The following is a 213104-nucleotide window of genomic DNA, read 5'->3' as shown; positions in this document are numbered from 1 at the left end:
CGAAAGGCCTTACCGCTCGACTTGCATGTGTTAAGCACGCCGCCAGCGTTCGTCCTGAGCCAGGATCAAACTCTCCGTTGAAGACTCTAGATTTCGCAGCCGAAACCGCTAATCAGTCATAGACAAAAAGAGTCAAATCACTAGCAAAAAAACTCAACTAGCAAAAAATGTGTCGGCAACCATTCAGACGGAAGAATGAACAATCACCGACGAAAAATACTCACACCCTCATTCAGCTCCGAAACCCGAAGGCCCGGAACATCATTCGACATGTGAAGTACCAAAATAATTTTGGCACTGACATTCATCGACACACTGTTGAGTTCTCAAAGAACACGCGCACACCATCGCACCAACCAGTGTTGAGTGCTCCGGGGCAAGGGTTACAATCTTAGCTTATACACCAGCGGGAAGCAAGTTCCCGTTGTATTTGCTTGTCTCCGACTTCGTCCTACCGCGTGTCCCCGGCCTCTCGGTCGGGGTTGGTGTCCGTGTCGCTCTGACTTGGATAAAGTTACGCGACGGAAAACGGAGCGTCAAACTCCCAGGTCGCAGATGATCAGCATGTTAAATCCGCTGGTAGCCCGCTTGCGGGCGAGCCACCAGCGGACTCAGGAGTCACTTTAGGCAACTGTGACCCCACACACGTCAGTTCGGCAGTACTTTCACGCCGGCAAAGTTGCGCTTTCCTCGTCGTACAACCAACCAGCTGCCATGCAGAAGATCCGTAGCAGCCGGCTCCCAATCCTCAGCTGACACCTTCTGGTTGTTGACCGAAGCGCCCCCCTCCTTCACTGCGCGCCGAGCAGCTCCCTTGCTTTCGCACAATCCGCTGGCAACAAGGAGGTCGACGATCGTCCGCGGCTCCCCCGGTGCCAGTTCGCTCACCGAGGCTTCCTTCAACGCAGCGGCAAGTGTGGATTCGTCGAGCTCCGACAGTTCGGCCTTTCCGAACAGTGCCTGGCTGGCCAACTCCACCGAGCGGGTGTTGTGCTCGCCGTGTACCAATGTCGTCATCTCAGCCGCAAGACGCTTCTGAGCTTCACGAGCGTGCGGGCGGTCTGCGGTTGCAGTCTCGAGTTCTGCCAATTCCTCCGCACTCAGGAACGTGAACCACCGCAAGTACTTGATGACATCGGCGTCGCCGGTGTTCACGAAGTACTGGTACCAAGCGTATGGGCTGGTCATTTCCGGATCGAGCCACAAGCTGCCGCCACCAGTCGACTTACCGAACTTCTTTCCGTCGGCCGAGGTCACCAGCGGGACGGTCATCGCGTGGACACTTTCGCCGTCCACTCGCCGGTTGAGTTCGACGCCGGCGATGATGTTGCCCCACTGATCCGATCCGCCCACCTGCAAGGTGCAGCCAAGATCGCGTCGTAGATGCAGGTAGTCGTTTGCCTGAAGCAGCATGTAGCTGAACTCGGTGTAGGACATCCCGTCGGATTCGAGACGACGCTTGACGGTGTCGCGCGCGAGCATGACGTTCACCGAGAAATGCTTGCCGACGTCACGCAAGAAGTCGATGGCCGACATCTTGCCGGTCCAGTTCATGTTGTTCTCGATGACGGCGCTCGTCGGAGAATCGTCGAAGTCCACAAATCGTTCGAGCTGGCCACGGATTCGTCCGGCCCAATCCGCGACGGTATCGGCCGAGTTCATCGTGCGTTCCCCGACGTCGCGGGGGTCACCGATCAGACCCGTTGCGCCGCCGGCAAGAACGATCGGGCGGTTACCAGCACGCTGAAAACGCTTGAGCGCAAGAAGAGGAACCAAGTGTCCGGCATGCAGGCTCGGCCCTGTGGGGTCGAACCCCGCATAGAGCGTGACCGGTCCGGCCGCGAGATCCTTACGCAGAGCGTCGAGATCGGTTGATTGGGCGATGAGCCCACGCCAGGTCAGTTCGTCGAGAATATTCTCAGTCACGGGCTAGATCATCCCACCCTCACGAAAGGGCGGGTGCCCGCGGGCTTCGGCGGTAGGCCGATACGGCCGGCGAATCAGGAATCCACAGCCGCCACGGGATCTCCGCAGCCGAGCTGACGCCAACCCTGGGCCCCGCAACCCAGTTGTTCACTTCACTCACGTCCAGCCGAATGCGTGAATCCCGGTCGAAGACATCAGCACCGTTGTCCGCCAGGGTAATTCCCGCCGCAGACCCGAGATTTCCCGGGCCACGAGCCCAATTGTGGCGCGGACGGTCCGGTGACCGGCGACCACCCACTACATCGTGACCAGCTTCGACCTCTGCTGCCCGGAGCAGGACTCCACCTGCTACCCCGGTCGGCCCGTACGAGATGTTCATGCAGAAATGCATCCCGTAACTGCGATACACGTACAGCAAACCTGCACGCTCGAACATGACACGGTTACGAGGCGTGCGTCCCCGATAGGAATGCGCTGCCGGGTCCGGCCACGGGCCGTCCTTCTCCCCGCCGTATGCCTCCACTTCGACGATCCGAAGGCTCACGTCGTCCACCGACAGCGTCGAACCGAGAATGATCAGTCCCGCCTCCAGCGGGGATGTCACGCGCGCCAACTGCTTGATACTCACAATTCGATTGTGCCTTTGCTCTTGACGCTGGGGCTTGCCCGGTTTCACAATTCAACATGTGATGAATTAATGGAATCGAGGTTCACCGTGACCACAGCATCTGCGATCGACATCCGAGGACTCACTGTCATCCGCGGAAAGCAAGAGGTACTCCACTCCATAAACCTGCAGGTACCAGCCGGATCGGTCACGGGACTGCTCGGCCCGTCCGGCTGCGGTAAGACAACACTGATGCGCGCGATAGTCGGAACACAGATCGTCAAGAGCGGTGACGTAGGCGTTCTCGGTGATCAGGCCGGATCACCGGCACTACGTCGGCGCGTCGGTTATGTCACCCAATCCCCCAGCGTCTACCGCGACCTGACCGTCACCCGCAACGTCCAGTATTTCGGATCTTTGTACGGAAAATCCGGAACCGACGTTCGCGCCGCAATCGACGCAGTGGGGCTCACTCGCTACACCGACCAGATCGGCGCAGACCTGTCCGGCGGTCAGATCGGGCGCGTGTCACTCGCGTGCGCTTTGGTTGCCGACCCCGACCTGCTGGTTCTCGACGAGCCGACCGTCGGACTCGACCCTGTCCTTCGAGTTGAACTTTGGGAGAGATTTGCCGAATTGGCCAAGGGTGGAACCACCCTGTTGATCTCGAGTCACGTCATGGACGAAGCAGACCATTGCGCGGAGCTGATCCTGATGCGCGACGGATACCTTCTTGCGCAACTCACCCCTGACGAACTACGTGCCAAAACCAGGTGCGAACGCCTCGAAGACGCATTCCTGGAGCTTATCCGGACCTCGCCGGTGGGAGGCGAAATATCATGAGTGTCACCATCTTCGGAGCAACAACGGTTCGCATTCTCATGCAGCTGCGCCAGGATCGCCGCACAGTTGCCATGATCTTGCTGGTTCCGTCGCTGCTGATGATCCTGCTGTATTTCCTCTACGTGGACGTCCCGACTGCGCCCGGCGCAGTTCCGCTGTTCCAACGCGTCGCCATCACGATGCTCGGGATCCTGCCCTTTGTCGTGATGTTCCTGGTCACCTCCATCGCTATGCAACGTGAGCGCAGTTCAGGAACCCTCGAGCGACTGCTCACCACGCCGATGGGCAAACTTGACCTTCTCGCGGGGTACGCGGCAGCGTTTTCGCTGTCGGCTGCGGCGCAAGCATCTCTCGCGTGCGCGGTAGCGTTCGGGTTTCTCGGTCTCACTATCGCCGGTAGCCTCGGCTGGGTAATTGTCATCGCTGTACTGGGCGCAATCCTCGGAGTGGCGCTGGGCCTGTTGGCCAGCGCCTTTGCAAAGACCGAGTTCCAAGCCGTTCAGTTCATGCCGGTGGTGGTAGTTCCACAATTGTTCCTCTGCGGACTCCTGGTTCCCCGCGACCAACTACCGACATGGCTCGAATGGATCAGTAACGTCCTACCGCTGAGCTACGCCGTCGACGCACTTCAGCAAGTATCGATGAACGCTCACGCCACTGGTCAGATGTGGCGCGATCTCGCAGTGATGACGCTCTTCGCCGCAGCCGCGCTCACCCTGGCCGCCGCAACGCTCGACCGCCGAACCCCATGACCAGCAACAAGATACCGCTGCGTCCTGGCCGGCGCCCCGGCAAGTCCGAGACGCGCACACAGATCCTCGACAGCGCCAGACGCGCGTTCTCACAAAACGGTTTCGCGCGAACCACCGTCCGCGCCATCGCAAGTGACGCCGACGTCGACCCGGCTCTGATTCATCACTACTTCGGCAGTAAAGAGCAATTGTTCACCGCTGCAATCGACCTACCGCTGGATCCGAAAAGTGTCCTCACACCGGTTCATTCGTCGGCAGACGACCAACTGGGCATCAGCCTGCTGACCGCTGTCCTCGGCGTCTGGGAATCGGAGCATCAGGACGCGATTCTCGCCGCATTTCGTTCCGCGATTTCCGGTGACGGAACACGACTGATTCAGAGTTTCCTTCTGAACATCGTCTTACGGGACCTCATCCCGCGCGTGGACACACCTGCGGGCACCGGACTACTTCGCGCCGAGTTGGTGGCGTCGCAGATCGCTGGACTCCTGGTCACTCGCTACATTCTCGAGCTGGAACCGCTGAAATCACTGAGCGTCGACGCCCTCGTACCGCTGGTGGCTCCGAACCTCCAGCGGTACCTGACCGGTGAGCTGGAGATCTAACCTTCTGCTTTGGCGAGCAACTGCTCGTGCTCGTCGTCGGCAACATCGCGCGCTTCGTCGATCAGCAGCACCGGAATGCCGTTTTCAATCGGATACGCGCGTCGCAGGCGAGGGTTGTAGAGCAGCTCGTCCCCGACCAACAGCAGTGGACCCTTGTCTTGCGGGCAGGCCAAAATGCTGAGCAACGTCGAATCAATAGCCACGTTTATCCTCTCGAACCGAACACGAACCGATCGGGTTCAGGCTACCCGCTGAGCCGATACTCACCGCGAACCCGTACCCATCCTGGTCGGCATCAGTTGTGCCGCAACCGCCTTGGTCAGCCGCTTGTAGGACTGGGTTTCGGAGTCGAGATACCAGGTCCGCGGTCCCGGAGCCGGGAGTCCCACTGCCGCGAGCGCGGCGGGATCGGGCCGGAACGACGAACCAACGGCGATCTCGTCGACCACATGCACGATGTCCGGGCGAGCATCGAAATCGAGGTGATCCAACGTCTCGGCAAGTTCTGCCGCGCGGAAATTACGCCCAGGCAACCAGGTCACCGCAGCCACTGCCAACTGGAACGGCGCCTGGCCTACCGCGTACGCAACCGCAAGATCCACCCGCGAGACGCTCGACAGCGCGTCGACGATCGGAGCGGTGAACACGGGTCCACGCACCGTCGAGATCACCGTATTCTTGTGGTCGACCAGCCAGTAGTCGCCGTCGGAATCGCGGCGGAACAGATTTTCGGTCGGAATCCAGGAATCACCGGCCTCGAACAGTCCGCGCATGGCACCGCCGGACAGATCAGCATTGAACCCTGCACGACCCAGCAACAATCCGACCTCGTCGTCAGCGCACTCACGGACAAACCCGTCCTCGTTCTCGAGGAGTCGGCCGCTGCGCGGGTCGTAGGCCGCGAGTCGCACCCGAGCACTACCCGGCAACGGACGCCCCTTGCACCCGATCTTCGATCCGGCCACATTCGCGAGGATCACGTCACCTTCGGTGGAGGCGTAGAACTCGAGAATCTGAGCGGGATCGAACGCCTCGGTTGTGCGCTTCCACAGCCCGGGCGACATTCCGGACCCGATGAAGAGCCGAACGGGATGAGTACCGTCGAGCAGGAGAAGATCCTCGTCGAGAATCTCGCGCATCATCGACCATGTGTAACTCACGACGGTGACGCCGTAGCGATGGATCTCCTCGACAAATCGAGCCGGGTCCAGCCCTCGCGACAGCGCGATCCGACTGCCACCTGCCATTGCGCCACCGATCGTCGCCAGCAAACTCGACGAATGATGGAGCGGCGCCAGGCAATACACGGTGTCGCCACGATCGAGGTCAGCGGCCGAGGCCGTACCGAATGCCGACAACGCCCACCGGTAATTGGTAATTTGCTTGGCTTCGAGTCGGCCACCGGATTCCGCGAAGATGATGAAGGCAAGTTCGCGTGCAATCCCCGGATCGGGTCTGTACCAACCTGGCAGACTGACCGTCTCCGGGTCGATCTGCTCGAGATCGATGACATCGTGTCCAGGATCCACGCTCAACCCACGCGCGTCACCGCCGCCGAGTACCAGGACCGGGCGCCCCGCTGACAGCACTTCCTGAACGTTCTCCGGATCGGTGATGATCCGGTCGACATTTCCGAGTTTCACTGCCGTCGCAAGGTCGCAGCCCGGGGGTAGCATGACTGCAACTGCTCCGAGTCGCGACAGCGCGACAATGGCGGCGAGAGCACTTGGCCGCGTCTCCATGAGAATTCCGACGTGCGCGGCCGGTCGCACTCCGACAGAAATCAGTCCGCGAACAATGTTGTCGATACGGAAATTGACGGCTTCGTAGGTGTGAACACGGTTGTCGAAGAGGAAGCACTCCCCCGCCGGAGCCTTACGTCGTTGCTCGGCCAACAGTGCACTGAGCGAAATCTTGGTGTGCGGCTGGATCTGATTGAGCCTGGCCAACCGGGGCAGAGCCCGAGCAGCCTCGCCGGACAGTTCGAAAGTCCCGCGCAATGCCCCGCTGGCCAGATCGCTGATTCCCTTGGTCACGCCGACGCCGACCTCGGCTACCGACGCGACGGTGTGAATGATCCGATTGCTCATCGACACCCCGGTCTCGTCCTCCGGGTACGGACCCTGCGGCATCCGGTCGACACGTGCCGGCCGAGTTCCACCCTGCTCGATCCACTGCACGAATTCGCCCGTTGTCGGCCACGTGTGATTTGCCGCGACGGAGCCGACCACCAGTCCGAAATGCCCAGCGCGCAAGGTCGATTCGTAGACGTCGGCGCGCGGCGCCGCCTGCGTGATGCCGCGGACCGCTTGGGGCTGCCCGATATCGTCGACCTCGCCGACAAATGCCAGGACGGGACAGGTGATCGACGCAAGAGTCACTGCTTCGTCTTTGATGACAAACCCACCGGACATCATCCGGTTATGCACGACAAACTGCTTGAGCAGTTCGGCAACAGCGGGCCCGGACCAGCCGACCCACCCCTCCGTCGCCAGGAAGCGTCGTTGCTGTTCCCGCGGGAGGAGCGCCTCGCGATCGTGAAGCTGAAGCAGGAAGTCGACGCGCGACTTGAGCGTCTTGACCGGATCGAGCAACTGGAAGCCTGTTCGGGCCATCCATCCCGTGACCGCCAGCCTGTTGAAGACGTGGTCGGCGAGGAAGTCTGCTCCCCACGTGGCTATCCCGGCCGGAATACCGAACGGGAGCGCCGCAAGCGTGTCGACCGGGCTTCCGAATGTGATGAGACTGGCGATGTTTCGGCTCTGCCGGTATGCGGCAGCTTGATACGCGAACATTCCGCCTTGCGAATATCCGGACAGGTGAACGTCTTTGCCCGTATGTCGATGTACGTGATCGACGACCTCACTGAGCGCGATGATGTGGTCGGCGAGATTGCGGCCCCAGCCACCGTCCTGGGCGTCGGGTTCACCGAAGTCGACAACCCACGGATCGAGTCCCATCTCGTGGAGGATGCCGACAGCCCCCTGGTCGCGTGTCACGTCGTACACGCCGGCCGACATCATCATCGGAGGGATCAACACGATCGGCGGACCGACCTCCGCCGGATCTGTGTCGGGAAAATACCGCCGCAGACGGTACATCGGCGCACGTTCGACGATCTCGAACGGCGAGGTTGTCAGATCTGTCTCGAGTCCGCCCAGCCGAACAACCTCCAGGCCGTTCTGCGCTGTCGCGACCACCCGCCGAAGCGGGCCCAGCACCGACTTGGAATTCAATCCCACCATTTCACTCCCAAGTAACTCGCGTCAAAACTTCTGTCGCATTCGTGTCGAGCTAGACAAGCCTACTGCCCCGGATAACACGTACGCGGTCAGAGAGTAAAAAACCTCTCTGACCGCGTACGACAACTTCGACAACCAGTGACTGGCTTAGAGCGGCCACTCCCGCAGCGACTGAGCCAGCGTGCGTACGCCGTTCAGTTGCTCGGCCACCCGGACACCCGCGGTTCCGCCACGTGCGTTGCGCGAGGCGATGGAACCCTCGACCGTCAGAACTTCCCGAACAGCAGGCGTCAACGACGCGTCGACTCCGGCCAGTTCCTCGTCGGTCAGGTCCTCGAGTCCGACGCCACGAGCCTCGGCGACGCGCACACACGCACCCGCAGCCTCATGTGCGACGCGGAACGGAACGCCCTGACGGACCATCCATTCTGCGATGTCGGTGGCCAGCGTGAAGCCGGCCGGGGCCAACTCCGCCATGCGCTCGGTGTGGAACTCGAGTGTCTGCACCAGACCAGTGATGGCCGGAAGCAACATTTCGAGTTGTGCAACCGAATCGAAGACCGGTTCCTTGTCCTCCTGCAGATCGCGGTTGTACGCCAAGGGCTGAGCCTTGAGGGTCGCCAACAATCCCGTGAGGTTGCCGATCAGACGACCCGACTTACCGCGCGTGAGTTCGGAAACATCCGGGTTCTTTTTCTGCGGCATGATCGACGATCCGGTAGACCACGCGTCGGCGAGCGTGATGTAGCCGAATTCCGGCGTGCTCCAGATGATGACCTCTTCGGCCATCCTCGACAGGTCGACGCCGATCATGGCCAACACGAACGCGGCCTCGGCAGCAAAATCCCGCGACGCCGTGGCGTCGATCGAGTTCTCCGCCGAGCTGTCGAATTTCAGTTCTGCCGCAATAGCTTCGGGGTCGAGTCCGAGCGAGGAACCGGCAAGCGCGCCGGAACCGTACGGAGACACCGCAGCTCGCACGTCGAAGTCACGCAGACGTGCAACGTCTCGCAACAACGGATGTGCATGCGCCAGAAGGTGATGCGCGAGCAACACCGGCTGAGCTGCCTGCAAGTGCGTCTTACCCGGCATGACCGCGTCGGGATGTGCAGCCGCCTGGGTGGCAAGAGCGTCGACGACGTCGAGCACTCCGTCCGCGACGCGGCGCACCGCATCACGCAGCCACATACGGAACAGTGTCGCCACCTGGTCGTTGCGTGAACGACCGGCACGCAGACGCCCACCGACCTCGGTACCGACCCGCTCGATCAGGCCGCGCTCGAGTGCGCCGTGCACGTCCTCGTCCGACTCGCTCGGACCGAACGCACCACTGGCGACGTCGGCGGCGAGCCGTTCCAAACCGTCGAGCATGGTTGCGAGATCGGCTTCGCTGAGCAGACCGGCCTTGTTCAGCACGCGGGCATGAGCCTGCGACGCTCGCACGTCGTACGGAGCCAGAACCCAGTCGAAATGAGTCGACTTACTCAGCGCCGCCATGGCAGCAGCCGGTCCGGATTCGAACCGACCGCCCCACAGCGCGCCTTCATTTGTTCCGTGGCTGCCAGTCACAGTCAGAGACCCAGATCGCGCTTTGCGGCGACCTTCGACGACAGACCGTGGATCTCGACGAAGCCCTTCGAAGCGGACTGGTCGAAGCTGTCGCCCTCGTCGTACGTTGCGAGGTTGAAGTCGTACAGCGACTCCGGGCTGCGACGGCCGTTGACCGTGATGGCTCCACCGTGCAGGAAGAGACGGATGTCGCCGGTGACGCGTTCCTGCGTCTTCTCGACAAACGTGTCGAGAGCATCCTTGAGCGGGGAGAACCACAGGCCGTCGTAGACCAGCTCGGACCAGCGCTGCTCCATCTGACGCTTGTAGCGACCGAGTTCGCGTTCGAGGGTGACGTGCTCGAGTTCCTGGTGAGCGGTGATGAGGACCATCGCACCGGGAGCTTCGTAGATCTCGCGGCTCTTGATGCCCACGAGGCGGTCCTCGACGACGTCGAGACGGCCGACGCCCTGAGCACCGGCGCGGCGGTTCAGTTCCTGGATGGCTTCGAGAACGGAGACCGGACGGCCGTCGATGGCAACCGGGCGACCCTTGTCGAAGCTGATGATCAGCTCGTCAGGTGCGTTCCAGTTGGCCGTCGGATCCTCGGTGTAGTCGTAGACGTCCTTGGTAGGCGCGTTCCACAGGTCCTCGAGGAATCCGGTTTCGACAGCGCGGCCCCAGACGTTCTGATCGATCGAGAACGGCGACTTCTTGGACACGTTGATCGGGATGTTGTTCTCTTCCGCGAAAGCGATTGCCTTCTCGCGGGTCCAGGCGTAGTCACGAACCGGTGCGATGACCGAGAGGTCGGGAGCGAGGGCGCCGAAGCCGACCTCGAAACGAACCTGGTCGTTGCCCTTACCGGTGCAACCGTGCGAAACGATGGTTCCGCCGTGCGAGCGTGCGGCCTCGACGATGTGCTTGACGATCAGCGGACGGCTGATCGCGGACACGAGCGGGTAGCGGTCCATGTACAGGGCGTTGGCCTGGATGGTCGGCAGGCAGTATTCGTCCGCGAACTCGTTGCGAGCGTCGACGACAACGGATTCGACTGCGCCGCAGTCGAGTGCGCGCTGACGCACGACCTCCATGTCCTCGCCGCCCTGTCCCAGATCGATGGCGACGGCGACAACTTCAGCGCCGGTCTCCTTACCGATCCAACTGATGGCAACAGAGGTGTCCAGCCCGCCCGAGTAGGCGAGTACGACGCGATCGGCCATGGTGTGTGTGCTCCTTCGGTTGAAAATCTTCTATCAAGAATAAGGGGTCAGGCGAGGGATTCGATCATGGCGCTGAGTTCCGCTCCGGAAAGCGGTTCTCGGGCCATGACGAAGATGGTGTCATCTCCCGCGATAGTCCCCACGATATCGGTCAGCGAAGCACGATCAAGTGCACTCGCCAGGTAGTGCGCAGCCCCTGGTGGGGTCCGGAGTACCGCCATGTTGCCGCTGGAATCCGTGGACACCAACAGCTCTCCGAGCAGCCGCGACAAGCGGTCTGTGCCGCCGGAGACACCGCGTACGGGGTTGCCGTCCTCGGGCACCACGTACACACCGGCGCCGCCATCTGCTGCCCGGAGTTTGACCGCGCCCAGCTCTTCGAGGTCACGCGAGAGCGTTGCTTGTGTCGCCTCGATGCCTTCTTCTCCCAGCAGCGACGCAAGTTCCGTCTGGCTGCGAACCGGGTGTGCCGCCAGCAGCGCGATGATGCGCGACTGGCGACCGGCCCGAGTAGGAGCGATGCTCACGCTGCGCCCGCGGTTCTCTGCTCCAACAGCCAGACCAACAGGGCCTTTTGCGCATGCAAGCGGTTCTCTGCCTCGTCCCACACGACACTCTGCGGGCCGTCGAGCACCTCGTCGGTAACCTCTTCGCCGCGATGCGCGGGAAGACAGTGCAGGACAACAGCCTTGGGGTCGGCCAGTGCCAGCAGTTCGGCGTTGATCTGGTATGGGCGGAAGGGGCCGACCCGATCGAGTCCGTCGTTTTCCTGCCCCATCGACGTCCACGCGTCGGTCACCAGTGCATCCGCACCTGCGGCAGCTTTCTGCGGATCCCGGGTCACCGTGATCGTCGCACCGGTCTCCTCGGCCCGCTTACGCGCTACGGCCAGAATCCATTCGGCCGGCTCGAAACCCTCCGGGCCACAAATCGTGACATTGACACCGGCCGTGACGCCGCCGAGCATCAGCGAGTGCGCCATGTTGTTTGCACCGTCACCCAGGTAGGTGAGGTTCAGACCCTTCAACTCACCCTTGTGCTCGGCCAGTGTCTGCAGATCCGCCAGGACCTGACACGGATGGAACTCGTCGGAGAGTGCGTTGACGATGGGAATTGTTGCGCCCGTTGCCATCTGCTCCAGGCGCTTCTGGCCGAACGTGCGCCACACGACGGCGTCGACGTAGCGGGAGAGGACGCGTCCGGTATCGGCCAATGTCTCCTCGCGGCCGAGTTGCGTACTCCGGCCGTCGACGACAACGGCATGGCCGCCCATCTGAGCGATGCCCATCTCGAAGGAGAACCGCGTGCGAGTCGAGTTCTTCTCGAAGATCACCCCGACGCCGCGCGGCCCCTCGAGTGGGCGGCGTGAGAACGGGTTTTTCTTGAGCTCGGCTGCCAGAGCGAGGACCTCGGCCTGCTGCGCAGGAGTCAGATCGTCGTCCCTGAGAAAGTGTTTCACCATGGTAGTCACTTCTCCCCCGGCTGATCAGCCGATAATGCGTGATCGAAAATGGCAGGTAATGCCGCCACAAACGCCTCGGCCTGCTCGTCGGTGAGGATCAGCGGCGGTGCCAACCGGATGACTCCGGGATTCGCTGCATTCACAAGATACCCGGCGTCGCGTGCCGCATTTTCCACAGCGGGCGCAACGTCCTGTGTCAACACGACACCCAGGAGGAGGCCGGAACCGCGGACGTAGTCGACCAACGGATGGCCCAACTCTTCGATGCCAGCGGTGATGGACTTGCCCAGACTGTCGGCGCGTGAGATCAAGTCTTCGTCGGCGACGGTCTTCAGCACGGCCAGTGCTGCCGCAGCGCACACCGGGTTGCCACCGAACGTCGTCCCGTGTTTGCCGGGACCGAACAACTCCGCCGCAGCTCCCGTCGCAATGCAGGCGCCGATCGGCATTCCGCCGCCGAGACCCTTCGCGAGAGTGATGACGTCCGGAACGATGCCGACGGCCTGATGGGCGTAGAACCAGCCCGTCCGGCCGATTCCGGTCTGCACCTCGTCCAGTACCAGCAGAGCGCCCCGCTCCGCGGTGATCCGGCGAGCTTCGACCAGGTAGCCCTCTGGCGGCACGACAACGCCGCTCTCACCCATGATCGGTTCGAGGAACACTGCTGCCGTATCGGAATCGACGGCCCGGTCGAGAGCCTCGATATCCCCGTAAGGAACGTATTCGACGCCGGCAGGCATCGGTTCGAAGGGCGCCCGCTTGGCCGGCTGACCGGTCAATGCCAACGCGCCCATCGTCCGGCCGTGGAAGGAGTTCTCCGCGGAGATGATCTTCTTGCGTCCCGTGGCGCGGGCAAGTTTGAAGGCCGCCTCGTTGGCCTCGGTACCCGAGTTGCAGAAGAACGCGCGACCGGAAACATTGCCCAGATGTCCGAGCAACTGCTCTGCCAATTCGATTGCAGGCTCACTCGCATACAGGTTGGAGACATGCCCGAGGGTCGACAGCTGATTCGTCACAGCCTCGATGATCGCGGGATGCGCGTGACCGAGAATGTTGACGGCTATGCCGGCCAGGAAATCGACATACTGCTTACCGTCGGCATCGGTGAGGACTGCACCGTCACCGCGCACAAGAGCTACCCGCGGTACGCCGTAGTTGTTCATCAGCGACGCGGACCACCGCTGCTGCAAATCGATCGTGCTCATGAGTTGGCTCCCTGCTCCGTGATGTCGGCTCCGGGCACAACCATCGTGCCGATGCCCTCACCTGTGAAAAGTTCGAGTAGAACGGAATGCGCAAGGCGTCCGTCGATAACGTGCGCCGACGGAACTCCGCCTCGCACAGCGCGTAGGCAGGCCTCCATCTTCGGCACCATGCCCGCGTCGAGACTCGGCAGAAGCTCGGCCAGCGCGTCGGCGTCGATTTCGCTCGCGAGCGATGACCGGTCCGGCCAATCCGTGTACAGCCCTTCGACATCGGTGAGGACTACCAGCTTTTCCGCACCGATCGCCTCGGCCAACGCCGCTGCAGCCGTATCCGCATTGATGTTGTGAACAACACCATCCGCGTCGGGAGCGATAGTCGATACCACCGGAATGCGTCCTGCCGCAATGAGATCCAATACCGCGTCGGGGTTGACCGTGGTGACGTCGCCGACCAGTCCGATATCGGTCTGCTCACCTTCCACCGCTACGGTACGACGCGTCGCGGTGAACAGATGTGCGTCTTCGCCGGAAATTCCGACTGCGTACGGTCCGTGCGCGTTGATCAGTCCGACGAGCTCGCGGCCTACCTGACCGAAGAGCACCATCCGGACGACGTCCATGACCTCGGGTGTCGTGACCCGGAATCCGCCGCGAAACTCGCCCTTCATACCCAGACGCGCCAGCATCGCGTTGATCTGCGGCCCACCACCGTGAACCACCACCGGATGGATGCCGACAGTACGCAGAAACGCCATGTCCGCCGCAAACGCGGTCTTGAGTTCGTCGTCCACCATCGCGTTGCCGCCGTACTTGACCACGACGATCTTGTCCCGGAAGCGCTGCAGCCACGGCAACGCTCCAGCCAGGACGTGCGCCTTCTGGTGCTCGCTGATCGCGCTCAACAGATCGGTCATGACGAGTACGCCGAGTTCTCTTCGACATACGCGTGCGACAGGTCCGTCGTGCGAATCGTCACGGACTGATCGCCGAGCCCGAGGTTGATATCGAGCTCGATGTCGATGCCACTGAGATCGACATCGCGCGCGCCCGGTGCGCCGACGCCGTCGATGCAGACGGGACTTCCATTGAAGGACACACTGATTCGATCAGGATCAAGTTCGATGGGCGCGATACCGACGGCCGCAAGCACGCGTCCCCAGTTGGGATCGGAGCCGAACAGCGCGGTCTTGACCAGGCTGTCACGCGCGATGGTCCTGGCACCGATCAGCGCGTCGGACTCGGAGACCGCACCGCGCACTGTCACCTTCACACGCTTGGTGACGCCCTCGGCGTCGGCCATCATCTGATCGGCGAGATCGTCGCACACTGCCAATACTGCAGCGTTCAGTTCGTCCTGGCTGGGCGCGACACCGCTGGCGCCGGAGGCCAGCAACAGCACGGTGTCGTTGGTCGACGTGGCACCGTCGACATCGAGGCGATCGAAGCTCAGGTGCGTTGCCGCGCGGAGCGCAGTGTCGAGCTGCTCGGCGGTGGCGACGGCATCGGTCGTGACCACGCACAGCATCGTCGCCAGAGCGGGTGCGAGCATGCCTGCGCCCTTGGCCATTCCGCCGACATTCCACTTGTTTGCGTGGTGCAGCGACGCCTGCTTCGGCACGGTGTCGGTGGTCATGATCGCGTATGCCGCGTCGGTACCACCGGAAATGCCGCCGGCAAGTTCGTGTACAACCTCGGTGACGCCAGGCAGGAGCTTGTCCATGGGCAGCCGGTCGCCGATGAGCCCGGTGGAACAGACGGCAACTTCGATCGCGCCCGTCTCGGTTCCCCAATTGCTCAGCGCCGACGCCACTTCCTCGGCCGTCTTGTGCGCGTCCTGGAATCCGCCGGCACCCGTGCACGCGTTGGCGCCACCGGAGTTGAGGACCACCGCCCGCAACTTGCCTGTCGTGAGTACCTGCTGCGACCACAGCACCGGCGCGGCCTTCACCTTGTTGAGGGTGAACACGCCGGCGGCCGCAAGATCGGGCCCTTCGTTCAGTACGAGAGCGAGGTCCGACTTGCCGCTCTTCTTGATACCGGCGGCAATTCCGGCGCCGCGGAATCCGGCAGGTGCCGTCACACCCTGAGTGCGAAGCAGGCGGCCGCCGGCGACGTGCACCACATCAGTTTCGGTGGCGTCGTCGATCTGCTGCGGATTGTCGGTGCTCACGGAGCTACTCCCACGGTAGAGAGACCAGCGGTCTCGGGTAGACCAAGGGCAAGATTCATCGATTGCACTGCGCCACCGGCCGTGCCCTTGGTGAGATTGTCGATTGCTGAAATCACAACGAGTTGACCGGCGTCACTGTCGACGGCGATACCGATCTGTACTGCGTTGGACCCGATCACTGCGCCAGTCTGCGGGAACACTCCGGCAGGCAGCACATGGATGAACGGTTCGTCCTTGTAGGCGTTTTCGTACACTTCCCGCGCCTGCGCTTCGCTGGCCGTGGTGGCAGCAGTGCACGTTGCGAGGATGCCGCGAGGCATGGGAGCGAGAACAGGAGTGAACGAAACACTGATGTCCGCTCCGCCTGCAGCTTTCAGATTCTGGATGATTTCGGGGGTGTGGCGATGCACTCCGCCGACGCCGTATGCCCGGGCCGAACCCATTACCTCGGAGCCGAGCAGATCAGCCTTGGGTGCCCGGCCGGCGCCCGAAGTGCCGCTCACGGCAACAACATTGACGTGCGATCCGACGATTCCGGCCGCAACGGCGGGCGCCAAGGCAAGGCTTGCAGCCGTCGGGTAGCAACCCGGTACCGCGATCCGCGTTGCGCCCATCAACTTCTCGCGGTTGCCGGGCAATTCGGGAAGACCGTACGGCCACGTTCCGGCGTGGGGGCTCTTGTAGAACTTCTCCCACAGCGCGCCGTCCTGCAACCGGAAGTCTGCACCGCAATCGATGATGACCGTCGATTCCGGCAGCGCCTTGGCGTACTGAGCAGAGTTTCCGTGCGGAAGACCCAGGAACACCACGTCATGGCCGGCGAGGATGTCAACAGTCGTCTCTTCGAGTACCCGAGCCGACAGCGGAAGAAGGTGCGGGTGATGCTCACCGAGCGTCGAACCGGCATTTCCACCGGCAGTCAGAGAGCCGATCACCAGGCTGCCGTCGGCGTACGAGGGGTGTCCGAGAAGCAGACGCAGAACCTCACCACCGGCATACCCACTGGCACCGGCAACGGCGACTCTGATCGGCTTACGTATCTCCTCAGTCATACACATCATTATGCATCATCGTGCAAGGGAATGCATAATTACTTACCGGGGTTGTTATTTACCCATCGAACGCCGAATTTCCTCCAGTTTGGCCTTCGCAGCCTTCTGACGCTCGTCCCACTGCTCGTCGACGGTCTTACCGGCCGGACTCTCGTGCGCCAACTCCGCCGAACCGATCGACGTACCGAACCGCCCCTCGATCTTCTCCCGAACGCGATCGAAAGTGGGGACTCCCGCCTCGGTGTAGTCGGGCTGGGTGTAATCGGGCTGGGAAATTATCGAGCCGCTGACCGACACCACCGGGACGTCGATGATCTCGTCAACTTCCACCACAGTGTCGGGAAGCTCGACCACCTCGGCGTCGGCGGTCGTCGAATCGGCTTCCACTCGACTCTGATCGATACTTGCAGCAGCCGCATCGACGACGGAGAGCAGAACCGACAAACTGGGGCGACGTTCCGCGACCGCACGAATGACGGCCAGAAAATCCTTGTCGTCGAGTGCGTGTGCAGCTTCGACCACATCGTGCACTGAACCATCGTGCTCGGTCATCGTCAGTCCCTTCTCGAAATCGCCGACGGACAACCTCGATCCTTCCACGGCGCCCGGCCGGAACGTCAGCGTGACGCGAGATACGCGGTGAACGCCTCCTGGCTCGAGTACGCGGGAACGTAACCGAACTGCTCCTTGAGCCGCCGATTGTCGAGAACCGGCCGGTACTGGAGAAAACCGACCCGTTCCGGTCCATGCTCGGTCACACCGAGACACCGCCCGACGCGCAGGACACCACGCAACAGCCACGCCGGCAGTGTCAGCGTTCCCTTTCCCATCTGTGCTGCCAGATCATCGACCGTCAACGCTCCGTCACCGGCAACGTTGAAAATGCCCACCTGCTCGCCAGTCACCGCTTCGGCAAAGGCACCCGCCACATCGGTGTGCCAGACGAATACGAACGGACTGTCACTGCCGGCGACCTTGAGAAGCCGGGGCCGGTCGAGCAGTGCGGTGATCTGGTTGTTCACTGTCTCCCCGAGGATCGTGCCGATGCGAAAGATCACCTGCTCGAGTTCGGGGTGCACAATTCGATATTCAGCCAGCATTTCTTCGACGAGCCGTTTGTGGCGGCTGTAGGTGAATGCGTCGTTGCCTCTGACGGCGGCGTCCTCGGTGATCCACGGCGGATTGTCGGCGTGATAGCCGTACGCCGCGCCGGACGACGAGACAACCACTCGTCGTACGCCGAATTCGACGCAGGCAGCAAGCACATTCCGCGTCCCGTCGACATCGACGCGATACTCCTCGTCCGCGGTCGTGTGCTTGCCCGGATTGACGATGGACGCAAGGTGAACCACGACGTCCGGCCGGTATTCGGCAAACACTTCGGCCAACTCGCTGGCGCTACGGACGTCCGCCCGTACTCGGCGAACCTGGTCTGCAGCCCCCTCGGGAACAGAGAGATCCGCGCTGACGACTGTGACGCCTTGCGCCGTCAAGGCCTCGACGACAGCGGTTCCGAGGAACCCGTTTCCACCGGTAATCAGTGCAGTGGTCACGCGGGTACCGCCGCTCGGATACGACGCTTCGACCAGATTGTGGCGAGCGCCAATCCTGCGATGATGTCCCAGATTCCCCACCAGCCGGCAACGATGGCCATACCGCCGAGGCCGTCGAAGAAGGTGAAGACCAACCCGAGGCCGAGCCCCGCGTTACGGATACCGACCTCGAACGAGACTGCGCGACGGCTGTATTCGTTCAAGCCGGTCGCGACCCCGCACACGTAACCCAGGCCGAGCGCAACAGCGTCGTGCAGGAACACCGCGATCAACACCACGCCGATGTAGTCGACGAAGTGCGACGCGTTGCCCGCTACTCCCGCCACGATGAAGATCAACAGAGCGAACAGTGCGCCGTTCTTCACCCAGGGTTGGGCCTTCGCGGCCACCTCCGGGAACTTTCGGGCAGCCCAGATTCCGAGGACGAACGGCACACCGATGATCAGTGCGATCTGCACGACCATCTCGACCGCATTCAGGTCCACCGACGCCAGCAATGCGTCCGTCTCGGGGCGTCTACTCCCCCAGAACGCAAAGTTGAGTGGCATCAGGAAGATCGCGAGGACATTCGACACGGCCGTCATCGACACCGACAGCGCGACGTCACCGCCGGCGCGGTGTGTCAGGACATTCGAGATGTTGCCAGGTGGGCAGCACGCCACCAGGATCATGCCGAGCGCCACCGACGGAGCCGGTGAAAGAATCAGCGTCAGAACAAACGTCACGGCCGGTAGTAATACGAATTGCGCTGCAATGCCGACTGCCATTGCCTTGGGTTTGGTCAGCGCACGACGGAAGTCGTCGACTGACGTGTCGAGTGCGATCCCGAGCATGATCGCGGCCAGAACCACGTTGAGAATCATCAACGATCCCGGGTTGAAGTTGAGAACGACCTCGTCGATCGGCATCACTGCCCGCCCTTCGTCAACACTGCATCTTTCGTCAACGCTGAATCGAGTAGTGCGATGTGACGCTTGATCTCGGCGCGATAGGCGTCCTTGTTGACGTAATACGCCATCCGGCCCAACGTCAGATACCGATATCCCCCGGACAGATCAGGCGGCGGACCAGCTGCGGCCGCGTCGAATTCACGCGCTGCCGCGGGAGCGTCCGTCCGCGCTTTGATCAGTTTCGCGACCATCTCGGCCTGCTCGAAGCGGCCCTGCCACCCGAGGCCCGACGCTTCGACCATGCCGAGGACAAACAGGGTGTCGTGCCGGCGGCTGGCGACGTTCAGAAACAGATCCGGCGCTGCCCCGGCCCAATCCAGATGCTTCCGTGCAATAAACGGGTAGTCGAGGTGGTAGCCGGTCGCGCAGAGCACGAGGTCGTAGTCGGAGACCGATCCGTCGACAAAATGGACGCTGTCCCCGTCGAAACCGTCGATGTCAGCGCGAACCCGCACGTCACCGTGACCGACGTGGTGCAAGATCAAGGAGTTCACCACCGGATGCGACTCGTAGATCTTGTAATCGGGCGCCGGAAAGCCGAACCGCACCGGATCACCCGTGAACTGTTTGAGCACCAGGGTGTCGAGTCGTTGTTTGATCCACGGCGGCAACGGCTTTCCCTGATTCAGCGTGTCCGACGGACGCCCGAACAGGTACTTCGGAACGAAGTAGTACCCGCGCCGAACACTCAGATCCACGGAATCGGCGTAGTGAACAGCGTCGACGGCTATATCGCACCCACTGTTGCCCGCCCCGATGACCAGGACCCGTTTGCCGCGAAAAATCTCTGCACTCCGGTACTCGCTCGTGTGCAGGAGTTCGCCGCTGAACTCGCCCGGAAACGTGGGCATGTTCGGCTTGGACAGCGTCCCGTTGGCGATGATCACGCCCCGATACGCCGCGGACGTGGTCTCCCCGTCACGGCTGCGGGTCGTCACCGTCCAGATCGAGCCAGTCGGCGTGACGTCGACGACGGTGGTTCCGAAGCTGAACTTCTTCCGGAGATCATGGGCATCTGCATAGTCGCGAAAATACGCGGCGAGCTCCACATGACTGGGATAGTCGGCCACCGAATCCGCCATCGGAAATTCCGTGAATGCGGTAGTGCTTTTCGACGAAATGAGGTGGGCCGACTCGTACACGGTGCTGTGCGGGTTGTCGATGTCCCAGAGCCCACCGACATCGTCGTGGCTCTCGAAACCGTCGAACTCGATACCTGCCAGATCGAGATTGCGAGCCCCGGCCAAACCCGACGGTCCCGCACCGATCACCGCGTACTTGTTCTCTGTGCTCATCCGCTGTTTCCGTCCGCCCTGCCTGCTCGACGCAGATCACCCTTGTCGCTTGAGAGTGGCAGATAGTCCGAAATTAACGACAAAATGCAGGATAATGACGTTATGGGTGCTGATATTGCTGACAAAAGTCTCTACATCGATGAAATCGACTTGAGGATAATTAATGCGCTGCAACTCGCCCCGCGCTCTACGTGGCTCTCGCTGGCCGAGCCGCTCGAACTCGATGCCGCGACAATCGCCCGCCGGTGGAACCGCCTCTCGGAATCCGCGCTGGCGTGGGTGACAGTTACCCCTGGACCAAGCGTCCTCGACGCCATCGTGACAGCTGTTGTCGAAATAGACTGCGCGCCGTCGCAACTCGACGCGATAGCCGAGCGCCTGACAACGCTGGCTCACGCGGTCACCATCGAAATCTCCACCGGCAGAGCCGATCTCCTGGTCACTGCCGGAACCCCAGATCTGGCTTCCATGTCGCAGTTCATTTCCCAGCAGATCGCCACGATCGACGGCATACAAAGCCTGCGAACTTCGATCATCACACGCTGGTTCACCGAAGGCGGCCGGTGGCGCCTCAATGCACTTGCGCCATCCGAGCGCGGCATCCTGACTGGCGGCGAATCGAGTGGGCGACGCTCACGCTCCCGGATAAGCGCAGTATCGGAACAAGACCGCACACTTCTCACCACACTCGCGCACGACGGGCGAACCCCGATGCGGGAACTTGCCGATTCGATCGGAATCAGTCCAGCCGCCTGCAAGCGGCAAATCGACCGCCTCACCTCATCGGGATTGGTGGCATTGAGGTGTGAATTTGCACGCCCCGTCGCAGGACTACCCGTACTCGCAACCCTGTGGTGCCGCATCGACGCCGAGCATCTCGACACGGTGGGCCGGCTCATCAGTAGAGCCCCTGAGGTACGGAACTGTTTTGCCGTCGTCGGCCGCGAGAATCTCGTGGTGCAATTGTGGCTGCATTCGCCCGCAGAACTCGACGCATTCGAGATTCGACTGCGCGGAGAGTACCCCGAGTTGCGTATCGGGGACCGCTCGATCGTGCTCTACATCCGCAAACTACTCGGTCACGTGCTCGACCAGCATGGTCGCCGGACGAGTACCGTCGCGCCGGACGTCTGGCTTCCCCGATGAGCCTGAAACCATGTCGAATTCGACTGAACGAGAAAGGGACCCGCGGCCTACGCGGCCCCGGGTCCCCTGACAACCCGTGCCGCTAGCCGCGCATCTGCGCACCGACAGCCTTGGACGCTGCCTCAACTGCTGCGTCACGCGCGGCACTGGCCTCGTCCTCGGTCAGGGTGCGATCCACGCCGCGGAAACGGAGTGCAAACGCCAGCGACTTGCGGCCTTCACCAACCTGCTCGCCCTCGAAGACGTCGAACAGACGGATATCTTCGAGAAGTTCACCGCCGCCGACGCGTAGAGCTTCCTGAACCTCGGCAGCCGGAACGCTGCGGTCGACAACCACCGCAACATCCTGCAGAACTGCCGGGAAGGGCGACACTCGCGGTGCGGGCAGGTTCTCGACCAACGGCAACGCGTCCAGATCGATTTCCAATGCGCAGGTGCGAGCGGGCAGTCCGGCCCGCTCGAGAACAGCCGGATGCAATTCGCCCGCATGACCGACAACATTGCCGTCGACAAGAACTTCGGCGCAACGACCCGGATGCCACGGCAGGTACTGCGCCGCACGCAATTCAACCTCGACGCCGGCTGCCGCAGCGATGACGCGCACCGCGGCAAACGTGTCCGATGCCTCGGCCGCACGGCCGGGGCCCCATGGACCGTTGAGTTCACGCAAACCACTGAGAACAGCGGCGACGTGTACCGGCTGATCCGGTAGTGACGCGATCAGATTGGCGATCTGATCGTCCGTCGGGCGTCGGTCGACCGGCAATGCATCAACAGGCTTGGTATCCGGTCCCGGAAGCACAACCTGAGCGATGCCGTACAGCGCAAGATCACGCTGACCGCGAGAAGCGTTGCGAGCCAATACCTCCAACAATCCGGGTAGGAGCGTCGTCGCCAGTTCAGGGCGATCCGCTTCGAGCGGGTTGAGCACCTTGCTCGTATTGCGGCGCGGATCGTCGCTGTCAAGACCCCAGACATCAAAAATGCTGGTGGGCAGGAACACCGGCGGCAGAACCTCGACGTACCCGGCATGAGCAATCGCCTTGGACACGGTGCGCTTGCGGCGCTGCTTCGGCGTCAATCCACGTCCGGCGGGCGCTGCGGGGAGTACCGACGGAATCTGCTCGAGGCCTTCGAGACGCAAAACCTCTTCGACCAGATCAGCAGGCTGAACCAGATCCGGACGCCACGACGGCGGGGTTGCGACCAACTGGCCGTGCCCTTCATCGCTGACTCCGACCTCGACCGTGCAACCGACCTGAGTGAGACGACGGGCCGCCGTGCCGTTGGGGTAACTGACACCGGCGACACGATCGGGAAGGTCGATGTCCATCCGAATCGCCTCGCGCGGCGCAACCGCGCCGACATCCGTCAGGACGGGTTCGATACGGCCACCGGCGATCTCGACAAGCAAGGCAGCGGCGCGGTCGACTGCGGCCACCGGGATGGCCGGGTCGACAACACGCTCGAAACGCTTGCTGGCCTCACTGGAGAGCTTGTGCCGACGCGCAGTCTTGAATACCGCGAGCGGATCCCAGGTAGCAGCTTCGAGCAGGATGTCCGTAGTCTCTGAGCCGACCTCGGTGGTCGCGCCGCCCATGACGGCAGCCAGCGAGATTACGCCGGAATCGTCGACGATCACCACGTCCTCGGGATCGAGGGTTCGCTCGACCTCATCGAGAGTGGTGAGCTTCTCGCCTGCCTTCGCGCGGCGAACAACCAGGTCACCCTTCACTGCATTCGCATCGAATGCGTGCAGCGGCTGACCCAGTTCCAGCATCACGTAGTTGGTGACGTCCACAGCGGGAGAGATCGGGCGAACACCCGAGAGCAGCAACCGTCGCTGCATCCACCACGGGCTGACCGCCTTCGGGTCGATACCGGTGACCTTGCGCATCACGAATCGCGTCGCCTTCGACTCCGCCTCGAGATGCACCGGCCACGCCTGTCCCTCAGCGGGATGGGCGGGAACCGAAGCGGGATCGGCAAATTCGAGATCGAAACCGCAGGCGAGCTCACGGGTAAGGCCACGCACCGAGAAGCAGTAACCGCGGTCCGGGGTGATGTTCAGTTCGATGATCGTGTCACCGAGTCCGAGTAACTCGTTGCCGTCTGCCCCAGGTTCAGCAGTGCCGGGCTCGAGCACCAGGATGCCCGAGTGGTCCTTGCCGATGCCGAGTTCCGCGACCGAGCAGATCATGCCGTCGGAAATCTTGCCGTACGTCTCACGAGTCGCGATGGCAAAGCCGCCGGGCAGGACAGCGCCGGGCAACGCGACGACGACGAGGTCACCCTCGGCGAAATTGCGGGCGCCACAGACGATGCCGCGCGGTTCTGATTCGCCGACCTCGACCTGGCAGAAACGGATCGGCTTCTTGAACTCGGTGAGTTCGGTGATGTCGAGGACCTTGCCGACCACCAAGGGGCCGTCGATTGCCTCGAGTGTGTCGAGTTCCTCGACTTCGAGCCCTACCCGGACGAACCCTGCGTCCAGCTCTTCGGGAGTGACCTCCCACTCCGGAGTTGCCCGCTGCAGGATCTCGGTCAGCCAGGATTGCGCTACTCGCACGTCAGCTCAGCTCTCTCGTTTTCTCGATAAGTCTGTTGGTCGAAAAGGTCCGCGTGCCGGACCGGTCAGCCTGCAACACCGAAGGGCAGCGTGAAACGCACGTCGCCTTCGACGATGTCACGCATGTCCGGGATGCCGTTGCGGAACTGCAAAGTCCGCTCGAGGCCCATGCCGAACGCAAATCCCGAGTACTCGTCCGGATCAATTCCGCTGGCGCGCAGCACGTTCGGGTTGACCATGCCGCAGCCGCCCCATTCGACCCACCCGGCGCCACCCTTCTTGTTCGCGAACCACACGTCGACCTCTGCCGACGGTTCCGTGAACGGGAAGTAGTTGGGGCGCATACGCGTCCGAGTTTCAGGACCGAACAGCGCGCGCGCGAACGCATCCAGAGTTCCGCGAAGATTCGCCATCGTCAGGCCCTTGTCGACGGCAAGGCCCTCGACCTGGGAGAACACCGGGGTGTGCGTCGCATCAAGTTCGTCGGTACGGAAGGTACGACCAGGGCAGACGACGTAGATCGGAACCTCACGCGTGAGCATCGTGCGCACCTGCACGGGCGAAGTGTGCGTACGCAGCACCTGACGCGAGTTCTCCGGAGCCAGATGGAACGTGTCCTGCATCGTCCGCGCGGGATGATCCGGCAGGAAGTTCAGAGCGTCGAAGTTGAAGTGCTCGGTCTCGACCTCCGGACCCTCGGCGACCTCCCAGCCCATCGCGACAAACACGTCGGCGACCTGCTCGGAGATCAAGCTGATGGGATGACGGGCACCCACTGGGTAACGATCGGACGGCAGCGTCACGTCGATTGCCTCGGCTACCAGCACAGCGGCGTCGCGCTCGGCAAGGAGAACCTCGCGGCGAGCGTCGTACGCAGAAGTGATTCGGGTCCGGAAAATGTTGACACGCTTGCCGGCGTCGGCCTTTTCCTTACCCGGAAGTTTGCCGAGACCACGCCGAGCGAGGGCGATCGGGGACTTGTCCCCCATGTGCTCAACCTTGACCTGTGCCAATGCATCCAGGTCCGCTGCCTCCGCGAGCGCCTTCTCTGCGTTCTCCGCGGCCGCGGTCAGCGCCTCTTCGGTGAGCGCACTCGCGTCGACGTCCGGCGGGGTCGCGCCCTCATTTTTGGCCACGGCTGTGACACTCCTGTCGCTTCTCGGTTTGCTTCTCTACTGCGGTCGAGCATTTTGGTCGAGCATTGTTACGCTCTTGCATTCTCTCAGGCTTCCGCAAATGGAATTCCGAGAGGTCACTTCCGTCTTACTTGTCAGCCTTGATCCGCGTCGCGATGTTGCACCCGCGCACTCGCATAGAGGCAGATAGCGGCTGCAGTCGCAAGATTAAGGCTTTCGGCGCGCCCATGGATCGGAATCCGAACACGGTAGTCGGCGCGAGCCGCAACGGCCGGATCAAGACCGTGTGCTTCGTTCCCGAACAGCCAGGCCGTCGGCTTGCTCAACAACTCGTCTGCGTTGTCGAGATCGATCTCTCCGTCGGCTGCAGTCGCCAGTATCTGAATACCGGCAGCGCGAATCTGTTCGATCACCGCATCGGTATCGCGTTCACGAACCACCGGGAGGTGGAACAGGCTGCCCGCTGACGAACGAACCACCTTGCCGTTGTGTGGGTCGACGCTGTCGCCGGCCAGGATCGCGGCATCGGCGCCCACTGCGTCGGCAATCCGGATGACGGTGCCCGCGTTGCCCGGTTCATTGACCTCGACCGGAACGGCCAGGAGCTTGGTATCCGAGCGGATCGCATCTGACAGTTGAACATCGAGGAGATCACACACGGCGACCAAGCCGGGCGGAGTCACTGTGTCGCTCAACGCCTTTGCAGCGCGATCGGTGACCAGCGCAGCCCGAACACCGGAACTCGAGGCCAAGTCGATGACATGTTGATATCGCTCGGCGGCGCTCTCCGTATAGAAGAGGTCGCGCACCGTTATGCCCGCACCGGTGCTGTTTGCCTTCAAAACTTCCGTGACGGAGTTTTCACCCTCGACCAGGAATCGTCCTGCTTTACGTCGTTCTGCTGTGCGCAGGAGCTTGACAGCAGAAACGACCCGCGGAGTCCGCTCGGTGAGCGGATCCACGGGCCGTTGCTGTGATGCGTCGATCAGGCTGCTTCTCCGGCAGGCGCATTCACGTCAGCCGGCAGAGCGGCCTTCGCGAGTGCAACGAGGCCGGCAAAGGCCTCTGCATCGGAGACGGCGAGCTCGGCGAGGATCTTGCGGTCGACGTCGACCTCAGCCAGGCGCAGGCCCTGGATCAGGCGGTTGTACGTGATGTCGTTGGCCCGAGCTGCAGCGTTGATACGCGTGATCCACAGCTTGCGGAACTCACCCTTGCGTGCACGACGGTCGCGGTATGCGTAAACCATCGAGTGGAGCTGCTGCTCCTTGGCCTTGGTGTACAGACGTGAACGCTGTCCACGGTAGCCGCTGGATGCAGCAAGAATTGAACGACGCTTCTTCTGGGCGTTGACCGCCCTCTTTACGCGTGCCACGTGAAAATCCTGTCAATCTAGGGGCTGAGATTTCGGCCCCGGGTGGTCAGTAAGGGGGACGACTCAGATGCCGAGCATGCGCTTGATGCGCGGTGCGTCATCAGGGCTGACGACAGCGACACCGTCGAGACGACGGGTAACCTTGCTGGCCTTGTGCTCGAGAAGGTGGCGACGGCCGGCCTTCTGGCGCAGGAGCTTGCCGGAACCGGATACCTTGAATCGCTTCGAGGCGCCGCTGTGGCTCTTCATCTTGGGCATGGAGTCCTCAGTTCTTTGTTACGTGATGGTGCTTGGGAATCGACTAGCTGGTCGGAGCTTCGGGAGCCGCTTCGTCGGCTGCCGGCGCTGCCGGTGCTTCGGGAGCCGGCTTGGGAGCAGCCTGAGCGACTGGCGCCTGAGCGCTTTCCTGAGCCTTGACGCGAGTCTTGGCACCCTTGTGTGGTGCCAGGACCATCGTCATGTTGCGACCGTCCTGCTTAGCCGAGGTCTCGACGAAACCGAGATCCGCGACGTCTGCTCCCAGACGCTGCAGAAGGCGGTAGCCGAGCTCGGGACGTGACTGCTCACGACCGCGGAACATGATCGTGACCTTGACCTTGGAACCAGCTTCGAGGAAGCGAACAACGTTGCGCTTCTTGGTCTCGTAGTCGTGGGCGTCGATCTTGGGGCGAAGCTTCTGCTCCTTGATGACCGTAAGAGTCTGGTTCTTGCGAGACTCACGGGCTTTCTGTGCAGCTTCGTACTTGAACTTGCCGTAGTCCATGATCTTGCAGACCGGCGGACGGGCATCAGGAGCTACCTCGACAAGATCGAGGTCGGCTTCCAGAGCCAAGCGGAGTGCATCTTCAACACGCACGATGCCTACCTGTTCACCGCCAGGTCCGACCAAACGGACCTCGGGAACGCGGATACGATCGTTGATGCGGGTCTCAGTGCTGATGGGGCCTCCTAGGTTGAACGGTGCGGTCTCGTGACCGCACGCAGCTAGTTCTACCCAAACCCCAACAAAAAACCCCGCGGTGATATTTCTCCGCGGGGCCCGATGTCGACCGATCAGATCAAACCCAGCTCACGCCAGGAACAATCTCCTCTACTGAACGAGGAACCTGACGAAGAATAGAATCTTCCTTCAGGTGACCGGAACCACTGAACTGCAGTTTTACCTGCCGCGCAGAGGTGGGAGTCGGGCTCCACTTGCTGCCCCCGAACATGTCGGAGGCGGTCGTTGGCACAAGAGTATCAGGCCGACGGCGATGAATCTAATCGCGTCCGCACAAGGCAAGGCCAGATTGAACTGCTCCGCACCGTGATGGAATCCTTGCAGACATGAGTGAGAACTTCGAAGCAGATCAGAACACCGACGCGAACCCTGATGTCCGCGAACTCTCCGAGGTTCCCGCAGTCGAGGTCATCAGCCGCGCCGCCGTGATGCTGATGAGCTCCGCAGCAGAGAAGCTCGGCCTGTCCGACGCCGACCCGTCAGCCAGCCCGTACCTGGACCTGGACGAGGCACGTCGCGTCATCACCGCGCTGGCCGGTCTGGTCACCGCATCCGTCGAATACCTCGGCCCCCACGCCGGCCCCATTCGCGAAGGCCTGCAAGCCCTGCAGCGCGCGTTCCGAGAAGCCTCGTCGCATCCCGACGAGCCCGGCAAGGGCCCGGGCGAGAAGTTCACCGGCCCGGTCTACTGAGCCTGAAACACGACCGTGCCAACAGCGAACAAGACGCAGCCGTCCTCCGATGATGTCGGCGCCTTTGTCGATCGAATTGCCGACCCGGTCAAACGTGCCGACAGCATGGAATTAATATCCATGCTGTCGGCTGCGACCGGCGAACCGCCGGTGTTGTGGGGCACCAGCATCATCGGATTCGGTGCCCGCCACTACCGCTATGCCAGCGGTCACGAAGGTGACACCGCACTGATCGGGTTCTCACCCCGAGCCACCGCACTCACCCTCTATCTGTCGCTGAACTTCGACGACCACGGCGAGACCCTCGACCGTCTGGGCAAGCACAAGATCGGCAAAGGCTGCCTCTACGTCAAACGACTCAGTGACGTCGACCGTTCAGCACTTGAAGCACTGGTCGCGGAATCCGTTGCGGCGGCACGGAATATGAGCGCCTGAGCCCTCACCTCACGTCGGCCGCCGAGCGAGCCGTCGGCGGCGGTTCTCCGAACAGCGCAGTCTCGCGGGGAACGAAATGCACCTTCGTCAGAGTTGCCTTCTGGATCCGATCGAGACGGAACCACCGAACCGCGTCCCGCGTTCGGCACCACCCGATCAAGAACCACCGATCTCGGGTGTGAGCCAGCAAATGCGGCTCGACTGCGCGCGTAGATTCGGCCCCGTCCCCATCGATGTACCGCAACGACACGACGCACTTACGCTCCAATGCCTGCTCGATCGCGCGTCGGTTGACTCCTGACTCCTCATCAGCTTCTTCTTGTTCGCCATGACGGACCCAGACGCGCCCGCTGAGTTCCTCGACTCTGGCCCGACTGTCGGTGTCCATGACGTCCAGTAACTTCGCCAGTGCCGCTCGTCCGTCGTCCGCGAACGGAGCATCGCCGACAGCAGTCAACGCCAAGGCGATCGATACCGCCTGCGGGACAGTGAAATTCACCGGCGGCAACGTCGCGCGGCCGATCAATCGGTAGCCACCGCCAGGTCCGGATCGACCTTCGATCGCAGACCCCGACTCCATCAATGTCTCGATGTCTCGTTTGACCGTGCGCGACGTGACACCGAATTGCGCGGCAAGCCGCGTTGCACTTGACCCGCGGTCACCACGACGACGCAACTCCTCGAGGAGTGCATGCAATCTCGCCGCTCGATTCACGTTTTCCATTGTCGCAGTTTTCGATACCAAACGGTGACAAAATCAGTGACACTCAGCTGTCACCGATAGCCCACGACGATGGGTTCATGAAAACTCACATCGTTCTGGTTCCCGGATTCTGGCTTGGCGCATGGGCCTGGGACGCAGTACTCCCCCACCTCGAACGTCCCGACACCCGCGTCACCGCACTGACCTTGCCGGGACTCGACTCGGTGGCCTCACCCCGGCGCACTGTGACTCTCGATTCCCACGTCCGTGCAATTGTCGACGCCGTCTCGAGTTCGGACGAACGCACGATCCTCGTGGTCCACAGCGGCGCCGGAACGTCCGGCTATGCCGCCACCGATCGAGTACCCGACCAGATTGCGCGAATCGTCTACGTCGACAGCGGTCCGATGCCGGACGGCACCGCACTTCGACCCGATCTCGCCGACGATGCGGTCGAGATTCCACTACCGACCTGGGCGGAATTGGAAGCGGACGGGAGCAGCATCGACGGACTTGACGACGACGCTTTGACGGCTTTTCGGGGCCACGCCGTTCCCGAACCTGCGGGCGCAGCCCGCGACCAGATCGTCCTGACCGATCCGAGACGCTACGCCGTTCCCACCACTGTGGTGTGCAGCAGTTTCCCTTCAGACGTCATCAAGCAGATGGCTGACGGTGGATTTCCCGTTGGCGTCGAACTCGCGAAGTTGCCGGTGACGTACGTCGACCTTCCGACCGGACACTGGCCGATGTGGTCACGCCCGAAGGAGTTGGCTGAGGCAATCCTCGAGGCCGCCGACGCATAGCGTCACAATGTCGCCGACGCGTAGCGTCACAAAGTTACGGACGCTTAGCGTCACAACGCCGCCTCAGCAGTGATGCCGGGACCGACAAACCGTCCCGGCATCACCGACGTCGCACCTATCCCATCGGGTTAGGCCACCGATGCGGACTTCTTCCGCGGCGCAGCCTTCTTGGGGGCTGCGGCCTTCGCGGCGCGCTTCTTCGCCACAGTCTTCGTTTTCACAGGAGCCTTTTGCGCGCTGAGTACCTCGCTGAGGAACTTACCGGTGTAGCTCTCGGGGACTGCGGCGATTTCTTCCGGAGTTCCTTCTGCCACAACGGTTCCGCCACCGGATCCGCCTTCAGGTCCCATGTCGACAACCCAGTCCGACGTCTTGATGACGTCGAGATTGTGCTCGATCACGATGACGCTGTTGCCCTTGTCGACCAATCCGTTGATGACGATCAGCAACTTGCGAATGTCTTCGAAGTGCAGGCCAGTCGTCGGCTCGTCGAGGATGTAGACGGTACGTCCTGTGGAACGCTTCTGAAGCTCGGCGGCGAGCTTGACACGTTGAGCCTCGCCACCGGACAGTGTCGGTGCCGGCTGTCCCAGTCGGACATAGCCGAGACCGACGTCCACCAGAGTCTTCAAGTACCGGTGAATCGAGGTGACGGGCTGGAAGAACTCCGCTGCCTCTTCGATGGGCATGTCCAGCACCTCGGCGATGGACTTGCCCTTGTAGTGAACCTCGAGTGTCTCGCGGTTGTACCGAGCGCCGTGGCAGACCTCGCACGGAACGTAGACGTCTGGCAGGAAGTTCATCTCGATCTTGAGTGTGCCGTCACCCGAGCACGCTTCGCAGCGACCGCCCTTGACGTTGAACGAGAAACGCCCGGGCTGATAGCCGCGCACCTTGGCTTCGGTTGTGGCAGCGAACAGCGTCCGAATCTTGTCGAAGACACCGGTGTAGGTGGCTGCGTTGGACCGCGGGGTACGGCCGATCGGCGACTGATCGACCTGGACCAGTTTGTCGAGTTGGTCGAGCCCGTTGATTCGGGTGTGGCGGCCGGGCACCTGACGAGCACCGTTGAGCTTGTTTGCCATGACCGTGGCCAGGATGTCGTTCACCAGTGTCGACTTACCCGATCCGGAAACGCCGGTGACCGCGGTGAGAACACCCAACGGGAAGCTCACGTCGATACCGTCGAGGTTGTGCTCACGCGCACCGACAACGGTGACCTGACGCTTACGATCGACCGGGCGACGGATCTCGGGGACCTCGATGAACTTGCGCCCAGACAGGTACGCGCCGGTAATCGACTCGTCGCAGGTGAGCAACTCTTCGTACGGTCCGCTGTGGACGACCTGACCGCCGTGCTCGCCGGCATACGGACCGATGTCGACCACCCAGTCGGAGGTCCGAATGGTGTCTTCGTCGTGCTCGACCACAATCAGGGTATTGCCGAGATCGCGAAGCCTGGTCAGTGTTTCGATCAGGCGACGGTTGTCCCGCTGGTGCAAACCGATGGACGGCTCGTCCAGTACGTAGAGCACACCGACAAGGCCCGAACCGATCTGCGTTGCCAGGCGGATTCGCTGGGCCTCGCCACCGGACAGGGTGCCGGCGGCACGCGACAGTGAGAGGTATTCGAGGCCGACATCGAGGAGGAACCCGAGACGCGCCTGAACTTCCTTGAGCACCTGACCCGCGATGGCTTCTTCGCGTGAACCGAGGGTGAGGCTGTTGAGGAAATCTGCGCAGTCGGAAATCGAGAGTTCACAGACCTCCGCGATGGACTTGCTGCCGAAATCTCCGGCAGCAATGGTCACCGACAGGATTTCCGGACGCAGTCGCGCACCGCCACACGCAGGACACGGGGTGTCGCGCATGTAGCCGTCGTAGCGTTCCTTCATCTGATCGGATTCGGTCTGCTCGAGCCTGCGATGCAGGAAGGGCATGACGCCCTCGAACTCAGCGTAGTAAGAACGAGTACGGCCGTACCGGTTCTTGTACCGAACGTGGACCTGCTCCTCGCTGCCTTCGAGGATTGCCTTGCGCGCCTTGGCGGGAAGCTTGTTCCATGGCGTCTTCATGTCGAACCCGAGGATGTCCCCGAGACCCGACAGCAAACGTCCGAAGTACTCGGAACTCTGCCCCATCGACCACGGCGCGATAGCTCCGTCCTCGAGGCTCAACTCCGAATCGGGAACAACAAGTTCCGGGTCGACCTCTTTGCGGATACCGAGACCCGTGCACTCCGGGCAGGCTCCGTACGGCGAGTTGAACGAGAACGAACGTGGCTCGAGATCATCGATTGCGAGCGGATGAGCGTTGGGGCACGCCAGCTTCTCGGAGAATCGCCGCTCCCGGTCAGGCGCGTTTTCTTCACGGTCGACGAAGTCGAGAACAACAATGCCCTCGGCAAGACGAAGAGCGGTCTCCACCGAATCCGTGAGTCGCTGCTTGGAGCTTGCCTTCACCTGAAGCCGGTCGACGACAACTTCGATGTCGTGCTTTTCCTGCTTCTTCAGCTTGGGCGGATCAGTCAGAGGGTAAACGACGCCATCGACTCGGACGCGTGAGTAACCCTGTGTATTGAGCTGTTCGAAAAGATCGACGAACTCGCCCTTTCGGGTGCGCACAACCGGGGCGAGGACCTGGAACTTGATGCCCTCCTCCATGTCGAGCACCTGATCGACAATCTGTTGAGGGGTCTGGCGTGCGATTTTCTCACCACACACCGGGCAGTGAGCCGCACCCGCGCGGGCATAGAGGAGACGAAGGTAGTCGTAGACCTCGGTAATGGTTCCGACGGTTGATCGCGGGTTCCGGTTGGTCGACTTCTGATCGATCGACACCGCGGGCGACAAGCCTTCGATGAAATCGACATCAGGTTTGTCCATCTGACCCAGGAACTGACGCGCGTACGCCGAGAGCGACTCGACATACCGGCGCTGTCCTTCAGCGAAGATCGTGTCGAACGCAAGGCTGGATTTACCCGAACCCGACAAACCTGTGAAGACGATCATGCTGTCTCGCGGGAGATCCAGGTCGACTCCTCGCAGATTGTGCTCTCGCGCACCCCGCACGATCAGGCGATCCGACACACCAATTCCCTTCATCGACATTCATCTGGGGCTGTCCACCAGCGACATCACGGACATTACGAGCACTCACACCCAGTGAGTCCTCGAACGTCGCCATGGTAGGCCGAGCCACCGACATGTTTGAGCGCAAGCGCGAACCCAGCGTTCTACCAGCCCCTATTCGAAGGTAGCCTGCAAATCATGACGAATCAGCCCATCGTGATCGACAACTCCTACACCGGTCAGCTCTCCCCCGATTCTGCGCCTCAACGACGCACAATCGACAGCGCAACCATCACAAAGATGTCTGTCGGCCCCATGGACAACAACACCTACCTCGTGGTCTGTTCCGCAACCGGGAAATCACTCCTCATCGACGCGGCCAACGAAGCCGAGAAGATCGTTGCGCTGATCGAGCAAGAAGCTCCGGTATTCGATTCCATCGTCACCACACACCAGCACGGCGATCACTGGTTGGCACTGAAAGACGTCCACGCTGCCACCAATGTGCCAACCGCTGCGCATCCCCTCGACGCCGAAGCGCTTCCTGTGACTCCGGACGTACTGCTCGAAGACGGCGACACTGTCACGGTCGGAAACCTGAGCTTGGATGTCATCCACCTGTCCGGCCACACCCCTGGCTCTATCGCACTCGTGCTGACCGAACCGTCGGGCCAGGTTCACATCTTCACCGGCGACTCACTCTTCCCCGGCGGAGTGGGTAAGACGGCTGATCCCGAGAAGTTCGCCTCACTGCTCAACGACGTCGAAACCAAGCTCTTCGGCCGCTACGACGACTCCGCGATCGTCTACCCCGGCCACGGCAAGGACACGACACTCGGCGCCGAGCGACCGCACCTGCAGGAGTGGCGCGAACGCGGTTGGTGACCCCTGCCCCTCCCCAGCACGGCACATCCCCAGCGCGGCCCGAACATGCGCGTTGGGGATGACGGCCCGACTACGATGCCGTCGAGGGTCGTCATCACGACAAAACTCGATCCGCAGCCGACTCTGAGGGAGCAGCCATGCAAGAGGCAGATGCCATCGCCGCCAACAAGGCGAATTGGGATGATCGAGCCGACGTCCACGTGCGCTCCGACATGTATGACGTCGAACGCTTTCTGGCCGATCCCACAGTCATCTCGACGGTTGTGCAGAACGACCTCTCGGTGCTCGCCCCTCACCTGCCCGTATCGGGGATCCAGGGACGCTCGCTCCTGCATCTGCAATGCCATATCGGTACCGACACCCTCTCGTGGGCGAGACTCGGCGCGATCGACGTCCACGGACTCGACTTATCGCCCAAGTCTCTGCACCACGCAGCACGCATCGCAGAAGCCAACAGCCACGAGATCACCTGGGTGGAAGGCGACGCACGGTTCGCCGCCTCACTGATCAACCGGCGTTTCGAGATCATCGTCACCAGCACCGGGACAATCGTCTGGCTACCGGAGCTCGCCAACTGGGCCCAGTCGATCCACGACCTCCTCGAACCGGGTGGCGTATTCATGATCCGCGACGATCATCCGATCCTCGGCGCCCTGGCATTCGAACCGTGGAACATCACCGACGATTACCTTTCCGGCGGCGGAGTCCGAACCTACGAAGATTCCAGCTCGTACACCGACAACTCGACCGGCCAGATCGCACACGCCACCAATCACGAGTGGCGCCACGATCTGGGCGAGGTCATCGGTTCACTGCTTCGCGCAGGGTTACACATCGAATCGGTGGCCGAGCTGCCCTACATGGATTGGCCTGCCTTCCCTGAGCTCATTCCCTGCGCCAATGGATGGGAATTGGCGCAGGGGTCGCCGAGGATCCCGTTGAACTTCGCTGTCGTAGCACGGCGCCCGCTGTCGTGACCTAGCGGTTTTGTACACGTCGAATATGTACACGTCGAACCCACTCGTGCCAGACTCCGAAGAAGGCCCGATTGTCGATCGAGTGCGGAGGACGTCGAATGACAACATCCAACACGCCGGCGGATTGGCCCGCGTTGCGAGTGGACGACTGGACCGACACGCGCGACACCCTGCACATGTGGGTGCAGATCGTGGGCAAGATTCGACTTGCGTGTTCACCACTGATCAACCACTGGTGGCAGGTCACCCTGTACGTCACTCCGCGGGGGTTGACAACGTCGTCCATCCCCTACGGCGATCGCATTTTCGATATCGAGTTCGATTTCTGCGAACACCAACTACGCATCCGCGACAGTTCCGGGGCGTCACATGAGATTCCGCTCGAACCTCAATCGGTATCGACGTTTTATGCACGCACGATGGAAGCCCTACGTGCGCTGAATATTTCAGTGGACATTGCGCCGACACCGAATGAGGTTGATCCCGCGCTTCCGTTTGCCGACGATCACGTCCACTGTTCGTACGACGCCGAAGCCGTCCACCTCTTCTGGCGCCAACTTGTTCAAGCCCACCGGGTCATCTCGGAGTTCCGCGCGGGATTCATCGGAAAGGTATCGCCAGTCCATTTCTTCTGGGGCGCAATGGACCTCGCGTGTACTCGATTCTCCGGACGAACAGCGCCACCACACCCGGGAGGAGCCCCCAACTGTGGCGACTGGGTGATGGTGGAAGGTTACTCCCACGAATTGAGCAGCTGCGGCTTCTGGCCAGGTGGCGGAGAGGAAGGTGCGTTCTATTCGTACTCGTACCCCGCGCCTGCCGGGTTCGAGGCGTACCACGTCGAACCGTCAGCTGCGTTCTACAGCAAGGATTTCGGTCAATTTCTTCTGCCGTACGAAGCAGTCCGAACCTCCGCCGAACCCGAGGCGACACTGCTGTCGTTCTTACAGACCACATACGCTGCCGCCGCTGATTCCGGGCACTGGGATCGAGCCGCGCTGGAAAGCGACCCGAATCGCTGGGCGTCACAGCCATGACTAATGCGCTCCGGTCCACCTCGACAGCGCTACTGACCAACCCGGCTCACCCGCGCGAGAAATAGAACTCCCGGCCCACGCTACGTAGCCGTCGGGCCGTACGAGTAGTGCCGGTCCGTCGTCCGTGCGTCGCGCTTGGACGAGTAGATCGGTTCCTGGGTTCTGCATCGCCGAGGTGGTCCCGTGCTCGCGGATGAATACAAATCCTGGCCGGCGTTGCAGTTCCGTGAGACGCCCCTCGTGAAGTGGCACTTCCGTTGCACGAGTTCCGACCAGATCACTCTGGCCGTCAGAGGAGGGATAACGCAGCTCAGTACCCGCGAAACTCCCGGCGACGACGTCCCGCACCTTCGGGATCGACAGAATATGCGGAGCAAGGACATCGCGCAGAAACCTGGCAGGGCGCGGATGCAAAGTGACGGCGCGCATCATCAGCCCCGACTGCCGCACCACTCGCTTCCCGATCGGATGCCGCTCGCAGTGATACGTGTCCAGGATCGAATCGTCACCCCCTGCCAGTACAGCGCCGAGTTTCCAGGCCAGGTTCACACCGTCCTGGATTCCGGTGTTCATTCCTTGTGCGCCCATCGGCGAGTGCACATGCGCTGCGTCCCCCACCAAAAACACTCTGCCGCTGCGATAGTCGCGAACCTGACGCTCGTCGCAGTGGAAACGCGAATGCCAGCCAACGTCGACGACGCCCACGTCACGTCCCATGGCCCGGTTCAACGAACCCACGATCTCGGCCTCTCCCACCGGATCGGTATCGGGAACCTGACGCTCTCGATCCCAGGTCATCGAGCGATACCAAGCGCCGTCACTGTCCTCATTCCCGTAGGGCGCAAGGAATCCGAACTCGCGCGGTGTATCGCCAAGCGTGAGGCCGCCGCCCTGCGGTCCGGCAGTCAATTTCACATCAGCCAACACCACCGACGACAGCACGGACTTCCCGGGGAAATCCATCGCGACCAGACCACGGACCGTACTGTGTGCGCCGTCTGCCCCGACGACATACGTGGCGCGCCACGTCATCGGGGACGAAGGGTTGTCATCGTCTTTGGGTCGAGCGGTGAGTGTGACTCCGGTGGCGTCCTGAATGAGGCCGACCAGTGCCATACCGCGATGAATGTCGACTCCCTGTTCCTTGGCATAGCGCTCGAGGGCTTGATCGACGTTGGTCTGCGGAGTGATCATCGCGAACCGGTAGCGAGATCTCAGGTGGGTGAGGTCCAGCTTCGCGCCCTTGAACAGATTGATGCCGGGAGTGGTCGTGCTCGTCGCAAGTAGCTGGTCTGCCAACCCACGCGCATCGAGCAACTCCAGTGTTCTCGCCATCGTTGCAAACGCCCGGCTGGACGGGTTGACCGTCGGCCACTTCTCCACAACGGCAACCGAGCGTCCCAGCCGCGCAAGATCACCCGCGACGGTCATGCCTGCTGGGCCACCACCGACCACCACTACGTCGACATTGTGATCCATGTTCAAACCTCCCAGACCATCGTCCCAAGGTGTGTCGCAGCCGAGTTTCGGTTAATTCTTCGCTGATGGACGCCGTTTTTACAGTCTTGCCACACTGGCCGGCAGGACGTAACCCGTCCCGGGTTCCGTTCGAATCGCTAGTGTGGAAAGGACCTACATCGGGAGGCTTGGAACATGCTGGTACGTCGAATTGCTCGTCCGCTTCTTTCCACCATTTTCATTGCCGGGGGGATCGACGCGCTCCGTAATCCTGCGCAGCGCGCGGCAAAAGCAACTCCACTGATCGACAAATCAGTGGAAACACTCCCCGGCGCGGTGACACAAAAACTACCCGCAGATCCAGAGACGCTGATCAAGCTCAACGCGGTAATCCAGATCGGCGGTGGAGCGTTGCTCGCAAGCGGAAAGGCTCCGCGTATTGCGTCGTTGGCACTGGCTGGAAGCCTGGTCCCCACCACAGTTGCGGGCCATGATTTCTGGAACGAGTCCGACCCCACACTTCGCGCGATGCAACGCACCAACTTCATCAAGAACGTCAGCCTGCTCGGCGGCCTGATGATTGCCGCCGTCGACACCGAAGGCAAACCGTCACTCGGATGGCGCGGTCGTCGCGCTGCGCGGAAGGCTCAGGCATCGATCGCGGCGGCGATCCCCTTGGCAGCCGCAAACCACGACGAGCACACCGGTGAACGTCTCGAGCACGCCCTCAGCGTTGCCTCGGAGCGTGGCACGGAACTCGCCGAAGCTGCGAAGGTGCACGGTTCCGAATTGCTCGAGATCGCAAAGGAACGAGGCCCCGAGATTCTCGAGGTCGCACAGAAGCGCGGTGCGGAACTGGCCGAGACGGCCCGCGAGCGTGGGTCGGAACTGGCGGAGTTCGCCGGCAAGCGCGGCGCCGAGTTTGCAGAACTTGCGCTCGAAAAAAGCAACGAATGGGCAGAGACGGCATCCGAACAGTCCGAGGTCCTCGGAAAGCGTGCCCGCAAACGAGCCGAAATTGCCCTGGCCAAGGCCCGCGAGAAGCGTGACGAATTGACTCACTGACACAATCGAACGCCCGGTCAGGCCACCTTCGGGTGGCCTGACCTCGTTGGATACATCCCATTCACCTAAGCGAACTAGACTGTCTTGGCACTTTTGCGGTGCTCGAACTTCTTTCACCAAGCCTAGGAGAACCCTTGCCCGACGCGGACCCGTCACACACCGAGCAACAGCTCGAACAGCAGTACGTGACGATGCTGTATTCCCGTCTCGACGAGCTCCGGAAGCATGCCAAATCGCGCCTGAGCACTGTCTTGCTGGAAAGCGGTGGAACCCCGCAGGCACGCAGCGAACGGGAATCGTTCAATGCGATGTACACCGAGGATCTAGCCAAGTACGACGCAGCCGAGAATGGACTGTGCTTCGGCAGAATCGATTTCGACGAAGAACATCGCTACGTCGGACGCCTCGGGATTCTCGACACCGAGAACGACTACGAGACGCTCCTCCTCGACTGGCGCGCCCCGATGGCCCGCCCGTTCTACCTCGCGACACCGGCGGCACCGGAAGGCGTGAAGCGTCGACGCCACATCCGAAGCCGTAGTCGCGCGGTTACCGGTATCAACGACGAATACCTCGACCTCGACGCGGCTCGCGCTGCCGGTGTTGTCACCGAAGCCGGTGGCGTGGCCGGGGAGAGCGCCCTGCTCGACGCGTTGAACGCTGCGCGCACCGGCCAGATGAACGACATCGTGGAAACCATCCAAACCGAGCAGGATTCGATCATCCGATCCGAACACAAGAGTGTGCTCGTGGTTCAGGGTGGCCCCGGTACCGGCAAGACCGCTGTCGCACTCCACCGTGCGGCGTTCCTGCTGTACACCTATCGCCAGCAGTTGGCGAAGGCCGGAGTGCTCATCATCGGCCCCAACGCAACATTCCTCGACTACATCAGCCAGGTACTCCCGTCACTGGGTGAGACCGGCGTTCTCCTCTCCACCATCGGCGACCTGTATCCCGGAGTGCGCGCAACACGAATCGATTCGCTAGCGGCCGGTGAGATCAAGGGCTCTCTCGACATCCTCGACGTACTCAAGAACGCTGTCCGCGATCGCCAGGAAGTACCGTCCTCGCCGATTGTTCTCCGCTTCGACACCTACGACCTGAAACTGGATCGAAAGACAGTCACCAAAGCTCGCGGCCGTGCCCGCTCGTCACGTCGTCCGCACAACTTGGCCAGGCCGATCTTCGTCTCCGCGGTCATCGAAGCCCTCGCTCTGCAGATGGCCGAGATCATCGGCGGAAATCTGGTGGACGGCGGTTCGCTCCTGAGTCGGGACGACATAGCCGACATCCGCGACGAGATGCGCGAAGACGCCGACATCATGTCCGCAATCGGCGCACTGTGGCCCGAGTTGTCGCCGCAACAGATTCTTGCCGAACTCTGGACGTCACCGAGACGACTGGAGAAGGCCGCTCCACAATTCGACGACAACCAGCGCTCTGAACTTCTGCAGAGCGTCGGCCCCGGATTCAGTGCTGCCGATGCACCACTACTCGACGAGCTGGCCGAAATTCTCGGCGTCGACGACGCCGCGGAACGCGAACGGGCACAACGGCAATGGCGCGCGCAGATCGCCGACGCCCAGGGCGCTCTCGACATTCTGACGGGATCGGCGCCGCAGGATCTCGAAGACGAGATGGATCCCGAGATCCTGATGGCGTACGACCTGATCGACGCCAGCCAACTCGCGCAGCGTCACGATCTGGGTCAGCATCAGACCACTGCCGAGCGGGCAGCAGGCGATCGAACTTGGACATACGGTCACGTGATCGTGGACGAGGCCCAGGAGTTGTCAGCGATGGCGTGGCGGATGTTGATGCGCCGCATACCTAATCGTTGGATGACCTTGGTGGGTGACACAGCGCAGACGGGTGATCCCGCCGGCACGTCGTCATGGCAGACGATCCTCGAACCGTATGTCGCACAGCGTTGGAAGCTCACCCAGCTGACCGTGAACTATCGAACCCCGTCGGAGATCATGGATGTGGCACACCGGGTGCTCGAAGAGATCGATCCAACGCAAGCAGTACCCCGGTCGGTCAGAGACAGCGGTTTTGCGCCGTGGTCACTGAACACAACAACGGAGAATCTCGAGGAAACGGTGCGTCGCTGCATCGAGCACGAGTCTCACCCCGGCCTGACCGCCGTCATCGCCGGGCACGAGACGGTGAAGAATCTGTCCGGCCTCGCCGGCGACTCGGTCAGCGTGCTCTCCGTCAAGGACGTCAAAGGCCTGGAATTCGACACCGTTTTCATCGTCGAACCCACTGACATCCTCGATGAATCGCCACGAGGCATGAATGACCTGTACGTCGCGTTGACGCGCGCAACACAGCGACTCGGCATCATTCACGTCGAATCGCTCCCGGCTGTGCTCGACGACATCGCCGAAGCTGCATTCACGCCCGTGACGTAACGCGGCAGAGTAGGTTCTCTCGTGCCACTTCTACTGAAGGAAATCTTCTCGTGACCGCTCCGACCGCCACACGCATGCCGCGGTGGCTACTCCGTCGTCGCCCACACGTCGTCGGAACTGCGCTGATCGGCCTGTGCGCCGGGATGTTGATCGGATGCTCTCAGGCAGAGTCTTCGGCGACGGATACTGACGCATACACCACTGACGTGGTCGACTCACCCGAAGATCAGGCACTAGCGCAGTTCCGGGACGCGATCATGGCCGACGGCGTCACGACGCCGCTCACCGACGACACCCTGCAAGCACTCGGGGACGGAATCTGCCGCCAGTTGGCCGTGGGTACGGAACGAGCGACGATCATCGAGAATTTGCGTAGCGTGACACACAACGGTGCCACCAGCCGACCAGGCCAGCTCCAAGACGTCGAAGGCACCGAAAACAGTTCGGCCGCATCGTCGATCGATGCCGATCCCTATCGATTGGGAACAGTGATCGTCGATGCGGCCGAAGCAGAATACTGCAGAGATTAGTCAGCGAACGGTATGAACGATCAGGACGTCGGATGTTGCCTTTCGTGCAGCATCCGACGGTACCGATCCGAGTAGACGACCGGTCAGTGTATTGAGTCCACGGTTACCGATGACCAGCAAGTCCCCTTCGACCTCGTCGAGCAAGGCGAGCAACGACTCGACTGGCGCTCCGACGATTGCCCGTTCCACGACCTTTTCCGCACCGGCGGCATGGGCGCGCTCTCGGGCGGTTCGGAGGATTTCGTAGGTGGGGGTCGAACCTGTGACCTGGTATGCCTCATCGCCGAGTACATCGGCCGCAGCGCTGACATCCTTGGGGTCTGCCGGGTAGTACGCGCACGCGATGATCAACTGTGCGCTGGCGTCAGCGGCAATGCTTGCGGCCCTGTCGACTGCTTTCAGTGACGACTCGGAGCCATCGGTTCCTACGACAACGGTCCGGTAGGCACTCATTCATCCTCCATGGTTACGAGATAGTCAGCGGTTACGGGGTAGTCAGCGCTGCTGACATTAGCGGGCAGAGCGCGGGAAAAGTGCCATTTGCCATACACACCACAACACCGCAGTGAATGTGATCTGCAGTCACATCAAAAAATTACACTGAATTCCCGCTCAGCGCAGGCTTCCGAATCGCGGACCGAAGAGTGCGGCGGGAAACACTTCCTGTTCGATCAGCGCCGCACGCCACGGCGCTGCCAGTTCGAGAAGCCTGTCGGCTCCGGATTCACCCAACGCGTCCCACGGCGCCAACGCCAGATCGTCCGTCAAGTCCTCCACGACGTCGCGCAGTTCCTGTCCGTCCTCGGTCAATACTCCCGACTTACGATCGAGCAACTCTCGGTCCTGAAGACCCTGAACGGCTTGCTCCCACTGCTCCGTAGACCACCCACGACGACTCTGGGCAAACTTTTTCTGGAATCCGATACCGGTGGCCGTGTGCGTAATCAAGGCTTCCAACCCGTTCAGTCCGGCAGTCTGCAACGCTGCGATGTGGCCGTCGCCCCGGTACTCCCGCAGCAGCGTCAGTGCATGCCAGAACGCGACGTGCGGCAAGGTCGGCCACTCGACCGACGCCCAACCTGCATACAGCGGACGCCCCTCGACTCCGGGAATGTTCCGCGCCGCAATGGAAACCAACTCGGCAGCCTCAGCCATGTCCGGTGACGACGTCACATCTTCGCCGAGAAGGCGAACGTACGCAGCGTCGATAGCGCGGTAGCGCGCAGCAACAATCTCCGACGGCTTCGCGAGATCCCACGCGCGCGGAATCACGCTGGCCACCAAGTCGGGATTGAAGTTGTAGAACGCCGACGCCACCACGGTGGCAGGCGGAGTACCTAGTGGCGCAGCACGACCCGCGAAATACACCATCCGGCCCGGTTCAAGCCCGAGCGCAACCAATTCCTTTTCCGTCTCCGGAACGAAGTACGCCAACGAATGGAGAAGTTCGAGAGTACGGCCGGTCTTACCGGCAGTCTGTGGATCCATAGGTGAACCGTAGCGGGCGACCCCGATTCACACACATTGCATGAGCTACTTCAATCCGGCCGCGTCCATGCCTCGAAGCTCCTTCTTGAGGTCCGAGATTTCATCACGCAAACGACCGGCCAACTCGAACTGCAAGTCTCGGGCGGCATTCATCATCTGATCGGTGAGTTCCTTGACCAGGTCTGCCAATTCGGCGCGAGGCATCGATTTCGTGTCGCGGCCTTCGTACACGCCCGCACTGACCGCACGGCCTGCTTCGCCCTGTGCTCGACGACCACGCGTCGCGTTGCGCCCCGAACCACCGATGTCGACGGACGCCGCAGTATCCTCGGCTTCCTCGTACACCTGATCGAGAATGTCCGCGATCTTCTTACGAAGAGGCTGGGGCTCTACTCCCATCTTCTGGTTGTATTCGATCTGCTTCTCACGGCGACGCTCGGTCTCTTCGATTGCCTGCGCCATGGACGCAGTGATCTTGTCCGCGTACATGTGGACCTGGCCGGACACGTTACGAGCTGCACGGCCGATAGTCTGGATAAGGCTGGTGGAGCTTCGCAGAAAGCCCTCCTTGTCGGCATCGAGAATGGCAACAAGCGACACCTCGGGAAGGTCGAGGCCCTCACGAAGAAGGTTGATGCCCACCAGAACGTCGTACTCCCCCAACCGCAACTGCCGCAGCAGTTCGACGCGGCGCAAGGTGTCGATGTCGGAGTGCAGATACCGAACCCGGATTCCTAGTTCGAGCAGGTAATCGGTGAGGTCTTCCGACATCTTCTTGGTCAAGGTCGTGACAAGAACGCGCTCGTCCTTTGCAGCGCGTTCCTGGATCTCGTGAACCAGATCGTCGATCTGCCCCTTGGTCGGTTTGACGATCACCTCGGGATCGACGAGACCCGTCGGACGAATCACCTGCTCGACGAACTCACCACCGGCTTGCCCCAACTCGTACTTGCCCGGTGTTGCCGACAGGTAGACGGTCTGACCGATGCGCTGGCTGAATTCCTCCCACGTCAACGGGCGGTTATCGGTCGCCGACGGTAGACGGAAGCCGAACTCCACCAAGTTGCGCTTGCGCGACATATCGCCCTCGTACATGGCGCCGATCTGCGGAACAGTCACATGCGACTCGTCGATGACCAGCAGAAAGTCCTCGGGGAAATAGTCGATCAGTGTGGCCGGCGCAGTGCCAGGTCCACGACCGTCGATATGCCGCGAGTAGTTCTCGATGCCGGAGCAGAATCCGACCTGTTTGATCATCTCCAGGTCGTACTGCGTTCGCATCCGTAGCCGCTGCGCCTCGAGCAGTTTGCCCTTGCCCTCCAACTCTTCGAGGCGTTGCTCCAACTCTTCCTCGATGTCTTTGACCGCACGCTCGAGACGCTCGGGGCCGGCAACATAATGGGTCGCAGGGAAGATCCGAACCGTATCCACTTTCCGGACGATGTCGCCGGTGAGCGGATGAAGGTAGTACAGCGCCTCGATCTCGTCGCCGAAGAACTCGATACGAACGGCCAATTCTTCGTACGACGGGATGATTTCCACCGTATCGCCCCGGACGCGGAACGAACCACGGGTGAACGCGACATCGTTTCGGTTGTACTGCACGTCGACCAGAAGGCGCAGAAACGCATCACGCGGAACCTCGACGCCTACCTCGAGCGAGATGGAGCGATCCAGGTAGGACTGCGGTGTGCCGAGACCGTAAATGCACGACACGGACGCGACCACGACAACGTCCCGCCGCGAGAGCAGGCTCGACGTAGCGGAGTGGCGCAAGCGTTCGACATCGTCGTTGACCGACGAGTCTTTCTCGATGTACGTGTCCGTTTGAGCGATATAGGCCTCAGGTTGGTAGTAGTCGTAATACGAGACGAAGTATTCGACCGCGTTGTTCGGCAACATCTCGCGAAGCTCGTTCGCAAGCTGGGCAGCCAGGGTCTTGTTCGGTGCCATCACCAGCGTCGGCCGCTGCACACGCTCGATCAGCCAGGCGGTCGTCGCAGATTTACCGGTGCCGGTGGCACCGAGAAGGACTACATCCTTCTCCCCCGCGTTGAGCCGTTTCTCCAGCTCGGCGATGGCAGCGGGTTGATCGCCGGCAGGCTCGTATTCACTGACGACCTCGAACCTGCCGTCAGAGCGTTCGATGTCGCTGACCGGACGGAACTCGGAATGTGCGACGACTGGATGTTCGGAAGCAAACGCCATGAAACCAGGGTATGCGCACCCACCGACATCATGCGTGGGCACAAGCTCACCGCAGCGGTAGGTTCATGCATCATGAGCGAAGCACGCATCCACATTCACTCGCCCAAAGTCGAGACATTCGACCTCGAGGCCCGAACCAACATCGATCCCAAGGGCTTCGTTCGCCAGGTCGAGTACTATCGCGAAGAGCCATGGGGCCTGTACATGGGCCGACATGCAGACCATCCACAGTTCCACTACCTGGAATCGTGGATTCTCCCCGACCTCGGAATCCGAGCGTCGATCTTCCACTTCACGCCGGGGCACGAACGCGACCAGGATCACTACATCGACATCGGCACCTTCACGCGCGGTGAGCATGTTTGGACGTCCGAGGACCACTATCTCGATCTGATCGTGCAGACCGGTCGCAGCACCGAACTACTCGACGTCGACGAACTCCTCGAAGCGCACGCCTCCGGAATTCTCGACGCGCAGACTTCCGAACAGGCGATGCTGACCGCAGCCCGCACGATTGACGGCATCGCCGCCCACGGTCACGATCTCGGCGCGTGGCTGTTGTCCATGGGTATGCCGATCACCTGGCGGTAGGTGTCAGGCTGTCCAACTCGACTTGTCGGCCCATTCCCACGCCCGGTGGTATGCAGCGTCGAACCACGGCGTCTTGACCGCGAGGTACGCGTCGATCGCCGTGGCGTAGTCGTCGATTCCGGATGCATGTTCCGCGGCCCGGACTTTCAACGCGGCATATTCGGCGCAGGCGTCACTATCCGCCCGCAGCCAGTCTCGGAACAACAAAGCGAACTGCTGGCCAGGCCAACCGTCGACGCGAACATGGATGTACGCCGGTCGACCGGGATCAGCGCTGGCATGAATACGCTTCGCCCACACGCTCGGGTCGGTTTCGCCGCCCAGATACGCAGGTTTCGGGTCGTCTGCGACGATGTGCTCGAGACGCGGAAAACCGCCGGCCGCAAGATCCGCGGCCAAGTCGTCCGCAATTCCGAGGTGTTCGACAGTGATCTGAATATCGATCACGTCTTTCGCGTCGAGTCCGGGTACGGCAGTGGAACCGATGTGATCGATACGCGTAGCTCGATCACCGCACAGCAGCGCCAACCGATTGATCAGTCGAGCTGCCTGCTCTGGCCACTCCGGATCCGCGGGGCTCAGCTCCGGCAATACACGAACCGCTGTTCCCGTACGCAGATTTTCCTCGAACGGTGCGATTCGCTGTGCCCACAGCTCGCGAACTACAGCGTCCAAGACTCCTGGATCACCGCTGTTGTCGAGCCACACATCCGCGACAGCGCGGCGCTGATCGTCAGTCGCCTGCGCCGCGATCCGGGCGCGGGCATCACTCTCGGGCATCCCGCGTGATTCGACCAACCGTCGGACACGTTCTTCGGCGTCGACGTACACGATGACAACCAGATTGAAGGCCGGAGCCATTCCCGCTTCGACCAGCAGCGGGATGTCCTGCACCAGAACAGAATCCTCCGGCGCGGCAGCAAGACGCTCGGCCGTGCGATGGCCGATCAACGGATGCAGGATCGAATTGAGAGTTCCGCGGGACGCGTCGTCGGCAAACGCCAACGCCGCTAGCGCCGGTCTGTCGAGGCTACCGTCGGCAGCGACAATGCCGTCACCGAACGCTTGCGCCAACTCGGCCAACCCGGGAGTTCCTGGTTCGACGACCTCTCGGGCGATCAGGTCGGCATCAACGATCACTGCTCCCAGTTCGGTGAGGATTTTCGACACAGTCGACTTGCCGGCTCCGATGCCTCCAGTGAGGCCAACTCTCAACACAACCGACAGTCTCTCACCTATGCTCACGGCACGAGATTCGAGTCCTGAAATCGAACACGCCACACCGCTCGAGACGCAAATACCACAATCGAGGCAATCTGTGTGGTTAAGTTCTAGCGAACGCCCTGTACCTTCTCGAGAAAGTGGACGCCATGCGAGCAGATCGCGACCAGCTTGGTCAGCATCGCCTCGGAATGCCGAACGGCGTGCACTGCATCGAATTTCCCGAGGTCGCCTTCGCATTGGCCGAGCATCGCCGAACGTGGTTCACCATGCTCGTGAGCCAGGGCCGTCACAGCTTCGCGTCGATGCGCAAGCGCACCGCGGACGCCACCGCGACGTACTGGGTCCCGGCTCCGGCCACCGTCGCCTGACACAGCAGACCCCCAGCTTTCACCCGACAGCCACCAGTCGTCACAGACTGGTGGCTGTCGCATTTTCCTCGCGAGGTCGAAGACCTTCGCACAATCAAAACTTGCGCCACACAACAAAAGAACCCCGCCCCTGCTTGCGCAGGAACGGGGTTCTTCACAGACCTCGCTTGATCAGATCAAGCGGTAATCCTTATGCGTTGCCCGACAGCTTCTCACGAAGTGCGGCGAGCTGTGCATCGCTTGCAAGCGATCCACCGGCGGACTCTGCCGGAGCGGAGCCAGCGGAGGCCGGAGCCTCGTCGTCGTCTGCAGAAGCCGTCTCCGAGGAGTAGCCGGCAGCAGCGGTGGCAGCTTCAGCGGCCTCGTCTGCAGCGGTCTTCTCCATCTGAACGGTGTGCATCTTGTGGCGACGCTCAGCCTCGGCGTAGCGGTTCTCCCACTCTTCGCGCTGCTTGTCGAAGCCCTCGAGCCATTCGTTGGTCTCGGGATCGAAGCCCTCGGGGAAGATGTAGTTGCCCTGCTCGTCGTACGAGTCGGCCATGCCGTACTTGGACGGATCGAACTCGGCGTTGTAATCCTCGTTGGCCTGCTTCAGCGACAGCGAGATACGACGACGCTCGAGGTCGATGTCGATGACCTTGACGAGTGCATCGTCGCCGACGCCGACAACCTGGTCCGGAACCTCGACGTGGCGCTCAGCCAGCTCCGAGATGTGAACGAGGCCTTCGATTCCCTCTTCGACTCGCACGAATGCACCGAACGGAACCAGCTTCGTGACCTTGCCGGGCACGATCTGGCCGATGGCGTGCGTGCGGGCGAACTGACGCCACGGATCTTCCTGCGTTGCCTTGAGCGACAGGGAGACGCGCTCGCGGTCCAGATCGACGTCGAGAACCTCGACGGTGACCTCGGTGCCGACCTCGACAACCTCGGAGGGATGATCGATGTGCTTCCAAGACAGCTCGGAAACGTGAACCAGACCGTCTACGCCGCCCAGGTCCACGAATGCACCGAAGTTGACGATGGAGGACACGACGCCCTTGCGGACCTGGCCCTTCTGGAGCTGGTGCAGGAATTCGCTGCGAACCTCGGACTGAGTCTGCTCGAGCCATGCACGGCGCGACAGGACCACGTTGTTGCGGTTCTTGTCGAGCTCGATGATCTTGGCTTCGATCTCCTTGCCGACGTACGGCTGGAGGTCGCGGACGCGACGCATTTCGACGAGCGAGGCAGGGAGGAAGCCACGAAGGCCGATGTCAAGGATGAGGCCGCCCTTGACGACCTCGATGACGGTGCCCTTGACGGCCTCGTCCTTCTCCTTGAGCTCCTCGATGGTGCCCCAGGCACGCTCGTACTGAGCACGCTTCTTCGACAGGATCAGTCGACCTTCTTTGTCCTCCTTGGTGAGGACGAGAGCCTCGACCGCATCTCCCACGGAGACGACCTCGTTGGGGTCGACGTCGTGCTTGATGGAGAGCTCACGAGAAGGGATGACACCTTCGGTCTTGTAACCGATGTCGAGCAGAACCTCGTCGCGGTCGACCTTGACGATGGTGCCTTCGACGATGTCGCCATCGTTGAAGTACTTGATCGTTGCGTCGATGGCGGCGAGGAAGTCCTCGGCAGAGCCAATGTCGTTAATGGCTACCTGCGGCGAGGTGACGGTTGTGGAGGGCATATGTTGAATTGCTCCGGACGAGTTGTGGTCGGTTGATGGATTTTGTCGGACGAGATGCAACATTTGAGGTACCGGAATGCAGTACCCAGTTGCACACAAACTAACAACCGGAAACCGAAACACATTCCGCACCCGAACGGTGCACCACAAGATCTCTCGTTCACGCCGATCCAAGGCCTCGGTAAAGGCCTGGTACAGATATTCGGCTGAATGACAGACACTCGCGTGGGTAAGACTACGCGTCGGCGGTGCGAGCGGGCAAACCCGGGTACCCTGTCGCCGCTGGTAGCGCTCTAGTCTGTTCGCTATGTCTGACGATCGCCATGCCGCTGCCAATTCCATCCTCGGGACCAGCGGAGTCGGCAGGGCCCGGGTCGATTCCGGTGCGAGCGACCGCGCCAGCCGCGCGTGGTGGGATGCGGACGCCGAGGATTACCACCGCACTCATGGCGAGTTTCTGGGCGTGAACAGCGCAGATGGCGAATTCGTCTGGTGCCCCGAGGGTCTGCACGAAGGCGATCACCAGCTACTCGGCGACATCGTGGACAAGGACATCCTCGAAGTGGGGTGCGGATCCGCACCGTGCGCCCGATGGCTGGCCGGCCATGGCGCCCGGGCTGTCGGGCTCGACATTTCGATGGGCATGCTCTCGCGGGGAGTCGACGCGATGACTGCCGGCGGACCACGCGTGCCGCTGATTCAGGCGAGCGCGGAATTGTTGCCGTTTGCCGACGAGAGCTTCGACATCGTCTGCTCCGCTTTCGGAGCCGTTCCGTTCGTGGCCGATTCGCAGCAGGTGATGAACGAGGTCGCCCGAGTTCTGCGGCCGGGCGGCAAGTGGGTGTTTGCTGTCAATCATCCGATCCGCTGGATCTTCCCCGACGATCCGGGGCCGAAGGGGCTGACCGCGACGCTCCCCTACTTCGACCGCACGCCCTACGTCGAGGTCGACGACAACGGGGTGCCGACCTACGTCGAGCATCACCGCACGATCGGCGATCGCGTCCGCGAGCTGGTAGCAGCCGGCCTGCAGGTTCACGACATCATCGAACCGGAGTGGCCGGAGTGGCTGGACCGTGAGTGGGGACAGTGGAGTCCCCTACGCGGCCAGCTCTTTCCGGGCACCGCGATATTCAGCGCCGTCAAACCCTGAGCGCTACAGCAGATTCGACAGGAAGGCCTTGGTGCGATCCTGTTGCGGATTGGCCAGCAGTTGCCGCGGCTCACCGGATTCGACGACAACGCCGCCGTCCATGAACACCAGCTGATCGGCAACCTCGCGGGCAAAGCCCATCTCGTGAGTGACGACGACCATCGTCATTCCGTCTTTGGCGAGTTGTTTCATGACTGCGAGAACTTCACCGACAAGTTCCGGGTCGAGTGCCGACGTCGGCTCGTCGAAGAGCATCAGTTTCGGATCCATGGCGAGTGCCCGCGCGATGGCAACGCGCTGTTGCTGTCCGCCCGACAACTGGGCGGGGTACGCATTTGCCTTGGCGCTCAAACCAACCTGATCGAGCAGATCCTTGGCCCGCTCGATCGCCTTCTTCTTGCTGACGCGCTTCACCTGGGTGGGCGCTTCGATGATGTTCTCCAGCGCAGTTCGATGCGGAAACAAGTTGAAATGCTGGAACACCATGCCGATGTCCTGGCGTTGCTTTGCCGCCGCACGTGGGTGCAGTTCGTAAAGTTTGCCGTTCTTCTCCGAGTAACCGACAAGGTCACCGTCGACATACAGACGTCCTGCATTGACCTGTTCGAGGTGATTGATGCAGCGCAAGAACGTCGACTTGCCCGATCCGGACGGACCGACCAGGCAGAGCACCTGCCCGCGATCGATTTCGAGTGACACACCTTTGAGAACCTGGAGTGCGCCGAAGTTCTTGCACACTTGCTCGGCCTTGACCATCGGTGTCATTTTCGTTCTCCTCCGGGAATGTCCGGGAGTGTCTCCACTACCGTCGCGTTGCCTTGCGCATCGGCAAGCGCCTGAAGCTGGCGTGCGGTCAGTGCTCGCGTTGCACCCTTCGAGTAGTACCGCTCGACGTAGAACTGACCGATCATCAGCAGGCTCGTGATCGCGAGGTACCAGGTTGCTGCAACCATGAGCAGTGGGATCGGCTCGAAGTTCGCGCCGGAAATGTCTCTGGCGCGACCGTACAGTTCGGTGCTCAGCGGCACGGCTGACACGAGCGACGTCGTCTTGAGCAAGCTGATCAACTCGTTGCCGGTAGGCGGAATGATCACTCTCATCGCCTGTGGCAGAACTGTCCGGCGCATCGTCTGGCTCCAGGTCATTCCCAGTGCCACGGACGCTTCGGTCTGTCCTTCGTTGACCGAGGCGATACCTGCACGAACGATTTCAGCCATGTAGGCCGCCTCGTTCAAAGCGAGTCCGATCACGGCGAAGAGAAATGCCGCCTGCAAATCTTGCATGTCGAAGTGCACGAACTGATGTACGAACGGAATCCCGAGATCGATGCTCTTGTAAATGGAGGGAAACAGCCCCCAGAATACAAGCTGGACGTAGACGGGGGTTCCACGGAAAACCCACAAGTACATCCAGGCAGCGGACTTCAAGACCGGGTTCGGAGAAAGCCGCATGACGGCGAGGACAACCCCCAGAATGATTGCAGCCGCCATCGACAAAACCGTCAATTGAATGGTGACCCAGGCGGCCTTCGAAATACGCGAGTCGAACAGGTACTGACGATAGGTCGGCCACCCGAACTGTTCGTTGGTCGCAGCCCCGTAGAGAAACAGTCCGAACAGGAACACTACGACGATCGCAGCGATCCAACGACCTGGCCTACGCAGAGGGATCGCCTTGATCGGCGCCGGTTCTCCACTCTCGGTTGTTGTCATGTTCATCAGCTCTCCGCGCCGTTGATCTTGGATTCTTCGATGACGCCGGCCTCGACGCTCCACGTCTGAGCGATCTGTTGATAGACACCGTTGTCGATCAGGTACTGCATGGCCTGCTGCAGCGCGGGACCGAGCTCCGAGCCCTTGACGATCGGCCAACCGTACGGTGCCGAATCGAAAGGCTCACCCGCCGCTTCCATCCGGCCCTTGCTGCGCTTGATCGCATAACCGGTGACCGGCGAGTCTGCCGACAGTGCGTCAACCCGGCCGAGGATGAGCGCATTCGCCGCGTCGTCCTGGCTGTCGTACTTGATCTTCTCGATGGGCGGCTTTCCCGCGGCAACACAGGCCTCGCTCTTTGCAGGCACTTCGTCGATATCCTCGGTGGTCGTCGTTTGCACAGCGACCCGCAGCCCACACGCATTGTTCGGATCAACAGGATTGTCCGGACGTTGAGCCCATTGAATGCCTGCGCTGTAGTAGGTCACGAAGTCGACCGTCTTCTCGCGCTCCTTGGAATCGGTGAACGACGACATCCCCATGTCGTAACTCCCCGATTGGATTGCGGGAATGATTTTGTCGAAGTCCGCTTGATTGAAGACCGGCTCGACTCCGAGCACTGCCGCAACAGCTTTCATCAAATCGACGTCGAATCCGACGATGTTGCCGTTCGCGTCCTTGAATTCGTTGGGCGCGTAGGGAATGTTCACCCCGATCTGGAGCTTCCCTGATTCAGCGACCTTCGGTGGCAACAGAGCCGCAATCTCAGGCACCTTCTGCACCGTCAGCGGGGGCCCTTCTGGTACTAGACCTTCGTCGTTGACCACACACCCCCCGCAGAGCGCGACAATCACTCCGAACAACAGGAGCCGAACCAGATGTAAGCGCACACCCCCGCGACGACACACTCTCAGCGCGTTTTCACCGACCACGACTCTGCTCTCCACTCGTCGATCGCCGCATCGAGCAACGCTCATTCGAAATTCAGTAGAACGGTAGGGTACGGCAGGAGTTCCTCCGGCAACGATTCCGAACTCCTTCCCCACCCGTGCGATACAAGAATCAGCGACGAAGTGTATGTGCGTACACCACTTCGGCGAATTCGCTGGTCGATGCGAGGCCGCCGAGGTCTGCGGTCGCGATTCCCGAGGAAATAGTGGCGTTCACCGCATTTCTGATTCGACTGGCCGCGGCCGATAGCACTGGTTCCCGACGGACGTCTGCGAGCCAGTCCAGCATCATCGCGCTCGAGAGAAACAAAGCCGTCGGGTTGGCGCGGTTCTTGCCCGCAATGTCCGGCGCGGCTCCGTGCGCCGCTTGAGCCATGATCTGGGTTTCGGACACGTTGATCGACGGCGCTGTCCCGAGTGAACCGGCCAATTCTCCCGCCAGATCCGACAAGATGTCACCGAACATGTTCTCGGTGACCACGACGTCGAAATCTCCGCCCCGCCGAACCAGAAGTGCGGCCATGGCATCGACGTGTTGATCGTCGACAACCACGTGCGGGAAATCGGCGGCCACCGTGCGGCAAGCGTCGCGAAAAAGTCCGGTGGTGAGAGTGAGAACGTTCGCCTTGTGCACGATGGTGACGTGATTGCGTCGACGCGTCGCCAACGAGAATGCCGTCCGGGCAATTCGCTCGCATGCGGCACGGGTGAATACACCCACCGCAAGTGCGAGGTCCGGCGTCGGCATGAATTCACCGCTACCGACAGCCATGTTGCGGTCTGCGTACAGTCCTTCGGTGTTCTCGCGAACGATCACCAGGTCCAGGTCCGGAACAGTCGCCTTCACCCCGTTGAGAACAGCGGCAGGACGGACGTTCGCAAAGAGTTCGAACTTCTTTCGGATTACTCCGCCGGGTGTCAGCTGTCCACGAAATTCACTCGGGTACGACGCGCTGTCATGTGGCCCGAGGATCCATCCTGGTAATTGCTCGAGTGCAGCGAGGGTCTCGTCGGGAATCGGTGTCCCGTGACTCTCGATGGCTTCGAAGCCCAGCGGTAGTTCCACCCACTCCACTGGTTGGGCGTGGACTGCGGCCATCGCGCCGTCCACGATCTGCCGAGTGGCCGGGACGATGTCCTGACCGATTCCGTCTCCGCGCATGAGTCCCAACTGCAGGCCCGACAATCCGATTGCACTACTACCTGTCATCGGGCAATCATTACCCATCATGGTGCAGTCGGTGGAGTTGTTACTCGGCGAGTCGAGTGAGTCCGCGATACGCAGTCAATGGTCCACGCTCGCTGACGCTGGTCTCCCGAGTCAGGGAAAAATGGTGCGCGCGAGTAATCGTCCGCATATCACGCTGTTTGTCGCGCACACGATTCCACCTGAGGTCGACGAAATCCTGACCAGACGCTTCTCACTACCACCGTTCGAAATCCGATTGGGCGGCTACATCGTGTTCGGCGGCAGACAGTTCGTATTGGCGCGTTCCGTCATCCCGTCGAGAGCTCTCTTACGACTTCACCGTGATGTTTTCGACGCTGCAGCTGGGTCGAGTGGCATTCCCGGGCACATCGAGCCGGGCACCTGGACACCGCACGTGACGTTGGCCCGGCGGATCGAGCCGGATCAACTGGGTGGTGCGATCTCCCTGCTGAGCAAGGACGTGATCGCGGGCGACTGTGGTCCGATCAGACGGTGGGACGGCGATGAGAAAGTGGAGTGGTCACTGACTCCACCCGAGTAGGCGATCGGGTTGCGCGCTTGGTGACCAGGATTCCCGCGATCACGATCAATGCTCCGAGCGGTTGATTCCAGCCGATGGTCTCCCCCAGCACTAGCGCACCGAGCGCTACTCCCACGACTGGACTGAGGTAGGTGACCGTCGAGGCAGCTGTCGGACCCCACCCCTGCACGACATTGGTGTTCCAGATAAATGCCAATCCTGTTCCGAATGCGCCGAGAGCGATCATCGACCCGATGATTGCGGGTGTCAGGTGCATCGGTGTGTTCGCGATGACCGGCGACGCGATCACCATGAACAATGCCCCGATGCCGATCTGCAGCAACGCGATGGTGCGGGTATCGACACCGAGCGGAAGGACGAAGCGGCGGAGGTAGACAAACGAGACGCCGTACGACGCGGTGGCGCCGAGGCAGGCGATCTGTGCGCTGACACTTCCACCTACTCCGATGTTCCACGGGGACAACACAATCAGAACACCGAGGAATCCGAGTATGAGACCACCGGCTTTGTATCGAGTCAAGGTTTCCCCGGGCAGAAAGGCGAGCGACGCAGCCATGGTCATGAGCGGCGTCGTGGCGTTGTAGATGCTGGCGAGCCCCGAGGACATGCTCTGTTCCGCCCAGCTGAACAACAGCCACGGAGCCACACATTGCATCGCGGCCAGAAACGACATGTGCTTCCAGATGCGATGGTCCCGTGGCAATCCGATCCGATTCAGCGCTGATATGAGCGCTAACGCCAGTGCGCCGAAAACCAAGCGCCACAAGACAACTTGAGTGAACGACAATCCTTCGAGACCAACCTTCATAAAGAGGAAACTTGCTCCCCACACCAGCGACGCGGCGACGTACTGGAAGAGCAGGCTCGCCTTCACAAGGTGAATTCACCGTGGGGGCTCACGTCCCGGCGGGTGTCGGGCGTGCGGTCGGCCAGTGCGAGGACATTAAGGACGACCAGAACGATCAGACTGACGATGATGATTGCCATGAACAAAGCTTGACTCAGCAGACCATGCGGCAATAGTGGCAGAAATGCCATACTTGAACGATTTTCTGCCATGTAGTCAATTTTCTGTCAGACTCGGAAGATGCTCGAAAAGGTGGTGGTCCCGCTCATGCCGATGACCGAGGCTTTCGAACTCGGCGTGGCCTGCGAAGTGTTCGGATTCGATCGCTCGGACGAAAATTTGCCGACCTACGATTTCTCGTTGATCGCAGCCGTTCCAGATCCCATCCGAACCCGGTTCGGATACGGAATCGATGTTCCGTACAACCTGGACGCTCTCGACGACGCGGACCTGATTATTGTCTCGGCCGGCGGAACCTACGCCGCAGACGACGAGTACATGTGTGCCCCGCGCCCCGATTCGAGCGCCGACCCACTTCTGCGAAAACTCCAGGAAGCGGTGGGGCGCGGCGCGAAAGTTGCGAGCCTGTGTACCGGCGCCTTCATATTGGGAGCCGCAGGCTTGCTCGACGGAAAGCGGTGCACCACCCATTGGCGCCACGCCCGACGATTGGCCGACGCCTATCCGGACGCCAAGGTCGACCCTGACGTCTTGTATGTCGACGAGGATCCTGTTTTCACGAGCGCCGGAACGGCCGCGGGAATCGACCTGTGTCTGCACATCGTCCGGAAGGAGCAGGGTAGCCGCGTCGCGAACGGGATAGCCAGACGCATGGTGGTTCCGCCACACCGTGATGGCGGGCAAGCCCAGTACGTCGCCAGTCCTCTTGCCACAGTTCCTGATACAACCTTGAGCCCGTTACTCGATTGGATGACGGCACACCTGGCCGAGAACCTCACGGTGGCGCGGGTGGCTGCGCGCGCCAACATGTCGCCTCGAACCTTCGCTCGCCGTTTCCAATCAGAAACAGGTGCAACCCCGGCTCGCTGGCTCAGCGATCAGCGCGTTCTCGCCGCGCAGCAACTACTCGAAAACAGCGATCTGCCCGTGGACGTCATCGCCGAGCGCGTGGGTTTCGGCGGCGGTGCGGTCCTTCGCCAACATTTTCTCCGGTTACGGTGCACAACACCGCAGGCTTACCGGCGGACATTTCGGGCTGTCGCTCCGCCGGAGTCTCCACCGGCGTGATTTTCCCCACAATCCTCGAGCAGCGCTACCCTGTAGATACACGCCGAGAAGTGACGTGTGCATAGTCAAGCGATCGTCCTGCGGTCCGCTCGAAGCTTTCTCGGTGGCGTGCACACACCGAAAGCAGCGATTGCACCGGATCGAAGTAACTGATGGTCGAGAATCATCCGCCGCGAACATTGCACGGCGAGATAACACAGCGTGACGGTTCACCCCGGACTGCCCTGGTCACCGAAGAACTTACAGTGGCCGGATTCGAGAATGCCCGAGAAATAGGCCGTGGTGGCTTCGGAGTCGTATTCCGTTGCCGACAGCCGGCACTGGACCGCATCGTGGCTGTCAAGGTTTTGACCGGCGAATTCGACAGTGAGAATCTCGCCCGATTCCTTCGTGAGCAGCGCGCCATGGGTCGACTGACCGGCCACCCGAACATAGTCAATGTTCTGTCGGTGGGCGCGACCAGCAGCGGTCGACCGTACATCGTGATGCCGTACCACCTCCAAGGTTCGCTGGCAGCCTGGATCCACACGCAAGGTCGGTTCGAATACGACGCGGCCTGCCGGCTGGGAATCAAAGTAGCGGGCGCGTTGGAAACCGCACATCGCGCGGGGATCCTGCATCGAGACGTGAAGCCCGCGAATGTTCTTCTGACCGACTACGGCGAACCCGAACTTGCCGATTTCGGCATTGCCCACGTGAACGGCTATCACAACGACCGGCCCCACGTCCACGTGGTTGACGCCTTCAAGACTGCGAGGGGTATCGTCACCGGTTCTCCTGCATTCACTGCCCCGGAGATCCTGCGCGGAGATCAGTCGAATGCTGCTGCTGACATCTACAGCCTCGGCGCGACACTACTCTCAGCCGTCACCGGCAAGCCTGTTCCGGACACAGCCGAAACCGATCTCCCCCGTGACGTGCGCGCCGTCCTCGAACACGCGATGTCCGCATATCCCGGTGACAGACCGTCATCCGCCGCCGAATTCGGCGAGGAACTTCAAGAGACTCAACGCCGCCTCGGATGGTCCGTAGACGACATGGCGTTGAATCACGGACTGAGCGCTCCGAAATCGAACGGCTCAAAGCCGCGCCACACCTTTACGCCACCACGTGGAGTCACCTCTGAGTCCGAAAACGGCTCGAGACCCGCTCGAGACGAGACAGGCAACATACCGCTGGATCTGACCAGTTTCGTCGGGCGTCGCCGTGAGTTGGCCGAAACGAAAAAGGTGCTGACCGCAAACAGGCTCGTGACGCTCGCCGGGGTCGGAGGGGTCGGCAAGACCAGACTTGCCCTGCAAGTTGCTCGAAATTGCCGGCAGTCGTTTCCCGATGGGGTCTGGCTGGTCGAACTGGGCGAGCTTCGAGACGAGCCACTCGTGGCCGAAGTAATAACCGCGTCACTCGGATTGCGGAATCTGTCCGCACGACCGGTGCAGGAGACTTTGGTCGAGCACTTGCGTCCACATCGAACGTTGTTAGTGCTCGACAACTGTGAGCAGATGCTCGACGCCATCGCTGCACTCACCCAAGCGTTGTTACAAACCTGCCCGGAGTTGCGGATTCTGGCCACCAGTCGCGAACCCCTGGGCATCGGCGGGGAGACCGTACTTCGACTCTCACCACTGACCGTTCCGGATCCGGATCAATCACCCTCACTACAAGGATTGTCGGGCTACGACGCCGTGACCTTGTTCATCGAACGCGCGTGCGCCGTGGTTCCCACCTTCGGGATCACTGAGGACAACAGGGCATCGGTGACTCAGATCTGCCATCAACTCGACGGGCTTCCGCTACCCATCGAATTGGCGGCCGCCCGATTGCGTTCGATGTCCACCGCTCAGATTCTCGAACACCTCACCGACCGGTACCGACTCCTGACCGGCGGTAACCGCACGGCTCCGACGCGCCAGCAAACCCTGCAGTTGTGCGTGGACTGGAGCTATGAATTGTGCACACCACTCGAGCAGAAGCTGTGGGCTCGGCTGTCCGTGTTCAAGGGTGGCTTCGAGTTGGACGCCGTCGAGGGAATCTGCGCCGACGAGTCGACACCCGCAGACCTGCTGGATGTGTTGGTCTCACTCATTGACAAGTCGATCCTCATCCGCGAGGAGCCGACGGCGGTGGTTCGGTACCGATTCCTCGAAACCCTGCGAGAGTACGGCGCAGAAAAACTGGTCGAATCCGGCGAGACCCCGGAATTGGGCCGTCGACATCGAGAGTGGTTCGAGCAGTTGGCATTACGAGCTGCGGGCGAGTGGATCGGCCCCGCGCAACTGGACTGGATCGCCAGGTTGGGACGTGAGCAGCCAAATCTGCACGAGGCCATGGAGTTGTGCATCGCGGAATCAGGTTCGGACAATGACGCCGGCACAGCCGGCACCGAGGATGGGCTTCGGATTGCGGGCGCGATCTTTCCGTTCTGGTTCTCCCGAGGTCTGTTCAGTGAGGCCCGACACTGGTTCGACCGCATTCTCGCGTGCAGGTCAGATCATCCGACAGTTGCCCGGCTGGAAGTGCTCTACGCCGCCAGTCGGCTTGCCGGCATACAGGGCGACGCAGCACCGGCGGCCGATCTCGTCGAAGAAGCACGCAAGTGCGCTGACACTCTGGGAAGTCCGGACGCTGATGCGCTCGCGTCGTACGCCTATGGGGTTGTTGCTCTGTTCAGCGGCAATCCGGATCGTGCGGTCCGCGACATCACTCGGGCATTCGAAGTGTTCCGCCCCGAGGACAACCTGCTTCGATACGTGTGGGCGTTGAACCATCTCGGCCTGGCCTACCACCAGGTTGGCGACACCAATCGCGCCATTGCGTGCTACGACGAGTCGCTGTCGATCACCGAGCCTCTGGGAGAAACCGTCTACCGGGGACGTTCGTGCTGGAATCTCGGACTCGCGCTGTGGGCGGATGGAAACCATGCGCGGGCGGAGGCGCTACTGAGAAAGGGCCTGAAGCTCGCTCGGCTCGTGGATGACCCGTTCGGTTCGGCGTGGTGCATGGAAGTTCTGGCGTGGATCGCGGCTGACGCGAAGCGATACCAGCGCGCCGCAGCACTGATGGGTGCCGTGCAGACGCTGTTGGACGAGATCGACACTCCGGCGATCCGGGTTCTCGGCATGACTGCCAATCATGAGGAGTGCGCGCGGGTATCCAAGCTCCAACTCGGCGCTCGAAAGTTCGAGACCGAGTTCAAGAAGGGTGCGAGGCTGAAGGTCTCGGAGGCTACGGCGTTGGCGCTCGACGAGAATCCACCGATTACCGTCCCGTCGGACAATGACGGTCCGAGTCTGACCAAGCGCGAGTCGGAAGTCGCCGACCTCGTCGCTCAAGGGCTGACGAACAAGGCGATCGCCGCGAAACTCGTGATTTCGATACGCACCGCCCAAGGTCACGTCGAACATATCCTGACGAAGCTCGGGTTCTCCTCGCGTGCCCAGATCGCAGGATGGGTTGTCGAACGGGCTCGTAGCGTCACGTGAGGCTGAAGTGGGGAAACCGTTCTCCCGGCTCCTTGCACCGAAACGCTACTCGCGACATCCTGTCGGGCATTGTGTGCTGAACAGGATCTATCAGCGTGTACAGCCACGGACCTTCGTCCAACTCGACAATCGCAATGATCGGAATCCGCGCAAATCCTGACGCGCACTTCTCTTCACGTACATATCGCCACGAGACGATGGTGCCCGTGCCACAGCACGGCACTGTGTGGAGAAACCGGCAGCCACATTCGGGGCAGGACGATGTCAGTGGTGCTGACAGCCTCCCGCACCCATCGCAGTGCAGAATTGTCAGGCATCGAATATCTGTAGTTCGACTGTCCATCACTCTCTGCACCTCGCGATGTCTGGGGTCGTTCGATCAGTACCGGCGTGCGGCGTGGAAAGGCATCGAGTCGACCGGCGCGTACTTGACCGACTCTCCGGATGTCGGCGCGTGTACTACCGTGCCGTTGCCGGCGTAGATGCCAACGTGGTCGCCGCCGTAGTAGAGCACCAGGTCACCCGGCTGCAGGTCTGCCCGAGATACGGGGATTCCGCCGGCTTCCTGCGCATAAGTCGTGCGCGGGATCGATACACCGGCCTGCGCGTATGCCCACTGAACCAGTCCGGAGCAGTCGAACGAGCTAGGCCCGGTCGCGCCCCACACGTACGGTGCCCCGATCTTCGACTCCGCTGCGCTCACCGCCTGCGATCCGGCTGACGAGTAGAACGCAACCTGCTGAATGTGAGATGACTGAGAAGGAGTTGCGAGCGGCTGAGCACTCGCGCCGGTGACAGTGGCGGCAAAAGCCCCGGAGGTGAGCGCACCGATAACGATGGCGCTACGAAGAATGCGGGTCAGAACGGTGGTTCGAGCGGTAGTGCGTACAGCCATGAGCTTGTGGATTTCCCTTCAGGATGTCCCGCTGCCCGGTCGGACTGCGGCGATGACCACAACTCTGTCGGCGGTTCGCGCTTCTGGCTTCCGCTGAATTGCCCATGGCATACCTGTTTCGGTTCTGCGCCCGGAACCACGTATTTGATGTGCCGCGCGTCACCCACTGCCGAGAAGTGGGCTCCCACCTTCAGACCTTCGAGTTTGTTCCAGCGTAGGAAAATATGCATTTATGCTGGTAGATGCATTGACAAGAGTTTCGAGGTAGGTACGTGTAGGTACCTGTCCAGGTACTTCGGCCCCATCCATGCAGCCTCGTGTGCAGTTCGGTCGACCCCGCAGGGAAGAATTGTCGATTCCTCGGCGTTGCACACACCAACAGCTGCTGCTTCACAGCGCACCGAACTATGGAAAGGACCCTCGTGGCCACCCAGACACTCACCCAGGCGAACTTCGACGAAACCATCAACGGCAGCGATGTCGTGCTCGTGGACTTCTGGGCTTCGTGGTGCGGCCCGTGCCGCCAGTTCGCTCCCACCTTCGAGGCTTCCGCGGACAAGCATGCCGACGTCGTCCATGCCAAGGTCGACACCGAGGCCGAGCAGGGTATCGCCGCAGCGGCGAACATCCGCTCCATCCCCACGATCATGGCTTTCCGTGAGGGCGTCCTCGTGTTCAACCAGGCCGGCGCTCTGCCCGCCCCCGCACTCGAAGATCTGATCACTCAGGTCAAGGCACTCGACATGGACGAGGTGCGCAAGCAGATCGCAGAACAGTCGACTTCCGCCGAGTAACTGCCGTAACAAGAATGGCGCAGGGCAATCGAATTCGATTGCCCTGCGCCATTTTTCATTGCAAGGTCAGTGTGCGGCGCTGTCCCAACTGCGGCCGGTGCCGACCGAGACATCGAGCGGAACAGACAGTTCGATAGCGGTGGACATCTTGTCCTTGACCAACGCTGTGACCTGCTCGAGTTCGGAAGCCACGACCTCGAGTACCAACTCGTCGTGAACCTGCAACAGCATCCGCGATTCGAGTCCCGCATCGGCAAGCGCCTTCTGGACATTGATCATCGCGACCTTGATGATGTCGGCTGCCGTGCCCTGGATGGGCGCATTGAGCGCGGCGCGCTCGGCAACCTCGCGGCGCTGACGGTTGTCGCTGTTGAGATCGGGCAGGTAGCGACGACGGCCGTAGAGCGTCGAAGTGTAGCCGTCCTTGCGCGCTTGCTCGACCACTGCGTGGAGGTAGTCACGTACGCCACCGAATCGCGCGAAGTAGGCATCCATCTGCTGCTTTGCCTCTTCGGTCGAAATCTTGAGCTGTGACGCCAAGCCGTAGGCACTGAGTCCGTAGGCGAGTCCGTACGACATCGCCTTGACCCGACGACGCAATTCCGGGGTGACCTCCTCGATCGGCACGCCGAATGCGCGCGAACCGACAAAGCTGTGTAGGTCCTCACCGGTGTTGAATGCCTCGATGAGCCCTTCGTCGCCCGACACGTGCGCCATGATTCGCATTTCGATCTGACTGTAGTCGGCGGTCAGCAGAACGTCGAAGCCGTTGCCGACTACAAAACCGTCGCGGATCTCGCGTCCAGCCTGGTTGCGCACGGGAATGTTCTGCAAGTTCGGATCCGTGGATGAGAGGCGTCCGGTGGCAGCGACGGTCTGGTTGAACGTGGTGTGAATCCGTCCGTCCTCGGCGACCGACTTGAGCAAGCCGTCCACGGTGACCTTCATGCGTGTTGCATCGCGGTGCGCAAGGAGGTGCTCGAGGAACGGATGCCCGGTCTTGTCGAAGAGGCCCTGCAATGCCTCGGCGTCCGTTGTGTAACCCGTCTTGGTCTTCTTGGTCTTGGGCATGTCGAGGTCCTCGAAGAGCACAACCTGCAACTGCTTCGGGGAACCGAGATTGATCTGCTTGTCGATCACGGCGTACGCCGAGTTGGCGGCGTCGGAAACCTCGGAGGCGAACCGACTCTGCAGATCGTGCAGGTGCGCGGTGTCGACTGCAATCCCCGTTGCCTCGATCTGTGCGAGTTCGATCGTCAACGGCAGCTCCATGTCGGAGAGCAGTGACGTCGACTCGATCGATTCGAGTTCGTTGTCGAGCGCCTGCGCAAGGTCGAGCACAGCCTGTGCGCTGAGCATTGCGGTCTCTGCCGCCTCGGCGTCGAGCTGATCTGTGTCGTCGAGCAGTGAAAGCTGTTCCTGCCCTGACGATTCGGCGCGCAGTTCACGCTTGAGGTAGCGGAGCGAGAGGTCGTCGAGGTTGAAGGACCGTTGACCGGGACGCACCAAATATGCCGCGAGTGCTGTGTCGCTGGTCAATCCGCCCAAGGTCCACCCGCGGCCACGTAGGGCATGGATTGCCCACTTGGCCTCGTGCACAGCCTTGGGCCCGGACACATCGGCCAGCCAATCACCGAGTGCTGCTTCGTCTTCCGCAGTAGCCGACGTGGTGGAAATATAGGCGCACTCACCGTCGGACGCCGCGATGGCAAGTGCGCTCACGTCGCCGGCGAACGTGCTGCGGGTTCCGAGGACGGTGACGCCGTGACGGGATCCGGTGCGTGCGTGAGCGTCCAGCCACTCCGCCACTGCACCCGGCGCAAGTGCGTCGCCACTGACCTCGAAGCCCTCTTCTGCTTCGGGTTCGGAGGACGACAATGTCGCGAACAGACGATCGCGGAGAACCTTGAACTCGAGGTCGTCGAACAACGCGTGGATCTTCTCGCGATCCCACGGAGCCAGAACCAGCTGCTCGGGTGTGTACGGGAGCGGCACGTCCCGAATCATCTCGGTGAGCTGACGGTTGAGCAACACATTGGCGAGGTTTTCCCGCAACGAGTCGCCCACCTTGCCCCGGACCTTGTCGACGTTGTCGACCAAACCCTGCAGGTCTCCGTATTCACGAATCCACTTGGTAGCGGTCTTCTCCCCCACTCCCGGGATGCCGGGAAGGTTGTCACTCGGGTCGCCGCGCAGCGCCGCGAAATCCGGGTACTGGGCCGGCGACAGGCTGTATTTTTCCTCGACTGCGTCGGGTGTGAACCGGGTGAGTTCCGACACTCCCTTCTTCGGGTACAGCACCGTCACGTTCTCCGTGACCAGTTGCAGTGAGTCGCGGTCGCCCGTGACAACGAGTACGCGGTACCCGAGCGCTTCGGCTTGCGTTGTCAACGTGGCGATGACGTCGTCGGCTTCGAAGCCGTCCTCGGCCATGACCGGAATCCCCATCGCGCCGAGAACGTCCTTGGTGATGTCGATCTGCCCCTTGAACTCGTCCGGAGCCTTGGCGCGTTGCGCCTTGTATTCCGGAAACAGCTCCGCGCGGAACGTCTGACGGGAAACGTCGAACGCAGCGGCCAAGTGAGTGGGCTGTTCGTCACGGAGCAGATTGATCAGCATCGACGTGAAGCCGTACACCGCATTGGTGGTTTGACCACTCTGTGTCTTGAAGTTCTCCGCCGGCAACGCGTAGAAGGCACGAAATGCCAGAGAATGCCCGTCGAGAAGCATCAGAAGGGGACGATCGTCTGCCTTGCCGGACGTGCCGGTTGCGGCGGTGGACGTGCTGGACCGAGTCGTGGTTGCGGGGCTCACGGTTCATCAGTCTAGGGATTCGGACCGACACACATGCCGCCCACGGTCCTTTACGCAGTAACACGCCCGAAATCCGCTCGATCGCCACTCTGCGTAGCTTCGATACGGAACCGAAACATGCCGGAAATCGCAGAACCCCGTCTGGAGCGAATTGAGCCGTTAGAGTCCGGAAATCGCAGCAACGGGCTGACACCTCGCTGGCTGCGCGGCAACCTTGTCCCGACCCGCTCGGAGGACGTACGTGGCCCCACCCGTAGTGAAACGGCATACCCTCGCCACATTGAGCCGAATCCTGGCCTTTGCCCTGCTCGTCATAGTTGCTGTACTCACTGTCGCGGGAACTGCGTCGGCGCAGGAACCGACCACCACCCCCGAATCTCCGACCATCTCGACCGCACCGGCAGTACCGGACAATGCCGTTCCCGTCAGCGGCAACCTCAACAACGGAGGAACACGGCTTGAAGGCGTGACCGTTCGCGCCCTGGACTCGTCCGGCGCCGAAGTCGCTACCGGTGAATCCGCCCAGAACGGCCGTTGGGAATTGGCGGTCGCTCCGGGTGTCTACACATTCGAAATTGTTGCCGACACCCTTCCGGACGGGGTGAGCGTGCAGGCCACCGTTGAACGCGCAGTGATCGCCGGCCGCGCGAACACCGTGATCTTCTCGTTCGGCGAAGTGCGCACCGCATCCAATGTGAGTTTCGGCGAGAAACTCGTCAGAACAACCGTCGACGGTCTCCGCTTCGGACTCGTGATCGCCATCGCCGGTGTCGGATTGAGCCTGATCTACGGAACCACCGGGCTGACCAACTTCGCACACGGTGAGATGGTGACTCTAGGCGCCGTCGCCGCGTGGGCATTCAACACCTCGGTCGGGATCCCCTTGATTCCGGCGACGCTGCTCGCGATCGTCGTCGGCATCGGCATCGGTGTGCTGACCAACGGGGTCGTCTGGAAACCGTTGCGCAAACGCAAGACCGGATTGATCGCACAGTTGGTCGTCTCGATCGGCCTTGCCATCGCCCTGCGCTACCTGATTCTGATCTTCTTCTCCGACCGCGCCGAACCCTTCGACGACTACCAAGGTCAGGTCGAGAAGAACTGGGGACCGATCGCACTGACCGACGCCAATGCCGCTGTCATGGTCGTCAGTTTGATCGTGTTGGTCGGCGTGGCTCTGCTTCTGCAGAAGACGCGCATCGGCAAGGCAATGCGCGCCGTTTCCGACAACCGCGACCTCGCCGCCTCGTCCGGTATCAACGTCGAACGCGTGATCATGTTCGTCTGGGGACTCGGCGGCGGATTGGCTGCCCTCGGCGGCGTCTTGTTCGGTATCTCCGAACTCGGCGGCCGCGTCCAGTGGGAGATGGGATTCAAACTCCTGCTCCTGATGTTCGCCGGTATCACCCTCGGGGGGCTCGGCACCGCCTACGGTGCGCTTCTCGGATGCGTCATAGTCGGCCTGCTGGTTCAGCTTTCGACGCTGATCATCAATCCCGACCTCAAATACATCGGCGGGCTTCTCGTCTTGATCGTGATCCTCGTGGTTCGCCCGCAGGGCATCCTCGGATCCAGACAACGGATCGGGTGAGTGAATATGGACATCATAGGAGCACTCCAGGTCTCCTTCGCCCAGTTCATCGGGCCGTCGGCGATCTTCTACGCGTTGTTGGCCATCGGCCTCAACTTGCACTTCGGTTACGCCGGCCTACTGAACTTCGGCCAGATCGGTTTTGCCTTGCTCGGTGGGTACGGCGTCGGCATCATGACGGTGACATACGACCAGCCGCTGTGGCTGGGAATCATCGTCGGGCTGACCGCCGCGGGCCTTCTCGCATTGGTCCTCGGGATACCGACTCTTCGCCTTCGCGCGGACTACCTCGCCATTGTCACCATTGCCGCCGCGGAGATCTTGCGACTGATCTTCCGGTCGACGGCATCGGACTCCGTCACCGGATCGACCAACGGACTCTTCAGCTTTGCCGATCCCTTCACCTCGTTGAGCCCGTTCGACTCCGCAAAGCAGTACTCGTTCCTCGGCGTGAAGTTCTACGGCGACGACCTGTGGTCGATGGTCGTGGGGTGGACCCTCGTGCTGATCCTGTGCGGAATTGTGTATCTGCTCAGCCACAGTCCGTGGGGTCGTGTCCTCAAGGCAGTCCGCGAAGACGAAGACGCGGCACGGTCGTTGGGAAAGAACGTCTTCGTGTACAAGATGCAGGCTTTGGTGATCGGCGGCGTGATCGGCGGTATGGCCGGGGTCTTCAACGCCCTGCAGACCAAATCCATCAACCCCGACTTCTACTCGACGGCTCAGACCTTCTTCGCGTTCGGAGCGTTGATTCTGGGCGGTGCCGCAACCGTATTCGGCCCGGTCGTCGGGGCGATGCTGTTCTGGTTCCTCCTCGCCATCCCCGACGCGTTGCTACGTCAGGCGATCTCGGGTGAGAACCCGCTCCTGTCTCTGACGGAGCAGCAGGTCGGCGCCACCCGATACGTGCTTCTGGGTTTGATGATTGCTCTCCTGATGGTGTTCCGGCCGCAGGGAATACTGGGTAACAAGCGGGAGGTGCAACTCAATGCTTGACGCCGAAACACGAGCACAGATCTTTGCCGACGTTCCCCACGTTCCGGGATCGGCCAAACCTGACCCGGTGTTGGTGGCCGACAAGGTGTCGCGGACGTTCGGCGGCCTCAAAGCCGTTGACGTCGACCATCTCGAAATCCAACGCGGATGTATCACCGGGCTGATCGGGCCGAACGGCGCCGGTAAAACCACCCTGTTCAACCTTCTCACCGGCTTCGATCGTCCGGACACGGGAACCTGGTCGATGGACGGCCAGTCATTGGGACGCATGTATCCCCATCAGGTGGCGCGCAAAGGCGTGGTCCGCACGTTCCAGCTGACCAAGGCACTGTCGAAACTGACGGTGCTCGACAATGTTCGACTCGGAGCTACCGGACAACGCGGGGAACGAATCTTCACGTCGCTGCTGCCCTGGACCTGGAAGGCGCAGGAACGCGAGATCACCGAGCGCGCCCACGAACTACTGGGGCGATTCAAGCTCGACACCAAAGCCGACGACCTTGCCGGTTCACTGTCCGGCGGCCAACGCAAACTCCTCGAAATGGCACGGGCACTCATGACGGAACCATCCGTCGTGATGCTCGACGAGCCCATGGCAGGCGTCAATCCAGCCTTGACACAGAGCTTGCTCGGCCACATCAAATCGCTGCGCGACGAGGGTATGACAGTCGTCTTCGTCGAACACGACATGGACGTGATCCGAGACATCAGCGACTGGGTGGTCGTCATGGCTCGAGGCAGCGTCATCGCGGAGTCGACGCCGGACGAACTCTCGTCGAACACCGCCGTCGTCGACGCCTATCTGGGTAGCCATCACGATCAAGCTCTCGAGTTCGACGACGACGGTAATCCGGTGGGCGACACCGCGGTTCTCGCGGCCGCTCTGGCCGAAGCCGAAGTCGAGACGCTCGAAGCGGGCGGTGACCTGTCGGAGCCGGATCTGGATAACCTACCGGCCGAGGTGGTCGAGGTTCTCGAATCCAGTCCGGAGGAATCGCGGGGAAGGCACGAGAAGCCATGAGCGACAACGAGGCACGATCTCTCACTCCCGCAGAATTCGCCGCAACTGCCGCGGAACACACTCGACTGTCGGCGGGCGCACTGCTTCGCGCCGACGGCGTCGTGGCCGGCTACATTCCCGGCGTCAACATCCTGCGTGAATGCAACTTCTACTTGAAGGAAGGTGAAATCGTCGGCATCATCGGGCCGAACGGCGCAGGCAAGTCGACGCTGCTCAAATCGCTGTTCGGACTTATCCCCGTCCGCGAAGGTTCGGTCACACTCCGGGAGGACGACATCACGTCCGCTCCCGCTCACGTACTCGTCCAGAAGGGAGTGGGATACGTTCCCCAAACTCAGAACGTCTTCCAAACCTTGACCATCGAAGAGAATCTGGAAATGGGAATCTATCTGCGCCCCAAGGCCTTCGCCGAACGATTCGCTTTTGTGAGTGACTTGTTCCCGCTACTGAGCGAACGCCGAAAGGTCAAGGCAGGCGCACTCTCCGGCGGCGAACGTCAGATGGTCGCGATGGGCCGGGCTCTGATGATGGATCCCTCGGTCCTTCTCCTCGACGAGCCGTCCGCCGGGCTGTCACCGATGTTCCAGGACGAGGTGTTCATTCGCTGCAAGAAGATCAATGCAGCCGGTGTATCGGTGATCATGGTCGAGCAGAATGCGCGACGATGCCTCCAGATCTGTGATCGCGGGTATGTGCTGGATCAGGGCAAGAACGCGTATACCGACACCGGAGCCAATCTCATGAACGACCCCAAGGTCATCGAGTTGTACCTCGGAACGCTGGCCGGCAGCAAAGAGAAGTAACCACGGCACAAAGGTGGGCCAGGGTCTTCGCGACCCTGGCCCACCTTTCGGGTGCTGAACTGCTACTTACCGACGACCACAAATCCTTCGGTGGTCAGCGTGTTCGTAGGCCCGAACACCAACTTGCCGTACGAACCGATGGACGGCTCGCCCGAGTCGTTGAAGTCGAGCTCACCGGTGATGCCGTCGTAATCGATGTCGGTTCCCGCCTTCACCAGCGGCAGGCATTCCGCGTACGACGTGCACTTGGTGCCGCCCTCGGTGACGCTGTTGATGTTGGCGGCGATATCGACGCCTGCCGTCGACTTTGCCTGCTCGGCCGCGAGCGCCGAAATCACCACGGCGTCGTACGACTCACCCGCATAGTTGAAGTCGATCAATGCGCTGTTGACAGCCTTCAATCGATCCTGGAACGCGGCTCCCACATCGGTCAACGGCGTAGTGCCCTGCATAGTGTCGAGCAGCGGCGTCGCAACGGCTTCACCGAGTGCGTTACCCATGTTGCCGTCGACGCCGTACAGCGCCATGCCGTCGGACGGTCCGATACCCACCTCGTGCATACGGGTGATGATCTTCGCCGATTCCTCGAAGCCCACCAACGCCACTGCGTCCGGATTGAAGTTCTTGATCTGATCGACCTCGGAGTTGAAAGACTGTGCGTTGGGGTCGTAGATGATCTTCTCGACCTGATCCGACGGAATACCCGAGTCGATCAAATTCTTCTGGATGTTGTCGGCGAGACCCGTGCCGTAGGGGTCGTTCATAGCCAGGATGGCTACGCGCTGTCCACCGTCGTCTGAAATCAGCTGTGCGACAGCTTGAGCCTGCAGTACGTCCGTGGGAGCGGTGCGGAAGTACATGCCCTTGTCGGGGTAGCAGACAAACTGATCGGAGGTATTGGCCGGCGAGAACATGACGACGCCCGCACTTGCGATCTTGTCGATCACCTTCAGTGACACGGACGACGACGCCGCGCCGACAATCACCTGGGTGCCTGCCGCCAATTCGCGGTCGACCGTGGTGTTGGCCGTATCCGTCGTCGTATCGCCGGAATCGCCGGGGATCAACTGGACGGGTGCTCCGAGCACACCGCCCGCCGCGTTGACGTCGTTGACACCGAGCTGCGTACCCGCAACCATCGGCGGACCCAGGAACGACAGACTTCCCGTGTCGGGCAACAAGGTTCCGATGCGCAGAGGTTCGGTGGATGGAGTAGCGCCCGCCGTGGCCTGCTGCGGCGTGCAATCCGTCGAGACGGTTGTTGCCGCTGCGGAACCGGACGTGGTGGTGCCCGATGACGAACTGTCGGAGTCGTCCGAGCTACAGCCTGCCAATGCTAATGCTGCAACGCCGAGAACTGCGGCAGTGCGCACAAGTGTTCGTCTAGCCATCCCACGCTCCTTAGATCAGCCGGTGCTCGCGTCAACGAAACGACGCTCGCTGTGGGAAAAGACGCTAGACCCCGAAACCGTATCGCGATCCGACAAGAAAGGCCTGTGACCTGACTGTTACCTGATGGCCTCGACAATTTACACAACCGTGCCGAATGCGCGGTTTGACGTGCACAACGGAACGGGGTCGCGCCCGGCTCAGGCGTTCGGTTCACCGCCCAGGGTTTCGATCACGACCAACGCGACGGCCTTCATCGTGGAGCGGCGATCCATGGCGGCACGCTGGATCCATTTGAACGCCTCCGGTTCGGTGAGCGCCTGACGCACCATCAACACACTTTTTGCCCGCTCGATCAGCTTGCGCGCCTCCAAGCGGTCGGAGAGATCCGCCACTTCGCGTTCCAGCGCAGTGACCTCACGGAATCTGCTGACGGCCAATTCAACAGCCGGGACAAGATCGGAAATCGAGAAAGGTTTGACCAAATACGCCATGGCGCCCGCATCTCGCGCTCGCTCCACCAATTCACGTTGACTGAATGCTGTGAGAATGACCACAGGAGCAATTCGTTTGGCCGCGATCTCCGATGCTGCGTCGATACCGTCGCGCCTGGGCATTTTCACGTCCATGATCACTAGATCGGGCTTGAGTTCCTCCGCAAGTTCGACTGCAACCTGACCGTCGCCGGCCTCGCCGACAACGTCGTAACCCTCTTCGCGGAGCATCTCGACCAGATCCATACGGATCAGCGCTTCGTCCTCGGCAACAACCACACGACGCGATTTGCTCTGATTGCCTTGCAGCTCTAGCGAATTCATGGCCACCACCCTCCTCGATCGAACCGCCCCGACACGAGACGCGAACATTTAGAGGGTACCGGTGTTTGACATTCGAAACGCATCTTCTAATGTAGTCATCGCAACAAGCCCTCGTATCCCAATTGGCAGAGGAAACGGATTCAAAACCCGTCCAGTGTGAGTTCGAGTCTCACCGAGGGCACCACGCATGTGGATGTTGCGGACAGTCGGAAATCACCGGCCGTACGCGTCATTCGCAGAAACAGATATTCACAATCCCAGTACGGGTGAGCCACAGAGTCGATAAGTTTTTCTCATGCGGCACCGATATTTTGCTGCGTCGTTCGGAGCACTTCTTACGGCCGCCATTCTGACCGGATGCCAAAGCCAGTCCGAATCTCCACAACCGGATTCCGACTCCATATCGCGTCCGTCGCACTCAGCAGCCGAAGGCTCAGTTGCACAGACCGGAACGATGAGAATCGGAAATCCTCCACTGAATGTGCCACCCAGTGTTGCTGTTCCCGGAACTGAAACAAACGCACCGCTTCCCCTCCCCGAGGTAACCGCCATTGCCATCGAGCACCTTCACGACCGTTCGCGGGTGACCTATCATCTCGGCGGAACCGGCACTGTGACATGGAAAGTCGAGTATGTCAGCGAAGCGATTCGCGGGGGCGACAATCACGTGGTCGACGTGAACGGCTCATCTATCCTTCAAGTGGACATCATGGGAGTTACTGCGCTACAACAATTTCCACCGATCGAAACGTATGGCGGCACCATTTCGAGTGTCCAGACCGCACTGGTGAGCAGTGAGATCGTTCAGTCTTTTATCGGCACTGCCGCAGGGCGCCCCGAGTTCCAGGTGACAGGAACGGAATCGCCTGGTCACATTGTTGTCGACGTCTTCTATGCATCGGCCTGAAGACTCGGCACTCCTCACATTTCGGCGCGAAAGACCATCAACTCATTCAGGTAACGTTCGGCACCCTCCCGTCCGAACCCTGTTAGCGTCAAATTCGTCCGATTAGTCTGCTTTTCTCGATCGAGAGGACTCTCATGCCTCATGCAGCGCACGAGAACATCACCGTAGATCCGACGCTCGCCGACCTGTACAAGGACCTCCACAGCCATCCCGAACTCGGTTTCCAGGAACACCGCACCGCTGAAATAGTTGCGACGCGCCTGACCGCACTCGGCTTCGACGTCACCACCGGTATCGGAAAGACGGGAGTAGTCGGTGTCCTGAAGAACGGACCGGGACCAACCGCGCTCCTGCGTGCCGATATGGACGCACTACCGGTCAAGGAAGATACCGGACTGGATTACGCCAGCACTGCCACCGCGACCGATCAGAACGGGAAAACCGTTCCGGTGGCTCACGCCTGCGGCCACGACCTCCACACGACGTGCCTGTTGGGTGCCGCCCAGATCCTCTCCGCGGACACCGCCAGTTGGTCGGGCACCCTGCTACTCGTCTTCCAACCCGCCGAAGAACTCGGGGCCGGTTCCCAAGCCATGGTCGACGACGGATTGTTCGACAAGATCCCGAAACCCGACGTTGTTCTGGGGCAACACGTAGCTCCGTTGCCTGCCGGCAAGATCGCCGGCCACGCAGGTCCGTCGTACGCGGGTTCCGACTCACTGCGCGTGCGACTCGTCGGCAAAGGCGCACACGGGTCCATGCCGGAAACCTCCGTCGACCCAGTGGTGATGGCAGCGGAAACCGTACTGCGACTGCAGACAATCGTCTCCCGCGAGGTTCCGAGCACGGCGATCGCGGTGCTCACCGTCGGGTCCATCCACGCCGGCGACGCAGCCAATGTCATTCCCGGCGAAGCCGAACTGCAATTGAACATCCGAAGCTACGACGCTGCCGTCCGGGAGCGCATTCTGAGCAGTGTGGACCGGATCGTGCGGGGCGAAGCCACAACTGCCGGCGCCCCGGAAGAGCCCACCATCACCGAGATCGAACGCTTCCCGATCGTCGTGAACGATCCTGCCGCTCTGGGCAAAACCCTCGACGCGTTTGCCGACTGGTTGGGCGAGGACAACATCCTCGACCCGGGAGCCGGCGCGGGCAGCGAGGATGTCGGCATCCTCGCGACAAGTTCGGGCGCACAGCTGTCGTACTGGCTGCTCGGTGGCACCGACCCTTCGCTGTTCACGACGGGCGACATGACCGACCCGGCCCTACTGACCGTGCCGTCGAACCACTCCCCGCACTACGCGCCCGTTATCGAACCGACACTGACGATCGGAGTTTCCGCCCTCGTCACGGCAACGAGGACGTGGCTGCCGCCAGCCTGATCGAACGGCCACCACCTACCGCGACCACGGCTTCGCGTCCGCGCCGCAGAACCGACCTGGCTTTGTCACGCAGATTTCTCGAGCGGCCGACCAACGATCCCGATTCCCAGGTTTCGATTGCACGAACAATGGCCCGCGCACCGATTCTGCCCGACTGCACGCCGGTGATTGTCACAACCGGCGTGCGGTTGTTGGCCCACACCATTTTCAAGTCGGTGGGTCCGATTCCCATGTCGAGTACGTCGACAGCAAGCTCTTTGCGCTGCGCGACAAGCCATTCCATCATTTGATGTCCGGGTTGAGTGTGGGCGCACTCGGGACGGTAATGCGTGACCCAACCTTCGAGCCGATTGCCGGTCCGAACGGAAACATCGTGCGCGCACCACACTCCGTCGATGACCAACCCGAGAACGACGAGACGTCCGAGTTCGGCTTCCGCGCGGAGGAAGCGATAGACGAATTGCTCGTTCGGCGGTGCCAGGAAGTTGACGCGGTCGCGGCCCGACGTACCGATCGCAGCGACCATGCACATGTCGGACCATCGCCGATCCACATCGGCTGGTGTCGTCAACTGCTCGAATTCCAGCGAAGATCCGGATCGAGTGAGTGCCGCCCGATAGGAACGCAGCCGCTTCAACGAACGGGTACTGCGAATATCTGCGGGGACAGTTCCTTCCGGCACATCGACCGAGAGGTTTGTATCACGAACTCGCACAACGCAGTTCCATCGCGGATCGTTCAACAAGGCACTGACCGCAACGTCCGAACCCACGACAAGATCTGCGTGCAGCACCAATCCACGGTCTGCAACCGATCGCCAGAGTGCTCGTGCCGCATCGGCGTCTTCGGCAAGGATCTCGCCGACCACACCGCGTCCATGTCCGAGAAGGCGAACCACCTCGACAGTGAGCATCCGACGCACCGCAAAGGGTGCGAGCGCTACCATCTCGGATCCTCGGTACACCGCGACCAGCAGGAAGGATCCATTGCCGTCAGTGTTGTGAGCGCCTACCGCATACAGAAATCGAGATGACATTCGAGTTCCGGCGCGGGCAGCCAAGCGCTCCCAGTCCGAGCGGATCGTCTCCGGGTTGTCGTAGTAGCACACAGTGTGGCTAAGGATGCGGTCCGCGTCGTCGATGCCGGCGCGGTCCGCGTCATCGCTAGTGGCGCGGACCGCCCGGGACACCTTTGTTACGACCATGACGCGAACTTACCATTGCATTACCAAGTGTTCACCAGAACTAGTGCTTTCACAGAGCCCTGGATGGACAAGCCAAGAATTAGCAGTCCAAGCAGCATGACGAACCAATGGAAACGGAGAACAGACGATAACCAAATAATTGCCTTCGTCCTCGGTTGCCGTCATCGATCGAGAAAGGCCAGATCGTCACGAGGAGATCGAAATGAACACATTACAACGATCTGACCTGCAGTTATTCCGTCCGGGCCACAAAAATGGCACGATAGTGGCAACCGCACGGGCACCAACGTTGGAGGCACCGATGGACAACGGCACAATCAACCTGACGTACGACGGTCGGGTGTCTCTGAACTTCCGGCTCGCCGTTCCACACTCGCCGGACAAAGTATGGAAGGTCATCACTCAACGCGAATTCCTCGACACCTGGTTTCCCGCCGACGTCGATTTCAATCTCACCCCGGGCGCAGATCTTCTGTTCAAAGTCACGCCGCAGCAGGTCGAGCGATACGGATTGCCCGCAGATCACAGCACGCACGGAACTGTCATCAGCGTCCACCCGCACCACATTTTCGAGTACCTGTGGGACGCAGACACTTTGCACTGGGAATTGCACCCTGACGGCACCGGAGGGTGCTGGCTGACCCTCACCCACACAATGGAGGACGAGGACTCCGCATACGCGCACGCAGCGGGCTGGCATGCGGGCCTGGAAGTGGTTGCGGCGCAACTCGACGGCCGTGAAGTCGACTGGTCTCCCTGGGATCGCGCCGACGAACTGGCCTCGCAGTACCGCAAATCAGCCTGACTAGTCTCCCCTGCGGGGGAAGTGCCTAATGACGCCCTCCTGCACAACCGTCGCCATGAGTATGCCTTCGATGGAGAAGTATCGCCCGGTCGCCAGTCCCCGAGAACCCGCGGCAACCGGCGACTCCGTCGCGTACAGAACCCAGTCGTCGAACCGGAACGGCCTGTGAAACCAGATCGAGTGATTCACGGTCGCTGCAACAATTCGATCGTGCCCCCACGACAATCCATGGGTGGTCAGGATGGAATCCAGCACGGTGGTGTCCGACGAGTAGGCCAACACCGCAGCGTGGATCAGCGGGTCGTCCGGCAGTGCGCCGTCCGGTCGCATCCATACGCGATTGTGGGTGAGCTTCTCCCCTGTGCCTTTCAGGATCCACGCCGGATCGTTGGCGTACCGCATGTCGATCGGTTTGAGTGCGCCCACGAAATGCGGAAGCGTCGCCTCGTAACCGGACAGTCGATCACCCAAGGGCGGCAACGACTCCGGCAGCGGAACATCCGGAATCTCGACGGCGTGCTCGAGCCCGGTGCCGGAATCCTGGAATGCAGCGAGCATCACGAACAGCTCGTTGTCACCTTGATACGCGGTGACCTGACGGTTCGCGAATGCTCGCCCGTCACGATGCCGTTCGACGCGATAGTCGATGGGCGCCTTGACATCTCCGCCGCGAATGAAATGACCGTTGATCGCGTGGATCGGTCGATCACCGTCGACGGTACGGCCGGCGGCCATCAGTGCCTGAGACACCAATTGGCCGCCGAACGTCCGTGAACTTACCTGCGCCGGGTGATGGCCGCGGAACGCGTCGTCTCCGATAGGTTCGAGATCGAGGAGACCGAGAAGCGCATCCAGGTCGCTCGACGCGTCCGCATCGCTCACGCTAGTGGAGTTCTTCGCCGATGCGATGAACGTGAATCAGGTTGGTGGAGCCCACGGTTCCCGGAGGCGAACCGGCAACGATGACAACGAGGTCGCCCTTCGCGTAGCGCCCCAACGAGAGCAACGCACTGTCGACCTGACGCACCATTTCGTCGGTGGTGGACACCGAGTCGACGAGGAATGTTTCGGTTCCCCAGGTCAGTGACAGCTGACTGCGCACCTCGGGCAACGGAGTGAAGGCCAGTAGCGGCAACGGGGTGTGTAGACGCGCCAACCTGCGCACGGTGTCGCCGGACTGGGTAAAGGCAACCAAGGCCTTGGCGTCGAGACGCTCACCGATATCGCGTGCGGCGTAGGAGATCACCCCTCGCTTGGTGCGCGGCACGTGAGTGAGCGGAGGAACCCGAGTGGATTCGGTTTCGACTGCCTCGACGATGCGTGCCATGGTGCGGACGGTTTCCATGACGTACTTACCGACCGATGTCTCACCGGAAAGCATGACCGCGTCGGCGCCGTCGAGCACAGCGTTGGCGACGTCGGACGCCTCAGCGCGAGTGGGGCGTGAGTTCTCGATCATCGACTCGAGCATCTGCGTTGCCACGATGACGGGCTTCGCGTTTTCGCGAGCAATCTGGATGGCGCGCTTCTGCACGAGCGGAACCTGCTCGAGGGGCAACTCCACGCCGAGGTCGCCGCGGGCAACCATCACGGCGTCGAATGCCAACACGATGGCCTCGAGATTGTCGATTGCTTCCGGCTTCTCGAGCTTCGCGATGACGGGAACGCGGCGACCGACTCGGTCCATGATGGCGTGAACCAGTTCGACGTCCGCAGGCGAACGAACGAAAGACAGCGCGATGAAGTCGACACCCAACTTGAGGGCAAATTCCAGATCGGCGATGTCCTTGCCCGACAATGCCGGAACAGAGACATTCATACCGGGAAGCGAAAGCCCCTTGTTGTTGCTGACCGGTCCACCTTCGGTGACCGTGCACACGACATCGTTGCCTTCGACCGCAGTGACGACAAGACCGACCTTGCCGTCGTCGACCAGCAGTCGATCGCCCGGTTTGGCATCGCGCGCGAGTTCCTTGTACGTGGTTCCGACGCGGTCGTGAGTACCCTCGACGTCGTCGACGGTGATGCGAACCTCTTCACCGTTTTCCCAGACCGTCCGCTCGTCCTTGAAGCGACCGAGGCGGATCTTCGGGCCTTGCAGGTCGGCGAGAACGCCGACGGCCTTGCCGGTCGCGTCGGATGCTGCGCGGACGCGGATGTAATTCTCTTCGTGATCGGCATGGTCGCCGTGGCTGAAGTTGAGCCGGGCCACGTCCATGCCGCTCTCCACGAGCTCACGGATGCGGTCACCGGTAGCTGTTGCGGGTCCCAGGGTGCATACAATTTTTGTCCGTCGGTTCACGGCTCGAGCCTAGTCGCTCGCAGTGCGCACTTCTATCCGGCGCGTCCGACGTGCACCTTTTGTTCTTACTCGATTCAGTTTCGATTCCTAATTACGAGTGGCAACGCACCGGGATGTACCGGAGACGGAAGCGTCGACGCCCCAGTCAGATACCGATCGACCGCGCACGCAACCGAGCGCCCTTCGGCAACAGCCCAGACCACCAACGAAGCACCCCGGTGTGCGTCTCCGCACACGAAGACACCAGGGCACGACGTTTGCCAGTCACGTCCGCACGCAATCACCCCTCGCGAACTCGGCTCGAGCCCGAAGCCGCGCAGCAAGCCGCTGCGTTCGACGCCCAGAAATCCGACGGCAAGAAACACAAGGTCACACGGCACATCGAACGCAGCCCCCACCGGTTCGGCAATTCGTCGACCACTGGCGTCCCGAGACACCCGAACGGGCGTGACACGTACGGCCTGGACGTGACTCTCACCCACGAATTCCTGCGCTGCTACCTCGAACTCACGCACGCCCCCCTCCGCGTCAGCAGGAGCGCTGCGCAGTACCAACGGCCAGAGCGGCCACGGATCCGAGGTGTCGTCACGTTCGAGTGGGGGCTGCTCGTGGTAATCCAGTTCGACTATCGACGCAGCTCCCTGCCGATGAACTGTCCCGAGGCAGTCGGCACCGGTGTCACCGCCGCCGATAATGACGACGTTCTTACCGGCTGCACTGATCCCGCTCGGCCCGTCGCCGGCGCATTCACGATTGGCAGGAACGAGATAGTCCATCGCCGGATGAACGCCGATCAGCTCGCGCCCCGGCACGTCGACATCACGCGCTCTCCCGGCCCCGATTGCCAGAACAACAGCGTCGTGGATCGAGAGGAGCTCACTCGCCGCGAGGTCGGCCCCCACGTCGCACTCCGTCACGAACTCGGTGCCCTCGGCGCGCATCTGATCCAGTCGACGATCGATGTGATGCTTCGCGATCTTGAAATCGGGGATGCCGTATCGCAGTAGCCCGCCGATGCGGTCATGCCGCTCGAACACAGTGACTCGGTGACCTACTCGCGTGAGCTGTTGCGCTGCAGCGAGTCCCGCAGGCCCCGATCCGACGATGGCCACCTCGGCACCGGAGCTTGCGGACGGGATCTGCGGGCGCACCGAACCGATTTCCCAAGCGGTGTCGGCAATCGCCGCTTCAATGCGCTTGATTGCCACGCTTCCGCTGCTCAGATGACTGGAAAGAGCAAGTACGCAGGCCGTTTCACACGGCGCTGGACACAGCCGTCCGGTGAACTCCGGGAAGTTGTTGGTCTCGTGCAATCGGTCCGCGGCAAGGGACCAGTCATCTCGCCGCACAAGATCATTCCAGTCCGGGATCAGATTCCCCAGCGGGCACCCCGACAGACCAGCATGGCAGTACGGGATTCCGCAATCCATGCAGCGCGATGCCTGTTCGGACACCTCGCTCTTGCGCTGATCAGAGGGAAGCTCGGCGTAGACCTCCTGCCAGTCCGCTATTCGCTCCGACACCGGGCGCATCGGCGTCGACGCGCGAGCGGGACCGAGAAAACCCCGCGGATCAGGCACTGGCCGTCTCCGTCAGAATGTCGCCGGGCTGCGCAACGTCAGCCCCTGCCAGTCCTTGTGCCTCGATTACTCGCTCGTAGTCCACCGGCATCACTTTGGTGAATCGCCCGGACTCACGCGACCAGTGTGCAAGCAGGCGAGCCCCGACGCAGGATCTCGTCCATTCGACATGAGCGGTGATCATCATGTTCAACCACTGGAGATCGTCGGATGTCGGTTCCTGCAACGTCACCGACGTCAGGTTCACGTTGCTCGGATCGGCGTCGAGTACAAATGCGATTCCGCCCGACATTCCCGCTGCGAGATTTCTGCCCGTTGCCCCGAGAATCACCACCCGGCCGCCGGTCATGTACTCACACGCGTGATCACCGGCCCCTTCGACAACTGCGTCGGCGCCGGAATTGCGCACAGCACACCGTTCTCCCACCCGGCCACGCGCGAACAGTTCTCCAGCCGTGGCCCCGTACAAGAGCGTGTTGCCGGCAATCACTTGTTCTTCAGGGCGAAAGCCGACATCAGCGTCGGGGTGGAGCGCTATGCGCCCCCCCGAAAGGCCCTTTCCCACATAATCATTGGCGTCGCCGGTCAAGTCGAGTGTGATCCCTCTCGGCAGGAATGCACCAAGCGACTGCCCGGCCGTTCCGTGCAGTCGCACGACAATGGTGTTGTCCGGCAGTCCTTGTGCCCCGTATCTCCGGGTCACCTCGGCTCCGAGGGCCGTACCCACTGCCCTGTCCCCGGTGTGGACGGGGCAGTGGATCCGGACGAGTGTCGCGTTGTGGAGCGCGTCTGCTGCACGCTCGACCAGCATCGTGTTGAGATCACCGGCGCCGGGTCGCGCAGCCAGGGCGTCGCCGCGCCGTATCGGAACCGGAACCGACAGGAGCGGCGCCAGGTTCAAGTGACGGCTCTTTCGATTGACGGTTTCGGTGCAGGGCATAAGCAGGTCGGCGCGCCCCACTGCCTCGTCGAGGCTGTGAAATCCGATCTCGGCCAGTATCTCCCGCACATCGTCGGCGATGAAGCGGAAGAAACTCGTGATGTACTCGGGACGTCCGGTGAACCGCGCGCGCAACTCGGGATTCTGCGTCGCAACCCCAACCGGGCAGGTGTCGAGATGACACACTCGCATCATGACGCACCCGGCGGCGATCAACGGCGCCGTCGAGAATCCGTATTCCTGCGCGCCGAGTAGCGCTGCCACGACAACATCACGTGCCGTGCGCATGCCACCGTCGCATTGGAGTACAACTCTTTCCCGTAACCCATTGAGCACCAACGTCTGCTGAGTTTCCGCGAGCCCGAGTTCCCATGGTGTCCCGGCGTGCTCGATCGACGTCAACGCGGCCGCACCGGTGCCACCGTCGTGGCCGGAAATCAGCACGACATCGGCATGCGCTTTGACAACGCCTGCTGCGACGGTTCCGACGCCGACGGCGCTGACGAGTTTGACGTGAATCCTGGCCCTGTTGTTGGCCTGGCGCAGATCGTAGATCAGCTGGGCGAGGTCCTCGATCGAGTAGATGTCGTGATGCTGAGGCGGCGAGATGAGGCCGACGCCCGGCGTCGAATATCTAGTCCGGGCAATCCACGGATACACCTTGCTGCCCGGCAGTTGTCCACCTTCACCCGGCTTGGCTCCCTGCGCCATCTTGATCTGAATATCGCTGGCACTGACCAGATAATCGCTGGTCACGCCGAACCTACCACTGGCAACTTGTTTTACGGCGCTACGACGTGCGGGGTCGTACAGGCGATCCGAATCCTCACCGCCCTCCCCCGAATTGGATCGCCCGCCCATGGCATTCATCGCCATTGCCATCGTCTCGTGGGCTTCCGCGGACAACGAACCGTAACTCATGGCGCCGGTGTTGAATCGGCGCAGAATCGCCTCGGCAGGCTCCACGTCGTCGATGCAGATTGCGGGCCGAACTCCGGTTCGGAAACCGAGAAGCCCACGCAAGGTTCCGCCCTGCGCGCCGCTGCGATCGACCTCGTCGCTGTACCGACGGAACACGTCGGCGCGCCCGGATCGTGTGGCATGTTGGAGGAAGAACACCGATTCCGGTGTGAAAACATGCATCTCACCATCTCGGCGATAGTGGTATTCGCCGCCGAACTCGAGTTGGCGTCGACCCGCCAGCGCGGCGGCATGGCGCACCAACGCGTCCTCGGCAATCTCCGCCAGGCCTATGCCACCGAGCTTGCTGGTCGTGCCACAGAAATACTCACCGACAAGTTGTGCACTGAGCCCGATAGCCTCGAATACCTGTGCACCGGTATAAGATTGGACAGTCGAGATTCCCATCTTCGACATCACCTTGAGTACGCCTTGATTTGCCGCATCCAGGTAACGCGTCGCCGCAGTACATGAATCCACCCCGCCGAGGCCACATTCCGCAACCGACTCGAGTGCCAGATACGGGTGGACAACAGCAGCGCCGTACCCGAGCAACACTGCGCAGTGGTGAATCTCCCGAGCATCACCGGTCTCGACGATCAACGAAACCTTACTTCGCTGATGAGTCCGAACGAGATGGTGATGAACTGCGGCAACCGCGAGCAACGACGGAATCGGGGCGTGGGCACGGTCCCACCTTCGATCGGAGATGATCAGAATGTGGCACCCGTCGTCCACCGCCGCGCTGGCCTCGCCGCGGAGCCTGTCGAGCGCCGCTGCCAGACCGTTTCCGCCGCCGGCGATGCCGAACACACCGTGTAGCGTCGTCACAGGCGCGGCGGATACGCGGGCGATCTCCGCCAGTTCGGCCCCGGACACAACTGGCCTGTGCACCAGGGTTCGGCTACACGACGATTCGTTCGGGTCGAGGAGATTCTGTTCGGAGCCCAGAACCACCGATAGCGTCGTGACAACTTCCTCGCGAATCGCATCCGACGGCGGATTGGTGACCTGTGCAAACAGTTGAACGAAGTAGTCGTACAGCAGTCTGGGACGCTCGGAGAGCACCGCCAGTGGCGTGTCGGTTCCCATCGACCCCACCGGCTCGTGGCCTGTGGCGGCCATCGGCGTCAGAACAACACTGAGGTCTTCCGCCGTGTACCTGAAAATCTGCTGATGTTGGATCAACACCTCTGGGTCGCCGCGGACTCCAGGCGAATCAGGGATGTCGCCGACCAGGGTGAGGTTGGCGTCGAGCCAGCGCCCGTAGGGTGCCGCATCCGCCAACTCGGTCTTGATCTCGTCGTCGGGAACAATTCGCTGTCGCGACGTGTCCAACAGAAACATTCGACCGGGTTCGAGGCGCCCCTTGGCGATCACGTCGGTCGGCGGCACATCGAACACACCACTCTCGCTGGACAATACGACCCGACCCGCCCGAGTGCGCCACCAGCGCCCTGGCCGAAGACCGTTACGATCGAGGACGGCTCCCACCACGGTTCCGTCACTGAACGTCACCGAGGCCGGCCCGTCCCATGCCTCCATCAGGCACGAATGAAACTGATAGAACGCCCGCAACTCTGGCGACATCGATGAATCCTGTTCCCAGGCAGCCGGAATCATCATCACCACGGAATGGGGCACACTTCGCCCGCCGAGGGACAACAACTCGAGCACCTCGTCGAACGACGCAGAATCCGACACCCCTGGGGTACAGATCGGCGTCAGGCTGTCCAGGGCACCGCCGAAGAGTTCACTTCGTAGTAGCGGCTCGCGCGCACGCATCCAATTTCTGTTTCCCACAATGGTATTGAACTCACCGTTGTGAGCCACAAATCTGAACGGTTGCGCCAGCGTCCACGACGGAAACGTGTTGGTCGAGAACCTGCTGTGCACGACGGCTAGCGCGCTACACATCCGCTCATCCACCAGGTCCGGGTAGAACTGCGTCAACTGAGACGGCGTCACCATCGCCTTGTACACCATCGTTCTCGCCGAGAACGACGGAAAGTAGAGGCCGGAACCCTCTTCTACAACGTCTGGCGTGATCCGTTCCGCCTGCTTGCGCAACTCGAGGACACGGCGATCCAAAGCGATACCCCCCGAGCCTGCCTTCGTGTCCGCGACAAAGCACTGACTGATGTACGGCGCACAGTCCGTTGCCGCAGCGCCCAGGACCCCCGAATCGACGGGAACCTCTCGCCAGCCGAGTACCGACAATCCCGCCGTGCATGCACACCGCTCGATCCGCTCGAATGCACGACGCCGGGGCTGCGCCGCCGGCGGAAGAAAGCAGATACCGGCCGCAAACCTATTCTCACCACGCCCGTTTACATCCGGTAACACGAAGTCGGTGGTCGCCCTCAACAGTTCGACGGGCAGCTGAACGAGAATCCCTGCCCCGTCACCGGTGGCGGAATCCGCTCCGATGGCGCCGCGATGGGACAGCTTGCGCAGCGTAGACAAGCCGTCTCGCACGATCGTATGAGAGCGTCTGCCGTAGATGTCAGCGACAACGGCGACACCACACGAACCTGCTTCCTGATCGGGGTTGTAGAGCCCCTCCTGACCAGGCATTTGAGAAAACAGCATGCGTGCCCTCCACCATGCGGGGCCGCCACACGAACCCGCAACCGGCAAGGGTCAGTTTACAACCGGTATGTGCAGGTTGCGACAGAAAAAACCGTGGCACCCCGATGTCGGGGTGCCACGGTGAAATCATCGACGAAACTAGCTGCGGAGTGGTCGCCCGTATTTGTCCTTCACACTGCCTGTCAGCATCATGATTCCATCGATCAAGGGCCAGATACCACCGATTCCACACGTCAACCAGGTAACCGCGATCTGTGCAATCGCAGTACCGGGCTGATTGAGATAGAACCGACCGGCGCCGAATGCGCCGAGCAGAATACCGAGTAGACCGGCTGTCACCTTCGACTTGTCAGACAAGGGCTGTCCGGTGAATGGATCACGACCGAACGGCGCCGACGGGTCGACAAAACCATACGGCTGCGCATAGGGCTGCTGCTGCCCGTAACCGGGTGTCTGCGGCGGAGCGGTGTACCCCTGAACCGGCGGCGCTGCGTACGGATTTGCGCTCTGGTCAGCGGGGACGCCGTACACCGGACCGTCGGCGGGAGGTGGATAGCTCTGCTGCTGAAACGGCTGCTGCTGAGTCGGCTGCTCGTAGTTCGGCGGCGCGTAGTTCGGCGGCGTAGGGTCCGCAACCGGGTAGGCAGCCGTCGGGTTCGCAGCCGTGGGATCCGATGCAGCCGAGAACGCCGTGGTGGGCTCCGTCCCCGCCGGCGGCGGATAAATCGGATGACTCCCCCAGCCCGGGCCGTTACCCATTCCTGCGTAGGTGTCCCAGCCAGGACCGGTGCCCGTCGTTTCGGTCGACGGAGTCTTCTCCGTCGGCGCCGTGGTTTCGCTCAAGGAAGCATCAGCGGTTGCCTCGTAGTCGAAAGGTGAGCCGAACTGCGGGGGAACCGCAGACTGCGAGCCCGAGGAGTCCCCCGACTGTGCGGGATCCGGATTCTTGTTCAAGTCAGGCAACGTACATTCCTTCGGGTCGACGACGGTCCGGCAATTCGTTGAGGCAAGTGATCTTTATACCTCGAACTGGGTGCGATGCGAACCGATCATGGTTTGTCTGGCTTCTTCAGATCAACGTCCGGTTTTCCGTCTGTACCGGCTGAATCAGCCGCCTTCGACGCTCCGACCGCGTCATTCGAGTCGGTCCCACTGACGGAGACATCCGAAGCCGTGTTGTCGACAGGCGTGTTGTCGACAGGCGTGTTGTCGACAGCCGTGTTGTCGACGTAGTCCTTCGACTTCAGTTCGGAAGGATCTTCACGACCCTTCTTCGCCAGTAGGAAGTACGCAACGGCCGCCACGAACACGATCACCGAGGTGAAGGAGTTGACGCGAATGCCTGCCAGTTCGTATGCCGGATCGTCGCGCATGAGTTCGACGAAGAACCGCCCGGCGCAGTAGCCCGCCACGTAGAGGGCAAACAGACGCCCATGACCGATCTTGAATCGACGGTCGACCACGACAAGCACAATCACGATGAGGACGTTCCACACGGCCTCGTACAGGAAGGTGGGATGCACGACCTTCTCGACGACGCCGGTGGAGACACCGGACAACGCGTCGGTCTGACCTGACGAGTTCACGCGATGGAAGATCTCCAGGCCCCACGGCACGGTCGTTTCGCGACCGTACAACTCCTGGTTGAAGTAATTGCCGAGCCGGCCTATCGCCTGCGCCAGCAGCACACCGGGCGCGATCGCGTCACCCAGCGCCGCGACGGGGATTCCACGTCTACGGCATCCGATCCACGCGCCGACGCCGCCGAGGAAGACCGCGCCCCAGATTCCGAGCCCACCGTTCCACACTTTGAGTGCGTCGATCGGTGTGCCGCCTTCACCGAAATACTGCGGCCAGTCGGTGAGCACGTGGTACAGCCGGCCACCGATCAGGCCGAACGGCACGGCCCAGACTGCGATATCGAGAACAGTGCCCTTCTCGCCGCCTCGCGCGACCCACCGCCGGTCGCCCCAGACGATGGCGACGATGATTCCGGCGATGATGCAGAGCGCGTAGGCGCGCAGTGCTACGGGTCCGACGTACCAGACGCCTTGTGGAGGGCTGGGAATGTAGGCCAGTAGTTCAACAGTTGACGTCACGACGCCACGTTAGCTGAGCGGACGCCTTCAGCGAGTTCTTCGGTGAGGGCGCGGACAGCTCCGAGTCCGTTCTCCACAGCCGAGACCAGCGCGGATCCGACGATCACCGCGTCGGCATAGGCTGCAATTTCTGCGGCTTGCACGCCGGAGCGAACACCCAGCCCGACACCGACCGGGATATCGGAGTGTGCGCGAATCCGCGCGGTCAGCTCTGGTGCCATCGACGAGACCGCGTCGCGGGCTCCGGTCACACCCATCGTGGAGGCTGCGTACACGAACCCGCTGCTCGCCTCGAGTGTCATTGCCAGACGCTCTTCGGTGGACGAGGGTGCCACGAGAAAGATCCGATCGAGGTGGTGCTTCTCGGAAGCTTCCATCCAGTCGGCGGCCTCGTCGGGAATGAGGTTGGGGGTGATCAGTCCGAGTCCACCGGCAGCAGCGAGGTCGCGGGAGAACTTGTCGATGCCGTACTGCATGACCGGGTTCCAGTACGTCATGACAACGGCCTTGCCACCGACCGAGCTGATCTGCTCGACGACGGTAAAGATGTCGCGCAGGCGGACGCCGTTGCTGAGGGCGGTTTCAGCGGCACGCTGGATGGTCGGCCCGTCCATCACCGGATCTGAGTACGCGACCCCGACCTCGATGATGTCGCAGCCGCCGTCGACCATCGTCTTGAAGACGTCGATGGATTCGGAGACCGTCGGATAGCCCGCGGGCAGGTATCCGACGAGCGCAGCCCGGTTTTCCGCCTTGCATGCCGCAAAAGTGGATGCGAGGCGTGATGGTCGTTCGCTCACTTGTCCGAGCCTTCCGTGTTGTTCTGGCCTGCAGTCTGGTCGGCATTGTCGAAAAGGCCGAACCAGGTCGCGGCAGTATCCATGTCCTTGTCGCCACGACCGGACAGGTTGACGACGATGATGGCGCCTTCACCGAGTTCCTTGCCGAGGCGCAATGCGCCGGCGACCGCGTGCGCGGATTCGATGGCCGGGATGATGCCTTCACGCCGTGAGAGTAGAAGGAGCGCATCCATTGCCTCGGAATCGGTGACGGGTTCGTACGTCGCCCGGCCGATGTCGTTGAGGTAGGCGTGTTCCGGACCGACACCCGGATAGTCCAAACCTGCAGAGATGGAATGCGATTCGATGGTCTGGCCGTCCTCGTCCTGCAGCAGGTACGAGTACGCACCTTGGAATGCACCCGGCGTTCCGCCGGCGAATGTTGCTGCATGTCTACCGGTTTCGACGCCGTCGCCGGCTGCCTCGTAACCGACCAGCCGAACCGACAGATCGTCGATGAAGGGGTGGAAGATGCCGATGGCGTTGGAACCGCCACCTACACAAGCGGTGACGGCGTCGGGAAGACGCCCGGTCAGTGCCTGAACCTGAGCGCGTGCCTCGAGACCGATGACCCGCTGGAAATCACGCACGATGGTCGGGAACGGGTGCGGGCCGGCAGCGGTACCGAAGCAGTAGTAAGTGTCGTCCGCGTGGGAAACCCAATCGCGGAGAGCCTCGTTGATCGCATCCTTGAGTGTGCGCGAACCGGTTTCGACCGAGATGACCTCGGCGCCCAGCAGACGCATCCTGGCGACGTTCAGGGCCTGACGCTCGGTATCGACCGCACCCATGTAAATGACACACTCGAGGCCGAGCAACGCGCAGGCAGTGGCCGAGGCGACGCCGTGCTGTCCCGCTCCGGTCTCGGCGATGATACGTGTCTTGCCCATTCGCTTGGCCAGAAGTACCTGGCCGAGAACGTTGTTGATCTTGTGAGAACCGGTGTGGTTCAGATCTTCACGCTTGAGAATGATGCGAGCGCCGCCGGCGTATTCGCTCATGCGCGTTGCTTCGAAGATCGGCGACGGCCGGCCGGTGTAATCGCGCTGCAGTCGATCGAGTTCATTCAGGAAAGCGTCGTCGCTGCGGGCCTTCTCGTATTCGGCGGTAACTTCCTCGATAACCGCCATGAGCGCCTCGGGCACGTGCCGTCCGCCGTAGACACCGAAATGCCCTCCGGCGTCCGGATCATGAGTGGTGCGCTCGGCAAGTCCGGCACTGGCCGGCGGCAGATTGCCGCCCTTGAAGACTGGTCCCTGAGTACGTGAAGTCACCCCTCCAGTCTGCCTCGAGCGTGTCGCCTGTCACCGCCCGGGTACGGGCAAATGTCACCGCTCGGGTGCAGGCAAACTGCTCCCGAGCGGTGATGCGATTCAGCGTGACGGTTTAGGGCAGGACGGATGCGCTCCGGCGTTCACCAGATCCGCAACGGCCTTACGCGGATCACCGCTGGTCACGAGGCCCTCACCAACCAGGACGGCGTCTGCCCCTGCGCCGGCGTACGCCAGCAGATCGGCGGTGCCGCGAACGCCGGACTCGGCAATCTTGATGGTTTCGGTCGGCAGGCCAGGGGCGATCTGACCGAAGGTGTTCTTGTCGACCTCGAGGGTCTTGAGGTTGCGAGCGTTGACGCCGATGACCTTGGCCCCCGCCTCGAGCGCGCGATTGGCTTCTTCCTCGGTGTGCACCTCGACCAGAGCTGTCATTCCCAAGGATTCGGTGCGATCGATCAGTGAGGCAAGCGCCTGCTGCTCGAGTGCCGCGACAATCAGGAGGATGACGTCGGCACCGTGCGCGCGTGCCTCGTGAATCTGGTACGGACCCACGATGAAATCCTTACGCAACACCGGAATGGTGACTGCTTTGCGGACGGCATCAAGATCGGCGAGCGAACCGTGGAAGCGACGTTCTTCGGTGAGAACGCTGATGATTCGAGCGCCGCCCGCCTGGTAGGCGGCCGCCAACTCGGCGGGGTCTGCGATGTCGGCGAGCGCACCCTTGGACGGGCTTGCTCGCTTCACCTCGGCGATGACGCCGATGCTCGGTTCCAGAAGTGCCGCTACAGCATCGAGAGCGGGGGGTGCAGTGGCCGCGGCAGCCTTGACTGCAGCGAAGTCGAGTACGGCTTCGCGGGCGGCGACATCAGCGCGCACCCCGTCGAGAATCGAGTCGAGTACGGTCATCGTGGCCCGAATCCTTTCTGGGCAAGTGCCCGATGTGAGATACGTCATCGGGGTGGTGTCAGCCTAGTTGGGCGATTTTTTGCTACTCCGCCCGGGTACCCACGCGCGTGGGCGTTCGGACGTAATCGAGGTCACGATCGTGAATCCTTGCCCGGCTCATTGCCGTCGGCGTCAGAGCCCGGCTCACCGCCGTCAGCGTCAGGTTTCTCGCCGTCGGTGTCAAGCGTCGGATCCTCTCCGGCGTCGAGCGCGTCCCACAGCATCCGTTGTGTCACAGGCTCGTCGGGTAATTCCTTGTTTCCCTGCCCGAGCTTGGCCGCTGCCTCACGGCGAGCTGCGGGGTTGTCGTACTTCGACGAGAGGCCGGCACGCGCCTTGGGTTTACGCATGAGCAGAACACCGGCAGCAAGCGCGGCAACGGCTCCCACGAGCGCAAGCAGCGGCGGCAACACCGATGACTCGGCGGAAACCTCTTCGAGGTGCGAGGACAGTTCGGCGAGATCTGCGGCACGGTCCGCGTCTGCTCCCGAAACCAACAGCTGAACCGCTGGAACGGCCACGCCGATGCCGACCAATCCCACCAACAGGCCGACCACTCGGACCGCCCACCCACGGACCGCGAACGACGCCGCAACCGCGGCAAGAAGCGTGAGGGCGAGCGGAGTCATCGCCGCAGCCCACGTACCACCGTCGAGATCCGTGGTGCGCGCCAATGTCTTACCGTCACTGGAGGTTACTTGTACCCATGTCATCCGTGAGCTTCCCCACAGCGCAACCGCAGCGAAACACAGCAGCAGCGTGGTCAGCACCGTGGTACTGCGGCCGGAACGTGGTGTCGGCGAGTCGGTGCCTGTGCCGGGGCTCGAAGCCTGTTCGCTCACTTACCTTCACCTCCGATGGTGCGCAACGTATGGGCCGACGCGATCGCACTGAGCACCGCCATTGCCTTGTTCCGCGCCTCGGTGTCCTCGTAGACCGGATCGGAGTCTGCGACGATGCCCGCGCCGGCTTGGACGTACCCGATGCCGTCCTTGACGAGAGCGGTGCGGATCGCGATCGCGGTGTCGGCGTCACCGGCGAAATCCAGGTACCCGACGATGCCGCCGTAGACCCCGCGGCGGGTGGGTTCGAGTTCTTCGATCAACTGCATCGCTCGAACCTTGGGCGCACCCGAGAGTGTTCCCGCCGGGAAACACGCCGTGACCGCGTCGAGCGCCTGCTTACCCTCGGCCAGGTGCCCGGTCACGGTCGAGACCAAGTGCATGACGTGGCTGTATCGCTCGATGTGGCGGTAATCGTGCACCTTGACCGTGCCGGGCCGGCAGACACGTCCGAGGTCGTTGCGTCCGAGATCGACCAGCATCAGGTGCTCGGAGTTTTCCTTCTCGTCCGCGAGGAGATCCTTCTCGAGGAGGATGTCGTCTTCCTCGGTGGCACCGCGCCACCGGGTTCCGGCGATCGGGTGAGTGGTTGCAACGCCCTCCGAGACGGTAACCAACGCTTCGGGGCTGGACCCGACAATGGAGAACGCGGTCTCACCGTCGGCGTTCGGAACGTTGAGCAGGTACATGTACGGACTGGGGTTCGACGCCCGCAACATCCGGTACACGTCGATAGGTGCTGCGGTGCAGTCGATCTCGAATCGCTGGGAGAGCACTACCTGGAATGCTTCACCGGCCTCGATGTCGCCGATCAGCTTCTTCACGTCGACGCCGAAGCTCTCCGTCGTGCGCTGGCGTCGATAGTTCGGGGTGACCTTGGCAAACACGGACACTGTCGACGGCGCCGGCGCGGCAAGTGCCAGAGTCATCGCGTCGAGGCGAGCGACGGCGTCGTCGTACGCCTCCTCGACCCGCGCATCGGTGCCGTCCCAGTTGACTGCGTTGGCGATCAGCGTGATCGCCCCCTCGTGATGGTCGACGGCGGCAATGTCCGCGGCCAGCAGCATCACCATCTCGGGGATCTGCAGGTCGTCGACGGCCGAGTTGCCCACGTTCTCGAGGCGCCGGACGGCGTCGTATCCGAGGAATCCGACCATCCCGCCGGTGAGGGGCGGTAGGTCCGGCAGACGCTCCGAGCGCAGCAGTTCGAGGGTGGCGCCGAGTGCGTCGACAGGATTGCCACCGGACGGTGCGCCGGCGGGGACGTTGCCGTACCACGCGGCTTCGCCGTCGATGACGGTCAGTGCGGCAGGACTACCGACGCCGATGAAGGACCATCGTGACCACGACCGGCCGTTCTCCGCGGATTCGAGAAGAAAGGTTCCCGGACGGTTCCCGGCCAGCTTCTCGTAAGCCGAGAGCGGAGTTTCGGAGTCCGCCAGCACTTTTCGCGTCACCGGAACTACCCGATGCTCGGCGGCGAGAGCGTGGAACTGCTCTCGCGTGGTGGTGGAATCGGACGCCGCATCGACAATCGCGGTGTCGGACGAGGGTGCGGACTTGGAGGTGGGCTCGCCGTGCATGACTCCATCATCCCAGGCTCACCCGTGCGGGCCTCGTTCGCGGGTAACCTCAGCCGAATGAAACCAGGTCAGCTTGCTCCCGATTTCACTCTGCCCGATCAGAACGGAGCGCCCCGTTCGCTGACCAGCCTGCTGGAGAATGGACCACTGGTCCTGTTCTTCTATCCCGCAGCTTCAACGCCGGTGTGCACCGCGGAAGCGTGCCACTTCCGCGATCTCGGTAAGGAATTTGCAGAGGTAGGCGCCGCACGCGCAGGCATCAGCACCGACACCGTCGAGGCGCAATCGACGTTTGCGGCCGCCCAGTCCTTCGACTATCCCCTGCTCGCCGACACCGACGGCACCGTTGCCGAACAGTTCGGCGTCAAGCGCGGACTGCTCGGCAAGTTGATGCCGGTCAAACGGTCCACGTTCGTGATCGACACGGATCGAACCGTCCTGAAGGTCATCTCGAGCGAATTCCGCGCGAGCACGCACGGCGATCAGGCACTCGAGTTGCTCCGCAGCCGCAACTGACGCTGCCGAAACCGAGCCTTCAGGCGACCTGAATCGAGCGCTTCGCCAGACCCATCCAGAAACCGTCGATGACCTGGGTGGGTACCTGCTCCGGATCGGACGACGCACCGAGAGTGACGAACAGCGGCGCGAAGTGCTCGATCGTCGGGTGTGCGTACGGCATACCGGGCGCCTGCGCGCGGAAGTCGATGAGCGAATCGACGTCGCCTGCCGCGAACCGCTCCCCGGCCCAGGCGTCGAATTCGGCGGACCAACCCGGAGCTTTCGCCTCGGGCGACGGGTCGCGCAGGAAGGGCAGACCGTGGGTCGTGAACCCGGATCCCACGATCAACACGCCCTGCTCACGCAGCGGACGCAAACGTTGACCGAGGTGCAGCAGACGTTCGGGGTCCAATGTCGGCAGGGAGATCTGCAGCACCGGGATGTCTGCATCCGGGTACATGACCGTCAACGGAACATAGGCGCCGTGATCGAGGCCACGGTTGGGTTGCGCGGCAACTTGTTCGTTGTCGGGCATCAACGCTGCCACCTGTGCGGCCAGGTCCGGAGCACCCGGGGAGTTGTACCGAGCGCGGTAGAACCGCTCGGGGAATCCACCGAAGTCGTAGATCAGCGGGGTTCCCGTGGTGGTCGATCCGATGGTCAGCGGTGCGGATTCCCAGTGAGCCGACACGATCAGGATTGCTGTCGGCCGGGGCAGGTTACCGGCCCACGCGCCGAGTTGCTTCACCCAGAGAGCGCTGTCCACCAGCGGCGGGGCACCGTGGCTGAGATACAGCGCGGGCATAGTGGTGGCGGACATAGCGGCTCCTCAGAATTTCACCGAATAGTTTTAAGTTGAAGGTTCAACCTAATATAGAACTCAACACTTGAAACGCGCAACTATTCCCTGCCTGCACCGACTGGACACCCGTCTGCAACTCTGTACTGGTACAGAACGGGCAGCGAAGGGGTAAAGACCGATGAGTGGATCGAACGGCCAGGCCGAGTCGCCGCTTCAGACCAAGTGGCTCACCACCGAGCAGCAGCAGGCCTGGCGCACTCTCATCTCGCTGGTGACCCGCTTACCGGCAGCTCTTGACACCCAGCTCCAACGTGATTCAGCACTAACACATTTCGAGTACTTCGTGCTGTCAGCACTGTCGGAAGTACCCGATCGAAAGCTTCAACTGTCCCTCCTGGCACAGCAGGCCAATGCGTCGCTCTCGCGCCTGTCCCATGTCGTCACGAAGATGGAGAAGGCCGGTTGGGTCAAGCGTGAAGTGATCCGCGGCAGCCGCGGCTCCAACGCGGTGCTCACCGATGCCGGGATGTCCAAGGTGATAGAAGCGGCGCCGGGGCACGTCCGATTGGTCCAGGCTCTGGTGTTCGAAGGCCTGGACGACAGCCAGGTCGCACAACTCTCGTCCTTGAGCGCCGCCATGGTCGAACAGCTCGACAAGGGAATTGCCGACGGGCTCGGGAAAGCCTGACTCCACGACCCACACCGCGCACGTCGTCTCCGACTCCCGTAGTGTCTGGACACATGTCTGGTAAGGCCAACTTCGAGTCCACCCGTCGGCGCCTGTCGGGGCAACAGGCCGAAACTGTCGATCGCTTGACTACCGCAGCGATTGCCGTCCTGCGTACCCACGGGTTCTCCGACCTGACAATCCGTATGGTCGCGGGCGAAGCAGGGGTCGCGCCGGCAACGGCGTACACCTACTTCTCGTCCAAGAGCCACCTTGTCGCCGAACTGTTCTGGCGTCGCCTCGCTGCGCTCCCCCACGAGGCCAAGACAGACAACGCCCGCGAGACTCAGGTCTGTTCGGTCCTGCGCAGTGTTGCACTCCTGGTGTCCGATGAACCGGAACTCGCAGCAGCGGTCACGACCGCGATGATGGCCGACGATCCGGACGTCGAACATCTTCGCGCCCGGATCGGGAAGAACATTCGCGAACGCCTGGTCGAGGCTTTGGGACCGGAACATGACGCGGACGTCCTGGAAGCGCTGGAAATCGCCTGGTCAGGCGCATTGGTGCGAGCGGGAATGGGATACGAGTCGTACTCGCAGATAGCGGATCGCCTCGAGATCACCGCGAAGCTGATCATGGCAGGCCACGACAATCCGAGCAGTACCTAGATCGGTGTCAGCTCACCCACCAACCATCGATCACCGACGCGTTCGACGGTGACCTGCACCCGACTCGAACTCGACGCCGGTGCGGGCTGCGCAAAACTGGTGGTGATCTGATCGACGAACATCAGCAATTCGACGTGATCGAGTGCAGCACCGAGCAACCCGACATCCACAACCCGTGCTCTGGTACTGATTCCCTGCGCTTTCGACTGGGGCGCAACGGCAGTCGCAATAAACTCGACGAATTCCTCCTTGAAGGTTCCGGTAGCTGCGTCAGCGGCGACGGCGAGGTCACTGTCCACCGTTTCACTGGTGTACGTGAGCAAGTCCTCCACCAGACCGGGTGCCTGCGCCATCGCGTCCGCTCTCACCGACTCGAGTGCAGCGGCGTCGCGGTGTTTCCAGAGCAGTGCACCCGCGACGATCACGAGAACCGCCATGAGCGAAACAGATATTGCCCGCCTCACGGTACGAACTCCACACTCGACGTCAGGATTTTCCCGTCGACGTCCTCGACACCGATGCGCAGTCGATACGTACGCGAGGTCGTCTCGCCCGCAGAATTGGCGACCTGAGCCGAGGCGGCAATCAGCACTACCCCCGACGACCCGGTCTCGGACGCCAGTGCGGCAGCATCGATCCTTGCGTCGGAGTTCACCGATGCGGAACGGATCGCGTCGACGAAACCGGACTCGCCCACCAACTCCTCCGCAAACTCTCCTGTGCTGAGCGCACGCAATTGCGCCACATCCGCGTCCACGGTGTCGACGTGAATGTCGATCAACGCCAGTGCTCCCGCCGCCGCCCCCTCTACCAGTTCCTGCCGATGAGCATCGCGGGCATGATCGGCGCGCATCGACACAGCGCCTGTCACCACTACTGCCGCCAAACCTGCAACGACCACCGCGACAAGCACGCGTCCGCGCGTGCCTAGATGCCGCGAAACCTCCTCGGTCGTCAGGGATTCGGTGTCGCCAACAACTGCTGCCACGAATCACCCTTTCCGATATCGGTGTGCCCGTAGATAATCCCGTCCGGCCCGGTATACAGCTCGTCGGGAGCGTTGGTACCCGAAGCCACATACGGTTCCGGGCTACGGCACGTCACCGGGTCCGGCGCCCGCTTACCGGGAACTTCCATGCACGGGATGTTCCGCGAACCCCGCACCGCAAAAACCGAATCCGCCGGTACCTTGCAGAACAAGTCGGCCGGAGTATCCGGAACGCTCGTTTCAGTCGGGTCTCGGCGTTGGTCCGCCGGTAGGTATCCGGTGGAGCAGGCCGCCGGGTCTTGAGCCTGCAGATGGAAATTGACGTTGGCGGCGCCGTCGGCCTGCCCGCGTTGCACGACGGTTTCCTGGGCCGCAACAAGCGGCGGCAGTATCACCAGCACCTGTTCGAGTGACGCGTTGTAGGTGAGTGCAACTTGCCCGGTACTGGTCAGGTTGGCCAGGAGAACCGGCAGGGTGGGCCGTAGATCCTGGAACAAGAGTTCCGCTTCGGTCGCAAATCCCGGTCCCGTCGCGATGATGTTGCGTATCGTCTCGTCGGCAATCTCCAACTGCCCACTCACCCTGGCGATGCTCGACGCCCATGACCGGATCTGGTCTCCCGTGACAACTTGGGTCTCGAGAAGCGGGGCAAGTTGTTGCACGAGAGTGGTCGCGGGAGTGGTGGCGTCTGACAACTGATCGACAAACGATGTGGTCGAATCCAGCAGTCTCGCAAGATCTTCGCCGCCGCCGACAAATGCCGCGGCGGACTCGTCGATGACCGCGCGCAGTTTGTCCTGAGGGACGGAGTCGAGCAATGCCTGTGTCTGATCGAGAACGGGCCCGATCTCCTGAGATATCACTGCGGACTCGGCGCCGATCACGTCGCCGTCGGCAAGGAACGGGCCGTCCGCGGTAGTCGGCTGCAGATCCACGTACTGCTCCCCTATCGCCGATACGCTACGCACGGCCGCCACCAATTCGGAACTCGGCACGGGAACTGAACTCTGCAAGGACAATTCGGCTTTCACGACACCGGGGTGGAGCTGCACCGATCGGACTTGACCGATGGTGTCACCGCGGTATGTCACATTCGCGTTGCGGTACAGCCCACCGGCATTGGGCAATTCCAGCGTCACCGTGTAGCGCCCGATACCCAGCATCGTAGGAACGCGGAGGTACGCGATCGCGGCCACCGTCATGCCGATGACGGCGAGGATCGCGAAGATCACCAACTGTCGGCGAACAAGCTTGGTGAGGATCATCGTCCGCCCTCCTCCGCATCGACCGCCCTGTTCAGCGGGGCAGTCATCGGATCGACCGGGACGCTGCCAGTCTGCGGAGCACCGAACGGAGTGCCGAAACCAAGTCCGGATTGCAATCGGTTGGTGGTGAGGTCGATCAGGGCCCACAAATTGGTGTAATCGCCTCGCATTCCGTCGTCGATGGTGGTCTGGGGGAACGGGAAGGTACTCAGGTTTCCGAGGTTGTTGATCAGATCCGGACCTGCCGCGACAACCTGCTGCAATGTCGGCTCGAGTGCCGCAAGATTTGCGCTCAGATCATCTCGCGTGCGGTTGACCAGATCGGTGCCGACGTCTCCGAATCTGCCCACGGAATCGAGGGCGGTAGTCAAGGTTGTCCGCTGATCCTCCAGTTCCGCCAATGCGGGAGCCAGCACGTCGAGCGCCTGCCGCAGTACGTCGCGTTGCGCGTTGATCTCCCCCGCGAACACATCCAGGTTCTCCATCGTGGTCACCATCGCGACGCGTTGCCGGTCCAGAGTCCCGGTCAATGTGTCCATCTGTGCGAGTAGGTCGCGTGCCGATCCGGTGCGTCCGCCGAGAGCATTGTTCAGCTCGGTGGTGATGGTGTGAATCTGCGCGAGTCCACCGCCGTTGAGCACAATCGACAGCGCTGTCAGAGCTTCCTCCGTCGTCGGGTACACACCGGCAGACGCCAGAGGAATGACTGAACCCTCCCCGAGTGTTCCTTGCGGTTCGACGCCGATCGGCGGCGCCAAGGCAACATGCTTGGAACCCAGCAAGCTCGTCTGTCCGATCTTGGCCGTGGCGTTGGCCGGCAGCACCACCGAACCATCGAGCGACACTGTCACTCGCGCGTGCCAATTGTCCGAGGTAATGGCACTGATACTGCCAACCGTCACATCGTTGACCATCACCGGTGAGTTGGGACTGATCGACGTGACGTCTGGCATCTCGATGACAACGGAGAAGCTGTCGGCGCCCCGGCCGGCCGCACCGGGCAGCGGTACCGAATTCAGACCGTTCCATGCGCAGCCGGACGCAAGCACGACAACTCCGACGCAACAGATTTTCCGGATCATCGTGCCCCTACCTCCGGCATCAGCAATTGACCCAGCCCGGTGGGGACACTCACGCTCGGGAGCGACGGTGCCGGTTTCAAATCCGGTTCGCTGTACACCAACTGATCCGGCGCCGCACCGAGCGCTCGAGTCGGATTGATGTTCAGATCCGGATAGTTCGCTCTGACGGTGTTCAGGAACGGCCCGAGGTACTCGGCACACAATTGCGAACCTTGCTCGGAGGTTTCGTTTGCGAGTCCCGCGATGGCGCCGCAGATGAAGTCGATGGGGTTGCCGATGTTCTGGAAGGCAGGCACCCCGACCATTGCTCCCTGAGCCGGCCGATACACGTTGTAATAGTTCGACAACGCCGTCGGCGCCAGATGCAGAAGCTTTTCGAGCCCGTCGCGTTTGTCCACCAGCACCTGGGTGACGTCGGCCAATGTGTTCACCTGTTCGCTGAGTCCGCTCCGATTCTGGTCGACAAATCGGTGGACATCGCCGATCGCCGCATCGAGGTCGACCAAGGCAGGTGCCAACTGTGTACGACTGTCCGCCAACAGACCGGTCACCGTTGCCAAACGTCCCTGGAAGCTCACTATCTGCTCGTTGCTTGCTGCCAGCGCCGTAGTGAAGGTCTGCAGGCCTCGGATCGTCCCGAACAGATCTCCGCCGGCCTCGTTCAAAGTGCTCATGGCCGCAGACAGTTCCGTGATCGAACGTCCCAACGCCTCACCGTTCCCAGCCAAGGCGGTACCGGCGGCGTCGAGGAATTCAGCCGCTGACCCTCGGGTCGTGTCGGACGGCCCCAATGCGTCTGCCGCCCGGCCCAATTGCTCCTTGATCTGATCCCACTCGACAGGTACAGCGGTTCTGTCGATTCCGATCTCCGCCCCCGGAGCCAAAGCGTCTCCTCCGTCCTCCGTCAACGCCGGGGTCAGCTGGACGAACCTGGCCGAGACCAACGACTGAGCAACGATCACTGCGTGTGCGTCCGCTGCGACGGGGACCGATCGGGCCAGTTCGAGTTCGACCCGCATCTTCTCCCCCTGTGGGGTTATCGAGGTCACCCGACCGACGTCGACGCCCACGACACGGACATCGTCACCGACGTAGAGTCCCGTCGTCGATGCAAAGTAGGCGGTCACCGAGTAATACCGGAAGTGTTGAACAACAAAATATCCCGCCACAGCCAGCGCGAGCACGACTGCGGCACCCACACAACGCTTCACGACCATCAGCGAACCTCCGGAATCGGTAGCGGCGCAGGCGGAAGCCCGACAATCGCGTTGATCAACGGTTGGGTGTACTGGGCGGGAAGAAGGTTCTGGATGTACGAGTAGTAGAACGGTCCGCTCGCGACGGTATCGCCGAGCGTTCCCACATACGTTCCGAGGCCGTCGATGCCCTGGGCCAGGTTGTCCTTGTTCTTCTGGAGTATCCCGAGCACCGTGTCGAGCTTGCTCAGGACCGGGCTCAACTGCGCTTCGTTGTCGTGTACCAACCCACTGAGCTGGATGGAGACCGCCGAGATGTCGGTGATGACGTTGCCCACCGCATCCTGCCTGCGGACCAACTCACCCAGTAGCGCATCGCCGTCGACAAGAAGCGAGTTGACCTGCGGTCCGCGTTCGGCAAGGAGTCCGGCAACGTGGTTTGCATCTGCGAGCAGAAGCTTCAACGTCTCGTCGCGGCGGTTGATACTGTCCGACAGCCGGGCAACCCCGTCGAGCGCGGGCCGCAGAGAGGGCGCGCTGTCCGTCATCACTGCGCCGACCTCGTCCAACGACGCGGACAATTGGTCGAGGTTGATGTCCTCGACCGTGGTGGTGAGGTCACCGAGTACGTCGGGCAACGAGTACGCCGATCGGGTGCGCTCGAGTGGTATCTGTCCGCCGACGGGAATCCGGCCGCTCCCGCCGAGATCGAGCGAGACGGCACGTTTACCGAGCAGGGACATCGTGGTGATCGCCGCCGACGTACTCTCCCCCAGAGTGACCGAACCGTCGAGCGTGAAATCAACGCGGGCCCGGCCTTGTTCGACAGCAATTCGGTCGACGGTACCGATCTTCACCCCGGCCGCGTTTACCTCGTCACCGGCAGCCACACCACTTGCGTCGGTGAATACCGCGCTGTAGGTCACGCCGTTCTTCACGAACTGCAGATCCTGATACTGCAGTGACGCCAGCACTACCGACGCGGTCATCACCATCCCCACGACGCCTACTCGCACCGCCTGCTTCTGAGCCATCTCTCTCATCGTGGTGCGCACCTTCCGGTCGTCTGGTCGATCAAGTCGACCGTCATCGGCATGCCGTCGGCGCCGTCGACTTTCAGCGCGATCCCGCAGAGATAGAAATTGAAGAAGGATCCGTAGGCACCGACTCGGATCAGTTGTCGATAGTTCGACGGCATCGACGCGAGGATTCGGTCGAGTTCGCCTTGTTGCTCGACCAGCGGGTCCAGGCTCTGGTCGAGTTGCGACAGAGTGCCGCTGATGTCTGGCCTGACCCCGGCCAACAGATCTGCGAAAGTCTGTGCAGCGGTATCAATACTCGTCACCGACGTGCCGATCAGTTCCTTGTCCGACGCGAGTCCGCTCACCAGATTTTGCAGATGATCGAGCGTCTCGGTGAATTGACCGCCTCGCCCTCGTACTTCACTCAGGACACCGTCGAGATTGTCGATGACCCTGCCGATGAGCGCATCACGATCGGCGAGCGTGTTGGTGATCGATCCAGTATGGGCGAGCACCGAAGCGACTGTCCCGGACTGGCCTTGGAACACTTCGAGCAGCGACAGGGACAGAGCGTTGACCTGAGTCGGGTCGAGCGCTTGGAACAACGGTTTGAATCCGCCGAGCAGCGCGTCGAGGTCCAGGGCCGGCGCCGTTCGCGTCGTGGGGATGGTCGCACCCACAGCCAAGGGCTGAGCGGCGCCTGGATTGTCGAGCAATTCGAGATACCTGTTGCCTACGAGGTCCTGATAGCGCACGGCCGCCCGAGTCTGCTCCGTCAGAGTTTCCGCCGAATCGACGGTGAACTTCACGTGTGCAAGGTGGTCGCCGCCGAAATCGACGGCACCCACGGTTCCCACGGGCACCCCCGCGATCCGCACCTTGTCGCCGGATTTCAGCCCGGAAACATTGACGAATTGGGCTGCGTAACTATGCTCGTCGCCTCCTCGCATCTGCCCGAAGACCAGGACGAGTCCGGCATTGACCAGCAGCATCACTGCCACGAAGATGCCGAATTTGACACCGTAGCCGCGCCGCTTCATCGAATCTCCGTTCCGAACAGGTAGCCGAGCAGGCTCGGCATGTCATCTATCGGCTGGCCGCCGTTCCACTGACGCTCCGGCTCGAAGGGATTCACACCCGTATCCGTCACCAGGTAGGGCGCGTTGACATTCGGATCGCGCAACGGAAGTCCCATGCATTGCGGTCCACCGGTTGCCGCGACCTTCGGCAGATCTTCCGGGTAGCGATACGGTTCGGTGCCTGCAATCAATCCGATCGACATCTTGATTCCCGACTGCCCGTTGTACGCACCGTCGCCGATTGCCTTGCTCTCCTCGAGTCCGTGGAACATGCACGGAATCACCGGCGAGTATTCCTCGAGGAGTTCGGTGGTGGGCCGCATGAGCGAGAGGACTGTGTCGACACCGTCGGCATTGGTACCGAGGACATCTTCGCCGGTGCGCGCCAACCCGATGACGTCGAGTAGCAGCAGATCGAGATTCTGTTGCTCGTCGAGGACAGTGGTGCCGGTGATCGTGAGCGAGCCGAGGGTGTCCATCAGATCGAGCACAGCCGCCCGATAGGTCTCGGACACGATCGGCAGGTCCGCGAGAACGTCGTCGAAAGAAGAACCGGCACTGTTGAATTCGGCCAGCGATGCGTCGACCTTCCCGAGCGCTACGCCCAACCTTTCCCCGCGACCTTGCAACGCGGTCGAAATCGCCCCGAGCGTCGAATCGAGTTTCCCGGGATCCACCGTTCGCAGGACTGCCGTCAGCTTCTCGAATACCGTATCGATTTCGACGGTCACGTGATCCGCCTCGATGGTGGCGCCGGCCGTCAATCGCTCGACACTGGGATCCGCAGGCGGCGACATGCTGACGAACTTCGCTCCGAAAGCTGTATTCGAGGTGATCGTGACATCGACGTTTGCCGGAATCGACTCGAGCGCATCCGGGTCGAGAAGAAGGGACAACGTCGCGGTGGAGTCGTCGGCCGGTGTGATCGATTCGACGGACCCGACGGTCACGCCGGCCATCTTCACTCGCGCCCCCGGATCCATTACGAGGCCGGCCCGCTCGGCAACAACTGTCACCGGAACTCGCATGGTGAACGACTGATTGAACGACGCGACCGCCAGTGCCACGACGGCAACAATCGCGCACACCAAGCCTAGTGCCGCGAGTTTGTATCCGTATCTCTCCACGCGCGCTCCCCCTTATCCGGACAAGTTGAAGTTGCCGGAACCGCCGTACAGGGCGAGCGACACCAGAAGGGTCACCGCCACGACACAGATCAGTGACAGTCGAACTCCCCGTCCGACGGCGGTGCCCACCCCCGATGGCCCACCTACCGCGCTGTAGCCGTAGTAGGTGTGAATCAGCATGACCAGCAACGCCATCACCAGAACCTGAACAAAGGACCACGCGACGTCGACCGGATCGAGAAAGGTCGTGAAGTAGTGGTCGTAGAGCCCGGACGATTGACCGAACAGAACGACCGTGGTGAACCGCCCCGCGAGAAACGACCCGACGAGCGCTAACGAGTACAGCGGCAGAATGGCGAGCATCCCGGCCACGATTCGCGTACTCACCACGTACGGAACAGAACTGATCGCCATGGCTTCGAGGGCATCGATTTCCTCACTGATGCGCATCGCACCGATCTGCGCGGTCGAACCGGCGCCGATGGTTGCGGACAGCCCGATTCCCGCGATGACCGGCGCGGCAATGCGCACGTTGATGAACGCGGAAAAGAATCCGGTGAGCGCCTCGACACCGATGTTTCCCAGCGAACTGAAGCCCTGAATCGCGATGGTTCCGCCCGATGCCAGCGTCAGGAACCCGACAACGGCGACGGTACCCCCGATCAATGCCAACGCACCGGTACCCATGCTGATCTCAGCGACAAGACGCAAGACCTCCTTCGGGTGTTTGCGCAGCGCCCAGGGGATGAAGGCAATAGCTCGGACGAAGAACACCGCTTGCCGTCCGACATCGTCGACGGACCGCGACAGCCGGGCCATCCGCGCTCGGGTCGCCCCGAATTTTCCGAGTTCCGCCAGTGCCACGCCGCTCACCCCGCCGTCAGCCGGATACCCACCGCGGTCACGATGGTGTTGACCACGAAGAGCGCCATGAATGCGTAAACCACGGTCTCGTTGACCGCTTCACCCACACCTTTCGGACCACCGCGGACGGACAGGCCCCGGTAACACGCGACCAACCCCGCGAGCATTCCGAACAGTGCGGCCTTCACCATCGACAAGGCAACTTCGGGTAGTCCGGTGAGCAACGTGATGCCGTCGACAAAGGCACCGGGATTCACGCCTTGGAGGAACACCGAGAAGATGTAGCCGCCGGTGATGCCGATGACGCACACCAGTCCGTTGAGCAGCAACGCCACAACCGTCGACGCGACAACCCGGGGTATTACCAGGCGGTTGATCGGATCGATCCCGAGCACTTCCATCGCGTCGATCTCCTCGCGAATGGTCCGTGACCCGAGGTCTGCGGCAATGGCGGTGGCTCCGGCCCCTGCCACGATGAGGACGGTGACCACTGGCCCGACCTGGGTGACGGCGCCGAGGGCCGCTCCGGCGCCGCTGAGGTCGGCAGCACCAATCTCGCGCAGCAGAATGTTGAGAGTAAAGCTCACCAGAACCGTGAACGGCACTGCCACCAGGACTGTCGGCACCAGCGATACCCGCGCGATCATCCAACTTTGCTCGAGAAACTCCTGCATCTGAAAGCGAGTGCGCACCAGTCCCACCGCAACGTCTGCGCCCATTTTGTAGAACTGACCGAGTTGACGCATCGGTCCTGCGAGCGTCATCCGCCCGGCGTACACGGTTCAGTGCTCCACGGGACACGCAGAGTTGTTGCCGTAATCGACCGTGAACTCCTTGATTCCGTTGATCCATCCGGATGCCAACCGGCTGGGATCGCCGAGCTTGCTGATGTCCGGCATGTGGTCGGCGATCTTGTTGAAAATCAAGTCGATCTCCATCCGGGCCAGGTTGGCGCCGACGCAGTAATGCGGTCCGGTACCACCGAAAGCCAAGTGCGGATTGGGATCACGAAGGATATCGAAGACGTCCGGATTCTCGAAGGCAGATTCGTCGAAGTTCGCCGAACCGTACAGCAGCACAACTCGCTGCCCCTTCAGAATCGGAGTTCCGGCAATCTGAGTGTCCACCAACGCCGTCCGTTGAAACGACGTCAACGGCGATGCCCAGCGAATGATCTCGTCAGCCGCTGTGCGGGGGCGCTCACGCTTGTAGAGTTCCCATTGCTCCGGGTGCTGCATGAACGCCATCATCCCGAGTGTTGTTGCATTACGCGTGGTCTCGTTGCCCGCAACCGCCAACATGATGACAAAAAAGCCGAACTGTTCCGGCGTGAGGGCCTCACCGTCCACGTCCGCGTGCACCAATCGCGAAATGATGTCGTCGAGCGGTTCGGCTCGACGCGCCTCGGCAAGCTGATAGGCGTACCCGAGAATCTGCGCCGACGCCATTCTGGACTCCCCGGCCATGGATTCGTCGTCGTATCCGGTCATCTGATTCGACCATTCGTAGAGCTGCCGCCGAGCCTCTTGCGGAACTCCGATCAGGTCCGAGATCGCCTGCATCGGTAGCTCACTGGCCACTTGCCGAACAAAATCGCCGGTGCCGGAAGCCGCTGCCGCTTTCGCGATCTCTTCTGCTCGCTCGTCGAGTCCGGCCCGCATCGCTTCGACGGACCGGGGTGTGAACAGGCGCGCTACCAACTTGCGCAATTGGGTGTGCTCGGGCGCATCCTTGTTGATCAGAACGTATTTACTGACTTCCAATTCTTCGGCGGTGATGTTGTCCTCGTGTCGCGGGACGCACCCGTTGACGTTGTTGGAGAACTCCTCCGAACGCAACGACACATCACGCACGTCCGCGTGCCGCGACACTACCCAAGCGCCACCGTCGTGGAAACCACCAGTTCCCGGTTCCTGCGCATTCCACCACACGGGCGCGCAGCGGCGAAGCTGCGCGAACTCTGCCAGGGGAACGCGCTTGCCGTACATCCGTGGGTCGGTGACGTCGAAGCCGTCGGGAAGGTTCAGCTCGGGCATGTCGGTTGCTCCTCGTACGGGAATGGCGCCGCGCGCGCCGAGACGGACTAATCGATGCGGTGAACGGGCTCCTGACTGCGTGCGTACTCCTTCGCCCAGCGATAGTCGGGTTTTCCGCTGGGCGCTCGTACGACCTCGGATGCAATCCAGAAGGCACGCGGGATCTTGTAGCCGGCGAGCTGGCTGCGAGTGTGTTTCTCGATGGACTCGAAGTCCGGAACAACACCCTCGCGCACCCGGACCACGGCCGAGACCCGGCTCCCCCATCGTTCGTCCGGTAGCCCGATCACGGTGGCGTCGTAGATATCCGGATGTGCCTTGACGACGGCCTCGACTTCTTCGACAAAAACCTTCTCACCACCGGTGTTGACCACCATGTTTCCGCGGCCGAGCAGCGTGATCGAGCCGTCGTCTTCGATCCGGGCGCGGTCTCCGGTCACCACTGCTCGGCCGCCGTCCACCGTCCGGAAGATCTCTGCCGACTTCGCCGGATCCTTGTAGTACCCGAGCGGGACGTTGCCGAGCTTTGCCAGCCACCCCTCGGCGCCGCTGCCTGGCGTCAGAATCCGGTTGTCGTCGTCGACAACCACCGTGAACCGGTTGGACCCCACCCTCGGTCCACCGCGCTGCTTCAACCCTTTGGCTGCGAATCCGATACCGCCGAAGCCGGTTTCGGAGGAACCTACGGAGTCGGAGATCATCAGATTCGGGAACACCTCGAAGAAGGCGTCCTTCACCGAACCTGAGAACAGTGCCGCTCCGGAAGCGAGAACTGCGAGGCTGGACGCATCGGGCTGGAGTTCGCGGTGCGCTTCCACCAATGGACGCCCCATCGCGTCGCCGGTGATCACCATGACCTGTGGCCGGTATTCGGCAACAACAGCCCACACGTGGGCCGCGTCGAATCGAGGTTCGAAGATCACGGTATTGCCCGAGAACAGTGCGTTGAAGGTCGGCATCAACGCCGACGTATGGATGAGCGGTGGCAGCATGCACCATCGCACAGGTTCTGCCGCAGCTGCGCCGCCACGGGATTGTTGGTACTCGTCGGTGATCGGCTCACCGGTGTAGAAATCGTAGCCGCCGGCCAGAACTCGCCAGATGTCCTCTTGACGCCACACCACACCCTTGGGTCGACCTGTCGTTCCGCCGGTGTAGAGGATGTACAGGTCGTCGCCGCTACGCTCGTCGAATGCGTCGCTGCCGCCACGCTGCGGAGAGTGCGGCGACAATGCGTCCTCGTACGCCACCGCGCCTGGCACGGGCGGTTCAGCGCCCGTGGCGAGTTCGTCCGGTACCAGCACCATGTGCTTGACCCCCGGAACTGATTCCAGGGCCTCGGCCACGCGCGCCGAGTACCCCCGATGGAACACCAGGGCCTCGAGGTCGGCGTTGTCGTAGAGGTACATCAACTCGTCGGTTGTGTACCGATAGTTCACGGTGATCGGAACGGCACGAATCTTGAACGACGCGAGGACAGCCACCATCGTCTCGATCGAATTGTGCATCTGGATTCCGATATGACTGCCGGTCCCGAAACCTACCGACAAGAAGTGGTGTGCCAGACGGTTGGCCCGCTCGTCGAGTTCGCGGTACGTCACTTCCTCTCCCGACACGATCAACGCGCGTCGATCAGGCATCGCGTCGACGGAATGCTCGAACAGGTCTGCAAAGGTGTAGGCCATGAACGTTCCTTTTGAGGTCAAGCCCCTCAAACTACGAAGAGAGGCAACGGAATTCCACGATCTTCGAAAGTAAATGCTGCGCCGCTACTCACTTTGGTGATGGCGACTTCGACACATTCCGGCGCAGCCTCCGCCGTGGTATCGACCGTGACCAGAAGTCCGGCTTCGGAATCCTCGAGTACGCGGACTGTGAAATGTGGGTTCACGCCGCGCACCAGTGCCTGTAGCGGATCGAGACGCTCGACGTCGATCAGAGTGGGCCAACCGCCGTCGATGTCGACCAGACCGCTCCGCGAAAGCAAGATGTCGAGACGCTCTCCATCCCAGCGAATTTCACGCTCGACGTACTGCTTCGGATTGAGCAACGGATGCAGCGCCAGGACCACGGACAAGCCTTCCAGATCTGGCGGGAGACCTAATGCGTCGCGGATGCGCTGCGCAGCGACGCCCGCAATTCCGGTGAGTTGTTTGAGCGTAATTTCTCGTGCCTTGTCCGCACTGCTGCGCCGCCGTACCGCGAGCAGGAAACCTAGCGCCAACAGGTGGTGTTGCAGGCACACTTCCTGCGCGATACGAACCAGCGCAGAGTGCGAGAAGTCGGAGAATCGCAGATCCGAGAGCAACGGTCCCGAGTAGTCGGCAGCGCCGGCGTCACCGCCGTCGATCGGACTCAACTCCACCGATACCGCGGCGCTCCGGCCGATCTTCTCGGTGTGGGACGTCATGACCGGCGGGACATGGCGTGAGTCGATCACCACTGTCCACGCACAGTGCGGGTGCCTGTCAGCGGGTTTGCGCGGGGGCCGATGGATCGGACGGATTTGCGCATGCGCGTTGGTCGCTATCGCCGTCGCGTCGAACGTCGGGTCTTCGATGTCATGACACATCGTGGTGACGAACTCGTCCCCCAGCGGTTCGACGTCCATCAGAGCGCCGCAGTGGTCGAGCCAGAACTCGCCGTGTTGCGGGTCGTCCACGCGGTAGCGGAAATCCATGAACTGCGGCGGCGCTCCGATGTCGAGTTGCAATCCCTTGAAAATGGTCACGACGTCGTCGCCCTGATACCGCAGCGCCTTCTGCATTCGGCGGGTGTACCACGGACTGGCGGATTCCCATTCCTCGATCGCAACTTCTGCCATGCCCTCGCGGCCGTACTCCATGATCAGGTGAGCCATTCCGGATCTGTCGATCAACTGGCCACACAGCAGGAGTTCGGGCACCAACACAGCCAGGTCGCCGCGGGTGAGCGTCTCGAAGGATCCACCGACAGACACCGGACTCACCACAGCGGAACCGGCGAGGTACCCGCGCGATACCACCCTGGGAGTGGTTCGCCGGAGATCGATCGCTGTATGCGTGCCTGCATCCCCGTGGACAGTGCGTTTTTCTGGATCATCTCCATGAACAGTGCCGAGACGTTTCCGAAGTCGAAGAAGTCACGCTGCCAGGACCATTGGAAGTTTCCGCCGTACCGGAACCAACTGCCGCCGATGCCGTAGACGGAGTAGTTGCTGCCGTCGTCTCGTTTTGCGTCGGAGATCTGTTTCCACAATCCGATGACATTGCCACTGCGCTCGTCGATCACGAAGTCCTGATAGGGATACTCCCAGCCTTCGAGGCCGTTCATCTCGAGACCCAGCGCGACAGTGCGGATCTCTTCCCGACCGACCGCCATGAAGTCCTGCTTGGGGCCGTAGTTCCAGCCGTAGGTCGCGTCCTCGGTGTACATGTCCGCCAACGGCTTCCAGTCTCCGGCGGCCTCCGCCTTCTTGTTCGCGTCAACCCAACGTTGCACCATGTCGTCGAGCTCGGCGCGGTCGAATCCGGTCATGTGAACCTCTCCCTGGTCAGTCGTCGACAATTTTCAGTGCGCCCGTCGGGCAGTAACGCACTGCCATTTCCACTTCGCGTCTCTGCTCTTCCGGCAAAGCCTGATCGGATACTTCGACCTTGCCCCTTTTCGGAACCACAAAAACGTCCGGCGCTTCCAATTCACACGCGGCGTGGCCTTGACACAGGTCCAGATCGACCTCGACACGCATGACTCATGCCCCGCTGCTTGTATCGGATCGACTGCGTGTGCCAGTTCGCCGCCGATACCTGACCGAGCACGGTTGCTGCAATTGCACGACCATCTTGCTGTGATCGTTACGGTAGCTTTCAGACGGTTGAGCCATCTCGAATTCGAAGTCGCGCAGCAGAATCGAGAAGATCGCCTTGAGCTGCATCTGGGCAAATGCCGCACCGACACACCGATGCCTGCCCGCTCCGAACGGAATCCACGTCCATCGGTTGACGATGTCTTCCTGACGCGGGTCGATGTAGCGGCCGGGATCGAACTCCTCGGGATTCGGGAAGTCCTCGGGAATGCGATTGGAGATTGCCGGCGTCGCCGCCACCAGGTCTCCTTCACGAATCTCGAAACCACCCACCTCGAAGTCTCCGCGCGCCACCCGCAGCAAGATGATGAGCGGCGGGTGCAGCCTCAGAGTTTCCTTCACCACGGCCTCGAGCACCGGAATCTGTCGCAGTGCATGGAAACTGATGTCGGCACCGTCGGCATACAAACTGTCGAGTTCCTCGACTACGTCAGACATGGCGGCGGGATGGCGGAGCAACTCGATCAACGACCACGCGGCCGTCCCGGATGTCGTGTGGTGACCGGCAAACATCATCGAGATGAAAATCCCGGTGATCTCGTCGGCGCTGAAGCGCAGCTCACCGTTCTCGTCCTTGACCGACACCAGGATGTCGAGCATGTCCCGCTCGTCCTTGCCGTGGGGAGGATTCGCAATTCGTCCGTTCATGATCTCCTGAACCAGCGCAACCAACGCCAGGCGGGCTTCGTCGCGACGGCGAAAGCTCTCGATCGGTGCGTACGGATCGACAAAGGCCAGTGCGTCTGTGCCCTGTTCGAGTTCGTGATAAAGCTTGGCAAAGCGGTCGTCGAGTTCGTCGCGGAACTTCTTTCCGATCAAACACGCTGACGACGTGTAGATGGTCAACTCGGCAAAGAAGTCGAGGAGATCAATCTCGCCCTCGTCGCCCCACCCTGCCACCAACGCTTCGACTTCCGTGCCGATGGTTGAAGCATGGCCTTTCATCTGCTCGCCGCGCAGTGCCGAATTGTGCAGCATTTCCTTGCGCCGCTCCGGACTCGCGTCGAACACCACCCCCTCACCGAAGATCGGTTTCATGAACGGGTACGCGGCTTGCTGATCCAGATCCTCGTCGGTGGAGCGGAAAAAGAACTCGTTTGCCTCGGCACCGGACAGCAGGATCACCGTGCGATCGGCTAGCTGGAAGGCTCCGACGTCGCCGCACTCACTCCGTACCCGACGCATCAACGCGATCGGATCAGTGCGTAGTTCTTCCAGATGCCCGTGTTCGAGTTCGCCCCCGGACACCCGCGGGGGTTGCGGCAGTGTGCGCGGGTTCTCCTGTACGCCGTGAGTCATGTCGTCTCCTGCGAAGTGTGAGTGGGACGAGGATTGAGTGGAGCTTCGGGCTGAACCTCCACCAGAACGAGGTGCGCCCCTCGTGGCGCGGACACGACGGCAACAATGGCATTTGCAATATCGGAAGGCCGCAACATGTAGCCGTGTCGCGCAAAACCCCACCTGGCCCACGATTCGCCGACAGGGCCGATGATCTCCGGCGTCGTATCCATACCCATCCCGGTCAATGTCGGCCCCGGCCTCACTATCGAGGCGCGAATGCCGGTGCCTTCGAGTTCCATTCGCATCTGACGACCCATTGCTTCGAGGCCGGCCTTCGACGCGTCGTACGCACCCATGAGCGGACGTTGCCGGTCGGCACAGTCCGATCCGATCAGCACAAAATCACCCCTTTGCCGCTCCCGCATACCGGGCAGGATTCGGTGAGCGAGCCGTTGAGCACCCACGAGATGGACTTCGACCTGACGCAGGAACCGTTCGGGTTCCATTTGATCGGCGGCACCGAATTCGAGATCACCGGCACCTGACACCACGATTTCCACTGGCCCCATTGTCTTTTCGGCTGCAGTAACACACGCGTCCACCGAGCTGCCGTCAGTCACGTCGAGGAAATGTGCCATGGCTTCGCCGCCGTTGCTGCGGATCTTCTCGGCAATCGCCTCGCACTCGGATTCCCGCCGCGCCCCGAGAACAACGGGGTGCCCGAGCTCCGCTAGGGCATAGGCGGCCGCGGTGCCGATTCCCGACGATGCGCCGCTGATCAGAGCGGTCCGCCGGGTCGGGTTGGGTTCGAAACGGGGCATCAGCGCACCTGCACCTTCACCGGCAGGGCCGCGAAGCCCCGCACATTAGTCGAATGGACTCTTTCGATACCCGCCTCGTCGACCTCGTAATCGCGCACCTGGCGGGCAAATTCGGCAAGGGCGATCTTCGCTTCGAGCCGCGCCAGGTGGGCGCCGAGGCAAAAGTGCACGCCCGCACCAAAACTGGCCAGCTTGTTGGCTGAATTCCGTTCGAGGCGAAAAACGTCTGCATCGTCGAAGACTTCCGCATCGCGATTGGCCGAACCGATCAGGAGCAGCATCTTCTCCCCCGCCGGAACGGTAGTGCCGTAGTACTCGAGATCGACGGTCGTCGTGCGCGCCACGATCTGACTCGACGTGTCGTAGCGAAGTGTTTCCTCCACCCACTCCGATGCCAGATCCGGATCACGAAGAACAGCCGCAATCTCGCTGCGATTGTGCGAACCCCAGTACAGTGCGTTCCCGAGCAGTTTGGTGGTGGTTTCGTTGCCGGCCACGACCATCAAGAACATGAAGCCGAGAATCTCGGAATCCGACAGTTTGTCTCCGTCGATTTCGGCGTCGAGCAAAGCTGACGTCAAATCACCGGTAGGCGAGCGACGACGCTCCGCAATCATGTCCTTGTAGTAGCTCATCAGGCTTATCGACGCCTCCACCGCAGCGGGTGGCACATCGAGGACGCCGTCTTCCCGGTGCACTACGAGATCTGCTTTTCTCCGAAGTTCCGCCCGGTCCGGTTCCGGAACGCCCATCAACTCGGAAATCACGTCCATCGGCAGCTTGCCGGCCACGTCGGATATCCAGTCGAATTCTCCAGCGTCAAGTGCCGGGGCCAGGTGCGCCGTGGTGAGTTCGAGTATCCGCGAGTCGAGCTCGGCAACACGACGAGGCGTGAACCCGCGAGACACCAACTGCCGCAGACGCATATGCCGCGGATCGTCCATGGCAAGAAAGGACATCACGTAGTGCGCATGGGGCCCGTAGGCAGCCGGGTCGAGCGAAACACCGTTTGCACTGGAGAGTCGCTTGTTGTCCTTGAACGCATCCAGAACGTCCGAATACCGTGACAACGCCCAGAATCCGACGTCGTCGTTGTGGTAGATCGGGGCTTCGTTTCGCAGCCGGGCGTAGGTCGGATACGGGTCTTCGTGGAAGTGATAGTCGTACGGATTGAACATCACCGGTTCGATCAATGCTTCGGTCATGGATGCTCCAAGATCAGTCGTGCGGAAGCCTCCAGGCGTCCGGCAATGTACTCGTAAGTCCCATATCCCATTCCGGCCCGTAAAAGCGCTCCGGCATACAGCATTTCAATGGCCTCGATCCGATGTGGATTCACTACCGGATCCATCGCCGCGACCAACCTGCTGTGAATCTCGAATCCGATCCGATCGCGAAGATGCTCTACCTCGGGATCGGTTCCCAGCAAAGCGTTGGTCACGGCCGCTGACACCTGCGGTTCGTCGGCGAGCAGCAATGCAATGTTTCGCAGTACGGCCAGCACTCGGGCGGTGGAGTCCGTAGCGGTACCGTCCGGACTCGGGAACGCCCGCAGCCGGCGCCAGAAGACCTCCGCAACAAGATGTTCCTTCGACGAGAAGTAGGTGTAGGCGGTTGCCGCTCCTACCCCTGCTTCGGCAGCGACGGCGCGCACGGTCAAACCTGAATATTCATGCTCACGGAGCACGACGACGGCGGCTTCGGTGAGCCTGGCGACGGTGTCTGCCTGCTTCCCGTTGAGGCGTCGGCGAGTCGATTCGTAACCATGACTGGACACATGTCTGGACGTTACTACAGGTGCATGTCCAGGGCAATGAATTCGCGATTTCAGTGTTGACGAGCCACATATTCGCGCCGGTCACGGCCAAAAACTGCGGCCCTCACAGCCCGATCTTCATCCCTGCACCCGCATCAACCCGAAGTTGCTGACCGGTGACAAATCGCGATTCGTCCGACGACAAATACACCACCGCGTGCGAGATGTCCTCGGGTTCGACCCAGGGTGTCGGCATCGCCTGCATGAAGGGAAATGTCACCGCGGCGTCCTCCGCTGTCGGGTTCTCCAAATCCGGACGAAAGGTCCGATACATGGGCAGGCTCTGGAGCATATTCGTGTTCACATTTGTCGGATGAATAGCATTGACCCGAATCGAACTCGGCCCCAGCGTCAATGCCAGCGACATGGTATACGTCTGAATCATCTTCTTGGCCAAGCCGTATCCGTCTCCGCCCGGCCCCTGCAACGCCTGTTGCCCGTTGAATCCGGTCTGCGGAACCAGACCGGCCACGGAACCGATCGCAATGATCGACCCACCTTCGCCCAGGTATTCCAAACCCGCGTGGACAGTGTTCACGACGCCGAGAAAGTTCACGTCGAACGCGTCGACGAAGCCGGAATTGGGCACATGCTTACCCAGCGGGCAGATCCCGGCGTTCGCGACGACCACATGTAGTCCACCGAGCGTTTCCACACCCTCTGCCAGCGCTTCTTCGACGCCGGCCCGATCCCGAACGTCCACCTGGGCTGCCACGACACGCTGCCCCGCCTCCTTGACCAGCCTCGCGGTCTCGTCCAGGTCGTCTCGGGTTGCCAACGGGTACTCGTTGGATGCAATGTCCGCGCAGATGTCGAACGCGATGACATCGGCGCCTTCCTGAGCCAGACGCACCGCATGACTGCGACCCTGGCCGCGCGCGGCGCCTGTCACCAGGACAACTTTTCCAGCAACTCTGTTCATCGGCCTACTCCTGCAATCGGATCGACACACGACGGGAACCGCCCAGGCCCACAAGGTCACCGACGAGCGGGCCACCGAAGCGCGGGACACGGGAACGGGATATCTGGTGAAGAACCGTAACGCCCGAACCGTTGCACCAGGGCAGTTTTCGATCTCCACAGTTTTCGAATTCTCGGTACCCAAATCGGTTCTGCCCGAAACTCATTGCCATGGACCAATGTGTGAACTAGAGTCCAGACATATGTCCAGAAAGGAAGAGTTCACACTATGAACCTTCGACCCACAGACAGTTCCGCACTTCTTGTCGACGGCAAACTCGTTCCCGGTTCCGGCGGCACCTTCGACATCCTGAATCCGGCCACCGAGGAAGTACTCGGACAAGCGGCCGAGGGAACCTCCGTCGACATGGACGCCGCAATCGCCGCGGCCCGTCGCGCCTTCGACACCACCGACTGGTCTCGGAACCACACATTTCGAGCGCACTGCCTTCGCCAACTCTGCGACGCTCTCGAGTCTCACATCGAGGAGCTACGCGAGATCACGATCGCCGAAGTCGGGGCACCGCGGATGCTGACCAGCGGCCCTCAACTCGAAGGACCGATCGACGACCTCCGATATTGGGCACAGCTCATCGAATCCTATGCGTGGCAACAGGATCTCGGGAATGCTTCGCCGATGGGAGTTCCCACCCACCGTCAATTACACAAGGAAGCCGTCGGAGTGGTCGGGGCCATCACTCCGTGGAACTTCCCACACCAGATCAACTTCGCCAAGCTGGGCCCCGCGCTTGCCGCGGGCAACACCCTTGTTCTCAAACCCGCACCGGACACGCCGTGGTGCGCCGCACTGGTAGGCAAGGTCATCGCCGAGGAGACAGACATCCCCGCCGGCGTTGTCAACATCATCACCTCGACAGACCACTCACTCGGCACACAACTGTGCGCCGACCCCCGCGTCGACCTGATCTCCTTCACCGGATCCACCGCAACCGGGCGCACGGTGATGTCGACCGCGTCGGAAACGCTGAAAAAGGTGTTCCTGGAACTCGGCGGAAAATCTGCATTCATCGTCCTCGACGATGCCGACATCAAATCCGCCAGTTCCGTCGCAGCCTTTTCGGTGTGTGTCCACGCCGGGCAGGGCTGTGCTTTGAGTACGCGACTCTTGGTGCCGCGCAGCCGATACGACGAAGCTCTTGCTGCCGCTACCCGCACCATGGCCGGTATTCGTGCCGGCGATCCGTCGGTAGCCGGAACCATCTGCGGTCCGTTGAGTTCCGCGCGCCAACGTGGACGCGTCGAAAGTTATCTGACGCTGGCCCGAGGCGATGGGGGCACGATAGTGACCGGCGGTGGCCGACCAGACGATCAGCCACGCGGATACTTCATCGAACCCACTTTGATTGCCGGACTGGAAAACTCGTCGCGCGTCGCTCAGGAAGAGATTTTCGGACCGGTACTGGTGATCATTCCGTTCGACGATGACGACGATGCCGTGCGCATCGCCAACGACTCCCCCTACGGCCTGTCTGGTTCAGTGTGGGGCACTGATCCTGATCGCGTCAACCGCGTCGTCGCCGGTGTGCGCACCGGGACATTGAGCGTCAACGGCGGAGTCTGGTATTCCGCCGACGCCCCGTTCGGCGGCTACAAACAATCCGGAATCGGCCGAGAGATGGGACTCGCCGGTTTCGAGGAATATCTCGAGACAAAGCTCGTCGCATCCCCCGCGTAGGGACATCACACACATCCGTCACCACGAAAGCAGGATCGACATGGGACGCATCGAACCTACAGAACGTTTTAAGGGACGCACCGCCATCGTCACCGGCGCCGCTCAGGGAATCGGCGAGGCGTACGCCCGCGCACTGGCCGCTGAAGGCGCCAATGTTGTTGTCGCCGACCTCAATCACGAACTCGGCGAATCGGTGGCCAAACAGATCTCCGCCGACGGTGGTACCGCGGTGTTCAAGGAGGTCGACGTTGCCGATGGCGCTTCCGCCAAAGCGCTCGCCGACTTCACGATCGAGCAGTTCGGAAGCATCGAACACCTGGTCAACAATGCTGCCATCTACGGCGGCATGAAGATCGACTCACTACTCACCGTCGACTGGGAGTACTACCGCACGTTCATGAGCGTGAACATGGATGGCGCGCTGCAGGTTTGCCGGGCAGTAGTACCCCACATGCGAGCCGATGGCGGTTCCATCGTGAACCAATCGTCCACTGCTGCCTGGCTGTACTCCGGTTTTTACGGCCTCGCCAAAGTGGGAATCAACGGTCTGACACAGCAGTTGGCCACCGAACTCGGTTGGTCCAAGATCCGGATCAACGCCATTGCTCCCGGACCGATCGATACCGAGGCCACCCGCACCGTGACACCGGGAAACATCGTCAAGGACATGGTCAAACGGATTCCACTGCAGCGCATGGGAACACCGGAAGACTTGGTGGGCATGTGCCTGTTCCTCCTCTCCGACGAGGCGAGTTGGGTGACCGGCCAGATCTTCAACGTCGACGGTGGGCAGGTGTTCCGATCGTGACCGAGAATGCCGGCACACCCACACTCGGCTACATCGGACTGGGCAACATGGGGGCGCCCATGGCAACTCGACTCCTCGACTGGCCCGCCGGACTGGTGGTGTGCGACGCGCGCGCCGAAGCGCTCGAACCGTTCACAGCCGCGGGTGCGCGGGCGGCACGGACACCGGCCGACGTCGCAACTACGGCGAGTGTCATCTCGGTAACCGTGCTCGACGACGCTCAAGTGCGAGATGTCGTCACCGGACCGGACGGCATTCTCGCCACTGCTCGCCCCGGAACCGTCATCGCCGTGCACTCGACCATCTCCGACACCACCGCGGTGGAGTTGGCCCGGATCTGCAAAGTGCACGGCGTTTCCTTGATCGACGCACCCGTCAGCGGCGGTGCTCCCGGTGCAACGCAGGGCAAGCTCGCCGTGATGATCGGCGGGCCGATCGAAGCATTCGATCGGGTTCGTGAGCCGTTCGGCTGTTGGGCGGAACTGGTGGTCCACGCCGGAGACGTCGGCGCCGGCACCCGGATGAAGCTGGCACGCAACCTTCTTCACTTTGTATCCTTCACCGCCGCAACCGAAGCATCGCGGTTGGCCGAAGCGGCCGGTCTCGACATCCGCACACTGGGCAAGGTCGTACGCCATACCGACGCCATCACCGGTGGGGCCGGCGCCATCATGCTACGAGCCACCACCGCGCCGGTTGACGAGAGCGACCCTTGGTACTCGATCCTCGGTCACGTCCGAAACCTGGGTGAGAAAGATCTGAGCCTGGCGCTCGATCTGGGTGACCGTCTCGGCCTCGAACTCCCCCTCGCCCACCTTGCGCTCACCGGACTCGCGGTTGGCCTCGGCGTCGACACCCGGCCGGAAAACACCGGGCCGGAAAACACCGCGCTCTCAGGACCGTCAACCAAGGAGCATTCATGACCGATCAGAACGGACACTCGATTTCCGAGACCAGGGCACGTGGGGTGTCGAAAATGAACGAGGTGTACGGCTGGGAATTGCCTGCCGACGTTCCCGGCGACTTTTTTGCTGTCACTGCCGATCATCTGTTTGCCGATATCTGGACTCGGCCGGGGCTATCGATCCGTGATCGACGGCTGCTCCTCCTCGGCGCGATTACCGCACAGGGGCAAACAGACGTCGCAAAGATCCAGATCAATGCAGCGATCCTCAACGACGAACTCACCGAACAGCAAGTCGAGGAAGCTGCCATCTTCCTGTGTCACTACACCGGTTGGCCATTGGCAACAGGACTCAACAATGCCTTGATCTCGGTCAAGGCCGACCGCCGTAAGGCCGCCAGAGCTGCCGCGAAGGCTGCACCCGAGCCAACTCCCGCGAAGGACTGAGATCGCAATGACCCTTACGAACTCTGCCGGACCGGCGCACTCCATCCGGCCCGTCCCGGCAGACGACATCGACACATGGCACCTCGAGGCCGACGTCGTGATCGCCGGATACGGCATTGCCGGCGTCAGTGCCGCCATCGAAGCAGCCAAGACCGGCGCGGACGTGCTCGTCCTCGAACGCACCAGCGGATGGGGCGGGGCGGCGGCACTGGCCGGTGGGTTCATCTATCTCGGCGGCGGCACACCACTGCAGAAGGCACTCGGTTTCGAGGACACCCCCGAAAACATGAAGACGTTCATGATGGCCGCACTCGGGCCAGGTGCCGACGAGGAAAAGATCACCGACTACTGCCACGGCAGCGTCGAGCACTACAACTGGCTGGTCGACAACGGAGTGCCGTTCAAGGAAAGCTTCTACGGCCAGCCCGGCTGGGAAACTCCGTTCGACGACGGCCTCATGTACTCGGGCGGCGAGAACGCCGCACCGTTCAACGCCATTGCCGATCCCGCACCACGCGGGCATGTGCCGCAGATGAGCGACAAACGCACCAGCGAGAAGGGCGGCGGGTACATGCTGATGAAGCCGCTCGTCGAGACCGCCGAGAAACTCGGCGTGCGGGCCGAACACGACATGCGAGTCCAACGCCTCGTCGTCGACGGTGATCGGGTGGTCGGCATCATCGCCAAGCGTTACGGCAAGGAAGTGGCTGTTCGCGCTCGGACCGGTGTTGTTCTCGCAATGGGCAGCTTTGCCTACAACGAGGCGATGGTCGCGTCGTTTGCACCGCGCCTGATCGGGCGTCCCGGAGCCGCGATCGAGGAACACGACGGTACCGGCATCCGGATGGCGCAAGCTCTGGGCGCCGACCTTGCTCACATGGACGCCACCGAGGTCGCGTTCTTCGGAGATCCCCAACTGATGGTGCGCGGGATCCTGGTCAACGGCCGCGGCCAACGCTACGTCAACGAGGACACGTACCCTGGCCGAATCGGCCAGGAAACGTTGCTCCGCAACAACAATGAGGCCTATCTGATCATCGACGAAGCCGCGTACGACGAAGGCGCCGGCGCAGACAGTTCCACCCCGTTCTTCCGTTTCCGCCCCAAGTGGGTGGCCGAGACCGCCGCGGAACTCGAATCGGACATGGGATTACCCGAGGGCACGTTGCAATCCACGGTCGAGGTGTACAACCGCCACGCCGAACGGGGCGCGGATCCGGTACTCGGTAAGAAGCCCGAATGGGTCAAGCCGATCGGTTCCCCCATTGCCGCCCTGGATCTGCGGGGCTTCACGGCAGGCTTCACCCTCGGCGGCTTGCGCACGTCGATCAATGCCGAGGTACTCCACGTTTCCGGCGAACCCATCCCCGGATTGTTTGCCGCGGGCCGCTGCACTGCCGGAGTCTGTGCCGGCGGTTATGCGTCGGGAACATCGCTCGGTGACGGCAGTTTTTACGGGCGCCGCGCCGGAATCAGCGCAGCCAAGGGATAGCGGGCACAGTCGGGCAGTGTGGTTCTCATGCCGACCAGTGGGACTCGCACAGCGGTCCAGCAGGTTCTCGCCGCTATCGTCGGAGAAAGAAACCGTACGAGAGGGAGCCGACGATGAACATCACTGTGCCCGAGGGCAAAGATCCCATCGAATACGTATGGGGTGACATGGTTCCCGACATCGGGCGCGCAGCATCGAGACTCTCCCGCGCTGTCACCACGAAGTCGACTCTTGGCCTACGTGAGTTCGAGGCGGCACGCTTGCGGATCGCACAGATCAACGGCTGCATCGTCTGCATGGACTGGCGTACCGAACGCGACGGAGTAAAGGTTGAGGACACTTTTGCCGAAGCCGTCGAAAACTGGGACACCACCGACGCCTTCGATGACCGCACCCGCCTGGCCGCTGAGTACGCACAACGTTACGCGTTGGATCACCACGGACTCGACGACGCTTTTTGGGAGCGGATGAGCTCTCGGTACAGCCAAGCGGAGATTGTCGAACTCTCGATCAGCATCGGGTCGTGGATCACGTCCGGTCGGCTCAATCACGTCCTCGGACTCGACACAGTCTGCGTTCTCCCCGGTCAGTGAGGCTGTGCGTGCCACACCGACCGGGCCGGCCTGTCTCAGTTATCGCTGGGTACCGATCGCGTCGGCGATCATGGGCCAGGAGTTATGCAGATCGTCCTGCCAGTAACCCCACGAGTGGGTACCGGTCGGCCGGAAGTCGTACGTAGCCGGGATTCCCAAGGAATTGAGACGATCCGCGAGGCGCTGCGTGCACTGGTTTGTCCCCGCCTCGATGACTCCGCCCACGATCACCTGGTTGGCGAGGACGCCTAGATCTCCGTTCACCATCGGCCCCGCCAGGGTCTCGTGTGGGCCCGGTAGACCGGTTCCGTTGCTGATGTACAGGTCCATGCCACGCAACTTATCCGCGTTGACAACCGGATCGTTGGCCACCCAGGCCGGGCTTCCGGGCGGACCCCACATGTTGTCGACGTCTCCGCCACGGAAACCGACCACGAATCTCACGTAGTCCTGGCCCGGTTGGGTGCTCGTCTCAGCGCATCCGCTGAACGCTCCGACCGCGCGATACACCGACGGCGCCGCTTCGGCCAGACTCAGAACCGATGTGCCCGCCATCGACAGACCCGCGACGGCATTCTCCCCGGTTGTTCCGAGCGTCGCGTCGACGATCGGGGGAAGCTCCTCGGTCAGGAATGTCGTCCATTTGTTCAGTCCGAGAACGGGATCGGGTTGCTGCCAGTCGGTGTAGTAACTGTACGCACCGCCGATGGGATTGACGACGTTGACATTCTTGTCACCGAAGAAATTGACGACGTCTGTTCTGGTCTGCCATGTCGCCGAATCTTCGCCGCCGCCAGCGCCGTTGAGCAGATAGAGCGTCGGCCGTGGCGCGCTGGCGTCCGCCGGAAGGATCACCTCGAGCGGTATCACCTTGTTCATCGCCCCCGAGCGGACGTACATCGTCAGTTGTCGGTCGTTGACCACTTCGATGCGATCGAGGGCGGATCCATCCGCCGATGTCGGAGTACCCGAGGGAAGGGAACGAGATTGATCGGCAGAAGCCAGCGCTACTTCACCGAACAATCCCGTCGACGCAATGAGGACGCCAACCAGTAGTGCCCGACTGTGTCTGATCCTTCTCATTGCCGCTCCTCGCGCTCGATTGCGGTGCCCGAAAACGGCATGGCCGCTCTTGTGTCATTCCCCCACAGTCCAATCCGAAAACATCACCCGCTCGGTACCGCGTGCGAACGGCTTCAGGAATCAGCCGAGAGAGCCCGCGCCAGTGCCGGGCCGATGACCGTCATGGCCTGCGGTTCGATCATCTCGTTATGGGCGCAGTCGACGGGTATCTCGTCGACCCTCCCGGTTACGAGCGGCTTCCATTCCTGCGGTGATCTCTCCCTGGTATCACTGTCGGCTTCGCCGGTGGCCGGAAAGATAATCAGGTTCCCGTCGTACACTTGCGGGACGAATTGATGACCGATCCGCTGCGAATTCTCGTACCCCGCAGCAATTCGTTCGAGATCTTCGCCCCGTATCCCGGTCTCACTCCCGAGCGATTCGTCCAGCAACGCGGCGGCATGTTCGAAGGACATCTCACCTCCCGATTCGATCTCCAACCCGAGTCCGCGCAGCAGATCTCGAACATCGAGTCCGCCGTGAGGTGCCACCTCACCGTTGTCCGGGTAGCTGTCCATGACAGCCAATACGGCGACCTCACGGCCCGACAATTGAAGTTCTACAGCCATGGCGTGTGCGATGACCCCGCCGAGCGACCAGCCGAGCAAGTCGTACGGACCGTGGGGTGAGATGGCCTCGATTTCCTCGACATAGCGGTTCGCGAGTTGTTCGATCGAACGGTAGTCACCGTCGTCACTGATCGTCGGCAACTGCAAACCGTACACGGGCCGATCGGGTGGTAGATACTGCACCAAACCGGCGTAGCCCCAAGACAATCCAATTCCCGGATGCACGCAGAACAACGGCCGACCGCTCCCCTCGGCGCGTAGCGGAATCACCACGGCAAGAGCCTCTTCCAGATCGGCACTCGCTGTCGGGATATCAAGGCGTCGCGCGATCCCCGCGGGCGTCGGGTCGAGGAACATCCATTGAAGCGGAATCCTGCGATCCAAGCGGGAATGCAGGGCGGTGACTACTCTGGTCGCGATCAGCGAATTGCCGCCGAGATCGAAGAAGCTGTCGGCAGTGCCGACTCGATCTACTCCGAGAACCTCGACAAAGGCGTCCACAACAGCATGTTCGGTTTTGGTGGTCGGTGCGTGGTACTCCGCACCGATCGACCCGAATTCCGGTGCCGGCAAGGCTTTTCGGTCAAGCTTACCCACCGGCGTCATCGGGATGCGATCGAGTACCACCACCGCAGCCGGCACCATATGGGACGGCAACCGTTCCGCAGTGAAGGCGCGTAGGTCCGCCGGCTCCACCTCGTGTCCGTCCACTGCTCGCACGTACGACGCGAGAACCGTGTCGCCCGATGGAGCGGTATGGCCGATGGTTGCGGCAAAGTCCACCGACGGATGACGCACGAGAACGGCGTCGATTTCGCCGAGTTCGATCCGGAAACCTCGAACCTTGACCTGGAAATCGCTACGTCCGATGTACTCGAGGGTGTGGCCGACTCCATGTTCCGTCCCACTGTTTTCCGTCGCTCCGTGTCCCGACTCGCGCCACCGGACTACATCTCCGGTTCGGTACATCCGGCGCCCCGACTCACCGTACGGGCACGCGACAAATCGCTCCGAGGTGAGGACAGTTCGATTGTGGTAACCGCGCGCCATGCCGGGCCCGATGATGTACAACTCGCCGTGAACACCAACCGGAACAGGCTGCAGTCGCTCGTCTAGGACCAGGAAGCCGAACCCTAACGCGGGTGCCCCGATGTTCACCCCTTCGCCTGGCCGCATCGGCGCGCTGACGCTGGCCTGCACGGTGGTTTCCGTCGGTCCGTACCCATTGTGCAGGCTACGACCAGGCGCCCATTGCGCGACCACATCCGGCGGGCAGGCTTCCCCCACCAAATCGAGGACGTGCAGCGACTCGAATCCGTTGTCGCCCAACGCCGCCAGCGCTGTGGGTGTGATAGTGGCATGGGTGACCTGCTCGTCACGGAGGAGGTCCGCCAATTCACTTCCGCCGTAGACTGCGGGCGGAACGATCACGACACGCGCCGACGCACTGAACGCCATCATCAACTCGAACACCGACGCGTCGAAGCTCGGCGAGGCCAACTGCGATACCCGCGAATCGTGAGTGACCTCGAATCGTTCTCGCGTTTCCGCGGTGAGGTTCGCCAACCCACGGTGAGTGACGTTGACACCCTTCGGCTTTCCGGTCGAACCCGAGGTGTAGATGAGATACGCCGGATGTTCGAGATGCAGCGGGCACGTCCGATCCCGGTCGGTGACCTCTGCCGCCGACTCCGCCGCCACACACTCCGCAAAATCCACGTCGTCGAGCACCAACCAGGGAACCGTGTCGGGTAGTTGACCTCGACTGCCCGTCACGGTCAGTCCAACGGAAGCACGGCAGTCTGCGAGCATGTACTCGATCCGCTCGCGCGGGTATGCCGGATCGACGGGCACAAACGCCGCTCCCGCCTTCGTGACCGACCAGATCGACACGACGGACTCGATCGAACGGGGCATCCCCAACGCGACAAAGGTTTCCGGTCCGACTCCACGCCTTCGTAGAACCCGCGCCACCCTGTTGGACCACTCGTCGAGTTCGCGATAACTGACGTGGCGGTCCTCGTAGGTCAATGCCACCGAGTCCGGATCGAACGCCGCAGCGGTTGTCAGCAGCTCGGGCCACAACTGGGGCCGCACTGCCGGCTCGCCGAGCGCCGGCACCATCGTGCGGCGATCCACCTCTCCCAGGAGCGGAATGTCGCCGATCAGCCGGTCCGGGTTCTCGGTGACGGATTCGAGAATGCGCACGAACATATCGGCAAACCCGGCAACGGTCTCCCTGTCGAAAAGATCGGTGGCAAAGTCGACGGCACCGCTCATACCCGTCGGCGCACCACGGTCGTCGAATTCCTCCGCCAGGAGGAATTCGAGGTCTACTTTGACGACGTCGAGCTCGGGATCGATCCCCCGCACGTCCAGCTCCGGCAGCGTCAGCACCGGCCGATCGTTGTTCTGGAACTCGAGCGACACCGACGCAATCGGCGCATACGCCGTCGATCTACTCGGACCGATCGTGTCGACCACTCGCTCGAAGGGGACGTCGGCATTCGCAAATGCACCGAGATCCACCGCGCGGCAATGTTCTGCCAGCGCGCGGAACGACTGTGCCGGTTCGACTTTCGTCCGCAGCGCCAACGTGCCGACAAACATGCCGATCAGGTCGTCGAGAGCGCGATCCCCCCGGCCGGCGATCGGCGTCCCGATCACCACATCGTCGGTACTGCCCAGACGCGCCAGCAAGATCGCAAGCGCGGCATGCACGGTCATGAACTCGGTGGAGTGATGCCGGCGCGACAATTCTCGGATGCGACTGTGAAGTTCCCGCCCAACGCTGAAGTGCACACGAGCGCCGTGGAAGGTCTGCTGCGCCGGCCGGTCATGATCGAGGGGCAGCTCGAGGAGATCCGGAGTACCGGCCAGCGCGCTGCGCCAATAGGAAAGTTGCTCCCCGATCACCGACGCTGGATCGTCATCATCACCGAGCACCTCTCGTTGCCACAACGCGTAATCTGCGTACTGCACCGACAACGGCTCCCAGTCCGGAGCGGTGCCTCGAGTGCGCGCCTGATAGGCCGTCATCAGATCCCGAACAAGCGGGGACATCGAGAAGCCGTCGGCCGAAATATGATGTACCACAACAGCCAGAACGTGTTCGGTGTCGGTCAGCGCAAACAGTGCCACCCGCAACGGAACGCGCGCAGTCACGTCGAAACCTGCTGACACAAGCCGGGCAAGCTCGTCGTGCAATTCGTGCTCGTCTGTAACACGATGAGGCAGCAGGGGTTCCACCGCACTCTCGGCCGGGAGTATCTGTTGGACGGGTGCAGCGCCACGGACCGGGAACATGGTCCGCAGCGACTCGTGACGGTCGACAAGATCGGATACCGCCGAACCCAAGGCCTCCAGATCGAGTTCGCCGCTCAACCGAACCGCGATCGGAATGTTGTATGCGGGAGAACTGGTGTCGAGCTGATTGACAAACCACATTCGCTGCTGAGCGAACGAAAGTGGAATATCTCCCGGCCGGGTACGGTTCTCGAGTCGCGGACGTCCGAATTCTCCGGCGCGCAACTCCTCGGTTGTACGCAACTGCTCGATGCGCGTGGCCAGGCCCTCAACGGTCGGTGCCTCGAAGAGATCCCGCACTCCGCTGTCGACACCGAGCACTGTCCGGAGCCTCGCCGTGACCCGAGTTGCACTGAGCGAATTGCCACCCAAGTCGAAGAAATCGTCGTCGGCACCCACTCGTTCGAGACCGAGCACATCGGCAAAGACTTCCGCGACTGCCCGCGCTACCGGCCCGGTCGCCTCTCGGAAGGGCCGGGTCCGCGACAGTGTGTCGGGGACCGGCAGGGCCGAACGGTCGAGCTTGCCCACCGCTGTCAGCGGAATGCTCGCCAGCACTGTGATCGAGGAGGGAACCATGTGCGAGGGCAATCGCGTCGACAATGCGTGCGCGAGTACCTCAGCATCGAGCGCACGTCCAGCGGATGGTACGACGTACGACGCAAGCAGGGTGTCTCCGGCAGGACCACGGTGCGTGATCGTGGCCGAAAATCCGACGTAGGGCTGCGCCAGGAGAGCGCTGTCGATCTCACCAGGTTCGATGCGGAAACCGCGAACCTTTACCTGAAAGTCACTGCGACCGACGTACTCGATGGACTTCTCCGGCGTCCAGCGCACGATGTCTCCGGTGCGGTACATACGAGATCCCGGATCGGCGGGATTGGCGACGAAACGTTCGGCGGTCAGCCCTGGGCGCCGATGGTATCCACGCGCCAATCCGGCCCCGGCCAGATACAGCTCGCCTGGCACGCCGACCGGGACCGGTTGCAGACGAGCGTCGAGTACTACTTCGCTCACACCGCGAATCGGTCCGCCGATGGTGATCGGATCCCCCGCGACCATCGGCGCGCTGATGTTGGACATAATCGTCGTTTCGGTCGGCCCGTAGGCGTTGTGCAACCGCCGAACCGGCGCCCAGCGAGCGACCAGATCGGGTGGGCACGCCTCACCGCCGACCACGAGGTCCGAAAGATGTTCGAGGCCGGCCGGATCGAGAGACGCCAGAGCTGCGGTGGTGATGAATGCGTGGCTGACGTCCTGATCGGCCAACAGCCGGGCGAGTTCCTCACCGCCGTAAACGTCAGGCGGCGCAATCACCATCGTCGCGCCGGCGCCGAACGCCTGCAGGTATTCGAAAAGCGACCCGTCGAAACTCGGCGTGGAGAAGTGCAAGGTTCGAGATCGCGAGCTCACGGAGAACCGGTCGATCTGATCGCGGGCGAAGTTGTCGAGGCCCTGGTGCGTAACGACCACCCCTTTGGGCAAGCCCGTTGACCCCGACGTGTACACGACGTACGCGGCGCAATCCATCCTGATCGGACGGATTCGGTCGGAATCTGTCACCGGAGCCCCGGAATGCTCCTCGCATTCGCCAACGAAGTCGGGGTGATCGAGAATCAGCCAACGCGCTGTTCCCGGGAGGCGATCGTGATGCTCGGTTGTGGTCACACCGACGCTTACTCCCGAGTCTGCGAGCATATGACTGATCCGCTCGTCCGGATATTTCGGATCGATCGGCACGAACGCAGCGCCCGTTTTTGCCACCGCCACTATCGACAGTACCGAGTCCAGCGAGCGCGGAATCCCCACGGCCACCTGGTTCTCCGGTCCAACACCACGCGAGATCAGCACTCGGGCAATTCGATTCGAGCGTCGGTCCAACTCCTCGAAGCTCATGTCGCCGTCCTCCGAGACGACGGCGATCGCGTCGGGATCACGGGTGGCGGCGTCGACGAAGATCTCCGGCAAGGTGCGGGTCGAACCGCCACCGGGGCCACGGACCGGCATCAGTTCGCTGCGCTCGCTATCGGTCAACAGGGATACGGCGGCCAGAGGTTGGTCCGGGCGAAGACACTGCTCGAGCACCCGGAGCAGGCGTCCCGCCATGGATTCGACTGCGTCCGAACCGAAGACGTCGGAAAGATACTCGAATTTCAGATGCAACCTGGCGTCGATCGACGCAACCAAACTCAGCGGATAGTGAGCGGCATCTTTGGCATCTACGCCGGTGACGCGCATTCCGGCGATGTCGGTGTCGGTCGACAATCCCTCGCGGTCAACCGGATACGACTCGAACACGGTCAACGTGTCGAATCCGATTTCCGGGCCACCGACGTCTTGAATCTCGGCGAGACCGAGATAGTGATGATCCAGCAATGCTGCCTGCTCAACCTGAACCCGATCGAGCAATTCGCCCAACGTCTCGTCGTTGCGCAGACTGATCCGGACAGGAAGTGTGTTGATGAACAGTCCGATCATCGTTTCGATTCCGCCCAGTTCAGGTGGTCGGCCCGACACCGTGGCACCGAACAGGACGTCGCCTCGGCCGGTCATTGCAGCGAGTACGATCCCCCACGACACCTGCACCAGCGTGTTCATTGTCAGTCCGCGCGACCGCGCAGTCTCTCGCAGACGAGTAGTCGCGTCTTCACCGACATCGAACACCCACTCTGCCGTCATAGTGGACAGCCGACGCGCGCGATCCACGGGAGCGAGCAGCGTCGGGCCGTCCACGCCGGAGAGGGCCCCCGCCCACGCGTCACGGGAGTCGCCGTGATCGCGGCGACTCATCCACTCGAGATAGTCGCGGTACCCGCGGGTGCGCGGCAGTGCCGACGCGTCACCGCCGACGGCGTACAACGTCAACAGTTCCTTGACCAGCAACGGCATCGACCAGCCGTCGAGCAGGATGTGATGGTTGGTGACCACCAACGTGTACGTGCTCGGTGTGATTGTGATCAGAGTGAACCGGATCAGCGGCGGTTGCGTCATGTCGAATGGCGTCGACCTGTCCTGCGCGAGAACGTGGTCGACGTTCGTCTCGCCGCCGGTCGTGAGATCAACCTCCAGCCATGGCGGGGTCACCCGGCGTCTGACCACCTGCACAGTCCGACCGTCTACGTCGTGCAGAAAAGCCGTACGAAGGTTGGCATGCCTGTCGAGCAGTGTGGCAGCAGCGAGGCGCAGCCGATCGGGATCCACATCGCCGACAAGGTCGAGCGCGACCTGTACGAGGTAGGCGTCAACAGACTCGTGATCGTGTGCCGGCTCGTCCGCCAGTTCGGCATGGAAGAGGAGCCCCGATTGCAGGGGTGAGAGTGGCCAGACCTCGGCCAGGTCCGCGCAACGACTTTCGAGATCGTCGATCGCGTCCTGCCGAAGCTCGACAAGATCGAAGTCGGACGGCGTGAACCCGCCCCCGGATTCCGCGTGCGCACCGAGCGCAGCAAGCGCTTCCATCCACAGTTGAGTGAGTTGTCGTGCGTCGTCGCCGGTGAGAACACCAGGTGGGTACGTCCAGGTCGAGCTCAATACCGGACCGTCGTCGGTGTCGACCGTCATTGCATTGATGTCGACGACGACAGCCAGTGGCAGGTCTGCCGTTGTAGCGTCGCGCAGTCCGCCATCGTCGATCGGCGCCCAGCCGACTGAGCTGTCGGCGCCGGCACTGCCTAGCCGTCCGTGATAGTTGAAGCTGATCTGCGGAGCGGGTAGCGGCGAAAGTTGCCGAGCCGTGTCACGGTTCAGATATCGGAGCAGACCAAAACCGATGCCACGATCCGGAACTGCACGAAGCTGTTCCTTCACCGTCTTGATCGCGTTACCCATCGAAGGACCGCCGGCATAGGCGTCGTCGAGATCCACGCCCTTCAGATCGAGGCGAACCGGGAAGATCGTGGTGAACCATCCGATGGTGCGGGCCAGATCTGCGCCGGGAACGACGTGCTCTTCGCGGCCGTGACCTTCGAGATTCAGCAACGCTTCCGCCTGAGTGATCCCGCGATCACGACGCCACCGAATCAACGCCAGGCTCAGCGCAGTCAACAATCCGTCGGCAACACTGCTGTGAAAAGCCTGGGGCACGGCCAGGAGCAGTTTCTCGGTCAACGCGGCGGGAACTCGCACCTCGATGTCTGCGGCGGCGGCTCCGGTGTCCGTAGATGTCAGGGGCCGCACACCCAGCGCGGGATCAGGGCCGATGAGCGTCTGTCGCCAGAATTCGAGCTCAGCACCGCGGTGCGGGTCATGGGCGGCGTCGACCAGTGCGTGCGACCACCGGCGCATCGAGGTCCCGACCGGCGCTGGGACCGGTTCGACACCGGCCTGAACCTGAGCGCAAGCCAAGGCAAGATCGGGAACCAGTATTCGCCAGGACACGCCATCCATCACCAGGTGATGAACCGCAAACAGCAAGCGGCCCTCTCGATCCGGCCCGCTGTCGAGCCACACGATCTGCACCATCACACCGGACTCCGGGTCCAGACGACCTACTGCCGCATCGAGTTCCCTCACGGTAGCCGTGCCGGCGGAGTCGGGGGTGGTTGGCTCAGGAGTGGTTGACTCGGAGACAGTGGGCACCCGCCGCACTACTGCCGACGCCTTCACCGAACCTCGGTCCATCACCTCCAGCGCCCAACCGTGATCGCCCGCCTTACTCTGACCGGTTCGCAGGCGCCCTCGCAAGACGTCATGTCGGTCCAGCACAACCTGCACGGCTGCCGTCAGGGTGTCTTCGTCGAGGTTGCCTGGAACTGTGAACAGTGCAGATTGTGAGTAGCGGCGGAAATCTCCGCCACGATCGAACATCCACGCAGCGATCGGCGTCAATGCGATCTCACCGACACCAGCGCCGGGCAATTCGTCCAGAACGACGTCGTCGCCACTCGTTCGAGCGGTCTGGGCGAGCGCCGCAACGGTTTTGCGCTCGAACACATCGCGCGGTGTGATCAGAACTCCGGCTGCCTTGGCGCGGGTCACCAACTGGATCGACATGATGCTGTCGCCGCCCAGGGTGAAGAACGAATCGTCGACGCCCACCGTGCCCAGTCCTAAAACCTCGGCAAACAGTTCGACGAGAATGCGTTCGTTCTCGGAAACCGGGGCTCGGCTCACCGTGACCTTTTGCCCGAAGTCTGGTTCCGGCAGCGCTTGTCGATCCAGTTTCCCGTTCCCGGTCAGGGGCAGTTCCGCCAGGACGACAACAACCGACGGCACCATATGAGATGCCAACCTCTCCGCGGCCTCGCCGAGGAGCGCAACCGGGTCGATCACGGCGCCGGCCTCCGGCACCACGTAACCCACCAACCGGTCACCGCGCGCCACCGCCGCCGACTGCGCCACCCCCGCTCCGGCGAGCAAGGCCGACTCGACTTCACCGAGTTCGATCCGGTAACCCTTCACCTGCACCTGCTGATCGTTGCGACCGAGATACTCCAACTGGCCCTGCTCATTCCATCGCGCCAGGTCGCCGGACCGGTACATACGCGCCCCGCGTGTGAAGGGATCCGGAACAAATCGTGCGGACGTGAGCCCGAACCGGCCGAGGTACCCCCGTGAGATCTGTGCACCGGATACGTACATCTCGCCGGCCACGCCCGGTGGCACCAGATGCAGCCGATCGTCGAGCACGTAGACCCGTAGGCCAGGCAACGCCGGGCCGATCACCGATGCGGATACGCCTCGCACAATGTTCTGATCCAGCGGTAGACAGCTGACATGCACCGTTGTTTCCGTGATGCCGTACATGTTGACCAGGCTCGGGGCGCTGTCGCCGCGTCGCGAGTACCAACGTTCCAACTGCCCGAAGTCGAGTGCTTCGCCGCCGAAGATCACATACCGCAAAAACAGATCGGGCTCACCGGCCAGGCGGTCGGCCTGGGCTAGTTGGTAGAAGGCCGTCGGAGTTTGATTGAGCACGGTGACGCGCTCGCGCTGCAGGAGTTCGAGGAACGACTCAGGTGAGCGAGCGGTGAAGTGGTCGACCAGTACCAGTCGACCACCGTGGGCGAGGGCACCCCACATTTCCCAGACCGAGAAGTCGAACGCAGCGGAATGGAACATCGTCCACACATCGTCTTCGTCAAACCCGTACAGCGACTGGGTGTTTGCCAGCAACGTGACCACATTGCGGTGCGTAACCGCCGCGCCCTTCGGCCGTCCGGTCGAGCCGGAGGTATAGATCACGTACGCCACCGAATCGAGATGCAGCGGGCGAGTCCGGTCGGCATCTTTTACCGTCGACGACGGAAACCGTTGCAGCGCAGTCACAGTCTCTTCGCTGTCCACCACGATCGTGGGAACACTCGCAGACTCCCATGCGCCGCTGTCTTCGACTGTCGTGAGCGCTTCGATTGTCGTGAGCACACAGACAGGCGCGCTGTCGCTCAGCAGGAACTTCACTCGCTCCGCCGGCGAAGCAACGTCCACCGGGAGGTAGCCCGCACCAGCCTTCACCACGGCAAGCAGCGCCACCACCAGATCGACAGAACGCGTCATAGCAACGGCAACCAGAGTTTCCGCGCCTACTCCCCGCGACACCAGCAGTCTCGCGAGGCGATTCGCCCGCTCGTCGAGTTCGCGGTAGGTCACCGTACTGCCGTCGCAGGTCACCGCAACCGCTTTTCCCGCTGACACCACCGACCGATCGAAGAGATCCCCCAGCGACTGCGGTCCAGCATCAACTCCCGGCCGGTTCGGGCTCAGGAGTACACGCTCACGTTCGGCCGGGAGCAGGACGTCGATATCGCCGACCGACACAGACTGATCTGTGGCAACGGTTTCGACGACACGCACAAATCGTTCCGATATACGTTGAACCGATGCGTGATCGAAAACATCGCTCGCATAGCGGAAACCGGCGCTGATTCCGGCGGGTGAACCGTGTTCGTCGACCAGCTCGACGAGACTCAGTTGCAGGTCGAACTTTGCCACGTCCAGATCGATGTCGAGTTCGTGGACAGTCAACTGCGGCAGTTCCAGTCGCAGGTGGCCGGCGTTCCGGAATTCGATGACCACCTGAAACAGTGGTGTATGCGCCGTGGACCGTTCTGGTGCAAGCGCGTCCACCAACCGCTCGAAGGGAATATCCGCGTGCCCGAACGCACCGAGATCTACGGACCGCACCGTTTTCAGCACATCGGCAAATGAAGCTCCGGGCGACACCGGCGTTCGAAGCACAAGCGTATTGACGAACATACCCACCACATCGTCGAGTAACGCTTCACCCCGGCCCGCGACCGGCGTCCCCACCGAAACGTCACCCGAGCCCGACAACCGTGCCAACACCACAGCCAGTGCAGCGTGCATCACCATGAACAGCGTCGAATTACTCTGGCGCGCAATATCGGCCAGTTCACGGTGAAGGCCGGCCGGCATGTCGAACGGCACCACGCTCCCTTCCGTGGACCGCTGAACCGGCCTCGGTCGATCCAATGGCAACGGCAGGACATCGGGAATGCCGGACAACGCTGCCGTCCAGTACCCGAGCTGATCGGCAATCACCGACTCCGATTGTTGCTCGGTGCCCAGAACCTCCCGCTGCCACAGGCTGTAGTCGGCGTACTGCACGGGCAAAGCCGCCCACCCCGGACTCTGATGTTGCGTGCGCGCTGTGTACGCACGCATCACATCCCGAGCGAGCGGTGTCATCGAGAATCCGTCAGCCGAGATGTGGTGAGCGACAATGGCAAGAACGTAGCGTTCGGAAGACAATCGCAGCAACTGCACGCGGATCGGAAGGTCCGTGGTGACATCAAATCCTGTACCGATGAAGTCCCCGATCACGCCGTGAAGTTCCTGATCGCGCACCGGGATCGGACGAAGGTCCGGCGCGACATCCGAGGGTTCGAGAATCAGCTGACGCGGCCCGTCCGCGGAGCCTGGGAACACTGTTCGCAAGGACTCGTGCCGGTCCAGCACATCATCGAGTGCCGCCCGGAGAGCATCCAGATCCACCGCCCCGTCCAACTGAAGGACAACGGGGATGTTGTACGCCGACGAGGACGTGTCGAACTGGTTGACGAACCACATGCGGGCCTGAGCGAGGGACAGCGGGATTCGATCGGGACGCGGCCTGGCCGCGAGCGCAGGTTGCGTGAGTTCGGTTCCTACAGTCGACTCGAGCCTGGCAGCGAGCACGGAAACCACCGGCGTGTCGAACAACCCGGCAACGCTCAGTTCGGTGTTCAACGAGCTGTTGATCCGTCCCACCGCTCGGGTCGCACTGAGTGAATCCCCGCCGAGTGCAAAGAAACTGTCGTCGGCGCCGACGCGATCAACGCCGATCACGTCGGCAAATACCTGCGCGACCGCTTCCTGCACGGGTGTGCTCGGAGCTCGATACACCGCAGCGGCAAATTCGGTTTCCGGCAAAGCTTTTCGGTCCAGCTTGCCGTTCGCGGTCACCGGCAGTGCCGTCAACACCGTCACCACCGACGGCACCATGTACGCGGGCAGATCCTGTGCAGCCGAGTCGAGCAGTTCACGCTCGACCAGCGTCACACCCGCACCAGCGACAACATATGCCGCAAGGAATTCCCCGGCGGCCCCGCTTCGGAGAACCACCGCAGCCTGAGCGACCCCGTCGTGGCGTGCCAATACTGCCTCGATCTCCCCCAATTCGATCCGCTGGCCCCGCAACTTCACCTGGAAATCGCTGCGACCGACGTACTCCAACTCACCCGAGCCAGAAAAGTCCCTCACTCCGCTCCACCGCACCAGATCCCCAGTCCGATACAACCGCTCACCCGGAGCACCGAACAGATCCGCCACAAACCGATCCGCCGTCAAATCAGCCCGCCCCTGATACCCCCGAGCCAACTGCACACCACCGAGATACAACTCCCCCACCACACCCACCGGAACCGGATGCAAACGCCCATCCAACACATAGACACGCGTGTTCCACACCGGCACACCGATAGGCACTCCGGTTGCCCCTGACCTGATAACGTCCGCCCCGAAATCTTCCGGCCCAACCTCATGGAACGTCACATCCACCGACGCCTCCGTCGGGCCGTACAGATTGTGCAGTTCTGCATTGCTGCACCGCAGCAGACGCGCAGCCGTCGACGCTGCAAGCGCCTCGCCACTGGTGAACACCCGTCGCACTGAGTCACCGCCGACGTCACCGCCGGCAAGAAACACCTCGAGCATCGACGGTACAAAATGCACCGTCGTGACCGACTCGTCGCGGATCACCCGGTTGAGATACACCGGATCACGATGCCCACCAGGCTCCGCGATCACCAACCTGGCACCAACCTGCAACGGCCAGAACAACTCCCACACCGAAACGTCGAACGTCACCGGAGTCTTCTGCAACACCACATCGTCACCGGTGAGCGAATAGCGATCCTGCATCCACAGCAACCGATTGACTACACCGTCGTGTGGAACCACCACACCCTTCGGTCGACCCGTCGAACCCGACGTGAACATGACATACGCCGGATGCTCCGGCCGCAGCGGCGCAATGCGCTCGCTACCGAGCACCGGGTCCGTTGAATACTCCTCTACATCAACATTATCCAGCTCCAGCACCGCCACACCGGCGGGCAGCACACCTCGTTCGGCGGCTGTGGACAGCACCACCACCGGACTGGCCACTCCCACCACATACCCGACGCGCTCCGCAGGCTGATCGGGGTCGATCGGAACATACGCCCCGCCGGCCTTCACCACCGCATAGATTGCCACCAGCATCTCCAGCGACCGAGAAACCGCAACACCCACCCGCGCTTCCGGACCCACGCCCATACCGATCAGCAGCCGCGCCAATTGGTTCACCCGCGCATCGAACTCGATGTAGGACAACACCGCACCGTCGATCACCACCGCACCGGATTCAGGAGTGCGCGCCACCTGCGCATCGAAGAGATCCGCCAAGGTCGTGGCGGGCACGCCGCGACCCGCCATTTTCCGAGAATCTGTATTCCGCGAACCTGTATTCCACGAACCCAGCACCAACTCCCGCTCACCGTGGGCAAAGATGTCGACTTCACCCACCGGGGTGGCGGCGTCAAGGGCAATCGTCTCGAGAACCCGCACCAACCGATCGGCGTACAGGCTCACCGTCGCGGCATCGAAGGTTGACGGTTGATAACGCAGGCTCAGCCGCAACCGGGGTTCGAGGATCGAGAGCAGGGTCAGCGGATAGTGCGTGGCATCGCGAGCATCCACACCCGTTACCCGCATGCCGGCGATGTCCACGTCATCGTCCAGCCCGGACGTGTCGACCGGGTACGACTCGAATACCGACAGCGTGTCGAACAGATTGCCCACACCGACACGGGCCTGTATCTCGCCGATCCCTATCTGGTGATGATCGAGGAGAGCGGCGTGCTCCCCCTGCATCCGAACCAGCAACTGCGCGCACGTCTCGTCCGGATTGATCTGCACCCGCACGGGCAGTGTATTGATGAACAACCCCAGCATGTTTTCCACCCCGGACAGTTCCGGCGATCGTCCCGAGACAGTGGCGCCGAAGACGACGTCGTCCCGAGAGAGCAAGCGGGACAGAAGAACACCCCATGCTGCCTGAATGACCGTGTTCATCGTGACCCCACTGCGTTGCGCGGTTGCAATGAGGGCATCGAGCACCGGCGCGGGCAAGTCGACGTCCACCTCCGCCGGCATCGCAAGGTGCGCGCCAGGCACGGAAGGTGCCAGCAACGTCGGCTCGGCAACACCAACCAACGCGCGTTCCCACGCCTGTGCTGAGGCTTCGGAATCCCGATGCGCCAACCAGCTCAGATAGTTGCGGTACGAAGGAGATTCCGGCAGATCCACAGGGGTTCCGCCAGCGGCGTACCGTGTCAGCAGCTCACGCACCAACACGGGCATCGACCAACCGTCGAGAACGATGTGATGGTTGGTCACCGCCAACACGTATCGCTCGGGTGCAGTGCGCAGCAGTGTCAGACGCATCAGTGGAGGTGCGTCGAGGTTGAACCGGGCGCTGCGATCCTCGTCGAGATAGCGCCGCAATTCCGCGTCGGCAGCCGATCCGTATCCGGTCAGATCCACCTCCCGCCACGGAATCTCCACGTCGTCGACGACCACCTGAGCCGGCACACCGTCGCTACCGTACACAAACGCAGTACGCAGATTCGGGTGACGCGCCACCACACCTGCTGCAGCGCAACGCATGCGCCTCGCATCGACGGAACCTTCCAACTCGATGCACAACTGCGCGGTATAGACGTCCACGGTTTCTGATGCCACAGCGGCGTGAAAGAGCAGGCCCTCCTGCAGCGGCGAGAGCGACCACACGTCGCGCAGAGCAGGGAAGCGCTCCTCCCACAATTCGATCTGCGCTTGGCTCACTGACACCAGCGGAATATCGGAGGGGGTGAGCCCACCCGCACCCGGTAGTGACGCATAAGTAGCAAGGCCTTCGAGGCCACGACGCCACAGATCGGCAATCGCCGTGACGTCGTCCTCGGTGACAACACCGGTCGGGTAAGTGAAAGTCGCAGTTAGATGTGGTCCGTCCGGACCGTCCTCGACGGCAGCGTTGATGTCGATCACGGACGCGACCGGCATCGTGTGGTTCTGTGCACCACCGAGCTCACTGCTACCCGCAACCGGTAGCCAGTCTTGCGTTCCGTCGGAGGTGAGCACCCGTCCCAGGTAGTTGAAACTGACTTGAGGAGAACCGAAATGACGAAGCGACGACCCTTCGCCATCGAGGTATCGCAGCATTCCGTAGCCGATTCCGTGATCCGGGATACAACGCAACTGCTCCTTGACGGCTTTGACCGACTGCCCCGCGGCACGACCGCCGGCCAGCGCGTCGTCGACATCGATTCCGGTGAGATCCAGGCGTACCGGATACACGGTGGTGAACCACCCGACAGTGCGGGAAAGATCTGCGCCGGGGACTACGTTTTCCTCGCGGCCGTGCCCTTCGAGAGTGATCAGGGCATCCGCTGCAGAAGTTCCCTGTCCACGAGTTTCCTGTTGGCCCCGCCAACTGACGATGGCCAGCGTCAGTGCGGCAAGCAATCCGTCGCCCACACTTCCGTGGACAGCCGTCGGCAATGTGGTGAGCAGACTATTCGTCACCGCGGGCGGCACCTCGACGGTGACGGTACCGACGGTCGAGTGGACGTCGATTGCGGGATCGAGTGGCCGCGAACCGATCAACGGATCCGGGCCGTCCAGGATGCTCTTCCAGCGGTCGAGTTCACTACTGCGGGCGAGTTCACTGCTGCGGGCGAGTTCACTGCTGCGGGCGAGTTCACTGCTCCGCTCACGCAAGCCGTGAGACCAGCGTCGCATCGACGTTCCGACGGGCGCGAGAGAAGGAACCTCGCCAGTCTGGAGTTGTCCCACTACAGATGCAAGATCCGCGATGAGGATGCGCCACGACACGCCGTCCACCGCGAGGTGATGAATCACCACAAGGAGTCGGCCGCTGGTGTTCGGGACGTCGAACCAGATGATGCGTATCAGCACGCCGGTGGCCGGATCCAGAAGGTCGGCGGCCGCCTGGAGTTCCGCGGCTGCCAAGGCGGCAAAGTCGTCACCGTCCACCGTGTCGACAGATATCCGTCTGATCGACGTGTCCGCTGTGATCGAACCCGGCGGCAGTACCTCAAGGCCAGGCTGTGCGCTATTGCTGAGGACCAGACGCACCCGCAGCATGTCGTGGCGATCGAGCACTTCCTGGACTGCTCGCCCGAGAACGTCCAGGGTGAGCCCGGCGGGCGCAGCCAGTAGCAGGGCTTGAGAGAACCGGTCGAGTTGGCCACCGCTGCGTTCCAGCATCCACGACACAACCGGGGTCAAGGGAACGAAACCGACGCCGCCACCTGGCAACTCGTCGAGAGTATCCGCGCCGTCGCCCTCGAATCGCGCCGATTGCGCAAGCGCCGCAACGGTTCTGTGATCGAACACGTCTCGAGGACTCAGGATTACACCGACAGTCTTTGCGCGAGCGACTAATTGAATCGACATGATGCTGTCCCCGCCGAGTGCAAAAAACGAATCGTGGACGCCCACTGATTCCAGTCCGAGCACCTCGCTGAACAGTCCGGCAAGCAACGCCTCGGTCTCGGTTCGCGGCGCTCGATCCGGTGTCACCGCGGCGGAGAAGTCGGGCGCGGGCAGCGCCGCACGATCAAGTTTTCCGTGAACCGTGAGGGGAAGAGATTCGAGGATCACCAACGCGGCCGGAACCATGTACGACGCCAGTCGCGCGCCGACGGCCTCCAGAACGTCTCTCGAATCGATCGCTGCGCCGGTTTCCGGAACCACGTATCCGATCAACCTGTCACCGCTGCCGTCACCGTTCCAGACGTGCGCAACGGCCTGGGCCACGCCGTCGTGCGCACCGAGTGCCGATTCGACCTCTCCGAGCTCGATACGGAAACCACGGATCTTGACCTGGGAATCGCTGCGCCCGAGGTACTCCAACTGCCCGCCACTCGACCAACGCACCCGATCGCCGGTGCGGTACATCCGCGTTCCCGCCCGGCCGAAGGGATCGGCAACAAAACGTTCGGCGCTCAGGCCTAACCGCCCGTGATAACCACGTGCAAGAGCAGGACCGGCAAGATACAACTCGCCCGCAACACCGACCGGTACCGGCTGGAGCCGTGAATCGAGAACAACTTCTGTGAACCCGCGGGTGGGGGCGCCGATGGTGACCGGCTCCGAAGGCTCCAGGGGTGCACTGATACTCGACACAACTGTCGTTTCCGTCGGACCGTAGGCATTGAACATTCGCCGGCCCGGCGCCCATCGCGCCACCAGTTCGGGCGGGCAAGCCTCGCCTCCCGTCACCACACATTCGAGTGCTGTGAGGCCGGTGGGGTCAACCGACGCCAGTGCCACCGGAGTGACAAAACAATGCGTGACCTGCTCGGATTCAAGGAGTTCCGCCAACGCTGTTCCGCCGTAGACGGACGGCGGTGCTATCACCATCGTCGCGCCCGCACCGATAGCCAACAGCAATTCGAGAATCGATGCGTCAAAGCTGGGCGATGCAAAGTGCAGTGTCCGCGATCCCGTTGTGGTTCCGAATATTTCGTGTTCCTGAGCGGCAAAGCTGCCCAGACCACGGTGTGTCGTCACGACACCCTTGGGTGTGCCGGTCGACCCGGAGGTATAGATCAGGTACGCCGGATTGTCGATCCGGATCGTCGATGTCCGCTCCTCATCGCCGATCCTCGACGTCGAGTAGTTCGACAGCCGCTCGCCGAAGTCCGGTTCATCGAGCACCAACCACGGCACTACGGTGGGAAGTGTGGCGTGGTGCGCCGCCGTTGTCACACCCCGCACTGCGCCGGAGTCGCTGAGCATGTATTCGATTCGTGCCGAGGGATGATGCGGATCAACCGGCAGGAAAGCAGCGCCCGTCTTGGCCACAGCCCACAGTGCCAGAATAGAGTCGACGGAACGCGGGACGCACAATGCGACCACGTTCTCGGGCCCGATACCGACCTCGATCAGCATGCGGGCCAGTTGATTCGAACGCTCGTCGAGTTCGCGGTACCGGACCTCACGCTTGTCGTAGATCAGCGCAATGGCATTCGGATCGTGAGCAGTTGCGGTTGCCAACAGATCCGGCAACGTATGCGGGTCCGTTGCCTCCCCACCGCGCACCGGGGTCAGGTCGCCGCGTTCATCAGCGCCGAGGATGTCGATATCTCCGACCCTCACCTGTGGATCAGCGGTGACAGCCGCGAGTATTCGCTGCAGCCGTCCCGCAATCGTAGCCACCGAAGAATCGTCGAAAAGATCTGTGGCATAACTGAATTCTGCATCCAGACCGGCGGGGCCGCCGTCGGCACCCACTCGTTCCGACACAGTCAATTGCAGATCGAAATTGGTGGTGTCGATCTCGACGTCGACGCTGCTGACCTGCAGATCGGGAAGCTCCAGCGTCGGCCGCTCGATGTCCTGGAACTCCAGCATGACCTGGAAGAGAGGAGAGTACGCCGTAGAGCGTGAGGGATTCACAACTTCCACAACACGTTCGAAGGGAACCTCCGCATGTGTGAACGCACCCAGATCAGCTTCGCGGACGGCTCCGAGCAATTCGGCGAACGTCGCGCCCGCGTCAATCGTGGTGCGCAGAACAAGCGTGTTGACGAACATGCCGACCACGTCGTCGAGTTCTCTCTCACCACGGCCCGCGATCGGTGTGCCGACGGCAATATCACCGGAATCACTCAACCTCGCCAACATCGCTGCCAACACCGCATGCACCACCATGAACACGGTGACGTGGTATTCCCGCGCCAGGGCTGCCACTGCCGCGTGAACGTCTGGCCCGATCGAGAACGGGACATGCCCCCCACGAAGCGAACGAACAGCGGGACGAGGACGGTCGGTGGGTATCTCCAACACCTCGGGCAGCCCTGACAACGTGCTCGCCCAATACGCCAGCTGCGTCGACACCAGCGACTGTTCCTCGGATTCCGAACCCAGCCACTCGCGTTGCCACAATGTGTAGTCGGCGTACTGGACCTCGAGTGGAACCCAGTCCGGTGCCGAACCGTGTACACGTGAGCGATACGCGCCCATGACATCCCGGGCCAACGGCGTCATCGAGAACCCGTCGGCAGCGATGTGATGCACCACCACCGCCAGGACATGAGAAGCCGTCTTTCCCTCGATCCGGAACAGACGGGCACGCAACGGGACCTGCTCCGTCACGTCGAAGCCTTCGGAGAGCACCTGCACACACTTCTCGCGCAGTTCAACATCGCCCGACACCGCGATGGGATCGAGATCGGGCACTGCGCTCGCCGTAGGCACGATTACCTGATGCGGGCCGTCATCGGTGAGCGGAAAGATGGTGCGCACTGCCTCGTGTCGTTCGACAACGTCACCAAATGCTGCCTGCAGAGCACTGACATCGAGCGCGCCGTCCAACCGCAGCGCAAACGCAACGTTGTACGCCGACGACGACGTGTCGAACTGATTGACGAACCACATCCGCTGCTGCGCCAGCGACAGCGGAACTTCCGCAGCGCCACCCCGCGGCTTCAGAGGCGGTCTGGATTCCACGCCGTCATTCGACTGCGCCAATACCGCCAAATCCGCGACGGTCGGGGCGTCGAATACGTCCCGCACACCGATTCTGTCCCCGACAACAGCATTGATCCTCGCGACCAGCCTCGTGGCGATCAGCGAGTTCCCGCCGAGCGCAAAGAAATTGTCGTCCGAACCTACTTTCGCGACTCCGAGGAGATCCGCAAAAACGGCAGAAACAATCTCTTCGATCGGGTTACGTGGCGCAAGGTACCCGGCCACGCCTGATTCGAAATCCGTTTCCGGCAGCGCTTTTCTATCCAACTTTCCATTTGCCGTGACCGGAAACTCGTCCATCACCACCAGTACCGACGGCACCATGAATCCTGGAAGTTCAGTCGCGGCTCGCTCCGATATCACTCGCTCATCCACCGTCGCGCCGGGCTGGGGAACCACAAACCCGGCGAGATAACCGCCCGCAGCACCGCGCCGCAGCACCACTGCCGCCTGGGCTACCCCGTCGCACCGGGCGAGAGTGCCCTCGACCTCGCCGAGTTCCACCCTCTGACCGCGCACCTTCACCTGGAAATCGCTACGACCGACGTACTCCAACTCACCCGACCTACTGCCCCTTGCCCCACTCCACCGCACCAGATCCCCGGTCCGATACAACCGCCCACCCCGCGCTCCGAACGGATCCGCCACAAACCGATCCGCCGTCAAATCAACCCGTCCCTGATAACCCCGAGCCAACTGCACACCACCGAGATACAACTCCCCCACCACACCCACCGGAACCGGATGCAAACGCCCATCCAGCACATACACACGCGTGTTCCACACCGGCACACCGATAGGCACTACCGTGGCCGCCTCGGGCCTGAAATCTTCCGGCCCAACCTCATGGAACGTCACATCCACCGACGCTTCCGTCGGACCGTACAAGTTGTGTACCGCGACACCGGGAATTAATTCACGCATCCGCAGCGCAGTCCCCGGCGGCAACGCCTCACCTGATACGAATACCCGCCGCAACTGTGAACAGCGAGGTGCCGACGCGTCGGCAACAAACACCTCGAGCATCGACGGCACAAAATGCACCGTCGTCACTGACTGCTCGACGATCAAGTCCGCGAGATAGGCCGGATCACGATGCCCACCCGGTTCTGCGATCACCAACCGGGCACCAACCTGCAACGGCCACAGTAACTCCCACACCGAGACGTCGAACGTCACCGGAGTCTTCTGTAACACCACGTCACTGCCGTCCAACGGGTAGTGATCCTGCATCCACGCCAGACGGTTGACTACACCCTCGTGTGGAACCACAACACCCTTCGGTCGACCCGTCGATCCCGACGTGAACATGACATACGCCGCGTGTTCCGGCCGCAACGGAGTCAGCCGGTCGCCATTCCCGATGGGTGAACTCGAAAACTCTTTCACATCAACGTGATCCAAGTCGACTGCCGGAACACCGGCGGGCAGGATCAAACCTTCACTCGACAGTGTCAGCACCACCACGGGATCCGCGGTGTCGACCACAAATGCCACCCGATCCGGCGGCTGATCCGGATCGATTGCGACGTACGCACCACCTGCTTCGAGCACGGCATACACCGCCACCAATAACTCCACCGAACGGGGAATGGCAACGCCAACTCGAGATTCCGGACCAACACCCACCGAGATCAGGAACCGGGCCAACCGATTCACGCGTTCACTGAACTCCTGATACGACAACGTCGTTCCGTCTAATTCCGTGCCGCCGAATATGACGGCCGGCGCATCCGGTGTCCGTGACACCTGTTCATCGAACAGTTCCATCAACGTCACCGGAGGAACCGGTCGATCCGTCTCGTTCCACAACTCGACAACTGCGTCACGCTCACGCGAGTCCACAACTGCTACGTCACCGACAGGAAGGCTCGTATCCGAAATTACCGCGCTCAGAATTCGAACGAACTGCTCCCCGAACCCCGCCGCCGTGTCCCGATCGAAGATGTCCGTCGCGTACGTGAACGACGCCGCAAAGCCTGCTGCTGCACCCACGTCGTCACGGCGTTCCGCAAGCGTCAACTGCAGATCGAACTTGGCGACGCCGGCATCGACCGGTACCACGTCCACCGCGAGGCCCGGCAATTCCAGGTGAGGTGCGACAGTGTTCTGGAACTCCAACAGAATCTGGAAGAGCGGTGAATACGACGTCGAACGTTCCGGAGTCAACGCTTCCACGACGCTCTCGAACGGCACCTCGGTGTGGCCGAACGCCGCAAGATCCACCTCACGCACTCCGGCCAGTACTTGCTCGAAAGTCGCAGCGGAATCTACCGCCGTCCGCAGCACCAGTGTGTTGACGAACATCCCGACCAGGTCGTCGAGTGCTTCCTCACCACGACCGCCAGTCGGCGTCCCGATCGTGATGTCTGCTGATCCGCTCATCCGCGCCGTCATCACCGCAAGCACCGCATGCATCACCATGAACACTGTGGTGTTGTGCCGACGAGCAAGTTCGAGGACTTGACCGTGCAATTCCGGGGGAACCGAGAACTCGACGGTCTCTCCGCGTAGCGATCGCTGCGCCGGCCTCGGCCGATCGAGAGGTAAGTCGATAACAGCGGGGACGCCGGACAGCGTCGCCTTCCAATACCCCAGCTGCGAGGCCATGACGCTGCCCGGATCTTCGTCGGTGCCGAGAACGTCTCGTTGCCAGAGGCTGTAGTCCGCGTACTGCACCGGCAGCGGGAGCCAATTCGGATCCTGCTCGGCCGCTCGCGCCGCATATGCTGCCGTCAGGTCGCGGGCGAGCGGCGCCAGTGACGCTCCGTCCGCCGAAATATGATGCACCACAAGAACCAGGACGTGTTCAGCGGGATTGATTCGGAACAACGCACCGCGAACGGGCACACCGGCGCTCACATCGAAACCCTGACCAGCAAGTTCGGTGATCCGTTGATCCAACGTGTCGCGCGTGGCGTCGACCTGAGGAATCAAATCGGCGGTCACCGACGCCGGCGGAACAACAACTTGAACTGGGCCGTCCACCGACGCCGGATACACCGTGCGTAGTGACTCGTGACGATTGATCACATCTGCCATCGCGGCCCGGAGTGCACCTACGTCCAATGTTCCCGAGAGCCGCACCACCATCGGAATGTTGTATGCGGGCGACGATACGTCGAACTGATTGACGAACCACATACGTTGCTGCGCAAGAGAAACGGGAACACTGCTCGGCCTCGGCTGCGCGGTCAGATTCGAACGACCGGAGCGAGTGTCGGACCGCGCACTGCGAATTTCCACCGCCAACTCTTCAACTGTGGGAGCCTCGAACAAACTCCGCACACCAAGGTCGACCCCTTCCGTGGCATTGACCCGCGCGATCACCCTGGTTGCGACAAGGGAGTTTCCGCCAAGATCGAAGAAGCTATCGCCCAGTCCGATCCGTTCAACCCCCAAGACGTCGGCAAGTATCTGTGCAACAACCTGCTCCAATGGGTCGAGCGGGGCGCGGAATTCGTCGGCGCCTCGCAGAAATTGTGGCGCCGGCAATGCGGCACGATCAAGCTTTCCCACCGGTGTCATCGGCAACGCTTCGCGCAACACGATCGCCGCCGGCACCATGTAGGTGGGTAAATGCTCCCCCACGTAATCCGTCAGGTCCGCGGGCGAAATCACCGGCCCTTCGGCGGGCACAACGTACGAGACGAGCACGGTATCGCCTGACGGAGCAGTTCGTGCCACTGTTACCGCCGTCCGCACCCCCGGATGCGCGTGCAGGAGAGTGTCGATTTCACCCAGTTCGATGCGGAACCCGCGCACCTTGACCTGGAAGTCGCTGCGACCGACGTATTCGAGTGTGCCGCCGCGGCGGCGCACCACGTCTCCCGTCCGGTACATCCGGCTACCAGGGTGGCCAAAGGGGTTGGCCACAAACCGCTCTGCCGTCATTCCCGGCTTCCCGTAGTATCCGCGAGCGAGAGCTTCACCTGAAATGTAGAGCTCCCCGGCAACACCGTCCGGGACGGGATTCAACCTGGAGTCGAGGACAACTTCGACGTACCCGCGAAGTGGGCCACCCAGAGTGATCGGTCCCGCCGGCGACATCGGCGCAGCGATATTTGCCATGACGGTGGCCTCGGTCGGCCCGTAGGCATTGCACAATCTGCGGCCAGGGGCCCAACGCTGCACCAGTTCCGGCGGGCAGGCCTCGCCGCCGAACACCACGTCCTGAAACTCGGGGAGGTCGTCCGCAGGTGTTGATCCGAGTGCTGCGGTGGTGATGAATCCGTGGGTTATCCGTTCGGTTCGCAGGAACCTGGACAGCTCCTCGCCGCCATAGATAGTGCGCGGAGCGATCACCATTGTCGCTGCGGCCCCGAACGCCTGCAGATACTCGAAGATCGACGCGTCGAAGCTCGGGGTCGAAAAATGCAGTGTTCGTGAGTTCGGCGTAGCGCCAAACCGTGAGAGTTGCTCAGCAGCAAAGCTGTCCAGTCCGCTATGGGTAACCGATACACCTTTCGGCCGCCCCGTGGAACCGGAGGTATAGACTACATAGGCAGGATTCTCACGACGCAAGGGACGAACCCGATCCGCATCGGTAACCGCCGAGATCGGCATCGCCGCGCAGCGATCGCGAAACACGTTGTCGTCGAGAATAATCCACGGAATCGAATTCGGCAGTGAGGATTGCTCGGCAGATACTGTCAATCCCGTCACAGTGCCGGAGTCAAGCAGCATGTGCTGGATTCGTTCAGCTGGATACGTTGGATCCACAGGCACAAATGCCGCACCTGACTTCACGACTGCCAGCACGGCCAGAACCGACTCGATCGAGCGCGTCATACCTAGCGCCACAAGATCTTCCGGTCCGATGCCACCGGCAGCCAACACGCGCGCCAACTGATTCGAACGTTCGTCGAGTTCTCGATACGTTACCGAGGCGCCAAGATAGGACAGCGCATCACCGTCGGGATGTGCCCGCACGGCCGCATCGAACAACTCCGGCAATGTTCGCTGCGAATGTCCCGGCAGGGCGTCGAGCGGAAGGAGCGCTTCCCTCTCGTCATCGGAGAGAATGTCGATGTCGCCGACCACTGTCTCGGGATCAGCGGTGACTGTCTCCAGAATTGCTCGATATCGAGTTCCGAGACGCGCCACGGTGTCGGGATTGAACAGATCGGTGGCAAACCGCAGCATCACCCTGATGCCGGATGGTGTGCCGTCGTCGCCGAAGGTTTCTGCCGCCGATACCCGAAGGTCGAATCGACCGATACTGTTACCAGCTTCGTCCACAGCAGTACCGCACTCGAACAACACCTGGACGATGGGCGAATATGCAGGGGAATCACTAATGTCCAGCTCCCCCACCAACCGATCAAACGGTATATCGGCACGCTCGAATGCCTCCCTGTCGACGTTGGCGACGTGGCGCAGCAGTCGCGTGAAGCGCTGATTCGGCTCGACCTGATTGCGAAGCACCACGATGTTCGATCCCGCGATGTTCGATCCCGCGATGTTCGATCCCGCGATGTTCGATCCCGCGATGTTCGATCCCACCGACACCGGCGTCCCGACCGCTACATCGACTACACCGCATAGCCGACTGGTTAAGAGCGCAAACCCAGCGTGTAGTGCCTCAAACGTGGTGGTGCTGTGTTCCCGAGCAAGCGAGATCAGGCGCTGATGCGTGTCAGCGTTGACCTGAACTTCGACGCGCTCGGAATGCAACGATTGCGCCGCGGGTCGAATTCGGTCGGACGGAAAATTCAGTAATTCGGGCGTCCCCGCGAGTTGGGTCTTCCAATACTCGAGTTGCCCGGCTTCACGTCGCAGTGTCACACCGGCGCGGAAAGATCGGTCGTGAATGGTGGCCAGCCGTGTATCAGGCGCCGCCGTGATCAGTTCTTCCAGCAGTTCGACGAACTGACCGTGGTGCGCACGCAGTACCGAATCCTCGTACCGGCTCGGATTCGCGCGGAAGTCGACGAACAGTTGATCCGCGCTCGGATACACGTTGACCAGGAGATCTTCGACCGGACCTGACGTCACGATGTGGTATTCACCCACCATCGGTCCGAGCTCAACTTCTTGTCGGAACAGCATGACATTGACCATCGGCCCGGCCAATCCATCGTCACTGCCGACACCGCTTGTACTGACACCGATGTCCCGGCGAATGTCTTCAAGACTGCAGCGCTGATGCCGTAGTGCTCCCATCAGCTCTCGCTGAACGTGTGAGCTGAGTTCGGCAACCGTCTCGGCTTCGTCGACCGAAATGGTCAGGGGTGCAACGTTGACCGTCATGCCGCCGGACTCACGCAGCACCGCCGTTGTCCGGCCCGACATCGGAACTTGCACCAATACAGTGTTTTTCGCGGTAAGCCGAGCCAGGTAGCAGGCCAGTGCGCTGATGATGGTCGCCGCCTGACCATCGGATTCCAGGAGAACGGCAAACGATTCCCGCGACAACACGGCACTCTGAAGTTTGCTCACTGTGTGTGCGGGTTCGCGTCCGACCGCCAAAGCTGAGCCGGTACCACCCGAGTTACGCTCCGCCCAGTACTCGCGATCGGTGGTAAAACGGTCAGACGACCGGTAGCGACTGTCGATGTCGTAGAGTTTGCGCAGTGGCGCAGCGCGATTCGGTTCCGGTTCACTCCCGGACACCGCTGCCGAGTACCGGTGCGCAATACGATTCATCAGCGTCATCGCACCGAAACCGTCCAGAGCCACATGGTGAATTCGGCTGTACCACAAGTAGTGCAGCTTACCCACGCAGAGCACCGAAGTTTCGACCAGTCGATCGGTTCCGAGATCGAGAGTGGTCTGATAGTCCCGCTGCATCCACTCGTGCGCAGCGGCCATAGGGTCGTCGTAATCGCGGAAATCGATGAGGTCGACCGGGATCTCTATCGAGTTGTCCACGTACTGCATCGGCTGGCCGTCGACCTCGAGCACCCTGAGCAAGGGCGACTGAAACTCCCGCGCGACCGTCCGGGTTTCCCGGCGTAACAGATCGACGTCAAGAGCCCCCCTCAACTCGACGTAGTGCGCTATCGAAATCGGCACCTTCGGCTCGAGTTGCTGCGCGAACCAGGTCGCACGCTGCGCGGCGGAGAGGGGAAACAGCTCTACGTCCGAAACTCGAGCGGGCTGTTGCCTGACATCGAAGCGTTTCACAATAGTGCCACCCTGTTGGGTCTCCGCAGCCGCCGAATGCGTAACTACGTCCGTAACTGAGCTCGCAAATGCAAGAGGCGGAACCCGCCCCGTACTCAGACGTACCCAAAATCTGAAATCGCATGCACCGACCAGTTGGTCTTCATTCCGATTTGTCTGAAATAGGCGAAACATGTGAACGCATCTCGTGTACTCGGTAATGTCGCAATCCGGTATGTCACGTCCCCGAGGGGAGCACGACGCATGGATCTCACCACCATCAGTGACGTAGTTCGGCGACCACCGGATCGCCCCGGTGCGATCTGGCGGGTCGGGGACGCGTGGCTTGCCGGTGGAACATGGTTGTTTTCAGCAGAACAACCCGACCTGAATCGCCTTGTGGATCTGACAACGCTGGGCTGGGCGCCGCTGGAACCTCACACGAACGGTCTCACCATCGGCGCCACCTGCACGATCAATGACCTGTATACGTTTGTAGCGCCCAGTGATTGGCGAGCGGCCGAACTCTTTCGTATCAGCTGTGAGTACTTCCTGTCTTCGTTCAAGGTCTGGAACAGCGCAACGGTGGGCGGCAACATTTGCATGTCGTTGCCTGCCGGCCCGATGATCACCCTGTCCGTCGCACTCGAGGCGACATACACACTGTGGGCTACGAACGGGACTGAACGAGTTGTCGACGCAGCCGATTTTGTAAGCGGAGATCACGAGAACATCCTCGAACCGGGCGAGGTGCTTCGCAGCATCGACTTTCCGCTTCGTACGCTCACCAAACGTCACGCCCACCGCCGATTCAGTCTCACCCATCTCGGCCGTTCCACCATATTCATGATCGCCACTCAGACACCCGGCACTTCCGATCTCCTACTCACCATCACCGCGGGAACAACCCGACCGATCCAACTGTCATTTGCCACTCTCCCGGACCGGGATTCGCTACAGCACGTCATCAATGCCATTCCTGAAACTGTCTGGTTCGACGACCCGAACGGCACCCCTGACCACCGCCTTCACCTCGCCCGGCATTACGCCGAGGAGCTGCGCCTGGAACTGAGCGAGGACCGGCTATGAGCTATGTGGTGAATGGCGGAAGCTTCAGCGAGCAACCCTTTCCCGGGCAATGCCTACGTACATTCCTCCGAACCCTCGGACATCACGGTGTGAAGAAGGGATGCGACGGGGGCGATTGCGGCGCCTGCACAGTCTGGCTGGACGGCGCACCGATCCACAGCTGCATCACCCCCGCCTTTCGCGCCGAAGGTCGGGATGTCACCACAATTGAAGGCCTCGGCACGCCGGAGAATCTGCATCCGATGCAGGCACAATTCCGCGACGCCCCAGGCTTTCAGTGCGGCTTCTGCACTGCCGGCATGATCATGACGTCGGCAGCGTTGACCGACAGCCAGAAAGAGGACCTGCCGCGCGCTCTCAAAGGAAACCTGTGCCGCTGCACCGGTTATCGAGCTATCGAGGACGCCGTCAACGGAGTCAGCGCGATCGAGGTTGCGCTACCCGGACAAGCGGTGGGCACAAGCGTCGGCGCGCCTGCCGCAACCGAAGTGGTGACCGGCCGCGCCGAATACACCATGGATACAACGATCGACGGGATGCTGCATCTGAAGGTGCTGCACTCACCGCATGCCCACGCGCGCATCATCTCGATCGACGATGCTGCCGCACTCGCCGTACCCGGCGTGCAACGTGTCTATACCTGGAAAGACGTGCCGCGCAAGCGTTTCACGACAGCCATCCACACCGACCACCTCGTGGATCCCGATGACACCTACATCCTCGACAACGTGGTGCGCTTCGTCGGTCAACGCGTGGTGGCCGTGCTTGCCGACACCATTGCCGCAGCCGAAGAAGGCCGTCGCAAAGTGGTGGTCGAGTACGAGGAGCTCCCCGCTGTCTTCGATCCCGAGGAGGCGATGGCCGACGGTGCCCCAGCACTGCACGGTTCGGACGACCCGTTTGTCCGCGACCCCGAACACAACATCCTGCTCGAGATCCACGGGCATGTCGGCGATGTCGAAGCCGGTTTCGCAGCAGCCGACGTGATCCATGAAGGCACGTATTTCTCGCCCCGAGTCCAGCATGCGCACCTCGAGACACACGGTTCCATCGGCTGGATGGAAGACGAACGACTGCACGTGCGCACCAGCTCGCAGTCCCCGTCGATTGCCAAGGTCAAACTCTCCCACCTCTTTGATCTGCGCCCGGACCAGCTTCGCGTGTTCTGCAAACGGGTGGGCGGTGGATTCGGCGGAAAACAAGAGGTGATCACGGAAGACCTCGTTGCACTGGCAACACTGGACACCGGCCGACCCGTCAGCCTCGAGTTCACCCGTGAAGAAGAATTCACCACCGCGTCTCCGCGCCATCCGATGAAATTGACGATCAAATTGGGCGCCACGGCAGACGGGACGCTGACCGCATTTCAGTACCGCAACATCTCCAATACCGGCGCCTATGGAAACCACGGCGGTGAAACGTTGTTCGCCGGCGGGGCTGCCGTCTCGCTGTACCGATGCGCCAACAAGAAGTTCGACGCGTATTCCGTCTACACGAACAACGTTCCGAGTGGAGCGCTGCGCGGTTACGGGATGACTCAGCCCGCATTTGCCGTGGAGTCCGCGATGACCGAACTCGCTATCGCATTGAACCTGGACCCACTGGAGCTGCGTCGACGCAACATCGTGCGGCCAGGCGATTCGCTCGTCGCACTCGAGGACGGACCTGACGACGTCATCTTCACCGAAGACGGACTCGGCCAGTGCATCGATCTGGTTGACGCCGCTCTGGACCGCACACGGGTCCCAGTTCTCGGCGATGACTGGCTCATCGGTACCGGCACGGCCAGCTCATTACACGAAACCGCTCCACCCACCGAGCACATCTCAGAGGCCTGGCTCACTCTCGGAGAGGACTGTGTCTACGAACTTGCCATCGGAACAGTCGAATTCGGTGAAGGTACGTCCACCGCCCACGTCCAGATCGCCGCCAATCAATTGGGAACCACACCGTCACGGGTGCGAATCATCCAGTCGGACACAGACCGTACCGGTTTCGATACAGGCGCTTTTGCCAGTGCCGGCCTCTTTGTTGCGGGGAACGCCGTCTTGCGGGCGTCGAACGCGTTGCGAGATCGCCTACTTGCCTTTGCCGCGCACCACACTGGTGTTGCCGTCGATCAATGCTCGATGGACGACGACAAGATCGTGTGCGCAAGTACACGATTGACACTGCAGGACGTTCTCGACGCCGCGAGGCAACGCGGGATCCGATTTACCGTGGCTCGCAAGGCGTACGGATCACCACGCAGCGTCGTGTCCAATACGCACGGCTTCCGAATTGCGGTGCACCGGATGACCGGCGAAATCCGGATACTGTCCAGCGTTCATGCCACCGACGCGGGTGTGATCATCAATCCTGCGCAAGTTCGAGGCCAGATCGAAGGTGGTGTCGCGCAAGGAATCGGCTTTGCGCTCACCGAGAACTTTCATGTCGACGCCGCCGGCGCGATGATGAACCCGAATTTGCGAAACTATCGCATTCCCACGTACGCAGACATTCCTCGCACCGAGGTGATCCTCGTCGATTCGGTCGATTCCGTCGGCCCACTTCGTTCGAAAGGCATGGCGGAGTGTTGTATCAATCCGGTGGCCCCTGCCCTGGCGAATGCTCTGCAGAACGCGACCGGCACCCGATTCCGGTCACTTCCCCTCACCCCGGAACGGATTTACACGGGGCTGAACCGATGACCGCGGAGACATCCGCCGACAACATCGCCACAGTCATCATCGGTCAGCGCGTCCACCCCGACATGGCGGAGGAGTTCGAAGTCTGGCAGAAGGACCTCAACCGTGCTGCCGCCGGCTACCCCGGATTTCTGGGCACCGAAGTGTCCGCGCCCACGGCCATCCACCCGGAGTGGGTGATCGTCTATCGCTTCGACTCCATCGCCCATGTTCAAGCCTGGATCAACAGCGCGACACGTCAGGATTTCCTCGAACGCGGACGCCGGTACTTCGACGGCCCCGGCACCCAACAAGTAGTGAGTGGCGGCATCAAACCGCCCGATCCACTCCTCACCGTAGTCGTGTCACATCGGGTCAGCGATGACAACGTCGAGGAATTTCTCGCGTGGCAAGACCGCCTTCGAGATGTGGAAAGCACATTCGAGGGATTCCGCGGCACGGAACTGTTCCGACCCGTCGACGGCGTCCAGGACGAATGGACCACTCTCTACCGTTTCGACAGCGCCGCCCACCTCGATACCTGGCTGACGTCCCCGCAGCGTCAGGAACTCCTCGCCGAGGGGCGGCGGTTCCATGACTTCGAACTGCGCACCGTCGACAATTCATTTGGCAGTTGGTTTGCTTTCGACGAGAACGGCAACGAAGCCCCGCCACCGTCGGACACCAAGACGGCGATCGCCGTGTGGGTTGGCCTGTACCCGACTGTCGTCTTGCTGACCTTGGCATTGTCACCACTGAAAATGCCACTCTGGCTTGGGTTGTTGGTGGGGAACCTACTCTCGAGCTTCATCATGAGTTTCTTCACCATGCCCTATTACGTGAACCGTCTGTTGAGTCGCTGGTTGCGTCCGCCGGCAGGGGTGCCAGTCGCAAAGACGAACGCTCAGGGATTGGCGATCGTCGCAGCGGTGACAGTGTTCTGGGTTGTGGTGTTCTATCTGGTTACCATGCAGATCTGGTCGCTGCCCTGATTCGAAGTTCCTTCTACAAGTACCGCCACGGGCTTCCGAACCCGCGCACGCGTGTGGGCTTCGCATCGACTGGCTGGTGATGCGAAGCTCGCGCGCGGTATGTGGTTCCGGCAGAGCTGGTTTCAGTCTTGGTGGACTGGTCCTTGGCGGGTGGTGGAGCGGCGGCGGCGTTGTTTCGGGTCGATCGCTACTGGTGGGATGAACCAGGGTTTGCGATCATCGCCCATTTTGATTTCCCAGATACCGCGGAACCCGCTGGTGCTGTGGATCAACGTGTGGTGGCTGCGGCAGAGCAACACGAGGTTGTCCATCACCGTCACACCGCCCGTTGACCACGGTTTTATATGGTGTGCGTCGCACCAGGCCGGTACCGCATCACAGTTCGGGAAGGCGCAACCTTTGTCCCGGGCGATCAACGCGATGCGTTGTTCGGCTGTGACGAGGCGCTTGAGCGGTGTCGCATCGAGGGGTGCGCCGTTTCCGTCCATCAAGACGGTCGAGAGCATGCAATCGCACGCGAGCATCCGGGTTTTGCTGACGCTGAGCGGTCCCATCCAGGGCATGTAGCCGACGTCGAGATCGTCGAACACAGACTCGTCATCCAGGTCAGGCGCGTCATCACCCTCGGCTCGTGTGGTGGCGCATTCACGATGCTCCGCAAGGTCTTTCGCGGTGATATGCACATTCACGTGCGGACGCTGACCACCATCCACACCGGTAACGGCATTGTCCAAATATCGACGGATCAACTCTGTGAACGCGTCGGCGGTGCGCTTGGATGCCGACCGCGCATCCGGGGTCCCGTCCGCGGCGGGTTTGGGCATCGACAACCCCGACAGCGCAGACAGGAGCATTTCACCGGTGAGTGCGTCGAAGTCGCCCTTGATGACAACCCGACCGTTCAATGTCGGCGCGATGCGTAGCGCATTCAGATCGTTGTCCTCGCAGGGCGGGGGCTCGTCGGATTCGAAGATCCGCTCCAAAACCGCGATCGCATACCGCAGCTTCGTGGTGGTCGCTTCCACCCCGGACGCGGCGGCAAGAAGAGTTTTCAGGCTTGGCGTCAACGCGATGTCCGGCATCCCCTTCGGCGGGGATTCACAGAACGCGGCGATCAACGCCGCATGATCGAGCGAGAGATCACCCGCCTCGAACTGCGCCGCAATGTCAGGGAATGTCCGCAGTGCGGCACCGAGAGCGGCGATCTTGTTGCCGGCCGCGTTCTGCAGCATCGCATTGGCCGCCAACCACCGACCCACACCCCGGTAACACAGCACCTGCTCGTCGGGATTGAGTGCCAATTCGTCGACCGCGGCCACCCGAATCGCTTCCAACCGAAGAATTTCCGCGGACACCGACACCACAACATCACGAATCTCAGCCGGACGCAACCGCCACAACGTGGCGCGCACACCCACAGCCGAACCGGCTACAACATCCCCCACCGCAATTGAATCGCTAACTATGGTCATCAAGGCCTCCCCACCCGTGACCTAAGTATACTCGAACGTCTATTCGATTCAAGGGATATTTCGGACAGGTTCCACAAGAAAATTCTCGAGAACTTCTGACATACAACAGCATTCGACGGCCAGTCCAGAACCGCTTGGCCGCACACTAGCGACCCCCGAGCGGTAACGCTCCAATCCCGTTCGCATAAGGCGGCAAGACTCCGATCAGGCTCGGGGTAAGTGTCGTCGCAGATGGATCAGCACGCCCCAGGGAAAACTTCCGAACTTCAGCACTGATTCCGTTGTTGCCACCGATCAGCACGTCCGCCCCGGTTGTGGTACTGGTAGTCGCAACGCTGACACCCGAGATTCCCTCGAACGGACGGAAGGACGCGATCTCCCGAAATGCAACATCGGTGGAGTGGTGGTCGGGGCTTTCGAGGTACATCTCAGGTGATCCGTCGAGGCGTGATCCGCTCGAGAAAACTCGTACAGATCCGTCTCCTCCGCCCATCCCGGTCACTATGGATTTTGCACCGCCCTCCGCACCGGCCACCCACCCTGTCGACAGAGATACCCCGCCTCGATAACTCTGATCGAACGCCAGGAACTGCGAGGTAGTCACCGGCCCATCCGAGTGACCTGCATGTTCGTCGGCCGCGCCTGAAGATGCGACTGTGGGCTCATACAGGTCGTATCGGAACGTCTTCACCCACGGTTCGTCACCAGGTCCCGGAGCAGTCACGATGCTGGCCCGGCCGGAGTGCGAGTCCACCATCCCGGTCGCGATGGTCACTCCACTATTCGAACCCGGATAGGGAGTGAACGATCCGAATTCCGCAGGCGCCGATTTCTTGTCCGTCGGCAGAACAGTGGAGTAGATCTTGACCTGCGATTCCATTCCTGGGCCGGAAGCCACGATAATGTTGTCCGCCAATGCATTTCCGTCGATATCGACTCCGGCGACGTTGACGCCACCACGGAATCCGGCATCGAAGGGCGAAAAGCGTGCCAGTTCGTCGGTGAAAGGTGGTCCGTCGACCGCGTTGTACGCCACCACTTCCGGTGCCGTGCCTGCGCCGGTTCCAGCGATCAGGTCGAGCACCATGTCACCGTTGACGTCTGCCATGGCCACGCTCGGAGTTCCCTCGAACGACGGAAACGGCGTCACGGTCGTGAGCAGCGTATCGCCATCCGCGTCGAAGATCTGCACTGTCGCGGACACACCGGGCGAGCCGGGCACCGCAACCGCATATGTCGACACTTCGGGAATCACGTTGACCGTCGCCATCAACCCGTTGTCCTCGTGATTGAGCCGATGGCAATGGATGACGAAGGTCCCCGTGTATTCGGTGAACTTGGTTCGCAGCGTCACCGATGCCGGGACGAGCGCGTTCTCATTCTCGTCAGTCACGGGCGCCGGCACGTTGACGTTGTCAATCCCCCACTGCTGCACCCCAGTTGTGGTCCCGGCAACAGGATCCACTACCTCCATCACTTGAAAGTCGTTGACGTGAATGTGCATTGGATGCTCGTCATTGTTGAGGTTCGTAATTACCCATTCCTCGACCGAGTTCAGACGTGGCTGAATCAGGGGAATGTTCGGGAAGGTATTGTCGGCGAACTCATACGTGAAGGCTTTCGGATCACTGTTGCTGGCCTTGTTGTTACCGAATCCACCCGAGACGGTGAGGTTGCGGGTGACATCGGGATTCATAACGGCGGTATCCACAAAAGACGTGTAGGCATCAAGTTTCTGCCCGAATTCGAAAGGTGTTGTCTTGCCTGTTCCTTCGTCCGGCGTTGCTCGAATCAGCTGCTGAGTCGGGAACGTGAAGAATCCGTCGGCGTAACTGATCACCGACGGGTCGACGGTGACGGTTCCGAGTTCGGCCGGCGGATTCTCGGTGCCGTTGTTGGTGTAGAGAATGCCAGGATTGGTCACCGGTTTTGCACCATCGAGCGGCGGCATTTCCAGCACCAGATCACCGGATTCAGGCATCGTGACTGCAATCGCATACCGGGACGCAGGCGGAATCACGAGGCGCGTCCCGTCACCATCCACCGGCGGTCTGACCTCGGAAAACGGGTTTCCGTCCTGACCCACTATCGCGAACCGCGGATGATTGCCCGTCGCGGTTTCCGTCAAGGTAACCGGCATATACGCGAAGTCGCTGATATTGGCGAGCACCCAGATTTCGGTCTGACCCGGCTTCAGTTTCAGCGAAGGCTGGAACTGACCGTTCACGGTGTACTGCACGTCGCGTTGATTGTCGGGCAACGCCGGATCGGCCGGAACGCTCGTCGATTCGCCCACGAAGCTCTGGAGATTGGCGGGGACAAACTGATTCTGTCCGCGATGGTTTGCCGGCGACAGCGGCCCGCTGTACCAGTTGGTGAAATATTGTGAGCCTTCCGTGGTTTCCGAGAAGTTCACCGGCGCGAGACTCGGGCGGTAAGTGCCGTCGGCAAGCTCCGTACCCGTCGGCGGTTCCAGAGTGCTGACAAATTGTGGCCACATCGCGTCATTGAGCTTCCGCCCCTGACCTTTGCGATCGAACACGAAGTTGTATTGCAGTGCCATATCGCGGATCGGGATGTCATTGGCCGTCACTATCGGCAGATTGCCGTCCGGCCGGCCGATTTCCAGCAACCCCGCCAGTCCCATGTATGTCTGTTGAGCAGTGAGCGTGTGACGGTGGCTGTGGTACCAGTACAAACCGTGGGGCATCGACCCGGGGATTGCGTAGTCGTACACATTCCCCTGTCCGGCCGGAATATTGAGCAACACGTTGTCGGCATTGCCGTCCGGACTGACATGCACGCCATGGGTGTGCAGATTGAGCGGTGCAGACGCCAGCACCGGAGGATAAATCGGGACGGAACCACCCGCCGGGGTGAACGCTGGATCGTAGAAGTCCTCGATAGCGAGACCCTGCAGGTCGTTGTCGTAGTGGACGATCAAGCGCTCGCCAGGATTGACCCGCAATGTCGGGGCCGGATACACATCGGTTCCGGAATTCGACCCGTCGGACGCCGCGCCACGGATGACGTCGTATCCGAAGAGCAGGAAGTCGGACACCGTCCCCGACGCAGTATCGAGCGGCACCGATCCCTGGTTCGCAGACAATCGCACTTCGAGAACCCCGTCGACGCTGCTGAGTTTGACCGGTTCCCGAAAGTCGACCGGCGCCCCGTCCGAACCGAAATTGCCCCCTGCACCGGATACCGGATCACTCGTTGCGCACGCAGCCAAGGCAACCGTCATAGACACCACGACCAGGGCGACTAGCGACCTTCTGTACCAAGCGATCACTGGTTTCCCCGTTCCATGGCGGCGTGAGATACGTCCGATCGACGCTTCGTAGCGTACCGAGGAAACCCCTAGTGAACAGGATATTTAGAACAAAGTGGTCATGTTGTTGTATGGCTGTCGAGCGATGAGTGGGCGGGGTACGCGTGTACCAACGCTGACGACAGCTTCGGGACTGCGTGCGTCAACGTGTGTTCGGCGCTGTGCGCAATCGCGTGGGCCTGCGCAAGACTCGTAGAAGGATCGATGTCGAGTTCTGCATCCGCATGTAACCGATGACCGATCCACCGCATCTTCAAACCCCGAACCCCCAGAACACCAGGTTCCCCACACAAGGCAGTTTCAGCCTCGTCCACCAATTCCGGTTCGACGCCGTCCATGAGGCGCTGAAACACGTCACGCGCAGCGCTGCGGAGCACGGCAACTATTGCTGCGGTGATGACCAGCCCGATGATCGGGTCAGCAAGCGGAAACCCCAACGCCACTCCCCCCGCACCGAGCAGAACAGCCAATGACGTGAATCCGTCTGTCCGAGCGTGTAATCCGTCAGCCACCAGAGCAGCAGAACCGATCTGCCGACCGACCCTGATCCGATACAACGCCACTAGTTCGTTGCCGATGAAGCCCACCAGACCAGCGGCAGCGACCCATCCCAGATGATCGATCTCGATCGGATTGACGAGCCGTCGAATTGCCTCGACGCCTGCAATCACCGCCGACAGCGCGATCATAGCCAGGACGAACAGGCCCGCCAGGTCCTCGGCCCGGCCAAATCCGTAGGTATAGCGGCGGGTTGCCGCTCGTCGCCCAAGTGCAAAGGCAATCCACAGCGGGATCGCGGTGAGAGCATCGGAGAAGTTGTGAATGGTGTCTGCCAGGAGCGCCACCGACCCGGAGATCGCGACAATCGCCACTTGCGCCGTTGCAGTGATTCCCAGCGCCACCAAACTGATCTTGACTGCTCGGATACCGATCTCGCTCGATTCGAGCGCGTCGTCGACACTGTCGGCCGCGTCGTGGCTGTGTGGGGCAAAGACATCGCGCACGGCAGACCGGAATCCGCCGCGAGAATGACTGTGGCCGTGCCCGTGTCCAACGCGGGGTTCGTGCGTCATGACGCCCCCTCCTCCTCACCACCGCGCGATGCGCGCTCCGGATGTATCTCGCGAAGTTCTCCGGCGGTGCGGTGATGCCCCGGCAAGCCCGGACCCGCATGCTCGGCATTGAAGACCGCGTCGGTAACCAGTTGGCGCACATGGTCGTTCTCGAGGCGATAGAACACGGTGGTGCCTTCACGACGGGTGCGCACCAATCGAGCCATCCGCAGTTTCGCCAGGTGCTGCGAGACGGACGGTGCGGGCTTTCCGACGCGTTCCGCTAGTTCGTTCACCGAGCACTCTCGATCGACCAACGCCCACAGAATCTGCACCCGTGTCGCGTCAGCGAGCATCCGGAACACCTCGACGACGAGATCTACCTGATCATCGGGAAGCTTCCGCCTACAAATCTGACTATCTGCGTTCATGCGTAGATAATAGATCAATAATGTTCGGACGTAACTCCGCCCAGGCGAAAGTTATGCCAAGATTTTGGTGCCGGAAACCCACAGACCTAACCAGGAGACGACGATGAGTACTGACGACTGGAACGCAGACATCATTGCCCAGTTCCGAGAAAACGAAGGTCACGTGGGCGGCCCGTTCGAAGGCGCGCCGATGGTCTTGGTCCACCATCGAGGCCGAAAGTCCGGACGTGAATTCGTCAGCCCGATGATGTATCTGGCAGATGAGCAAGACCCAGACACCATCTACGTGTTCGCGTCCAAAGCCGGCGCTCCCACCAATCCGGACTGGTACTACAACCTCACAGCATCGGACCGCACCGAAGTAGAAGTCGGCACGGAGAAATATTCGGTTTCCGTCAGCGAAGTGACCGGCGACAATCGCGACAAAATCTTCGACGAGCAAGCCAAGCGGTACCCGGGTTTTGCAGAGTACGCGGAAAAGACGGCTGGAATCCGCACCATCCCCGTGATTGCTCTCCGACGCGTGTAAATAGCGACTCTGCCCGGCCCCAAACTCCTGACAGGAGGAGCAAATACCGGGCAGAGTGAGTACATGGACGCACGTGACTTCGACTGGAATTGGGCACTTCGCGAGCAGTGGGAATTCCATTGGAACCATCAGCTCAAATCTCGACTCGACGGACTCACCGACGAGGAGTACTTCTGGTCCCCCGGGCCCGATGCCTGGAGTGTTCGCCCTCGTGGCCAGTCGACGGCACCGATGCACGTCGGGGCTGGAGAGTTCACAATCGACTACGCATTTCCCGAGCCGGCCCCGCCGCCGTTCACGACGATCGCGTGGCGACTCGGCCATGTCATTGTCGGTGTGCTTGCTGCGCGCAATGCATCACACTTCGGTGCCGCGGCCGCTTCGTACGAGACCTGGGAGTACGCCGGCACCGGGCGCGAGGCGCTAGAGCAACTCGAGGCGCAACTCGATATCTGGCTCACCGGAGTGCGAAACCTCGGCGAGAGCGAACTCCGGGAATCAGTCGGAGCGAAGGAGCCATACCCCGAATTGTCGATGGCCGATCTGGTGCTGCACATCCATCGCGAGCTGATCCATCATCTTTCCGAGGTCTCCCTGTTGCGCGATCTGTACCTGCACACCAGATCTGTTGCTTTCCCGGCAAACTCGTAGAGCCCGGAGCGCACGCAAAACCGATCAGGAATCGAGAAGCGTCGACTGCCGCACCGAAACTACCGTTACAGACATGAATTCACCACGTGATCCCCAGTCCGCTCGCACTTCAACGAGGAGCGCCAAGATGACCACCGCAGAGTCTGTGATCCTCGAGGTCCCCGATCCCGCAGCCGCCCAATCTTTTTACGCAGCCTTCGGCGTCGGAGACCGCGTGCACGTACGAGCGGCGCAGACACCGACAACCGGCTTCCGCGGCTACACCCTTTCCCTTGTCGTGTCGCAGCCGAACATCGTCGACGTCTTTGTCGGTGCGGCTCTCGACGGCGGTGCCACTGAGCTGAAGCCCGTCAAGAAGTCTTTCTGGGGATATGGCGGTGTTGTGCAGGCTCCGGACGGCGCAATCTGGAAAATTGCCACGTCCTCGAAGAAGAACACCGGACCGGCGACCCGGGAGATCGAAGACCTCGTGTTGTTACTCGGCGTCGACGACGTCAAGGCGAGCAAACAGTTCTACGTGGATCACGGCCTCGAAGTGTCGAAAAGCTACGGACGCAAATACGTGCAGTTCACAGCTCCGCCGGCAAAGCTCACAGTTGCCCTGTACGGACGGAAGGCCCTGGCAAAGGATGCAGGTGTCTCTCCTGACGGGAACGGATCACACCGGATCGTCATCACCGGCGACGGGGAGCCGTTCACCGACCCTGACGGCTTCGCGTGGGACACCAACCTCGCCTGAAGGAATCCGCTCGCCCGAAGAATCCGTCAGTGGCGCGAGTGCGCCTCCGTCGACGCGGGCCTCACGTGGCGTCCGAGCAGCACGTAGCCCACCCAGGAACCCACGACCACCGCAGCGGCAACACCCTGGACAATCGCTTCGATACTGACGGGGTAGAAAACGCCGGCGATGTAATGGGAAATGAACCCGGTAGACGGTAATTCGGAGATTCCCGCCATCCGGCGAGCCCAGTTTTCGAGATTCGTCAGCGGACAGTCGTATCCGATCAGGACCGAACCTGCACCCCACGCGACGGCGACAAGATGAAAAGCAATAGTACGACGCCACTTCCACGCCACGAACCCACCGAATACCACGTAGAGAATGAAGCTGAAGTGAACGAATACCGTCGCACTTTCGATGAGCCGGTACACCATCGTTGTCTCCGCTCGTGGCGCGGAAGTCCCGCAACAACCAGACTATTCCGATGCTAGTCCGCGCAGACGTTCTCTACCCGGTGTCAGCTCAAACGCTGATGCAGGTGGACCGACACTTCTTCACCGGCCGCGCTCTTACCGATCGCCTTGCACAGCGCAACCCTCAGCGGCAACCAATGCGGTCCGTCACCAGAGGGCATCAACGTTGCTTCGAAAGGGTGCTCGCCGTCAAGCGTTCCGACCACCTTGACTGCTCGCCGAGTGCCGAGCAGTTCCGCCGACCCCGGTACTGTCAGAAACGTCGCGAATGCGCCGTCCTTCTCGATGGGCGAGGTAAACGAATAGTCGAGCGGTTGTGGAGTCTTCGTCGCGGCCATACTTGCTCCCCTTCGTTGGCGAAGTTTCCTACTCTGCAGCGAGTAGAACGTCGGTATCGAAGCAGGTGTGGGTGCCGGTGTGGCACGCGGCGCCTTCCTGATCGACGATCAGAAGGACCGAATCGCCGTCACAATCGAGGCGAACTTCGTGGACGTGCTGCGTGTGGCCCGACGTCTCTCCCTTGACCCAATACTGCTGACGTGAACGCGAATAGTACGTTCCCTTACGGGTTTCCAGCGTGCGAGCAAGCGCTTCGTCATCCATCCACGCGACCATCAACACGTCACCCGTGGATTTTTCCTGCGCAACTGCGCTGAACAGTCCGGCATCGTTTCGCTTCAGTTTTGCTGCAATCGCGGGGTCAAGACTCATAGGACGTTTATACCGTCCCACACCCCCACCTGCGGAATCCGCCTGAAGAAATCCAACGACGACCGCCGTAAAATAGACGTCAAAGTGCTGAACTCGTAGTTCCGATCTCCTGCGAAGGATCGCGCACGATGAAGAAACACCACGACGGACCACACCCAGAACACACGTTTCACCTCGAAAGCCCGGCAACCGGCATCGCCCATCCGCGCCATGTTGTGGTCGGCATCGGCAGTGAACCGTCTAGCGGCCATGTACTGGACTTTGCACTCTCACTTGCCCGCGCGGAAGATGCATCGCTTCACGTCGTTCACTGCATCACTGCCGAGGACCAACCCGTGGAAACCGATTCGCCCCAGTTCGAGAAACGCCTCAGTTCCGCCCTGTCCTCCCAACGTGAGCGCACACTCTCCGCACTGAAATCTCACACCGGCGATTGGACATACGACTGCAACCACGGGGATCCCGCAGTCGTCATCCTGTCGACGGCGGAAAAACACGACGCGTTCACCATTGTGATCGGGGCACCTCGCCGAGGTCCGATTTCCGCGATGGGCCAGTTGGTACACAGTTCTGTTGCCGCACGCCTGAACCGCCAAAATCGATACCCGATTGTCCTGGTTCCCGCCGGAGTGAAATCGACGACATGGACGCGTAAGTCAGCATGACTATCCGCGGCGACATTGCACTTTCAGGTTCACTGCCCTCCCGCGCGAATGCTGCCGCCCGACGATTGCGCGGATCTCAACTACGCGAATCAGACAGGCCACACAACCGCACTCATCTCCGATGAACCAGAGATATCGGTGCCGTTATTTGCCGCTGACAGTTCAATCACCAGGAATCGCAATTGATTACCAGTGAATCTACTGTAGTGCGTCGTCGTGCTGGCCTCACGGAAACGCAACTCACCACATAGCCCGTCTGACCAACCATCCACGAATATTCCATGCGGTCAAGCCAACGGCTCGAAAAATTTCAAGTCGTTCAACGTAATTCAGTTGATCCGACCCACACCCCTGAGTGAGTCGACGTTTTGCTGTTCCTGCATCGCGGCGTTATCGATGCACTTCTGGAAGTACGCGCGCATGCCATCGACTACCGTGATGTGACTTTCCAATGCATTGACCAATGAGTCTGGACTACCAAATGCCTTCTCTTGAAATTTTTCTTGGAGAGCAAGCCCGGACTTCAGAGTTCCGAAGCCTCCAAGCTGCTTGATGTGCTGTGCATCGTTGACCAACAATCGATACTCGGCAACAAGAGCCTCACATGCAATTGCCAGCGGTTTCGCAACATTCGGGTTCACGTTGAAAACCTGCTCCGGATTTGACACTAATCTCACGCTCACTCTCAGCAACACGATCTAGAGGAAGTTCGAACCGGTTAGGGAAGCAGCGGAACGATACGTTGCGCTGCGCGCTCGACGAGTGCGCATGGTGTTTCAGGCCGATCGATACCAAATTTTGCACCGACACGCACCAACGCGGTTGACTGCGCTGTCGCGAAAGCTACGTTGCACGCCAAATCCCCGTCGTCGTCACGCTCTTGGTACACAAGAATGCTACGTCCCGCAATTTCGCCTCGCCGCGGATCGCGTATCGCGGAATTCTCCTCCACAGCTTCGAATGAACGATCAGCTGATGTGAGACCCAGATAGAACCATGCCCCCTCCCAACTACACACGTTGAATCCATCGATGTGGGTGTCTAAGAGATCCACGCGCTGAGTGCCCGGATCGACGCCCAGCTTCAAAAGGTCATCTTGACTGAGAACCGCGCACGGATCGAACATTCCGATCGAATCGACAGGGTAGGCCTCACCCTCAACCGTCGAGGAACATCCCCCGAGTAGGGCGACCACTGAAACCGACAGACAAGCGCCCCACGCCCTCATAGCACTCCCCCTAACGACAGCAGGCTTCACACAGTTGGACGCACCGGAGAACCAGCCGGTTCCCGCCTGACTGCTATCCAAGTTCTTTCCGGCAGCTGCGCGGACTACTGCAACGCGTCACGCTCTCCAGCGTTACGAGGGGTGCTCCAACTCGCGCGCGGCGAGTTGTGAGCGTGAGGTGAAACCGAACTTCGTCAGAATGTGCTCGATGTGCCGTTGAGTTGTCCGAACCGAGATCGCGAGCTTGTCCGCGATGGCTTTGTTGTCGAGGCCAACTGCGACGAGATCGGCAATCTGTTGTTCACGCGCACTCAATCCGGCCGCCTGGCCGGTAATCGACGGATTCTCTTGCAGCGCAAAGGCTACGGACTCGTGAAAGTCCAGTGCATGCCCTTGCATTCGCGCATTGCGAAAAGCCTGGCCGCCAAGCGCACGAAGCGTTTCCTGCTCGCATCGCTGTCGATAGTTTCCCAAGCTCGGGAACAGAACCGGCGAACTGTTCACCATGTCGACGATCACTTCGGCGGCGCCCATCAAGACAACGGCGCGACGTTCGTCGTGTTCGGCGCCGGCGATCCAGGCGAGCGCATCCAGACACACCGTCGCAGTGAGAGGCTCCTCGACGCGTTCGGCGATACGCAATGCTTGTTTGACGAGGTCGGCTGCGTAGGCGAGATCTCCTTGCCGCCAGACCGCGACGCCCATCGACCACAGCGAGTAGGACCGGTATACCGATTCGCCGGTGCGCTGCGTGATCGCCAGAACCTGCTCGTGACAGGAGATGGACCGGTCCGTCTCACCGTTGGCTTCGTACGCCATTCCGAGGGTGTTCAGAATCCACACCCGCAAGGCGAGGTCATCGCCGGTGCCGACCAGATCCAACGCCTTCCTCAGGTAGTCGCACGCGCGCTGAGCGTCGCCGAGAAACAGTTCGAGGCAACCTTGCGCTTGGATCACCCTGGCTTGCGAGGTCCACTCGTCGAGGTGCTCGGACAAATCGAGATGCTCGAAAACGTCCAGGTTCTCGGCCAGCTCGACGGCTTCGGCGACACGTCCGGTCGCGACGTCGAGCGCACCCTGAATTTCGGCGAGAACGCTACTGGCGCACAGAGCTTTGATTCTGTCCACGGTCGGATACTCGAGATCGATGTCCAGAAGGTGATCGAGCCAGTAGCGTCCCTCGCTGAACAGTCCACGCGAGAGCCAGAACGGAAACAGTGCGCCTGCAATCTGCAACCCGAGTCCGTCGTCACTGTGCGTCGACTCCGCGTAGTCCATCGCCTCACGGAGATTTGATTGTTCTCTCCCTAGTCGATCGATCCAGTCTTTCTGCCGGGCACTGATCCATTCGGTTTCCGCTTCCAACACCATCTTTCGGTACCAGTCACGATGTTGCCGCCGCAACGAACCGTAGTCGCCGGATTCTTCTGCTTTCTCTCGGCCGTAGTCGTGGAGCGTATCGAGCATCCGGAAACGCACGACGGTTTCCGATTCTTCGCGGATCAGGATCGACTTGTCGACCAGCGAGGCCATCCCGTCGAGCAACTCGTCGGGGCTGTGATCGCCGCAGCAAATGCTTTCCACTGCATCGAGTTCGAAGCCGCCGGCAAAAACGGATAGCCGCGCCCACAGCTGCTGTTCCCATCTCGTGCAGAGATCGTAACTCCAGTCGATGCACAATCTCGACGTCTGTTGGCGGGACGGTGCATTGCGGCTACCGAGCGTGAGTAACTTGAACCGGTCGGTCAGCCGATCCAGGATTTGTTCGACGGACATCGAACGCAATCGGGCAGCAGCCAGTTCGATAGGTAGGGGTAAACCGTCGAGTCGCTGACAAATTCGCGCAACCGTAGACTTGTTTCCCTCGGTCAGCTCGAAGCCAGGCAATGCCGCCGCAGCCCGGTCGGTGAACAACGTAATCGCGTCGTAGCGGGACAAACCGTGAAGCGATGTTTCGAGATCAGGGGCGGGCACGGACAACGGCGGCACCCGAAGAACAGTCTCACCACCGATTCCGAGTGGCTCTCGACTGGTTGCCAGAATGCGAAGGTCCGGACAGACACGCAGAAGAAACGTGGCCAGATCGGCAACTGCACCGACGAGGTGTTCGCAGTTGTCCAACAACAGCAGCACGTTCCGGTTGGCCAGAAAGTCCGCCAATACGTCTTCGAGAGGGCCGGTTCGATCTCTGATCCCCAGCGAGGACGCAACAAGGTCGGCGAGCAACGACGCATCCTGAAGTTCGCCCAACTCGGCTACGGAGACTCCGTCATCGAACTTCTGTCGCAGATTCGCGGCAACTCTGACTGCCAGCCGTGTCTTTCCTACGCCGCCGACACCCGTCAATGTGACCAGCCTGGATTCGAGAATCTTCACTTGGGTTTCAGTCAACTCTCGCCGTCGACCGATGAAGCTCGTCAATTCCAACGGCAACTTGCCGACAGGGGGCGTGGACGTGGGAGTCGCCGACGACACGGCACTTCTGCCGCCAGTACTGGCGGAATCCTGTTGACTCGGCTCCCCCGCTTCGGTTGTCAACAGTGCCATATCGGTAACGGGAAAACCTTTGGCAGACTGGATCTGTCGAAGTTCTTCGCCGAAGTCGCGGGCAGAAGCAGTCCGTCGAAGCGGGTCGGCATTCATCGCTCGCTCGATGGCAGCAGACATCCCTTCCGGGATTCCCAGTTCACGGAGGTCGGGAATCGGCTCGGTCGTGATCCGCAAGAACTGTGCGATCAATTCCTCCCCGCTGCGACGCTGGAATGCCGCATGTCCGGATACTGCGCAGAACAGCGTTGCACCGAGACCGTAAATATCTCCCGCGACACTGGGTGGCTCGCCGCTGAGAATTTCGGGTGCCGTGAACGCCGGTGATCCGGTTACGGTACCGGTGGACGTTTCGAATCCGCCCACAATGTGCGCGATCCCGAAGTCCGTAATCGCCGGCTCGCCGTAATCGGTGAACAAGATGTTCGCCGGTTTGACGTCGCGGTGGAGAATCCCGAGTCGATGAGCACTTTCGAGAGCGCCGGCTATTTTCACTCCAAGTCTCAGAGTTTCGTTCAGCGACAGCGGCCCCGTTGAACGAATTCTCGTTTCCAGAGATCCTCGCGGGTGATACGGCATCACGATGTAGGGGTGACCGCTTGCCGTGGTGCCGACGTGCAAAACGTTGACGATGTTCGGGTGGCCGGTCAGCCTCCCCATCACGTGTTGTTCACGAACGAAACGAGCATCGTTGTCCTGTTCAACGCTCGCGGTGAGAACCTTCACGGCCACGATGCGGTCCAAACGCGGCTGCGAACAGCAATAGACGACACCGAAGCCGCCGCGCCCGATTTCGCGAGCGTCCTCCAGCCCCGACATCTCCAGTTCGGAGACGACGTTCGAAGTATCGTGCGCCGTGTTGAACGGATCAGCACGCTGCGTACCAAACGGATCGATTTCCGACATCAACCTTGCACCAACCAGCCCTCCCCGAAGATTCGCTGGCACTGATCTCGAGAAGTCCAAAGTCAGGATATCCCTTTTCGGCGCGACGCACCGCCGCCGCCGCCGACTAGGAGTGGTTCACGAGATCAAATAGTCCTCGAGAGGAAAGCGCTTCGCCTCGACAAACGCGTTGCGCGTCGACGTGGGCCGCAAGATCGCCGCCTCACCGTGCTGGTTGAAGTAATAGCTTCGCGCGGTCTGGCAGCTGCCGCCGTAGAACACGGAGTCGGCCAGGTTTTCGGTCATTCGGTCGAGAAACTCGGAGTTGGCTGCCTCGGTGACCTCGAAGGTGTCTGCGCCTCGCCGCTTCAGCTCACCGAACAGTCGCTCCATGTGCTGCATCTGCGATTCGATGGTCGTGAAGTACGACAGTCCGCTGTACGAATACGGGCTCGCCAAAGTGAGAAAGTTGGGAAAATGCGGGACAGAGACTCCCTCATACGCCTGAAAACGGTTGTCACGCCACCACTTTCCGAGATTTCGGCCCTCACGGCCAATGACCTCGATAGCCGGGAAGTTGACGTCCCACAGGTTGAACCCGGTTGCCAGCACCAGAGTGTCGATCTCGGTCTTACGCCCGTCGACCGTGACGATACCGTCGGCGGCAATGTGATCGATCGACGTCGTCTCGAGGTGAACGTTGCGTTTGGTGAATGTTCGAAAGTAACTGTTGGAGAAGGTAGGTCGCTTGCACCCGAAGTCGTAGTCCGGAGTAAGTTGCTTGCGAAGTGCCGCGTCGCGGACCTGTGACCGCAGGAAGGCACGCGATGCTGCCGCGGCACCTTTGTTGATCAGCTTGACCTGCCTGTAGTGCAATACAGCGCTCACCATGATCATTTCCAGAATTCCGGAGCTGACCGCGCGCGCGATCCGCTGAGTCAACGGAATTCGAGAAAAGAGTTTCTGAACAGCCGACGGAATGGGCACGTCCAGCTTGGGAACAACCCAGATCGGCGTGCGCTGATACACGGTCAGATCCGCGGCCTGCCGAGCAACTTCCGGAATGAGTTGCACTGCGGTAGCACCGGTTCCGATAATTGCGGTCTTCGTTCCGGAAAGATCGTACGAATCGTCCCACGCCGTGGTGTGAATGATCTTGCCCGCAAATTCATCGATACCGGAGATATCCGGTCGGTGTGGTTGGGAGAGAAAACCCGTTGCCGTCAGTAGATAGGTGGCGGTGATCTCAGGCTGCCCGTCCACGGACACCACCCAGTGCGCCTCGTCCTCGTCCCACCGCGCACCGTTCACCACAGCGCCGAACGTCATATGCCGTCGTAGATCGTATTTGTCTGCGACATGGTCGGCGTATTTCTTGAGTTCCGCCCCCGGCGCGAAGAGTCTCGACCAATGAGGATTGGGCTCGAACGAATACGAGTAGGTGACCGATGCGATGTCGACCGCCAATCCGGGATAGCGATTGACGTGCCACGTTCCACCCAGATCATCCTCACGCTCGAGAATCGCCAGGTTGTTCAGACCCAACCGCTTGAGCTGAATGGCCGCACCCATTCCGCCGAAGCCCGCCCCCACCACTACTGCGTCGTACTGCACTGCCATCAGATCGAATCCCCTCGTGAACCGCACATCAGAAACTGACACGTCATTCCGTTATGGAAGACGGTATCATCTTCAGCGTGACCAAGGCCATAACCCGAGCGGAGCGAAAAAAGGCGGAACTGCGCCGCGAGATCATCGACGCATCGTTCGAGTGCTTTGCCCAACGCGGCTATCACGCCACCGGGATCGCTGACATTGCAACAACTCTCGGCATCGGCCACGGCACGTTTTACCGCTACTTCGAGAACAAACGCGACATTATCGATCACGTCATCGACGACCTGATCGCCAAGATCATCACCGCACTCGCCACCGACAATGCGCCGGATGCAGCAAACACCTTGGACGAGTACCGCGCTCAGGTAGCGCGCATCGCGGATGCACTCCCCCGGATCTTCTTCGACGACCCCCGGATCCCGCGGGTACTGCTCTTCGAGACAACAGGTGTCGACGCCGACCTCACCGGCCGCATGCTCGACCTACTCGACCAGGCCGCCGCACTCACCGCCGGATACCTCCGACACGGCGTCGAATGCGGCTACCTCCGCGCCGACCTCGATATCGCGAACACGGCACAGGCCGTCAACGGAATGATGCTGGCCAGCGGCATACAGGGACTACGAGCGGAATCGTCCGTGGACTGCACCGCACTCAACCAGGCGATCACCCGGATGATGTTCGACGGAATCCGAGCAGATAACGCCTAACGAACGACAATCCCCTCGGCGCGCATAGCGTCCTTGACCTGCGGGATGCTCAGATCACCGAAGTGGAAGACACTGGCTGCGAGGACTGCGTCAGCGCCGGCTTCGACTGCGGGCGCAAAATGCTCGACCAGGCCGGCACCGCCACTGGCGATGACCGGGACGTGAACAGCGGCGCGGACAGCGCGGATCATCAGCAGATCAAAACCGGCCTTGGTGCCGTCGGCATCCATGGAGTTGAGCAGGATCTCACCGACGCCCAACTCTGCGCCACGCTCGGCCCACTCGACCGCGTCGATGCCGGTTCCGCGCTTGCCGCCGTGCGTCGTGACCTCCCAGCCGGACGGGGTGTCCGGTTGGCCCTGCGGCACTGTCCGGGCGTCGACGGACAAAACGATGCACTGTGAACCGAAACGCTCACTCAATTCTTTGAGCAGTTCGGGACGCGCGATGGCGGCGGTATTGACGCTGACCTTGTCGGCTCCGGCCCGCAGCAGACGGTCGACGTCTTCGACCGTGCGCACACCGCCGCCAACCGTCAGCGGAATGAAAACCTGCTCGGCAGTTCGACTTACGACGTCGAGCATCGTGCCACGATCAGACGTCGACGCTGTCACGTCCAGAAAAGTCAGCTCGTCGGCGCCCTGGGCGTCGTACGCTGCAGCAAGTTCGACTGGGTCACCCGCGTCGCGGAGGTTCTCGAAGTTGACACCCTTGACCACTCGCCCGGCATCGACGTCGAGGCACGGGATCACACGAACTGCGAGGGTCATGACGTTGGTCCTCCTGAGGACGAAGCGCGCGGATCACCGAGCGATGTAAGGATGTCGAGAATTTCACCGTGAACACCGGGAGCGGCAGCAAGTACCGAATCCGATTCTACGGTCCACGGGTTTCCGGCTAGGTCGGTCACCACCCCACCTGCCGCGCGGACCAGTGCGACCCCCGCCGCGTTGTCCCACGCATTGTGCCCGTAGACGATCGCACCGCCTAAAATGCCTGCCGCGGTGAAGGCCAGATCCACTCCGGTGCTGCCGTGGATACGGATGCGAGACGACACCTTGCTGATTTCAGCCAGCACCTCGAGGCGGTAGCTGCCGGGAATTCGTCCACGACTCTTCGCGTTGAGCGCACCCAATGCGACAATCGACGACGCAAGATCGGTCGACTCCAAAGGCGGAACCGCCGCGCCGTTCACCAACAACGGACCGCCGGACTTTGCCGCGTAGGTATGCCCGATCAAGGGCAACCAGGTCAACCCCAGGACCGGAACACCGTCGTCGAGTAGTGCAAGCAGCGTTCCGGCTTGCGGGAGGCCGGCCGAGTAGTTGAACGTGCCGTCGATGGGATCGAGGACCCAGACAAGCCCGGACTCGATGTCCGGGCCGCCGAATTCCTCGCCGTGCACCTCAATCCCGGTGCGGTCGAACAACTCCGAAGACAGCCGCTTCTCGAGTGCAAGATCTACCTCGGTGGCAAAATCGCTCCAGCCCTTGCGGACTGCACTGGGCGAGCCGACACCGGATACGAACTGATCGTGAACTCCGTCGAGCAGCCCACCGGCAATCGCGAGGAGTTCGTCGAGGTCACGCGGCGGGGTCATCAAGCGAATCTAACCGGAAACTGCAGCAAGTGCTTCGGGAAGGGTGAAGCGTCCGGCATACAGCGCCTTGCCGACAATCGCACCTTCGACGCCCTGATCCACCAAGCTGGAGATGGCCAACAAATCGTCGATGGTCGAGACACCACCGGACGCAACAACATGGGCGTCGGTGACAGCGCACACCTGGCTCAGAAGTTCGAGATTGGGACCGGTGAGGGTGCCGTCCTTCGATACGTCGGTGACGACGTAACGCGTGCAGCCGTCACGGTCCAGGCGAGCGAGGGTTTCCCAGAGGTCGCCGCCGTCGGTGACCCAGCCGCGACCGCGGGTGCGGTACTGGCCGTCGACCAGACGCACGTCGAGGCCCACGGCAATTTTGTCGCCGTACTTGGCCAATGCACGCGCGCACCACTCGGGATCTTCGATGGCGGCGGTGCCGAGGTTGACGCGGGCACAGCCGGTGGCCAGTGCGGCTTCGAGGGAGTCGTCGTCACGGATTCCACCGGACAACTCGACCTTGACCGTCAGGTCGCCGATGACGCCTGCCAGCAGTTCGCTGTTGGATCCGCGGCCGAAGGCAGCATCGAGGTCGACAAGATGTACCCATTCGGCGCCGTCGTTCTGCCACGCAAGGGCGGCGTCGCGGGGCGACCCGTAACCGGTCTCGCTTCCCGCCTCTCCTTGCACGAGGCGAACAGCTTCACCGTTGACAACATCCACAGCAGGCAAAAGGACCAGGCTCACGTGCGATAACCCTAGTCGGTCAGGACCCGGAACCGTGTGTCGGGTCTTGATCACCGTCACCGAAGGCTTTTCGGGTCATCCGCTTGGATACGACGCCCATCGCCGCGATAGCCGCGGCAACCCCGACGAGGCCGATGACGAGTCCCACGACAGGCGTCGGATCTGCCAGAACCACGACCGCCGTCGTGATGGCGAGAACAGCCACGGCGGCGCCGAGCGAGAACAGCGCCAGACGAGCCAACGAAAAGTTGTCTCCGCTGTATTTACCCGAAGGTGGGGTCACAAACTCTGCACCCAGTTGCTCAGCAGTTCAGCACCCGCGTCGCCCGACTTCTCAGGGTGGAACTGCGTTGCGGACAACGCACCGTTCTCGACGGCAGCGAGGAACTTTCCGCCGTGGTCAGCCCAGGTGAGTTTGGGTGCGGCGATGTGTTCGGACGGCGGCAGTTCCCAGTTCTGCACACCGTACGAGTGCACGAAATAGAAGCGCGTGTCGGCGTCGATACCTTTGAACAGGGTGCTGGACTCGGGTGCTTCGACGGTGTTCCAGCCCATGTGCGGCAGAACATCGGCCTTCAACCGCTCGACAGTGCCGGGCCATTCACCGCAGCCCTCGGCTTCGACGCCGAATTCGACGCCGCGCTCGAACAGAATCTGCATGCCGACGCAGATGCCCAGAACCGGCCTGCCGCCGGCAAGGCGCTGACCGATGATCCGCTCCCCCCGAACCTCACGCAGGCCCTCCATGCACGCCGCGAATGCGCCGACGCCGGGAACGACCAAGCCGTCTGCGGCCAACGCCACCTTGGGATCGCTGGTTACCTCCACCTGTGCGCCGGTGCGCGCCAATGCGCGGGTGGCCGAATGCAGGTTGCCGGAGCCGTAGTCGAGGACGGCAATCGTGGAAGCGCTCATGCCCCAACTCTATCGGGCAACGTCGGCGCCGATTACTTCGCCGCCTGCACCCGAATCCGGGATCGGCTCCCAGCCCAGCGCTGGACCCAGCTTGGTCGCCATGTCGGTCAGTATCTGCACGTAGTCCGAATGATCGAAACTGAACGGCAGAGCAAACGCTACTTCGTCGACGGCACGGAACGCCGCATTTTCATAGAGCGTGTCGGCAATCTCGTCCGAACTTCCGACGAGGTCGGGGGCGAACATCATGCGCGCCGGTCCCTGAGGTTCGCTCGTGCGGGCGAGCCTGCTATCCGCATAGTCACGATACTTGCGGATCTGCTCGTTCGACGCGGTGTCCGTGGGGATGACAACGAGGCCTTGCGACACCCGAGCAGCCTCACCGGCGGGATGATGTTCACGGAACCGCTGAATGTGCGAGTACTGAATCTCGTCGAAATCCGTCGATTCCTCAGCCCTCACCACACTGCTCACCAATAGATTCAGTCCGGTCTTTCCAGCCCACTCGGCAGACCGTAAACTCGCTCCGCCGTACCACATTCGACTTCGCAGACCAGGCGAATGCGGTTGTACCCGATCCGAGAACTGCTCGATTCCCTCCGTTCCGCTCCACCCGGATACCGGTTTTCCTTCGACGGCCCGAAGAAGCCGATGCACACGTTCGTAGCTGAAATCCTCGACATCGGCCGTATCCGGATAGAGCGCAGCCTTCACCCGTTCGTACTGCATCGGTGGACCGACACTCACGCCGGGATTGACGCGACCACCGGAGAGGATGTCGACGGTTGCGAAATCCTCGGCGAGACGCAGTGGGTTCTCCCACCCCAGGGGCGTGACCGCTGTCCCCAACGAGATTCGTCGAGTGCGCTGCGATGCCGCAGCCATGACCGCTATCGGCGACGAGATTCCGAACTGCAGGTGCCGGTGCCGCAGCCACGCACTGTCGAATCCGAGCTTCTCCCCCAGCTCGATAATGTCGAGAGTCGACTCGTGACCGAGTTCGGGCCGATGCTCGTCGAAGAGACCGATCGTCAGAAAGCCCAACTTCTGCAGCGGTACCGAACGTGTGGGCATGAAATCTCCTCAGTCAACAAGACTCTGTGATCAAACAATGGTGCTCCGCATCGCTCGATAATTCAGCGCACCGGGCCCAGCCGTTGTTCGGCTGGGCCCGGTGCGGTCATCGATGTCAGCGAGCAGACGCCTTCTCTCGTTCCGCCGGAATCGCAAGACCGAGATTGTCCCGCAATGTCGTTCCTTCGTAATCGGCGCGCAGGGAACCACGATCTTGCAGGAGTGGCACTACCTCGTCCACGAACTCGTCCAAACCTGTCGGCACCACGTGCGATCCGATGATGAAGCCGTCCGAACCGTCGTTCTGGACAAACGAATCGATCTTCTCGGCCACTTGCTGCGCTGTCCCGACGATCGGGCCGCGTTCGAACTGATCGATCACAACCTCACGCAGGGTCAGCTTCTTGCTCTCCGCGACGGCGCGCAACCGCTCTACCGTCGCGAACCGGTCCTGGTGAATAAATGCTTTGCCTTGAATGATGGGAACTGCTTCGGGATCCGGCGCGATGTCGGGCAGCGGACCTTCGGGGTCATAGGCCGAGAGATCGCGGTTCCAGATCTGTTCGAGCAGAACCAGCGCAGTCTGGCCGGTCACCTGCTGGTTGCGAATGTCCCGATACTTCTCGATCGCGTCCGCCTCGGACGTCCCGAGGACAAAACTCGCAGACGGCAGAATCTTGATGTCACCCGGCTCGCGTCCCGCTGCGATGGCGCGTGTCTTGATGTCGCGGTAGAACTCCACGGCATCTGGTAGATCGCCGTAGGGCGAGAAGATCGCATCGGCGTTGCCGGCAGCAAAATCGCGCCCCTGTGGAGATACACCAGCCTGCAGGATGACCGGTCGGCCCTGGGGGCTCCGCGGCACCGTAAATGTTCCACTGACATCGAAATGTGATCCGTGGAAGGCGAATTCACCGGCATCGGGTCGAGCGAGGAATCGGCCGGAGTCCTTGTCCGCGACAATGTCGTCACTGTGCCACGAATCCCACAGTTCGCGGACGAGCGCGAGCGTCTCTTCCGCACGCTCGTATCGCTGCGAACGATCCAGGTATCCGCCGCGGCGGAAGTTCTGCCCCGTGAACGCGTCGAAGGACGTGACAACATTCCACGCCGCGCGGCCACCGGACAGCTGATCGAGTGTCGCGAATTGACGAGCCAATTCGTACGGTTCGTTGAACGTGGCGTTGATGGTGCCCGCCAGGCCCAGATGCTCCGTGACCGCAGCCAACGACGCTAGCACTGTGAACGTATCGGGCCTACCGATGATGTCCTGATCGAACACCTGCCCGGCGCGTTCGCGCAGTGCGAGGCCTTCTGCGAGAAAGAAGAAGTCGAACTTGCCCCGCTCCGCCGTCCGTGCTGTGTGTTCGAACGAATCGAATTCGATCTGGCTGCCCGCCTGCGGATCCCACCACACCGTGTGGTGGTTCACTCCGCCCAGGTAGGCACCCAGAATGACCTGCTTACGCTGCTGAGAACTCATGATCGGTTTCCTCTGGTTCAGGCAGCCGGAGTACCGGCGGCGTAGCGGTTGGGGACATTAGTGGGCAGTCCGAGCACGCCGCGAAGATTTTCCTGCGGATACTCGGTGCGGAACACGCCGCGGTTCTGCAACTCCGGGACCAGCCGGCCCGAGATTTCGTCGAGATCGTCCACCGCGACCCCGGGACGCAAACGGAACCCGTCGATTCCCTTCTCCTGCCACGCGATCAGGAGATCTGCCAAGGCCGACACCGATCCGGCAAAAATGTAGGCATCGGAACGGTATTCGTCGCCGGACAATGCATCCAGACGATCAAGGCGATCCTGCCCCGATTCGCCGTCCGCGTCGAGGAAGACGACGATGTCTGCGTACACACGCAGCGTCTCGCCCCGACGCCCAACACGTTCCTGCGCCGCGTTCACTTCACCGATGATCAATGCGACCTGCTCGGTGCCTGTTGGCGTCACGAAAACCAGATCAGCTGCCCGAGCGGCCAATTCGTAGGCAACGCTCTGGTGCGCCAACGCGGTGACGACAGGCTGCCCCTGCGGAGGTCGCGGCGTGATCGACGGTCCCCGAACGGACAGATACTTACCTTCGAAATCGATGGTGTGCACCTTGTCTCGATCGATGAAGCGCCGCTGCGCCACGTCACGGATCTCGGCGCCGTCCTCCCAGCTGTCCCAGAGGCGCCGCACGATATCAGCGGCCTCCGCCGATTCGTCGAACAGATCCCGCACGAAATCCGGAAGCACACCCGCGACGATCGACTCCCGGTCCTGCTCGCTGAGCTCCGGAATCGATCGTCGTCCGAACTGTCCGGACTCGAGTGCCGACGCCGAGACCTTCACCTGCCATCCCGCTCGACCACGTGAGGTGTAGTCCAGTGTTGCAACAGCTTTGGAGACGTGGAACGGTTCGGTATGCGTCGTCGTGACGGTCGGAACCAAACCGATGTTGCGAGTGACCGGCGCCAGCCTCGCGGCCACAAGGTGCGCGTCCAATCGGGCTCGAACCTTGTCGACGGCGTTGTCAACCGGCCCGAAGGGATGCGCAGTCGGCACGGAGAGGCTGTCTTCGATGGTCACGAAATCGAGCAGCCCACGCTCGGCGGTGGTCACCAGGGATGTCCAATACGACGCGCTGAACAACTCGCTCGGACGCGAGTGGGGTTCTCGCCACGCAGCGGGATGCCATCCGGCGCCGTCCAGCGCGACGGCTAGGTGGAGAGGGGAGGTTGACGTCATCAGGCGAAACTCCTGTTCGAGGACTACTCGGGAGCGCGCAGTATCGGCCGCGAAATCACCAGCACCTTCGCTGCTGGTTCGTGCCACGACTGCCGCTTGCGACACACACCGCGTGTGCCGCCAGGTGTGATTCCGGGGCACCCCATCGGCATGAAGGGTTGCCGTCCAGCTAGCCGGTCCTTGTTGCTGGAGCTCTGCACCTGTCGTCGAGGTTACGAATGTCCGGACAGGCCGGCAATCCAACCGGATCGCCACGTACTTCCGGAAAGCCGCCCTACCTCAGACGATCACAGGAAAAACAGTTTCATTCTCGACGATTCGAAAACAATCGCCCGCGCCCTGATCGACACGAGTCGCCGGTAACGCTACGCCCGTCCGGAAACCCGCGCCCCGATGACTCTGCCGCCCGCAGCAAGGGCTGGGATCAACGCGACGGCAGTTGCCGAGACGACAAACACCCACGTGTATCCCGCTGCCGAGGCCACAAATCCCAGTGCAATCGCGCCTATTCCAGTGCCGGCATCGTAGGCAATGTTCCAGATCGCGCTGGCCGATCCGATTCGTTTCGGCCCTGCCGCCGAGAAAGCCATGACCAGGGATTCATTCTGTACCGCACCGAATCCGAACCCGAAAAGCACTGCAGCACCGATCAAGACCACTGTCGCTCCGTTGTCGACACTCTGGGCGAACAGGAGGAGACCGACTGCTGCCGACACCAATGCCGGCGCGAGCATCTTGCCGCTACCGAACCGATCGGAGATCAATCCCGCCGAGTATCGACCCACCAACATGGACGCACTGGCCGTCGCCAGCACCACGCCGGCAATCGCGGCGCGATCCGAGATTGCGATGGGCAACAGTGAGGACAGGCCGCCGAACGACGCTGACACGCACGCGAGCGCGACCACGGGAACAAGAACCGTGAACACACTCACTCGCGCGGACGTGCCCGTGGGTTGAGCATGAAGTTTCGGCAACCGGCTTACGGCAATCACCGCGAGCGCCGGGACCACAGCACCCAGGATGAAGACCGGCGTCGCCGACCATCGTGCCGCTATCGCCAAACCCAGTGGCAAACCCGCCATTTGAGAGGCCGCAATCGCAATGCCCTGCGCGCCGGTAGCTCGGCCCAGGATCCGCCGGGGCGCCAATTCCGCAACCAGCGCGCCGCCTGCCACCGTGAGCAATCCGAATCCGATGCCGCGCACCGCCGACACGGACAACGCCGCAATCGAATCGGAAGAAATCAGCAGCACCAGCGACGGCGGCCCGAGCAACACGCACCCCGCAGCGAGCACGGGGCGATAGCCACGGGTCCGCAATAACCGCGGCACCAGCAGCTGCGTCAGCACAGTGGTCGCCATGAAGACGCCCGTCACGGCCCCGGCCAACGCGTCGGAACCACCGGACTGGGCCACCACCAGCGGAACAACCGGAAGCAGTAGGGACCAGCCACCAAAAGCGGCAGCCGCCATGACCAGGACACTGATCATGCCCGGGGTTCGGAGCAACCCCGGGGATGATGTGCGTTCGACCATCAGATGCGCAGCGCGCCCGCAACCGCCGCCAGAATTGCCAGTGCCAGAAGAATTCCCGACGCCAATTTGTTCACCTTGAACATCGAATACGCTCCGCCCACAGCGATTCCCGCACCGATGAACAGCAGATAGGTAAAGAGGACGCTCACAGGGTGCCCTTCGTCGACGGCACGCCACTCACGCGCGGATCCGGCTCGACTGCCTCACGCAGAGCGCGAGCAACAGCCTTGTACTCGGCCTCCGTGATGTGGTGCTGATCGCGTCCGTACAGAACCCGAACATGCAGCGCGATACGCGCATTGAGCGCGATCGACTCGAAGACGTGGCGATTGATCACAGCGTGGTACGGAACTCCGGGGTACCCGCCGATGACGGAATGCACCATGTAATCCGGTTCCCCGGTGTGCACGCAGTACGGCCGGCCGGACACGTCGACGGATGCGTGCGCGAGGGTTTCGTCCATCGGGATGAAGGAATCGCCGAAACGGCGAATGCCCTTCTTGTCTCCCAAAGCCTGACCCAACGCTTGACCGAGAACGATGGCGGTGTCCTCGACGGTGTGGTGAGCGTCGATCTCGACGTCACCCTTGGCCTGAACATTCAAGTCGAAGCTGGCGTGAGTTCCCAGAGCCGTGAGCATGTGGTCGAAGAACGGGACGCCGGTGGAGACGTCCACGATGCCGGTCCCGTCGAGGTTCAATTCGACGACGATGCTGGATTCCCGCGTCGTTCGTTCGATCCGCGCAATGCGATCGCTCATACCGTTTCTCCTGCGTTGGTGAGTTCTGTACCGGCGATCTCGTCACTGGCTTTGATGAACGCGTCGTTCTCGGCTTCGAGTCCGACAGTGGCCCGCAGATATCCGGGGATTCCGATGTCGCGGATGAGGACGCCGCGATCGAGGTAGGCCTGCCAAGCAGCGGCGCTGTCGGCGAACTGGCCGAACAAGATGAAGTTCGCGTCACTGGGAATCACCCGGAACCCGGAGTCCGCCAGCGCCTTCGACACTCGATCACGCTCAGCCGACAGTGCGTGCACGCTGGCGAGGGTCTCGTCGGCGTGACGCAGCGCTGCCCGCGCGGCAGCCTGGGTGACCACCGAGAGGTGATACGGCAAGCGCACCAACAACAGTGCGTCGATGAACGCGGGAGCGGCAGCAAGGTAACCGAGTCGGCCACCGGCAAACGCAAACGCCTTACTCATCGTGCGCGTGACCACGATCTTGGCCGGGAACTCGTCGATGAGCGTCATCGCACTCGGCGCAGCGGAGAACTCCGCGTATGCCTCGTCGACGATCACGATGCCCGGAGCGACCTCGAGGATGCGTCGTAGTTCCGCGATGCCGACGCTGTGTCCGGTCGGATTGTTGGGACTCGTGACGAAAACGACGTCCGGTCGACGCTCCGCGATTACGGTGACGGCAGCATCCACGTCGAGCGCGAAGTCGTCGCGGCGGAATACCTCTACCCACTCGGTGTCGGTGCCGTCGGCGATGATCGGGTGCATCGAGTACGACGGCACAAAGCCCATCGCGCTGCGTCCCGGACCGGCGAAGGCCTGAAGCAGTTGCTGCAGGATTTCGTTGGATCCGTTGGCGGCCCACAGATTGTCGACAGTGACCGGCACACCCGTCTGCTTCGACAGGTAGGCAGCCAGATCCGTCCGCAACGCCACAGCGTCACGGTCGGGATAGCGGTGCAGCTCCTTTGCGGCCTCACGAACGGATTCAGCGACGTCGTCGATGAGCGCCTGCGTCGGAGGGTGCGGGTTCTCATTGGTGTTGAGCTGAACGGGAACCGTCAACTGCGGAGCACCGTAGGCGGACTTGCCGCGCAGGTTCTCGCGAAGCGGGAGCGCGTCGACCGAAATCGACGCTCCGGGAACCGCACTCATCGCAGAGCCTCGAACCGCAGACGCACAGCCTCGCCGTGAGCGGGCAGATCCTCGGCATTGGCAAGCGTGATGACATGTCCGGCAACGTCTTTCAACGCCGATTCGGAGTAGTCGATCACGTGGATGCCACGCAGGAAGGTTTGCACACTCAGACCGGACGAGTGACGAGCACAGCCGGCCGTCGGCAGGACGTGGTTGGAGCCGGCACAGTAGTCGCCGAGACTGACCGGCGCCCACGGGCCGACAAAAACCGCTCCGGCGCTGGTGACCTGCGCTGCGACACCGGTTGCATCTTCGGTCTGGATCTCGAGGTGCTCGGCAGCATAGGCATTGACGACGCGCAGACCGGCTACGACGTCCGAGACCAGAACGGTTCCGGACTGACTTCCGGTCAGGGCGGTGTTGACGCGCTCGCGGTGCTTGGTGATCTCGAGCTGCGCGGCCAGCGCCGTGTCGACGGCGTCGGCCAATTCGACGCTGGTCGTAACGAGGACGCTGGCGGCCATCACGTCGTGCTCGGCCTGGCTGATGAGGTCGGCGGCAACGTGGACCGGGTCAGCGGTGTGGTCGGCGAGGATCGCGATCTCGGTGGGACCGGCTTCGGCGTCGATGCCGACCAGTCCGCGGCACAGACGCTTGGCGGCAGTGACGTAGATGTTGCCGGGGCCGGTGATGAGGTCTACCGGTACGAGCTCGGTTCCGTCGGTGTCGGTTCCGCCGTAGGTCAGGAGCGCAACGCCCTGGCCGCCGCCGACGGCCCACACCTCGTCTACTCCGAGCATGGCTGCTGCGGCAAGAATCGTGGGGTGAGGCAATCCGCCGAAATCAGCTTGCGGAGGCGAAGCCACTACGAGCGATCCGACGCCGGCAGTCTGGGCCGGGACGACGTTCATGACAACGCTCGACGGATACACGGCGTTGCCGCCGGGCACATAGAGGCCGACACGCTCGACCGGAACCCAACGCTCGGTGACCGTACCGCCAGGCACCACCTCGGTGACCGCGTCTTTGCGACGCTGGTCGGCGTGCACCTTGCGGGTGCGATCGATCGCGACTTCGAGGGCTTCCTTGACGGCCGGATCGAGTTCACGAAGTGCGCGCTCGAGCTCAGCTGCGGGCACCCGAACCGAACCGGGGCGAACGCCGTCGAACTTCTCACCGAACTCGAGAGCAGCTTCTGCGCCGCGATCGCGAACAGCCTCGACCATAGGGCGAACCTGATGCAGCACCGCATCCACATCCACTCCACCTCGCGGAAGCGCGGCACGAAGTTCGGCCGTGGATGGGGTACGACCACGCAGGTCGGTGCGGGCAAGCATGAGAGTTCCTCTCGTACGCAAACGGGGGACCTGGTTCTCGCGGAGAGAACACAGAACTGACGTCAATTATTCAGGATAGTCGCACCCTGTTATCCACCGGTCCACCTGCGGCGCTCAGCGGCCGCACACCGTCGCCGGCTGTGGCAGAGGTCACGGTCGACCGGCGTCAGCCGATCGAGCGATTTGCACATCCGAACTTTTCGAAGGTCGCTGTGTTTATAACAAAGGCGTCACGCACCGCTAGGGTCGAAAGTCGTGACAGACAGTGACGTGGCCGTGGCCGCACCTCCCAACCCTCCGATTCCGCAGCGCGCCGCGAGGCACACACGCGCACGGACGGTGGCAATCGTTGCCTCCATTCTCGGAATCCTCGCGTGTGTATCCGTCCCCTTCCTGCCCATCTCGCAGGACACGGCAAGTATCAACTGGCCGCAGGCCGGTTCCACGACCAGCGTCGAATCCCCACTCGTCTCGTACACACCCCAGCGGTTCGAGGCATCCATTCCGTGTGCGTCGATCGGCGAGTTGGCGGCAACAGGTGGAACGCTCGTATCCACCGCCCCGGCGGGAGCCCCCGACGCGCGCCGCTACGGCTTTGTGGCGACAGTGTCCCCCGCATCCGCGGACGCCCCCGCTCGCGTCGATGCGATTCTGCGCGACGAAGTCGTGTTCTCCGGTTCAGTAGACGAACTCCCCAGCGGTTGCGCGTTCACGGTGCTCGCCGAGCCCACCCGAACAACCGTCTCTGCCACCGGGTCCGAACCACGGATTCTCGAAGGTGACCACCGACCGCAAGTTGTCGGCGTGTTCAGTGACCTGGACACCGCGGCAACCGGGTTGAACGTCTCGATGATCTCCGACTCGCGCTTCACGTCCAGCCCGACCACGATCAAAACGCTCGCCATGATTCTCGGCGCGCTGACCACGATCATCTCGCTTGTCGCCTTGCACCGCCTCGATAATCTCGACGGCCGTGGCAGCCGCAAATTCCTGCCGACGAGATGGTGGAGATTCACCCGCGTCGACGGTGTTGTCATCGGAACATTGGTGCTGTGGCATTTCATCGGAGCCACCACCACCGACGACGGCTACCAGTTCACTATGGCCCGGGCCGCTGAGCAATCCGGGTACATGTCGAACTACTTCCGCTGGTTTGCGGTCCCGGAAACTCCGTTCGGAACCCCGTACTACAACATCCTCGGACTGCTGGCGCACGTCAGCCCGGCCAGTCCGTGGGTCCGGCTCCCGGCACTGATTGCGGGCATCGTCACGTGGCTTGTCATCAGTCGTGAGGTCGCCCCGCGCCTCGGCGCGGCCATCCGCGGAAACCGTCTTGCGCTCTGGACCGGTGCGCTCGTTTTCCTCGCATTCTGGCTCCCGTTCAACAACGGATTGCGGCCCGAACCGATCGTTGCACTCGGTGTCCTCCTGACGTGGTGCTCGATCGAACGCGCCATCGCGACGCGTCGACTCCTGCCGGTTGCGGTCGCAATCCTCGTCGCCGGATTCACGCTGACCGCCGGACCGTCCGGCCTCATCTGCTTTGCCGCATTGATCGCCGGTATCCGTCCCATCATCGGCATCATCGTCGAACGTGCCCGCACCACGGGATACATCGCTGCCGTCGGCCCACTGCTTGCGGCGGGACTCTCGATTCTCATCCCCGCGTTCGGCGATCAGTCTCTGGCTGCCGTCATCGAGATGCAGCGCGTTCACTCGATCTCACCGAACGCTCCGTGGTTCGACGAATACCTGCGCTATCAGTACCTACTCAACATCTCCGTCGACGGTTCACTGACACGCCGCTTCGGTGTTTTTGTCATGTTCCTGTGCCTCGGTGTCTGCACCGCGATGATGCTGCGCAAGGGTGGCCGGATCCCGGGACTTGCGGCCGGCCCGTCGCGGCGGGTTGTCGGTCTCACCATCGGCGCGCTGCCGTTGCTGATGTTCTCGCCCACCAAGTGGACTCACCACTTCGGAATCTTCGCGGGTCTGACTGCAGTTCTCGCGATGATGACGGCTGTTGCGGTCGGAACCACACTTCTGCGTTCGCCACGCAATCGCGCGTTGTTCGCTGCGGGCGTGCTGTTCTTGCTGGCCATGGCGTTCACCGGCAGCAACGGTTACTACTACGTCTCCAGTTACAGCGTTCCCTGGTGGGACAAGCCGGTGTCGATCAGTGGGCTCGGTGCGAGCACCGTCCTGCTCGGCCTGACCGTGCTGATGCTCGGACTCGCCGCATGGTTCTTCTTCCGTGAGCCGTACACCGTCGGCAAGGAATCCTCGCCGCGTCGTGCCCGACTGCTGGCGATCTCACCGCTCACGGTAGCGGCCGGCGCCATGGTCCTCTTCGAAGTTCTCTCCATGTCCAAGGGAGTGATCAGCCAGTACCCGGCTTACTCGGTGGGTCGCGCGAACGTCGACGCAGTACTCGGACAACCATGCGGCCTCGCCAACGACGTCCTGCTCGAAACGGATCCGAACGCATCGATGCTGACGCCACTGTCCGGCGACGTCGCCACCGCTCTGGCGGCCGGGGGCGCCACAGGATTTGAACCCAACGGTGTTGCCGGCGACCTCAGTGCCGACAAGGAAGCGTCAGCTACCGGCGGCGCCAACACCGTCGACAGTGCCGAGACCACAGCCGGAAACTCCGCCGGAACCGGTGGCGGCGCCGGAGTGACCGGCATCAACGGCAGTTCGGTCGCACTACCGTTCGGCCTCGATCCCGCAACGACGCCGGTGATGGGCAGCTACGGCCAAGCCGCACCCGGCACCCTGACCAGCGGTTGGTACCAGCTTCCTGATCTAAGTGACAGCGGCACCCGCGGAGACATCATTTCCATCGCCGCGGCCGGACGCGTCCGATCCGTCGACACCGACGGCATTGTGACCTACGGCCAGAACGTCGAGGTCGAATACGGAACCGCACGTGGTGCCGATGACGTCGAAATCGGTGGCCGTATCGCACCTCTCGATATCGGTCCGTCGCCGTCATGGCGCAACCTTCGCGTTCCTCTCGACCAAATTCCGGTGGAAGCCAACACCATTCGACTTGTTGTCAGCGACTTCGACAGCAAGGACGATCAGTGGGTGGCCGTCACCCCGCCGCGTGTACCGCAGACCCAGGAATTGCAAGACGTTGTCGGTTCCGATGCGCCCGTGATGTTGGATTGGGCCGTGGGTCTGGCCTTCCCGTGCCAGCGGCCGTTCGACCATCGCGTCGGCATCGCCGAGGTTCCCGAGTACCGCATCCTGCCCGATCACAGCGGTGCACTCGTGACCACGGCGTGGCAGGACCACTTCGGCGGCGGCCCGCTCGGGTGGATCGATCTGCTCGTCAGCGCGCAGACGATACCGTCGTATCTGGACAACGACTGGGATAACGACTGGGGTTCGATCGAGAAATACACTCGACGGGATCCCTCGGCAGTACCCGCGGAACTCGACGAATCCCGCGTGCAGCGATCGGGAATGTGGACCCCCGGTCCGATGACAATTGAATTCTGATCCTGCAAAAGCCACCTTTCTGGACACCTGTATGACTTAACCTCCCATCATGGGAGTCACGTCACGATTGATTGCCGCCGCCCTGCTCGCCCTCGTGATCGGGGCGGCGGCATCACCGGCGCAGGCATCAGGCACCCCGCCCGAGGAGTTCCTGTGGGGTGTCGCCACCTCCGGTTTTCAGTCCGAGGGTTCCTCCCCTGACAGCAACTGGTCGCGATACTCCGCATCCGGTCGCACTCACGACGCCATCGGCGACTCGGTCGACTTTCGGCACCGCTACGCCGAAGACATCGACCGCGCGGCAGATCTCGGGGCGCAAGTATTCCGCTTCGGCGTCGAATGGGCGCGAGTGCAACCCTCCCCCGGAACCTGGAACGAGACCGAATTCGCCTACTACGACGCTGTTGTCGCGCATGTCCTTGCCCGCGGCATGACACCGATGATCACACTCGATCACTGGGTGTATCCCGGTTGGGTCGTCGACCAAGGCGGGTGGACAAACCCGAAAACCGAAGCCGACTGGCTGGCCAACGCCGAAAAGGTAGTCACCCGATATTCAGATATCGGCGCATTGTGGATCACGATCAACGAACCGACGGTGTACGTGCAACGTGAATTGACATACGGCGGAATCACGCTCCCCCAGGCTCCCGCGATGTTCGATGCCCTGGTTCGAGTTCACCGCTCGATCTACGACCGCATCCACGTCCTCGACCCGGGCACTCGCGTCAGCAGCAACTTCGCGTTCATTCCCGGCGTCTCCGAGTCAATCGACTCCGTATTCACCGATCGGGTCCGCGACAAACTCGACTTCCTCGGCATCGACTACTACTACGGTGTGGCACTGGACAACCCGACCGCGGCCTATGCCGCGATCGACGAGTTCTACAACGTCACACCACAACCCGAAGGTTTGTACGACGCACTGATGCGCTACTCGCGTAAGTACCCGGAACTTCCCCTCTACATCGTCGAGAACGGAATGCCCACCGACAACGCGAATCCACGCCCCGACGGATACACACGCTCGAATCATCTGAGTGACCACGTCTACTGGATGGAACGCGCCCGCGAGGACGGCGCCGACGTTATCGGATACAACTACTGGTCCATAACCGACAACTACGAATGGGGTTCGTATCGGCCACGTTTCGGCCTGTACACCGTCGACGTACTGTCCGACCCCACCCTCACCCGCGCCCCCACCGACGGTGTCGAGACGTACCGGAACATCATCCGCGACAACGGAGTCGGGCCGGACTACGTGCCCGTGAAGGCTCCGGCATTCTGCTCCCTTGTCGATCCCCCACTCAGTTGCACCAACACCACGCGATAGGAACGCTCATGTCCACGTTCGGAAAGACCATCGCCACTGCAACGATCTCTGCAGCAATGATTTTTGCCGGCGGATCACTTGCCCACGCTGCACCCGACTCGCCGCGAGAGGCACAGGCCCGGGCCTACATCGACGCCTTGGTCTCTCACGACGTCACCGATGTGCACTTCGCGCCGGATGCCACGCGCGTCGAAGCGGGCATCCAAACCGGGTTTTCAGGTCCTCAGTTGAGCGCCGATCTCGATCACGGTGTGCAGTACACCGTGATCCAGTCTGTGCGTGACCTTCGGATGACCGAGGCCGGGGACGTTGTGACGGCCGTCTACCTCCTCGATGCAGGCGTTGCCGACACACGCCTGATGACGGTCGAGATCCGCGAGACCTTCGAGATTCGGGACGGCCTCATCCATGTCATCGTCGCAGACATCATGCCAGTCTCACTGTCCTGACCTCACGCCGTACCGCAGGTACACCACACCACTACGAAATGCCTTCTGCTCCCACAACTCGAGGCCGATCTGGACGTCGGCCGATAATGCGCGCAGTCCACTACCGATGATCACGGGGCAGAGGAACAAGTGAATATCGTCAACCAGGCCCGCGGCTATCGCGTGCGCGGCCAGTGTTGGACCACTGATCGAAAGATCCTGCGTCGCCCTAGCTTTCATCGCGCGCACAACCTCAGGGTCAAAGGTCGGCTCGATTCGGGTTCGCGAAGTCGACGGAGCGGTCAGCGTCGTGGAGTACACAACTTTGTCCGCGCGTCGCCAGGTCCGACCGTACTCTTCGGCAATCGGGTCCGGATCTGCCATCGTTTCCCACACCGCCATGACCTCGTACATCCTGCGCCCGTACAGGTGCGTGCCCACGTCCCGTTCGAGGCTGTTGGCAAAGCCGTGTACCTCGTCGTCCGGCATTGCCCAGTCGAAGTTCCCCTCGGCGTCGGCGACATAACCGTCGAGCGAGCACATTGCCGAGTAGCTGAGGTTCACCATCGGTCGATGTGCAGAATGTTGTCGATCGGCTCGCGTGCCGCCGGTTTGAAAGTTTCCCCCGTGAAGTACGCGGTGGGTATCAGGGCACCCTGGTGGAAGCCCTCCGGAATTCCCAGCAGTTCGGCAACTTCGGCTTCACGTGCCAGGTGCAGCGTCGTCCACGCCGTTCCCAACCCGCGAGCGCGCGCCGCCAGCGCGTAACTCCACACCGCAGGAAGCAACGACCCCCACAGTCCCGCCTGATTACCGGCAGGCAGTGTCCGCTCCGCCTTGATGCACGGAATCATCAGAACCGGAACCTCACCCATGTGCTGTCCGAGCCACTCGGCGCTACTACCCACTCGCGCCTGGACCGCAGCCCGATCCGGATCGTCACTGAACAACTGGGAAGCAGATCCTTGCGAGGCGAGATAGCTCTCGGTGACGTCTTTGTAGATGTCACCGATCTGCCGACGCAACCCCTGGTCGGTCACCACCATCCATTGCCATCCCTGGCGATTGGATCCCGACGGACCTTGCAATGCGATCTCGAGGCATTCCTTGATCAAATCCAAGGGAACGGGCCTTGTCAGGTCCAGGCGCTTTCGCACCGTGCGTGTTGTCGTCAACAGTTCGTCGGGCGTCAGGTCCAGAACCGGAAATTCACTCATCGCTCGATCATCGCACCGACAGGCCGGGCGGCGCGACGAATGTGCGTCCAATCCGGACTACTGCTCCGACCGATCAGCAACGACGCGGTTGCGACCGTCCGACTTCGCCGCATACATCGCTTTGTCTGCGCGAGACAAGGCTTCCTTGATCAGCTCTTGCCCGGTCAGTCGTTCGCGAGTGACCGGCGCCAACTCCGCGACACCGATACTGACCGTGATCGGAACGTCGTCCGAACCGACGTCCACCTCACCCCGAATAGTTTCGGCAAGCCTGGTCAGTAGTGCCAGATTTCCACGTACCGCGATGGCAAATTCGTCGCCACCGGTTCGAGCTACTGCAGCCTCCGGCCCGACCACCCGCTCGAGTCGACGGGAGAGCAACCGCAACACGGTGTCGCCACTATCGTGACCAGTCCCGTCATTCACCGCTTTGAAGTTGTCGATGTCGAGCAGCAAGACGCCGGATCGACCAGGCTCGTGTTCTTCCGCAATCTGCATCCACAATTCGAATCCACGTCGATTGAGTAATCCCGTCAACGGATCGCGGTTGGCGTTCGCAAATTGAGTGCGATACGACGTCAACATGCCCGCGGAAAACGACCTGAGTAGGACAAGCGTCGCGTTGACAGCGATCATCGACGTTGCTGCCCTCGCAAGAATTCCCGCGATGTCGTGGTATCCCTGACGCCACGTGAGAACGCCGAAAACTGCAATCACACAAGTCGTGAAGATCATGTGCGCCACGGTCTCAGGCCACCGGACGAAATGCGCCACATACACACTGATCACCGCAAACAGAGCTGTCCCGTACATCGCCAACTCGTGGCTGGCGAACGTCGCCAAGACTGCGGTCACACCCAGATCTGCATAGAGAACGAAGTATGTGCTCGCTCGCGGAACGGAGTGATGCCCGATATCCCGGTTCCACCAGATGCTTCCGAACCGAATGCGACTGACCAAATACGCCACTGGAAGGGTACTGAACAGGACCATCAACGCAACAAGTCTCCGAAGAGGTGTGTTCTGCCCCTCGTCGGAAAAGACAGAACACACCCCGACAAGAGCAAAAATGGGAACCAGCACAGCGATCCCGTAACGCATGCGGGTTTCGGACACCTCGATCTGATTTCGAATCAACGAACGCGGCCCCATGTCACCGCCTACATCCTTCACGCCAATCCCCCGCCTGGCAAATAATCAGACAACAAGTGCGAATGTACCGTGCCAGACCGGTCGGTTCCACTCGGAACCGATCAAGTGAAACCGCTACAATTTTTCCGTCCGGCGGCGCTCTCGGACCGGGCAAATTTTTCCGAGTCTGAGGAATTTACGTATGAGTTGGCACGTATGGTTGGCGTTCTTCGGCGCAAGTTGGGTGATCAGTCTGTCGCCAGGCGCCGGCGCAATCGCCTCGATGTCCTCCGGTCTCGCCGTCGGCCTCCGTCGCGGATACTGGAACATTCTCGGATTGCAACTGGGACTACTGCTTCAGATAGGAATCGTCGCGGCCGGTGTGGGCGCGATCCTCGCCAACTCGACGGCTGCGTTCTCGATCATCAAATGGTTGGGCGTCGCCTACCTGGTGTACCTCGGCGTGCGGCAGTGGCGGTCCGCTCCCAGCGAAGTAACCACCGACTCCGAAGCAGCGCGGCGCTCCGGCCCGATGATGATGGTGCGTGGGTTTCTGGTCAATGCCAGCAATCCCAAAGCGGTCGTGTTCATGCTCGCGGTGCTTCCGCAGTTCCTCGATCCGAACGCACCGCTGATACCGCAGTACCTGATCATCGCTGCAACCATGTGCGCCGTCGATGTCGTCGTGATGACCGGATACACCGGCCTCGCGGCTCGGGTCCTGCGGCTCATGCGGTCACCGAAACAACAGCGAACCACCAACCGTGTTTTTGCCGGACTCTTCTTCGGGGCGGCGGGCTTCCTTTCGAGCATCGGCCGCGCGGCAGCCTGATCTACCAGCACACATATCGACTCACAGACCGGCGATCAAATTGACGACCGACGCGACGATCACAGAGCCGAACAGATAGGACAACAACGCGTGGCCGAGCGCCATTGCCCGCATGTCCGAGGACTGCAGGTTGGTGTCCGAGATCGCGAAGCTCATGCCGACGGTATAGGCGACGTAGGCGAAGTCGCTGTACCGCGGCGGTTCTTCCTGATTGAAGTCGATCCCCCCGTCCGGCCCCGAGTAGTACAGCCGCGCGTACCCCAGGGCGAACAGCGTGTGCACCGCCATCCACGAAATGACAACGCTGACAACCGCAACCGACGCGGCGATAACTTGGTATCGACGGCCGTCAGGTGATGCAACAAGCAGAAGCGCGATACCGACCAAACTCGCCACCGCAGCAGCGAGAACGAGGAGGTGCGCGACGTTTCGTGCTGGTTCCTCCCGAGTCGCGTGACCGGCCGTCATCACAGCGTCGAACGGCCACACCAGGATCCACGTCCACACCGTGAACACCAGCGCCGCGATATCCCAGCCGATCAGAAACGAGAACCGGGGAAAGCCCGCCACCCACATGACAATTCCCGCAACAACACCGAGTACAAGTCCGGCAGTGACTCTCAGTGCAGGACCGGCACCCAAACCGGTCTGGTCAGCCGGAACAGGCAAATCTTGCGATGGCTCGTTCACCCGCTCAGTCAACCATCACCGCATCAACCGTGCCCACGATCCGCCTCAGCGATACCAGTCGCGTCGCGATCGCGGCATACCACTTGATCCTCGTTCACCAGGTTTCACGGCCAGCACTTGATGAATGGTCAGTCGATGCGCCTCCTCGAAGCCCAGAGCGCTCGCCGCAAGATACAACAACCACGTGCGGACTCGCGCCTCGCCGACGTCGGCAACAGCGGCGTCCCAGTTCTCGCGCAGATTCGCCACCCACGCACGCAGCGTCAGCGCGTAGTGTTCGCGTAGCGCATCACTGTCCCGCGTCTCGAAACCCGAACGCTCCAAAGCGTCAACCGTTTTGCTCAACGGAAGAATCTCGCCGTCCGGGAAGATATATCTGTCGATGAAACTGGGAGCGTCGACAACCTTGTCCGGCAACGACTTCACCGAAGCAATGGCGTGATTGAGAAAACGGCCTTCCGGCTTCAGCAACCCGTATAGATGGGCTGTATAGACCGGCAGATTCGCCAAACCCACGTGTTCCGACATGCCGATACTCGAAATAGCGTCGTAGGGACCGTCATCCACGTCACGGTAATCTTGAACACGAATATCGATTCGCTCGGACAACCCGGCGTCTGCTACCCGCCCCTTGGCGTATTCCACCTGTTCGCGACTGAGTGAAACACCGACAACGTCGACGCCGTAATTCTGCGCGGCATGCAGCGCCATCGATCCCCACCCGCACCCGACATCGAGCAGCCGCATTCCCGGCTTCAATTCCAGCTTCCGGCAAATTAGATCAAGTTTCTCGCGTTGCGCATCCTCGAGTGTCATAGTTTTGTCCGGCCAGTACCCGCACGAATACACCATGCTCGGACCGAGAAATAGTTCGTAGAAACGGTTTCCGACGTCGTAATGATGCGAGACCGTCGCCGAATCACGAGACTGGCTGTGCCGCTTTCCCCGTTTGGCCCGCATCTCGATCTCCGGCGGCGACGGGGGAAGCCCAAGTGCGCCCAAGCCGGCAAACGTCCTCACCGACCGGCCAATCGTACGTGCCGACATCCCGGCCAGGCGATGCTCGCCAATCGTCGAGATAAGGTCCGGAACATCCAGCAGGGCAAAGATATCGCCGTCGACGTCCAAGTCTCCGGAGACATACGCCCGCGCCAATCCCAGTTCATTCGGCGAGTAGAGAACCCTCCGCAGCGCTCGCCGGTTCCGGAAATAGACCCGAGCCTGTGCGTCGGCGGGCCCGGCCTCCGACCCGTCCCAGCAGCGCACATGAATCGGGAGTTCGATCCCTACCAGTTCCTCGAACACCGTCAAAACCTTGATTGCGGCACCGGTCACCCATCCGTCCCTTCTACGAAACGACAGCCTCTGATACCCGAAATCTACGCCCGCGTCGGCGAAATTTCGCGGCATATGTGAGGTTTGGTGCAGTCGCCTTTCCGAGCGAACGTACCTTTCAGCGCCTTCACGGCGATGGGCGTACCTTTCGCTCAGACGGGGCGGCGCACAGCCTAGGTCAGGGTTCGACGAGCCCAGCGAGGAATTCCACCAGCAGGCGGGTAGTGACCTCGCGGGGCAAGGACTCAACAGCGGCAAGAACCGCAGCCATGTCGAGCGGCGAGTCGCCCGTACCCTTCGGATCCAGCCCCGCCGACACGAGCGCGGCCGCAACAGCCGCACTGGGCAATGCCCGAACATCGTCGACGCTCACGTCACCACGCTCGAATGCGCCGGCCAGCTCCGCCAGCGCGGGCGGCGGCCCGGCTGCGGGAAGGCCCCGAACATCGTCGGCCCCCAATATCAATGCACTGGTCAGCTCGTTCACAACGCTTTCCGTGACGGGTGTGATCGTGAGATGCGTCGTTCGAGGCAAGGCAGTGCCGTCGGGTTGCGTCGACGCGGGTTGCCCCTGGAGCACAAACCCTCGAACGCCGACGGCGGTGGCCCAGCGATGCGGATCGACCTGCCGATCCTGCGGCACTCCCTCGTCCGCTGCTACCGCGAACAGTGGGCCGACTGGAGTTCCGACGACGCGTAACCCGTCGATGCGGGCAACGGTGTCCACGAGGGAGGCAGTCGCGCGGTGGGCGCGCGCTACGAGGTCTGCGTAACCCGATTCACCGAGCACTTGGGTGATGGACCAGGCTCCGGCCAGGGCTGCAACGGATTTCGAACCCATCAAGGTCGGGTTGACCACGGGATATCCGGGCCACGCGGTGAGACCGAAGTACTGGTTGCGGTGCAGATCGCGCCCCCGGTACAGAAGCACCGACGCGCCCTTCGGCGAGTAGCCGTACTTATGTACGTCGGCCGAGATGCTGGTGACACCGGGAACCTGGAAGTCCCAGGCCGGAAGCTCACCCCACCACGGCAGCGCAAACCCGCCGATGCAGGCATCGACGTGAAATGGAACAGACTGTGTGCGCGCAAGTTCCGCTATCTCGGCGATCGGGTCGAGTGCAGCAAACGGATAGCTCGGCGCTGACGCCACGATCAGCACCGTGTCACCCCGCAACGCTGACGCTATGTCGGCGGCGCGCACACGACCGGAATCGGGGTCGACTGCCACCAAGACCAGTTCGAGACCGAGGAGGTGCGCCGCCTTGTGGAAGGCTGCATGAGCAGTGGTCGGTAGGACGATCGACCCCTGCCCCGGCGGTAGGCCGCGCAGGTCGCGAGCAGCTTTGACGGCCAGCACACAACTTTCGGTGCCGCCGCTGGTGACGTTGCCGACCACGTCACCGTCTCCGTGCAGGAATCCACGCACAAACCCGACAAGTTCGCGTTCCATCACCGCAGTGGACGGAAACACCGTGGGATCAAGCCCGTTGACGGGTTGCACTAATTGCGCTGCGTCCGTGGCCAACTGATCAAGCCTGGCCAGTCCGCTGTCGTACACGTAGGACAGAACTCGACCACCATGCGTCGGAGCGTCCTGCTCACGCAGGCTGCGGAGTCTCTCGAGCACCTCCGCGGACCGTTGCTCGATCGCAGCATTACCAAGAATCGCAGTATTACCAAGATAAGAATTGGTGTCACTGACAGTCATCGTGCTCCTGTTCACTGCTGTATGCGCGTAAGACGAGAAGGCTGATCGCGACCAGAGCGGCCGGGGCCAGCGAGAATCCGAGGGCGATGCCGGTGATTGCGGAGTCCGGCTGGGAGGCGCTCTCCCCTGCCTGCGAGGACACAAAGCCCGTCGACGCCAGAAACAGCAGGAACACTGCCGGTCCGAGTGCAAGTCCCGCTGTCTCGGCCGCCGTCCAGATCCCGCTCAACGACCCGCCGCGTTGGCGTCCACCAATGCGAGCATCGTCCTCGATCACATCGGGAAGCATGGCCAACGGAAATACCTGCATTCCGGCGTAGCCGACGCCCGCCAGCCCGACTGCGCCGTAGATCCACGCTCCGGCGCCTACTGCGGCGAACGCCAAAAGCAGTGTCGCGACAACAAAAACCGTCGACGCGACAACGTACCCTCGGAGCTTGCCGTGGCGATGGGAATAGCGGTACCACAGCGGCATGATGATCAGCGCCGGACCGACCAACGCCGCGAACAGTCCGGTGATCGCGTCTTCGTTCCCCATGACGTACGTTGCGAGATACTGGGCACCGCCCAACATCACGGCCGTCGCGAGTGCTTGCAGGACAAACACGATCACGAGCAAACGGAACGACCGAGTACTGCGAACGGCGTCGAACCCGTCACGGTACTGCGAGAGCAGTGATCCCACCGGCGCATCGGCGCGCGTCACCGTCCGACGGGCAGCGCCGAACACCGCCCACAACATTGCGGCGCACATCAAAGCCGATACACCCACGGCCATCACGAGATAGCCGCCTGCGCCCCCTCCGGCGGCGTTGCGCAGCGCCGGTCCACCTCCGCCGATCACAAGAATCGCCAAGGCCAGCACCGCTATTCGTACGGATACCAACCGCGTGCGCTCGTGATAGTCGCCGGTCAGCTCTGTTGGCAGGGCAATGTACGGCACTTGGAACAGGCTGTAAGCGCTCGCTGCAAGCAGGAAGAACACCAGTACCCACACCGCGCCGACGCCCGGGCCGGCTGACACCGGTGCGGCGAAGGTCAGCACGAAGAGCAACGGAAGAGCCAGTGACCCCATCAGCATCAGGGGTACGCGCGTGCCCGTTCGGTGCGAACTTCGGTCGCTAATCGTTCCGATCAGCGGATCGACAAGCACGTCCGCAATCTTCGGAACGATCACCACCAGCGACGCGACACCGGCAGCTACGCCCAAGGTGTCGGTGAGGTAGTACGCCAGTACCAATCCGGGCAGGACACCAAATCCACCGGTCCCGACGCTTCCTGCGGCGTAGGCGGCAACAACACCCCGCGACAACCGTCCGGCCGCACGGCGTCCGCTGCCCTGCATGGGCTTTTCTGTGGTCACCAATCACACACTAGGGGGCGACCTGCACCGTCAGGAGGAGAAAGCATGTGAGACACGTTCAAAGAGGTCTGTCCTCGTCGAAAGTTGAACGTCAGCGATCGGTGGAAGCGCCGGCGTTCCTCGAGGTCCGGCGGTACCACTGCCAGCCCGCAGTAATCAGGACAGCACCTACCAGCGAGCCGATGATTCCACTGGGACGCAGTGAAAGTCCGTCACCCGCAATCAAACTCACAAGGAGGCCACCGACCAGGGAGCCGCCTATTCCGGCGGCGAATGCGAATGGCCAGTCCAACCGGCGGGTGTTGCCACCGAGAATCAGCTGGGCGACCGCTCCGATGACGGTCCCGAACAGGATAATTCCGATAACGAGCATGAGGTAAAGACCTTCCAGCTAGACACAATCCACGAACCGAACACAACCTTTCGCGCAATCTATCCTCTATCTCGGTATTTTTGTTGGTGAAATGAACGCAGAGCCCACTACCAGTTGGCATCACCCGGCGAGACGCTACCGCGCGTGTGCTGTTGCTTTCCCTCGAGTGAGTGCCAGCGCCGACAGGGCGATGAGCGCACTGACGACCATCGCGATCGCCATCGGCAGGGCCGTGTCTTCGCCGCCGATACCAACGAGTGGGGAGATCGCGGCAGCAAGGAGGAACTGCAGCGCGCCGAGCACTGCCGATCCCGTGCCCGCGGCCTGCCTCGCCTCACCGAGTGCCAGGGTCGTGGCATTGGCGATGACAAGTCCGAGACTGCCCATCGTGCACCACAACGCAATCACTGTCACCCACAGCACCGGCCCCGCCAGTGCGTTGATCAGCATCACGATCGAGAACACCGAAAGCAGCGTCAAGCCGATCCGAAGTGTGACCCGGTCGCCGAGCTTGGCGACAATCGCTCCGTTGGCGACACTGAAGATCACCAGCCCAACAGCATTCGCCGTGAAAACGACTGTGTACCAGGACGTCGACAGGCCGTGAACATTCTGCAGCACGAAGGGCGAGGCCGAGATGTACGCGAACATGACGCCGAAGGCAAACGCGTACGCCAGAAGGAAGCCGACGTATCGACGGTTCCGCAGTACGTTGCCCGCTTCGCGGAGCATCGCGGAAGTTCCGCCTGTTGTGCGGCGTTCCTTCGGGTGGGTCTCGGCGACAAGAACCAACACACACACGAACATCAGCGCCGAGAGAACGGTCAGAACCCAGAACACCCCGCGCCAGCCGAAGCCGGTCACCACAACGCCGCCGAGCAACGGCGCCACCACGGGCGCTATGGCATTGATGACGACCAGCAGGCCGAACAATTTTGCAGCAGCAGCGCCCTGCGCGCGGTCGGAAATGACGGCGCGGCCGAGGACGATACCGGCAGCTCCGGCAAAGCCCTGTACAAAGCGTGCGCCGGCCAGAAGTTCGATACTCGGGGCGAGCGCAGCGCCGGCGCTGAACACGGCACAGGCAGCTGTGCCGATGAGGAGAAGTGGTCGGCGACCGTACCGGTCCGAGAGCGGTCCGAACACGAGTTGCCCGAGCGCAAGACCGACAAGGAAGGTCGTGAGCGTCAACTGCACAGCGGAGGCACTGGTGCCGAACTCCACTGCCATCTCGGGGAAGGCCGGCAGATACATATCGATAGCCAGCGGAGCGACAGCCGCCAGCAGCGCAAGCGTCGCAATTATCTTGGCGGGTAGATGAGTCGCCTGCTCCGCCTTCGCCGCGGGCACCTGGCCGGACGGAGCCGTGGTGTCGACTTCCTGCACGAGATGTTTCACATCAATCCTTGATCACTGTTGCGATACGGCTACATCTAAAAGTAGATATAGATTTATATATATCTTAACCGCTAGACTGCAATCGTGTCCAACGAACCAGCCGAAGTAGCCGATGACGACGTCCAACGCCTCGCGCAGACGGCACGCTCCGCGGTGTGGGCCCTGCGCCGGTTCGGCGAGAAAGAGGCAGGCTTGTCGCGGCTTCCCCACTCCGAAATCGAAGTCCTGCGTGCCGTCGAGGAACAGCCGGGATGCACGGTGTCCGACGTCGCTCGCGTGTTGAATCTGCAGAGCAGCAACGTCAGCACCACGGTTCGCCACCTGGTAGATCGCGGCCTGCTCGAGAAGCGCTCCGACCCCAGTGACGGCCGCTCGTTCCGCCTGCATCAGACACCTGTCGCGGAACGCAACAACCAGAAAATCGACGAAATGTGGGCCGACGGCATCCGTAGCCTTCTCATGGGTATGGATCCCGAGGACGCAGCCAAACTTGTCGAGGCAGCGCCACTGCTCGCCCGCCTGGGATCCATGCCGACCAACTGAAAGCGCGTCCGAGGTCAATTGCCGGTACCGGAACTTTCAATAGACTTGAAAGTTTGAGGAAGGCTAGCCTATGCTTCCCGTTGCGCCAGTAAGCCTTGTTCGCGGATCAACGACGAGCATGCAGAGCATCCTGACGCCTCGACAGTGAAAGGCCTTACATGCGATACGCATCCACGCGATCCCTCCGCCGGACTGCTCTTCTGAGCGGACTTGTCATTGCCGCCCTGACGATCAGCGGCTGCAGCGGTTCCAGCAGCGACGCCGCCGATACCGGTAACAGTGACTTCGAGACCGTTTCCATCGAGTCCGCCCTCGGCACCGCGGTCATCACCGAAAAGCCGGAGCGAATCGTCACTCTTGGTATGGGCTCAGCCGAAACAGTCATCGCACTGGGCGCAATTCCCGTCGGCGTCGAGAAATATGCCTGGGGCAGTGATGAATCCGGCTATCTCCCGTGGGTTCACGAAGCAGTTACCGAACAGGGCGGCGAGCTCCCCGAGCAGTTCACCGGCGGAGCCGATCTCAACATCGAAGCGATCATCGCACTCGATCCCGACCTGATCCTCGCGCCGTGGTCCGGCATCACCCAGCCACAATTCGACGCACTCAATGCCTTTGCCCCCACCGTTGCGTACGAGGAAAGCCCGTGGACCATCACGTGGGAAGAGCAGATCAACGTGATCGGCAAGGCTATGGGCGAACCTGAGAAGGCCACCGCCGAGATCGACAAGATCAAGGACCAGTTCGCGAAATCGTCTGCAGCACATCCGAAGTACGCCGACGTGAGCTTCTCGTTCATCTACAACACCGGACCGGGAACGCTCGGTGTGTTCTTTGCCGAAGAGCAGCGCGTAGCCATGGTTCGCGGACTGGGCTTACAGGTTGATCCCGTCGTGTACACGCTGACCGAGTCCGAGGGCACCGATTCAGCGGTCATCGGTCTCGAGAATGCTCACCTGCTCAACAATTCGGATCTGCTGTTCACCTTCTACTCCGATCCCGCGAACCGAGCGGAAATCGAAGCACAGCCCGCCTATCAGCAGATTCCGGCCGTCGCACGAGGAACAACGATCGCGCCGACAGACCAGCCATTCGTGACGGGATCGTCGATGATCAATCCGTTGACAGTCCCGTGGTCACTCGAGCGCTACGCGCCGATGATCGACGAAGCAGTCGCCAAACTGAACAAATAAGGCCGGCGAGACCCGCAGGGCCCGTACCTTATTCAGGTGCGGGCCCTGCCTCGCCCTGATCTGCACTGTCCCGCTCTGCCCCGTCCCGCTCTTCCTTGAATCGTGCCCATTCACTACCGAGCATGCGATTGTCGATGATCCAGCCCATGTAGTCGCGCATGTTCAGGACACGAATGTAGGCGGGGCCGTTGGGGTTTGCATACTGGAGCGCCTCGGTCGCGAGCGCACGTTGATTCTCGAGGTACCGGTGCTCGTTCTCGAGGAATCCGCCCCACACGTCGGAATCCATGACGTAGTAATGAGTTCGATCACGCGGCTTACGAACGAGCTTCACAAAACCTCGATCGATGAGCCTCCGGATGTAGTTGGAGACGGATCCACGACTGGTGTCGAGAGCACCCGCCAACTCTTCGGCACTGACTCCCGGAGATTCGCTGATGAGCAGATAGCCGGCGATCCGACCCTCGATGCGGGCACCGCCGCCAGACTGCCAATACGTCGCAAACTGTTCGATGAACCACGCGGAAAAGTCCCCACCCCGCGCCGGGCTGACGTCGCCCATCTCTTGTGGCCTCCAGCTAGTCGAAGCGGCAAATATCCTCTGATTCTGCCAGTTCCATCACCTGGGCCCTAGCTCGGTACGATTTCGAGACCGGGCGACCGAGCAATCAACTCGAGTTGCTCGATCACCAGCGGCGACGTCGTTCGCGTCACCGTTCGCACAACAACCGTCTCGCCGGAGGGGCGAGCGACGGTCACCGAACTTGTTCCACTGCCCTCGGTACGGCTGATCAACGTACCGTCCGGGAAGATTGTGCCGCTGCCTGACATACGGAATTCGTTCTGGGTGACTGCGATCTGGAGGTTGGCAACCGCCCCCGGTCCGGTTACCACAACGTCCCCGCACAACCCGTGACCCGTGCCGTCGGCCGACAGCGAACCCAACGGCCGATCAAGCCGCACGCCCGACGTTCCGAGCGACTGCCACCTTTGGTCGAGCACGGCGTTCAGTCTCGACACCACATCCCAATCCACACCGTCCTCTTCCATCACCGTGAGGCTGCCGCACAACGTCATAGCCCGAACATCTTCTGTCACAGCAAAAACTGGCGCGCGGGCGACGTCAACCAACTCGTCCGTCGACAGGATCTGTGTGGATGTGCCCTCAAATCGCGTTACGGAGGCGAAGACGCGACTGACGCCGGGAACGTAGGCGACGACAAAGTCCTGAGCGTAAGGACTGGCAGCATCTTTCGTCTCGTAGATGTCGAGAACCGTTCCGTCGGCACTCACTTCACGCCGATCGATCGAACCTTCGACACAGGGCGGGATCGCTCCACTCCATTCGCGAACATCTACCGAGATCGTTGCGCGCGCATCACCGCGGGCGATGTCTCCGTGCGCAGTGGTCGAACCACCGAGGGGCAGTTCCTTCCCGGTTTCAGTCACCCCAACCTCACCGAAGTTACGCACTGGCGGAAATACGAAGTCAAAACCCGGATCTTCACGTCTGGCGTCCACCGGTAGTGCCTCGATCACCGCCTCACGCATCGCGATTGCTTTCGACTTCGAAAACCACGGATAGTCAGGATCGTTGTACCCGGGCTCGTCGCCGCCGATCGTGGCGATCGAAATCATTTCGGGCTCATGGGCAGCCTGGACGGACTCACAACCGGGAATCGGGTGCGGACCCGCGTCCTGCGTCAGACGCGCCGCACCTGCGCCGAGTAGCACGACCACCGCGACAAACGCGGTGTCTCGCCACGTCCAACGTTGACGCCGATCCTTCGGCGGTTGTTTCCCGGTCCCAGGCATTGTTCGATCATGACCGACTGTATTGAGCAGCCGGTCACCTGCCCCGTGCTAGGCGATGTAACCACTCAGGTCGTAAACCGTTGCGTTCCCGACGGTCACGCCTTCGAAATTGGCTTCCACCCAGGCCCCGATCGCGCTCGACGTGCTGCCCCCACCGCCTCGTCCACCGCCCTGACCACCTGCGATGTAGTAGTGGACATCGCCGTTCGCGACATAGGATATGAACTGGTCCAACGTGGGCACAGGGTCCGAACTCCAACCACCGATTGCCATCACGGCTGTGTTGCTGGCCAACTCGTAGGTCGCGGCGCTCTGCGAACCGTTGGTTGCCGCGGACCACCGGGTTCCTGCACCAACCATCATGGCTGTGAGCTCCGAACTACTGGCGCTGCCGTCGGTACCGGCCGACGGGGTCGACGCAGTTGGCGCGGTGGCCGTGGCCTCGGGTCCATCCGCAGGGTCGCCAGGTGCCTGACCTCGAGCCATACTCCCGCCGGGTGCCTGGCCTCGAGCCATCCCGCCACCCATCCCTGAATCGGAAACGGCACCGGCGGGGCCGGCCGTGGGGATCGATCCACCGTGAGCTGTTGCAGCGGTAGCGATCGCGTACGACGCGGAACCTCCGATGCCGGCCAACGACCCGACGAGCAGCCCCACAATCGCCAGCTTCCGAAGTCGATTCCCGCCGCCGAAGAGAATCAGTGCGGCTCCGACGACAGTCCCTGCCAGCACGATCCATCCGATCACCGGAAGCCACTCGGAATTGCGATGCAGGAGAACCCAACTCCAGATTCCCGGAGCGAGCATCATCGATGCCACACCGAGCCGACCGATCCACCGCGACCGTTCCAGCCACAACGCATAGCCGCCGGTTCCGATCATTCCGGCAATCGCGGGCGCCAATACCACGGTGTAGTAGGGATGGATCGTGCCGGACATGTAGCTGAAGATCAGCCCCGTCACCAGGAACCAACCGCCCCAGACGATCATCGACGCCCGCAACAGATCGGTTCGCGGGGCACGGCCACGCGCTGTCAGTCCGAGAACCAGTGCAATCAGTGCAGCGGGGATCAGCCATGAAATCTGCATTCCCATTTCACTGCCGAACAGCCGATCCAGGCCTGTGCTTCCACCGAAACTCGAACCTGCAGCGCCGCCGTTCATTCCGCCGCCGCCACCGGTGCTGCCGAAGATTCGGCCAAGTCCGTTGTACCCGAGGACCAGATCCATGACGCTGTTGTTGGTCGAGCCACCGATGTACGGCCTGGAATTTGCGGGCCACAGCCACACGGCCAGTATCCACCACCCCGCCGACACGATCACCGCACTGACACCGAGTGCAAGGTGGAGGACTCCGGCGCGCAACTTGGCCTGTCCGGCAATCAGATACGCCAGACCGAACACGGGCAGAACCATCAGGCCCTGCAGCATCTTGGTGAGGAAGGCGAAGCCTAGAGCAATGCCGGTGAGAGCGATCCACATCGCGGCGCGTCGACCCACCGACGTCTCTACTGCTCGAATAACGCAGTAACCGGCGAGGGTCATGAGAAGCACCAGCAAGGCATCGGGATTGTCGAACTTGAACATGAGCGCGGCAGCCGGTGTCGCCGCGAGAACGCCGCCGGCAATGAGTCCGGCCGTCGGCGTCGCGACACGCTTTACTGCCGCATAGACGAGGGCGACCGAACCAACTCCCATCAACGCCTGCGGCACAAGGAGACTCAGGCTCGAGAACCCGAAAATCCGCCCGGACAAGCCCATCACCCACAGCGACGCGGGCGGCTTGTCGACGGTAATGAAGTTGGACGTATCCAGCGAGCCGAAGAACCAGGCTTTCCAGTCCTGCGAACCTGCCTGCGCCGCGGCCGCATAGAAGGTGTTGCCGTAGCCACTCGCGCTCAGGTTCCACAAGTACAGAACCGCGGTGCCTACGAGAAGCGCAGTCAACGCCAATGCGGTGCCGCGGGTAGGAATCCACGACGGTGACGGGTCGCCGTGATGGACACGCGGTGCCGGCGGCCGCGTCGGCACCGGATTCAGAACTGCGGTCATCATGAGTCCCTTCACAGGTGGTGGTACTCACTACCGTCGCGCGCGGACCCGCGACACCACTGCGAACCGGCTGCAAGCTTCCTGTGAGTACCGATCACCTAGGGTGGTGCCGTGGACACAACAGGCGACACCACCGTGAAGATTCGGCCCTACCAGCTCACTGACGAGGATGCCGTCATCGAATTGTGGTCTCAGGCATCAAAACTCGCGCACCCCTTCTTGGTCGGCGAGGGCGAAGGTGAACGTGAAGCGAAAATGCGCGACGTCTACCTCGTGAACGCAGACAATTGGGTTGCCGAGACCGACGATCAGGTTATCGGCCTACTCGGCCTGCTCGGGCCAGAGATCGGCGGCTTGTTCGTCTCACCGCGGGCGCAACGACTCGGAATCGGGCGGCTACTCGTCGAACACGCGACCACTCTTCACCCCGCGGTGACCCTCGAGGTCTACGCACTCAACGGATCGGCACGACGCTTTTACGAGATCATGGGTTTCGAAGAAACGGGGCGCTATACCGATGCCGAGACCGATCACGTGTTGATTCAGCTGCGCCTGACTACCTGACCGTAGCTGCCCACCGCAAGGGGTGGGCAGCTACGGGAGTCACATATCCAGACCGAGATCCAGAACGGTCACGGAGTGCGTGAGAGCACCGACCGCGAGGAAATCGACTCCGGTACCCGCGTAGTCGGCCGCAACGTCGAGACTCAGCCCACCGGACGATTCGAGCTTGGTAGCGGGCGACGCCGTGTTGCGTCGCTGCACCGCGATCTGGGTCTGCCACAGCGGGAAGTTGTCCAGCAGAACAAGTTCGACGTTTTCGGCGAGTACCAGATCAAGCTGTTCGAGGGTGTCTACTTCGACCTCGCACTCGATGTCGGGAGCAAGCTCACGTACAGCCCGCAGTGCTGCGACGACGGACCCGGCGGCAGCAACGTGGTTGTCCTTGATCAGAGCCGCGTCACCGAGGCCCATGCGGTGATTGACTCCGCCACCGACCTGGACGGCGTACTTCTGCAGCGAGCGCAGACCGGGAAGCGTCTTCCGGCTGTCGCGGATCTTGGCATCGGTGCCAGCAACTGCATCCACCCAGGCAGCTGTGGCAGTAGCGATTCCGGACAGATGGCACACGAGATTGAGCATCGTTCGTTCCGCGGTGAGCAGGCCGCGGGTAGGCGCCGTCACCGTGAGCACCGATTGCCCCGGTACCACGCGGGTACCGTCGGCAACACGATCGACGACGTTGTACTTGCCCGCGCCGATCACTTCGTCGAGGACGAGCAGGCCGATATCGATTCCCGCAACGGTTCCTTCCGCGCGCGAGACAACTGCAGCCTTAGCGGTCGCGTCGGCGGGGACCGTCGCAACGGAGGTGATGTCCGGTCCGTAGCGAAGATCCTCGTCCAAGGCGAGTCGAACCAACGTCAGGACTTCATCGAGCTCGAGGGGAGCCGGCAAGGTTTTCGGCGCGGTCATCGGTGTGCTCCTGTCAGCAACATGTCGTGTATTTCCATCTCGCCATCGGCACCGCGCTTGATACGGATGCTGCGACGCTGATCGGGGTCGGTTTCCGGATAATCGGTGCGAGTGTGGCACCCACGACTCTCGGTACGGGAAGCGGCGACCGCGACCAATGCTTGTGCCGTCACCGTCAGCGCCGCGTCCTCGAGTTCCGCAGCTGTGACTGGAAGGGTGAGTTCCGCATTCGCAAGGCCGATGCGCGCTGCTTCAAGTCCGGCGCCGTCGCGCACGACCGATGCGTGAGAAGTCATGATCGCCTGAACTCTCTCGCGCGGCAATATCGGCAACGGTGCGCTCGCGACGTTGACAACCTCCGCGTGAACCTCACGTCGCTCCGCGGCAGCGATGCCGGCCCGCTCCCCTACGACCAGTCCTTCGAGAAGGCTGTTGGACGCAAGACGATTGGCTCCGTGCAGACCGGTGCGGGCAACTTCTCCCGCCGCGTAGAGTCCGGGGACTCCGGTACGTCCGTGTACGTCCGTCGCCACCCCACCGCATGAATAATGCGCGGCCGGAGCAACCGGAATCAGTTGCGTCCGAGGATCTATACCCGCTTCGAGGCACGAGGCGGTGATGTTCGGGAATCGAGTAGAGAACCCGTCGAGTTTTCGGGCGTCGAGGTAGACGTGATCGGTGCCGAGGTCACGCAGACGAGCGGCAATTGCCCGCGAGACAACGTCGCGGGGAGCCAGATCGCCCAGAGGATGCACTCCGGCAGTAACCGAATCACCGTTGGTGTCAACAAGAATCGCACCCTCACCGCGTACGGCCTCACTGATCAGCGGCCGTCGACCAAGGCCTCCGGGAGTGAACAGAACCGTCGGGTGAAACTGCACGAATTCGAGGTCGGCCACGGACGCACCGGCAGTCAACGCCAGCGCAATACCGTCGGCGGTGGCACCGGGCGGATTGGTGCTGCACGAATACAACTGGCCGAGGCCACCCGTCGCGAGCAGAACCGCTGGAGCGTGGATAACGCCCAAGCCGTCGGGAGAAGACACGACAAGCCCGCACACACCACGGCGATTGGTGACAACCTGCACGGCAGCAGCGCCGAACAGAACCGGCAGCCCAGCGGCATTGAGCGCCCGCTGCACTTCCGCGCCGGTAGCGTCTCCACCCGCATGGATGATGCGCCTGGTGCTGTGGCCACCCTCGCGAGTCCGGGACACTTCGCCGTCACGCCCGCGATCAAACACCGCACCGAGCGCGGCCAGCGCAGCGACTGCCTCGTGTCCGGCCTCCACAACGGAGTACACCGCTGCTTCGTCGCACAGTCCGACACCCGCTTCGCACGTGTCGGCAACATGCGACTCCACCGAATCAGTGCTCAAGTCGCCTACGACAGCGATGCCGCCCTGCGCGTACTGCGTCGACGTGTCGGTCGGACCGCCCTTGCTGACAGTGAGCACCTTCAGACCGCGCATCGACGCAACGCGCGCGGCCGTGAGCCCCGCAACGCCGCCGCCGATCACAACCAGATCGGCGTGCGCCTCCCAGGCGTAACGCCCGGCAGGACTCGTCACTCGCCGCCGCCCGGATTGCCGATCTCGATCATGCGCTGCACCGATTTCTGCGCTCGCTTGGCCATCTCGAGGTCGACGTGAACCTCGTCCTTACCTTCGAGGAGGCAACGCAGCAATGCGGCCGGAGTGATCATCTTCATGTAGGGGCACGACGCGCGGTCGTTCACCGCCTGGAAGTCGACATCCGGTGCGGCCTTACGCAACTGGTGCAGCATGCCGATTTCCGTGGCGACCAGAACCTGCTTGCTCTTCGTGACACGGGCAGCGTCGAGCATGCCGCCGGTGGACAGGATCTTGACCTTGTCCGCCGGAACAGCACCCTCACCCGCGAGGTACAGAGCCGAAGTGGCACAACCACATTCGGGGTGCACAAAGAGCTCTGCATCGGGATGAGCCTTGGACTTCGCCGTCAATTCGTCACCGTTGATGCCCGCGTGAACGTGGCATTCTCCGGCCCAGATCTGCATGTTGGTGCGGCCGGTGACGCGCTTGACGTGCGCTCCGAGGAACTGGTCCGGAAGGAAGAGAACTTCGCGGTCCGGATCGATGGAGTTGACCACGTCGACCGCATTGGACGACGTGCAGCAGATGTCCGTCAGGCCCTTGACCTCGGCCGTGGTGTTGACGTACGACACCACCAGAGCATTCGGGTTGTCGGCTTTCCACTCGCGAAGCTGCTCCGCGTTGATGGAATCAGCCAACGAGCAACCTGCACGCTCGTCCGGGATCAGCACCGTCTTGGACGGCGAAAGGATCTTGGCGGTCTCGGCCATGAAGTGGACGCCGCAGAACACGATGGTGTCTTCGGGGGCCTCTGCCGCGATGCGCGAGAGGGCAAGAGAGTCGCCGACATGATCGGCGACGTCCTGAATAGCAGGAAGCTGGTAGTTGTGCGCCAGAATCGTGGCACCGCGTGCGCGAGCCAGACGCTTGACCTCGGCAGCCCATTCGGGCGTCGCTTCGACACCGGCGTATCCGCCGGGGCCGTCGTGAATCTGCGAGGTCGATCCCTCCCACAACGTCGTGGTCGTCATGGCGTTCTCCTTCACCGTGAACCCAGGCTCATCACCCAGTTCAAATCCGAACGGGCTGGCCCGGATTTCCGTATTCGAGGTTTTCGACTTAGGATCGAAAACGTGCCCAATAGTAACACCACCCACGAAGTGCTCACAGCGGTGTTCCAGGTTCGCGCCTTCCCGACCGACATCACCGCAGGTGACGGCGCTCACAGGGCTGACAGCCGGGAGGAACTGGCCGTCCTGCTGTGGCAGCGCGCGCTCAATCCCCAGAAGGGCACATGGTCTCTGCCCGGCGGCACCCTGCGTGATGACGAAGACCTCACCACGTCGGCGCGCAGACTCCTCGCAGAGAAGGTCGATCTGCGCAAGATCGCACACCTCGAACAGCTATCCGTCTTCAGCGATCCGCAGCGTGTTCCAGGTTCGCGCCGCATCGCGTCGACCTTCCTCGGACTGGTCCCCCTCAGCGCAGATCCGCAACTTCCACCGGACACCGCCTGGCACCCGGTTTCGAATCTGCCGGAGATGTCCTTCGACCACGGCACGGTTGTTCGGCACGCCCGCAATCGACTGGCCGCCAAACTCTCGTACACGAACATCGGCTTCGGCCTGGCACCTGACGAGTTCGCAATGTCAACCCTGCGTGAAATCTATTGCGCTGCACTCGGTTACCAGGTAGATGCCACCAACCTCCATCGAGTCCTGTGCCGACGCGGTGTGCTCACCGCAACCGGAAACACCGCGCCGTCCGGGAAGTCAGGTGGCCGCCCACCCGCTCTCTACCGCTTCACCGACTCCACACTGCGCGTGACGGACGAGTTTGCGGCACTACGACCACCCAGCTGACTGCGAATATCACTGTCAGGCAACGGCATCGACGCTCTGCCGCCCATGCCAGACTGACGCGACCACGCCCGTCGGATCGACGATTCTGTTGATCGTGCCGAAACGCGTCGTCACCCGATCGAGGATTCGATCTGCCTGCCAGCGATCCGTGGGATCAGCGACAACCGCGAAGAACCGATGAGCCGGTTTGCCCGCCATGATCCGAACCAGCTCGGTGACGCTCCGTGCTGTCACCGCCACATTCCATCCGGCAGCGAGAAACTCGGCAGCAACGCGCGTCCCGTGATCGCGGCCGATATCGGTCACCAACACCACTCCCCGATCGGGATCAATTGTGTAAGCACTCATTGCGGTATCTCCTTCGAGGAATCAATCACTGTGACTCCTATGAAAGTCCGCAATCTTGTGCTGCCGTTGTGCTCATTCTGTGAGAACTCTGGGGAATCGGCCTAGCTACGAGATCCACGGTTCACCGTCACCAACCGGGAGCAGCCTGCACCGTTCCATCGGCAATCGCCGCAACCAACTGTGCGTGATCGCGCTCGTTCTGATCGGCATACCGACGCGCGAACTTCGCCAATGCCAGCACGGCTTTGTCCGACTGACCGAGATAGTCGGAAATCGCGCTGGCGTCGCCGCTCCTCGCGTGCGCGCGGGCCAGCACTTCCCCACACGCACTCGCGAATTCGGCGAGGTACGGCCCGATGGTGGCGCCGTCGGGAATGACCTTCATGTCGCGGAATTGTCGGACGTAGAAATCCATGCCGTCAACAGTGGTCCAACCGACGAACATGTCAGTCGCACTCTGAAGCATGCGTTGTCCCTGGACAACTCGCTCACCGTAGTTGGAGTATCGGCTCGGTTCGGCATACGTCTCGTACACCGACGGCCCGGCCTGTTTGATCTGGAGGAAAAACGGATCACCGGTCCGACGCTCTTCGAGAAGCGCAAGATAGACACGCATCCCGACGCTCCCGACCCCCACTACTTGCCGCACCACGTCCGATGCCCGATAACGCGAGAGCAAGCTCCAAATATGGTCCGGCACCGATGTGCTGTAACCGGCCACGACTTCGGTGACAAGTTCGACCTGATTGTCACCGACGTGCGTACGGAACGGTGGCTCCTCACGGATACGTCTACGCCCGTCGGTCATCTCCGTGAGCTTGCGCGATGCTCCCCGACTGGTTCGACGCTGAGCTTTGGTCTCGATCATCTTCCCGGCACGCAGGGCAGTGTCCGGCGTGAAGTAGCCCAGCAGACGGTCGACGTCGATGCGGTCGTACCAGATGTCGATTTCGGGGGTTGCAGCATAGGACTCGATCTTGTCCCGGTAGGCCCTCATCGCTGCCACCGTCGCAGCGGCTGCGCGGTCCTCGGTCACGCCGTTTTCACGGGCGAGGACAACGATGCTTGCCGCGAGCCTTTTGACATCCCACTCGAACGGCCCTGGAAGAGTTTCGTCGAAATCACGAAGGTCGAAGGACAAATTGCGTTCCGGGGTGGCCCAGAGCCCGAAGTTCAGCACATGGGCATCTCCACACAACTGCACCCCGATGCCGGTGTTCGGCGCCGATCCGAGATCCGCGGCCATGACTGCGGCCGCGCCCCGGAAGTACGTCCATGGCGACGCCGCCATCCGGCCATGCCGGATGGCGAGCAAATCCTGAGCTCGAATCGTGTTCTGCGCCAGTATTGTTGCCAGCGAATCGTGGCCGCGCTCGGTGTGGTTCCACTCCGCCAATTGCGAACGGGTCACAACCTTGCGAGCAGACTTACCACGCAGCAACACCTCGGGGGTGGTTACTGTGGCGCGCGGGCGGGCGATGTCAGCTTCGAATACATGCACGCGCTGAGTATGAACGAAACCGGACAATTAGGCGTCCGCTAGAACAATCCTCAGGATAATTCCTGGGTCGTGGATTCCGACAGAACATCCGCCTCGGCCTCTGCGTCATCCGCATGATCCGCCACCCCGAGGTCGTCGTACGGACTCAGCGCCACGAGAATCAAGGTCATGATGCACGCCGTCAACGGCTGAACGATCAACACCAGCAACGTGCCGATCCCGGGCGCCCGCGCGATGATCTCCCCCACTGCCGGATTGTCGACGGCCGGAAAACGCAACTTCGCGACGCCGGTACCCACCGCTGCCATCAGTGCAGTACCGAGCGCCGAACCTACGATCAACCCGCCGAGCGCATACGGCCCTCGGCTCAGTCTCGCGAGCCACGCCGCCACGCCGGTGAGAACACCGAGAATCAAGGCAAGAAGTACAAAGATCGCGACCGCGTCGAACTGATGAAGGCTCTCGCCGGTCAGCGCAATTCCGCGGCCCTCGGAGACAACCAACAGATGCTCGGCAGGCGCGAGGTATGCCCACAGCACTCCGACCAGCGCGCTGACCGCTGCACTCGAGCAACCGATGAGAAGTGCAGTGCGTAGTCGAATCCGCCGAAGAGAAATCACACTGGGTGACGCTACCTTCCCTCGTCCCGGAGCCGAGAATCTCTCCGGAACCATGGCGTTCACCGCTACGCTGACCTGACGGACCAGGGTGTCCGCCGTTATTTGCGTCGCGAGCGAGGAGCAATCGTGGTTGCACCGCACCAGCCGTGGTTGCTCTCGTCACTGCAGTCGCCTGGACAGATTCTCGGCAATCTCGGGCCCAATTGGTTCGCGTCGGTCATGGGCACCGGAATCGTAGCGATCGCAGCAACAACACTCCCCGTGCAAGTTCGGGGCCAACACGTGTTTGCACTGGTGATGTGGACGCTCGCCGCGATCTTGCTCGTGGTACTCGTTGTCGCTGTGGCGGCGCATTGGGTACGCCATCCGACGGTGGCTCGCAGCCATGCCCACAACCCGCAGATGGCACATTTCTACGGCGCTGCGCCGATGGCATTCCTTACGGTGGGAGCCGGAGCGCTGCTCATCGGACACACGCTCATCGGGGAACGCGCCGCAGTGGTGCTCGACGCGTCGCTGTGGACGGTGGGAACGGTCGGTGGACTGTTCACCGCTATGACCATCCCGTACCTCATGTTCACCCAATACAAGGTCGAAGCGGACGCGGCCTTCGGCGGCTGGCTGATGCCGGTAGTGCCGCCTATGGTCTCCGCCGCCACCGGCGCGCTGCTCATCCCTCACATGCCGCCAGGCACCGGACGCACGACGATGCTCTACGGCTGTTATGCCATGTTCGGCCTCTCGTTGTTCGCCTCGTTCATCATCATCACGATGGTGTGGAGTCGACTCGCGCACTTCGGTACGTCCGGAACCGCCCGTGTACCGACTCTGTGGATCGTCCTGGGTCCGCTGGGCCAGTCCATCACCGCAGTCGGCGTGCTCGGAACGAATGCGCATCTTGCCGTTTCACCTCAATTGGCCTCCGGCATGGAAGTATTCGCAATCTTGTTCGGAGTTCCCGTCTGGGGATTTGCGGTGTTGTGGATCGGATTGGCCACAGCGCTCACAGTCCGGACTGCGAGGCAGGGAATGCCGTTTGCCCTGACGTGGTGGAGTTTGACCTTTCCTGTCGGAACTTTTGTCACCGGCACAACACAATTGGCCGTTCATACTGAATTGCCGGCCTTCCGATACGCCGCTGCCATCGCGTACGTCGGACTGTTGGCCACGTGGTGCCTGGTGGCAGTCCGAACTGCTCGCGGCAGCCTTCGCGGAAATCTGTTCCTGCCGCCTCCGACCACTGGGGCGATCAAGGCACACAAATTTCCACCGGTGACCACGCCTCCGATGTGAGAGCGCCGATAGCCCTACCGAAGCTTTGCGTCGATCGAGTCGACCACCCCGTGACGTGAGCATTTTGCCCACCAACCGTCGGGACTGATCTGCACGATCATGCGTCGACCGCAGTGCTCGCAGAACCGGGGTGGCTCGAGTCCCAGCGACGCAGCGGCCGGCGTCAGATCCTCGACACCCTCGACGAGCCGACGCCCGGTGTACGGGTTGTATCGCTCGTTCGTGGTGGACTCGGTCACAGCGTGTCGTTGAGGGCTTTGATCGGCATCTGCAGATCGATGAGCAAATCAAGATCACTTTCGGCCGGACGGCCGAGCGTCGTGAGGTAGTTGCCGACGATCACGGCATTGATACCGCCGAGGATTCCCTGCTTGGCGCCAAGATCTCCGAGGGTGATCTCGCGTCCACCGGCGAACCGCAGGATGGTGCGCGGCAACGCGAGGCGGAATGCCGCCACCGACTTCAGAGCCTCGCTCGCGGGAAGAACCTCGAGGTCTCCGAAGGGCGTCCCCGGACGAGGATTGAGGAAGTTGAGCGGAACCTCGTCCGGTTCGAGTTCAGCGAGATTCGCGGCAAATTCCGCTCGCTGCTCCAGCGTCTCGCCCATTCCCAGAATTCCGCCGCAACACACTTCCATGCCGGCTTCGCGAACCATGCGCAGCGTGTTCCACCGCTCGTCCCACGTGTGTGTTGTGACCACGTTCGGGAAATGCGACTTCGACGTCTCCAGGTTGTGGTTGTAGCGGTGGACGCCCATCGCGGCGAGTTGATCAACCTGCTCTTGTGTCAGCATGCCGAGCGAGCAGGCGATTTGAATGTCGACCTCATTGCGGATCGCTTCGATTCCGGCCGCCACCTGGGCCAACAACTTCGCGTCTGGGCCACGGACGGCGGCAACGATGCAGAACTCCGTCGCGCCCGATTTTGCGGTCTGCTTCGCAGCTTCGACGAGGCTGGGGATATCGAGCCACGCCGCCCGTACGGGAGATTGGAAAAGCCCCGACTGCGAGCAGAAATGGCAGTCCTCGGGGCACCCGCCGGTCTTGAGGCTGATGATGCCTTCGACCTCGACTTCCGGTCCGCACCATTTCATACGCACATCGTGGGCGAGAGCCAGCAGGTCCTCGAGGCGTTCGTCGCCCAGTCGAAGCACGTCGAGCACCTGGCTTTCACTCAGGCCTTCGCCGCGTTCGAGAACCTGCTCGCGGGCGTGGTCGAGGATGTCGATCGTAGCGGGGGCCGTGCTTACCGAGGTCGGAGTCACCGGGAAGTCTCCTTCAAGACTGGAAATTGAACACCGTACAAGTTGAACGGTGTTCACGTTAGAGACGAGGTGGAATACTGTCAAAGGCAGGCTCAGATGAGGCCAACAGCTCGATCCACAGAAAACGAGGGGCAAACACGTGCAGTTGAGACGCGGAGACGTTCTGGACGGCGCTATGGCGATCCTCGACGAATTCGGCTTGGCCGACCTCACGATGCGCAGACTTGCCACGTCCCTCGGTGTTCAACCTGGCGCCCTGTACTGGCATTTCCCGAACAAGCAGACTTTGCTCGGCGCAGTGGTCGACAAAATCCTCGAGGGTGTCGACGCCCCGATCGATGCCGACAGCTGGGAAGAATCCTATTCCGAACTGGCACACAGACTTCGGGCCGCTCTGCTCGCACACCGCGATGGCGCGGAGTTGGTGAGTGCCACCTTCGCATCACGGATGACGACAAGTGCGGTGCGTGAGAACTTCGTGACGGCCGGACTCACCTCAGGACTGTCGCGCGAACACGCCGAACTCGCAGCCTACGCAGTTCTGTACTACGTCCTCGGGCATACCGTCGACGAACAGTCTCGCGCCCAAATGGAAGAATTCGGCGCCCTGACCAGGTCGCCCATCTCCCCTGATGCCCCGGAGATCATCGGCGGCGGATCCGACGACGATCTCCTCGCCGGCGATCCCACCGTCCGTTTCCAGTTCGGCCTCGACCTGTTCATCGACGGAATA

At 61.8% G+C, this 213104-nt stretch carries 172 protein-coding genes, 1 tRNA gene, 1 rRNA gene and 1 riboswitch (1 of these 175 cut by a window edge); of the genes, 55 read left to right on the top strand and 119 right to left on the bottom strand.

The window, feature by feature from the left end; genetic code table 11:
- The 3 genes from ACFRFQ_RS22525 to ACFRFQ_RS22515 form a co-directional block, all read right to left on the bottom strand.
- Positions 1-81: ribosomal RNA gene (locus tag ACFRFQ_RS22525) — 16S ribosomal RNA — on the bottom strand; the annotation flags it as partial.
- 567 nt (positions 82-648) lie between these two features.
- Positions 649-1926, bottom strand: coding sequence for a tyrosine--tRNA ligase (gene tyrS, locus ACFRFQ_RS22520; RefSeq protein WP_378662457.1), 1278 nt, complete (start codon positions 1924-1926; stop codon positions 649-651).
- Positions 1927-1945: 19 nt separating this feature from the next.
- The gene (locus ACFRFQ_RS22515) at positions 1946-2554 is read right to left on the bottom strand and encodes a DNA-3-methyladenine glycosylase (protein ID WP_138868861.1); all 609 of its coding nucleotides are present in this window, start codon (positions 2552-2554) and stop codon (positions 1946-1948) included.
- A gap of 69 nt (positions 2555-2623) precedes the next feature.
- Between ACFRFQ_RS22515 and ACFRFQ_RS22510 the strand changes: the two genes are divergently transcribed.
- Genes ACFRFQ_RS22510 through ACFRFQ_RS22500 form a run of 3 tightly spaced genes read left to right on the top strand, consistent with a single transcriptional unit; the run spans position 2624 to position 4733 of the window.
- Positions 2624-3376, top strand: a complete 753-nt coding sequence (locus ACFRFQ_RS22510; RefSeq protein WP_378662454.1) for an ABC transporter ATP-binding protein — start codon at positions 2624-2626, stop codon at positions 3374-3376.
- Positions 3373-4128: an ABC transporter permease gene (locus ACFRFQ_RS22505; RefSeq protein WP_378662451.1), complete on the top strand. Its 756-nt coding sequence runs from the start codon at positions 3373-3375 to the stop codon at positions 4126-4128. Before ACFRFQ_RS22510 ends, ACFRFQ_RS22505 begins: the two co-directional genes overlap by 4 nt.
- Positions 4125-4733 carry a TetR family transcriptional regulator gene (locus ACFRFQ_RS22500; RefSeq protein WP_378662448.1) on the top strand — a complete coding sequence of 203 codons (609 nt, stop codon included), beginning with the start codon at positions 4125-4127 and terminating at the stop codon, positions 4731-4733. Before ACFRFQ_RS22505 ends, ACFRFQ_RS22500 begins: the two co-directional genes overlap by 4 nt.
- Here ACFRFQ_RS22500 and ACFRFQ_RS22495 read toward each other — a convergent pair.
- The 14 genes from ACFRFQ_RS22495 to ACFRFQ_RS22430 form a co-directional block, all read right to left on the bottom strand.
- Complete coding sequence (locus tag ACFRFQ_RS22495; protein ID WP_138868865.1) at positions 4730-4936, bottom strand: Trm112 family protein; 207 nt, start codon at positions 4934-4936, stop codon at positions 4730-4732. The two genes, ACFRFQ_RS22500 and ACFRFQ_RS22495, sit on opposite strands and share 4 nt — an antisense overlap.
- Positions 4937-4996: 60 nt before the next feature.
- The gene (locus ACFRFQ_RS22490; RefSeq protein WP_378662446.1) at positions 4997-7978 is read right to left on the bottom strand and encodes an acyl-CoA synthetase; all 2982 of its coding nucleotides are present in this window, start codon (positions 7976-7978) and stop codon (positions 4997-4999) included.
- A 144-nt stretch (positions 7979-8122) separates the two neighbouring features.
- Positions 8123-9544, bottom strand: coding sequence for an argininosuccinate lyase (gene argH / locus ACFRFQ_RS22485; protein ID WP_378662443.1), 1422 nt, complete (start codon positions 9542-9544; stop codon positions 8123-8125).
- 2 nt (positions 9545-9546) lie between these two features.
- Positions 9547-10746, bottom strand: a complete 1200-nt coding sequence (locus ACFRFQ_RS22480; RefSeq protein WP_138868868.1) for an argininosuccinate synthase — start codon at positions 10744-10746, stop codon at positions 9547-9549.
- 47 nt (positions 10747-10793) lie between these two features.
- Positions 10794-11273, bottom strand: a complete 480-nt coding sequence (locus ACFRFQ_RS22475; protein WP_033230782.1) for an arginine repressor — start codon at positions 11271-11273, stop codon at positions 10794-10796.
- The gene (argF, locus tag ACFRFQ_RS22470) at positions 11270-12208 is read right to left on the bottom strand and encodes an ornithine carbamoyltransferase (protein WP_378662439.1); all 939 of its coding nucleotides are present in this window, start codon (positions 12206-12208) and stop codon (positions 11270-11272) included. The genes ACFRFQ_RS22475 and argF overlap by 4 nt, the downstream gene beginning before the upstream one ends.
- A gap of 5 nt (positions 12209-12213) precedes the next feature.
- Positions 12214-13413 (bottom strand): acetylornithine transaminase, encoded by a 1200-nt coding sequence (locus ACFRFQ_RS22465; protein WP_378662436.1) that lies wholly within the window; start codon positions 13411-13413, stop codon positions 12214-12216.
- Positions 13410-14327 (bottom strand): acetylglutamate kinase, encoded by a 918-nt coding sequence (argB, locus tag ACFRFQ_RS22460; protein ID WP_138868871.1) that lies wholly within the window; start codon positions 14325-14327, stop codon positions 13410-13412. The genes ACFRFQ_RS22465 and argB overlap by 4 nt, the downstream gene beginning before the upstream one ends.
- On the bottom strand, positions 14324-15583 hold the full coding sequence (argJ, locus tag ACFRFQ_RS22455; protein ID WP_378662434.1) for a bifunctional glutamate N-acetyltransferase/amino-acid acetyltransferase ArgJ: 1260 nt from the start codon (positions 15581-15583) through the stop codon (positions 14324-14326). The genes argB and argJ overlap by 4 nt, the downstream gene beginning before the upstream one ends.
- A complete protein-coding gene (argC, locus tag ACFRFQ_RS22450) occupies positions 15580-16635 on the bottom strand; it encodes an N-acetyl-gamma-glutamyl-phosphate reductase (protein ID WP_138868872.1) in 1056 nt (351 codons plus the stop codon). Before argC ends, argJ begins: the two co-directional genes overlap by 4 nt.
- A 54-nt stretch (positions 16636-16689) precedes the next feature.
- Entirely contained in the window at positions 16690-17187 is a 498-nt protein-coding gene (locus tag ACFRFQ_RS22445) for a hypothetical protein (RefSeq protein ID WP_378662431.1), read from the bottom strand.
- 65 nt (positions 17188-17252) lie between these two features.
- A complete protein-coding gene (locus ACFRFQ_RS22440; protein WP_378662429.1) occupies positions 17253-18188 on the bottom strand; it encodes an SDR family oxidoreductase in 936 nt (311 codons plus the stop codon).
- The gene (locus ACFRFQ_RS22435; protein ID WP_378662427.1) at positions 18185-19096 is read right to left on the bottom strand and encodes a bile acid:sodium symporter family protein; all 912 of its coding nucleotides are present in this window, start codon (positions 19094-19096) and stop codon (positions 18185-18187) included. The genes ACFRFQ_RS22440 and ACFRFQ_RS22435 overlap by 4 nt, the downstream gene beginning before the upstream one ends.
- Positions 19096-20433: a flavin-containing monooxygenase gene (locus ACFRFQ_RS22430; RefSeq protein ID WP_378662424.1), complete on the bottom strand. Its 1338-nt coding sequence runs from the start codon at positions 20431-20433 to the stop codon at positions 19096-19098. Before ACFRFQ_RS22430 ends, ACFRFQ_RS22435 begins: the two co-directional genes overlap by 1 nt.
- Positions 20434-20517: 84 nt before the next feature.
- Here ACFRFQ_RS22430 and ACFRFQ_RS22425 point away from each other — a divergent pair, with 84 nt between their 5' ends.
- Positions 20518-21579 carry an Lrp/AsnC family transcriptional regulator gene (locus tag ACFRFQ_RS22425; protein WP_378662421.1) on the top strand — a complete coding sequence of 354 codons (1062 nt, stop codon included), beginning with the start codon at positions 20518-20520 and terminating at the stop codon, positions 21577-21579.
- 82 nt (positions 21580-21661) lie between these two features.
- On the opposite strand, the gene pheT is transcribed toward ACFRFQ_RS22425, so the two are convergent.
- From pheT to infC, 6 genes are all read right to left on the bottom strand, one after another.
- Entirely contained in the window at positions 21662-24148 is a 2487-nt protein-coding gene (pheT, locus tag ACFRFQ_RS22420) for a phenylalanine--tRNA ligase subunit beta (protein ID WP_378662419.1), read from the bottom strand.
- A gap of 65 nt (positions 24149-24213) precedes the next feature.
- On the bottom strand, positions 24214-25284 hold the full coding sequence (gene pheS / locus ACFRFQ_RS22415) for a phenylalanine--tRNA ligase subunit alpha (RefSeq protein ID WP_378662416.1): 1071 nt from the start codon (positions 25282-25284) through the stop codon (positions 24214-24216).
- 134 nt (positions 25285-25418) lie between these two features.
- Entirely contained in the window at positions 25419-26246 is an 828-nt protein-coding gene (locus ACFRFQ_RS22410; protein WP_378662413.1) for a TrmH family RNA methyltransferase, read from the bottom strand.
- Between the two features lie 23 nt (positions 26247-26269).
- Complete coding sequence (gene rplT, locus ACFRFQ_RS22405) at positions 26270-26659, bottom strand: 50S ribosomal protein L20 (protein WP_033230794.1); 390 nt, start codon at positions 26657-26659, stop codon at positions 26270-26272.
- Positions 26660-26722: 63 nt separating this feature from the next.
- Entirely contained in the window at positions 26723-26917 is a 195-nt protein-coding gene (gene rpmI / locus ACFRFQ_RS22400; RefSeq protein ID WP_138868881.1) for a 50S ribosomal protein L35, read from the bottom strand.
- 43 nt (positions 26918-26960) lie between these two features.
- Positions 26961-27599 carry a translation initiation factor IF-3 gene (infC, locus tag ACFRFQ_RS22395; RefSeq protein WP_185993421.1) on the bottom strand — a complete coding sequence of 213 codons (639 nt, stop codon included), beginning with the start codon at positions 27597-27599 and terminating at the stop codon, positions 26961-26963.
- Positions 27600-27985: 386 nt separating this feature from the next.
- On the opposite strand from infC, the gene ACFRFQ_RS22390 reads away from it, so the two are divergent.
- Together ACFRFQ_RS22390 and ACFRFQ_RS22385 are read left to right on the top strand one after the other, a co-directional pair.
- A complete protein-coding gene (locus tag ACFRFQ_RS22390) occupies positions 27986-28351 on the top strand; it encodes a DUF1844 domain-containing protein (protein WP_033230796.1) in 366 nt (121 codons plus the stop codon).
- Between the two features lie 15 nt (positions 28352-28366).
- Positions 28367-28786 (top strand): DUF1801 domain-containing protein, encoded by a 420-nt coding sequence (locus ACFRFQ_RS22385; RefSeq protein WP_378662408.1) that lies wholly within the window; start codon positions 28367-28369, stop codon positions 28784-28786.
- Between the two features lie 4 nt (positions 28787-28790).
- Here the strand turns inward: ACFRFQ_RS22385 and ACFRFQ_RS22380 are convergent, their stop codons facing one another.
- On the bottom strand, positions 28791-29510 hold the full coding sequence (locus ACFRFQ_RS22380) for a helix-turn-helix transcriptional regulator (RefSeq protein WP_378662405.1): 720 nt from the start codon (positions 29508-29510) through the stop codon (positions 28791-28793).
- Between the two features lie 77 nt (positions 29511-29587).
- Here ACFRFQ_RS22380 and ACFRFQ_RS22375 point away from each other — a divergent pair, with 77 nt between their 5' ends.
- Positions 29588-30295 (top strand): alpha/beta fold hydrolase, encoded by a 708-nt coding sequence (locus ACFRFQ_RS22375; protein ID WP_378662402.1) that lies wholly within the window; start codon positions 29588-29590, stop codon positions 30293-30295.
- 128 nt (positions 30296-30423) lie between these two features.
- On the opposite strand, the gene uvrA is transcribed toward ACFRFQ_RS22375, so the two are convergent.
- Complete coding sequence (gene uvrA, locus ACFRFQ_RS22370; RefSeq protein WP_378662500.1) at positions 30424-33384, bottom strand: excinuclease ABC subunit UvrA; 2961 nt, start codon at positions 33382-33384, stop codon at positions 30424-30426.
- Between the two features lie 180 nt (positions 33385-33564).
- Here uvrA and ACFRFQ_RS22365 point away from each other — a divergent pair, with 180 nt between their 5' ends.
- The 3 genes from ACFRFQ_RS22365 (at position 33565) to ACFRFQ_RS22355 (ending at position 36265) form a co-directional block, all read left to right on the top strand.
- Positions 33565-34251 (top strand): MBL fold metallo-hydrolase, encoded by a 687-nt coding sequence (locus ACFRFQ_RS22365; RefSeq protein ID WP_378662399.1) that lies wholly within the window; start codon positions 33565-33567, stop codon positions 34249-34251.
- A 137-nt stretch (positions 34252-34388) separates the two neighbouring features.
- Positions 34389-35228, top strand: coding sequence for a class I SAM-dependent methyltransferase (locus ACFRFQ_RS22360; protein ID WP_378662397.1), 840 nt, complete (start codon positions 34389-34391; stop codon positions 35226-35228).
- Between the two features lie 98 nt (positions 35229-35326).
- On the top strand, positions 35327-36265 hold the full coding sequence (locus ACFRFQ_RS22355; protein WP_378662394.1) for a DUF5996 family protein: 939 nt from the start codon (positions 35327-35329) through the stop codon (positions 36263-36265).
- Here ACFRFQ_RS22355 and ACFRFQ_RS22350 read toward each other — a convergent pair whose 3' ends face one another.
- Positions 36266-37744: an FAD-dependent monooxygenase gene (locus ACFRFQ_RS22350; protein WP_378662391.1), complete on the bottom strand. Its 1479-nt coding sequence runs from the start codon at positions 37742-37744 to the stop codon at positions 36266-36268.
- A 174-nt stretch (positions 37745-37918) separates the two neighbouring features.
- On the opposite strand from ACFRFQ_RS22350, the gene ACFRFQ_RS22345 reads away from it, so the two are divergent.
- The 3 genes from ACFRFQ_RS22345 to ACFRFQ_RS22335 all read left to right on the top strand — a co-directional run bounded on the left by ACFRFQ_RS22345 (position 37919) and on the right by ACFRFQ_RS22335 (position 41735).
- Positions 37919-38788, top strand: coding sequence for a DoxX family protein (locus ACFRFQ_RS22345; RefSeq protein ID WP_378662389.1), 870 nt, complete (start codon positions 37919-37921; stop codon positions 38786-38788).
- Positions 38789-38922: 134 nt separating this feature from the next.
- The gene (locus ACFRFQ_RS22340; RefSeq protein ID WP_378662386.1) at positions 38923-41205 is read left to right on the top strand and encodes a HelD family protein; all 2283 of its coding nucleotides are present in this window, start codon (positions 38923-38925) and stop codon (positions 41203-41205) included.
- 50 nt (positions 41206-41255) lie between these two features.
- On the top strand, positions 41256-41735 hold the full coding sequence (locus ACFRFQ_RS22335) for a hypothetical protein (protein ID WP_378662384.1): 480 nt from the start codon (positions 41256-41258) through the stop codon (positions 41733-41735).
- Here the strand turns inward: ACFRFQ_RS22335 and ACFRFQ_RS22330 are convergent, their stop codons facing one another.
- The 3 genes from ACFRFQ_RS22330 to uvrB all read right to left on the bottom strand — a co-directional run bounded on the left by ACFRFQ_RS22330 (position 41736) and on the right by uvrB (position 45431).
- A complete protein-coding gene (locus ACFRFQ_RS22330) occupies positions 41736-42188 on the bottom strand; it encodes a universal stress protein (RefSeq protein WP_033230819.1) in 453 nt (150 codons plus the stop codon).
- 159 nt (positions 42189-42347) lie between these two features.
- Positions 42348-43223, bottom strand: a complete 876-nt coding sequence (locus ACFRFQ_RS22325) for a hypothetical protein (protein WP_378662380.1) — start codon at positions 43221-43223, stop codon at positions 42348-42350.
- A gap of 45 nt (positions 43224-43268) precedes the next feature.
- Positions 43269-45431, bottom strand: a complete 2163-nt coding sequence (uvrB, locus tag ACFRFQ_RS22320) for an excinuclease ABC subunit UvrB (RefSeq protein ID WP_378662378.1) — start codon at positions 45429-45431, stop codon at positions 43269-43271.
- 72 nt (positions 45432-45503) lie between these two features.
- Between uvrB and ACFRFQ_RS22315 the strand changes: the two genes are divergently transcribed.
- Positions 45504-46022 (top strand): DUF402 domain-containing protein, encoded by a 519-nt coding sequence (locus ACFRFQ_RS22315; protein WP_378662375.1) that lies wholly within the window; start codon positions 45504-45506, stop codon positions 46020-46022.
- 3 nt (positions 46023-46025) lie between these two features.
- Here the strand turns inward: ACFRFQ_RS22315 and coaE are convergent, their stop codons facing one another.
- Complete coding sequence (coaE, locus tag ACFRFQ_RS22310) at positions 46026-47240, bottom strand: dephospho-CoA kinase (RefSeq protein WP_378662374.1); 1215 nt, start codon at positions 47238-47240, stop codon at positions 46026-46028.
- 152 nt (positions 47241-47392) lie between these two features.
- Here coaE and ACFRFQ_RS22305 point away from each other — a divergent pair, with 152 nt between their 5' ends.
- A complete protein-coding gene (locus ACFRFQ_RS22305) occupies positions 47393-47614 on the top strand; it encodes a hypothetical protein (RefSeq protein WP_138868895.1) in 222 nt (73 codons plus the stop codon).
- A 190-nt stretch (positions 47615-47804) separates the two neighbouring features.
- Here ACFRFQ_RS22305 and rpsA read toward each other — a convergent pair whose 3' ends face one another.
- Positions 47805-49292 (bottom strand): 30S ribosomal protein S1, encoded by a 1488-nt coding sequence (gene rpsA / locus ACFRFQ_RS22300; protein ID WP_138868896.1) that lies wholly within the window; start codon positions 49290-49292, stop codon positions 47805-47807.
- A gap of 307 nt (positions 49293-49599) precedes the next feature.
- Between rpsA and ACFRFQ_RS22295 the strand changes: the two genes are divergently transcribed.
- Positions 49600-50445: a class I SAM-dependent methyltransferase gene (locus ACFRFQ_RS22295; protein ID WP_378662370.1), complete on the top strand. Its 846-nt coding sequence runs from the start codon at positions 49600-49602 to the stop codon at positions 50443-50445.
- A 3-nt stretch (positions 50446-50448) separates the two neighbouring features.
- Here the strand turns inward: ACFRFQ_RS22295 and ACFRFQ_RS22290 are convergent, their stop codons facing one another.
- From ACFRFQ_RS22290 to ACFRFQ_RS22275, 4 genes are all read right to left on the bottom strand, one after another.
- The gene (locus ACFRFQ_RS22290) at positions 50449-51210 is read right to left on the bottom strand and encodes an amino acid ABC transporter ATP-binding protein (protein ID WP_378662367.1); all 762 of its coding nucleotides are present in this window, start codon (positions 51208-51210) and stop codon (positions 50449-50451) included.
- Positions 51207-52163 (bottom strand): amino acid ABC transporter permease, encoded by a 957-nt coding sequence (locus tag ACFRFQ_RS22285; protein WP_378662365.1) that lies wholly within the window; start codon positions 52161-52163, stop codon positions 51207-51209. The genes ACFRFQ_RS22290 and ACFRFQ_RS22285 overlap by 4 nt, the downstream gene beginning before the upstream one ends.
- Entirely contained in the window at positions 52163-53035 is an 873-nt protein-coding gene (locus ACFRFQ_RS22280) for an ABC transporter substrate-binding protein (RefSeq protein ID WP_378662498.1), read from the bottom strand. The genes ACFRFQ_RS22285 and ACFRFQ_RS22280 overlap by 1 nt, the downstream gene beginning before the upstream one ends.
- Positions 53036-53219: 184 nt before the next feature.
- Positions 53220-54317, bottom strand: a complete 1098-nt coding sequence (locus ACFRFQ_RS22275) for an isocitrate/isopropylmalate dehydrogenase family protein (protein WP_378662362.1) — start codon at positions 54315-54317, stop codon at positions 53220-53222.
- A 19-nt stretch (positions 54318-54336) separates the two neighbouring features.
- Between ACFRFQ_RS22275 and ACFRFQ_RS22270 the strand changes: the two genes are divergently transcribed.
- Positions 54337-54858, top strand: coding sequence for a 2'-5' RNA ligase family protein (locus tag ACFRFQ_RS22270; protein WP_378662359.1), 522 nt, complete (start codon positions 54337-54339; stop codon positions 54856-54858).
- Here the strand turns inward: ACFRFQ_RS22270 and ACFRFQ_RS22265 are convergent.
- Positions 54803-55732, bottom strand: a complete 930-nt coding sequence (locus ACFRFQ_RS22265) for a DMT family transporter (RefSeq protein WP_378662357.1) — start codon at positions 55730-55732, stop codon at positions 54803-54805. The genes ACFRFQ_RS22270 and ACFRFQ_RS22265 overlap by 56 nt on opposite strands.
- A 213-nt stretch (positions 55733-55945) precedes the next feature.
- On the opposite strand from ACFRFQ_RS22265, the gene ACFRFQ_RS22260 reads away from it, so the two are divergent.
- Together ACFRFQ_RS22260 and ACFRFQ_RS22255 are read left to right on the top strand one after the other, a co-directional pair.
- A complete protein-coding gene (locus ACFRFQ_RS22260) occupies positions 55946-56953 on the top strand; it encodes a helix-turn-helix domain-containing protein (RefSeq protein WP_378662354.1) in 1008 nt (335 codons plus the stop codon).
- Positions 56954-57105: 152 nt separating this feature from the next.
- A complete protein-coding gene (locus ACFRFQ_RS22255; RefSeq protein ID WP_378662351.1) occupies positions 57106-60435 on the top strand; it encodes a protein kinase in 3330 nt (1109 codons plus the stop codon).
- Positions 60436-60814: 379 nt separating this feature from the next.
- On the opposite strand, the gene ACFRFQ_RS22250 is transcribed toward ACFRFQ_RS22255, so the two are convergent.
- Positions 60815-61330, bottom strand: a complete 516-nt coding sequence (locus ACFRFQ_RS22250; protein WP_378662348.1) for a C40 family peptidase — start codon at positions 61328-61330, stop codon at positions 60815-60817.
- 422 nt (positions 61331-61752) lie between these two features.
- Between ACFRFQ_RS22250 and trxA the strand changes: the two genes are divergently transcribed.
- Positions 61753-62124: a thioredoxin gene (gene trxA / locus ACFRFQ_RS22245; RefSeq protein ID WP_378662346.1), complete on the top strand. Its 372-nt coding sequence runs from the start codon at positions 61753-61755 to the stop codon at positions 62122-62124.
- Between the two features lie 66 nt (positions 62125-62190).
- Here trxA and polA read toward each other — a convergent pair whose 3' ends face one another.
- A complete protein-coding gene (polA, locus tag ACFRFQ_RS22240; protein ID WP_378662343.1) occupies positions 62191-64938 on the bottom strand; it encodes a DNA polymerase I in 2748 nt (915 codons plus the stop codon).
- A 280-nt stretch (positions 64939-65218) separates the two neighbouring features.
- On the opposite strand from polA, the gene ACFRFQ_RS22235 reads away from it, so the two are divergent.
- From ACFRFQ_RS22235 to ACFRFQ_RS22220, 4 genes are read left to right on the top strand one after another with little or no spacing between them, the layout of a single operon-like run.
- Positions 65219-66529: a branched-chain amino acid ABC transporter permease gene (locus ACFRFQ_RS22235; protein WP_378662340.1), complete on the top strand. Its 1311-nt coding sequence runs from the start codon at positions 65219-65221 to the stop codon at positions 66527-66529.
- A gap of 6 nt (positions 66530-66535) precedes the next feature.
- A complete protein-coding gene (locus tag ACFRFQ_RS22230; RefSeq protein ID WP_378662337.1) occupies positions 66536-67525 on the top strand; it encodes a branched-chain amino acid ABC transporter permease in 990 nt (329 codons plus the stop codon).
- A complete protein-coding gene (locus ACFRFQ_RS22225; protein WP_378662334.1) occupies positions 67518-68546 on the top strand; it encodes an ABC transporter ATP-binding protein in 1029 nt (342 codons plus the stop codon). Before ACFRFQ_RS22230 ends, ACFRFQ_RS22225 begins: the two co-directional genes overlap by 8 nt.
- Positions 68543-69349 carry an ABC transporter ATP-binding protein gene (locus ACFRFQ_RS22220; RefSeq protein WP_378662331.1) on the top strand — a complete coding sequence of 269 codons (807 nt, stop codon included), beginning with the start codon at positions 68543-68545 and terminating at the stop codon, positions 69347-69349. Before ACFRFQ_RS22225 ends, ACFRFQ_RS22220 begins: the two co-directional genes overlap by 4 nt.
- Positions 69350-69411: 62 nt before the next feature.
- On the opposite strand, the gene ACFRFQ_RS22215 is transcribed toward ACFRFQ_RS22220, so the two are convergent.
- Together ACFRFQ_RS22215 and ACFRFQ_RS22210 are read right to left on the bottom strand one after the other, a co-directional pair.
- A complete protein-coding gene (locus ACFRFQ_RS22215; protein WP_138868909.1) occupies positions 69412-70740 on the bottom strand; it encodes an ABC transporter substrate-binding protein in 1329 nt (442 codons plus the stop codon).
- A gap of 198 nt (positions 70741-70938) precedes the next feature.
- Positions 70939-71556: an ANTAR domain-containing response regulator gene (locus ACFRFQ_RS22210; protein WP_138868910.1), complete on the bottom strand. Its 618-nt coding sequence runs from the start codon at positions 71554-71556 to the stop codon at positions 70939-70941.
- 107 nt (positions 71557-71663) lie between these two features.
- On the opposite strand from ACFRFQ_RS22210, the gene ACFRFQ_RS22205 reads away from it, so the two are divergent.
- The 3 genes from ACFRFQ_RS22205 to ACFRFQ_RS22195 all read left to right on the top strand — a co-directional run bounded on the left by ACFRFQ_RS22205 (position 71664) and on the right by ACFRFQ_RS22195 (position 73848).
- Positions 71664-71740, top strand: a tRNA-Leu gene (locus tag ACFRFQ_RS22205).
- Between the two features lie 399 nt (positions 71741-72139).
- Positions 72140-72463, top strand: coding sequence for a hypothetical protein (locus tag ACFRFQ_RS22200; protein ID WP_378662327.1), 324 nt, complete (start codon positions 72140-72142; stop codon positions 72461-72463).
- A 134-nt stretch (positions 72464-72597) separates the two neighbouring features.
- On the top strand, positions 72598-73848 hold the full coding sequence (locus ACFRFQ_RS22195; RefSeq protein ID WP_378662324.1) for an amidohydrolase: 1251 nt from the start codon (positions 72598-72600) through the stop codon (positions 73846-73848).
- Here the strand turns inward: ACFRFQ_RS22195 and ACFRFQ_RS22190 are convergent.
- Entirely contained in the window at positions 73814-75052 is a 1239-nt protein-coding gene (locus ACFRFQ_RS22190; RefSeq protein WP_378662322.1) for a GNAT family N-acetyltransferase, read from the bottom strand. The two genes, ACFRFQ_RS22195 and ACFRFQ_RS22190, sit on opposite strands and share 35 nt — an antisense overlap.
- A 301-nt stretch (positions 75053-75353) precedes the next feature.
- Here ACFRFQ_RS22190 and ACFRFQ_RS22185 point away from each other — a divergent pair, with 301 nt between their 5' ends.
- Entirely contained in the window at positions 75354-75857 is a 504-nt protein-coding gene (locus tag ACFRFQ_RS22185) for an SRPBCC domain-containing protein (RefSeq protein WP_138868914.1), read from the top strand.
- On the opposite strand, the gene ACFRFQ_RS22180 is transcribed toward ACFRFQ_RS22185, so the two are convergent.
- The 11 genes from ACFRFQ_RS22180 to ACFRFQ_RS22130 form a co-directional block, all read right to left on the bottom strand.
- A complete protein-coding gene (locus ACFRFQ_RS22180; RefSeq protein WP_378662319.1) occupies positions 75858-76739 on the bottom strand; it encodes an acyl-CoA thioesterase in 882 nt (293 codons plus the stop codon).
- A gap of 1 nt (position 76740) precedes the next feature.
- Entirely contained in the window at positions 76741-78159 is a 1419-nt protein-coding gene (gene pyk / locus ACFRFQ_RS22175; protein WP_378662316.1) for a pyruvate kinase, read from the bottom strand.
- A 74-nt stretch (positions 78160-78233) separates the two neighbouring features.
- Positions 78234-79739 (bottom strand): glutamate synthase subunit beta, encoded by a 1506-nt coding sequence (locus ACFRFQ_RS22170; RefSeq protein WP_378662313.1) that lies wholly within the window; start codon positions 79737-79739, stop codon positions 78234-78236.
- Positions 79732-84231 (bottom strand): glutamate synthase large subunit, encoded by a 4500-nt coding sequence (gene gltB / locus ACFRFQ_RS22165; RefSeq protein ID WP_378662310.1) that lies wholly within the window; start codon positions 84229-84231, stop codon positions 79732-79734. The genes ACFRFQ_RS22170 and gltB overlap by 8 nt, the downstream gene beginning before the upstream one ends.
- A gap of 138 nt (positions 84232-84369) precedes the next feature.
- The gene (locus ACFRFQ_RS22160) at positions 84370-85194 is read right to left on the bottom strand and encodes an NINE protein (protein WP_378662307.1); all 825 of its coding nucleotides are present in this window, start codon (positions 85192-85194) and stop codon (positions 84370-84372) included.
- An 86-nt stretch (positions 85195-85280) separates the two neighbouring features.
- Positions 85281-86330: a prolipoprotein diacylglyceryl transferase gene (lgt, locus tag ACFRFQ_RS22155; RefSeq protein ID WP_378662304.1), complete on the bottom strand. Its 1050-nt coding sequence runs from the start codon at positions 86328-86330 to the stop codon at positions 85281-85283.
- Positions 86327-87130, bottom strand: a complete 804-nt coding sequence (trpA, locus tag ACFRFQ_RS22150; RefSeq protein WP_378662302.1) for a tryptophan synthase subunit alpha — start codon at positions 87128-87130, stop codon at positions 86327-86329. Before trpA ends, lgt begins: the two co-directional genes overlap by 4 nt.
- On the bottom strand, positions 87127-88443 hold the full coding sequence (gene trpB, locus ACFRFQ_RS22145; protein ID WP_378662299.1) for a tryptophan synthase subunit beta: 1317 nt from the start codon (positions 88441-88443) through the stop codon (positions 87127-87129). The genes trpA and trpB overlap by 4 nt, the downstream gene beginning before the upstream one ends.
- Before the next feature lie 99 nt (positions 88444-88542).
- Complete coding sequence (gene trpC / locus ACFRFQ_RS22140) at positions 88543-89352, bottom strand: indole-3-glycerol phosphate synthase TrpC (protein WP_033230856.1); 810 nt, start codon at positions 89350-89352, stop codon at positions 88543-88545.
- A gap of 131 nt (positions 89353-89483) precedes the next feature.
- Positions 89484-90233 carry a TIGR02234 family membrane protein gene (locus ACFRFQ_RS22135; protein ID WP_378662296.1) on the bottom strand — a complete coding sequence of 250 codons (750 nt, stop codon included), beginning with the start codon at positions 90231-90233 and terminating at the stop codon, positions 89484-89486.
- Positions 90230-91816: an anthranilate synthase component I gene (locus tag ACFRFQ_RS22130; RefSeq protein WP_378662293.1), complete on the bottom strand. Its 1587-nt coding sequence runs from the start codon at positions 91814-91816 to the stop codon at positions 90230-90232. The genes ACFRFQ_RS22135 and ACFRFQ_RS22130 overlap by 4 nt, the downstream gene beginning before the upstream one ends.
- A gap of 57 nt (positions 91817-91873) precedes the next feature.
- Here ACFRFQ_RS22130 and ACFRFQ_RS22125 point away from each other — a divergent pair, with 57 nt between their 5' ends.
- Entirely contained in the window at positions 91874-92332 is a 459-nt protein-coding gene (locus ACFRFQ_RS22125) for a peroxiredoxin (RefSeq protein ID WP_378662290.1), read from the top strand.
- A 19-nt stretch (positions 92333-92351) separates the two neighbouring features.
- On the opposite strand, the gene ACFRFQ_RS22120 is transcribed toward ACFRFQ_RS22125, so the two are convergent.
- Positions 92352-93134 carry a dioxygenase gene (locus ACFRFQ_RS22120; protein ID WP_378662288.1) on the bottom strand — a complete coding sequence of 261 codons (783 nt, stop codon included), beginning with the start codon at positions 93132-93134 and terminating at the stop codon, positions 92352-92354.
- A 160-nt stretch (positions 93135-93294) separates the two neighbouring features.
- Between ACFRFQ_RS22120 and ACFRFQ_RS22115 the strand changes: the two genes are divergently transcribed.
- Together ACFRFQ_RS22115 and ACFRFQ_RS22110 are read left to right on the top strand one after the other, a co-directional pair.
- Positions 93295-93804 (top strand): MarR family winged helix-turn-helix transcriptional regulator, encoded by a 510-nt coding sequence (locus ACFRFQ_RS22115; protein ID WP_378662286.1) that lies wholly within the window; start codon positions 93295-93297, stop codon positions 93802-93804.
- A gap of 53 nt (positions 93805-93857) precedes the next feature.
- Complete coding sequence (locus ACFRFQ_RS22110) at positions 93858-94454, top strand: TetR/AcrR family transcriptional regulator (RefSeq protein ID WP_378662283.1); 597 nt, start codon at positions 93858-93860, stop codon at positions 94452-94454.
- Here the strand turns inward: ACFRFQ_RS22110 and ACFRFQ_RS22105 are convergent.
- From ACFRFQ_RS22105 to ACFRFQ_RS22010, 20 genes are all read right to left on the bottom strand, one after another.
- Complete coding sequence (locus ACFRFQ_RS22105; protein WP_378662280.1) at positions 94451-94891, bottom strand: hypothetical protein; 441 nt, start codon at positions 94889-94891, stop codon at positions 94451-94453. The two genes, ACFRFQ_RS22110 and ACFRFQ_RS22105, sit on opposite strands and share 4 nt — an antisense overlap.
- A 23-nt stretch (positions 94892-94914) precedes the next feature.
- Positions 94915-95442, bottom strand: coding sequence for a hypothetical protein (locus ACFRFQ_RS22100; protein WP_378662277.1), 528 nt, complete (start codon positions 95440-95442; stop codon positions 94915-94917).
- Positions 95409-96707: an MCE family protein gene (locus tag ACFRFQ_RS22095; RefSeq protein WP_378662274.1), complete on the bottom strand. Its 1299-nt coding sequence runs from the start codon at positions 96705-96707 to the stop codon at positions 95409-95411. Before ACFRFQ_RS22095 ends, ACFRFQ_RS22100 begins: the two co-directional genes overlap by 34 nt.
- Positions 96704-97789 carry an MCE family protein gene (locus tag ACFRFQ_RS22090; protein WP_378662271.1) on the bottom strand — a complete coding sequence of 362 codons (1086 nt, stop codon included), beginning with the start codon at positions 97787-97789 and terminating at the stop codon, positions 96704-96706. The genes ACFRFQ_RS22095 and ACFRFQ_RS22090 overlap by 4 nt, the downstream gene beginning before the upstream one ends.
- A complete protein-coding gene (locus ACFRFQ_RS22085; protein ID WP_378662268.1) occupies positions 97786-99006 on the bottom strand; it encodes an MCE family protein in 1221 nt (406 codons plus the stop codon). Before ACFRFQ_RS22085 ends, ACFRFQ_RS22090 begins: the two co-directional genes overlap by 4 nt.
- Positions 99006-100028 (bottom strand): MCE family protein, encoded by a 1023-nt coding sequence (locus ACFRFQ_RS22080; RefSeq protein ID WP_378662265.1) that lies wholly within the window; start codon positions 100026-100028, stop codon positions 99006-99008. Before ACFRFQ_RS22080 ends, ACFRFQ_RS22085 begins: the two co-directional genes overlap by 1 nt.
- Positions 100025-101047, bottom strand: coding sequence for an MCE family protein (locus ACFRFQ_RS22075; RefSeq protein WP_378662262.1), 1023 nt, complete (start codon positions 101045-101047; stop codon positions 100025-100027). Before ACFRFQ_RS22075 ends, ACFRFQ_RS22080 begins: the two co-directional genes overlap by 4 nt.
- A complete protein-coding gene (locus tag ACFRFQ_RS22070; RefSeq protein ID WP_378662259.1) occupies positions 101044-102213 on the bottom strand; it encodes an MCE family protein in 1170 nt (389 codons plus the stop codon). The genes ACFRFQ_RS22075 and ACFRFQ_RS22070 overlap by 4 nt, the downstream gene beginning before the upstream one ends.
- 12 nt (positions 102214-102225) lie before the next feature.
- Positions 102226-103077, bottom strand: coding sequence for an MlaE family ABC transporter permease (locus tag ACFRFQ_RS22065; RefSeq protein ID WP_378662256.1), 852 nt, complete (start codon positions 103075-103077; stop codon positions 102226-102228).
- A gap of 5 nt (positions 103078-103082) precedes the next feature.
- The gene (locus ACFRFQ_RS22060; protein WP_378662254.1) at positions 103083-103841 is read right to left on the bottom strand and encodes an MlaE family ABC transporter permease; all 759 of its coding nucleotides are present in this window, start codon (positions 103839-103841) and stop codon (positions 103083-103085) included.
- An 18-nt stretch (positions 103842-103859) separates the two neighbouring features.
- Positions 103860-105113: a cytochrome P450 gene (locus tag ACFRFQ_RS22055; RefSeq protein ID WP_378662252.1), complete on the bottom strand. Its 1254-nt coding sequence runs from the start codon at positions 105111-105113 to the stop codon at positions 103860-103862.
- 47 nt (positions 105114-105160) lie between these two features.
- Positions 105161-106798 (bottom strand): acyl-CoA synthetase, encoded by a 1638-nt coding sequence (locus tag ACFRFQ_RS22050; protein ID WP_378662249.1) that lies wholly within the window; start codon positions 106796-106798, stop codon positions 105161-105163.
- A gap of 26 nt (positions 106799-106824) precedes the next feature.
- Positions 106825-108072: a hypothetical protein gene (locus ACFRFQ_RS22045; RefSeq protein WP_378662248.1), complete on the bottom strand. Its 1248-nt coding sequence runs from the start codon at positions 108070-108072 to the stop codon at positions 106825-106827.
- 5 nt (positions 108073-108077) lie between these two features.
- On the bottom strand, positions 108078-108629 hold the full coding sequence (locus tag ACFRFQ_RS22040; protein ID WP_378662245.1) for a nuclear transport factor 2 family protein: 552 nt from the start codon (positions 108627-108629) through the stop codon (positions 108078-108080).
- A 16-nt stretch (positions 108630-108645) separates the two neighbouring features.
- Positions 108646-108840: a ferredoxin gene (locus tag ACFRFQ_RS22035; RefSeq protein ID WP_378662242.1), complete on the bottom strand. Its 195-nt coding sequence runs from the start codon at positions 108838-108840 to the stop codon at positions 108646-108648.
- A gap of 3 nt (positions 108841-108843) precedes the next feature.
- Positions 108844-110256: a cytochrome P450 gene (locus ACFRFQ_RS22030; protein WP_378662239.1), complete on the bottom strand. Its 1413-nt coding sequence runs from the start codon at positions 110254-110256 to the stop codon at positions 108844-108846.
- Positions 110253-111059 carry an SDR family oxidoreductase gene (locus ACFRFQ_RS22025; RefSeq protein WP_378662236.1) on the bottom strand — a complete coding sequence of 269 codons (807 nt, stop codon included), beginning with the start codon at positions 111057-111059 and terminating at the stop codon, positions 110253-110255. The genes ACFRFQ_RS22030 and ACFRFQ_RS22025 overlap by 4 nt, the downstream gene beginning before the upstream one ends.
- Complete coding sequence (locus tag ACFRFQ_RS22020; protein ID WP_378662234.1) at positions 111059-112264, bottom strand: cytochrome P450; 1206 nt, start codon at positions 112262-112264, stop codon at positions 111059-111061. The genes ACFRFQ_RS22025 and ACFRFQ_RS22020 overlap by 1 nt, the downstream gene beginning before the upstream one ends.
- On the bottom strand, positions 112261-112836 hold the full coding sequence (locus ACFRFQ_RS22015; RefSeq protein WP_138868941.1) for a TetR family transcriptional regulator: 576 nt from the start codon (positions 112834-112836) through the stop codon (positions 112261-112263). The genes ACFRFQ_RS22020 and ACFRFQ_RS22015 overlap by 4 nt, the downstream gene beginning before the upstream one ends.
- Positions 112837-112939: 103 nt before the next feature.
- A complete protein-coding gene (locus ACFRFQ_RS22010) occupies positions 112940-113797 on the bottom strand; it encodes a mycofactocin-coupled SDR family oxidoreductase (protein ID WP_378662231.1) in 858 nt (285 codons plus the stop codon).
- A gap of 267 nt (positions 113798-114064) precedes the next feature.
- On the opposite strand from ACFRFQ_RS22010, the gene ACFRFQ_RS22005 reads away from it, so the two are divergent.
- The 6 genes from ACFRFQ_RS22005 (at position 114065) to ACFRFQ_RS21980 (ending at position 119775) form a co-directional block, all read left to right on the top strand.
- Entirely contained in the window at positions 114065-115531 is a 1467-nt protein-coding gene (locus ACFRFQ_RS22005; protein WP_378662228.1) for an aldehyde dehydrogenase, read from the top strand.
- Positions 115532-115571: 40 nt separating this feature from the next.
- Entirely contained in the window at positions 115572-116339 is a 768-nt protein-coding gene (locus ACFRFQ_RS22000; RefSeq protein ID WP_378662225.1) for an SDR family oxidoreductase, read from the top strand.
- Positions 116336-117262 (top strand): NAD(P)-dependent oxidoreductase, encoded by a 927-nt coding sequence (locus ACFRFQ_RS21995; RefSeq protein ID WP_378662222.1) that lies wholly within the window; start codon positions 116336-116338, stop codon positions 117260-117262. The genes ACFRFQ_RS22000 and ACFRFQ_RS21995 overlap by 4 nt, the downstream gene beginning before the upstream one ends.
- A complete protein-coding gene (locus ACFRFQ_RS21990) occupies positions 117259-117690 on the top strand; it encodes a carboxymuconolactone decarboxylase family protein (RefSeq protein WP_378662219.1) in 432 nt (143 codons plus the stop codon). Before ACFRFQ_RS21995 ends, ACFRFQ_RS21990 begins: the two co-directional genes overlap by 4 nt.
- A 7-nt stretch (positions 117691-117697) precedes the next feature.
- Positions 117698-119182: an FAD-dependent oxidoreductase gene (locus ACFRFQ_RS21985; RefSeq protein ID WP_378662217.1), complete on the top strand. Its 1485-nt coding sequence runs from the start codon at positions 117698-117700 to the stop codon at positions 119180-119182.
- Between the two features lie 113 nt (positions 119183-119295).
- Complete coding sequence (locus ACFRFQ_RS21980) at positions 119296-119775, top strand: carboxymuconolactone decarboxylase family protein (RefSeq protein ID WP_378662214.1); 480 nt, start codon at positions 119296-119298, stop codon at positions 119773-119775.
- A gap of 39 nt (positions 119776-119814) precedes the next feature.
- Here the strand turns inward: ACFRFQ_RS21980 and ACFRFQ_RS21975 are convergent, their stop codons facing one another.
- Together ACFRFQ_RS21975 and ACFRFQ_RS21970 are read right to left on the bottom strand one after the other, a co-directional pair.
- Positions 119815-120858, bottom strand: a complete 1044-nt coding sequence (locus ACFRFQ_RS21975; protein ID WP_378662211.1) for an alpha/beta hydrolase — start codon at positions 120856-120858, stop codon at positions 119815-119817.
- 113 nt (positions 120859-120971) lie between these two features.
- Entirely contained in the window at positions 120972-147941 is a 26970-nt protein-coding gene (locus ACFRFQ_RS21970; protein ID WP_378662208.1) for a non-ribosomal peptide synthase/polyketide synthase, read from the bottom strand.
- A 243-nt stretch (positions 147942-148184) separates the two neighbouring features.
- On the opposite strand from ACFRFQ_RS21970, the gene ACFRFQ_RS21965 reads away from it, so the two are divergent.
- From ACFRFQ_RS21965 to ACFRFQ_RS21955, 3 genes are read left to right on the top strand one after another with little or no spacing between them, the layout of a single operon-like run.
- Positions 148185-149009: an FAD binding domain-containing protein gene (locus ACFRFQ_RS21965; RefSeq protein ID WP_378662205.1), complete on the top strand. Its 825-nt coding sequence runs from the start codon at positions 148185-148187 to the stop codon at positions 149007-149009.
- Positions 149006-151699 (top strand): molybdopterin-dependent oxidoreductase, encoded by a 2694-nt coding sequence (locus tag ACFRFQ_RS21960; protein WP_378662199.1) that lies wholly within the window; start codon positions 149006-149008, stop codon positions 151697-151699. Before ACFRFQ_RS21965 ends, ACFRFQ_RS21960 begins: the two co-directional genes overlap by 4 nt.
- Entirely contained in the window at positions 151696-152667 is a 972-nt protein-coding gene (locus ACFRFQ_RS21955) for an antibiotic biosynthesis monooxygenase (RefSeq protein WP_378662196.1), read from the top strand. Before ACFRFQ_RS21960 ends, ACFRFQ_RS21955 begins: the two co-directional genes overlap by 4 nt.
- Positions 152668-152789: 122 nt before the next feature.
- Here ACFRFQ_RS21955 and ACFRFQ_RS21950 read toward each other — a convergent pair whose 3' ends face one another.
- From ACFRFQ_RS21950 to ACFRFQ_RS21935, 4 genes are all read right to left on the bottom strand, one after another.
- Complete coding sequence (locus tag ACFRFQ_RS21950; protein WP_378662193.1) at positions 152790-154139, bottom strand: DUF222 domain-containing protein; 1350 nt, start codon at positions 154137-154139, stop codon at positions 152790-152792.
- 145 nt (positions 154140-154284) lie between these two features.
- A complete protein-coding gene (locus ACFRFQ_RS21945) occupies positions 154285-157386 on the bottom strand; it encodes a multicopper oxidase family protein (RefSeq protein ID WP_378662190.1) in 3102 nt (1033 codons plus the stop codon).
- A 146-nt stretch (positions 157387-157532) separates the two neighbouring features.
- Positions 157533-158546: a cation diffusion facilitator family transporter gene (locus tag ACFRFQ_RS21940; RefSeq protein ID WP_378662187.1), complete on the bottom strand. Its 1014-nt coding sequence runs from the start codon at positions 158544-158546 to the stop codon at positions 157533-157535.
- Entirely contained in the window at positions 158543-158956 is a 414-nt protein-coding gene (locus ACFRFQ_RS21935; protein WP_378662184.1) for an ArsR/SmtB family transcription factor, read from the bottom strand. The genes ACFRFQ_RS21940 and ACFRFQ_RS21935 overlap by 4 nt, the downstream gene beginning before the upstream one ends.
- A 103-nt stretch (positions 158957-159059) precedes the next feature.
- Here ACFRFQ_RS21935 and ACFRFQ_RS21930 point away from each other — a divergent pair, with 103 nt between their 5' ends.
- The 3 genes from ACFRFQ_RS21930 (at position 159060) to ACFRFQ_RS21920 (ending at position 160875) form a co-directional block, all read left to right on the top strand.
- Positions 159060-159485 carry a nitroreductase/quinone reductase family protein gene (locus ACFRFQ_RS21930; RefSeq protein ID WP_378662182.1) on the top strand — a complete coding sequence of 142 codons (426 nt, stop codon included), beginning with the start codon at positions 159060-159062 and terminating at the stop codon, positions 159483-159485.
- Between the two features lie 63 nt (positions 159486-159548).
- The gene (locus ACFRFQ_RS21925) at positions 159549-160136 is read left to right on the top strand and encodes a DinB family protein (RefSeq protein ID WP_378662179.1); all 588 of its coding nucleotides are present in this window, start codon (positions 159549-159551) and stop codon (positions 160134-160136) included.
- 127 nt (positions 160137-160263) lie between these two features.
- Entirely contained in the window at positions 160264-160875 is a 612-nt protein-coding gene (locus tag ACFRFQ_RS21920) for a glyoxalase (RefSeq protein WP_378662177.1), read from the top strand.
- Positions 160876-160901: 26 nt separating this feature from the next.
- On the opposite strand, the gene ACFRFQ_RS21915 is transcribed toward ACFRFQ_RS21920, so the two are convergent.
- The 3 genes from ACFRFQ_RS21915 to hisI form a co-directional block, all read right to left on the bottom strand.
- Entirely contained in the window at positions 160902-161291 is a 390-nt protein-coding gene (locus ACFRFQ_RS21915; protein WP_378662174.1) for a DUF2784 domain-containing protein, read from the bottom strand.
- 83 nt (positions 161292-161374) lie between these two features.
- Entirely contained in the window at positions 161375-161668 is a 294-nt protein-coding gene (locus ACFRFQ_RS21910; RefSeq protein ID WP_378662171.1) for a DUF1905 domain-containing protein, read from the bottom strand.
- Between the two features lie 28 nt (positions 161669-161696).
- Positions 161697-162041 carry a phosphoribosyl-AMP cyclohydrolase gene (gene hisI, locus ACFRFQ_RS21905; RefSeq protein ID WP_378662168.1) on the bottom strand — a complete coding sequence of 115 codons (345 nt, stop codon included), beginning with the start codon at positions 162039-162041 and terminating at the stop codon, positions 161697-161699.
- Positions 162042-162169: 128 nt separating this feature from the next.
- Here hisI and ACFRFQ_RS21900 point away from each other — a divergent pair, with 128 nt between their 5' ends.
- Positions 162170-162706: a universal stress protein gene (locus ACFRFQ_RS21900; RefSeq protein ID WP_378662166.1), complete on the top strand. Its 537-nt coding sequence runs from the start codon at positions 162170-162172 to the stop codon at positions 162704-162706.
- 329 nt (positions 162707-163035) lie between these two features.
- Here the strand turns inward: ACFRFQ_RS21900 and ACFRFQ_RS21895 are convergent, their stop codons facing one another.
- The 4 genes from ACFRFQ_RS21895 to ACFRFQ_RS21880 form a co-directional block, all read right to left on the bottom strand.
- Positions 163036-163374: a hypothetical protein gene (locus ACFRFQ_RS21895; RefSeq protein WP_378662164.1), complete on the bottom strand. Its 339-nt coding sequence runs from the start codon at positions 163372-163374 to the stop codon at positions 163036-163038.
- A 50-nt stretch (positions 163375-163424) separates the two neighbouring features.
- Positions 163425-163934 carry a DUF3558 domain-containing protein gene (locus ACFRFQ_RS21890; RefSeq protein ID WP_378662161.1) on the bottom strand — a complete coding sequence of 170 codons (510 nt, stop codon included), beginning with the start codon at positions 163932-163934 and terminating at the stop codon, positions 163425-163427.
- A 132-nt stretch (positions 163935-164066) separates the two neighbouring features.
- Entirely contained in the window at positions 164067-167387 is a 3321-nt protein-coding gene (locus tag ACFRFQ_RS21885; RefSeq protein WP_378662158.1) for a protein kinase, read from the bottom strand.
- Positions 167388-167504: 117 nt separating this feature from the next.
- Positions 167505-168986, bottom strand: coding sequence for a flavin-containing monooxygenase (locus ACFRFQ_RS21880; protein ID WP_378662496.1), 1482 nt, complete (start codon positions 168984-168986; stop codon positions 167505-167507).
- 77 nt (positions 168987-169063) lie between these two features.
- Here ACFRFQ_RS21880 and ACFRFQ_RS21875 point away from each other — a divergent pair, with 77 nt between their 5' ends.
- Positions 169064-169693, top strand: coding sequence for a TetR/AcrR family transcriptional regulator (locus ACFRFQ_RS21875; protein WP_378662156.1), 630 nt, complete (start codon positions 169064-169066; stop codon positions 169691-169693).
- Here the strand turns inward: ACFRFQ_RS21875 and hisF are convergent.
- The 13 genes from hisF to hisD all read right to left on the bottom strand — a co-directional run bounded on the left by hisF (position 169690) and on the right by hisD (position 181506).
- Entirely contained in the window at positions 169690-170463 is a 774-nt protein-coding gene (gene hisF / locus ACFRFQ_RS21870) for an imidazole glycerol phosphate synthase subunit HisF (protein WP_033230908.1), read from the bottom strand. The two genes, ACFRFQ_RS21875 and hisF, sit on opposite strands and share 4 nt — an antisense overlap.
- Positions 170460-171293, bottom strand: coding sequence for an inositol monophosphatase family protein (locus ACFRFQ_RS21865; RefSeq protein WP_378662153.1), 834 nt, complete (start codon positions 171291-171293; stop codon positions 170460-170462). Before ACFRFQ_RS21865 ends, hisF begins: the two co-directional genes overlap by 4 nt.
- Before the next feature lie 9 nt (positions 171294-171302).
- Positions 171303-172037 (bottom strand): bifunctional 1-(5-phosphoribosyl)-5-((5-phosphoribosylamino)methylideneamino)imidazole-4-carboxamide isomerase/phosphoribosylanthranilate isomerase PriA, encoded by a 735-nt coding sequence (gene priA / locus ACFRFQ_RS21860; protein WP_378662151.1) that lies wholly within the window; start codon positions 172035-172037, stop codon positions 171303-171305.
- Between the two features lie 19 nt (positions 172038-172056).
- Positions 172057-172320, bottom strand: a complete 264-nt coding sequence (locus ACFRFQ_RS21855; protein WP_378662148.1) for a hypothetical protein — start codon at positions 172318-172320, stop codon at positions 172057-172059.
- Positions 172317-172952: an imidazole glycerol phosphate synthase subunit HisH gene (hisH, locus tag ACFRFQ_RS21850; protein ID WP_033230912.1), complete on the bottom strand. Its 636-nt coding sequence runs from the start codon at positions 172950-172952 to the stop codon at positions 172317-172319. Before hisH ends, ACFRFQ_RS21855 begins: the two co-directional genes overlap by 4 nt.
- A gap of 9 nt (positions 172953-172961) precedes the next feature.
- Complete coding sequence (locus ACFRFQ_RS21845) at positions 172962-174026, bottom strand: LLM class flavin-dependent oxidoreductase (protein ID WP_378662145.1); 1065 nt, start codon at positions 174024-174026, stop codon at positions 172962-172964.
- A gap of 115 nt (positions 174027-174141) precedes the next feature.
- Positions 174142-175509, bottom strand: a complete 1368-nt coding sequence (locus tag ACFRFQ_RS21840; RefSeq protein WP_378662142.1) for an NtaA/DmoA family FMN-dependent monooxygenase — start codon at positions 175507-175509, stop codon at positions 174142-174144.
- Positions 175510-175526: 17 nt separating this feature from the next.
- A complete protein-coding gene (locus ACFRFQ_RS21835; protein ID WP_378662139.1) occupies positions 175527-176756 on the bottom strand; it encodes an LLM class flavin-dependent oxidoreductase in 1230 nt (409 codons plus the stop codon).
- Between the two features lie 87 nt (positions 176757-176843).
- Positions 176844-176957: riboswitch (SAM riboswitch) on the bottom strand.
- Between the two features lie 164 nt (positions 176958-177121).
- Positions 177122-178294 (bottom strand): MFS transporter, encoded by a 1173-nt coding sequence (locus tag ACFRFQ_RS21830; protein WP_378662136.1) that lies wholly within the window; start codon positions 178292-178294, stop codon positions 177122-177124.
- Positions 178294-178443: a hypothetical protein gene (locus ACFRFQ_RS21825; RefSeq protein ID WP_033230914.1), complete on the bottom strand. Its 150-nt coding sequence runs from the start codon at positions 178441-178443 to the stop codon at positions 178294-178296. The genes ACFRFQ_RS21830 and ACFRFQ_RS21825 overlap by 1 nt, the downstream gene beginning before the upstream one ends.
- Positions 178440-179054, bottom strand: a complete 615-nt coding sequence (gene hisB / locus ACFRFQ_RS21820; protein WP_378662133.1) for an imidazoleglycerol-phosphate dehydratase HisB — start codon at positions 179052-179054, stop codon at positions 178440-178442. The genes ACFRFQ_RS21825 and hisB overlap by 4 nt, the downstream gene beginning before the upstream one ends.
- Positions 179051-180187, bottom strand: a complete 1137-nt coding sequence (locus ACFRFQ_RS21815) for a histidinol-phosphate transaminase (RefSeq protein WP_378662130.1) — start codon at positions 180185-180187, stop codon at positions 179051-179053. The genes hisB and ACFRFQ_RS21815 overlap by 4 nt, the downstream gene beginning before the upstream one ends.
- A complete protein-coding gene (gene hisD / locus ACFRFQ_RS21810; protein WP_378662128.1) occupies positions 180184-181506 on the bottom strand; it encodes a histidinol dehydrogenase in 1323 nt (440 codons plus the stop codon). The genes ACFRFQ_RS21815 and hisD overlap by 4 nt, the downstream gene beginning before the upstream one ends.
- A 270-nt stretch (positions 181507-181776) precedes the next feature.
- Here hisD and ACFRFQ_RS21805 point away from each other — a divergent pair, with 270 nt between their 5' ends.
- The 3 genes from ACFRFQ_RS21805 to ACFRFQ_RS21795 are packed head-to-tail and all read left to right on the top strand — an operon-like array spanning position 181777 to position 186801.
- Positions 181777-185016: an arabinosyltransferase domain-containing protein gene (locus ACFRFQ_RS21805; RefSeq protein ID WP_378662493.1), complete on the top strand. Its 3240-nt coding sequence runs from the start codon at positions 181777-181779 to the stop codon at positions 185014-185016.
- A 49-nt stretch (positions 185017-185065) separates the two neighbouring features.
- The gene (locus tag ACFRFQ_RS21800; RefSeq protein WP_378662124.1) at positions 185066-186352 is read left to right on the top strand and encodes a glycoside hydrolase family 1 protein; all 1287 of its coding nucleotides are present in this window, start codon (positions 185066-185068) and stop codon (positions 186350-186352) included.
- An 8-nt stretch (positions 186353-186360) separates the two neighbouring features.
- Entirely contained in the window at positions 186361-186801 is a 441-nt protein-coding gene (locus tag ACFRFQ_RS21795; protein WP_378662121.1) for a hypothetical protein, read from the top strand.
- On the opposite strand, the gene ACFRFQ_RS21790 is transcribed toward ACFRFQ_RS21795, so the two are convergent.
- Genes ACFRFQ_RS21790 through ACFRFQ_RS21780 form a run of 3 tightly spaced genes read right to left on the bottom strand, consistent with a single transcriptional unit; the run spans position 186790 to position 189170 of the window.
- Positions 186790-187347, bottom strand: a complete 558-nt coding sequence (locus tag ACFRFQ_RS21790; protein WP_378662118.1) for a dihydrofolate reductase family protein — start codon at positions 187345-187347, stop codon at positions 186790-186792. The two genes, ACFRFQ_RS21795 and ACFRFQ_RS21790, sit on opposite strands and share 12 nt — an antisense overlap.
- On the bottom strand, positions 187341-187997 hold the full coding sequence (locus ACFRFQ_RS21785) for a nitroreductase family protein (RefSeq protein ID WP_378662116.1): 657 nt from the start codon (positions 187995-187997) through the stop codon (positions 187341-187343). The genes ACFRFQ_RS21790 and ACFRFQ_RS21785 overlap by 7 nt, the downstream gene beginning before the upstream one ends.
- Positions 187998-188054: 57 nt before the next feature.
- A complete protein-coding gene (locus ACFRFQ_RS21780; RefSeq protein WP_378662113.1) occupies positions 188055-189170 on the bottom strand; it encodes a diguanylate cyclase in 1116 nt (371 codons plus the stop codon).
- Between the two features lie 160 nt (positions 189171-189330).
- On the opposite strand from ACFRFQ_RS21780, the gene ACFRFQ_RS21775 reads away from it, so the two are divergent.
- Positions 189331-189960 (top strand): LysE family transporter, encoded by a 630-nt coding sequence (locus tag ACFRFQ_RS21775; protein ID WP_378662110.1) that lies wholly within the window; start codon positions 189331-189333, stop codon positions 189958-189960.
- Between the two features lie 21 nt (positions 189961-189981).
- Here the strand turns inward: ACFRFQ_RS21775 and ACFRFQ_RS21770 are convergent, their stop codons facing one another.
- The 6 genes from ACFRFQ_RS21770 to ACFRFQ_RS21745 all read right to left on the bottom strand — a co-directional run bounded on the left by ACFRFQ_RS21770 (position 189982) and on the right by ACFRFQ_RS21745 (position 196830).
- Positions 189982-190650 (bottom strand): DUF1345 domain-containing protein, encoded by a 669-nt coding sequence (locus tag ACFRFQ_RS21770; RefSeq protein WP_378662108.1) that lies wholly within the window; start codon positions 190648-190650, stop codon positions 189982-189984.
- A 45-nt stretch (positions 190651-190695) separates the two neighbouring features.
- Entirely contained in the window at positions 190696-191985 is a 1290-nt protein-coding gene (locus ACFRFQ_RS21765; RefSeq protein ID WP_378662105.1) for a class I SAM-dependent methyltransferase, read from the bottom strand.
- Between the two features lie 178 nt (positions 191986-192163).
- Positions 192164-193696, bottom strand: coding sequence for a pyridoxal phosphate-dependent decarboxylase family protein (locus tag ACFRFQ_RS21760; RefSeq protein WP_378662102.1), 1533 nt, complete (start codon positions 193694-193696; stop codon positions 192164-192166).
- Positions 193683-195041 (bottom strand): MFS transporter, encoded by a 1359-nt coding sequence (locus tag ACFRFQ_RS21755; protein WP_378662491.1) that lies wholly within the window; start codon positions 195039-195041, stop codon positions 193683-193685. Before ACFRFQ_RS21755 ends, ACFRFQ_RS21760 begins: the two co-directional genes overlap by 14 nt.
- A 109-nt stretch (positions 195042-195150) precedes the next feature.
- On the bottom strand, positions 195151-195432 hold the full coding sequence (locus ACFRFQ_RS21750; protein WP_378662099.1) for a hypothetical protein: 282 nt from the start codon (positions 195430-195432) through the stop codon (positions 195151-195153).
- Positions 195433-195567: 135 nt separating this feature from the next.
- Positions 195568-196830, bottom strand: coding sequence for a multidrug effflux MFS transporter (locus ACFRFQ_RS21745; protein ID WP_378662096.1), 1263 nt, complete (start codon positions 196828-196830; stop codon positions 195568-195570).
- A gap of 84 nt (positions 196831-196914) precedes the next feature.
- Between ACFRFQ_RS21745 and ACFRFQ_RS21740 the strand changes: the two genes are divergently transcribed.
- Together ACFRFQ_RS21740 and ACFRFQ_RS21735 are read left to right on the top strand one after the other, a co-directional pair.
- Entirely contained in the window at positions 196915-197373 is a 459-nt protein-coding gene (locus tag ACFRFQ_RS21740) for a MarR family winged helix-turn-helix transcriptional regulator (protein WP_378662093.1), read from the top strand.
- Between the two features lie 158 nt (positions 197374-197531).
- Positions 197532-198566, top strand: coding sequence for an iron-siderophore ABC transporter substrate-binding protein (locus ACFRFQ_RS21735; RefSeq protein WP_378662090.1), 1035 nt, complete (start codon positions 197532-197534; stop codon positions 198564-198566).
- A gap of 28 nt (positions 198567-198594) precedes the next feature.
- On the opposite strand, the gene ACFRFQ_RS21730 is transcribed toward ACFRFQ_RS21735, so the two are convergent.
- The 3 genes from ACFRFQ_RS21730 to ACFRFQ_RS21720 all read right to left on the bottom strand — a co-directional run bounded on the left by ACFRFQ_RS21730 (position 198595) and on the right by ACFRFQ_RS21720 (position 202433).
- On the bottom strand, positions 198595-199128 hold the full coding sequence (locus ACFRFQ_RS21730) for a GbsR/MarR family transcriptional regulator (RefSeq protein ID WP_378662088.1): 534 nt from the start codon (positions 199126-199128) through the stop codon (positions 198595-198597).
- 68 nt (positions 199129-199196) lie between these two features.
- The gene (locus ACFRFQ_RS21725) at positions 199197-200381 is read right to left on the bottom strand and encodes a hypothetical protein (RefSeq protein WP_378662085.1); all 1185 of its coding nucleotides are present in this window, start codon (positions 200379-200381) and stop codon (positions 199197-199199) included.
- 48 nt (positions 200382-200429) lie between these two features.
- A complete protein-coding gene (locus ACFRFQ_RS21720; protein ID WP_378662081.1) occupies positions 200430-202433 on the bottom strand; it encodes an ArnT family glycosyltransferase in 2004 nt (667 codons plus the stop codon).
- Between the two features lie 111 nt (positions 202434-202544).
- Here ACFRFQ_RS21720 and ACFRFQ_RS21715 point away from each other — a divergent pair, with 111 nt between their 5' ends.
- Complete coding sequence (locus ACFRFQ_RS21715; protein WP_378662078.1) at positions 202545-202997, top strand: GNAT family N-acetyltransferase; 453 nt, start codon at positions 202545-202547, stop codon at positions 202995-202997.
- A gap of 39 nt (positions 202998-203036) precedes the next feature.
- On the opposite strand, the gene nadC is transcribed toward ACFRFQ_RS21715, so the two are convergent.
- Genes nadC through nadA form a run of 3 tightly spaced genes read right to left on the bottom strand, consistent with a single transcriptional unit; the run spans position 203037 to position 206514 of the window.
- Positions 203037-203909: a carboxylating nicotinate-nucleotide diphosphorylase gene (nadC, locus tag ACFRFQ_RS21710; protein ID WP_378662075.1), complete on the bottom strand. Its 873-nt coding sequence runs from the start codon at positions 203907-203909 to the stop codon at positions 203037-203039.
- Positions 203906-205480 (bottom strand): L-aspartate oxidase, encoded by a 1575-nt coding sequence (locus tag ACFRFQ_RS21705; protein WP_378662073.1) that lies wholly within the window; start codon positions 205478-205480, stop codon positions 203906-203908. The genes nadC and ACFRFQ_RS21705 overlap by 4 nt, the downstream gene beginning before the upstream one ends.
- Entirely contained in the window at positions 205477-206514 is a 1038-nt protein-coding gene (gene nadA, locus ACFRFQ_RS21700; RefSeq protein ID WP_138868994.1) for a quinolinate synthase NadA, read from the bottom strand. The genes ACFRFQ_RS21705 and nadA overlap by 4 nt, the downstream gene beginning before the upstream one ends.
- Positions 206515-206616: 102 nt before the next feature.
- On the opposite strand from nadA, the gene ACFRFQ_RS21695 reads away from it, so the two are divergent.
- Positions 206617-207345 (top strand): NUDIX domain-containing protein, encoded by a 729-nt coding sequence (locus tag ACFRFQ_RS21695; protein ID WP_378662070.1) that lies wholly within the window; start codon positions 206617-206619, stop codon positions 207343-207345.
- A gap of 15 nt (positions 207346-207360) precedes the next feature.
- Here ACFRFQ_RS21695 and ACFRFQ_RS21690 read toward each other — a convergent pair whose 3' ends face one another.
- The 3 genes from ACFRFQ_RS21690 to ACFRFQ_RS21680 form a co-directional block, all read right to left on the bottom strand.
- Positions 207361-207693 carry an SDR family NAD(P)-dependent oxidoreductase gene (locus tag ACFRFQ_RS21690; RefSeq protein WP_378662067.1) on the bottom strand — a complete coding sequence of 111 codons (333 nt, stop codon included), beginning with the start codon at positions 207691-207693 and terminating at the stop codon, positions 207361-207363.
- A 127-nt stretch (positions 207694-207820) separates the two neighbouring features.
- Entirely contained in the window at positions 207821-209194 is a 1374-nt protein-coding gene (locus tag ACFRFQ_RS21685; protein WP_378662064.1) for a DUF2252 domain-containing protein, read from the bottom strand.
- Positions 209195-209244: 50 nt separating this feature from the next.
- Entirely contained in the window at positions 209245-209814 is a 570-nt protein-coding gene (locus ACFRFQ_RS21680; RefSeq protein ID WP_378662061.1) for a DUF2567 domain-containing protein, read from the bottom strand.
- Between the two features lie 126 nt (positions 209815-209940).
- Between ACFRFQ_RS21680 and ACFRFQ_RS21675 the strand changes: the two genes are divergently transcribed.
- Positions 209941-211107: a TDT family transporter gene (locus ACFRFQ_RS21675; RefSeq protein ID WP_378662059.1), complete on the top strand. Its 1167-nt coding sequence runs from the start codon at positions 209941-209943 to the stop codon at positions 211105-211107.
- A gap of 14 nt (positions 211108-211121) precedes the next feature.
- Here ACFRFQ_RS21675 and ACFRFQ_RS21670 read toward each other — a convergent pair whose 3' ends face one another.
- Both ACFRFQ_RS21670 and bioB read right to left on the bottom strand, forming a co-directional pair.
- Positions 211122-211346 carry a hypothetical protein gene (locus tag ACFRFQ_RS21670; protein ID WP_378662056.1) on the bottom strand — a complete coding sequence of 75 codons (225 nt, stop codon included), beginning with the start codon at positions 211344-211346 and terminating at the stop codon, positions 211122-211124.
- Positions 211343-212371: a biotin synthase BioB gene (gene bioB / locus ACFRFQ_RS21665; RefSeq protein WP_138868999.1), complete on the bottom strand. Its 1029-nt coding sequence runs from the start codon at positions 212369-212371 to the stop codon at positions 211343-211345. The genes ACFRFQ_RS21670 and bioB overlap by 4 nt, the downstream gene beginning before the upstream one ends.
- A gap of 139 nt (positions 212372-212510) precedes the next feature.
- Between bioB and ACFRFQ_RS21660 the strand changes: the two genes are divergently transcribed.
- Positions 212511-213104, top strand: partial view of a TetR/AcrR family transcriptional regulator C-terminal domain-containing protein gene (locus ACFRFQ_RS21660; protein WP_378662054.1) — the 5' portion only. The gene runs 45 nt beyond the window's last position; the window shows 594 of its 639 coding nt (coding positions 1-594); its start codon is at positions 212511-212513; its stop codon lies off the right edge, out of view.

The organism is Rhodococcus sp. NPDC056743 (genome assembly GCF_042790355.1).
Classification (GTDB): Bacteria; Actinomycetota; Actinomycetes; order Mycobacteriales; family Mycobacteriaceae; genus Rhodococcus_F.
This window is presented reverse-complemented; position numbering and strand designations above follow the sequence as displayed.

What these genes read in the sequence shown, in the direction of transcription:
- ACFRFQ_RS22510 (WP_378662454.1), top strand. Translation starts at nt 2,624, where the DNA reads ATGGAATCGAGGTTCACCGTGACCACAGCATCTGCGATCGACATCCGA.
- ACFRFQ_RS22505 (WP_378662451.1), top strand. Translation starts at nt 3,373, where the DNA reads ATGAGTGTCACCATCTTCGGAGCAACAACGGTTCGCATTCTCATGCAG.
- ACFRFQ_RS22500 (WP_378662448.1), top strand. Translation starts at nt 4,125, where the DNA reads ATGACCAGCAACAAGATACCGCTGCGTCCTGGCCGGCGCCCCGGCAAG.
- ACFRFQ_RS22490 (WP_378662446.1), bottom strand. Translation starts at nt 7,978, where the DNA reads ATGGTGGGATTGAATTCCAAGTCGGTGCTGGGCCCGCTTCGGCGGGTG.
- ACFRFQ_RS22480 (WP_138868868.1), bottom strand. Translation starts at nt 10,746, where the DNA reads ATGGCCGATCGCGTCGTACTCGCCTACTCGGGCGGGCTGGACACCTCT.
- argF (WP_378662439.1), bottom strand. Translation starts at nt 12,208, where the DNA reads ATGGTGAAACACTTTCTCAGGGACGACGATCTGACTCCTGCGCAGCAG.
- ACFRFQ_RS22465 (WP_378662436.1), bottom strand. Translation starts at nt 13,413, where the DNA reads ATGAGCACGATCGATTTGCAGCAGCGGTGGTCCGCGTCGCTGATGAAC.
- argB (WP_138868871.1), bottom strand. Translation starts at nt 14,327, where the DNA reads ATGACCGATCTGTTGAGCGCGATCAGCGAGCACCAGAAGGCGCACGTC.
- argC (WP_138868872.1), bottom strand. Translation starts at nt 16,635, where the DNA reads ATGACTGAGGAGATACGTAAGCCGATCAGAGTCGCCGTTGCCGGTGCC.
- ACFRFQ_RS22445 (WP_378662431.1), bottom strand. Translation starts at nt 17,187, where the DNA reads ATGACCGAGCACGATGGTTCAGTGCACGATGTGGTCGAAGCTGCACAC.
- ACFRFQ_RS22435 (WP_378662427.1), bottom strand. Translation starts at nt 19,096, where the DNA reads ATGCCGATCGACGAGGTCGTTCTCAACTTCAACCCGGGATCGTTGATG.
- ACFRFQ_RS22430 (WP_378662424.1), bottom strand. Translation starts at nt 20,433, where the DNA reads ATGAGCACAGAGAACAAGTACGCGGTGATCGGTGCGGGACCGTCGGGT.
- ACFRFQ_RS22425 (WP_378662421.1), top strand. Translation starts at nt 20,518, where the DNA reads ATGCAGGATAATGACGTTATGGGTGCTGATATTGCTGACAAAAGTCTC.
- rpmI (WP_138868881.1), bottom strand. Translation starts at nt 26,917, where the DNA reads ATGCCCAAGATGAAGAGCCACAGCGGCGCCTCGAAGCGATTCAAGGTA.
- ACFRFQ_RS22390 (WP_033230796.1), top strand. Translation starts at nt 27,986, where the DNA reads ATGAGTGAGAACTTCGAAGCAGATCAGAACACCGACGCGAACCCTGAT.
- ACFRFQ_RS22380 (WP_378662405.1), bottom strand. Translation starts at nt 29,510, where the DNA reads ATGGAAAACGTGAATCGAGCGGCGAGATTGCATGCACTCCTCGAGGAG.
- ACFRFQ_RS22375 (WP_378662402.1), top strand. Translation starts at nt 29,588, where the DNA reads ATGAAAACTCACATCGTTCTGGTTCCCGGATTCTGGCTTGGCGCATGG.
- ACFRFQ_RS22365 (WP_378662399.1), top strand. Translation starts at nt 33,565, where the DNA reads ATGACGAATCAGCCCATCGTGATCGACAACTCCTACACCGGTCAGCTC.
- ACFRFQ_RS22360 (WP_378662397.1), top strand. Translation starts at nt 34,389, where the DNA reads ATGCAAGAGGCAGATGCCATCGCCGCCAACAAGGCGAATTGGGATGAT.
- ACFRFQ_RS22355 (WP_378662394.1), top strand. Translation starts at nt 35,327, where the DNA reads ATGACAACATCCAACACGCCGGCGGATTGGCCCGCGTTGCGAGTGGAC.
- ACFRFQ_RS22350 (WP_378662391.1), bottom strand. Translation starts at nt 37,744, where the DNA reads ATGGATCACAATGTCGACGTAGTGGTGGTCGGTGGTGGCCCAGCAGGC.
- ACFRFQ_RS22345 (WP_378662389.1), top strand. Translation starts at nt 37,919, where the DNA reads ATGCTGGTACGTCGAATTGCTCGTCCGCTTCTTTCCACCATTTTCATT.
- ACFRFQ_RS22330 (WP_033230819.1), bottom strand. Translation starts at nt 42,188, where the DNA reads ATGAGTGCCTACCGGACCGTTGTCGTAGGAACCGATGGCTCCGAGTCG.
- ACFRFQ_RS22325 (WP_378662380.1), bottom strand. Translation starts at nt 43,223, where the DNA reads ATGGATCCACAGACTGCCGGTAAGACCGGCCGTACTCTCGAACTTCTC.
- uvrB (WP_378662378.1), bottom strand. Translation starts at nt 45,431, where the DNA reads ATGGCGTTTGCTTCCGAACATCCAGTCGTCGCACATTCCGAGTTCCGT.
- ACFRFQ_RS22315 (WP_378662375.1), top strand. Translation starts at nt 45,504, where the DNA reads ATGAGCGAAGCACGCATCCACATTCACTCGCCCAAAGTCGAGACATTC.
- ACFRFQ_RS22305 (WP_138868895.1), top strand. Translation starts at nt 47,393, where the DNA reads ATGCGAGCAGATCGCGACCAGCTTGGTCAGCATCGCCTCGGAATGCCG.
- rpsA (WP_138868896.1), bottom strand. Translation starts at nt 49,292, where the DNA reads ATGCCCTCCACAACCGTCACCTCGCCGCAGGTAGCCATTAACGACATT.
- ACFRFQ_RS22295 (WP_378662370.1), top strand. Translation starts at nt 49,600, where the DNA reads ATGTCTGACGATCGCCATGCCGCTGCCAATTCCATCCTCGGGACCAGC.
- ACFRFQ_RS22290 (WP_378662367.1), bottom strand. Translation starts at nt 51,210, where the DNA reads ATGACACCGATGGTCAAGGCCGAGCAAGTGTGCAAGAACTTCGGCGCA.
- ACFRFQ_RS22285 (WP_378662365.1), bottom strand. Translation starts at nt 52,163, where the DNA reads ATGAACATGACAACAACCGAGAGTGGAGAACCGGCGCCGATCAAGGCG.
- ACFRFQ_RS22275 (WP_378662362.1), bottom strand. Translation starts at nt 54,317, where the DNA reads ATGACAGGTAGTAGTGCAATCGGATTGTCGGGCCTGCAGTTGGGACTC.
- ACFRFQ_RS22270 (WP_378662359.1), top strand. Translation starts at nt 54,337, where the DNA reads ATGGTGCAGTCGGTGGAGTTGTTACTCGGCGAGTCGAGTGAGTCCGCG.
- ACFRFQ_RS22260 (WP_378662354.1), top strand. Translation starts at nt 55,946, where the DNA reads ATGCTCGAAAAGGTGGTGGTCCCGCTCATGCCGATGACCGAGGCTTTC.
- ACFRFQ_RS22255 (WP_378662351.1), top strand. Translation starts at nt 57,106, where the DNA reads ATGGTCGAGAATCATCCGCCGCGAACATTGCACGGCGAGATAACACAG.
- ACFRFQ_RS22250 (WP_378662348.1), bottom strand. Translation starts at nt 61,330, where the DNA reads ATGGCTGTACGCACTACCGCTCGAACCACCGTTCTGACCCGCATTCTT.
- ACFRFQ_RS22230 (WP_378662337.1), top strand. Translation starts at nt 66,536, where the DNA reads ATGGACATCATAGGAGCACTCCAGGTCTCCTTCGCCCAGTTCATCGGG.
- ACFRFQ_RS22225 (WP_378662334.1), top strand. Translation starts at nt 67,518, where the DNA reads ATGCTTGACGCCGAAACACGAGCACAGATCTTTGCCGACGTTCCCCAC.
- ACFRFQ_RS22220 (WP_378662331.1), top strand. Translation starts at nt 68,543, where the DNA reads ATGAGCGACAACGAGGCACGATCTCTCACTCCCGCAGAATTCGCCGCA.
- ACFRFQ_RS22215 (WP_138868909.1), bottom strand. Translation starts at nt 70,740, where the DNA reads ATGGCTAGACGAACACTTGTGCGCACTGCCGCAGTTCTCGGCGTTGCA.
- ACFRFQ_RS22210 (WP_138868910.1), bottom strand. Translation starts at nt 71,556, where the DNA reads ATGAATTCGCTAGAGCTGCAAGGCAATCAGAGCAAATCGCGTCGTGTG.
- ACFRFQ_RS22195 (WP_378662324.1), top strand. Translation starts at nt 72,598, where the DNA reads ATGCCTCATGCAGCGCACGAGAACATCACCGTAGATCCGACGCTCGCC.
- ACFRFQ_RS22190 (WP_378662322.1), bottom strand. Translation starts at nt 75,052, where the DNA reads ATGGTCGTAACAAAGGTGTCCCGGGCGGTCCGCGCCACTAGCGATGAC.
- ACFRFQ_RS22185 (WP_138868914.1), top strand. Translation starts at nt 75,354, where the DNA reads ATGGACAACGGCACAATCAACCTGACGTACGACGGTCGGGTGTCTCTG.
- gltB (WP_378662310.1), bottom strand. Translation starts at nt 84,231, where the DNA reads ATGCTGTTTTCTCAAATGCCTGGTCAGGAGGGGCTCTACAACCCCGAT.
- trpC (WP_033230856.1), bottom strand. Translation starts at nt 89,352, where the DNA reads ATGACCGTACTCGACTCGATTCTCGACGGGGTGCGCGCTGATGTCGCC.
- ACFRFQ_RS22130 (WP_378662293.1), bottom strand. Translation starts at nt 91,816, where the DNA reads ATGCACGGCGAGCCCACCTCCAAGTCCGCACCCTCGTCCGACACCGCG.
- ACFRFQ_RS22125 (WP_378662290.1), top strand. Translation starts at nt 91,874, where the DNA reads ATGAAACCAGGTCAGCTTGCTCCCGATTTCACTCTGCCCGATCAGAAC.
- ACFRFQ_RS22120 (WP_378662288.1), bottom strand. Translation starts at nt 93,134, where the DNA reads ATGTCCGCCACCACTATGCCCGCGCTGTATCTCAGCCACGGTGCCCCG.
- ACFRFQ_RS22115 (WP_378662286.1), top strand. Translation starts at nt 93,295, where the DNA reads ATGAGTGGATCGAACGGCCAGGCCGAGTCGCCGCTTCAGACCAAGTGG.
- ACFRFQ_RS22110 (WP_378662283.1), top strand. Translation starts at nt 93,858, where the DNA reads ATGTCTGGTAAGGCCAACTTCGAGTCCACCCGTCGGCGCCTGTCGGGG.
- ACFRFQ_RS22105 (WP_378662280.1), bottom strand. Translation starts at nt 94,891, where the DNA reads ATGGCGGTTCTCGTGATCGTCGCGGGTGCACTGCTCTGGAAACACCGC.
- ACFRFQ_RS22095 (WP_378662274.1), bottom strand. Translation starts at nt 96,707, where the DNA reads ATGATCCTCACCAAGCTTGTTCGCCGACAGTTGGTGATCTTCGCGATC.
- ACFRFQ_RS22090 (WP_378662271.1), bottom strand. Translation starts at nt 97,789, where the DNA reads ATGATCCGGAAAATCTGTTGCGTCGGAGTTGTCGTGCTTGCGTCCGGC.
- ACFRFQ_RS22085 (WP_378662268.1), bottom strand. Translation starts at nt 99,006, where the DNA reads ATGGTCGTGAAGCGTTGTGTGGGTGCCGCAGTCGTGCTCGCGCTGGCT.
- ACFRFQ_RS22080 (WP_378662265.1), bottom strand. Translation starts at nt 100,028, where the DNA reads ATGAGAGAGATGGCTCAGAAGCAGGCGGTGCGAGTAGGCGTCGTGGGG.
- ACFRFQ_RS22075 (WP_378662262.1), bottom strand. Translation starts at nt 101,047, where the DNA reads ATGAAGCGGCGCGGCTACGGTGTCAAATTCGGCATCTTCGTGGCAGTG.
- ACFRFQ_RS22060 (WP_378662254.1), bottom strand. Translation starts at nt 103,841, where the DNA reads ATGACGCTCGCAGGACCGATGCGTCAACTCGGTCAGTTCTACAAAATG.
- ACFRFQ_RS22055 (WP_378662252.1), bottom strand. Translation starts at nt 105,113, where the DNA reads ATGCCCGAGCTGAACCTTCCCGACGGCTTCGACGTCACCGACCCACGG.
- ACFRFQ_RS22050 (WP_378662249.1), bottom strand. Translation starts at nt 106,798, where the DNA reads ATGGCCTACACCTTTGCAGACCTGTTCGAGCATTCCGTCGACGCGATG.
- ACFRFQ_RS22040 (WP_378662245.1), bottom strand. Translation starts at nt 108,629, where the DNA reads ATGACCGGATTCGACCGCGCCGAGCTCGACGACATGGTGCAACGTTGG.
- ACFRFQ_RS22035 (WP_378662242.1), bottom strand. Translation starts at nt 108,840, where the DNA reads ATGCGTGTCGAGGTCGATCTGGACCTGTGTCAAGGCCACGCCGCGTGT.
- ACFRFQ_RS22030 (WP_378662239.1), bottom strand. Translation starts at nt 110,256, where the DNA reads ATGACTCACGGCGTACAGGAGAACCCGCGCACACTGCCGCAACCCCCG.
- ACFRFQ_RS22025 (WP_378662236.1), bottom strand. Translation starts at nt 111,059, where the DNA reads ATGCCCCGTTTCGAACCCAACCCGACCCGGCGGACCGCTCTGATCAGC.
- ACFRFQ_RS22020 (WP_378662234.1), bottom strand. Translation starts at nt 112,264, where the DNA reads ATGACCGAAGCATTGATCGAACCGGTGATGTTCAATCCGTACGACTAT.
- ACFRFQ_RS22010 (WP_378662231.1), bottom strand. Translation starts at nt 113,797, where the DNA reads ATGAACAGAGTTGCTGGAAAAGTTGTCCTGGTGACAGGCGCCGCGCGC.
- ACFRFQ_RS22005 (WP_378662228.1), top strand. Translation starts at nt 114,065, where the DNA reads ATGAACCTTCGACCCACAGACAGTTCCGCACTTCTTGTCGACGGCAAA.
- ACFRFQ_RS22000 (WP_378662225.1), top strand. Translation starts at nt 115,572, where the DNA reads ATGGGACGCATCGAACCTACAGAACGTTTTAAGGGACGCACCGCCATC.
- ACFRFQ_RS21990 (WP_378662219.1), top strand. Translation starts at nt 117,259, where the DNA reads ATGACCGATCAGAACGGACACTCGATTTCCGAGACCAGGGCACGTGGG.
- ACFRFQ_RS21985 (WP_378662217.1), top strand. Translation starts at nt 117,698, where the DNA reads ATGACCCTTACGAACTCTGCCGGACCGGCGCACTCCATCCGGCCCGTC.
- ACFRFQ_RS21980 (WP_378662214.1), top strand. Translation starts at nt 119,296, where the DNA reads ATGAACATCACTGTGCCCGAGGGCAAAGATCCCATCGAATACGTATGG.
- ACFRFQ_RS21975 (WP_378662211.1), bottom strand. Translation starts at nt 120,858, where the DNA reads ATGAGAAGGATCAGACACAGTCGGGCACTACTGGTTGGCGTCCTCATT.
- ACFRFQ_RS21965 (WP_378662205.1), top strand. Translation starts at nt 148,185, where the DNA reads ATGGATCTCACCACCATCAGTGACGTAGTTCGGCGACCACCGGATCGC.
- ACFRFQ_RS21960 (WP_378662199.1), top strand. Translation starts at nt 149,006, where the DNA reads ATGAGCTATGTGGTGAATGGCGGAAGCTTCAGCGAGCAACCCTTTCCC.
- ACFRFQ_RS21955 (WP_378662196.1), top strand. Translation starts at nt 151,696, where the DNA reads ATGACCGCGGAGACATCCGCCGACAACATCGCCACAGTCATCATCGGT.
- ACFRFQ_RS21950 (WP_378662193.1), bottom strand. Translation starts at nt 154,139, where the DNA reads ATGACCATAGTTAGCGATTCAATTGCGGTGGGGGATGTTGTAGCCGGT.
- ACFRFQ_RS21945 (WP_378662190.1), bottom strand. Translation starts at nt 157,386, where the DNA reads ATGACGGTTGCCTTGGCTGCGTGCGCAACGAGTGATCCGGTATCCGGT.
- ACFRFQ_RS21940 (WP_378662187.1), bottom strand. Translation starts at nt 158,546, where the DNA reads ATGACGCACGAACCCCGCGTTGGACACGGGCACGGCCACAGTCATTCT.
- ACFRFQ_RS21935 (WP_378662184.1), bottom strand. Translation starts at nt 158,956, where the DNA reads ATGAACGCAGATAGTCAGATTTGTAGGCGGAAGCTTCCCGATGATCAG.
- ACFRFQ_RS21930 (WP_378662182.1), top strand. Translation starts at nt 159,060, where the DNA reads ATGAGTACTGACGACTGGAACGCAGACATCATTGCCCAGTTCCGAGAA.
- ACFRFQ_RS21925 (WP_378662179.1), top strand. Translation starts at nt 159,549, where the DNA reads ATGGACGCACGTGACTTCGACTGGAATTGGGCACTTCGCGAGCAGTGG.
- ACFRFQ_RS21920 (WP_378662177.1), top strand. Translation starts at nt 160,264, where the DNA reads ATGACCACCGCAGAGTCTGTGATCCTCGAGGTCCCCGATCCCGCAGCC.
- ACFRFQ_RS21915 (WP_378662174.1), bottom strand. Translation starts at nt 161,291, where the DNA reads ATGGTGTACCGGCTCATCGAAAGTGCGACGGTATTCGTTCACTTCAGC.
- ACFRFQ_RS21910 (WP_378662171.1), bottom strand. Translation starts at nt 161,668, where the DNA reads ATGGCCGCGACGAAGACTCCACAACCGCTCGACTATTCGTTTACCTCG.
- hisI (WP_378662168.1), bottom strand. Translation starts at nt 162,041, where the DNA reads ATGAGTCTTGACCCCGCGATTGCAGCAAAACTGAAGCGAAACGATGCC.
- ACFRFQ_RS21900 (WP_378662166.1), top strand. Translation starts at nt 162,170, where the DNA reads ATGAAGAAACACCACGACGGACCACACCCAGAACACACGTTTCACCTC.
- ACFRFQ_RS21890 (WP_378662161.1), bottom strand. Translation starts at nt 163,934, where the DNA reads ATGAGGGCGTGGGGCGCTTGTCTGTCGGTTTCAGTGGTCGCCCTACTC.
- ACFRFQ_RS21885 (WP_378662158.1), bottom strand. Translation starts at nt 167,387, where the DNA reads ATGTCGGAAATCGATCCGTTTGGTACGCAGCGTGCTGATCCGTTCAAC.
- ACFRFQ_RS21880 (WP_378662496.1), bottom strand. Translation starts at nt 168,986, where the DNA reads ATGGCAGTGCAGTACGACGCAGTAGTGGTGGGGGCGGGCTTCGGCGGA.
- hisF (WP_033230908.1), bottom strand. Translation starts at nt 170,463, where the DNA reads ATGACCCTCGCAGTTCGTGTGATCCCGTGCCTCGACGTCGATGCCGGG.
- ACFRFQ_RS21865 (WP_378662153.1), bottom strand. Translation starts at nt 171,293, where the DNA reads ATGACCCCGCCGCGTGACCTCGACGAACTCCTCGCGATTGCCGGTGGG.
- hisH (WP_033230912.1), bottom strand. Translation starts at nt 172,952, where the DNA reads ATGAGCGCTTCCACGATTGCCGTCCTCGACTACGGCTCCGGCAACCTG.
- ACFRFQ_RS21845 (WP_378662145.1), bottom strand. Translation starts at nt 174,026, where the DNA reads ATGCCCACACGTTCGGTACCGCTGCAGAAGTTGGGCTTTCTGACGATC.
- ACFRFQ_RS21840 (WP_378662142.1), bottom strand. Translation starts at nt 175,509, where the DNA reads ATGAGTTCTCAGCAGCGTAAGCAGGTCATTCTGGGTGCCTACCTGGGC.
- ACFRFQ_RS21835 (WP_378662139.1), bottom strand. Translation starts at nt 176,756, where the DNA reads ATGACGTCAACCTCCCCTCTCCACCTAGCCGTCGCGCTGGACGGCGCC.
- ACFRFQ_RS21830 (WP_378662136.1), bottom strand. Translation starts at nt 178,294, where the DNA reads ATGGTCGAACGCACATCATCCCCGGGGTTGCTCCGAACCCCGGGCATG.
- hisB (WP_378662133.1), bottom strand. Translation starts at nt 179,054, where the DNA reads ATGAGCGATCGCATTGCGCGGATCGAACGAACGACGCGGGAATCCAGC.
- ACFRFQ_RS21815 (WP_378662130.1), bottom strand. Translation starts at nt 180,187, where the DNA reads ATGAGTGCGGTTCCCGGAGCGTCGATTTCGGTCGACGCGCTCCCGCTT.
- hisD (WP_378662128.1), bottom strand. Translation starts at nt 181,506, where the DNA reads ATGCTTGCCCGCACCGACCTGCGTGGTCGTACCCCATCCACGGCCGAA.
- ACFRFQ_RS21800 (WP_378662124.1), top strand. Translation starts at nt 185,066, where the DNA reads ATGGGAGTCACGTCACGATTGATTGCCGCCGCCCTGCTCGCCCTCGTG.
- ACFRFQ_RS21795 (WP_378662121.1), top strand. Translation starts at nt 186,361, where the DNA reads ATGTCCACGTTCGGAAAGACCATCGCCACTGCAACGATCTCTGCAGCA.
- ACFRFQ_RS21790 (WP_378662118.1), bottom strand. Translation starts at nt 187,347, where the DNA reads ATGGTGAACCTCAGCTACTCGGCAATGTGCTCGCTCGACGGTTATGTC.
- ACFRFQ_RS21785 (WP_378662116.1), bottom strand. Translation starts at nt 187,997, where the DNA reads ATGAGTGAATTTCCGGTTCTGGACCTGACGCCCGACGAACTGTTGACG.
- ACFRFQ_RS21775 (WP_378662110.1), top strand. Translation starts at nt 189,331, where the DNA reads ATGAGTTGGCACGTATGGTTGGCGTTCTTCGGCGCAAGTTGGGTGATC.
- ACFRFQ_RS21760 (WP_378662102.1), bottom strand. Translation starts at nt 193,696, where the DNA reads ATGACTGTCAGTGACACCAATTCTTATCTTGGTAATACTGCGATTCTT.
- ACFRFQ_RS21755 (WP_378662491.1), bottom strand. Translation starts at nt 195,041, where the DNA reads ATGCAGGGCAGCGGACGCCGTGCGGCCGGACGGTTGTCGCGGGGTGTT.
- ACFRFQ_RS21750 (WP_378662099.1), bottom strand. Translation starts at nt 195,432, where the DNA reads ATGCTCGTTATCGGAATTATCCTGTTCGGGACCGTCATCGGAGCGGTC.
- ACFRFQ_RS21735 (WP_378662090.1), top strand. Translation starts at nt 197,532, where the DNA reads ATGCGATACGCATCCACGCGATCCCTCCGCCGGACTGCTCTTCTGAGC.
- ACFRFQ_RS21730 (WP_378662088.1), bottom strand. Translation starts at nt 199,128, where the DNA reads ATGGGCGACGTCAGCCCGGCGCGGGGTGGGGACTTTTCCGCGTGGTTC.
- ACFRFQ_RS21725 (WP_378662085.1), bottom strand. Translation starts at nt 200,381, where the DNA reads ATGCCTGGGACCGGGAAACAACCGCCGAAGGATCGGCGTCAACGTTGG.
- ACFRFQ_RS21720 (WP_378662081.1), bottom strand. Translation starts at nt 202,433, where the DNA reads ATGACCGCAGTTCTGAATCCGGTGCCGACGCGGCCGCCGGCACCGCGT.
- nadC (WP_378662075.1), bottom strand. Translation starts at nt 203,909, where the DNA reads ATGACCGCGCCGAAAACCTTGCCGGCTCCCCTCGAGCTCGATGAAGTC.
- nadA (WP_138868994.1), bottom strand. Translation starts at nt 206,514, where the DNA reads ATGACGACCACGACGTTGTGGGAGGGATCGACCTCGCAGATTCACGAC.
- ACFRFQ_RS21690 (WP_378662067.1), bottom strand. Translation starts at nt 207,693, where the DNA reads ATGAGTGCTTACACAATTGATCCCGATCGGGGAGTGGTGTTGGTGACC.